The organism is Bradyrhizobium sp. SZCCT0153 (assembly GCF_018129995.1).
Classification (GTDB): domain Bacteria; phylum Pseudomonadota; class Alphaproteobacteria; order Rhizobiales; family Xanthobacteraceae; genus Bradyrhizobium; species Bradyrhizobium japonicum_G.
The window spans coordinates 281,088-511,773 of the sequence record NZ_JAFCKS010000002.1 but is presented as its reverse complement, the minus strand read 5'-3'; the positions used below and the strand labels follow the sequence as shown (position 1 = coordinate 511,773).

198 protein-coding genes and 3 pseudogenes (2 of these 201 only partly in view) are annotated in these 230,686 nt (G+C 64.5%); 79 read left to right on the top strand and 122 right to left on the bottom strand.

What is annotated here, in order from left to right; translation table 11 throughout:
• The 3 genes in view from JQ572_RS10180 to JQ572_RS10170 are tightly spaced (each overlapping or abutting the next) and all read right to left on the bottom strand, a layout consistent with a single transcriptional unit that may run on beyond the window.
• A protein-coding gene (locus tag JQ572_RS10180; RefSeq protein WP_211382870.1) for an error-prone DNA polymerase crosses the window boundary here: on the bottom strand, positions 1-921 show its 5' portion. Its footprint begins 2,523 nt before the window's first position; the window shows 921 of its 3,444 coding nt (coding positions 1-921); the start codon lies at positions 919-921; its stop codon lies off the left edge, out of view.
• On the bottom strand, positions 918-2,570 hold the full coding sequence (locus JQ572_RS10175) for a Y-family DNA polymerase (RefSeq protein ID WP_211382869.1): 1,653 nt from the start codon (positions 2,568-2,570) through the stop codon (positions 918-920). The genes JQ572_RS10180 and JQ572_RS10175 overlap by 4 nt, the downstream gene beginning before the upstream one ends.
• On the bottom strand, positions 2,467-3,255 hold the full coding sequence (locus JQ572_RS10170) for an ImuA family protein (RefSeq protein ID WP_211382868.1): 789 nt from the start codon (positions 3,253-3,255) through the stop codon (positions 2,467-2,469). Before JQ572_RS10170 ends, JQ572_RS10175 begins: the two co-directional genes overlap by 104 nt.
• A gap of 164 nt (positions 3,256-3,419) precedes the next feature.
• On the opposite strand from JQ572_RS10170, the gene JQ572_RS10165 reads away from it, so the two are divergent.
• The 3 genes from JQ572_RS10165 to JQ572_RS10155 all read left to right on the top strand — a co-directional run bounded on the left by JQ572_RS10165 (position 3,420) and on the right by JQ572_RS10155 (position 7,840).
• Positions 3,420-4,655, top strand: coding sequence for a putative DNA modification/repair radical SAM protein (locus tag JQ572_RS10165; RefSeq protein ID WP_211382867.1), 1,236 nt, complete (start codon positions 3,420-3,422; stop codon positions 4,653-4,655).
• The gene (locus JQ572_RS10160) at positions 4,655-6,097 is read left to right on the top strand and encodes a UdgX family uracil-DNA binding protein (protein ID WP_211382866.1); all 1,443 of its coding nucleotides are present in this window, start codon (positions 4,655-4,657) and stop codon (positions 6,095-6,097) included. Before JQ572_RS10165 ends, JQ572_RS10160 begins: the two co-directional genes overlap by 1 nt.
• Positions 6,098-6,217: 120 nt before the next feature.
• The gene (locus tag JQ572_RS10155) at positions 6,218-7,840 is read left to right on the top strand and encodes an inorganic phosphate transporter (protein ID WP_211382865.1); all 1,623 of its coding nucleotides are present in this window, start codon (positions 6,218-6,220) and stop codon (positions 7,838-7,840) included.
• A gap of 72 nt (positions 7,841-7,912) precedes the next feature.
• Here JQ572_RS10155 and JQ572_RS10150 read toward each other — a convergent pair whose 3' ends face one another.
• A complete protein-coding gene (locus JQ572_RS10150) occupies positions 7,913-9,085 on the bottom strand; it encodes a M20 aminoacylase family protein (protein WP_211382864.1) in 1,173 nt (390 codons plus the stop codon).
• A gap of 202 nt (positions 9,086-9,287) precedes the next feature.
• Between JQ572_RS10150 and JQ572_RS10145 the strand changes: the two genes are divergently transcribed.
• The 5 genes from JQ572_RS10145 to JQ572_RS10125 all read left to right on the top strand — a co-directional run bounded on the left by JQ572_RS10145 (position 9,288) and on the right by JQ572_RS10125 (position 13,780).
• Entirely contained in the window at positions 9,288-10,907 is a 1,620-nt protein-coding gene (locus JQ572_RS10145) for a GMC family oxidoreductase (RefSeq protein ID WP_211382863.1), read from the top strand.
• A 139-nt stretch (positions 10,908-11,046) separates the two neighbouring features.
• Positions 11,047-11,991 carry a metallophosphoesterase family protein gene (locus JQ572_RS10140; protein WP_211382862.1) on the top strand — a complete coding sequence of 315 codons (945 nt, stop codon included), beginning with the start codon at positions 11,047-11,049 and terminating at the stop codon, positions 11,989-11,991.
• A gap of 25 nt (positions 11,992-12,016) precedes the next feature.
• On the top strand, positions 12,017-12,340 hold the full coding sequence (locus JQ572_RS10135) for a cupredoxin domain-containing protein (RefSeq protein ID WP_211382861.1): 324 nt from the start codon (positions 12,017-12,019) through the stop codon (positions 12,338-12,340).
• A gap of 127 nt (positions 12,341-12,467) precedes the next feature.
• A complete protein-coding gene (locus tag JQ572_RS10130) occupies positions 12,468-13,016 on the top strand; it encodes a sigma-70 family RNA polymerase sigma factor (protein ID WP_211382860.1) in 549 nt (182 codons plus the stop codon).
• On the top strand, positions 13,013-13,780 hold the full coding sequence (locus JQ572_RS10125) for an anti-sigma factor family protein (RefSeq protein ID WP_211382859.1): 768 nt from the start codon (positions 13,013-13,015) through the stop codon (positions 13,778-13,780). Before JQ572_RS10130 ends, JQ572_RS10125 begins: the two co-directional genes overlap by 4 nt.
• A gap of 155 nt (positions 13,781-13,935) precedes the next feature.
• Here the strand turns inward: JQ572_RS10125 and hpnO are convergent, their stop codons facing one another.
• On the bottom strand, positions 13,936-15,327 hold the full coding sequence (hpnO, locus tag JQ572_RS10120) for an aminobacteriohopanetriol synthase HpnO (protein WP_211382858.1): 1,392 nt from the start codon (positions 15,325-15,327) through the stop codon (positions 13,936-13,938).
• Positions 15,328-15,468: 141 nt separating this feature from the next.
• On the opposite strand from hpnO, the gene JQ572_RS10115 reads away from it, so the two are divergent.
• Positions 15,469-16,101 (top strand): DUF2147 domain-containing protein, encoded by a 633-nt coding sequence (locus JQ572_RS10115; protein WP_211382857.1) that lies wholly within the window; start codon positions 15,469-15,471, stop codon positions 16,099-16,101.
• Here JQ572_RS10115 and hpnN read toward each other — a convergent pair.
• Positions 16,069-18,657: a hopanoid transporter HpnN gene (hpnN, locus tag JQ572_RS10110; protein ID WP_211382856.1), complete on the bottom strand. Its 2,589-nt coding sequence runs from the start codon at positions 18,655-18,657 to the stop codon at positions 16,069-16,071. The genes JQ572_RS10115 and hpnN overlap by 33 nt on opposite strands.
• A gap of 465 nt (positions 18,658-19,122) precedes the next feature.
• On the opposite strand from hpnN, the gene ispH reads away from it, so the two are divergent.
• A complete protein-coding gene (gene ispH, locus JQ572_RS10105; RefSeq protein WP_211382855.1) occupies positions 19,123-20,049 on the top strand; it encodes a 4-hydroxy-3-methylbut-2-enyl diphosphate reductase in 927 nt (308 codons plus the stop codon).
• A 35-nt stretch (positions 20,050-20,084) separates the two neighbouring features.
• Complete coding sequence (gene hpnH, locus JQ572_RS10100; protein WP_211382854.1) at positions 20,085-21,245, top strand: adenosyl-hopene transferase HpnH; 1,161 nt, start codon at positions 20,085-20,087, stop codon at positions 21,243-21,245.
• Between the two features lie 988 nt (positions 21,246-22,233).
• On the opposite strand, the gene JQ572_RS10095 is transcribed toward hpnH, so the two are convergent.
• The 7 genes from JQ572_RS10095 to JQ572_RS10065 all read right to left on the bottom strand — a co-directional run bounded on the left by JQ572_RS10095 (position 22,234) and on the right by JQ572_RS10065 (position 29,613).
• Positions 22,234-23,190 (bottom strand): hypothetical protein, encoded by a 957-nt coding sequence (locus JQ572_RS10095; RefSeq protein WP_211382853.1) that lies wholly within the window; start codon positions 23,188-23,190, stop codon positions 22,234-22,236.
• 244 nt (positions 23,191-23,434) lie between these two features.
• Entirely contained in the window at positions 23,435-24,184 is a 750-nt protein-coding gene (locus JQ572_RS10090; RefSeq protein WP_211382852.1) for a phosphorylase, read from the bottom strand.
• Positions 24,181-26,163, bottom strand: coding sequence for a squalene--hopene cyclase (gene shc / locus JQ572_RS10085; RefSeq protein WP_211382851.1), 1,983 nt, complete (start codon positions 26,161-26,163; stop codon positions 24,181-24,183). Before shc ends, JQ572_RS10090 begins: the two co-directional genes overlap by 4 nt.
• Positions 26,164-26,227: 64 nt before the next feature.
• Entirely contained in the window at positions 26,228-27,484 is a 1,257-nt protein-coding gene (hpnE, locus tag JQ572_RS10080; RefSeq protein WP_211382850.1) for a hydroxysqualene dehydroxylase HpnE, read from the bottom strand.
• Positions 27,484-28,323 carry a presqualene diphosphate synthase HpnD gene (gene hpnD, locus JQ572_RS10075; RefSeq protein WP_211382849.1) on the bottom strand — a complete coding sequence of 280 codons (840 nt, stop codon included), beginning with the start codon at positions 28,321-28,323 and terminating at the stop codon, positions 27,484-27,486. The genes hpnE and hpnD overlap by 1 nt, the downstream gene beginning before the upstream one ends.
• Positions 28,313-29,197 carry a squalene synthase HpnC gene (hpnC, locus tag JQ572_RS10070; protein WP_211382848.1) on the bottom strand — a complete coding sequence of 295 codons (885 nt, stop codon included), beginning with the start codon at positions 29,195-29,197 and terminating at the stop codon, positions 28,313-28,315. Before hpnC ends, hpnD begins: the two co-directional genes overlap by 11 nt.
• A gap of 182 nt (positions 29,198-29,379) precedes the next feature.
• Entirely contained in the window at positions 29,380-29,613 is a 234-nt protein-coding gene (locus JQ572_RS10065; protein ID WP_211382847.1) for a hypothetical protein, read from the bottom strand.
• Between the two features lie 457 nt (positions 29,614-30,070).
• On the opposite strand from JQ572_RS10065, the gene JQ572_RS10060 reads away from it, so the two are divergent.
• Positions 30,071-30,568, top strand: coding sequence for a hypothetical protein (locus tag JQ572_RS10060; protein WP_211382846.1), 498 nt, complete (start codon positions 30,071-30,073; stop codon positions 30,566-30,568).
• A gap of 123 nt (positions 30,569-30,691) precedes the next feature.
• On the opposite strand, the gene JQ572_RS10055 is transcribed toward JQ572_RS10060, so the two are convergent.
• From JQ572_RS10055 to JQ572_RS10040, 4 genes are all read right to left on the bottom strand, one after another.
• Positions 30,692-33,058: an efflux RND transporter permease subunit gene (locus JQ572_RS10055; protein ID WP_211382845.1), complete on the bottom strand. Its 2,367-nt coding sequence runs from the start codon at positions 33,056-33,058 to the stop codon at positions 30,692-30,694.
• A gap of 205 nt (positions 33,059-33,263) precedes the next feature.
• The gene (gene eutC, locus JQ572_RS10050; protein WP_211382844.1) at positions 33,264-34,049 is read right to left on the bottom strand and encodes an ethanolamine ammonia-lyase subunit EutC; all 786 of its coding nucleotides are present in this window, start codon (positions 34,047-34,049) and stop codon (positions 33,264-33,266) included.
• 6 nt (positions 34,050-34,055) lie between these two features.
• Positions 34,056-35,642, bottom strand: coding sequence for a B12-binding domain-containing radical SAM protein (locus tag JQ572_RS10045; RefSeq protein ID WP_211382843.1), 1,587 nt, complete (start codon positions 35,640-35,642; stop codon positions 34,056-34,058).
• 158 nt (positions 35,643-35,800) lie between these two features.
• Entirely contained in the window at positions 35,801-37,183 is a 1,383-nt protein-coding gene (locus JQ572_RS10040; protein ID WP_211383532.1) for an ethanolamine ammonia-lyase subunit EutB, read from the bottom strand.
• Positions 37,184-37,514: 331 nt separating this feature from the next.
• On the opposite strand from JQ572_RS10040, the gene JQ572_RS10035 reads away from it, so the two are divergent.
• The gene (locus JQ572_RS10035) at positions 37,515-39,245 is read left to right on the top strand and encodes a methyl-accepting chemotaxis protein (RefSeq protein ID WP_211382842.1); all 1,731 of its coding nucleotides are present in this window, start codon (positions 37,515-37,517) and stop codon (positions 39,243-39,245) included.
• A gap of 207 nt (positions 39,246-39,452) precedes the next feature.
• Here JQ572_RS10035 and JQ572_RS10030 read toward each other — a convergent pair whose 3' ends face one another.
• The 6 genes from JQ572_RS10030 to JQ572_RS10010 all read right to left on the bottom strand — a co-directional run bounded on the left by JQ572_RS10030 (position 39,453) and on the right by JQ572_RS10010 (position 46,852).
• Positions 39,453-40,451 carry a SphA family protein gene (locus JQ572_RS10030; protein ID WP_249128942.1) on the bottom strand — a complete coding sequence of 333 codons (999 nt, stop codon included), beginning with the start codon at positions 40,449-40,451 and terminating at the stop codon, positions 39,453-39,455.
• Between the two features lie 134 nt (positions 40,452-40,585).
• Positions 40,586-43,096: an arylsulfatase gene (locus JQ572_RS10025; protein ID WP_211382840.1), complete on the bottom strand. Its 2,511-nt coding sequence runs from the start codon at positions 43,094-43,096 to the stop codon at positions 40,586-40,588.
• A 278-nt stretch (positions 43,097-43,374) separates the two neighbouring features.
• The gene (locus JQ572_RS35045; protein ID WP_249128941.1) at positions 43,375-43,614 is read right to left on the bottom strand and encodes a hypothetical protein; all 240 of its coding nucleotides are present in this window, start codon (positions 43,612-43,614) and stop codon (positions 43,375-43,377) included.
• A gap of 112 nt (positions 43,615-43,726) precedes the next feature.
• Positions 43,727-44,086, bottom strand: a complete 360-nt coding sequence (locus JQ572_RS10020; protein WP_211382839.1) for a hypothetical protein — start codon at positions 44,084-44,086, stop codon at positions 43,727-43,729.
• Between the two features lie 35 nt (positions 44,087-44,121).
• A complete protein-coding gene (locus JQ572_RS10015) occupies positions 44,122-44,265 on the bottom strand; it encodes a hypothetical protein (RefSeq protein WP_211382838.1) in 144 nt (47 codons plus the stop codon).
• Between the two features lie 85 nt (positions 44,266-44,350).
• Positions 44,351-46,852, bottom strand: a complete 2,502-nt coding sequence (locus JQ572_RS10010; RefSeq protein WP_211382837.1) for an arylsulfatase — start codon at positions 46,850-46,852, stop codon at positions 44,351-44,353.
• 176 nt (positions 46,853-47,028) lie between these two features.
• Here JQ572_RS10010 and JQ572_RS10005 point away from each other — a divergent pair, with 176 nt between their 5' ends.
• Complete coding sequence (locus tag JQ572_RS10005; protein WP_211382836.1) at positions 47,029-47,397, top strand: hypothetical protein; 369 nt, start codon at positions 47,029-47,031, stop codon at positions 47,395-47,397.
• Positions 47,398-47,453: 56 nt separating this feature from the next.
• Positions 47,454-50,009: a tetratricopeptide repeat protein gene (locus JQ572_RS10000; protein ID WP_249128940.1), complete on the top strand. Its 2,556-nt coding sequence runs from the start codon at positions 47,454-47,456 to the stop codon at positions 50,007-50,009.
• Positions 50,010-50,053: 44 nt separating this feature from the next.
• Here JQ572_RS10000 and JQ572_RS09995 read toward each other — a convergent pair whose 3' ends face one another.
• Complete coding sequence (locus JQ572_RS09995) at positions 50,054-51,016, bottom strand: alpha/beta fold hydrolase (RefSeq protein WP_211383530.1); 963 nt, start codon at positions 51,014-51,016, stop codon at positions 50,054-50,056.
• A 359-nt stretch (positions 51,017-51,375) separates the two neighbouring features.
• Between JQ572_RS09995 and JQ572_RS09990 the strand changes: the two genes are divergently transcribed.
• The gene (locus tag JQ572_RS09990) at positions 51,376-51,555 is read left to right on the top strand and encodes a hypothetical protein (RefSeq protein ID WP_211382835.1); all 180 of its coding nucleotides are present in this window, start codon (positions 51,376-51,378) and stop codon (positions 51,553-51,555) included.
• Between the two features lie 32 nt (positions 51,556-51,587).
• On the opposite strand, the gene JQ572_RS09985 is transcribed toward JQ572_RS09990, so the two are convergent.
• The 5 genes and pseudogenes from JQ572_RS09985 to JQ572_RS09965 all read right to left on the bottom strand — a co-directional run bounded on the left by JQ572_RS09985 (position 51,588) and on the right by JQ572_RS09965 (position 56,561).
• Complete coding sequence (locus tag JQ572_RS09985) at positions 51,588-52,805, bottom strand: acyl-CoA dehydrogenase family protein (protein ID WP_211382834.1); 1,218 nt, start codon at positions 52,803-52,805, stop codon at positions 51,588-51,590.
• 228 nt (positions 52,806-53,033) lie between these two features.
• Positions 53,034-53,249: pseudogene (locus JQ572_RS09980) on the bottom strand (ABC transporter substrate-binding protein); the annotation flags it as partial.
• A 110-nt stretch (positions 53,250-53,359) separates the two neighbouring features.
• Entirely contained in the window at positions 53,360-53,935 is a 576-nt protein-coding gene (locus JQ572_RS09975; RefSeq protein WP_211382833.1) for an HdeD family acid-resistance protein, read from the bottom strand.
• Positions 53,936-54,059: 124 nt separating this feature from the next.
• Positions 54,060-55,583 carry an FAD-dependent oxidoreductase gene (locus JQ572_RS09970; RefSeq protein WP_211382832.1) on the bottom strand — a complete coding sequence of 508 codons (1,524 nt, stop codon included), beginning with the start codon at positions 55,581-55,583 and terminating at the stop codon, positions 54,060-54,062.
• Between the two features lie 79 nt (positions 55,584-55,662).
• Positions 55,663-56,561, bottom strand: a pseudogene (locus JQ572_RS09965) (alpha/beta fold hydrolase).
• Positions 56,562-56,666: 105 nt separating this feature from the next.
• On the opposite strand from JQ572_RS09965, the gene JQ572_RS09960 reads away from it, so the two are divergent.
• Positions 56,667-56,999 (top strand): hypothetical protein, encoded by a 333-nt coding sequence (locus tag JQ572_RS09960; protein WP_211382831.1) that lies wholly within the window; start codon positions 56,667-56,669, stop codon positions 56,997-56,999.
• 38 nt (positions 57,000-57,037) lie between these two features.
• Here JQ572_RS09960 and JQ572_RS09955 read toward each other — a convergent pair whose 3' ends face one another.
• The 8 genes from JQ572_RS09955 to hpaR form a co-directional block, all read right to left on the bottom strand.
• Positions 57,038-57,865 (bottom strand): HD domain-containing protein, encoded by an 828-nt coding sequence (locus JQ572_RS09955; protein WP_211382830.1) that lies wholly within the window; start codon positions 57,863-57,865, stop codon positions 57,038-57,040.
• Between the two features lie 325 nt (positions 57,866-58,190).
• A complete protein-coding gene (locus JQ572_RS09950) occupies positions 58,191-59,069 on the bottom strand; it encodes a transglutaminase family protein (RefSeq protein ID WP_211382829.1) in 879 nt (292 codons plus the stop codon).
• Positions 59,066-61,591, bottom strand: a complete 2,526-nt coding sequence (locus JQ572_RS09945; RefSeq protein WP_211382828.1) for a circularly permuted type 2 ATP-grasp protein — start codon at positions 61,589-61,591, stop codon at positions 59,066-59,068. Before JQ572_RS09945 ends, JQ572_RS09950 begins: the two co-directional genes overlap by 4 nt.
• Positions 61,592-61,618: 27 nt before the next feature.
• Complete coding sequence (locus JQ572_RS09940) at positions 61,619-64,888, bottom strand: transglutaminase family protein (RefSeq protein ID WP_211382827.1); 3,270 nt, start codon at positions 64,886-64,888, stop codon at positions 61,619-61,621.
• A 104-nt stretch (positions 64,889-64,992) separates the two neighbouring features.
• Positions 64,993-66,516: a UxaA family hydrolase gene (locus tag JQ572_RS09935; protein WP_211382826.1), complete on the bottom strand. Its 1,524-nt coding sequence runs from the start codon at positions 66,514-66,516 to the stop codon at positions 64,993-64,995.
• A 67-nt stretch (positions 66,517-66,583) separates the two neighbouring features.
• The gene (locus tag JQ572_RS09930) at positions 66,584-67,360 is read right to left on the bottom strand and encodes an HpcH/HpaI aldolase family protein (protein ID WP_211382825.1); all 777 of its coding nucleotides are present in this window, start codon (positions 67,358-67,360) and stop codon (positions 66,584-66,586) included.
• 137 nt (positions 67,361-67,497) lie between these two features.
• The gene (locus tag JQ572_RS09925; protein WP_211382824.1) at positions 67,498-68,583 is read right to left on the bottom strand and encodes a malate/lactate/ureidoglycolate dehydrogenase; all 1,086 of its coding nucleotides are present in this window, start codon (positions 68,581-68,583) and stop codon (positions 67,498-67,500) included.
• Between the two features lie 118 nt (positions 68,584-68,701).
• Positions 68,702-69,223 carry a homoprotocatechuate degradation operon regulator HpaR gene (gene hpaR, locus JQ572_RS09920; protein WP_211382823.1) on the bottom strand — a complete coding sequence of 174 codons (522 nt, stop codon included), beginning with the start codon at positions 69,221-69,223 and terminating at the stop codon, positions 68,702-68,704.
• 112 nt (positions 69,224-69,335) lie between these two features.
• On the opposite strand from hpaR, the gene hpaH reads away from it, so the two are divergent.
• From hpaH to JQ572_RS09890, 6 genes are read left to right on the top strand one after another with little or no spacing between them, the layout of a single operon-like run.
• Positions 69,336-70,142, top strand: a complete 807-nt coding sequence (hpaH, locus tag JQ572_RS09915; RefSeq protein ID WP_211382822.1) for a 2-oxo-hept-4-ene-1,7-dioate hydratase — start codon at positions 69,336-69,338, stop codon at positions 70,140-70,142.
• Positions 70,143-70,187: 45 nt separating this feature from the next.
• Entirely contained in the window at positions 70,188-70,586 is a 399-nt protein-coding gene (locus JQ572_RS09910) for a 5-carboxymethyl-2-hydroxymuconate Delta-isomerase (RefSeq protein WP_211382821.1), read from the top strand.
• A complete protein-coding gene (gene hpaE, locus JQ572_RS09905) occupies positions 70,579-72,117 on the top strand; it encodes a 5-carboxymethyl-2-hydroxymuconate semialdehyde dehydrogenase (RefSeq protein WP_211382820.1) in 1,539 nt (512 codons plus the stop codon). The genes JQ572_RS09910 and hpaE overlap by 8 nt, the downstream gene beginning before the upstream one ends.
• 45 nt (positions 72,118-72,162) lie before the next feature.
• A complete protein-coding gene (hpaD, locus tag JQ572_RS09900) occupies positions 72,163-73,146 on the top strand; it encodes a 3,4-dihydroxyphenylacetate 2,3-dioxygenase (protein ID WP_211382819.1) in 984 nt (327 codons plus the stop codon).
• Between the two features lie 3 nt (positions 73,147-73,149).
• Positions 73,150-74,019 carry a fumarylacetoacetate hydrolase family protein gene (locus JQ572_RS09895; protein ID WP_211382818.1) on the top strand — a complete coding sequence of 290 codons (870 nt, stop codon included), beginning with the start codon at positions 73,150-73,152 and terminating at the stop codon, positions 74,017-74,019.
• Positions 74,020-74,044: 25 nt separating this feature from the next.
• On the top strand, positions 74,045-75,673 hold the full coding sequence (locus tag JQ572_RS09890; RefSeq protein WP_211382817.1) for a thiamine pyrophosphate-dependent enzyme: 1,629 nt from the start codon (positions 74,045-74,047) through the stop codon (positions 75,671-75,673).
• Here the strand turns inward: JQ572_RS09890 and JQ572_RS09885 are convergent.
• The 5 genes from JQ572_RS09885 to JQ572_RS09865 form a co-directional block, all read right to left on the bottom strand.
• The gene (locus tag JQ572_RS09885) at positions 75,651-76,892 is read right to left on the bottom strand and encodes an MFS transporter (protein ID WP_211382816.1); all 1,242 of its coding nucleotides are present in this window, start codon (positions 76,890-76,892) and stop codon (positions 75,651-75,653) included. The genes JQ572_RS09890 and JQ572_RS09885 overlap by 23 nt on opposite strands.
• A 55-nt stretch (positions 76,893-76,947) precedes the next feature.
• Entirely contained in the window at positions 76,948-77,601 is a 654-nt protein-coding gene (gene alkB, locus JQ572_RS09880; RefSeq protein ID WP_211382815.1) for a DNA oxidative demethylase AlkB, read from the bottom strand.
• Positions 77,602-77,610: 9 nt separating this feature from the next.
• Positions 77,611-78,357, bottom strand: coding sequence for a 2OG-Fe(II) oxygenase (locus JQ572_RS09875; RefSeq protein ID WP_211382814.1), 747 nt, complete (start codon positions 78,355-78,357; stop codon positions 77,611-77,613).
• A gap of 158 nt (positions 78,358-78,515) precedes the next feature.
• Positions 78,516-79,202, bottom strand: a complete 687-nt coding sequence (locus JQ572_RS09870) for a DUF2848 domain-containing protein (protein WP_211382813.1) — start codon at positions 79,200-79,202, stop codon at positions 78,516-78,518.
• Positions 79,195-80,544: an amidase gene (locus JQ572_RS09865; protein WP_211382812.1), complete on the bottom strand. Its 1,350-nt coding sequence runs from the start codon at positions 80,542-80,544 to the stop codon at positions 79,195-79,197. Before JQ572_RS09865 ends, JQ572_RS09870 begins: the two co-directional genes overlap by 8 nt.
• Before the next feature lie 177 nt (positions 80,545-80,721).
• On the opposite strand from JQ572_RS09865, the gene JQ572_RS09860 reads away from it, so the two are divergent.
• From JQ572_RS09860 to JQ572_RS09850, 3 genes are all read left to right on the top strand, one after another.
• Positions 80,722-81,135, top strand: coding sequence for a Zn-ribbon domain-containing OB-fold protein (locus JQ572_RS09860; RefSeq protein ID WP_027568974.1), 414 nt, complete (start codon positions 80,722-80,724; stop codon positions 81,133-81,135).
• Positions 81,136-81,138: 3 nt separating this feature from the next.
• Positions 81,139-82,278, top strand: a complete 1,140-nt coding sequence (locus JQ572_RS09855; RefSeq protein WP_211382811.1) for a thiolase C-terminal domain-containing protein — start codon at positions 81,139-81,141, stop codon at positions 82,276-82,278.
• A gap of 137 nt (positions 82,279-82,415) precedes the next feature.
• On the top strand, positions 82,416-83,330 hold the full coding sequence (locus JQ572_RS09850; RefSeq protein WP_211382810.1) for an SDR family oxidoreductase: 915 nt from the start codon (positions 82,416-82,418) through the stop codon (positions 83,328-83,330).
• A 42-nt stretch (positions 83,331-83,372) separates the two neighbouring features.
• Here the strand turns inward: JQ572_RS09850 and ppc are convergent, their stop codons facing one another.
• On the bottom strand, positions 83,373-86,162 hold the full coding sequence (gene ppc / locus JQ572_RS09845; protein ID WP_211382809.1) for a phosphoenolpyruvate carboxylase: 2,790 nt from the start codon (positions 86,160-86,162) through the stop codon (positions 83,373-83,375).
• A gap of 842 nt (positions 86,163-87,004) precedes the next feature.
• Positions 87,005-87,283, bottom strand: a complete 279-nt coding sequence (locus JQ572_RS09840) for a hypothetical protein (RefSeq protein WP_211382808.1) — start codon at positions 87,281-87,283, stop codon at positions 87,005-87,007.
• Positions 87,284-87,949: 666 nt separating this feature from the next.
• On the opposite strand from JQ572_RS09840, the gene JQ572_RS09835 reads away from it, so the two are divergent.
• The 3 genes from JQ572_RS09835 to JQ572_RS09825 all read left to right on the top strand — a co-directional run bounded on the left by JQ572_RS09835 (position 87,950) and on the right by JQ572_RS09825 (position 90,696).
• Positions 87,950-88,336, top strand: coding sequence for a hypothetical protein (locus tag JQ572_RS09835; protein WP_249128938.1), 387 nt, complete (start codon positions 87,950-87,952; stop codon positions 88,334-88,336).
• 194 nt (positions 88,337-88,530) lie between these two features.
• Positions 88,531-88,725, top strand: coding sequence for a hypothetical protein (locus JQ572_RS09830; protein ID WP_211382807.1), 195 nt, complete (start codon positions 88,531-88,533; stop codon positions 88,723-88,725).
• Positions 88,726-89,931: 1,206 nt separating this feature from the next.
• Positions 89,932-90,696, top strand: coding sequence for an outer membrane protein (locus tag JQ572_RS09825; RefSeq protein WP_211382806.1), 765 nt, complete (start codon positions 89,932-89,934; stop codon positions 90,694-90,696).
• A gap of 279 nt (positions 90,697-90,975) precedes the next feature.
• On the opposite strand, the gene JQ572_RS09820 is transcribed toward JQ572_RS09825, so the two are convergent.
• Positions 90,976-91,497: an HdeA/HdeB family chaperone gene (locus JQ572_RS09820; RefSeq protein WP_249128937.1), complete on the bottom strand. Its 522-nt coding sequence runs from the start codon at positions 91,495-91,497 to the stop codon at positions 90,976-90,978.
• Positions 91,498-92,117: 620 nt separating this feature from the next.
• On the opposite strand from JQ572_RS09820, the gene JQ572_RS09815 reads away from it, so the two are divergent.
• On the top strand, positions 92,118-92,564 hold the full coding sequence (locus tag JQ572_RS09815; RefSeq protein WP_211382804.1) for a c-type cytochrome: 447 nt from the start codon (positions 92,118-92,120) through the stop codon (positions 92,562-92,564).
• Positions 92,565-92,733: 169 nt separating this feature from the next.
• Here the strand turns inward: JQ572_RS09815 and JQ572_RS09810 are convergent, their stop codons facing one another.
• From JQ572_RS09810 to JQ572_RS09795, 4 genes are all read right to left on the bottom strand, one after another.
• Positions 92,734-93,138, bottom strand: a complete 405-nt coding sequence (locus JQ572_RS09810) for a YccF domain-containing protein (RefSeq protein WP_211382803.1) — start codon at positions 93,136-93,138, stop codon at positions 92,734-92,736.
• 121 nt (positions 93,139-93,259) lie between these two features.
• Positions 93,260-94,054, bottom strand: coding sequence for an enoyl-CoA hydratase/isomerase family protein (locus JQ572_RS09805; RefSeq protein ID WP_211382802.1), 795 nt, complete (start codon positions 94,052-94,054; stop codon positions 93,260-93,262).
• Positions 94,055-94,178: 124 nt separating this feature from the next.
• Positions 94,179-95,723 (bottom strand): acyl-CoA synthetase, encoded by a 1,545-nt coding sequence (locus tag JQ572_RS09800; protein ID WP_211382801.1) that lies wholly within the window; start codon positions 95,721-95,723, stop codon positions 94,179-94,181.
• Positions 95,724-95,882: 159 nt separating this feature from the next.
• Positions 95,883-96,692, bottom strand: a complete 810-nt coding sequence (locus JQ572_RS09795) for a crotonase/enoyl-CoA hydratase family protein (protein WP_211382800.1) — start codon at positions 96,690-96,692, stop codon at positions 95,883-95,885.
• Positions 96,693-96,808: 116 nt separating this feature from the next.
• Between JQ572_RS09795 and JQ572_RS09790 the strand changes: the two genes are divergently transcribed.
• Both JQ572_RS09790 and JQ572_RS09785 read left to right on the top strand, forming a co-directional pair.
• Positions 96,809-97,681: an SDR family oxidoreductase gene (locus JQ572_RS09790; RefSeq protein ID WP_211382799.1), complete on the top strand. Its 873-nt coding sequence runs from the start codon at positions 96,809-96,811 to the stop codon at positions 97,679-97,681.
• Positions 97,682-97,761: 80 nt separating this feature from the next.
• A complete protein-coding gene (locus JQ572_RS09785; protein ID WP_211382798.1) occupies positions 97,762-99,342 on the top strand; it encodes a fatty acid--CoA ligase in 1,581 nt (526 codons plus the stop codon).
• A 176-nt stretch (positions 99,343-99,518) separates the two neighbouring features.
• On the opposite strand, the gene JQ572_RS09780 is transcribed toward JQ572_RS09785, so the two are convergent.
• Positions 99,519-100,793: an acyl-CoA dehydrogenase family protein gene (locus JQ572_RS09780; protein WP_211382797.1), complete on the bottom strand. Its 1,275-nt coding sequence runs from the start codon at positions 100,791-100,793 to the stop codon at positions 99,519-99,521.
• 210 nt (positions 100,794-101,003) lie between these two features.
• On the opposite strand from JQ572_RS09780, the gene JQ572_RS09775 reads away from it, so the two are divergent.
• The gene (locus JQ572_RS09775) at positions 101,004-101,783 is read left to right on the top strand and encodes an enoyl-CoA hydratase-related protein (protein WP_211382796.1); all 780 of its coding nucleotides are present in this window, start codon (positions 101,004-101,006) and stop codon (positions 101,781-101,783) included.
• Positions 101,784-101,893: 110 nt separating this feature from the next.
• On the opposite strand, the gene JQ572_RS09770 is transcribed toward JQ572_RS09775, so the two are convergent.
• Genes JQ572_RS09770 through JQ572_RS09760 form a run of 3 tightly spaced genes read right to left on the bottom strand, consistent with a single transcriptional unit; the run spans position 101,894 to position 104,045 of the window.
• Positions 101,894-102,271 carry a DUF6285 domain-containing protein gene (locus JQ572_RS09770; protein WP_211382795.1) on the bottom strand — a complete coding sequence of 126 codons (378 nt, stop codon included), beginning with the start codon at positions 102,269-102,271 and terminating at the stop codon, positions 101,894-101,896.
• 2 nt (positions 102,272-102,273) lie between these two features.
• On the bottom strand, positions 102,274-103,260 hold the full coding sequence (locus JQ572_RS09765; protein ID WP_211382794.1) for a phosphotransferase family protein: 987 nt from the start codon (positions 103,258-103,260) through the stop codon (positions 102,274-102,276).
• Positions 103,257-104,045 (bottom strand): enoyl-CoA hydratase/isomerase, encoded by a 789-nt coding sequence (locus JQ572_RS09760; protein WP_211382793.1) that lies wholly within the window; start codon positions 104,043-104,045, stop codon positions 103,257-103,259. Before JQ572_RS09760 ends, JQ572_RS09765 begins: the two co-directional genes overlap by 4 nt.
• Positions 104,046-104,210: 165 nt before the next feature.
• Here JQ572_RS09760 and JQ572_RS09755 point away from each other — a divergent pair, with 165 nt between their 5' ends.
• The 4 genes from JQ572_RS09755 to JQ572_RS09740 all read left to right on the top strand — a co-directional run bounded on the left by JQ572_RS09755 (position 104,211) and on the right by JQ572_RS09740 (position 107,688).
• On the top strand, positions 104,211-104,990 hold the full coding sequence (locus JQ572_RS09755; RefSeq protein ID WP_211382792.1) for an SDR family NAD(P)-dependent oxidoreductase: 780 nt from the start codon (positions 104,211-104,213) through the stop codon (positions 104,988-104,990).
• 123 nt (positions 104,991-105,113) lie between these two features.
• Complete coding sequence (locus JQ572_RS09750) at positions 105,114-105,494, top strand: VOC family protein (RefSeq protein WP_211382791.1); 381 nt, start codon at positions 105,114-105,116, stop codon at positions 105,492-105,494.
• Between the two features lie 152 nt (positions 105,495-105,646).
• Positions 105,647-106,924, top strand: coding sequence for an acyl-CoA dehydrogenase family protein (locus tag JQ572_RS09745; RefSeq protein ID WP_211382790.1), 1,278 nt, complete (start codon positions 105,647-105,649; stop codon positions 106,922-106,924).
• A 146-nt stretch (positions 106,925-107,070) separates the two neighbouring features.
• The gene (locus tag JQ572_RS09740; protein ID WP_211382789.1) at positions 107,071-107,688 is read left to right on the top strand and encodes a flavin reductase family protein; all 618 of its coding nucleotides are present in this window, start codon (positions 107,071-107,073) and stop codon (positions 107,686-107,688) included.
• 63 nt (positions 107,689-107,751) lie between these two features.
• On the opposite strand, the gene yghU is transcribed toward JQ572_RS09740, so the two are convergent.
• A complete protein-coding gene (gene yghU / locus JQ572_RS09735) occupies positions 107,752-108,624 on the bottom strand; it encodes a glutathione-dependent disulfide-bond oxidoreductase (protein ID WP_211382788.1) in 873 nt (290 codons plus the stop codon).
• A 115-nt stretch (positions 108,625-108,739) separates the two neighbouring features.
• Complete coding sequence (locus JQ572_RS09730; protein WP_211382787.1) at positions 108,740-110,398, bottom strand: flavin-containing monooxygenase; 1,659 nt, start codon at positions 110,396-110,398, stop codon at positions 108,740-108,742.
• A gap of 249 nt (positions 110,399-110,647) precedes the next feature.
• Here JQ572_RS09730 and JQ572_RS09725 point away from each other — a divergent pair, with 249 nt between their 5' ends.
• A complete protein-coding gene (locus JQ572_RS09725; protein ID WP_211382786.1) occupies positions 110,648-111,781 on the top strand; it encodes a nitronate monooxygenase in 1,134 nt (377 codons plus the stop codon).
• 114 nt (positions 111,782-111,895) lie between these two features.
• Entirely contained in the window at positions 111,896-113,413 is a 1,518-nt protein-coding gene (locus JQ572_RS09720; protein ID WP_211382785.1) for an acetyl-CoA acetyltransferase, read from the top strand.
• Between the two features lie 106 nt (positions 113,414-113,519).
• Here JQ572_RS09720 and JQ572_RS09715 read toward each other — a convergent pair whose 3' ends face one another.
• The 7 genes from JQ572_RS09715 to ltnD all read right to left on the bottom strand — a co-directional run bounded on the left by JQ572_RS09715 (position 113,520) and on the right by ltnD (position 124,824).
• Complete coding sequence (locus tag JQ572_RS09715) at positions 113,520-114,716, bottom strand: efflux RND transporter periplasmic adaptor subunit (protein WP_211382784.1); 1,197 nt, start codon at positions 114,714-114,716, stop codon at positions 113,520-113,522.
• Complete coding sequence (locus JQ572_RS09710; protein ID WP_211382783.1) at positions 114,703-117,882, bottom strand: efflux RND transporter permease subunit; 3,180 nt, start codon at positions 117,880-117,882, stop codon at positions 114,703-114,705. The genes JQ572_RS09715 and JQ572_RS09710 overlap by 14 nt, the downstream gene beginning before the upstream one ends.
• Positions 117,883-118,051: 169 nt before the next feature.
• Positions 118,052-119,746, bottom strand: a complete 1,695-nt coding sequence (locus JQ572_RS09705; RefSeq protein ID WP_211382782.1) for a methyl-accepting chemotaxis protein — start codon at positions 119,744-119,746, stop codon at positions 118,052-118,054.
• A 230-nt stretch (positions 119,747-119,976) separates the two neighbouring features.
• Positions 119,977-121,668 carry a methyl-accepting chemotaxis protein gene (locus JQ572_RS09700; RefSeq protein WP_211382781.1) on the bottom strand — a complete coding sequence of 564 codons (1,692 nt, stop codon included), beginning with the start codon at positions 121,666-121,668 and terminating at the stop codon, positions 119,977-119,979.
• 169 nt (positions 121,669-121,837) lie between these two features.
• The gene (gene otnK / locus JQ572_RS09695; RefSeq protein WP_211382780.1) at positions 121,838-123,115 is read right to left on the bottom strand and encodes a 3-oxo-tetronate kinase; all 1,278 of its coding nucleotides are present in this window, start codon (positions 123,113-123,115) and stop codon (positions 121,838-121,840) included.
• Positions 123,112-123,894, bottom strand: coding sequence for a 2-oxo-tetronate isomerase (gene otnI, locus JQ572_RS09690; protein ID WP_211382779.1), 783 nt, complete (start codon positions 123,892-123,894; stop codon positions 123,112-123,114). Before otnI ends, otnK begins: the two co-directional genes overlap by 4 nt.
• A gap of 12 nt (positions 123,895-123,906) precedes the next feature.
• Positions 123,907-124,824, bottom strand: a complete 918-nt coding sequence (gene ltnD, locus JQ572_RS09685; protein ID WP_211382778.1) for an L-threonate dehydrogenase — start codon at positions 124,822-124,824, stop codon at positions 123,907-123,909.
• A gap of 105 nt (positions 124,825-124,929) precedes the next feature.
• On the opposite strand from ltnD, the gene otnC reads away from it, so the two are divergent.
• Positions 124,930-125,604, top strand: coding sequence for a 3-oxo-tetronate 4-phosphate decarboxylase (otnC, locus tag JQ572_RS09680; protein WP_211382777.1), 675 nt, complete (start codon positions 124,930-124,932; stop codon positions 125,602-125,604).
• Between the two features lie 110 nt (positions 125,605-125,714).
• Here otnC and JQ572_RS09675 read toward each other — a convergent pair whose 3' ends face one another.
• The 6 genes from JQ572_RS09675 to JQ572_RS09650 all read right to left on the bottom strand — a co-directional run bounded on the left by JQ572_RS09675 (position 125,715) and on the right by JQ572_RS09650 (position 131,298).
• Positions 125,715-126,419: an ABC transporter ATP-binding protein gene (locus JQ572_RS09675; protein ID WP_211382776.1), complete on the bottom strand. Its 705-nt coding sequence runs from the start codon at positions 126,417-126,419 to the stop codon at positions 125,715-125,717.
• Complete coding sequence (locus tag JQ572_RS09670) at positions 126,403-127,134, bottom strand: ABC transporter ATP-binding protein (RefSeq protein ID WP_211382775.1); 732 nt, start codon at positions 127,132-127,134, stop codon at positions 126,403-126,405. Before JQ572_RS09670 ends, JQ572_RS09675 begins: the two co-directional genes overlap by 17 nt.
• Positions 127,131-128,114, bottom strand: coding sequence for a branched-chain amino acid ABC transporter permease (locus tag JQ572_RS09665; protein WP_211382774.1), 984 nt, complete (start codon positions 128,112-128,114; stop codon positions 127,131-127,133). The genes JQ572_RS09670 and JQ572_RS09665 overlap by 4 nt, the downstream gene beginning before the upstream one ends.
• A complete protein-coding gene (locus tag JQ572_RS09660; protein ID WP_211382773.1) occupies positions 128,114-128,992 on the bottom strand; it encodes a branched-chain amino acid ABC transporter permease in 879 nt (292 codons plus the stop codon). The genes JQ572_RS09665 and JQ572_RS09660 overlap by 1 nt, the downstream gene beginning before the upstream one ends.
• A 156-nt stretch (positions 128,993-129,148) precedes the next feature.
• A complete protein-coding gene (locus JQ572_RS09655; RefSeq protein ID WP_211382772.1) occupies positions 129,149-130,393 on the bottom strand; it encodes an ABC transporter substrate-binding protein in 1,245 nt (414 codons plus the stop codon).
• Positions 130,394-130,482: 89 nt separating this feature from the next.
• A complete protein-coding gene (locus JQ572_RS09650; protein WP_211382771.1) occupies positions 130,483-131,298 on the bottom strand; it encodes a putative hydro-lyase in 816 nt (271 codons plus the stop codon).
• A 120-nt stretch (positions 131,299-131,418) separates the two neighbouring features.
• On the opposite strand from JQ572_RS09650, the gene JQ572_RS09645 reads away from it, so the two are divergent.
• The 4 genes from JQ572_RS09645 to JQ572_RS09630 are packed head-to-tail and all read left to right on the top strand — an operon-like array spanning position 131,419 to position 135,629.
• Entirely contained in the window at positions 131,419-132,336 is a 918-nt protein-coding gene (locus tag JQ572_RS09645) for a LysR family transcriptional regulator (protein ID WP_211382770.1), read from the top strand.
• A 32-nt stretch (positions 132,337-132,368) separates the two neighbouring features.
• A complete protein-coding gene (locus JQ572_RS09640) occupies positions 132,369-133,619 on the top strand; it encodes a Zn-dependent hydrolase (RefSeq protein WP_211382769.1) in 1,251 nt (416 codons plus the stop codon).
• A 13-nt stretch (positions 133,620-133,632) separates the two neighbouring features.
• Positions 133,633-134,544, top strand: a complete 912-nt coding sequence (locus JQ572_RS09635) for an NAD(P)-dependent oxidoreductase (protein ID WP_211382768.1) — start codon at positions 133,633-133,635, stop codon at positions 134,542-134,544.
• An 11-nt stretch (positions 134,545-134,555) separates the two neighbouring features.
• Positions 134,556-135,629 (top strand): malate/lactate/ureidoglycolate dehydrogenase, encoded by a 1,074-nt coding sequence (locus JQ572_RS09630; protein WP_211382767.1) that lies wholly within the window; start codon positions 134,556-134,558, stop codon positions 135,627-135,629.
• Between the two features lie 199 nt (positions 135,630-135,828).
• Here JQ572_RS09630 and JQ572_RS09625 read toward each other — a convergent pair whose 3' ends face one another.
• Positions 135,829-136,902, bottom strand: coding sequence for a tartrate dehydrogenase (locus JQ572_RS09625; protein WP_211382766.1), 1,074 nt, complete (start codon positions 136,900-136,902; stop codon positions 135,829-135,831).
• A gap of 156 nt (positions 136,903-137,058) precedes the next feature.
• Here JQ572_RS09625 and JQ572_RS09620 point away from each other — a divergent pair, with 156 nt between their 5' ends.
• Positions 137,059-137,835 carry an SDR family oxidoreductase gene (locus tag JQ572_RS09620; protein WP_211382765.1) on the top strand — a complete coding sequence of 259 codons (777 nt, stop codon included), beginning with the start codon at positions 137,059-137,061 and terminating at the stop codon, positions 137,833-137,835.
• 36 nt (positions 137,836-137,871) lie between these two features.
• Positions 137,872-139,290 (top strand): amidase, encoded by a 1,419-nt coding sequence (locus JQ572_RS09615; RefSeq protein ID WP_211382764.1) that lies wholly within the window; start codon positions 137,872-137,874, stop codon positions 139,288-139,290.
• A gap of 65 nt (positions 139,291-139,355) precedes the next feature.
• Here JQ572_RS09615 and JQ572_RS09610 read toward each other — a convergent pair.
• Together JQ572_RS09610 and JQ572_RS09605 are read right to left on the bottom strand one after the other, a co-directional pair.
• Positions 139,356-140,460: pseudogene (locus JQ572_RS09610) on the bottom strand (amino acid ABC transporter permease).
• Between the two features lie 2 nt (positions 140,461-140,462).
• Positions 140,463-141,650, bottom strand: a complete 1,188-nt coding sequence (locus JQ572_RS09605) for an amino acid ABC transporter permease (protein WP_211382763.1) — start codon at positions 141,648-141,650, stop codon at positions 140,463-140,465.
• 86 nt (positions 141,651-141,736) lie between these two features.
• On the opposite strand from JQ572_RS09605, the gene JQ572_RS09600 reads away from it, so the two are divergent.
• The 4 genes from JQ572_RS09600 to JQ572_RS09585 are packed head-to-tail and all read left to right on the top strand — an operon-like array spanning position 141,737 to position 145,684.
• A complete protein-coding gene (locus tag JQ572_RS09600; RefSeq protein WP_211382762.1) occupies positions 141,737-142,609 on the top strand; it encodes a MurR/RpiR family transcriptional regulator in 873 nt (290 codons plus the stop codon).
• A gap of 3 nt (positions 142,610-142,612) precedes the next feature.
• Positions 142,613-143,962, top strand: a complete 1,350-nt coding sequence (locus tag JQ572_RS09595) for an aspartate aminotransferase family protein (protein ID WP_211382761.1) — start codon at positions 142,613-142,615, stop codon at positions 143,960-143,962.
• Positions 143,963-143,974: 12 nt separating this feature from the next.
• Entirely contained in the window at positions 143,975-144,988 is a 1,014-nt protein-coding gene (locus tag JQ572_RS09590) for an amino acid ABC transporter substrate-binding protein (protein ID WP_211382760.1), read from the top strand.
• Positions 144,989-145,045: 57 nt separating this feature from the next.
• Positions 145,046-145,684: an aspartate/glutamate racemase family protein gene (locus tag JQ572_RS09585; RefSeq protein WP_211382759.1), complete on the top strand. Its 639-nt coding sequence runs from the start codon at positions 145,046-145,048 to the stop codon at positions 145,682-145,684.
• Here the strand turns inward: JQ572_RS09585 and JQ572_RS09580 are convergent.
• Positions 145,681-146,328: a TetR/AcrR family transcriptional regulator gene (locus tag JQ572_RS09580; RefSeq protein WP_211382758.1), complete on the bottom strand. Its 648-nt coding sequence runs from the start codon at positions 146,326-146,328 to the stop codon at positions 145,681-145,683. The two genes, JQ572_RS09585 and JQ572_RS09580, sit on opposite strands and share 4 nt — an antisense overlap.
• 157 nt (positions 146,329-146,485) lie before the next feature.
• On the opposite strand from JQ572_RS09580, the gene JQ572_RS09575 reads away from it, so the two are divergent.
• From JQ572_RS09575 to JQ572_RS09555, 5 genes are read left to right on the top strand one after another with little or no spacing between them, the layout of a single operon-like run.
• Positions 146,486-146,695 carry a ferredoxin gene (locus tag JQ572_RS09575; RefSeq protein WP_045008980.1) on the top strand — a complete coding sequence of 70 codons (210 nt, stop codon included), beginning with the start codon at positions 146,486-146,488 and terminating at the stop codon, positions 146,693-146,695.
• Positions 146,696-146,755: 60 nt separating this feature from the next.
• Positions 146,756-147,976, top strand: coding sequence for a cytochrome P450 (locus JQ572_RS09570; protein WP_211382757.1), 1,221 nt, complete (start codon positions 146,756-146,758; stop codon positions 147,974-147,976).
• A gap of 33 nt (positions 147,977-148,009) precedes the next feature.
• Complete coding sequence (locus JQ572_RS09565; protein ID WP_211382756.1) at positions 148,010-149,332, top strand: MFS transporter; 1,323 nt, start codon at positions 148,010-148,012, stop codon at positions 149,330-149,332.
• Between the two features lie 3 nt (positions 149,333-149,335).
• Positions 149,336-149,998: a sulfite oxidase-like oxidoreductase gene (locus JQ572_RS09560; protein ID WP_211382755.1), complete on the top strand. Its 663-nt coding sequence runs from the start codon at positions 149,336-149,338 to the stop codon at positions 149,996-149,998.
• A gap of 24 nt (positions 149,999-150,022) precedes the next feature.
• Positions 150,023-151,246 (top strand): bifunctional alpha/beta hydrolase/OsmC family protein, encoded by a 1,224-nt coding sequence (locus JQ572_RS09555; RefSeq protein ID WP_211382754.1) that lies wholly within the window; start codon positions 150,023-150,025, stop codon positions 151,244-151,246.
• A 61-nt stretch (positions 151,247-151,307) separates the two neighbouring features.
• Here the strand turns inward: JQ572_RS09555 and pdxR are convergent, their stop codons facing one another.
• Positions 151,308-152,738, bottom strand: a complete 1,431-nt coding sequence (pdxR, locus tag JQ572_RS09550; RefSeq protein ID WP_211382753.1) for a MocR-like pyridoxine biosynthesis transcription factor PdxR — start codon at positions 152,736-152,738, stop codon at positions 151,308-151,310.
• A 100-nt stretch (positions 152,739-152,838) separates the two neighbouring features.
• Here pdxR and JQ572_RS09545 point away from each other — a divergent pair, with 100 nt between their 5' ends.
• A complete protein-coding gene (locus JQ572_RS09545; RefSeq protein WP_211382752.1) occupies positions 152,839-153,753 on the top strand; it encodes a DMT family transporter in 915 nt (304 codons plus the stop codon).
• Here JQ572_RS09545 and JQ572_RS09540 read toward each other — a convergent pair.
• The 16 genes from JQ572_RS09540 to JQ572_RS09465 all read right to left on the bottom strand — a co-directional run bounded on the left by JQ572_RS09540 (position 153,732) and on the right by JQ572_RS09465 (position 167,770).
• On the bottom strand, positions 153,732-154,787 hold the full coding sequence (locus JQ572_RS09540; RefSeq protein ID WP_211382751.1) for a YeeE/YedE family protein: 1,056 nt from the start codon (positions 154,785-154,787) through the stop codon (positions 153,732-153,734). The two genes, JQ572_RS09545 and JQ572_RS09540, sit on opposite strands and share 22 nt — an antisense overlap.
• Positions 154,788-154,902: 115 nt before the next feature.
• A complete protein-coding gene (locus JQ572_RS09535; protein WP_211382750.1) occupies positions 154,903-155,907 on the bottom strand; it encodes a quinone oxidoreductase family protein in 1,005 nt (334 codons plus the stop codon).
• A gap of 52 nt (positions 155,908-155,959) precedes the next feature.
• Positions 155,960-157,291: a phenylacetate--CoA ligase PaaK gene (paaK, locus tag JQ572_RS09530; RefSeq protein ID WP_211382749.1), complete on the bottom strand. Its 1,332-nt coding sequence runs from the start codon at positions 157,289-157,291 to the stop codon at positions 155,960-155,962.
• Positions 157,292-157,323: 32 nt separating this feature from the next.
• Positions 157,324-157,773, bottom strand: a complete 450-nt coding sequence (gene paaI, locus JQ572_RS09525) for a hydroxyphenylacetyl-CoA thioesterase PaaI (RefSeq protein ID WP_211382748.1) — start codon at positions 157,771-157,773, stop codon at positions 157,324-157,326.
• A gap of 55 nt (positions 157,774-157,828) precedes the next feature.
• Positions 157,829-158,911, bottom strand: coding sequence for a 1,2-phenylacetyl-CoA epoxidase subunit PaaE (gene paaE / locus JQ572_RS09520; RefSeq protein WP_211382747.1), 1,083 nt, complete (start codon positions 158,909-158,911; stop codon positions 157,829-157,831).
• A 138-nt stretch (positions 158,912-159,049) separates the two neighbouring features.
• Positions 159,050-159,553 carry a 1,2-phenylacetyl-CoA epoxidase subunit PaaD gene (gene paaD / locus JQ572_RS09515; protein WP_211382746.1) on the bottom strand — a complete coding sequence of 168 codons (504 nt, stop codon included), beginning with the start codon at positions 159,551-159,553 and terminating at the stop codon, positions 159,050-159,052.
• Entirely contained in the window at positions 159,547-160,323 is a 777-nt protein-coding gene (gene paaC, locus JQ572_RS09510; protein WP_211382745.1) for a 1,2-phenylacetyl-CoA epoxidase subunit PaaC, read from the bottom strand. Before paaC ends, paaD begins: the two co-directional genes overlap by 7 nt.
• Positions 160,323-160,610: a 1,2-phenylacetyl-CoA epoxidase subunit PaaB gene (paaB, locus tag JQ572_RS09505; protein ID WP_092186062.1), complete on the bottom strand. Its 288-nt coding sequence runs from the start codon at positions 160,608-160,610 to the stop codon at positions 160,323-160,325. The genes paaC and paaB overlap by 1 nt, the downstream gene beginning before the upstream one ends.
• A 10-nt stretch (positions 160,611-160,620) precedes the next feature.
• Positions 160,621-161,613: a 1,2-phenylacetyl-CoA epoxidase subunit PaaA gene (gene paaA, locus JQ572_RS09500; RefSeq protein WP_211382744.1), complete on the bottom strand. Its 993-nt coding sequence runs from the start codon at positions 161,611-161,613 to the stop codon at positions 160,621-160,623.
• A gap of 76 nt (positions 161,614-161,689) precedes the next feature.
• A complete protein-coding gene (paaX, locus tag JQ572_RS09495) occupies positions 161,690-162,556 on the bottom strand; it encodes a phenylacetic acid degradation operon negative regulatory protein PaaX (RefSeq protein ID WP_211382743.1) in 867 nt (288 codons plus the stop codon).
• A gap of 100 nt (positions 162,557-162,656) precedes the next feature.
• Positions 162,657-163,427, bottom strand: a complete 771-nt coding sequence (locus tag JQ572_RS09490) for a lipase family alpha/beta hydrolase (RefSeq protein ID WP_211382742.1) — start codon at positions 163,425-163,427, stop codon at positions 162,657-162,659.
• Positions 163,428-163,626: 199 nt separating this feature from the next.
• On the bottom strand, positions 163,627-164,913 hold the full coding sequence (locus JQ572_RS09485; RefSeq protein ID WP_211382741.1) for a DUF445 domain-containing protein: 1,287 nt from the start codon (positions 164,911-164,913) through the stop codon (positions 163,627-163,629).
• 158 nt (positions 164,914-165,071) lie between these two features.
• Positions 165,072-165,527 (bottom strand): phasin, encoded by a 456-nt coding sequence (locus JQ572_RS09480; protein ID WP_211382740.1) that lies wholly within the window; start codon positions 165,525-165,527, stop codon positions 165,072-165,074.
• Positions 165,528-165,717: 190 nt separating this feature from the next.
• Positions 165,718-166,311, bottom strand: a complete 594-nt coding sequence (locus tag JQ572_RS09475; protein ID WP_211382739.1) for a GNAT family N-acetyltransferase — start codon at positions 166,309-166,311, stop codon at positions 165,718-165,720.
• Positions 166,308-167,390 carry a PHA/PHB synthase family protein gene (locus JQ572_RS09470; protein ID WP_211382738.1) on the bottom strand — a complete coding sequence of 361 codons (1,083 nt, stop codon included), beginning with the start codon at positions 167,388-167,390 and terminating at the stop codon, positions 166,308-166,310. The genes JQ572_RS09475 and JQ572_RS09470 overlap by 4 nt, the downstream gene beginning before the upstream one ends.
• The gene (locus tag JQ572_RS09465; protein WP_211382737.1) at positions 167,387-167,770 is read right to left on the bottom strand and encodes a hypothetical protein; all 384 of its coding nucleotides are present in this window, start codon (positions 167,768-167,770) and stop codon (positions 167,387-167,389) included. Before JQ572_RS09465 ends, JQ572_RS09470 begins: the two co-directional genes overlap by 4 nt.
• 166 nt (positions 167,771-167,936) lie before the next feature.
• Here JQ572_RS09465 and JQ572_RS09460 point away from each other — a divergent pair, with 166 nt between their 5' ends.
• Positions 167,937-168,851: an alpha/beta fold hydrolase gene (locus JQ572_RS09460; protein WP_211382736.1), complete on the top strand. Its 915-nt coding sequence runs from the start codon at positions 167,937-167,939 to the stop codon at positions 168,849-168,851.
• Between the two features lie 125 nt (positions 168,852-168,976).
• Entirely contained in the window at positions 168,977-169,441 is a 465-nt protein-coding gene (locus JQ572_RS09455; protein WP_211382735.1) for a nuclear transport factor 2 family protein, read from the top strand.
• A 29-nt stretch (positions 169,442-169,470) separates the two neighbouring features.
• On the opposite strand, the gene JQ572_RS09450 is transcribed toward JQ572_RS09455, so the two are convergent.
• From JQ572_RS09450 to JQ572_RS09425, 6 genes are all read right to left on the bottom strand, one after another.
• The gene (locus JQ572_RS09450) at positions 169,471-170,145 is read right to left on the bottom strand and encodes a spermidine synthase (protein WP_211382734.1); all 675 of its coding nucleotides are present in this window, start codon (positions 170,143-170,145) and stop codon (positions 169,471-169,473) included.
• 30 nt (positions 170,146-170,175) lie between these two features.
• On the bottom strand, positions 170,176-173,409 hold the full coding sequence (locus tag JQ572_RS09445) for a bifunctional cytochrome P450/NADPH--P450 reductase (protein ID WP_211382733.1): 3,234 nt from the start codon (positions 173,407-173,409) through the stop codon (positions 170,176-170,178).
• A 129-nt stretch (positions 173,410-173,538) separates the two neighbouring features.
• Positions 173,539-174,534 (bottom strand): alpha/beta fold hydrolase, encoded by a 996-nt coding sequence (locus JQ572_RS09440; RefSeq protein ID WP_211383528.1) that lies wholly within the window; start codon positions 174,532-174,534, stop codon positions 173,539-173,541.
• A gap of 10 nt (positions 174,535-174,544) precedes the next feature.
• Positions 174,545-176,095, bottom strand: coding sequence for a WS/DGAT/MGAT family O-acyltransferase (locus tag JQ572_RS09435; protein ID WP_211382732.1), 1,551 nt, complete (start codon positions 176,093-176,095; stop codon positions 174,545-174,547).
• A 46-nt stretch (positions 176,096-176,141) separates the two neighbouring features.
• On the bottom strand, positions 176,142-176,942 hold the full coding sequence (locus JQ572_RS09430; protein WP_211382731.1) for an esterase/lipase family protein: 801 nt from the start codon (positions 176,940-176,942) through the stop codon (positions 176,142-176,144).
• Positions 176,942-177,199, bottom strand: a complete 258-nt coding sequence (locus tag JQ572_RS09425; RefSeq protein ID WP_211382730.1) for a DUF6489 family protein — start codon at positions 177,197-177,199, stop codon at positions 176,942-176,944. Before JQ572_RS09425 ends, JQ572_RS09430 begins: the two co-directional genes overlap by 1 nt.
• Positions 177,200-177,584: 385 nt before the next feature.
• Between JQ572_RS09425 and JQ572_RS09420 the strand changes: the two genes are divergently transcribed.
• The 12 genes from JQ572_RS09420 to JQ572_RS09365 all read left to right on the top strand — a co-directional run bounded on the left by JQ572_RS09420 (position 177,585) and on the right by JQ572_RS09365 (position 191,307).
• On the top strand, positions 177,585-179,180 hold the full coding sequence (locus JQ572_RS09420) for an ABC transporter substrate-binding protein (protein ID WP_211382729.1): 1,596 nt from the start codon (positions 177,585-177,587) through the stop codon (positions 179,178-179,180).
• Positions 179,181-179,285: 105 nt separating this feature from the next.
• Complete coding sequence (locus JQ572_RS09415; RefSeq protein ID WP_211382728.1) at positions 179,286-180,266, top strand: ABC transporter permease; 981 nt, start codon at positions 179,286-179,288, stop codon at positions 180,264-180,266.
• A 10-nt stretch (positions 180,267-180,276) separates the two neighbouring features.
• A complete protein-coding gene (locus JQ572_RS09410) occupies positions 180,277-181,248 on the top strand; it encodes an ABC transporter permease (protein WP_211382727.1) in 972 nt (323 codons plus the stop codon).
• 13 nt (positions 181,249-181,261) lie between these two features.
• Positions 181,262-182,248, top strand: a complete 987-nt coding sequence (locus JQ572_RS09405; protein WP_211382726.1) for an ABC transporter ATP-binding protein — start codon at positions 181,262-181,264, stop codon at positions 182,246-182,248.
• The gene (locus JQ572_RS09400; protein ID WP_211382725.1) at positions 182,245-183,234 is read left to right on the top strand and encodes an ABC transporter ATP-binding protein; all 990 of its coding nucleotides are present in this window, start codon (positions 182,245-182,247) and stop codon (positions 183,232-183,234) included. Before JQ572_RS09405 ends, JQ572_RS09400 begins: the two co-directional genes overlap by 4 nt.
• A gap of 81 nt (positions 183,235-183,315) precedes the next feature.
• Positions 183,316-185,121, top strand: coding sequence for a gamma-glutamyltransferase family protein (locus JQ572_RS09395; protein WP_211382724.1), 1,806 nt, complete (start codon positions 183,316-183,318; stop codon positions 185,119-185,121).
• 9 nt (positions 185,122-185,130) lie between these two features.
• Complete coding sequence (locus tag JQ572_RS09390; protein WP_211382723.1) at positions 185,131-185,841, top strand: DUF1028 domain-containing protein; 711 nt, start codon at positions 185,131-185,133, stop codon at positions 185,839-185,841.
• Entirely contained in the window at positions 185,838-186,827 is a 990-nt protein-coding gene (locus JQ572_RS09385; protein WP_211382722.1) for an ABC transporter ATP-binding protein, read from the top strand. Before JQ572_RS09390 ends, JQ572_RS09385 begins: the two co-directional genes overlap by 4 nt.
• Complete coding sequence (locus tag JQ572_RS09380) at positions 186,827-187,933, top strand: ABC transporter ATP-binding protein (protein ID WP_211382721.1); 1,107 nt, start codon at positions 186,827-186,829, stop codon at positions 187,931-187,933. The genes JQ572_RS09385 and JQ572_RS09380 overlap by 1 nt, the downstream gene beginning before the upstream one ends.
• A 22-nt stretch (positions 187,934-187,955) precedes the next feature.
• A complete protein-coding gene (locus JQ572_RS09375) occupies positions 187,956-189,464 on the top strand; it encodes an ABC transporter substrate-binding protein (RefSeq protein ID WP_211382720.1) in 1,509 nt (502 codons plus the stop codon).
• A 10-nt stretch (positions 189,465-189,474) separates the two neighbouring features.
• Entirely contained in the window at positions 189,475-190,416 is a 942-nt protein-coding gene (locus JQ572_RS09370; RefSeq protein ID WP_211382719.1) for an ABC transporter permease, read from the top strand.
• Positions 190,417-190,419: 3 nt separating this feature from the next.
• A complete protein-coding gene (locus tag JQ572_RS09365; protein WP_211382718.1) occupies positions 190,420-191,307 on the top strand; it encodes an ABC transporter permease in 888 nt (295 codons plus the stop codon).
• Positions 191,308-191,525: 218 nt separating this feature from the next.
• Here JQ572_RS09365 and cnbZ read toward each other — a convergent pair whose 3' ends face one another.
• The 9 genes from cnbZ to JQ572_RS09320 all read right to left on the bottom strand — a co-directional run bounded on the left by cnbZ (position 191,526) and on the right by JQ572_RS09320 (position 202,411).
• On the bottom strand, positions 191,526-192,272 hold the full coding sequence (cnbZ, locus tag JQ572_RS09360; protein WP_211382717.1) for a 2-amino-5-chloromuconate deaminase CnbZ: 747 nt from the start codon (positions 192,270-192,272) through the stop codon (positions 191,526-191,528).
• 9 nt (positions 192,273-192,281) lie between these two features.
• Positions 192,282-193,532: an adenylate/guanylate cyclase domain-containing protein gene (locus tag JQ572_RS09355; protein ID WP_211382716.1), complete on the bottom strand. Its 1,251-nt coding sequence runs from the start codon at positions 193,530-193,532 to the stop codon at positions 192,282-192,284.
• On the bottom strand, positions 193,529-193,918 hold the full coding sequence (locus tag JQ572_RS09350; protein WP_211382715.1) for a response regulator: 390 nt from the start codon (positions 193,916-193,918) through the stop codon (positions 193,529-193,531). The genes JQ572_RS09355 and JQ572_RS09350 overlap by 4 nt, the downstream gene beginning before the upstream one ends.
• Entirely contained in the window at positions 193,915-195,957 is a 2,043-nt protein-coding gene (locus JQ572_RS09345) for a sensor histidine kinase (RefSeq protein WP_211382714.1), read from the bottom strand. The genes JQ572_RS09350 and JQ572_RS09345 overlap by 4 nt, the downstream gene beginning before the upstream one ends.
• Before the next feature lie 127 nt (positions 195,958-196,084).
• The gene (locus JQ572_RS09340; RefSeq protein ID WP_211382713.1) at positions 196,085-199,180 is read right to left on the bottom strand and encodes a MexW/MexI family multidrug efflux RND transporter permease subunit; all 3,096 of its coding nucleotides are present in this window, start codon (positions 199,178-199,180) and stop codon (positions 196,085-196,087) included.
• Between the two features lie 67 nt (positions 199,181-199,247).
• Positions 199,248-200,441, bottom strand: coding sequence for an efflux RND transporter periplasmic adaptor subunit (locus tag JQ572_RS09335; protein WP_211382712.1), 1,194 nt, complete (start codon positions 200,439-200,441; stop codon positions 199,248-199,250).
• A gap of 1 nt (position 200,442) precedes the next feature.
• Positions 200,443-201,144, bottom strand: coding sequence for a TetR/AcrR family transcriptional regulator (locus tag JQ572_RS09330; RefSeq protein ID WP_211383527.1), 702 nt, complete (start codon positions 201,142-201,144; stop codon positions 200,443-200,445).
• A 134-nt stretch (positions 201,145-201,278) separates the two neighbouring features.
• Positions 201,279-201,869 (bottom strand): thiamine pyrophosphate-dependent enzyme, encoded by a 591-nt coding sequence (locus JQ572_RS09325; protein WP_211382711.1) that lies wholly within the window; start codon positions 201,867-201,869, stop codon positions 201,279-201,281.
• Positions 201,866-202,411 (bottom strand): phosphonopyruvate decarboxylase, encoded by a 546-nt coding sequence (locus JQ572_RS09320; RefSeq protein ID WP_211382710.1) that lies wholly within the window; start codon positions 202,409-202,411, stop codon positions 201,866-201,868. The genes JQ572_RS09325 and JQ572_RS09320 overlap by 4 nt, the downstream gene beginning before the upstream one ends.
• 107 nt (positions 202,412-202,518) lie before the next feature.
• Here JQ572_RS09320 and JQ572_RS09315 point away from each other — a divergent pair, with 107 nt between their 5' ends.
• Positions 202,519-203,739: a cytochrome P450 gene (locus JQ572_RS09315; protein ID WP_211382709.1), complete on the top strand. Its 1,221-nt coding sequence runs from the start codon at positions 202,519-202,521 to the stop codon at positions 203,737-203,739.
• A 137-nt stretch (positions 203,740-203,876) separates the two neighbouring features.
• Here the strand turns inward: JQ572_RS09315 and JQ572_RS09310 are convergent, their stop codons facing one another.
• The 9 genes from JQ572_RS09310 to JQ572_RS09270 form a co-directional block, all read right to left on the bottom strand.
• Positions 203,877-204,740 (bottom strand): sugar phosphate isomerase/epimerase family protein, encoded by an 864-nt coding sequence (locus JQ572_RS09310; protein WP_211382708.1) that lies wholly within the window; start codon positions 204,738-204,740, stop codon positions 203,877-203,879.
• Positions 204,740-205,930 carry a dihydrodipicolinate synthase family protein gene (locus JQ572_RS09305; RefSeq protein WP_211382707.1) on the bottom strand — a complete coding sequence of 397 codons (1,191 nt, stop codon included), beginning with the start codon at positions 205,928-205,930 and terminating at the stop codon, positions 204,740-204,742. The genes JQ572_RS09310 and JQ572_RS09305 overlap by 1 nt, the downstream gene beginning before the upstream one ends.
• A 10-nt stretch (positions 205,931-205,940) precedes the next feature.
• Entirely contained in the window at positions 205,941-207,092 is a 1,152-nt protein-coding gene (locus tag JQ572_RS09300) for a Gfo/Idh/MocA family protein (protein WP_211382706.1), read from the bottom strand.
• Complete coding sequence (locus JQ572_RS09295) at positions 207,089-208,486, bottom strand: hypothetical protein (protein ID WP_211382705.1); 1,398 nt, start codon at positions 208,484-208,486, stop codon at positions 207,089-207,091. The genes JQ572_RS09300 and JQ572_RS09295 overlap by 4 nt, the downstream gene beginning before the upstream one ends.
• Before the next feature lie 202 nt (positions 208,487-208,688).
• Positions 208,689-209,537, bottom strand: a complete 849-nt coding sequence (locus JQ572_RS09290) for an ABC transporter ATP-binding protein (protein WP_211382704.1) — start codon at positions 209,535-209,537, stop codon at positions 208,689-208,691.
• Positions 209,534-210,526, bottom strand: coding sequence for an ABC transporter substrate-binding protein (locus JQ572_RS09285; protein ID WP_211382703.1), 993 nt, complete (start codon positions 210,524-210,526; stop codon positions 209,534-209,536). Before JQ572_RS09285 ends, JQ572_RS09290 begins: the two co-directional genes overlap by 4 nt.
• 84 nt (positions 210,527-210,610) lie before the next feature.
• Positions 210,611-211,420, bottom strand: coding sequence for an ABC transporter permease (locus tag JQ572_RS09280; protein WP_211382702.1), 810 nt, complete (start codon positions 211,418-211,420; stop codon positions 210,611-210,613).
• A gap of 286 nt (positions 211,421-211,706) precedes the next feature.
• Entirely contained in the window at positions 211,707-212,414 is a 708-nt protein-coding gene (locus JQ572_RS09275; protein WP_211383526.1) for a TetR/AcrR family transcriptional regulator, read from the bottom strand.
• A gap of 158 nt (positions 212,415-212,572) precedes the next feature.
• Positions 212,573-213,421, bottom strand: coding sequence for a VOC family protein (locus tag JQ572_RS09270; protein ID WP_211382701.1), 849 nt, complete (start codon positions 213,419-213,421; stop codon positions 212,573-212,575).
• A gap of 209 nt (positions 213,422-213,630) precedes the next feature.
• Here JQ572_RS09270 and JQ572_RS09265 point away from each other — a divergent pair, with 209 nt between their 5' ends.
• Together JQ572_RS09265 and JQ572_RS09260 are read left to right on the top strand one after the other, a co-directional pair.
• On the top strand, positions 213,631-214,524 hold the full coding sequence (locus JQ572_RS09265; RefSeq protein ID WP_211382700.1) for a sugar kinase: 894 nt from the start codon (positions 213,631-213,633) through the stop codon (positions 214,522-214,524).
• Between the two features lie 18 nt (positions 214,525-214,542).
• Positions 214,543-215,460, top strand: a complete 918-nt coding sequence (locus JQ572_RS09260) for a ribokinase (RefSeq protein WP_211382699.1) — start codon at positions 214,543-214,545, stop codon at positions 215,458-215,460.
• On the opposite strand, the gene JQ572_RS09255 is transcribed toward JQ572_RS09260, so the two are convergent.
• A complete protein-coding gene (locus JQ572_RS09255; protein WP_211382698.1) occupies positions 215,461-216,681 on the bottom strand; it encodes an NAD(P)/FAD-dependent oxidoreductase in 1,221 nt (406 codons plus the stop codon). It lies immediately after the preceding gene.
• A gap of 239 nt (positions 216,682-216,920) precedes the next feature.
• Between JQ572_RS09255 and JQ572_RS09250 the strand changes: the two genes are divergently transcribed.
• A complete protein-coding gene (locus tag JQ572_RS09250) occupies positions 216,921-217,715 on the top strand; it encodes an enoyl-CoA hydratase/isomerase family protein (protein WP_211382697.1) in 795 nt (264 codons plus the stop codon).
• Positions 217,716-217,719: 4 nt separating this feature from the next.
• Here JQ572_RS09250 and JQ572_RS09245 read toward each other — a convergent pair whose 3' ends face one another.
• From JQ572_RS09245 to JQ572_RS09230, 4 genes are all read right to left on the bottom strand, one after another.
• Positions 217,720-219,060: a TRAP transporter large permease gene (locus JQ572_RS09245; RefSeq protein ID WP_211382696.1), complete on the bottom strand. Its 1,341-nt coding sequence runs from the start codon at positions 219,058-219,060 to the stop codon at positions 217,720-217,722.
• Complete coding sequence (locus tag JQ572_RS09240; RefSeq protein WP_211382695.1) at positions 219,057-219,635, bottom strand: TRAP transporter small permease; 579 nt, start codon at positions 219,633-219,635, stop codon at positions 219,057-219,059. Before JQ572_RS09240 ends, JQ572_RS09245 begins: the two co-directional genes overlap by 4 nt.
• A 188-nt stretch (positions 219,636-219,823) precedes the next feature.
• The gene (locus tag JQ572_RS09235; protein ID WP_211382694.1) at positions 219,824-220,819 is read right to left on the bottom strand and encodes a TRAP transporter substrate-binding protein; all 996 of its coding nucleotides are present in this window, start codon (positions 220,817-220,819) and stop codon (positions 219,824-219,826) included.
• A gap of 56 nt (positions 220,820-220,875) precedes the next feature.
• Positions 220,876-222,594, bottom strand: a complete 1,719-nt coding sequence (locus JQ572_RS09230) for an IlvD/Edd family dehydratase (protein WP_211382693.1) — start codon at positions 222,592-222,594, stop codon at positions 220,876-220,878.
• A gap of 173 nt (positions 222,595-222,767) precedes the next feature.
• Here JQ572_RS09230 and JQ572_RS09225 point away from each other — a divergent pair, with 173 nt between their 5' ends.
• From JQ572_RS09225 to JQ572_RS09215, 3 genes are all read left to right on the top strand, one after another.
• On the top strand, positions 222,768-223,448 hold the full coding sequence (locus JQ572_RS09225; RefSeq protein WP_211382692.1) for a GntR family transcriptional regulator: 681 nt from the start codon (positions 222,768-222,770) through the stop codon (positions 223,446-223,448).
• A 44-nt stretch (positions 223,449-223,492) separates the two neighbouring features.
• Complete coding sequence (locus JQ572_RS09220; RefSeq protein WP_211382691.1) at positions 223,493-223,807, top strand: hypothetical protein; 315 nt, start codon at positions 223,493-223,495, stop codon at positions 223,805-223,807.
• A 306-nt stretch (positions 223,808-224,113) separates the two neighbouring features.
• The gene (locus JQ572_RS09215; RefSeq protein WP_211382690.1) at positions 224,114-224,530 is read left to right on the top strand and encodes a DUF1236 domain-containing protein; all 417 of its coding nucleotides are present in this window, start codon (positions 224,114-224,116) and stop codon (positions 224,528-224,530) included.
• A gap of 66 nt (positions 224,531-224,596) precedes the next feature.
• On the opposite strand, the gene JQ572_RS09210 is transcribed toward JQ572_RS09215, so the two are convergent.
• Positions 224,597-225,010, bottom strand: coding sequence for a hypothetical protein (locus tag JQ572_RS09210; RefSeq protein ID WP_211382689.1), 414 nt, complete (start codon positions 225,008-225,010; stop codon positions 224,597-224,599).
• Between the two features lie 300 nt (positions 225,011-225,310).
• Here JQ572_RS09210 and JQ572_RS09205 point away from each other — a divergent pair, with 300 nt between their 5' ends.
• Positions 225,311-226,582: an MFS transporter gene (locus JQ572_RS09205; RefSeq protein WP_211382688.1), complete on the top strand. Its 1,272-nt coding sequence runs from the start codon at positions 225,311-225,313 to the stop codon at positions 226,580-226,582.
• A gap of 117 nt (positions 226,583-226,699) precedes the next feature.
• Here the strand turns inward: JQ572_RS09205 and JQ572_RS09200 are convergent, their stop codons facing one another.
• Complete coding sequence (locus tag JQ572_RS09200; RefSeq protein ID WP_249128935.1) at positions 226,700-227,521, bottom strand: NAD-dependent epimerase/dehydratase family protein; 822 nt, start codon at positions 227,519-227,521, stop codon at positions 226,700-226,702.
• Positions 227,522-227,609: 88 nt separating this feature from the next.
• Between JQ572_RS09200 and JQ572_RS09195 the strand changes: the two genes are divergently transcribed.
• Positions 227,610-228,587, top strand: a complete 978-nt coding sequence (locus JQ572_RS09195) for an SMP-30/gluconolactonase/LRE family protein (RefSeq protein ID WP_211382687.1) — start codon at positions 227,610-227,612, stop codon at positions 228,585-228,587.
• A gap of 183 nt (positions 228,588-228,770) precedes the next feature.
• Here JQ572_RS09195 and JQ572_RS09190 read toward each other — a convergent pair whose 3' ends face one another.
• Together JQ572_RS09190 and JQ572_RS09185 are read right to left on the bottom strand one after the other, a co-directional pair.
• Positions 228,771-230,201, bottom strand: coding sequence for an aldehyde dehydrogenase family protein (locus tag JQ572_RS09190; RefSeq protein WP_211382686.1), 1,431 nt, complete (start codon positions 230,199-230,201; stop codon positions 228,771-228,773).
• Positions 230,202-230,466: 265 nt separating this feature from the next.
• Positions 230,467-230,686 carry the end of a transketolase gene (locus tag JQ572_RS09185; RefSeq protein WP_211382685.1) on the bottom strand. The gene runs 2,144 nt beyond the window's last position, so only the last 220 of its 2,364 coding nucleotides appear in the window; its start codon lies off the right edge, out of view; it ends in the stop codon at positions 230,467-230,469.

Genomic DNA, 230,686 nt, shown 5'->3' with positions numbered 1-230,686 from the left:
CTTCTCATCGATCTTTCCGGCGAAATATGTCTGCACGCCCGCCCAGGTCAAATCCTCCAGATGCCCTTGCGCGGTCTTGCCCGGCGGCACCGGCTCGTCCGGATACTGGTACTTGAGCTGGTCGAGTGTGAACTCGATCCTGTCCGCAAAGCGCATGGTCTCCGCGACCGCTTCGGGGAAGTCGCGGAACAGCCGGGACATCTCCCTGGGCGTCTTCAGAAAGCGCTCGGCATTGGCCTCAAGCTTGCGTCCGACCGCCCCGATCGTGGTCTTTTCCCGGATGCAGGTCAGCACGTCCTGAAGCGGACGGCGGCCGGGATCGTGATAAAGCACCTCGTTGGTCGCGAGCAGCGGCACTTTTGCTTTTGCGGCGAGATCATCGAGCCGCACCAGGCGGCGCCGGTCGTCGCCGCGGTAGATCAGGCTCACCGCCAGCCACACGCCCCCGGCGCGACTTGTCTTCAGCTTGGCGAGAATGTCCTGCGCCTGCGCCGCATCGAAACGGTGCGGCAGCGTCAGGATCAGGAGCTGGCCTTCCGAGAACTCGAGAAGGTCAGCAAACCTGAGATGGCATTCGCCCTTTTCGATCCGCGTGATGTCATCGCCGCGCTTGCCTCTGGTGAGAAGCTGGCACAGCCGGCCATAGGCGGCGCGGTCGCGCGGATAGACAAAAATGTCGGGCGTGCCGTCGATGAAGACGATGCGCGTGCCGATCAGCAGCTTGGGCTTGTGTCGCACCTTGTCATTGTCGAGCTCCTTGTAGGCCCGCACCACGCCGGCCAGCGTGTTGTGATCGGCGATGCCGATCACGGGAATGCCGAGCTTGCTTGCCTGATGCACATAGGCGCGCGGATCCGAGCCGCCGCGCAGGAAGGAGAAATTGGTGGTGATGCCGATCTCGGCATAAGCGGGCGCATTCATGCGAAGAGACCGTGCACATACCAGCCGGGAGGAACAGGCTTGCCGTCGTCGTCAAAACACTCCCCCTCGTAGAGACCATCGCGAAAGATCCAGAAGCGCAGGCCCTCGGCATCCTCGATGCGGAAATAATCCCGCGTCAGCTGCCTGCCGTCCTGCCGCCACCATTCCATCGCGATGCGCTCGGGCCCTTCCACCCGTACCACGGCATGCTGCACGCGCCGCCAGGTGAATTGATGCGGCGGCCCGTCGGGCACGGTCGCGAACGGCACCGCGACCGGTTCGGGCCTGTCGAACAACCGCAAGGGACGCAATGGCGGCTCACTCTCGGTGCGCGCGGGCCATTCGGCCTGCATGGCGGCAGCGAGATGATGCTGCGCCGGCGCGGCCAGCACCGCACATTCGGGAATATGGGTGTCCTGCGGCAGATGCACGACGACGCGCTTTCCGCCGATGCGCGCGGCAATGCGGTCGATCAATGCGGAGAGCTCGTCATTGTCGTGGACGTGGGCGTCGAGATCGCGCTGCTCCTGCACCACGATCTCGGTCCGGCTCGCCGACAGCCGCACCATGTCGAAGCCGAAGCCGGGATCCAGGGGATCGGCGAGCGCATCGAGGCGCTCGCGGAACAGACGATCGATGACTTTGCCTTGCGTCACCGGCCTCCCGGTCTCGACCATGATCGCACGCACCGCGCCGTCGGTGCGGAAGAAGGCGGCTTCCAGCCGGCGCGCGCCCTTGCCCTGCTTCTCCATCGACGCGATCAGCGTGTCGGCGAGCCGCGACAGCGTCATCGCGATCATGGTGTCGGTTGCGATCGGCTCGGCGAAGCGTTTTTCCACGATGTAGTCGGGCAGCGGTTTTCGCGGGTTGATCGGCGCATCGCCCTGCCCTAGCGCATGCGCGAGCAGCGTGGAGAACCGTGCGCCGAACCGCGCCGTGATTTCATGTGGTTCGCGGGAAGCGACATCGCCGATGGTCTTCAGGCCGGCGCGGCGCAAGCCCGTGGTGATGGCCTCGCCCGCGCCGAGCGCCGACACCGGAAACCGGCTGATCGCCGCCGCCTCCCCGCCATCGGCAACGATGGTGCCCGTGGTCTGGCGCGTCAGCGTACGCGCGCAGACCGAGGTGCCTGCAATTGCCGCACTGACGGCAAAGCCTTGTCGGCCGAGCGCGCGGACCAGCGTCTGCAGCAGTGCCGCTTCTCCGCCGAACAGATGCGCGCAGCCGGTAATGTCCAGAAACAGCCCATGCGGCGGATCGAGCGCCACCAGCGGCGTGAAGCGGTCGCACCAGTCGGCGATGTCGCTGAGCGTCTTCGCATCGGCCACGGTATCAGCGTCGAACACCCGCAGGTCCGGGCACATCGCCCGGGCATTGGCCAGGGGCTGGCCGATATGCAGGCCGAGGCGCTCGGCGGCCTCGTCCAGCGCATGGATCACCAGCGCATTGTTGTCCTTGATGACGACGATGCTGGGATCGTCTTTTTGTTTCGACGCGTTTCCTTCACGCAAACCGGTACCCACTTCGCTTGAAAACGCTTTGTCATTACCCAGTCCGACGTCGTTGAAGAACCGCTGGATCCGGTCGATGGGCAGGCGCGGCAGCCACAGGCTGAGGATACGTCGACGGTTCAGAGAACTGGCACTCATCACATTTCCATTCCATGATCCACCGGCCGCATGGGCCGTGACGATTGCGCAAGAGTTCAACATCGAAACGCGGCGCGCCCCAGGCGCTCCACGCGACCCCCGGCGGCGAATGCGCCGCCCGCAGCATCCATCGGGTCTCGGCGGTCGACGGCAGCGGTTGCGCGGCCATCCGCAGCAGCAGGCCGGTGACACCGGAGCCTTGCGCAGCCAGTGTCAGCTTGCGGCTCGCCACGAGATCGAACTGTCTCGTCTCACCCCAAAGCTCGAGCACGACGGCGCCCAGCGCATCGCAGGCGAGCGCATCGGCCGACGTGCGTAGCGCGCTCTCGACATCGGCGGCGCGCACCATCACCACGCGGCGCGGATCGAGGCCGAGCTCGGCGAGCCCGCTCATCGACAGCGCGCCGGTTTCAATTTCCGAAAAATCCTGCCGCACCCACAGCAGCGGTTTGCGCGCGGTCACGCGCCCCGCAAGCCCGCTGACAAAACCCGTCGCGGCCGTCCCCTGGCGCCCCTCGCAAAACACCTCGTGGATCACCGCGCGCGCGAGCCCGCCTTTCAGCGCGCTGTCGACCTCGCCATGGCCGAGCGCGACGCGATCGCGCTGATGGACGACCTCCGCGGTCTCGATGCGCTCGATCTGGCCGCGCAAGGTCGCAAGCGCGCTGATGCGTGCGCCGCTCATGGTCGCCGCTCCTTCAGGGGTGATTGCCGGTGGCTCTCAAAAATAAGAACCCGCGGCTGGCTCAATTGTTCATGATATGTTCTAATATAAAACTAACGGCGCCCCTGGAGTCAATCGAATTGGCGCTCTGTCGGATTCATGAGCGGAATCAAAGGGATTCAAACATGGACGTGCAACGCAAGCTGGAAATCCTGGCGGACGCTGCCAAGTACGACGCGTCCTGCGCCTCCAGCGGCACCGAGAAGCGGGACTCCAGCGACGGCAAGGGCATGGGCTCGACCGCGCCCGGCATGGGCATCTGCCATTCCTACGCGCCTGACGGACGCTGCATCTCGCTGCTGAAGGTGCTGCTGACCAACGCCTGCAATTACGATTGCCTCTATTGCGTCAACCGCGCCTCCTCCAACGTGCCGCGCGCCCGCTTCACCGTCGAGGAGGTGGTCAAGCTCACGCTCGACTTCTACCGGCGCAATTACATCGAAGGGCTGTTTCTCTCCTCCGGCATCATCCGGAGCCCCGACTACACCATGGAGCAGGTGGTGAGCGTCGCGCGCAAACTGCGCGAGGAGCATCACTTCCGCGGTTACATCCACCTGAAGACCATTCCGGAGGCCGACGACGCGCTGATCGCGGAGGCCGGCAAATATGCCGATCGTCTCTCCATCAACATCGAGATGCCCGAGGAGACGAGCCTGCAGCAATTTGCGCCGGAGAAGGACGTGCGCGCGATCCGCCGTACCATGGGCCGGCTGCGGCTGAAGCTGGACGAGGCCGAGGACAGCCGCAAAGCAAAGACGAAGGCCAGGCCGCAACGCTTCGCGCCCGCCGGCCAAAGCACGCAGATGATCGTCGGCGCCGATAGCGCCTCCGACCACACCATTCTCCACACCAGTTCCAATCTTTACGGCTCATACAAGTTAAGGCGCGTCTATTATTCCGCCTTCAGCCCGATCCCCGACGCCAGCCGCGCCTTGCCTCTGGTGCAGCCGCCGCTGCTGCGCGAGCACCGGCTCTACCAGGCCGACTGGCTGATGCGGTTCTACGGCTTCGATGTCGGCGAGATCGTCGACGACAGCGCGATGCTGCCGCTCGACATCGATCCGAAGCTCGCCTGGGCGCTGCGCCATCGCGACCGCTTTCCGCTCGACATCAACCGCGCCAGCCGCGAGGAGCTGCTGCGCGTGCCGGGCTTCGGCACCAGGGCGGTCGAACGCATCATCGCGACGCGGCGCACCACCACAATCCGCCTCGCCGATCTCGCCCGGCTGCACGTGCCTCGCAACAAGGTCCTGCCGTTCATCGTCCTCAGCGATCACAGGCCCGCCCCGCATCGTCTCGATGCTGCCGGGTTGATCGAACGGTTCAGGCCGAAGGCAACACAACTGGGGTTTGGCTTCTGATGCACTACATCATCCTCGATCACGAAACCGATTTCGACGGCTGGCGCAAAGCTGCGCGCAGCCTCGTGCTTCATCATGTGCAGCCCACCGATGTCGCCTGGACCGTGCAAGGCCGCGAAGCAGAATTATTCGCGCCGCAAGCGCCGTCTCCGATCCTCGCGGTGAACGACGGCACCTTCAACGTATCAGGCAAATTCGTCGAGCTCGCCAAGGCCGCGATCCTGCATCGCGATCCCGAACGCTTTGCGATCCTCTATCGCCTGCTCTGGCGCCTGAAAGACCATCACGATCTGATCGAGGTCGCGATCGATCCTGACGTCGTGCTGGTCACTGCGATGGCCCGAGCCGTCCATCGCGACGAGCACAAGATGCATGCCTTCGTGCGCTTCCGCGAGATCGGCCGCGAACGCGAGGCGCATTATGTCGCCTGGTTCGAGCCGGAGCATCACATCGTCGAACTCGCCGCGCCATTCTTCGCCAAGCGCTTTGCCGACATGCCCTGGTCGATCCTGACGCCGGACCTCTGTGCGCATTGGGACGGCCATGCGCTCTCGTTCACGCCGGGAGTCAGCAAGAGCGAGGCACCGGGCGAAGACCGGCTCGAGGAAACCTGGCGGCGCTACTACGCCAGCATCTTCAATCCCGCCCGGCTCAAGGTGAAGGCGATGCAGGCCGAGATGCCGAAGAAATACTGGAGGAACCTGCCCGAGGCTTCGATCATTAAGCCTCTGATCGAGGACGCCGAGCGCATGACCGGCGCCATGATCGCCAATGCCGCAACCGATCCGCACAAGCCCCAAAAGCGGCCGGAGGCTCCGATGACTCGCAAGACTTCCGCAAACGATCTCGAAGCTCTCCGTGAGGAAGCCGCGCATTGCCGCGCCTGCCATCTCTACAAGGACGCGACCCAGACCGTGTTCGGCGAGGGCCCGAAGCACGCCAACATCATGCTGGTCGGCGAACAGCCCGGCGACAAGGAAGACCTCGCCGGTCATCCCTTCGTCGGCCCGGCCGGCCAGATGCTCGACCGTGCGCTGGAGGAGGCCGGTGTCGATCGCAAGAAGGTCTATGTCACCAACGCGGTGAAGCACTTCAAATTCGTGCCGCGCGGAAAGATCCGCCTGCACCAGAAGCCGAATACGCCTGAAATCAAAGCGTGCCGGCAATGGTTCGAACGGGAAGTCTCGGCAATCCAGCCCGATCTGATCGTGGCGATGGGCGCTACCGCCGCGCAAAGCGTGTTCGGCAGGATCACCCCCATCGGCAAGACCCGCGGCCGGCTCATCGACCTTCCCGACGGACGCAAAGCGCTGGTGACGGTGCACCCATCTTACTTGCTGCGGCTGCCCGATCCGGAAGACAAAGCGCTGGAATATCAGCTCTTTGTCGAAGATCTGAAGATCGCCGGGTCGTTGCAGAAGAAAGCCGTACGCGCGGCCTGACCTGCGCCCTGCTGCAGGGCGCCATGCGACCGAGAAGTCCCCTCATTTCAAGTCGCCCATTTCAACCGCCTGTCACATGCCTCGCGCAAAATCGAAGCACAGGGACAGGAGAAATTTTCAATGAGTGACGTTGCTTTGCCCGGCTCCATCGAACCGGCCTTGGGCAGGGGCCCGGACCTCGATCGCGGCTTTCATCCGCTCACCGGTATCGTGTACCTGGGCGTCATCGCTGCGGCGCTGCTGTTCGTTGCTTACAGCATCTGGGTCGACGTCGATGCCACCGGTACACAGGTTAAGACCTACGCGCCCTTCATCCTTCTGTTCGTCGCGCTGTTGATCGCGCTCGGCTTCGAGTTCGTCAACGGCTTCCATGACACGGCCAATGCGGTCGCGACCGTGATTTACACGCGCTCGCTGCCCGCCCATGTCGCCGTGGTGTGGTCCGGCATGTTCAACCTGTTCGGCGTGCTGCTCTCGAGCGGTGCGGTCGCGTTCGGCATCGTCTCGCTGCTGCCGGTCGAGTTGATCCTCCAGGTCGGCTCCAGCGCCGGTTTCGCCATGGTGTTCGCGCTGTTGATCGCGGCCATCATCTGGAACGTCGGTACCTGGTACTTTGGACTGCCGGCCTCAAGCTCGCACACGCTGATCGGCTCGATCATGGGCGTGGGCATCATGAACGCGCTGCTGCACGGCCGTAGCGGCACATCGGGTGTCGACTGGTCGCAGGCAACCAATATCGGCAAGGCACTCCTGCTTTCGCCGCTATTCGGCTTCGCGCTTGCTGCCGTCCTGCTGTTGATCCTGCGCAGCGTGCTCCTGCGCGCCACGCCTGCCCTGTTCGGTGAACCCAAAGGTGACCAGCCGCAGCCGTTGTGGATCCGCGGCATCCTGATACTCACCTGCACGCTGGTCAGCTTCTTCCACGGCTCCAATGACGGCCAGAAGGGCATGGGCCTGATCATGCTGATCCTGATCGGTACCGTGCCGACGGCTTATGCGCTCAACCGCGCGCTGCCGGAAACACAGATCGAGGCGTTCGTCAATAACTCGGCCGCTGCCAGCAAGGTGATCGAAGCCAAAGCCGCCGGCTACAACGTGATCGGCAACCCGCGGCCGGCCGTCACCAATTATGTGGCTCAGCACGAGGTCAACGGTGGAACCTTCCCGTCACTTGCCGTTCTCGTGCGTGATATCGCCAAGCAGGTCACCACCTATGGCTCGCTCGCGAAGGTACCGGCAGAAGCAGTCGGCAACACCCGCAACGACATGTACCTCGCCTCGGAAGCGCTCCGCTTTCTGATGAAGGACAAGGAAGCCGAACTCAGCGCCGACGAAGTAAGCGTGCTCAACGCCTACAAGGGTTCGCTCGATAGCGCCACGAAATTCATCCCGGGCTGGGTGAAGATCGCGGTCGCCATTGCGCTCGGCCTCGGCACCATGGTCGGCTGGAAGCGCATCGTCGTCACGGTCGGCGAGAAGATCGGCAAGACGCACCTGACTTACGCGCAAGGGGCCTGCGCCGAGATCACCGCGGCCGCCACCATCGCCGCGGCCGACGGCTACGGTCTGCCGGTCTCGACAACGCACGTGCTGTCGTCAGGCATCGCCGGCACCATGGCCGCCAACGGCTCGGGGCTGCAATGGGCGACGATCCGCAACATTGCGATGGCCTGGGTGCTCACCCTGCCGGCAGCGATGATCATCTCGGGAGCGTTGTACTACATGTTCTCGCGGGTGTTCTGAACAATCGTATCACTCGAGGACAAAGGGCCCGTGCGATGCACGGGCCCTTATCATTTGTGCTCGGATTCAGCCCTACGACGCCGCCAGCGATTCCTCGACCAGCTTGACCCAGTAGGACGTGCCGAACACGATCGCCTCGTCGTTGAAATTGTAGGCGGGGTGATGCAGGCCGGCGCTGTCGCCATTGCCGCAGAAGATGAAGGCACCGGGGCGCGCTTCCAGCATGTAGGCGAAATCCTCGCCGCCCATCAGCGGCGGCATCTCGTGCACATTGGCATCTCCCGCAACTTGCCTTGCGATACGCCGCGCCACCTCGGTCTCCGCGGCGTGGTTGTTCACGACCGGATAGTTGCGCTTGTAGTGCAGGTCGATCTTGGCACCGGTGATCTGCGCCACGCCAGCGACAACCTCGTGCACGCGCTTCTCGACGAGCTTGCGCACCTCCGGCGACAATGTGCGGATGGTGCCCCTCAGCGTCGCAGTTTGCGGAATGACGTTGCGGGCATTTCCCGCGTGGAACTCGCAGATCGAGATCACGGCCGATTCCAGCGGATCGACGCTACGCGCCACGATCGACTGCAATGCAGTGATCACCTGTGCGCCGACCAGCACGGAATCGATGCATTTGTGCGGACGCGCGGCATGACCGCCGAGGCCCTCGATCATGATGTCGACCTCGTCGGTCGCTGCCATGATCGGACCCGGGCGGATCGCGAACGAGCCGATCGGGATGCCCGGGCCGTTGTGCATGCCGTAGACCTGCTCGATGCCGAAGCGTTCCATCAGCCCGTCCTTGACCATGGCCGCGCCGCCGGCGCCGCCCTCCTCGGCCGGCTGGAAGATCACGACAGCATCGCCGGCAAAATTGCGGGTCTCGGCGAGGTAGCGGGCCGCCCCAAGCAGCATCGCGGTGTGGCCGTCATGGCCGCAGGCGTGCATCTTGCCCGGAATCTTCGAGGCGTAAGGCAGGTTGGTCTGTTCCTCGACCGGCAGCGCATCCATGTCGGCGCGCAGGCCGATGGTCTTGAGCCCTTCGCCGGCCGGCTTGTTGCCCTTGATCACGCCGACCACGCCGGTCTGGCCAAGGCCGGTCACGACCTCGTCGCAGCCGAATTCGCGCAGCCGGTCCGCGACGAATGCTGCGGTGCGGTGGACGTCATACAGCAGCTCAGGATGCTCATGGATGTCCCGGCGCCAGGCCTGAATATCGGGTTGAAGGTCGGCGACGCGGTTCACGATGGGCATGGAGGGTCTCAAGCTTTGTTGAAAATGCAGGACTGTCTACCATGCAAGCGCCAGTCCACCCAACTGCCGCGGGCCGAGGGTAACCCTGTCCTCTCGTCATGGCCGGGCTTGTCCCGGCCGTCCGCGTCTGACTATTAGGACGGAAAGTGCGTGGATGCCCGGGACAAGCCCGGACATGATGCGCTTATTGGGTGGAAACAGAATGCCAAGCCGGCTCGAAGGTGAGTTTGACTACATTGTCGTCGGGGCAGGCACGGCGGGATGCATCCTCGCCAACCGGCTCTCGGCCGATCCGAAAAACCGCGTCCTCATTCTCGAAGCCGGCGGCGACGACAACTGGATCTGGTTCCACATTCCGGTCGGCTATCTCTTCGCCATCGGCAATCCGCGCTCTGACTGGATGTTCAAGACCGAGGCCGAGCCGGGCCTGAACGGCCGCTCGCTTGCCTATCCCCGCGGCAAGGTGATCGGCGGCTGCTCCGCGATCAACGCCATGATCTCGATGCGCGGCCAGGCCGCCGACTACGATCACTGGCGCCAGCTCGGCATGACCGGTTGGGGCTATGACGACGTGCTGCCGCTGTTCAGGCGGCTAGAGGATCACTTCCTCGGCGCCAGCGAACATCACGGCACGGGCGGCGGCTGGCGCATCGAGGCGCCGCGGCTGTCGTGGGACGTTCTCGATGCCGTCGGCGACGCCGCCGAGGAGATGGGCATCAAGCGCATCCCGGATTTCAACACGGGCGACAACGAAGGCACCAGCTATTTCCACGTCAACCAGAAGCGCGGCCGGCGCTGGTCGTCGGCCCGCGGCTTCCTCAAGCCCGCGCTGAACCGCCCCAACCTGCGGCTCGAGAAGCACGTGCTGGTCGAGCGCCTCATCATCGAGCAGGGTCGCGCCGTCGGCGTACGCTTCATCCAGAATGGCGAGGTCATGGAAGCGCGTGCAAAACGTGAGGTAATCCTCTCCGCGGGTGCGATCGGCTCGGTGCAGGTGCTGCATCGCTCCGGCATCGGGCCCGCCGACTGGCTGTCGCCGCTCGGGATCGACATCGTCATGGACAAGCCCGGTGTCGGTCGCAATCTTCAGGATCACCTCCAGCAGCGCGCGATCTACAAGGTCGACGGCGTGCGCACGTTGAACGAAACCTATTACAATCTGTTCCGCCGCGGCCTGATGGGGCTCGACTACGCCTTCCGCCGCCGCGGCCCGCTGACCATGGCGCCGTCGCAGCTCGGCATCTTCACACGCTCCGATGCGACTCGCGCGCGCGCCAATATCCAGTTCCACGTGCAGCCGCTGTCGCTCGACAAGTTCGGCGATCCCCTGCACCGCTTCCCGGCGATCACGGTCAGCGCCTGCAATCTCCAGCCGACCTCGCGCGGCACCGTGCGCCTGCGCGCAGCTAGCCCAGACGAAAAGCCGATCATCGCGCCGAACTATCTGTCGACCGACGACGACCGCCAGGTCGGCGCCGATGCCATCCGTACCACCCGCCGCCTGATGCAGCAGAAGGCGCTCGCAAAGTACCACCCGAGCGAGTATCTGCCCGGCCCCTCCGTCGGCGATGACGACGCCTCGCTTGCCAAAGCCGCCGGCGATATCGGCACCACCATCTTCCATCCCGTCGGCACCGCGAAGATGGGCGCGGCAAACGATCCAATGGCGGTGGTCGACGAGCGCCTGCGCTTCTACGGGCTCGACGGCCTGCGTATCGTCGATGCCTCGATTATGCCAACCATCACCTCGGGCAACACCAACACGCCGACGGCGATGATTGCGGAGAAAGGCGCCGCGATGATTTTGGAGGATGCGCGTTGAACGCGTAGCCCAGTCTCGCAGCGAAATCCGGGCCCCGCTCCCACCACTTCACGAAAACGTCATCGCCTCCCGCGAATAAACCCACCCCTCCCTCAATCACCTCTCCGAAGCCCAATTCCGGGCGAAGTGGAGATACGCGATGAGCGGACACGATCACGGCGACGACGGCTTGAGTCGCCGCAAGGTGCTGGAATGCATGACCTGGGCCGGCACTGGCGTGCTCTGGACCATCACCGGCGGGGTGCCGCGCTCGCTCGGCATCATCGATTCCGCGCAAGCCGCGACCGCGGCCGCGCCCGGCATGACCTTCCTCCAGATCAGCGACAGCCATGTCGGCTTCGACAAGCCAGCCAATCCCAATGCGCTCGGCACGCTGGAGGAAGCCGTGGGCAAGATCAACGCGATGCCGGTCAAGCCGTCATTCATGATCCACACCGGTGACATCACGCACCTGTCGAAGGCCGCCGAGTTCGACAATGCCGAACGCATCATCTCGCAGAGCAAGCTCGACGTGCATTACGTGCCCGGCGAGCATGACTTCCTCGACGAGGAGGTGAAGTTCTATCGCGAGCGCTACGGCCGCGGCACCAAGGGTGCGGGCTGGTACTCCTTCGACGCCGGCGGCGTGCACTTCATCGGCCTCGTCAACGTCGTCGATCTCAAGGCCGGCGGCCTCGGCAATCTCGGCGCCGAGCAGCTCGCCTGGCTCGAAGACGATCTGCGGGGCAAGTCGAAATCCACCCCGATCGTGCTGTTCGCCCACATCCCGCTCTGGACGGTCTATCCCGAATGGGGCTGGGGCACCGAGGACGGCGGCCGCGCATTGGAACAGGTGAAAGGCTTCGGTTCGGTCACCGTGCTGAACGGCCACATCCATCAAGTGATGCAGAAGGTCGAGGGCAACGTGACCTTCCACACCGCGCGCTCAACGGCCTTCCCGCAGCCGGCGCCCGGGGCGGCTCCCTCGCCCGGGCCGATGAAGGTCGAGGACGCCAGGCTCCGCTCGATGCTCGGCGTTGCCAGCGTCAACTTCAAGCAGAACGAGCAGCGGCTCGCGATCATCGACACGCCGCTGCAGGGCTGAGTCCAGGGCTGAACGGAAGCTGACAATGAAGACACTCAATCGCCGCGACTTCGGTGTCGCTGTGGCCGCGGCCATCCTGTTGCCCGCAACAGCTGCCCGTGCCGACGACATGGACGTGCATATCGACAATTTCGTTTTCCAGCCGGCCGAACTCAAGATCAAGGTCGGCACCACCGTGACCTGGACCAACCGGGACGACATTCCCCACACCGTGGTGTCGGCCGGCAAGTTCAGGTCCAAGACCCTGGACACCGACGACAAGTTCTCGTTCACCTTCACCAATGCGGGCGACTACAAGTATTTTTGTTCGCTGCACCCGCACATGACGGGGATGATCAAGGTTGAGTAACATCTCAAACCAAGGCATCAACGTCCTGCCCGGCCGGTGGTCCCACGCCGGCCGGGCGCGTGTGCCTTCGGTCACGCTCAGGGACGAAACAACGCGACGAGCAGAACAAGAGGCAAAGCGAGGAGCGATGCCCGCCAACGAAGATTTGCAGAAGGCGCAGCGCTTCCGCGAGGCGGCGCTGCCCTATCTCGACGACGTCTACACGCTCGCGCGCTATCTGCTGCGCGATGCCTCCGACGCCGAAGATGCGGTGCAGGAGTGCTATCTGCGCGCGCTGAAGCACTTTGACAGCTATCGTGGGCCGGCGATGAAGCCCTGGCTGTTCGCGATCCTGCGCAACGTCTGCAACGCGGAATATGCGCGGCGCGCGCACAGGCCCAGCGCGATCGAGGATATGCCCGGTGCCGCCGAGCAGACGCCGATATGGCAGGAGACCGAGGCAAGCCCGGAAACCGAAGTGCTGCGCAGCCGCGATGCCGGCACGATCCGCAAATTGATCGACGCGCTGGCCGAGCCGTTCAAGGAGACATTCGTGCTGCGCGAGATCAACAACCTGTCCTATCGTGAAATCGCCGAGGCAGTCGGCGCGCCCGTCGGCACCGTGATGTCCCGCCTCGCCCGCGCCCGCGCCATGCTGCGCGCGGCCTGGACGGCGGAAGAGGAGCAAGCAAGATGAATTGCGACGAAGCAAGGATCCTGCTTCACGCGCTGCTCGACAACGAGCTCGATGCCGGCCACGCGCGCGAGGTCGAAGCACATGTCGCCAGCTGCCCGGCCTGCGCCGCCGAGCTCGCAGCACAGCGCGACATGCAGCGCGTGCTCGCCGATACGAATTTACGCTACGCCGCACCCGCGAGCCTGCGCGCCCGCATCGAGGCCTCGATGCCGCAGCCTGAGCGCCGTCAGCCGACCCGCCGCTCCGTGCTGCGCGGTTTCGCGATGGGCTCGGCCGTCTCCGCGCTCGCCGCCTCCGGCGTCGTCGCCGTGGTGCTGCGCCAGGACGACCAGCAGCGCATCCTGTCGGAGGTTGTCTCCGCCCATCTGCGCTCGCTCCAGGCCGGTCATCTCATCGACGTGGTTTCCACGGACCAGCACACCGTCAAGCCGTGGTTCAACGGCAAGCTCGACGTCGCCCCGCCCGTGATCGATCTCACCGCGCAGGGCTTTACGCTGGTCGGCGGCCGGCTCGACTATATCGACGCCCGCGCCATCGGCGCCGTGGTCTACAAGCGCCGGCAGCACGTGATCAACCTGTTCGTATCGCAGACCTCGAGCACCGAACACCGGCCGCCGAAGACCCAGACCATGCAGGGCTTCAACTGCCGCCGCTGGGGCGAGCGCGGCCTGAACTTCTGGGCCGTCAGCGACATCGGCAACGACGAACTCGCCGAGTTCGTCGACAAGTTCGACGCGGCGATGAAGGCGAATGTGGAGGAATAGCTCTACCCCACAACATCATTGCGAGGAGCGAAGCGACGAAGCAATCCAGGCTGCCTCCGCGAACAGAGTCTGGATTGCTTCCGCCTTCGCCAAAGGCTTCGGCGGACAAGTCGCTTCGCTCGCAATGACGATTGCGGAAACGTCTCGGCAAAAAATCAGGCCGAACGTCTCACCGCGTTGTCCACCAGCGTCTTGCCGAGCGACCAGATCGCGCCGGGGACCTTGTGGCTGCCGGCGATGACGTCGTCGAAGGCGCGCTCGATCCAGCCGCAATCTTCCTCGGTGATGGTCAGCGGCGGCAACAGCTTGATGGTATGGCTGCCGTGACCGGCCACCTGGGTCAGGATCTTGTGATCCTTGAACAGCGGCACGGTGATGAGCTGGCAGAACAGGCCCTTGTTGGCGGCCTCCAGCACGTTCCAGGAAGCCCGCAGCCTCAGCGATTTCGGCGGGCCGAACTCGACGCCGATCATCAGGCCCTTGCCGCGCACTTCCTTCATCAGCTCGTAGCCGGGCACCATGCGCGTCAGCGCCAAGCGCAGCTCGGCGCCGCGCTTGGCGGCGGACTCGATCAGCTTCTCGGATTCCATGACGTCGAGCGTGGCGATGCCGGCGGCCATCGCGAGGTCGTTCTTGGAGAAGGTGGAGCCGTGCACAACCGCGCGGTCCATCTGATTAAAAATCTTGTCGAAGATGCTCTTGCGCGTCAGTACCGCGCCGACCGGCACGTGGCCGCCGGACAGCGACTTCGACAGCAGCACCATGTCGGGCTCGACGTTCCAGTGCTCGACCGCGAGGAAGCGGCCGGTACGGCCCATGCCGGTCTGGATCTCGTCGGCGACGAACAGCGTGCCGTATTTCTTGCAGAGCGCCGCCGCCCCCGGCAGGAACTCGTCCGTGGGCATGTTGACGCCCTTGCCCTGGATCGGCTCGACGACGAAGGCTGCGACTTCGCGCGAGGCCAGCGCCTTTTCGAGCGCGGCCAGATCGTTGAACGGGATCGAGGTGCAGCCCGGCAGCAGCGGCTCGAAGCCGGTGCGGAAGTTCGAATCCCCAGTCAGCGACAGCGCGCCATAGGTCAGGCCATGATAGCCGTGGGCGCAATAGACGATGCCGGGCCGGCCGGTGGCGCCGCGGGCGAACTTGATCGCGGCTTCGACGCATTCGGCGCCGGAATTGGCGAAGAACGCCTTGTCGAGATAGGGGACGTACTTCAGAAGCCGCTCGGCGAGCACGCCGGCGAGCACCGAGACGTCGAACTGGACGAGGTTGGGCAGGTCGGCATCGAGCACGCTCTTGAGCGCCTCGCGCATGACGGGATGATTACGCCCGATCGCAAACACGCCAAAGCCGGACAACAGGTCGAGATAGCGTGCCCCGTCGCGGTCGTAGAGGTACTGCCCCTGCCCCTTCTGGAAGCCGACGTCGTAACCGATGGTCTTGAGGACCCGAACGAACTGCTCGTTCAGATGCCGATTATGCAGGGCGCTGCGCTGGGCCTGACGGTCCGCGAATAGCTGAGACATGTCTGGATTTGGGCTGGGCATCCGCTACATACTTCGGTTGAGGGCAGTCTCGTCAACTGAAAAGGGACCGTTGCTGAAAACGGTCTGTGCGGCCTTTTGCCCTTTTTCGGACCATCTTCGCAAGCACAGCTTTAGGACATGTTGCACTGCCAAGGAACTATCATGCGTTTAGCCCTTTACACCGGACTAATACTGGCTGGCGGTTTCACCGGCCTGACCCCGGCGCTCGCCGCCGATCCTACCGGCGACTGGCGGGTCGCCGACGGCGTCGCCAATATTCGTGTCGCCCAATGCAATGGCAGCATGTGGGGCGCGGTTTCCTGGGAGAAACAGCCCGGCGGCCGCGACGAGAACAATCCCGATGCCTCGAAAAAGAACAGGCCGACGCTTGGCATGCCGACCTTGATCGACATGAAGAAGAAGGCCGGCGTCGATCAGTGGGAAGGACAGGTCTACAACGCCAAGGACGGCCAGCTCTACAGCGCAACCATCACGCCGGCCGGGACCGATCAGCTCGAGATCAAGGGCTGCGTGATGGGCTTCCTCTGCGGCGGCGAGACCTGGACCCGGGTCGGGCCGCCGATTCCCCTGAGTCCCGCCAACGCCATGGCCAAGGGTATGCCGAAGTCCACCGGCGCGGCGCCGAAAGCCCAGGCAACGACGGGTGCCATGGCCGCGGCGCCTGCGTCAGCAGCCCCGAAGGCCGCCGGCGCAGCCAAGCCCGGTCAGAAGAGTGCCTCCGACCCGGTCGGCGACATCTGCCTACTCCCTGAGATTGCGGGGTTTGCCCATTAGGGCCGGCTGGAACAGCAGCACTGCGGCAAGCGTCGTCACCAGCGAGAGAGCGAGCAGCTTGCCCATGCTGGACGTTCCAGGATGGCTCGACAGCCACAGACTGCCGAACGCGGTCGCCGTCGTCAGCGCGCTGAAAAAGATCGCGCGTGTCAGGCTGGTCTGGAGCAGGTTTGTCCTGCCCGAGCGCCAGGCCACGACATAATAGATCTTGAAGGCGACGCCGACGCCGAGCAGCAGCGGAAACGCGACGATATTGGCGAAGTTGAGCGGCAGGCCGATCAGCACGCAGATCTCGAGCGTCACCGCGCCGGCGACCAGGAGCGGCACCAGCGTCATCAGCACGTCAACGAACCTGCGCAGCGTGATCCACAGCAACAGGCCGATCACCAGCAGGGCATAGATGCCGGCGTGGATGAACGCCCTCACCACGGTGTCGCCGGATTTCAGGATCGAGACCGGCCCGCCGATCGCGGTCGGCTCGGCAACGAGCACTGCCGCCGCAAATTTGCGCAGCGTGTCGTTGTCGTTGGGATCGCCTTTGGGCAGCGCCTCGACGCGGATGATGCCGTCCTTGCTCTTCCAGGCGTTGACGAGGTCGGGCGGCAATGACTTCAGGGTCACCGTGTCGGCCTGCATCGCATTCCTGAGCTGGTCGAACGCGATCTTCAGCGGCGTGATGAACACGTCCTGCGCCTTGTTGCGCGTGGCCTCGTCGCCATTGGCGAGCTTTTCGAGCGCGTCCGCCAGCCGGCGCGAGGCGACCGCACCCGCGCCCTTCGCATCACCCGCGGTGCGGCGCAGATTGTCGACCGAGGATTTCAGCGCATCGACGTTTTCCTGGTCCGAAGGCGCAGCGTCGATCTGGTCGGGATTGAGCGCGGGGTTCAGCACCTTGGCGCCCTGCGCAAGCAGCTTCAGCTTCGGCGGCTGGTCCTCCGGCACGAAGCTGTTGAGCGACATCACCCGCAGCACCTCGGGGACCTTCTCCAGCTTCGTCTCGACCTGCCTCGCCTGCTCCTCGGACGTTGTCATCACGTTGATAGCGTTGGCGCCGGTGTTGGGATCCTTGCGCAGGTCGAGGAAAGTCGCGATCGATTCGGCCTTCGGGTTGCGCAGGTTCATCGGGTTGAAGTCGAACTTCATGAAGTAGAGCAGCGGCAGGCCGGCGACCGCCAGCAGCAGCGTGCCGCCCACCACCAGCACGCGGTGCTTTTCCAGGAAATAGTCGAGCGGCGCCAGGAAGGCGTAACCGACCGGCTCCTTCTCGCCGGGCGGATTCAACAGCTTCAGCAGCGCCGGGAGGATGGTGATCGAGGAGACGAAGGCGACCAGCATGCCGACGCCCGCGATCTGGCCGAGTTCGGCAATACCCTTGTAGTCGGTCGGGATGAAGCAGAGGAAGCCGGCCGCGGTCGCCATCGCCGCCAGCGACAACGGGATCGCCGAGCGCTTGGCCGCCAGCACCAGCGCGCCCGAGAGATCGTTGTGCTTGTAGCGCTCCGAACGGTAGCGGACGCTGTACTGGATGCCGAAGTCGACGCCGAGGCCGACGAACAGCACCGCGAATGCGATCGACAAGAGATTGAGCGAGCCGACCATCATCAGGCCGGCTGCGGTCGTCAAGGCAAGGCCCACGAAGAGATTGATAAACACCGCGAAGATGATCTTCGCCGAATGCAGCGCCAGCCACAGGATCAGGAGCACGACGAGAACCGTGCCGATGCCGTTGACGACGGCGCCTTCCTGCACGGTGGCGTATTCCTCGTTGGCGATCGGGACCGGACCGGTCAGCCGCACCCGCGCCTGGTATTTGGTCGGAAAATCGAGATCGATCGCGGCCTTGCGGATCGCGTCGGTGGCGCCCTTGCCGGGCTCCAGCGCGTTGTAGTCGAGGACCGGTTTGAATTCGATGAAAGCACGCTTGTCCGAATCCGTCAGCGGCTCGTCGCTGACGAGCTCGCGCCAGGAGAAGCTCGCATTGCCCTTGTTGAGCACGGTCTCGACCGTCTGCGCGATCAGGTTGAAGGGTCGCTCGGTATTGTCGAGCTTGACCTGGCCGCGCTTGACGCCGGCGAGTCCCGTTTCAAGGGCACCGGTCAGGCCGCGGATCGAGGGATCGCCCGCCATGATCTCGATGAGGGGCGCTGCGGATTGGAACTGGCCGGTGATCTTGCTGACTTCCTCGGTCGGCAGGAACAACAGGCCGTTCTTCTCGAAAAACTCGCCGGTGCCGAGTTGCTGCATCGACTGGAAGTTGGTCTTGTCGTCCTTCAGCTTGGCAAAGAGCGCGTCCGAAGCCGCGGTCGCCATCTCCGGCGTCTTGGCCTCGACGACCGCCGTAATCGTCGCATCGCGGTCGAAGGCGCGATCGAACTGCTGGTCGCGCTGGCGCCAGTCCAGATTCTGGGCAATCAGCGAATTGATGTCGGTATTGATGGCGAAGTGCTGGGACGTGTAGTAGCCCGCCCCCACCGCCAGCAGGAGCCCGAGAATGACGACGAGGGAGGCAAACCGGGTGCAGGCCCTGACGACGGCAACGACTACGCTTTGCAGCACTTCTTTTCTTTCTGCGGTTAACGGCTTGCCGGAAACGTCCGCTGTTTATCGGAGTTCCCGGGCGAAACCTATTGCTGTTTTGAGTGGTTCTCGCCGCAAGGAGGTTCGAGGTAAACAGCGACAGACTGCGGCAAAATCATGCGGGTCGGTCGGTATAGCCGGTCAGTTGAGGCGGGAACGTGACGAAGGAGTGGGCACAAATGACGCCCATTTGCTCACGGAGATGCCCTCTACTATGATACCGATAAATTGATCCAGCAGGGAACCAAAGTTCATTCGGTCTTTCCTTGCTGCCGATTTTTTGACACAAAGTATTGCGCCTCCATGCACCGGAGCCCCGACAGGGGTGGGCAGTTACCGCGTGCGAGAAGCCGATGGTGCGGATATTGCAGCTCATTGGTCAGTATCGGGGTGCCGCCGGGGACTTGAGAAGCGGATTGGTGCAACTTGCGTGATGGGCGTCCAATGGAAGTTTATCTGGCGCAACCGCGCGGTTTCTGCGCGGGCGTGGTGCGTGCGATCGAGATCGTGGAACGGGCGCTGGAGAAGTACGGCCCGCCCGTCTACGTGCGCCATGAGATCGTGCACAACAAGTACGTCGTCGAGAGCCTGAAGAACAAGGGCGCGATCTTCGTCGAGGAGCTGTCCGAGGTTCCGCCGAAGGCGGTGACCGTGTTCAGCGCCCATGGTGTCGCCCGCAGCGTCGAGGAAGAGGCCGCCGCGCGCGACCTTCCGGTGCTCAATGCCACCTGTCCCCTGGTCACGAAAGTTCACAATCAGGGGAAGCGCTACATCACCAAGGGCCGTACCCTGATCCTGATCGGCCATGCCGGCCACCCCGAGGTCGAGGGCACGATGGGCCAGGTTCCCGCCTCCGTGCTGCTGGTCCAGAGCGTCGAAGAGGTTAACGCCTTGACGCTGCAGGCGGATACGCCAGTGGCCTACATTACCCAGACCACCCTGTCGGTCGACGACACAAGGGACATCATTGCGGCCCTCCAAGCCCGCTTTACAGATATTCAAGGCCCGGATATCCGGGATATCTGCTATGCGACACAGAACCGCCAATCTGCGGTAAGGGACTTGAGCAAGCTGGTCGACGTGATCTTGGTGGTGGGCGCTGCCAACAGCTCGAACTCGAACCGGCTCCGCGAAATCGGCACTGAAGCCGGTGTCGCGAGTTATTTGATTGCCGACGGCAGCAAGCTCAATCCGGAGTGGTTGAAAGATGCCAGGACCGTCGGCGTCACGGCCGGCGCCTCGGCGCCCGAGGTACTCGTGGATGACGTGATCGAAGCGATGCGGCGGATCGGACCGGTCAAGGTCCAGGTGCTGCCGGGCCGCGAGGAAAACATCGAATTCCGGCTTCCGGCCCAATTGGCTGCGAGCTGACCCACCCCAATTCCAAGCCCAGAAAGAAACTCGTAATGGCTATCCCCTTCTTCAAGGAAATGCGTATCGGCGGCTATTTGCTCAAGCAGAAACTGCTTGGCCGCAAACGCTATCCGCTCGTGCTGATGCTGGAGCCGCTGTTCCGCTGCAACCTCGCCTGCGTCGGCTGCGGCAAGATCGACTATCCCGATGCGATCCTGAACCGCCGCATGACGGCGCAGGAGTGCTGGGACGCCGCCGACGAATGCGGCGCGCCGATGGTGGCGATTCCCGGCGGCGAGCCACTGATCCACAAGGAGATCGGCGAGATCGTGCGCGGCCTCGTCGCGCGCAAGAAGTTCGTCTCGCTCTGCACCAACGCGCTGCTGCTCGAGAAGAAGCTCGACCTGTTCGAGCCCTCGCCCTACCTGTTCTTCTCGGTGCATCTGGACGGCCTGAAGGAGCACCACGACAAGGCGGTGTCGCAGAAGGGCGTGTTCGACCGCGCCGTCTCCGCGATCAAGGCGGCCAAGGCGCGCGGCTTCACCGTCAACGTCAACGCCACCATCTTCGACGGCCATCCGGCCGAGGAGATCGCGAAGTTCTTGGACCTCACCGTCGAGCTCGGCGTCGGCGTCTCGATGTCGCCCGGCTACGCCTATGAGCGCGCGCCGGACCAGGAGCACTTTCTCAACCGCACCAAGACCAAGAAGCTGTTCCGCGACGTCTTTGCGATGGGCAAGGGCAAGAAGTGGAACTTCATGCATTCCGGCCTGTTCCTCGACTTCCTCGCCGGCAACCAGGAATACGAGTGCACGCCGTGGGGCATGCCCGCGCGCAACATTTTTGGTTGGCAGAAGCCCTGCTACCTGCTCGGTGAAGGCTACGCAAAAACCTTCAAGGAGCTGATGGACACCACCGACTGGGAAACCTACGGCACCGGCAAGTACGAGAAGTGCGCCGACTGCATGGCCCATTGCGGCTACGAGCCGACCGCGGCGACCGCAGCCCTCAACAACCCGATCAAGGCGATGTGGGTGTCGCTGCGCGGCATCAGGACCACCGGCCCGATGGCGCCGGAGATCGACATGAGCAAGCAGCGTCCGGCGCAGTACATCTTCTCGGCGGAAGTGCAGAAGCGCCTGTCGGAGATCCGCAAGGACGAGGCCGACGCCGCGCAGGAGAAGGCCGCGCGGAAGGCTTCGACCGCCGCGTAATCGGACGCAATCAACTCTCACGACGAAGGCCCGGCCGCGATCGCGACCGGGCCTTTTCTTTGCGCCGTTGTGCCGCCAGAGGAGCGGCCCGTGTCCCGGACGCTCTGCAGCGCTCTTTGCGTTGCTGCGCAGAGCCGGGACCCAGCAGCCACGCGCCGTGTCGATAAATGGGCCCCGGCTCTGCAGCGCACCGCTGAAGAAGCGCTGCGCGGCGGCCGGGGTACGAGGCGCGAGTGTGTTGCTCGCTCTCTCCACGTCGTCATTGCGAGGAGCTCTTGCGACGAAGCAATCCAAAATCCTTCCGCGGAAAGATTCTGGATTGCTTCGCTGCGCTCGCAATTGTGCAAGTCCACTAATTCGCTGATCGACGCGCGTGCCGGTCGGCCGCCGCATCACCACGAAGTTTGACGCCAGAACCCCGGGGCGTCGGGACCACACGACTTCTCCGTCCGCGGACGGTTTGACCTGATCGCCGGGAGCTCGCGTGTGCTCACCTCCGACGACGGCCGAAACCGCTGTGACCGCGCCGTGTCGTATCGCGTCGCGCCTGACTCACGGTCGCCCGCCCTGTCATCGCCTGCCGCGCCGGCGCTACCGCGTCCACCGCACCCCGACCCGCATCTCGTGACGATCGCGAAGCGCCCCTCTGGCAGGGCCGGGATGGCGGACATATGCCGCAAATCCGAAATTCGGGAAAGTGGAATATTTTTGCGAAGAGGGGTTGACGGGGGTTGCGGTGTTTTGCCCGACGCCTCCCATGGCGCCAGCCCGCAGAGCAACTGGCCCGACGCCTCCCATGAGGATTACGGTGACAGTGCTGGACTGCAACGTAATTCCAGGAAGAAACGGGCGCGATTCGAAGCCAGCTGCCGTGCGACCAAATGGAATGCTCCAGATTGGCGGCTGACGCCGCCAAAAAAACGATCTACGCGCTGTTGACTACCTCTAGCCAGTGGGTGCCACCATAGCTCCCGCAACTAAATATCAGTTAGCGGTTCGGCAAGACCTTCTGGATACCTTCTTCAATCTTCGAGGAGATCAACCCATACAATAGCGAGTGCGCCGCGATAGCTCGCTCAAGCTGACAGAAGTTACTGAAATTCCAGTATGCAACCGACAAGCCATCGACTACGCTTGCATAGTTGATAGATAGAATTTGTCCTGGCTCAATCTTCGACTTTCTTGCCTGCGAACTCCTTAGGTATAAGCTAGGTGCGAAACGTCCTTCTTGTGGGGAAAAGTAGAAAAATCTTCGATCGTCGATAAACCAATAAAGACTCCAGTCGCCTGCGACTGCCTTCGAAAATACCGGACGATCGCTTCGCGATCTGGCCTTGTCAAAATGAAAGCCAAATGTTGCCGCATCGCGTTCCATAATGGCTTTGAAAAACGAGTAACGCTCTCCTTCGTCAAACGAGTGTCCTTTCCCTCGCACCATTTCACTTGCGTGGATATCGGCCTCGTTTTCAGCCAATTTCCTCTCGCATCTCCACATATCCTGTAGCTGTCTTTCGTGATCGGACCTCCGCATGACACTGTCTTGAACGAGTCTTCTTCGGCACGGATCCACCTCTCGCCGCCAAGCGGCTTCGCCGCCACCAAAGCGGCTGCTCAGATCTCTTTCCGGGCAACCGTTCTCAATATCGCGTTTCTGTCTTAGCTCCTGAAGGAGCGGTGAAAAATAGAGATCCTTGAAGTTCTCGTCAGGAATTGGAAAGTTGCCAGGTTGACCTAGTCGTTCCTTGATACTCTCAACGACGCATTGGCGGTGGAGTACGATGTCTTCATCCACTTGAGCAAACGACTCAACAAATTCGCTTCGAATCGAAAAGGCCGAGAAACCCTTCTTCTTCAGGTGGTCAGAGTAGTTGGGCGCATTCTCGCCTATGGAGATCCAATTGCGACAAATCGCGTTGGCCTGCTCAAAGGAAAGCTTCGAAGTCATCTTTCACCATCCATGTACGTTCGTCCTCATCCTAAGGGACAAATACCGCTGGTGAATTACGGTGACAGAATTACGGTGACAGTGCTGGACCGCCCCCTTAAGTGAGCCAACGGTAATTGCAGTGACGGTGCTGGGTGATGAACCCGGATTGCGGTCCGCTCCATCCAAGCTCTACCGGTCGAAAAGAAAAGGCCCGGTCACCATCGCGACCGGGCCTTTTCTTTTGTCAGCTCGAGGAAACCGCTCAGGCCGTCTCGGACACCAGAACCTCGCTGCCGACGAGCTCCGTCCCGATCAAATAATCGCGGCAGCCTCGCAGGCTACGCAGCGCGCGGTTGAAGTCGATGCCGGTCGAGACCAGTCCATGCAGCGCTGCCGGATTGCGCACGATGCCGCGCAGCACGGCGGCAAGGTCGATCTGGCCGTTCGGCTTGATGGCGGCGCGGGCAAGCGCGGGCAGCGCGCGGTGGGCGGGATCACTGATGACGCGGACAGCGGCAAAGGGCAGCCCGGCCTCGGCGGCGTACGCGGCCGCGATGTGGCTTTCCATGTCGACGGCGGCCGCTCCCGTCTCCGAATGCAGCGCCGCCTTGCAGGAGCGCCCGGTGACCACTTCCTCGGCGCCGGCAAGGCTGCCGCGCACCACGCGGCGACGTCCCGACGTCAGGCGGTCGATCAAATCGTCGCCGAGCGACAGGCCGGCGGCCCAGCGGGTGTCGCCTGAAAGCACCTCGGTCGCCAGCACGACGTCGCCGGAGCGCAAGGTCGGGTCGAGCCCGCCGGCCACGCCGAACGAGATCACGCCGCGAATCGTCTCGGGGTCCACCACGGTCAGCAGCGCCCGCAACTGGGTCGGGCTGCTGGACGAGCAGATGACCGCCATTCCGGGCCCGGCCGCGATGCGGGCCTCCTGAACCAGACCGGTCACAATGAGTATCGGTCGCGGATCAATAGCATTGCCCGCGGTAAGATAGTCCCCCATCCCCAAAGTCACATTCCGACCCCTACCACCCTGCTGTTGGTGTTCCGCAAGTTCCGATACCGCGCCAACGCCCACAGCGGGAAGAACTTTGGGTAACCATGATAACGTAGATAGAATACACGGGGAAAGCCCGTGGCGGTGTACCGCTGCTCGTCCCACAGTCCTTTTTCGTTCTGTGTTGCAATCAGGTACTCCACCCCGCGGGCGACGGCCGGGTGATCAACCTCGCCTGCAGCCATCAGGGCAAGCAAGGCCCATGCCGTTTGCGAGGCGGTCGAGGGGGCGGCTTCCCATCCCCGGTAGTCCAGGCGATAGCTGACGGCGTCCTCGCCCCAGCCCCCGTCCTTGTTCTGGATCGAGGCCAGCCAGGCGGCGGCCTTGCGCATCATCGGGTCGTCGTGGCTGACGCCGGCCATGTTCAGGGCGCAGAGCACCGACCAGGTTCCATAGATGAAGTTCATGCCCCAGCGGCCGTACCAGGACCCTTCCGGGTGCTGGGTCTTGCGGAGGTAGGCAACGCCCTCGGCGACGTGCTTGCTGGTCCTGGCGGTCTCGCCGAGCTGGGCCAGCATCGAGATGCAGCGGGCGGTGACGTCCTCGGTCGGGGGGTCGAGCAGCGCGCCATGGTCGGAAAACGGGATGTTGTTCAGGTAATATTCGAGGTTGTTCACGTCGAAGGCGGCCCAGCCGCCGTCGTCGCTCTGCATCCCCTCGATCCACTCCCGGCCGCGGTCGATCGCGGCGTCATAGCCGGTCACGCCGTGCTCCCGGCGCATCCGGTCCATCGACATCACCACCACGGCGGTGTCGTCGAGGTCGGGGTAATGGGCATTGTTGTACTGGAAGGCCCAGCCGCCCGGGCGCACGTCGGGCCGCTTCACCGCCCAGTCGCCCTTCACCTCGAGCTCCTGCTTCGGGATCAGCCAGTCGAGGCCCTGCCTGGCCGCCGGCACCGCCTTGTCGCCGCCGGCCTCGAGCAGCGCGTGGGCGGTCAGCGTCGTGTCCCACACCGGCGAGACGCAGGGCTGGCAATAGGCTTCGTCGTCCTTGATCACGAGCAGCTTGTCGATGCCCCGGCGCGTGACCGCGCGGGGCGGAAAATTCTCGTCCTTGCCGAGCGCGTCGTACATCATGACGATGTTGGCCATGGGCGGATAGATCGCGCCCATGCCGTCCTCGCCGTTGAGGCGCTCCTCGGTGAAGGCGAGTGCCGCGTCAATCGCGCGCTTGCGCAGGCTCTTCGGAAACATCGGCTCGACCACGCGCAGGATGCCGTCGAGCGCGCGAAACAGCACGAACCAGGCCATGCTCTGGTGCGGCGCCTTGGCGGTCATGCCGATCGAACGCGGATCCTGCAGGAACAATTCGTCGATGCCGACGCTCTTCGGATTCTTCGCGCGCGGCTTGAGCGCAGCGAGAACCATCAGCGGCACCATGGTGGTGCGCGCCCAGTAGGAGATCTTATTGAGGTGGAACGGCGACCAGAACGGCAGCAGAACGATCTCGATCGGCAGCACCGGTACCGCGCGCCAGGTCACCACGCCGAACATCGCCAGCATGAAGCGCGTGAAGACATTGCTGTTGATGGCGCCGCCGCGTGCGTGCATCGCCTCGCGCGCGCGCACCATGTGCGGCGCGTCGACGGAATCGCCGATCATCTTCAGCGCGAAATAGGCCTTCACGCTGGCGCTCATGTCGAACTCGCCGTCATGCACCAGCGGCCAGCCGCCATGGGCGCCCTGGATGCGGCGCAGATAGTTGCCGATCTTGGCTTCGAGCGCGGTATCGACGGGCTCGGCGAGGTAATGGCGCAGCAGGATGTATTCGGCCGGAATCGTGCAGTCGGCCTCGAGCTCGAACACCCAATGGCCGTCCGGTTGCTGGAAGCCGATGACGCCTTCCGTGGCCGACGCAATGCTCGATTCCAAGGTCCTTGATTCCAGGATCCCGGGTTCTTGGGCTTCGCGGCTGGTCGGGTTCACGGAATCCATCTCGCTCGATTGCTCCGATAGTCGATTGAAATTGACCGGGACATTTGCCCGTCAGGGCCGCTCTTCAGGATCCTTTGGCGGCCAGAACCAGATCGGCGGCGCGATCACCGGACCGGACCGATCCCTCGATGGTTGCCGGCAATCCCGTAGCAGTCCAGTCGCCGGCGAGAAACAGGTTTTTCAGCGCGGTGACCGGCCCCGGACGCAGCGCATTCTGCGCCGGCGTGGCGGCGAAAGTGGCCCGGCGCTCGCGCACGATCTGCCACGGTGGCAGATCGCCGGACACGCCGCCGGCCTTGCAGACGTCGTTCCAGATCGCCTGCGCGAGTTCCTCGCGCGGCATGTCGACCAGACGGTCGCCGTTGCTGATGGTGACGGAGAGCCGGTTCGGAAACGCGAACAGCCATTCCACGACGCCGCCGATCACGCCCAGGATCGGCGCCGAGCCCGGCGGCGGTTCAGTGCGGAAATGCGCATTCACGATGGCGCGGAATTCAGTCGGCGTCTTCAGACCCGGCAGCAGGCTGGAGGCGGCGCGCGGCGGCACCGCCATCACGACGACGTCGCCGTCGGCGAGCTGGATCACGTCCTCGCCGCCGAAATTCAGCGCGCCGGCCTTGCCGTCCGCGGCCGTAAACGAGCGCAGCTCATGGCCGAGCTGAACGGTGTGGCCGCGCTCGGTCAGGAATTTGACGGCCGGCTCGATCAGCACGGCGCTGAGGCCGTCGCGCGCGATCAGTGGACGGCACGCCTGTCCGCCTGCAAGCAGCGTCTCGCGCACGATCGCGCCAGCGAGCCCGGCCGAGCCCTCGGGCGGATCGACGTTGAGCGCAGCCAGCAGCAGCGGCTGCACCAGACGCTGGTAGAGGACGCCTTCGCAGGGAATGGACTTGCCAACCAGCGTCTGCTCCGAGGCCCAGATCAGCGGCGCCAGTTTGAGATAATCGGTGAGCCCGGTGTCGGGAACGCGACGGCTCTCGTCGAGCACCCAGGTCGGCAGCCGGCCATCGCCGAGATCGATCTGCCAGCGCTGCCCGGTCGTGATGTCGACGAAGGGAAACTGCGCGCGATCGGGGCCGACGAGGCCGGCCTCGGTGCCGATCGAGCGCGCATAGGCGCGCGCATGGCTGTTGCCGGACAGCAGCAGATGATTGCCGTTGTCGATGGTGAGATTGGTGGCGCCATCGAAATAGGAGCGGCAGCGGCCGCCGGCCTGGTGCGTCGCCTCGTGCACGGCGACCTTGAAGCCGGCATTGGCGAGCCGCACGGCGGCAGAGAGGCCGGAAATTCCAGCGCCGATGATGTGAGCTGTGTTTTGCATCAGATGAAAGCGTAGCGGAGCAGGATCAGGATGCGTGTGATCTTCGACACACGCACCGGCTCGCGCGGCGCGTTGAACCCGCGCGCGATCAGGAGGTCCAGAATCGAATGATAGTATTTCGACATGATCCGCGGCGCGCGCACGGCGCGGCGCCTGTTGCGGTTCATGATCTCGTCCGACGTCTCGAAATGCGCCTTCGCGCGCTGCGCCAGCGGCAGGCAGACCTTCGGCAGCGCGCGCTCGGCGATCACGCGGCTCGGATCGTCGGAGGTGATGCCGGCATGCAGCAGCGCCTCGCGCGGCAGATAGAGCCGGCCGAGGCCGGCGTCCTCGTCGATGTCGCGCAGGATGTTGGTGAGCTGAAGCGCGCGGCCGAGATGATGGGCGAGCTGGATGCCATCCTCTTCCGGCAGCCCGAACACCCGCACCGACAACCGCCCCACGGCGCTGGCGACGCGATCGCAATACAGATCCAGCGTCGCCATGTCGGGCGCGCGGATGTCCTGCGGCACGTCCATCTCCATGCCGTCGACGATGGCGAGGAAATCCTCGCGCTTCAGCCCGAAGGTCTTGACGGAGGCGACGTAGTCCTTCAGCCGCGGCGGCGGATGGCCCTGGTAGAGCGCGTCGATGTCGTTGCGCCATTGCTGAAGTGCGGCGAGCCGCTCGTCGCGCGGGCCATCGGAATCGGCGATGTCGTCGACCTGACGGCAGAAGCTGTAGATCTGGAACATCGCTTCGCGCTGGTCGCGCGGCAGGATGCGCATCGCGGCGTAGAACGAGCTGCCGGATGCGGTCGAGCCATAACTGGCGCCGGGCGCGGCCGCCTCAAGCGTCATGTGCAGTCCCCGGTCTGGAAATGGCCTTGCGTCCGATCGCGCGGCGGCCGACTTCGCCGATCATGCCGGCGACGCTGAAGGTGAGAAGCTCGAACTTGTTCAGGTGCACGCGCTCGCGCAGGGGATCGCGCACCTTCAACAGGCGCACGATACGGTCGGCGTAGGCCTGGATCACCGAGACGTCGAGGCCGAGCCGGAAATCCCTGATCTCCGCAGCCAGCGACCTGCCCTCGCCCAGCAGCGCCTCGTTGCGGATTGCGAGCCCCTGCAGGCAGGCCAGCATCGCCGGCGGCGACTGCGCGAGCCCGAGCTGCTCGACCGATGCGCCGCTCGCGGCCAGCGCGTCGCGCGGTAGGTAGACGCGATTGAGCTCGCGAAAATCCTTGCCGCAATCCTGGAGGTGATTGTTGATCTGCAGGCCCGCGCAGAGCGCGTCCGATGCGGCCCAGGTCGAGGTGCTCTCGCCATGGACGTCGAGCATGAAGCGGCCGACCGGCATCGCCGAGTAACGGCAATAGTGGATGACCTCGTCCCAATTCTCGTAGCGCAGCTTGGTCACGTCCATGCGGAAGGCGACCAGGACGTCGAGCGCGTGTCGCGGCGTCATGCCGCGCTCGGCCAGCGCGCGCCGCAAGATGACGGCTTCGGCCTGGGTGTCGCCGGTGCCGAGCAGTTCCGCCTCGAGCAGATCGAGATAAGCGAGCTTCTCGTCGCCCGGCAGCGTGGCGTGATCGGCAATGTCGTCGGCGGTGCGGACGAAATTGTAGTACGCCAGGATCAGGGCGCGATGACGCGGATGGATGATCCAGGACGCAACGGGAAAATTCTCGTCGCGGTCACCCTTGCCGGATCGCAATTCGCTCGCAGAGGTCATCGAGGGCTGGTCTACAATCGTTTGGACAGGAAGGGCTTTTCGCTCGCGCGGGCTCATGCCGCCGCGGCCCCCATATAGGGGAATACGGCCGCAAAACCAATCCTGTCTCTCGATGGCTGCCCTTCGCGGATCGGACCCGAAAAGGCGGCCCGGGGGCCGCCCTTGTGGGCCAGTGGCCCAGCTTACTGGCTGTGGTTCTTCAGGACCTGATCGCAGGCCTGGGAGATCTTGGCCCGGTTCTCCTTGAGGCAGGCCAGGATCGTGAAATCGCCCTGATCGATGACCGGACGGCAGAACTTCTGCACGTCGCGCGTGCAGGCCTTCTGCTCGGAATCCGTGCCACGGCCTTGCTGGGCGAACGCCGCCGTGGAGAGGGATGCCGACAGCAGGGTGAGAGCGACGAGAAGCTTACGCATTGTATTCCTTCATTCTGACGGCAGAATCGCACCGATCCCGGACAACACAGGGCAGACGGGAACGGATTGGTCTGATGGCAAGTCGCCGCGGAACGTGCGGCCTCGGAGAAGGCACAAGCACTGGAAAATGCGGCCAAATTGGCGCCGCACCCACCAAATCAGGTCTTCCCTGGGCCTTCATTGGCAGATGTAAGAGGTTGATACTACGCCATAATTTAGACAGGCCGCGTTTTGCTGCCCACCTGTTGCAGCGCTGCATCGCTGAAGCCCGCTTTTCCCGCCAGAAACATATCGAAACACGGCAAATCGCGAGCCCGGAACATGGCGCGAGGGGCTGTGAACCGCCATCTCTGGCGCTCACGCTTTGAACCTGACAGGGGCTCGAAGCACTAAACCTTCGATGTGGCGAGACGTTCTTGATGATCAGCGGACGTCGTTCCAAAACGGGATATTTGAGATGAAATTCTTTGGGCGATCTGAACTGGCAATCAAGGCGGCCGGCATCGGGGCTATGCTGCTGTTCTCAGTTTCGGCAAGTCAGGCTCAGTCGTCCGGACCGTTTGCAGGTTTCGACGGCGCGTGGACCGGCACCGGTACCGTGTCGCTGTCCGACGGCTCCACCGAGCGCATCCGCTGCAAGGCGGACTACAAGGTCGCCGGCAGCGGTCTCAGCCTCAAGCAGGCCCTGCACTGCGCGTCCGACAGCTACAAGTTCGACCTCACCAGCGACGTGACGAGCCAGGGCGAGCGCATTTCCGGCAACTGGAGCGAGGCCAGCCGCAACATCTTCGGCAATTTGCAAGGCACCGCCGGCGGCGGCCAGATCGAAGTGTTCGTCGAGGCCAACGGCTTTGCCGCCAATTTGTCGCTGCGCACCAATGGCACCAAGCAGACCGTGCAGATCTCCTCGAAGGGCGAGATCCGCGGCGTCAACATCACGATGACGAAGAGCTGATTCCCTGCTCGATCGAAAGCAACACAGCCCCCGGTTCTCGCGAGCCGGGGGCTTTTTGCTGATTGGATCTACCGGCAAACGCCTGCGTCGGGTCCATGCTCCACGCGGATCAAGCCGCGCTACTCAGATCGCCGGCTTGTCGGTACCCTGCAGCCTGGCGTGCAGATTGATCAGCCACATCGCCGTCGGCCGCAGGATGAAGAGGTCGGCGACGAGAGCCATCACCATCGAGAAGGCGCTGAGCCAGCCGAACAGCCGCAGTGACGGCAGGTCGGAGAACACGGTGACGACGAGGCCGCAGGCCAACACCAGCGTGGTCAGGATCAACGCCGGGCCGACCAGAACGGTCGCGCGCTCCACCGCAAGCGCCGAGCCGACGCCCGGCTTGCTCTCCAGCCTGAGGCGATTGAGGAAGTGGATGGTGGCGCTCAAGCCCAGGCCGAACGAGACGGTCAGCGCGACGACGCTGGCGAATTGCAGCCCCTCGCCCATCGCCCACAGCACCGTTCCCGACATCACCACGGGGAAAATGCCCGGCAGGATGCAGGCGAACATCACGACCCAGGAGCGGAAGGCCAGGCCGATGAAGATCGCGACCAGCGCGAACTCGACGGTGAGGCCGCGGTTGAGCTTCTCGATCATGCCGGCCGAATTGCGCGCGGCGATCGCGGCAAGGCCCGTCACGGCGATCTCGTAGCCGGGATGCTTCTTGCGGACGGCGTCAAGCTCGGAATCGAGCTTGTCGACGATCGGCAGCAGCTGACTGGAATCCTTGTCCGGCACGCGGCCGGCGACCACGACCGCATCCTGCTCGGCATCGATGAAGCGCCGCACCAGATGCTCGGGAATGACGCTGACATACTCTTTAAGCGTCGCGACGTCGGCGCCGCCGGCCTTTTCCGCGAGCCAGCGGCGCAGAGTCTCAAGCGACCAGACGTTGCCGACACCGGCCGCCTTCTCCACGGTCGCGTGCACGTCCGCAATCGTCTGCAGCGTCTCCGGCGAATAGAGCGTCTCACCCTTGGGGAACTGGACCAGCACGTTGACCGGATTGGCGCCGGTGAGCTTGGCATCGAGCCGGTCGCTGGCGGCGACCGCCTGGCGCTTGTCCGGCACCTGGTCTGCGAGCCGGTAGCGCGGCTCCAGATTGGCGTAGATGACGCCGAGGCCGGCGACGAACACCACCGCGATCAGGCTGAACAGGCCGGGACGGCCCACCATGCGCACCGCGATCCAATAGCAGAAATTGCGCAGCGCCTGGACGCCGGCATCCGCGCTCTGGAACTTGGTCGCAAAGACCTTCTCGTTGCGCACCAGCAGCACGCCGAACACCGGCACCAGCGACAGCACCGCGACCAGCGCGATGATGGTGGCGGCGAGACCAGCCTCGCCGAATTTGCGGATCAGGTCGGAGTCGGAGAACTGGAGCGCGATGAAGGAAATGCCGGCGGTGCCGTGCGTCAGCACGCAGGCCGGTCCCACCACCAGCACCGCGTTCTTGAATGCGGTGAACTTGTCCTGGCCTGCGATCAGCCGGTCACGCGCGGCGAAGGTGAGCTGCATCGAGTCCGAGAAGCTGATGACCATGATGAGCGGCGTCATCACGTTCAGGAACATGTTGAGATTGAAATTGGCCCAGCCGAGCGCGCCGAGCGCCAGCAGGATCGCGATCATCGGCGGGAACGCCGCCGCCACCATGAACGAGATCTTTCTGAAGAAGATGATGGCGATGACACAGCCGGCGAGAATGCCGAGGATGTTGTAGGTGAGCCCGTCGCGCTCCACCGCGTTGCGGATCTCGAGCTGCATCACCGGCACGCCGGAGAGCTGCACGTTGAGTCCGGTATCGCCGAGGTCTTCCTTCATCAGGGCGCGGATGTCGCCGACGGTCTTGGTCAGCTTGCTGGACGCGACGACCTCCGGATCGAGCGAGAGCACGATCAGCGCGAGCGTGCCGTCCTCCGACAGCAGCTTGCCGCGGATGATCTCGTTGTTTTTGACGGTCTCGATGAACTTGTCGTAGGCGGCGCCTTCGGGCAGATCGGGCGGGAACAGTGCCGCCGGCAGCTTGCCCGGCGCCGGCGCCTGACGCGCCGAGAACAGCGAGACCAGGCCGCGCGTGCCTTCGACGAGCTGCATGTCGGTGACGAAGTCGCGCAGCTTCTCGAGGTTGTTCCTCGCCAGCAGATTCTTGCCCTCGACCACGACGAGAACGTCGAATTCCTCGGCCGGGAACTTCTTGGTCACCGCTTCATACTGTCGAAATTCCGGCGTGTTCGAGCGGAATAGCTGCGACAGCGAATCGTCGATCTTGATCCGGTGGATGCCGAACACGGCGCCGACGATCAGCACGAGCAGGACGATGCAGGACACAATCGGCGCCCGGACGGCGATCAGCCCGATGCGCTCCAGCCCGAAGGCGATGGAAGACGCAGGTCCCTGCTCGACCTTGTCGACATGAACCTCACTCTCGCTGTGCTTTTCGAGCATGCCTTGTCCAGTTCCTAAATCGGCTCGGTCTGTGAGCTTATTGCGCCCCGCGAACGGCTTCAAAACGCCATACCAATGGGAGGCTTGTCCTTTGAAAATGTGTGGAAAATCGCCGCGAGGGGTTTAGCAGGTCAATCACCCTTTTCGCAAGCAGGCGGAAGGTGGCCAAACCGATCAAGATGCGGCGATTTTGCCGGAATGCCCGTCATTCGGGCAGAGCCGTGCCAATTCGACGCGGTGCACGGTCCGCGCTCTCGTCCTTCAGCGCCACGCCGGTTGCCTCTCGCGCCAGACCCTCGCGGACCAGCCAGGCGATCTTGAAGGCGGCCTCGTCGTGGCTCAAGCCGGCCTTGTGGATGTTCGACACGCAATTGCGCTCGGCATCGGTGCGGCCCGGCTTCGGCGCGAAGGTCAGATAGGCACCGAGACTGTCGGGTGCCGAGAGGCCCGGCCGCTCGCCGACCAGCATCACGACCATGCGCGCACCGAGAATGGCGCCGATCTCGTCGCCGAGCGCGACGCGCGCGCCTGAGGCGACGACGACGTGGCCGATCGCGACACCGTCGTCGGCTGCGAGCAACGTCAGCAGGCGCGACACCAGCGATGCCGCATGGGCGTGGACCGCGGCCGCCGATAGGCCGTCGCCGATCACGACCGCAAGCTGGCACGGCGCCGAGGCACTGCGCGCCAGCACTTCGGCCGAACCACCATCGAGCTGTCGTCCGAGATCCGGCCGGCGCAGATAGTCCCTGCGGTCGACTGCCTGGCTCCTGACCTCGGTGACGACGAGGCCAAGCTCGCGGAGATCGGCGGCCAGTCGCGGCGCGTCGAAGACGGCATGCACGGCATCGCGGGCGCGGGCATGGTCCAGTGTGAAATCGAGCAGCGCGCGCGTCGGCACGCTCGCGCCGCTACGCCCGAGCGCGACGCGCGCGGGCGTGAGCGACCGCAGATCGAGGGTCGGGCGGCGCGGGACGGCCGGATCAGACATGTCGCATCATTCGGCTGGAACGGAAGCCTCGCGCAGCCGGATCGAATAGTTCGAGGCGTTCTGCTGGCCGGTCGAAGCCGCGCGCGCAAAGGTGATGAGATGGTGCGCGATCAGGGTACAGCCGATCAGCCCTTCGAGATCGCCGCGCTTGATGCGGCCCAGCGCGAACTTCCAGAACACGCGCTTATAGTCGCCGAGCACGCCGACCTTCCAGAAGATGTTGCGCAGCATGACGAGGCCGCGCCTGATATTGGCCCAGGTCTTCATCTCGTCCGGCACCGGCATCTTGAGGCGGTGGGGATAGGTGTGGTCGCATTGGTACTGGAAGCGGGCAAATACCTTCTCGGGCTCGTAGGCGGCGCCCATGCAATGCTTCCAGGACGCAACGACATCGTCATAGGGCAACAGGAAGTCGACGTTGGAATCGCGGCCGTCGTCCTCGATCAGGCGGCCCTCGCGCTCCAGCCGGTCCCATAGCGGCGTCTTCGGCAGCGCCTGGAGCAGATTGATAGTGAGCAGCGGTATCTGGGATTCGTCGACGAAGGCGAGCAGCGCATCGGATGTCTTCGGCTTGTCGGTGTCGAGCCCCATGATGATGCCGGACACGACCTCCATGCCGTAGGAGTTGATGGTACGCACACCTTCGAGGATCGGGACCATCATGTTGTGGTCCTTGTGCATCGCCTTCAGCGCGTCGGGATCGGGCGTCTCGATGCCGCAGAAGATGGTGATGAAATAGGCCTCGCGCATCTTCTCGAGGATTTCGGGCCGCTTGGCGATGTTGAGCGTCGCCTCGCAGGCGAGCCGGACCACGTAGCCGGTCTTTTTCTGCCATTCGATCAGGTGCGGCAACAGGTCCATCGCCGCCTTGCGGTTGCCGATGAAATTGTCGTCGACGAAATAGACCGTGTCGGTCATGCCGCATTCGCGCAGGCGGTCGAGCTCGGCGATGATCTGCTCCGGCGACTTGATGCGCGGATTACGGCCGTAGAGGCCGGGGATGTCGCAGAACTCACACTGGTAAGGGCAGCCGCTGGAATACTGGATGCTGCCGAGGAAGTATTTCTTCACGTCGGCGAGTTCGTAGGCCGGGATCGGAAACTCCGTCATCGGCACGCGGTCTTTGGTCGTGAGGATGACCTGCTGTTCCGGACGCGAGGTGTCGCGCGACAGGATCTCGAACAGCTGATGGGTGGCGTCGCCGAGCTCGCCGACATGGAGATAGTCGAACGACGGATAATAGTCCGGGCAGGCGCTGACCGAGGGACCGCCGAGCGCGACCGGAAGGTCGAGTTCATGGGCACGGCGGCAGATGTCGTTCATCTGCTGGCGCTGGATATGCATGCCGCTGACGAAGACCGCCTCGGCCCATTCGAACTCCTCCCTCGTCGTGCGGCGAAGGTTCTCGTCGACGAATTTGACCTGCCATTCCCTGGGCAGATAGGCCGCGAGCAGCAAAAGCCCCTGCGGAGGCATGAAGGCCCGGACGCCGTCGGTCAGCGGATAGGAATGTTCGAATGTACCGAACGAAGACGTGTAACGCGGAAACACGCAGAGGATCCGCCGGGACGTACCGTTGCATTCAGCTCGCATCAAAGCTCCCCCAGCCACGTTCGGTATATGGTGCGGAATAGCCGGACATATAGCGTAACGCTGCCGCCGAAATTTCTCAACATTGTGGCATCATTCTAATTCACGAAGGGGGCCAATGGTTTCCTTGACTTCTACCGAGGCTGAGCGCCTGCAGCCCGTCAGGCAATCAGCCGGGAGGCAAAATCGGGCAGCAGGCCTGCATCGGCGGCAAGACGGAAGTCAGCGCCCACAATGCCCGACTGCGCCAGCCAGTCGTCGAATTCCGGCGCGCGGCGCAGACCGAAGACGTCACGGACATAGAGCGCGTCGTGAAAAGACGTCGACTGGTAGTTCAGCATGACGTCATCGGCGCCGGGGACGCCCATGATGAAGGTGACGCCGGCGGCGGCGAGCAGCGTCAGGAGGTTGTCCATGTCGTCCTGGTCCGCCTCGGCATGGTTGGTATAGCAGATGTCGATCCCGAGCGGCAGGCCGAGCAGCTTGCCGCAAAAGTGGTCCTCCAGCCCGGCACGGATGATTTCCTTGCCGTCGTAGAGATATTCCGGGCCGATGAAGCCGACCACGCTGTTGACCAGCAATGGCGCAAAGGCGCGGGCGACCGCATAGGCGCGGGCCTCGCAGGTCTGCTGGTCGACGCCGTGATGGGCGTTGGCGGACAGCGCCGAGCCCTGCCCGGTCTCGAAATACATCACGTTCTCGCCGACCGTGCCGCGCTTCTGCGACAGGCCGGCCTCCTGCGCCTCCCTCAGCAGCGCGAGGTCGATGCCGAAGCTGCGGTTGGCGGCTTCGGTGCCCGCGACCGACTGGAAGACGAGGTCGACCGGCACGCCCTGCCCGATCAGCGACAGCGTCGTGGTGACATGGGTCAGCACGCACGCCTGTGTCGGGATCTTCAGCCGCGCGATGATCTCGTCGAGCAGGCGCAGCAATTGCCCGATCACGGCCGGATCGTCGCTGGCCGGGTTGATACCGATGCAGGCATCGCCGGCGCCGAGCAGGATGCCGTCGAGGATGGAGGCGGTGATGCCCCTCGCGTCGTCGAAGGGGTGGTTGGGCTGGAGCCGCGTGCTCATCCGGCCCTTCAGGCCAATGCTGTTGCGAAAAGCGGTGGTGACCTCGCATTTTCGCGCGACCAGGATCAGGTCCTGGTTGCGCATCAGCTTCGAGACCGCGGCCGCCATCTCCGGCGTGACGCCGCCTGACAGCTTGCGCAGGACGTCGGGCGTCGCGGCATCCGACAGCAACCAGTCGCGGAAGGCGCCGACGGTCAGCGAGGCCACCGGTGCGAAGGCTCTTGTGTCGTGGCTGTCGATGACGAGACGGGTGACCTCGTCGGCCTCGTAGGGGATAACGGCCTCCTGCAAGAACTGCCCCAGCGGGACGTTGGCGAGCGCCATCCGCGCCGCGATCATCTGCTCGGCGCTGGCGGCGGCGATCCCGGCCAGCCGGTCGCCGGAGCGCGGCGGCGTCGCCTTGGCGAGCAGGTCGCGCAGATCCGGGAATGCGTAGGTCGTGGCGTCGATGGTGTGGCGGTAGAGCAAGGGTCTCTCCGGGTCTCGTCGGCCAGAGGCCGAGTCCAGGGCGATCTTGAAGGCGATCTTGAAGGCGATCCCGGCATCAGGGAATACGCGCTTGGCGGCCCCGGTGCACGCCGATGTTTGGGGCATCCCGCCCGTCCCTCGGCGGCCAATTGCTGGAAACGGACAACACTGCTCCAAATGGCTGAGATAGCACGACTTTCCTTCGGCCCGCAGCAGGCGCCGCGGACCGGCCCGTTAACGCTGTGTCCATCTTCCTTCTGCATAGTTTTGCATAGATTTTTACAAGACCGCGCTTTCCGGCCGCTCCCGGCCATTCGGACTCCTGAAAACCATGACAACCGACCAATCTGGGAATGCCGCCGGCCTGTCGGGCCGCTTCACGCTTGCGACCAAGCTCTACGCGATCTTCGCGCTGTTCGCGCTGCTGACGGCGGCGATCGCGATGCTGTCCAATTACAACAGCCGCCGCGGCGCCGAGCTGACCAGCGCGATCGAGACGGCGAACGCCGCCGCGCTGAACGTCGAGCGGGTCAACTCGCTGGTCTACGCGGTCGTGATGGAATCGCGCGGCGTCTACATGTCGACCGAGCCCGCCGTCGTGAAGAAATTCGGCGACGGCCTGCTCAAGTTCAACGCACAGATCCTCGGCGTCGTGAAGCGCTGGGAGACCATCGTCAAGGCCGACGATGCCGAGCAGTTCGCCACCTTCAAGAAGCGCATCGAGCAGTTCGTCGAGTTCCGCAAGGAGCTGGTACGCCGCGGCGTCGAGATCAACGCGGCCGCGGGCCGCGAATGGGGCGACAACGACGCCAATCGCGCCGTCCGCTCGGCACTGAACAAGGATCTCGAGGCGCTGTCCAAGGTCTATACCGAGCGCGCGAGGCAAATCGCGCATGAGACCGAGACCAATCGCATTCTGTCCTTTGTCCTGACCTGCCTCGCCGGCGTGGCGCTCGTCCTCGTCGTGATCGGCATCGTCATCATCGCCCGCTCGATCGCCCGCCCCCTCTCGGCCATCACCGCGACCATCAAGCAGGTCGCCGACGGCGCCGAGAACGTCGTGGTGCCGCACAGCCACCGCGCCGACGAGATCGGCGCGCTGGCCCGCGCCATCCAGATCTTCCAGGACGCGATGGGGCGCAACCGCAACCTCGCCTCGCAGGTCTCGCAGGACTCCGCCGCGCGCGAGGAGCGCGCCCGCCACATCGAACAATCCGTCGAGCAGTTTCGCGATGCGATCGGCGCGGTCATGCGCGGCCTCGCCGACAACGCCTCGACCATGCGCGAGACCGCGCAGACCATCACGCGCGTCACCGCGGACGCAAGCAGCCGCGCCGGCACGGCGGCGAACGCCACCGAGCAGGCCTCCCACAACGTCACGGCGGTGGCGGGCGCGGCCGAGGAGCTGTCGGCGTCGGTGGTTGAGATCGGCCGGCAGGTGCGGCAGAGCGCCAGCGCGGTCGAGCAGACCGGCCAGCGCACCGAGAAATCGATCGCCGAGATCGAGAGCCTTGCCGCGGCCACGCAGCGCATCGACGGCGTGCTCGGCCTGATCCAGGCCATCGCCGAGCAAACCAATCTGCTCGCGCTCAACGCCACGATCGAGGCTGCGCGCGCCGGCGATGCCGGCCGCGGCTTCGCCGTCGTCGCTCATGAAGTGAAGGCGCTCGCCGGCCAGACCGCCAAGGCGACGGCCGAGATCGGCGAGAACGTCGGCCAGATCCAGGCCTCCACCCGCAATGCGGTCGACGCCGTGCGCGAGATCGGCGGCGCGGTCCGCGAGATCAACGACGTCACCTCGGCGATCGCCGGCGCCGTCGGCCAGCAGGACGCCGCCACCCGCGAGATCTCCTCCAACGCGCAATCGGCCGCGCAGGGCAACGAGACGCTCGTGGCGAACATCACCTCGCTGCGCGACGCCATCGGCGAGACCGACACGGCGGCATCCTCGGTGCTGACGGCGGCAAGCAGCCTGACCGCGACGGCGGACACGCTGTCGCGCGAGGTGGAGAAGTTCTTCCAGAACCTGCGGTCGGATTCCCGCGCCGCCAAGGCGGGATAGCAGCGCGTTCACTGCTGCGAAGCCGGCGGCAGGCACGCTGCAGGCAAGAAACGCGAAAACAACCCCATGCACAGTAGCCGGGTGCAGCGATCTCAATGGCTTGGCTGCCGGCGCGGAATCTGCGGATTTTACGAATTAAATTTGACACGTCGGGCAAAACACCGGCATGATGTCATCATGGCGGAGTAGACGTCGCCGGACAGACCTCTACTTCCGCATCAGGTGCTTGGTTGGCGTCACCGTGCTGGCGGGCACCGCCTCCGAGATCGAAAACGTCAGCCAGGTATTCCAACCCGAAGGTCGGTTGGCAGCGTCGAACTCGCCGTATCCCTTCAGGCCAAGAAAGGCCTGATTGCTCCCGATCGGAAAGATATAACCGATCTGCGGACCGACACCGAGGACGCGCGAACGGAAGCCACCGAGTACAGCTGGCTGGCCGAAATCGTCGGTGACCTGCTGATAGGCGTAGCCGACGAATCCGGCAAACACCTGCTTTGACAGGAACTGCGACACGCCCCAGTCGAGATGGAAATCGACGCCGCTCTGGTACTGCGTATCGGGGTTCTTGAAATTGTAGGTGAAGCCGGCAACGCCGGAGAATTCCGTACCGGTCGCTGGGTTCAGATAAGTGTAGCCGCCGCCGAGATCGATGGCGCCATGACCGATGCCGATATTCGCGAGCCGGTTCGGGTTGTAGTCGCCCACCGGAATGTCGCCCGCGGCATAGACCATGGTGTTGTGGACGCCGTTGTTCCACTTCAGCTTCAACGTCGGGTAGAGGTCGCCATAGGAGACCAGCGCGTCTTCGAGAAACCCGTTACGCGTGGTTACGATCGGCCCCGCCGCGGCCGTCAAGGTGCCGGCAAGGCTCGCGGAATTTCTGCCGTAAACGCTGGCAAGCGTCGCCGACAACTGGCCGCCGAGGACCGGCGTCGCAAACGTGTAGGTCGGCGCGATGAACATCAGATCGGCCTGGCCGCCGAGCGCCAGGTTGAGATCGATGTTGACCGTCGGAGAGAAGCGCCCGACCTGGAATTCCCGCGACGCTGCGGCTGCGCCGGACGCGTTCACGCTCGTATGATAGTAGATCGCTGCGATCGACCAGCCTGGCGTGGCGGGCGTTGCGGCGAGGCTGCCGTATAAACCGGGCAGCCAGAACGAGATGCCGCTTTCGTCCGCGCGGGATACCTGAGGCAAGAATGCCATACCCGCGGTTGCTGCCAAAAGGCAGATCCAGTTGGACCTTTCTCGAGCCATCCGCTCCTCCCAAACATCCCGTCACGCAAGGCGTTGCACTCGGACTGTTTCTTCAGCCCTGAAGTCTTGCACCGAGGCCGCAATCAATCGGCCTTTATCTTCGCGTTCATCGCCGCCTCCAGCTTCTTGACGTCGGCGGGCGACAGTTGCGGCCGATCCACCTTGACCGTCAGCTTGTTGAGCTTGGCGGTGAGCGTAAACGGCGGCGTGTAGTCGGCGTCGTTGACGCCGGTCAGGGTGTCGGAGCCGATGTCGAAGCTTTCGTCCCATTGCAGGATCATGGGCAGCGTCTTCGGCATCCGCTTGGTCGCGACCTCCTTGCCGTCCACCTTCAAGGTACCGGTGCCGGGTTGGCCGAGGCCGCTGAAGTTGTTGTACTGAAGCGTACCAACCCCGATTCCCTCATACTTGAAGTCGAATTCGACGGTGTGCCGACCCGGCGATAGCGCGTCCGCGCCTTCCCACTTAATGCGTTCCAGATCGACCATATTCCAAAGGAATACAGGCTTGCCCTTCAGCAGGTAGAAGCCGTAGCCAGCGAACCGTCCACCTGACGTGAGGATCATGCCCTCGGCGCCGCCATCGGGCACCTCGATATCGGCAGTGATCGTGTAGGACGTGTTCAGAAGCAGCGGCGAATCGCCCTGTGGCAGACCCACCATCGGTCGCTTGTAGACGAACTCGCTGCGTCCGGCGGTGATATTGGGCCGCGGCGCAATGACTCGAGCCGCCACAGAGGCATCCATCGGGAACACCTGGTACTTCCTGGCCTCGGCGATGAACTTCTGCTTCATCTCCTTGACCTTCTCCGGGTTCTTCGCCGCAAGATCGTCGGTCTGGCTGAAATCCTGGTTCAGGTTGAAGAGTTCAAGCTTCTGATTGTTCAGGGGATCGGTGTTGGCGGGACCGAATGCTTCCCAGGGCGCGCGGTTGACCTTGGTGCTCAAGAACCAGCCGTCGTCGTACAGCGCCCACTGACCCATCATTTCGAAATACTGCGTCTTGTGCCGCGTCGGCACCTTGGCGTTCTTGGCGTCGAAAGTGTAGGCGAAGCTGATACCCTCGATCGGCTTCTGCTTGATGCCGTCGACGACGTCAGGGGCACTGATGCCCGCGGCTTCCAATATGGTGGGCACGACATCGATGACGTGAACGAACTGCTCGCGCAGGCCGCCCTTGTCCTTGATCCGCGCCGGCCACGACACCACCATGTTCTGGTTGATGCCGCCGAGCGCCGAGGCGTTCTGCTTGAACCAGCGGAACGGTGCATCGAACGCCCAGGACCAGCCGGCGGACATGTGGTTGTAGGTCAGGTCGGTGCCCCAGACATCGTAGAACTTCATCTGCACGTCGATCGGCAACTCGCTGAGACCGTTGAAGAAGGCGACCTCGTTCGGTGTGCCCATCGGGCCACCCTCGGCACTGGTGCCGTTGTCGCCGTTGATATAGATGATCAGCGTGTTATCGAGCCTGCCGAGATCGTCGAAGCCCTTGATGACGCGCCCGATCTCATGGTCGCTATAGGCAGCGTAGGCGGCGAAGATTTCAGCCTGTCGAATGAACAGCTTCTTTTCATCTGCGCTCAGCTGGTCCCATTCCTTCAGGACATCCTTCGGCCATGGCGCCAGCTTGGTGTCCATTGGAATCACGCCGAGCCGCTTCTGGTTGTCGAAGATGCGCTCGCGCACCTTGTTCCAGCCTTCGTCGAACAGCTTCAACTTGCTGATCTTGTCGACCCACTCCTTCGTCGGGTGATGCGGCGCGTGCGTGGCACCGGGCGCATACTTGATGAAGATGGGCTTGTCCGGCTGGATCTGGTGCATTCGCGTCATGTAGTCGATGGCATCGTCGGCCATCGCCGTCACCAGGTTCCAGCTTCCCGCCTCCTTGCCCTCGAACGGATAAATCTGGGTCGTGTTGCGGAACAGGTTCGGCTGCCATTGATTGGCGTCGCCACCGATGAAGCCATAGAAGTATTCGAATCCCATGCCGTTTGGCCACTTGTCGAAGGGCCCGGCCTGGCTGGCCGCGAAGGCCGGCACATTGTGGTCCTTGCCGAACCACGACGTCGCGTAGCCGTTGTCGAGCAGGATACGGCCGATCGTGGCCTTGTCCTTCTCGAGAATGCTGTTGTAGCCGGGGTAGCCTGTCGATTGCTCCGAAATGACGCCGAAGCCCGCGGAATGATGATTGCGCCCGGTGATCAAGGCTGCCCGCGTCGGCGAGCACAGCGCGGTGGAGAACGTCCGGTTATAGCGCAAGCCCTCGCTCGCAAGACGATCCATCGTCGGGGTCGGGATCACGCCGCCGAAAGTGCTGGGGACGCCGAAGCCAGCGTCATCGGTAATGATGAGCAATACGTTGGGCGCACCCTTCGGCGGCACGACCCGCGGGGCCCACCACGGCTTCGACTGCAGTGAATCATCCTTGATGACGCCGCCGAATTTCGGGTCGGGCGGCGGGAGTTGCTTTCCAATGATGGTGGAGCTGGCGCTGGGAGAACCGAGGACGCCATTGACCTGCTGAGCGGGCGCAGAAACCGAAACCAGCAACGCGGCGCCTGAGACGATCAAGGCGGACAAATGCGCTTTCATGAAGACACTCCCTGGCGTTGCTGCGATCGGCAACCTTGAGAAAACGTGCGACTCATTCCGCGCCAAAAAAAGCTGCATCCGCCGCCGTTGCGGGCGGCACGCGATTGACCAACATCACTGGTCACGTCTTCAATTTCCGACTCGAACTTCGCCATTTGGCCCCCCTTCCAAAGTTGAAAACAATGTCAGCGAAGCGACACCACGAGAACTAGAGCGCCAGGATAATCGTCATTGGCTTCTTCTGCTCTGTGTGGCGAATATCGATGAAAAGAATTCAGTTAGCGCCTGCCAACGCGATTGACCGGGCCGCCTCGATTCATCGGCGTTCCGGCGACGCCGACGCCGGGCGCTGCGACGGCGCGTGCCACTGGCCGGGGCCGCAGGACGACGCCGGCTCGGGCGACGCATCCGACGGGATATTCGACATACTGGCAGTAAACTATCGCGGCCGCTTTTTCAGTGCTCATGGCAACGAAGCCAGCGACGAGAAGCGCCGACATTGCGATCGACATTTTCATCTCATTTCCCTCCCTTGTTTGGTTCCGACGCTATGCTCAATCGCGCCCCTCACATTGATATGGATCATGCGTCGCGGTCGGAGCGTCGTGTACCGGCTCCGCTCGCCAATCGTCAGGCTCCTCCGGCCGTGATCCGCTCTGCAGCCAGCAGACCCGTGAAGAGCAAGTGCAGAGCAACAGCGGGCCAGAGCAGCGCACCGACCAACTGTCCCGCCAGGCCGATACAGCCAAGATAGACGGTCGCGAGCAGATTGTAGGTGAGCATGGCTTTCGCGACGGGTCGCGCGGAGGGGGGCGGCCAGGACGTCAACGCAAAGCCCAGCAGTGCAATGCCCGTGAGTCTGCCGAGCGCCTGGCCTGGCTCGGACAATTCGGTTCCGAAAATCAGCCGCCCGAACAGCCCCGGTCCGATCAGCAGGATCAACCCCGTAGCGGCGATTTCAACTGCGACGGCTGTGGTAACCCACTTCATCACATTTTACCTCAGGGCAACCTGCAACGCACTCGTCAGCGCACTCCCTTCCCAACGGTTACATCAATCGTGAGATTGAATTGGCCGAGCGGGCTCGGCAGAAAGGCGCTTGCGCCGAATGCGAGCGCACCAACGCAAGGCCGACACAGCAATGCGCCGGGGTCGTCCTTCGTGGTCATCGAAGTCTCCTATCGATCAAGACGGCCAATTGGTCATTCCAGGTCGTGGACGGTGCCGGCGGAGAGCCGCCGACGGCCCTCCACGTCATTTCGCCTTCCCCACCGATGGGGCGGACCCTACTGGTTGGTCGGCCGCTGCTGCCTTCGCCTCCTGCTCCGGTGTGAAGGGTTCGAGCTTGAAGGTCAGCTTGTCGATCTTTCCGGTGAACTTGAACGGAGGCTCGTAGCGATACTCGACCATTGCGACGCCGGTGCGCGTGTCCAGGCCGACGTCAAAGGTTTCGTCCTCCGGGAAGGTGACAGGGATGGTGTGCTCCATCGAATTCCTGGCCACTTCCTTTCCGTCCACAGAGAGGGCACCCGTCCCGCCTTTTCCCAAACCCGGACCGTCGGATTTGAAATCGAAGACGATGGTGTGCTTGCCGGCTGCCAGCTCCGGGCCTTCCCAGATCGTGCGCTTGAGGTCGAGCAGGTTGTAGAGGAACACCACCTTGCCGCGGTCGATACCAAAGTCGCCCTTGCTCAGAAACAGGCCGTAACCGCCAAAGCGCCCGCCTTCCGTGACGATCATGCCCTCGGCACCGCCGTCGGGAATCGTCACCTCGGCGGTGATGGTGTAGGACTTGCCCAGGATGCTCGGAGCCGCACTTGCGGGCACGCCACTCAGTTCGCCCGAATAGGTGAACAGCGTCCGTCCCGCCGTGAGGCTCGGTCGCGGCGTATTCCAACGGGCGAGCGACGAGTTGTCGAGCGGCAGCACGTTATATTTGGCGGCCTCCGAATAGAAGAGAGCCTGCATCTGCTTGAGCTTGTCCGGCATTTTGGCCGCCAGGTCGCTGGACTGGGTCGGGTCCTGGTCGACGTTGTAGAGCTCCCAGCTGTAGCCGCTGATCACATCCGGCGGCGTGGCCGAGCTGAGCTCCCAGGGGAGCGTCGCCGGCGTCGTCGCCGCCACCCACCCGTCCTGGTAGATCGCCCGATTGCCGAGCATTTCGAAATATTGCGTCGTGTGCCTGGTCGGGGCGTTGGCGTTTGCCTTGTCCCACGTGTACGTCATGCTGCCCCCCTCGATCGGGATCTGCTTGATGCCGTTGATCGTGTCGGGTTGCGGAATGCCGGTTGCATCGAGGATGGTCGGCACGATGTCAATCACGTGATGGAACTGGCGGCGGATACCGCCCAAATCGTTGATGTGGCCGGGCCAGGACATGACCATGCCCTGCGATGTGCCGCCGAAGTGCGATGGCACCTGCTTGACCCACTTGAATGGCGTGTCCAGCGCCCAGGCCCACGGTGCCGCAAAGTGCGGGAATGTCCGTTCCGATCCCCAGAACGGATACCAGAGGAACTGATCCTTGACCGGCACGGGAATGCCATTGAATGTCGTGAACTCGTTCGGTGTGCCGTTGAGCATACCTTCGGCGCTCGCGCCGTTGTCGCCGCCGATATAGATAATCAAGGTGTTGTCGAGCTCGCCGAGGTCTTCGACGGCCTGGATAACCCGTCCGATCTCATGGTCGGCGTAGGCGAGGTAAGCGCCGTAAACATCAGCTTGCTTGATGAAGAGCTTCTTCTCTTCGAGGCTGAGGGTATCCCACTGCGGCAGCTCTTTCGGCCATGGCGTCAGATCGGCGTTCTCGGGCATGATGCCCAATCGCTTCTGGTTGGCGAAGATGGTCTCACGCACTTTGTTCCATCCGTCGTCGAACAGGTGCATGTCGCTGATCTTCTTGATCCACTCGGGCGTTGGATGATGGGGCGCGTGGGTTGCCCCCGGGACGTAGTAAACGAAGAACGGCTTGTCCGGTGCGATCTCCTTGAGCTGCTTCATGTACTGGATCGCGTCGTCCGCCATCGCCGTCTCGAGATTCCACTTGGGGTTACCCTCGAACGGATAGATGGCCGTCGTGTTGCGGAACAGGTTCGGCTGCCACTGGCTGGCGTCACCGCCGACAAAGCCGTAGAAATAATCGAACCCCATGCCGTTGGGCCATTGAGTGAATGGTCCGGCCTGGCTCGACTGGTAAGAAGGTGTGTTGTGGTTCTTGCCGAACCATGAGGTCGCGTACCCGTTCGCCTTCAGGACCGTACCGACCGTGCCTTTCTCGATTGGGATGATCGAGTCGTACCCCGGGAATCCCGTCGCGATTTCGCCGACCACTCCGAAGCCTACCGAATGATGGTTGCGTCCCGTGATGAGTGCCGCCCGCGTCGGTGAGCAGAGTGCAGTCGAGTGAAAATTCGTGAAGCGCAAACCGGCTTTTGCGATGCGATCCATGGCAGGCGTCGGGATAACGCCGCCGAACGTGCCCGGCGCACCGAAACCCTGGTCGTCCGTCATGATCAACAGCACGTTCGGTGCGCCCTTCGGCGGCACCACGCGTGGGGCCCACCAGGGCTTCGACTCCGAGGCTTTCTCCTTGATCACGCCACCGAATTTCGGATCTGGCGGCGGGAGCTGCTTGCCGTCGATCGTGGTGGTGGCGCCGGCCGAACCGGGGGTGCCGGTAACCTGCTGAGCCGATGCCGTGCCAAAATTCAGGGCGATCAGACATGCACCCGCGAGTGCGCTGCAAATTGCTTTCATGGCGAACTCCCGGTGGGATGGTACGCACTGGAAACCGCCAGCCTCTCGGCATCGAGCAGGTCTCGCGTTGATCCATGTCAACGTACTCCGGCGGGAGGCCTCGATCTCCCAACGTCAGACTGCGCTGAAGATCAGCAGTTGAATTCCACGAGAAGCCGTTCACGGGGAGCTTCCCAATGAAGATCGCGCTGCCATCGATGGCAATGCTTGGAAGTCAACTGGTGATCCCCATCGGCGATCGCGTGCCCCAGCTCGATGTCGAAGCGACATGCAAGGCGACGGTGGCAACCGGCAAGGCGATGGGGCTGAAACTTTCCCAGAGCTTCGATGATTGCCTGCGCGACGAGAGCGCCGCTCAGCAGCAACTCGGCACCATCTGGTTCTCGAATTCGGCCGAACTCAAGAACAGATGCGAAGGCGAGGCGACTGCGGGTGGGAGCGACGGTTACGTCGACCTGCTCACCTGCATACAGATGGCCGATTGGGCAAAATCGTCTTCGACCGCGCCCAAGCTGAGAGGCGCGAGCAAGAACCGCAACAAATAGGTCCCCATCACCGCTCCTACTGGCCGGCTGCACTTGACTTGATGGAAGTCGAGCCGATGATGCGCAAATCGCCCGATCGAGGCTCGCTCGATTGTGGTTGGGCGATTTCAGCGCTGAGGGGCGATCCGTTGGCACGCAAGCGACGGAAATCCGGCAGCAAGGCCATGCCACGGAGGGATTCCGCGGACGGCATTCCCCAAGTTATGTCCGCACGGGAGCCCGCCAACCGCAATGTGGAAGCCGCATCGCTGTCGAAGCGTCGGCTCTGGGCGATGGCCTCGATCATGGGGATCGCCGTCTTTGCCTTTGGTCTCGCCTTTCAGCTCCTCAATCGCAGCCCGTCGGCGCCGACGGCGCGGCCCTCGTCCGCGGTAAGCTTCGTCGGCAGCGAGACTTGCGCTGGCTGCCACCAAGCCGAAGCAAAGCTGTGGAATTCCTCGCAGCACAAGGCGGCGATGCAGCACGCCACCGACAAGACCGTGCTCGGGAATTTCGACGACGCGGGCTTCGACTATTATGGCGTAAGGTCCCGCTTCTTCCGCAAGGACGGCAGGTTCTTGGTCGAGACCGATGGCGCCGACGGCAAGCTTGCCGTGTTCGAGGTGAAGTACACATTCGGCGTCGATCCGCTGCAACAATACCTTGTGGAATTTCCCGACGGCCGCGTTCAGGCGTTGTCGCTCGCGTGGGACAGCCGGCCGGCAGAGAGGGGCGGCCAGCGCTGGTTTCATCTCTCACCCAATGAAGAGATCAGGCACGACGATATCCTTCATTGGACGAAACTGAACCAGAACTGGAATTTCATGTGCGCGGAATGCCACTCGACCGGCCTGCGCAAGAACTACGATGCCGAGGCCGATCGCTTCGCGACGCGTTGGGCGGAAATCAGTGTCGGATGCGAGGGCTGTCATGGGCAAGGCTCGCGCCACACCGCCTGGGCGCGCGAGCAGCAGAGCTGGTGGCCCTTTGGCCGCCGCGAAGACGACAGCAAGGGCTTGCTGGTGCGTTTTGACGAACGCCGGGGCGTCACTTGGCCGATCGATCCAAGGAGGGGAAATGCCCAACGCTCCGCGGCACCGGCAACGTTGCGCAAGGAAGTCGAGACCTGCGGCCTCTGCCACGCGCGGCGGGAGGCATTCCATGAAGACTGGATACCCGGACAGTCGTTGTCGCAGACCCATGCGGTCGAAGCGCTGGCGCGTCACACCTATTACGCCGACGGTCAGATCCGCGATGTCGAGGAGCCATATAACTATACGCCGTTCAAGCAGGGCAAGATGTTTGCGGCCGGCGTTACCTGTAGCGACTGCCACGAGCCGCATAGCGCAAGACTGCGCAGCCCGGGCGAGGGCGTTTGCCTGCAATGCCACGCAGGGGACAAGTATGCCGATGTGCAGCATCGCCACCATGCAGGTGTCGATCCGGCGCCGACTTGCATGTCGTGCCATATGCAGCAGCGAACCTACATGGTGGTCGACACCAGGCATGACCACACCTTTCGAGTTCCGAGGCCTGACCTTTCCGCCGCACTGGCAACGCCGAACGCTTGCAACGACTGTCACCGCGACAAACCGTCCCAATGGGCGGCCAAGGCGATCGAGGAATGGTTCGGGCCTGCCCGAAAGGGTTTTCAGACCTTTGGGCCGGCGTTTGATGCCGCCCGCACCGATCGAGCCGATGCCGCCGCGCTTCTTTCCGGTCTTGCGTCGGATCGCCAAGCGCCGGCGGTGGCGCGCGCCAGCGCGCTCGGCGAACTTGCCTCGCGCGTGACTCCCGCCAATATCGCAACAGCCCGCATCGCCCTCGCCGATCCCGATCCGATGGTGCGGATCGGCGCGCTCGACATGCTGGAGAGCGTGCCCGCCGATCAGGCCTGGCCGTTCGCATCCCGGCTGTTATCCGACCCCGTCCGCGGCGTTCGCATCAGGGCTGCTTCGCTGCTGGCCGCCCTGCCAACCGCAAGCCAGCCTCCACAGGACCGCGCGTCTTTTGATCAAGCGGCGGCCGAGTTCATCGCTGCCCAGCATGCCAATGCCGAGCGGCCCGAGGCGCACATCTCGCTCGGGAATTTCCTGGCACAGCGTAGACTGATGCAGGCGGCCGAAACCGAATACCAGGCCGCCATCAGGCTCAGCCCGACAAATGCGGCGGCAGCAACAAACCTGGCCGACCTCTATCGGCAAACCAGCCGGGACGACAAAGGCGAAGCCACCCTTCGTACCGCGATTGCGGCTTCGCCACGCGATGCAGCTCTTCATCATGCACTCGGGCTGGCCCTCACGAGGTTGAGGCGTGCGCAGGACGCGCTCGTTGAATTGCGTCGAGCGACGGAACTCGAGCCGGACCTGCCGCGCTATGCCTATGTCTATGCCATCGCCCTGCATTCCGGCGGCCGGCCAGACGACGCCATGACGGTCTTGAGGGAAGCGTTGCGCGACCATCCGAACAATCGCGAGATCCTTCAAGCCCTCGTCTCATTCAGTCGGATGGCCGGAGACAGAACGGCGGCGATCGGCTACGCAGAGCGGCTTGCGATCCTCGAGCCGGAAGATCGTGACCTTGCAAAGCTGATTCTCGATCTGCGGGACGCTGCCAAGTCTCGGCAGCCTTGACCGCTTCGGATCAGCGTCACCGATGCGGATGAAGCGCTTGCCGGTCATTTCCCGTCGAGGAAAGCGCGCACCTTGCTCACGGTCTGCGCCGGCTGCTCTTCCATGATCCAATGTCCGGAGCCGGTGATGATGCCGCCGTCGACCTTGGTGCCGACCTCGCGCATGATCGCCGCTTGCTGATTGCCAAAGGACTTTTCGGCGCCAAGGGCAAGGATCGGCATGTTCAGCTTGGTACCGGCAAAAACCTTGTTGTCGGTGGCGTCCTTCCCGAATGCGGCGAACTGCTCGAAGGCGTAATGCATGTTGCCGGGCCGAGCGTAAAGTTTCGCATAATGGTTGCGAGTCGCTTCGTCGATGGCCTTGGGATCGGCCGACAGCTCGTTGTAGAACCGGTCGAGATAGATGCGCTCGCGGCCCTTGACCAGGCGATCGACGTCAGGGCCGCGGAAATTGAAATGCCATAGCATGGGGCTTTTCAGGATTTCGTCCCAGGGCCCGATGCCGGGCAGCGGTGCGTCGATGACGACCCATTTGGTGATGCGATCGGAAAACTGCGCCGCGAGCGCATAGCCCACCATGTTGCCGATGTCGTGAGTCACCAGATCGGCCTTCTGGACATTGAGCTTGTCCATGACCATGGCGATGTCGACGCCCTGGTTTTTCTTGTCGTAACCGCCTGCGGCCTGGGACGACAGCCCCATACCGCGCAGGTCTGGAACGATCACGGTGTGGTCCTTGTAAAGGGCCTTGGCAAGCGGGGCCCACATATCGCCTGTGTCTGCGAAGCCGTGCAGGAGTACGACCGCCGGTCCACGTCCGCCAACGCGGACATGCAGGGTGACGCCGTTGACAGAAATGCGCTCGATTCTGAAATCCGCGGGAAAGGGCTCGACTGCCGCGAGCGCGGATCGGCCGCTACAGATGATCAGGATCGCCAGGATGGAGGCGAAAATTGCCGCGATGGACCGCGCGCCGGAAGTCCGGCTGCTCGGGGCGAAACTGTACATTGTTGACCTGCTCGCTGATGTGCCGAGCGCAACAACGTCGGCAGAGACGCACCAAATAACCCGGTCCACCAAAGCATACCACGCTACCTTTTGACCAGATGCGAGCACCAATTTTTGCACGGCCTTGTCAATGGCCGTCCTGACCCCTCTCGAGATCGGCGGGGTGAATATTCCTGGACAGTATTTCGAAGGTAATCTTCCGCTCGTCCTTGGGAACCTCCCAGAGGCCGCGCCGCGATCGGGCTCGGTCGCGTTCTGAACATAAAGCCGGAGCACATTGACCTCATCACCGTCCGTTATTGGCTATTATCGGTGACAGAGAGTGCTGCATGCTCCCGCCTCATCAAGGAGCATTGGTTATGTCAAACTATAAAGCCTACCTTATCTCTCCGGACGGTCACCATATTAAAGCTGTCGACCTTGATTGCGTCGACGATGACGCGGCCAAGAGACGCGCTGAGCAGCTGACGGACTTCAGTCAGGTCGAGCTGTGGGAACACGCCCGCAGAGTTGCGAAGTTTGGCAGCAAATCTGACTGAAGACCCCAACCTGGCCTCTTCCCTTGGCAGCACTACCCCGCCATCACCCCGCCGCGCTTGATCAGCTCCTTGCCGACGGCGGCGAGATGCACCTGATCCGGGCCATCGCCGATGCGGATGAAGCGGGCATAGACGTAGGCGCGGGCAAGGAACGTATCCTGCGAGACGCCGGCGGCGCCGTGGATCTGGATGGCGCGGTCGATGACGCGGGCGGCCATGCCGGGTACCACGATCTTGGCGGCGGCGATCAGGTCGCGCGCGGCCTTGTTGCCTTCGCGGTCCATTCTGTCGGCGGCCTGCAGCGTCAAGAGCCGCGCCTGCGCGATCTCGCAGAAGGAGTTTGCGATGTCCTCGCGCACCGAGCCCTGCTCGGCGAGCGGCTTGCCGAAGGCGACACGGGAGACCGACCGCCGGCACATCAATTCCAGCGCGCGCTGGGCGCAGCCGATCAGCCGCATGCAATGGTGGATGCGGCCGGGGCCGAGCCGGCCTTGCGCGATCTCGAAGCCGCGGCCCTCGCCGAGCAGGATGTTCTCCGCGGGCACGCGGACGTTGTCGTAGACGATCTCGGGGTGTCCGGCCGGCGCGTCGTCATAGCCGTAGGTGAGCATGTCGCGGACGATGCGCACGCCGGGCGTCGCCTTCGGCACCAGGATCATGGATTGCTGGCGATGGCGGTCGGGATCGTCGGGCGCGGTCTTGCCCATCACGATCAGGATCTCGCAATCCTCGTTCATCGCGCCTGACGTGAACCATTTGCGCCCATTGATGACGTAGTCGGCGCCGTCGCGCCTGATCTCGCACTGGATGTTGGTGGCATCGCTGGAAGCGACCTGCGGCTCCGTCATCGAGAAGCCGGAGCGGATGCGGCCCTCCAGCAATGGCTTCAGCCAGCGATCCTGCTGCGCCTTGGTGCCGTAATTTGCGAGCACCTCCATGTTGCCGACGTCGGGCGCCGAGCAGTTGAACACCTCGGGCGCCCAGAGGATGCGGCCCATGATCTCCTTCACCGGCGCATATTCGAGGTTGGTCAGCCCGGGACCGTGTTCGCCGGAGAGAAACAGGTTCCAGAGCCCCTGCTCGCGCGCCAGGCGTTTCAGGTCCTGCAGCAATGGCGGCGTCTTGTAACGAGACGCTTCAGGCTTCACCTGCTCGTAATAGAGCTCCTCGACCGGCTCGACATGCGTGCGCATGAACTGGTGGACGCGTTCCTGCAGCTCGAGCGAACGGGCGGAGTGTTGAAAGTCCATTTTTGCTCTCCTGTGCGCCGAGGGTGATCGCGCTTTGCTTTCCGTGGTAGGTGGAGCGCACGCCTCGCCCTTCAAGACGACCGCTCCGCGGTCTCCTCAGGGTGAGGCTAAGCGGCATGCGCGCCTGTTGAGCCTGCCGCTGCGCATTCCGCCCTCATCCTGAGGAGCCCGCGAAAGCGGGCGTCTCGAAGGATGCGCCGTCATCAACCGCGACAGCCGACCGCACCATCACGTCCCGCCCAACAGCTCGCTTGCCACGATCCAGTCGTTGCCGTCGAACTGCAGCATATAGCCGTCCTTGATCGGGCGGAAATCCTGCGGGGTGGTGTTGAGCGTGATGCCGGGCATCAGCAGCGACAGCGGCACACTCTTCAGATTGGCGGCCTGCGCCATGATGTTCCCGCGCGTCAGATTGTCCTTGCACTGCTTGAGCAGGACCACCAATGGCGTCTCCCCGGTGATGATCGTCCGCGCGGCAGACACGCGGCGTGCTGCTTTTGTCAGCGCGTCAGATCAGCGGAGTTCCGCAAAATGGTCTTGCGTCGAGTTGCTGGTCAGTGGCGCCGCTTCAGGCTGAAGCCCAGGCTGACCCAGCCCGCACCCGCCATGATCAGGTCGATGCCGAGAAACAGGCCGAGAATGTAGACGCTGTTGACCGGCCAGCGCGCCATGATCAACAGGCCGAGCAGCAGGGTGATCGCACCCGACAGCGCCACCCACACCCACGGGCTTTCGCGCTTCATGCTGAAAGCGAGAAACAATCTCACGGCGCCCGAGGCGAGCAGCGAGGCACCCAGGAACAGCGTCAGCAACACTGCCGCGAACAGCGGATTCTCGAAGGTCAGGAAGCCTGCGATGACATAGAGCACGCCGAGCAACGCCCAGATCACGAATTTGCCCCAGCTCTTCATCTGGAACGCGCCGATGATCTCGGCGATGCCGGCGACGATCATCATCGCGCCGACCACGATCACACTCGCCACCGTTGCCATCACCACGCTGCCGAGCGCGACGAAACCCGCGATGAGATAGACGACGCCGAGAGCGACGATCCAGCCCCATTTGGCATGCAGCGCCGCGATGCCAGAGCCCAGGCTGGAATGATGGGACGTATCCGAAGCACTCGTCATGGCGGCCACTCCTGCATGCGAAGCCCGCCCGCCCACGATAGCACGGGCCGCGCCGGGACAACAGCCAGCAGAGCAGCCCCCGCCTGCAGCAACATTGACGCAAATCAAGGTCGAATACGGCGCCTCAGGCGCGCGACCGCTCCATGTCGAGCTCGGCCTTGAGATTGTCGAGATCGCGATAGATCGACGCGACCGCCAGCACGCGTCCACCCTTGCGGTACTTCAGCAGGCAGTCCTTGCCGGCAATGCTGCCGTCGACCGCGATGTCGTCAAAGCTCTCGGCGTGGCCGACATAGTTGATCGGCACGTCGTAATGCTGCGACCAGAAGAACGGCACGGCGTCGAAGCGCTCGCGCTTGCCGAGCATGTTGCGTGCCGCGGACTGGCCTTGCCGCTCCGCCACCACCCAGTGCTCGACACGGATGTTCTGCCCGGAATGCGGATCGGGCCAGCGCGCGATGTCGCCGGCGGCGAAGATGCCCGACACGCTGGTTTCGAGATATTCATTCACGCACACGCCGCGATCGGTCGCAATCCCGGCCTGCTCGGCCAGTGCAAGGCGCGGCTTGACGCCGATGCCGACCACGACGAGTTCGGCCTCGATCACGGCGCCGCTCTTCAGCTTCGCGCGCGTGCCGTCGAGCTTCTCCACCGTGTCCCTGAGATGGAAATTGACGCCGTTTTCCTCATGGAGGGCGCGAATGAAGTCACCCATGTCGGAGCCGAGAATGCGCTGCATAGGCCGCTCGTCGGGAGCGACCACGTGCACCTCGAGCTTGCGGGCCCGCAAGGAGGCCGCGACTTCGAGGCCGATGAAGCTGGCGCCGATCACCAGCGCGCGCTTCGCGCTGCCCGCCGCGCTGATGATGGCACGGCTGTCGGCGACGGACCGCAAGGTGTGGATGTGCGGCTGGTCGGCACCCGGAATTTGCAATTTGACCGGCTCGGCGCCGGTCGCCAGCAACAGCCGGTCGAACGGCAATCCGTCGCCGTTGCCCACCGTCACGCTGCGTGCGTTCGGATCGACGGCTGAAACGTTGGTGTTGAGCACGAGGTCGATGCCGGCATCCCGATAGTCATCCTCGCTTCGCAACGGCAGCCAGTCTTCCGGCGCGTTGCCGGCGAGATAGTCCTTGGAGAGGTTCGGCCGGTCGACCGGCATCGCACCGTCATTGCTCAGCATGGTGATGGCGCCGGCAAAGCCCTCGCGCCGGAGCGTCTCGGCCGCCGCAAAGCCCGCCGCGCCGCCGCCGACGATGACGAATCTTTCCGGCGTCGGCGCCGTGCGGTGAGGCGCCGAGGGTTTCGGCATCTCGCGCTTGCGCTGGACCAAAATCCTGTCCCGATCCCGCGTCACCTCCCAGACCGCCAGCGCGCTCAGCGCCGGCGGGCGGGTGGCCTCGCCGGTGCGCAGGGAGAAGCAGGCGTGATGCCAGGGGCAGCGGATGGTTTCGCCCACCACCAGGCCTTCGGCGAGCGGGCCGTGGTAATGGCTGCAGGCGGGCTCGATCGCAAAGATCTCGCTGCCCGCCTGCACCAGCAGCACATCCTCGTCGCCGACATGGCCAAGCAGCTTGCCGTCCTTGAATCCGGTCAGCGGCACACCTTTGGTCAGGTCGGGCCCGCTCGGCTTGCTGTCCTGGCTCATGGTCATCTCCCTCGCAGCTCACGCTCAGCTCAGGATTCGGACGGCGTTGTCAGCGAAAAGTTCCCACGATCGGCGAAAATCAGGATGGTTCGGCCGCAGCCTTCCGTCCATCAAGCACGGCCTGCGCCCATTCGGCCGGCCGCTCCTGCGGCAGATTGTGGCCCGCGCCCGTGAACACGCGCCGCTCGAAAAAGCCTTCGAACTTGCGCGCATGGTGGGCGGTGCCGGGATTGACGCCGTCGCTGTCGCCGTCGATCGCGATGGTCGGAACGCGGATCGGCGGCTGCGCGGCGAGCTTCGCCTCGATCGCCGCATAGGCCGGATCGCCCGCGACCAGCGCGTAGCGGTGGCGGTAGGAGTGGATCACGACATCGACGAAATCAGGATTGTCGAACGACATTGCACTTGTCTCGAACGTCGCGTCGTCGAATGCCCATGTCGGCGACCACATCGCCCAGAGCTGGCGCGCGAAGCCGCCCCGGTTGCGCTCCAGCGCGCGGCGGCCGCGCTCATTGTGGAAGAGATATTGATACCAGAGCGCCGCCTCTTCCGGCGGCGAGGCCGGCTCCATCGATCGGGCGATGTTCTGGATGTTGTAGGAATTGCCGGAGACGAGGGCGATCACCCGCTCCGGATACAGCGCCGAGACCACGCAGGCCGCGCGCCCGCCCCAGTCATAACCGCCGACGACCGCGCGCGCGATGTGAAGCGCATCCATGAAAGCGAGGAGATCGGCACCGAGCGCCGCCTGCTCGCCGGAGCGCAACGTCTGCGCGGAACGAAACCGTGTCGGCCCGTAGCCGCGCAGCCAGGGCACCAGCACCCGCGCGCCGGCTTGCCCAATCATCGGCGCGGTCTCGGCAAAGGCGTTCGCATCGTAGGGAAAGCCGTGACCCATGATGCAGGCCAGCCCTCCGGTGCGCCGTATTCGCGATAGGCGATGTCGAGGACGTCGGTGCTAACTGATTTTTCTCGCATGCCGCGCACCTGGTTGACCGCGCCAGCATAAAGGCAACGATGGCGGTGATCCATCCCCTCGCGATTTTCGTTTTGCCTGCAATCGAATGAATCGCGGGGATCGATATGGTCTACGTCTCCATGACCGGCTTTCGCCCGAAAGGCGTCGTGCAGCTGCCGATGTTCTGGTGGAGAACGACGTGGTCCTTCATGCAGGCCCGGCGCGCGCCCGGCAATCTGCTCACCGCAGGCAGAGTGTCAGGGGGTATCTATCTCACCCTGACGGCATGGGCGGATCCGGCCAGCATGCGCCGCTTCGTTTCGAACGGCGCGCATCTCCAGGCCGTGAAGAACTCCCGGAAACTCGGAACCGGGCGGGTTTTCGGCTATGCCTGCGACGAGATTCCCGACTGGGAAAGTGTTTACGAACTCTGGAAACTGCACGGCCGGGAGGTATGACAGACCGTTCGTTCGATTGCGAAGCCCGCGGCGCTGACTTATTTCTGCGGCCCGGACAGCGTGATGTCGCGCTCGGCACGGAAAACGTTGCTGTAGAGATTGGCGATCCACTGCCGGCCGATCTCGGTCTTGTTGAGATAGCCGATCTCGGTCTGGATGTGCGGTGCGACGCTATTCCAGTAGAATTGGGGATAGCGGTTCACGATGTCGGCGGGCGAGTCGTAGCCGAGCTGCCGGTTGATGCCGACCTCCTCGAACTCGTAGTAGAGCGCATTGGCCTTGCGCAGATAGTTGGGATCGCCGAGCTGGCCGATGAAATCGGCGGCGCGCAGGATCGAGGCTTCGTCGTCGTAGTCCTGCCCCTCGCGCGCAGGGAAGCGCGTGCCCTCGATGGCGCGGGCGACGCGCTCGCTGTCGATACCACGGATCGGCGGCAGCCGCCGCCGCACAAAAAGTTTCGAGCGATCAACGTGATACATCATCAGGCTGGCATCCGACGCGCCCCGCGGCAGCGACACCTTGGTCCCCGCCTCGTCGATGATGAAACCGTCTTCGTCATCCTCCGGAAACAGGCCGCGGACATAGCCGATGTCGTGCGCAAGGCAGGCGATCAGGATATGGAGGTAGTCCTCCGCCGCAAGATGGGCATGGAGATTACGTCCCGTGAGGATGGCCTGAGCGGCCAGAGTCACCAACATCGTATGCTCGATGTTGTGGTACAACGCGTCGCTGTTGCCGATGCATTCCATCGCGGTGCGCGTCGACCCCTCCAGCACCCTGGCAGAGGACTCGTCGTACCGGCGACGCATGAACGAGCCCAGCATCTTCTCCAGGGTTTCCGCCGCCAGTCTCGGTAACGTCATCATGGATGCAGCCCCGTCTGTCGGTGGTGTCCCATGCCAACTCCCGACGTCTCATTGTTGTCCTCGACGCAGGCATCAGCATAGCCCATCTTGGGCCGGGTGACCAAACCCCGGAACAAAAATACGGAATTATGTTGCAGTTGCGTGCTGCGGCATCGCGGTTGAGGTGACCGCGCGATACACCGCCCGGGCGGACCGGGCAGGGTTGCGGCCGCCGGACACAAATCAAATCCGCTTCGTCGGACTTCGATGAGAGATCACCGGAACGGACCGCAGCCGGACGCATGCGCCTGCATCGTCTCGTGCGCCCTGGACCGTGAAACTACGGTCACTCCACCAGCAGCACGTCCACGGCGACGTCGAGCTTCTGCTTCGGCGAGCCGACGATGATGCCGTCGACCGGCGAGACGTCGGAAAAGTCGCGGCCGACCGCCAGCACGATATGGTCGCCAGCGACCATAAGGTCGTTGGTCGGATCGAAATCGACCCAGCCAAGCTCCGCTCCGCACCACAGCGACACCCAGGCATGGGTGGCGTCGGCGCCCTGCAGGCGCGGCTGGCCCGCCGGCGGAATGGTGCGCAAATATCCGCTGACATAGGCCGCAGGCAGGCCGAGGCCGCGAAGCCCTGCGATCATCACATGGGCAAAATCCTGACAGACGCCGTGGCGCTTGGCGAAGACCTCGTCGAGCGGCGTCGAGATCACGGTGGCCTTGGGGTCGTAGCGAAACTGGTCGCGGATGCGATGCATGAGATCGACCGCACCGGCGAGGATGCCGGTGTCAGGCGCAAAGCTCGCCGCCGCATAGGCGCTGACCGGACCCAGCACGGGCACCAGCGGACTCGCGAAGACATAGCCGACCGGCGAGGACGGCCCCAGGCTGGTTGCTTCAAACGCGATGTCGCGAATGCTTTCCCAGGGCGGGCTGACGGCATCACGCGCCGGCGGCCGGCGCGAGACCGAGACGCGCGAGCGCGAGTCGATCCGCAAATTGCGATGCGCGGCCTCGATCACGATGCTCTCGGTCAGCGTGCCGAAGAAATCGCGGCGAACATGGCGCTCGGCGGGCCGCGGACGGATCTCGACGCTGTGCGAGATCAGCTCCTGGCCGCCTCCGCTCCGCGGCTCCAGCCGCAGCGTGCAGCGTGCGAAGCTGACCGCGCTCTCGTATTCGTAGGTGGTGACGTGCCGGATGTCGTAGATCACGCCAGCCCCGTCAGCTTTTCCGGCCGGCTGGCATTGGGGCCGTGCGGGAAGTAGTGCTGCCCGACCGCCTCGGCGAGGCTGAGCAGATCCTGCTCCAGCGAAAACAGCGTCTTGACCTCGAGCTTCTCGGCTTCCGCGGTGGCGAGCATCGCCTGCATCGCGACCGCGACCCGTTGCGGCTTCTCGATCAGACCGTGCTCCTTCAGGCTCGGCAGCGCCGCGATGTGCTCGTTCAGCGTCGCCACCTGGAACGCCACCGAACGCGGATTGTAGGGGTCGAGCACGGCGAGGTCGCGCACCGGCGCCAGGATCGGCGCCAGCAGATAGCGCGAGCGATAGGTGATCTGGCAATCCACCAGCGTGAGCAGGATGTCGAGATCCTCGTCGCCGGCCTCGTCATAGGCAAACTGGCGGGCAAAGCGCGTGGTGTTGATGGCGCGCTCGGTGCGGCGGCCGATGTCGAGGAAGCGCCAGCCGGCTGCGCGGTTCATGTTCTCGTGCGCCAGGCCTGCAAAGCTCGCCAGCTCCTGCAAGGTCAGCTCGGCCGCGCTCAGCACGCTGTCGTCGTCCTCGACCTCCCAGGCCAGCCGCTCGGCCATCTCGGTGATGACCTGCCAGGCATCGGGCGACAGCCGCTCGCGCAAGGAGGTCGCCGTGCGCTGCGCCGCGCGGACCAGCGACAGCGCCGAGCCGAAACGCTCCGGACTCTGCAGCGCTTCCGCGACGATGCGGCCGGGCGCCGCGCGCGAGGTTTGCGAGATCGCGCCCCAGGCCACCAGCAGGCGCTGGATGCGTTCGGCCGATTGCAGCGAGGCCGCGGTGCCCTTGTTGGGCCCGCTCGGCGAGCCGAGCGCCCGCACCAGCCGCAGCGTCGCCTCGGCGCGTTCGAGATAGCGGCCGAGCCAGAACAGATTGTCGGCGGCACGGCTCGGCAGCACCCCTGCGATGCGGCGGATGCGCACCTTGTCGGTCGCAGGCAGCAGCGTCGCGGTCGGCACCTGTTTGCCCGAGACCACCCAGACGTCTGCGGAGCGCGCGCCGTCGCCCATCGACACCGCGCGCGCATCCGGCTGCTCGGCGATCCGGCAGAAGCCGCCGGGCATGATGGCCCAGCCGTCGGGCGTCGCAGCCGCGAACACCCGCAGCACGAAGGGACGCGGCGTGATCTGGCCCTGCTCCCACACCGGCATCGTCGAGAGCCGCACCACCTCCTGGCCGACATAGTCCATGCCGCGCGCGGCGATGGCGTCGACCAGGCGCTTGCGTCCGCCGGCGTCGAGCTCGCTCGCGAGCACCGGACCGTTGCTGTCGAAGCCGGGCACGCCACGCCGATAGGCACCCTCGATCGCGACCTCGTCGAGCCGCGACAGCACCTCGTCGCGCGCCGAGCGCTGGCCGCACCACCAGGTCGCGATGTGCGGCATCTTCAGCTCTTCGCCGAGCAGGCGGCGGCTGAGCGCCGGCAGGAAGCCGAGCAGCGCGCGCGCTTCGAGGACGCCGGAGCCCGGCATGTTGGCGACGACGACGCCGTCCTTGCGCAGCACGTCGATCAGGCCGGGCACCCCCAACCGCGACGAGGCTTCGAGCTCGAGCGGATCGAGCGAATTGGAATCGACCCGGCGCAAGAGCACGTCGAGGCGCTTGAGGCCCGCGACGGTGCGGATGTGGATATGGTTGTCGCTGACGGCGAGATCGTCGCCCTCGACCAGCAGGAAGCCGAGATAGCGCGCGAGCGTCGCGTGCTCGAAAAAAGTCTCGCTGAAGGCGCCCGGCGTCAGCACGCCGATGCGCGGCTCGTCGCGGTCGGCGCGCGCACGCAGGCTGTCGCGAAACGCCTCGAAGAACGGCGCGACGCGCGGCACGTTCATCGACTTGTAGAGATCGGAGAAGGCGCGCGACAGCACCAGGCGGTTCTCCAGCGCATAGCCCGCGCCCGAGGGAGCCTGCGTGCGGTCGCCGAGCACCCACCAGCGGCCGTCGGGCCCGCGGCCGACATCGGCGGCATAGAGCGAGAGATAGCGCCCGCCCGGCGGCGGCACGCCGCAGACGGGCCGGAGATATTCGGGACTGCCGGCGATCGCGGCCGCCGGCAGCGCGCCTTCCGCAACCAGCCGGCCCTCGCCATAGATGTCGGCCAGCACGCGCTCGAGCAGCTCGGCGCGCTGGGTGATGCCGGCGGACAGCTGCTTCCAGTCGGCCTCGTCGATCAGCAGCGGCAGATGGCTGATCGACCAGGGACGGTCGGCGCTGTCGCCGGGCGCGCGATAGGTGACGCCGGCCTCGCGCAAATGACGGTCGGCCATGCCGAACCGGCGCTCGACCTCGTCGGGCGCGAGCGCGCCGAAGGCGTCGAAAAAGCGGCTCCAGACCGCGCGGGGGGCGCCGTCCGGCCCCAGGAACTCGTCGGGGATGCCCGGCAGGCGGCGATAGTCGCGGACCCATTGCGCGAGGCGGCGCTGGCCTTCGCGCTGACTTTGCGCCTTACCCGCCTTGTCGTCCTCTTCGGCTGCGCCCTCGCCCATGCGCCTCTCCCTGCCCCGGCATCATACTCATTGCAGGAGCGGGGTCCGCAAGTCGAGGGTCAGCGGAAACTCATTTGTGCGTTCCTCGGGCGGCGGCTGCATCGGCCCCGGCGTATGGCCGTGGTCTTGGAAGCGCGCCAGCCGCCGCGCCTCGGCCTCATAGGTGTTGACGGGCTTGGTGTCGTAGCTGCGTCCGCCCGGATGGGCAACGTGGTAGACGAAGCCCCCGAGCGAGCGACCGTTCCAGGTGTCGATCAGGTCGAACGTCAAGGGCGCGTGGACCGGAATGGTCGGGTGCAGACCCGAGGCTGGCTGCCAGGCCTTGAAGCGGACGCCGGCCACGGCCTCGCCCGAGCGTCCGGTCGAGGTCATCGGCAGGCGGCGGCCGTTGCAGGTCACGATGTGGCGACCTTCGACGAACCCCTCCGCCTTGACCTGGAGCCGCTCGACCGAGCTGTCGACATAGCGCACGGTGCCGCCCGCCGAGCCCTCCTCCCCCAGCACGTGCCAGGGCTCCAGCGCCTGGCGCAACTCCAGCGTCACACCGCCATGATGGACGCGGCCGAAGGCGGGGAAGCGGAATTCGAGCTGGGCCAGATACCATTCCGCTTCGAACGGATAGCCGGACTGCTTGAGCTCGGAGAGCACGTCCAGGAAATCTTCCCAGATGAAATGCGGCAGCATGTAGCGGTCATGCAGCGCCGTGCCCCAGCGCACGAATTTTCCGGCTTGCGGCTCGCGCCAGAATTTTGCGATCAGCGCGCGGATCAGGAGCTGCTGCGCCAGCGACATGCGCGGATCGGGCGGCATTTCGAGCGCGCGGAATTCGACGAGGCCGAGCCGGCCGGTGGTCCCGTCGGGCGAATAGAGCTTGTCGATGCAGATCTCGGCACGGTGGGTGTTGCCGGTGATGTCGACGAGCAGATGCCGGAACAGCCGGTCCACCAGCCATAGCGGCGCCTGGTAACCCGGCGGCGGCACGTGCGTGAGCGCGACCTCGAGCTCGTAGATGCTGTCGTGACGGGCCTCGTCGATGCGCGGCGCCTGGCTGGTCGGCCCGATGAACAGGCCGGAGAAGAAATAGGACAGCGACGGATGCCGCTGCCAGTACAGCACAAGGCTTTTGAGCAGATCAGGCCGCCGCAGAAACGGCGAGTCCTGCGGGCTGGAGCCACCGACCACGACGTGATTGCCGCCGCCGGTGCCGGTGTGGCGGCCGTCGACCAGGAAGCGGTTGGCGCCGAGGCGTGTCTTGGCGGCATCCTCATAGAGGCCGGCGGTGATGTCGACCGCCTCGCGCCAGTTCTTTGCCGGCTGGACGTTGACCTCGATCACGCCGGGATCAGGCGTCACCTTGATGACGTCGACGCGCGGATCGAACGGCGGCGGATAACCTTCGACATGGACCTGGAGCTGCATCTCCTCGGCCGTCGCTTCGAGCGCCGCGATCATCTCGAGATAATCCTCGATCTGCTCGACCGGCGGCATGAAGGCGCAGAGCACGCCGTCGCGGACCTCGATCGACATCGCGGTGCGAACCGGGACGGAGGTGTTGAGCTGCTCGGGCTCGACTCGCTCCGGCGCGTCCGGACGCGCCGGGAGGCTGAACACCGGCAGTTTGCCGCGGGCCTCCATCGGATCCCGCTCGACGATGTAGGGATATTGATCGGGCGGGACGTAGCCGAGCGAGTCGAGCGGCAAGCGCAGGCCGAGCGGCGAATCGCCCGGCATCAGGAAAAGATGATTGCGCCTGAGTTTCCAGCGCTCGCTGCGCCAGCGTGGCGGCGCATTCCAGCGCTGCACCGGCAGCACGAAGCCGCGAGGATTGTTGAGCCCGTGCTCGAACACCCGTGCCATGCGCGCGCGGGCCTCCGGATCGGACAATTTGGAGTCGGACGGATCGACGTTGACGGGAAGCTCGGCTTCCTTCTGAAGCCAGTACGCGGTGTCCTCATAGGCCGGCATGATGTAGCCGGGATCGAGCCCGAGCCGCAACGCCGCGCCTTCCACGAACGCCTTGGCGTCCTTGGCCTGCGCCGGCCGCGGATTTTCGATGCTGGCGATGAGGTCGGCATTCTTCCAGATCGGCACGCCGTCCTTGCGCCAGTACAGGCCGAACGCCCAGCGCGGCAGGCTCTCGCCGGGATACCATTTGCCCTGACCGAAGTGCAGCAGGCCACCCGGCCCGAAACGCGAGCGCAGGCGGCGGATCAGATCATCGGCGAGCCCGCGCTTGGTCGGACCGACGGCGTCCGTATTCCACTCGGCCCCTTCGAGATCATCGACGGAGACGAAGGTCGGCTCGCCGCCCATGGTCAGACGCACGTCCTGCGCCGCAAGATCGCCGTCAACCTGCTCGCCGAGGTCGTTGAGCCGTGTCCAGGATTCGTCCGAGAACGGTTTTGTGATGCGCGGCGCCTCGCGGATGCGCTTGACGCTCATGTCGAAGTCGAATTCGACTTCCGCAAAACCGGCGCCGCCCGAGATCGGCGCCGCCGAGCGGTAGTGTGGCGTGGCGGCAACCGGGATGTGCCCCTCGCCCGCGAGCATGCCCGAGGTCGCGTCGAAACCGATCCAGCCTGCGCCCGGCAGATAGACCTCGGCCCAGGCGTGCAGATCGGTGAAGTCGTTCTCGACCTCAGGCGGTCCCTCGATCGGATCGATGTCGGGACGGATCTGGATCAGATAGCCGGAGACGAAACGGGCGGCGAGCCCGAGATGACGGAAGGTCTGGATCAGGAGCCATGCGGAATCGCGGCACGAGCCGGCCGCGGAGGTGAGCGTCTCCTCCGGCGTCTGTACGCCCGGCTCCATGCGGATGACGTAGCCGATCCTTTGTTGCAGCTCCCGGTTGAGATCGACCAGGAAGTTGACGGTGTTCGGGGCTTCGTGCGGGATCGTGTCGAGATATTTCGCGAACAGGCGATCCGGCTTGACGGTCTCGAGATAAGGCGCGAGCTCCGTCTTGAGGTCCTGCGGATAGTCGAACGGAAAGCTGTCGGCATAGGGCTCGACGAAGAAGTCGAACGGATTGACCGTGGTCATCTGCGCCGTGAAATCGACCTCGATCTTCAGCTCGGTGGTCTTCTCGGGAAAGACGTAGCGCGCGAGCCAGTTTCCCTGCGGATCCTGCTGCCAGTTCACGAAATGATTGGATGGCGTGACCTTGAGCGAATAGCTCAGGACCGGCGTGCGCGTGTGCGGCGCCGGCCGCAGACGAATGGTCTGCGGGCCGAGATCGATCGGGCGGTCGTATTTGTAGTGCGTAACGTGGTGTAATGCGACGTAGATCGACACGGGGTACGGTGCTCCAGCAGCTTTTTTGAGCAGAACACCTGATGTCAGCGCGATCAAGCACTAACAACGGGCAGACCGTGCCTACGGCACGGGCTGCACGCGCATTACATCGTCGCGCCCAGCACCCAGGGCGCGAACTCGGCGCCGCCGAAATCGAAGCTTTCGCTCTTGGTCGGCCGGCCGGACGCGGTCTTCAGGATGAGATCGAAGATGCGCTGGCCGCATTGCTCGACGCTCTCCTCGCCTTCGAGGATGGTGCCGCAATTGACGTCCATGTCCTCTTCCATGCGCTTGTACATGGGCGTGTTGGTGGCGAGCTTGATCGAGGGCGCGGGCTTGCAGCCGAACACGCTGCCGCGGCCCGTGGTGAAGCAGACGAGGTTGGCGCCGCCGGCGACCTGGCCGGTTGCGGCGACGGGGTCGTAGCCGGGGGTGTCCATGAACACGAAGCCACGCTTCGTTACCGGTTCGGCGTAGCGCAGCACATCGACGAGGTTGGTGGTGCCGGCCTTCGCCATCGCGCCGAGCGACTTCTCGAGAATTGTGGTGAGGCCGCCGGCCTTGTTGCCGGGGCTCGGATTGGCGTTCATCTCGGCGCCTTCGCGCTCGGTGTATTCGTCCCACCAGCGCATGAGATCGACCAGCTTCTCGCCGACCTCGCGGCTGACCGCGCGGCGCGTCAGCAGATGCTCGGCGCCATAGGTCTCCGGCGTCTCCGACAGGATCACGGTGCCGCCGTGACGCACGATGAGATCGCTCGCCGCACCCAGCGCCGGATTGGCGGACACGCCGGAATAGCCGTCGGAGCCGCCGCATTGCAGCGCCACGGTCAGTTCGCTCACCGGGACGGACTCGCGCTTGACCTTGTTGGAATCGGCGAGTGCCTCGCGCACGAAGGCGATGCCCGCCTCCACCGTCTTGCGGGTGCCGCCGACCTCCTGGATGTCCATCGCGCGCAGGCGGCCGGCGAGCTTCTGCTCCTCCATCAGGCCGCCGATCTGGTTCACCTCGCAGCCGAGGCCGAGCACGATGACGTGCGAGAAATTGACGTGCCGCGCATAGCCGCCGAGCGTGCGGCGGAGCAGCGCCAGCGGCTCGTTCTGCGTCATGCCGCAGCCGGTCTTGTGGGTCAGCGCGACCACACCGTCGACATTGGGGAAATCGGCCAGCGGATTGTCGCCGGTGAAGGGATTCTTCTTGAAGACGTCGGCGACGAGACCTGCGACATGCGCGCTGCAATTCACCGAGGTGAGGATGCCGATATAGTTGCGCGTGGCAACACGGCCGTCCGGACGGCGGATGCCTTCGAAGGTCGCCGGCAGGTCGAAATTCGGCGTCGGCTTGACGTCGGCGCAATAGGCGTAGTCCTTGGCGAAATCGCCCATGCCGCAGTTCTGAACGTGCACGTGCTGGCCGGGCGCGATCGGCACCGTTGCAAAGCCGATGATCTGGCCGTAGCGCTTGACCGGCTCGCCGACCGCGATCGGCTTGATCGCGACCTTGTGGCCGGAGGGAATGCGCTCGACCGTCGTCACGCCGTCAGCCACCAGTGTGCCCGGCGGCAGGCTGGCGCGCGCAATCAGCACGCCATCATCGGGATGCAGGCGGATGACGGGGCTGATGGTCATGCGAGGTCTCCTTGGGTCTTGCTTCACCTCTCCCCGTAAGAACGGGGAGAGGGAAAGAGGGGCGAGTTCAGGCCTTGCCGCCTGCGTCCTTGCGGGTCGCGTTGACCTGCATCTTGGCGTAGGTCGTCATCAGGCCGACCTCGTTCGAGAGCGTAACCAGCTTGAAGCCCATGTTGATGGCACGCGCGGCGCCTTCGGCGCCGCTGCAATGGATGCCCGGGTTCAGCCCGCGCTTGCCGCACTCCTTGATGATCTTGTCGTAGATCGCGAGGATCTCGGGCTCGCTGCGATCGAGCTTGGGCTCGAGGCCGTAGGAGAAGCCGAGATCGGACGGGCCGATATAGACGCCGTCGATGCCCTCGACGTCGAGGATGGCTTCCATGTTCTCGACCGCGGTCTTGGTCTCCATCATCGGCAGCAGGATGGTGTCGGCATTCGCGGTCTTCTGATAGGAGCCCGCGGTGCCGTACATGCCGGCGCGGATCGGACCGTTGGAACGGACGCCCTGCGGCGGATATTTCGAATAGGAAACGAGATTTTTGGCTTCCTGCGCCGTGTTGACCATCGGGCAGATCACGCCATAGGCGCCGCCGTCGAGCACCTTGCCGATGATGCCGGGCTCGTTCCAGGGCACGCGGACCATCGGGGTCACCGGATGCTTGTCCATGGCCTGGAAGCACTGCACCATCGACAGATAGTCCTGCACGCCATGCTGCATGTCGACGGTGACGCTGTCGAAGCCGCATTGCGCGATCATCTCGGCCGAGAAGCCGGAGGGAATCGCGAGCCACGCGTTGACCACGGCCTTGCCCGACTTCCAGATTTCCTTGACCTTGTTCGCCACGTTGCCTTCCTTCTTTGTTGTTTGGACCGTGCTGTTTGGACCGCGTTATCCATCGTCACCATGACGAGCGCCGCGACAGCACGCCCCGCTGTTACCGCGAACCGGAGCGCCGCGCTACGCTTGCAATGACGCAGCGCCTATGCGGTCGCGCGCTGGATGCTGACCTCGCTGACGCCAACCTCGCGTGCGGTATTCACTATTGCCGCCCAGGTGTCATCCGGCAAGGGGATGCCGTTTCGGGTCCGCTCAATGCGGGTTTTCCGCTCGGCATCGCCGGGAATCAGCACCTGGTCGACCCCGGCCATCGGCTTGGTGGCGCGGATGAAATCGACATAGCGCGATACCTCCTCATCGAAAAGGCTGGAGGTGTCGACCACCTTCGGATCGACATAGAACGCCAGCATCCCGTTGGCAAAGCGCCGCCCGCCCGAGGTGGCCCCGGTTCCGGTCAGCGCGCCGCCGAGCAGCTCGCAGATGAAGGCAAGGCCCGATCCCTTGTGCTCGCCGAAGGCGCGAATCGCGCCCGTTCCCCGGGTGTGATCGCGCGGCCCGTCGGGCGTGAAGGGGCCGTAGAGCACGACCGGGTCCTCGCTCAGGCTGCCGTCGGAATCGACCAGCGCGCCCTTCGGCAGCTTCTTGCCGCCGCGGCTGGCGACCAGCACCTTGCCCTCGGCCACGACCGAGGTCGCAAAGTCCAGCACGATCGGGTCCTGGCCCTCGCGGGGAATGCCGACACAATATGGCGCAGTGGAGAGCCGCTTCTCGACGCCGCCGAACGGCGCCACCAGCAGCGAGCCTGCGGCATTGACGAAGTGGATCGAAATGAGACCTTCGGCCGCGGCCATCTCGGCCCAGTCCCCGACGCGGCCGATATGGCCGGCGTTGCGCAGCGCCACCGCGGCAAGCCCGGCCTTCCTGCACTTGTCGATGCCGATCTGGACTGCTTGCGGCGTCACGGTCTGGCCGTAGCCGAACTTGCCGTCGACCACCGCGAGCGAGGGCGTGTCGAGCACCAATTCGGCGTTCTGGTTGGGCACGACCGCGCCGGTCTTCTGCCAGCGAATATAGACGGGGACGCGGATCACGCCGTGGCTGTCGTGACCGGTCAGATTGGCCGTCGTGAGATAGGTCGCGATCCGCTTCGCCTCTTCCGGCGAGGACTGCGCATGGGCGAAGACTTCGGCGACGAAGTCGATCAGCCTCTGAACCTGAACGGTGACCATGAGGGTCTGTTTGCCTCTACCCGGCGCCGATTTTGCAGCGATCGGCTTGGGAGGCAGTTTGAGCCAAAAAACGCGGCCATGTCCATGATTGTCGCCGCGCGCTCGCGCATATCTGCTTTCACTCCTCGGCACTTGCCTCCTCGCCCGCGCCCAGCTCCGCCAGACTCTGTTCGAGCTCGCCGAGCATCTCCTGCAGTTCTGCGAGCTTGCGTGCGCCAAAGCGTTGCGTGATCTCCGCATAGATCGCTTCGGAGGACGGCGCCACGGAAGCCATCAGCTTCACGCCCTCTTTCGAGATCGAGACCATGCTGCGGCGCAGATCGGCCTTGGCGGTCTTGCGCTCGATCAGATTGCGCGCCTCGAGATCACGCAGGATGCGCGACAGGCTCGGTCCGAGCAGGAACGCCGTGCGCGCGAGTTCCGTGACCTCGGCAGCCTCGATCGCCGCGAGCGCGCGCAGGATGCGCCATTGCTGCTCGGTCAATCCGTGCTCGCGCAGCGAGGGACGGAACTGCCGCATCACCGCTTCGCGCGCCCGCAGCAGCGACATCGGCAACGAACGCGAGAAGTCGCGCATCGGCACCACCTGCCGTGCGGCGGGCTCGTTTCCGTTCGCGGGATCGGCCGGTCTCTTCGCCATGACGCCCTTTCAAGCCGCAAAACGTTTGCAGTGCAGCAAGCCCAAATTCTGTTTGACGCATTCACTTAACATGTTAAGTATCTCCCGGGCACCACGATTTGCAAGATCACACATGGCGCTTTCCGACGACGATATCCGAGCTTGCGCGAGGCGTCTGCACCAGGCGGAGAAGACCCGCACGCAGATCCGGCAGCTCTCGCAGGATTTTCCCGACATCACCATTGCCGATGCCTACGCGATTCAAAAGGCCTGGGTCGACGTCAAGATCGCCGAGGGGCGTATCGTCAAAGGCCACAAGATCGGCCTGACCTCGAAGGCGATGCAGAGCGCGCTCAACATCAACGAGCCGGATTCCGGCGTGCTGCTCGACGACATGTTCTTTGCCGATGGCGGCCTCGTCCTGACCGAGCGCTTCATCGCCACACGCGTCGAGGCCGAGCTCGCCTTCGTCATGAGCAAGCGTCTCGCTGGCCCCGACTGCACCATGTTCGACGTGCTCAACGCCACCGACTTCGTGGTGCCGGCGCTGGAGATCCTGGACACCCGGATCGAGCGCGTCGATCCCCAGACCAAGGCGACGCGAAAGATCTTCGACACCATCGCCGACAATGCGGCGAATGCCGGCATCGTGCTCGGCGGCCGGCCGATCCGCCCGCTCGACGCCGACTTACGCTGGATCGGTGCGTTGTGTTTCAAGAACGGCCAATTGGAGGAGACCGGCCTTGCCGCAGGCGTGCTCAACCATCCCGCAACCGCCGTTGCCTGGCTCGCCAACAAGATCGCGCCGCTCGGCCTTGCGCTGGAGCCCGGCCAGGTCGTGCTCGCGGGCTCCTTCATCCGTCCGATCGAGACCCGCAAGGGCGACACAATCCAGGCCGATTATGGCGCCTACGGCTCGGTAAGCTGCTACTTCGCTTAGGCGAACAAGAACACGCTGCAAGACGACACAGGGAGTGAAACCGCGATGCCGCATTTCACGATTGAATATTCGGCCAATCTCGATGGCCGCCTCGACATGGCTCTGGTATGCGAGGTCGTGCGCAAGGCGGCGGTCGAGACCGGCATCTTCCCGCTCGGCGGCATCCGGGTCCGCGCGATCAAGTGCGAGCACTATGCCATCGCCGATGCGCGGCAGGACTACGGCTTTCTCGACATGGTGCTGCGCATCGGCGAGGGCCGCGACCTGCCGACCCGCAAGAAGGCCGGCGAGCAAATCTTCCAGGCGTTGTCCAAACACCTCGATCCCGTCTTCGCCGCCAGCAAATTCGCTTTGTCGTTCGACATGCAGATCAACGACAAGGACACCAGCTGGAAGCGCAATAACATCCACGACGCCTTGAAAGTGGAGGCCGCAAATGGATAAGCCCACGCCGAAAGCCGATGTGTTCCAGGCCAACCACGATCGCGTCACGCCGCTGCTGAAGACGCTGCGGGCCGACGGCATCGGCCACATGATCGACGGCAAGATCGTCCCGTCGATCTCGGGCGACACCTTCGAGACCAAATCGCCGGTCGACGGCGCGACGCTTGCGAGCGTCGCCCGCGGCAATGCCGAGGACATCGATCGCGCGGCAACGGCCGCTGCGCTTGCCTTCAAGTCCTGGCGCGAGATGGGGCCGGCGATGCGCAAGAAGCTGCTGCATCGGGTCGCCGACGCCATCGAGGACAATGCCGAAGACATCGCGGTGCTGGAATGCATCGACACTGGACAGGCCTATCGCTTCATGGCCAAGGCCGCGATCCGCGCCGCCGAAAATTTTCGCTTCTTCGCCGACAAATGCGCGGAAGCCCGCGACGGCCAGAACACGCCGAGCGACGAGCATTGGAACGTCTCGACGCGCGTGCCGATCGGTCCCGTCGGCGTGATCACGCCGTGGAATACGCCGTTCATGCTCTCGACCTGGAAGATCGCGCCTGCGCTGGCCGCCGGCTGCACCGTCGTGCACAAGCCGGCCGAATGGTCGCCGGTCACGGCCGCCGTTCTGGCAAGGCTCGTCAAGGAAGCCGGCGTGCCGGACGGCGTGCTCAACACGGTGCACGGCTTCGGCGAAGAGGCCGGCAAGGCGCTGACCGAGCATCCCGCGATCAAGGCGATCGGTTTCGTCGGCGAGAGCGCGACCGGATCGGCGATCATGGTCCAGGGCGCGCCCACGCTGAAGCGCGTGCATTTCGAGCTCGGCGGCAAGAACCCGGTGATCGTGTTCGACGATGCCGATCTCGACCGCGCGCTCGATGCCGTCGTGTTCATGATCTACTCGCTCAACGGCGAGCGCTGCACGTCGTCCAGCCGCCTGCTGATCCAGGCCAGCATCGCGGAAAAATTCGTGGAGAAGCTGACCGCGCGCGTGAAGGCGCTGAAGGTCGGCCATCCCCTCGATCCCGCAACCGAGATCGGGCCGCTGATCCATGAGCGGCACCTGGCAAAGGTCTGCTCCTATTTCGACGTCGCGCGCCAGGACGGCGCGACGATCGCGGTCGGTGGCAAGGCCCATGACGGCCCCGGCGGCGGCCACTATGTCGAGCCGACGCTGGTCACCGGTGCGCACGGCAAGATGCGCGTGGCGCAGGAGGAGGTGTTCGGCCCGTTCCTCACCGTGCTGCCCTTCCGCGACGAGGCCGACGCCATCGAGATCGCCAACGACATCCGCTATGGCCTGACCGGCTATGTCTGGACCAACGACGTCGGCCGCGCACTGCGCGTTGCCGACGCGCTGGAGGCCGGCATGATCTGGCTGAACTCCGAAAACGTCCGCCATCTGCCGACGCCGTTCGGCGGCATGAAGGCCTCGGGCATCGGCCGCGACGGCGGCGATTATTCGTTCGACTTCTACATGGAAACCAAGCACGTCTCGCTGGCGCGGGGCACGCACAAGATCCAGAAACTGGGAATCTAGCACAACGTCACTCCAGAGTGGCAGGGTCTAGAGAGGGGAAACGCAATGCCCGTACCGCAACACATCTTCGAACCGCCGTTCAACATCATCCGCTCCAGTCACGTCGTGCTCGACGTGACCGATCTGAAGCTGAGCCGCGAGTTCTACGAGACCACCGTCGGCCTGCATGTCGAGGACGCCGACGACAATGTCGTGTACTTGCGCGCCGCGGAGGAGCACCAGCATCACTCGCTGGTGCTGCGGAAAGCCGCCGCGCCCGCCTGCAACCGGCTCGGCTTCAAGGTCGGCAACGACGGAGATCTCGACAAGGCGGCCCGCTTCCTGTCCGAGAACGGCCTTGGCTACGCCTTCGTCGACCAGCCGTTCCAGGGCCGCACCCTTCAATTTACCGATCCCTTCGGCTTCCAGATCGAGCTGTATGCCGCGATGGAGCGGCGCCCGCATCTGCTTCGTCGCTACGACCTCTACAGGGGATGTCATCCGCAGCGGCTCGACCATTTCAACGTGTTCGCCGCCGAGGTGCAGGACACCGTCGAATTCTATGCGCGGCTCGGCTTCCGTCTCACCGAATATGCCGAGGAGGACGGACCGAACGGGCGCATCGCCGCGGCCTGGATGCATCGCAAGGGCAATGTCCACGATTTCGCGATCACCAACGGCAAGGGCCCGCGGCTGCACCACTTCGCCTATTGGACGCCGACGGCGATGAACATCATCCATCTCTGCGACGTGATGGCCTCGCAAGGCTTCGTCAAGAACATCGAGCGCGGCCCGGGGCGCCACGGCATCTCGAACGCGTTCTTCCTTTATGTGCGCGATCCCGACGGCCACCGCCTCGAGCTCTACACCAGCGACTACTTCACGGGCGACCACGACCACGAGCCGCTGCGCTGGTCGCTGCGCGATCCGCGCCGTCAGACGCTGTGGGGCGCGCCTGCCCCGCGTTCCTGGTTCGAGCAGGGCTCGCCGTTCGCAGGCCAGGCCGTGCGCGAGCCGAAATTCGTGGCCGACGTGCTGGTGGCGGATTAGGCGATGAAGCTACCTCGCCTCGCCACCTACTCCGTCAAGGGTGAAACCCGCTACGGCGCCGTCCTGGAGAACGGCATCGTCGATCTCTCCCCGCACCACGCCATACACTATCCGACGCTGCGCGAGGTGATCGCGGCTGGAAAGCTCGCAAGCCTTGCCGAAGAAGCCGCCGGCCGCGCGCCGGACCATGCGCCTGGCGATATCATTTGGCTGCCGCCGATACCCGCGCCAGAAAAAATCATCTGCATCGGCGTCAACTATCCCGACCGTAATGCCGAGTACAAGGACGGCCAGGACGCGCCGAAATATCCGAGCATGTTCATGCGCTCGCCCCGCTCCTTCGTCGGCCACGACACGCCGCTGGTGCGCCCGCGCGCCTCGGCGCAGCTCGACTACGAGGGCGAGATCGTGCTGGTGATCGGCAAAGCCGGCCGGCACATCCCGGAAAGTGCTGCGCTCGATCACATCGCCGCGCTGACGCTGTGCAACGAGGGCTCGGTACGCGACTGGCTGCGCCACGCCAAGTTCAACGTGACGCAGGGCAAGAACTTCGATTCCAGCGGCAGCCTCGGCCCGTGGCTGGTGCCGTACACGAGGGAATCTCAACTTGCCGACATCCGCCTCACCACCCACGTCAATGGCGAGCTGCGGCAGGATGACCGTACCAGCCGGCTGATGTTTCCGTTCCGCTATCTCATCAGCTATATCTCGACCTTCGCAACGCTCGTTCCCGGTGACGTCATCGTGACGGGCACGCCGACCGGCGCAGGTGCGCGGTTCGATCCGCCGCGCTATCTGAAGCCCGGCGACGTCGTCGAGGTCGCGGCCGAGGGCATCGGAAAATTGCGCAACGGTGTCGCCGACGAAGCCTGAAGAACCATCGAAGTGGAATAGTGCAATGACTACCCTCACCGGCGGCGAAGCGATCGTAAGCGGCCTTGTCGCCCATGGCATCGACACCGTGTTCGGCCTGCCCGGCGCGCAGGTCTACGGCCTGTTCGACGCCTTCCACCAGGCCCAGCTCAAGGTGATCGGCGCGCGGCACGAGCAGGCCTGCGGCTACATGGCGTTCGGCTATGCGCGCTCGAGCGGCCGGCCCGGCGTGTTCAGCGTGGTGCCCGGCCCCGGCGTGCTCAATGCCAGCGCCGCGCTGCTGACCGCCTTCGGCTGCAACGAGCCGGTGCTGTGCGTCACCGGCCAGGTGCCGACGCAGTTCCTGGGCAAGGGCCGCGGCCATCTGCACGAGATGCCGGATCAGCTTGCGACCTTGCGCACCTATGTGAAATGGGCCGACCGGATCGAATATCCCGGCAACGCGCCGACGGTGGTGGCGCGCGCGTTCCAGGAGATGACATCCGGACGGCGTGGCCCCGCCTCGGTCGAGATGCCGTGGGATATCTTTACCCAGCGAGCCGATACGGCGGCGGCACAAGTGCTGGAGCCCCTGCCCGCGCCGCGGCCCGATCCTGATTTGGTCAAGCAGGCAGCTACGCTGATCAGGAACAGCAAGGCGCCGATGATCTTCGTCGGCAGCGGCGCGATCGAGGCGCGCGAGGAGATCCTCGAGCTCGCCGAGATGATCGATGCGCCAGTCGTCGCCTTCCGCAGCGGCCGCGGCATCGTCTCCAATGCGCATGAGCTCGGCCTGACCATGGCGGCGGCCTACCGACTGTGGCCGAAGACCGATCTGATGATCGCAATCGGCACCCGCGCGGAGCTGCCGGCATCGGGCTTCCGCTGGCCGTATCAGCCGCAGGGGCTGAAATCCATTCGCGTCGATATCGACCCGGCCGAGATGCGCCGCCTCGCCTCCGATGCCGCCATCGTCGCCGACGCCAAGGCCGGCACGGCCGATCTCGTCACAGCCGTGACGAAGGCCGGCTATGCCAGGACCAGTGGCCGGCGGGGAGAAATCCGCGAGGCGACCGCGACGGCGCAAGCCGAGATCCAGCGCGTCCAGCCGCAGATGGCGTATCTCAACATCCTGCGCGAGGTGCTGCCGGCGAACGCGATCGTCACCGATGAATTGTCGCAGTTCGGCTTCGCCTCCTGGTACGGCTTTCCAATCTACGAGCCACGCACCTTCATCACCTCGGGCTATCAGGGCACGCTCGGCTCGGGCTTCCCGACCGCGCTCGGGGCCAAGGTCGCCAATCCCGACAGGCCGGTGGTGGCGATCACCGGCGACGGCGGCTTCATGTTCGGCGTGCAGGAGCTTGCCACGGCCGTGCAGTTCAACATCGGCGTGGTGACGCTGGTGTTCAACAACAACGCCTATGGCAACGTTCGCCGCGACCAGCGCGAACGCTTTGACGGCCGCGTGGTGGCGTCCGATCTGGTCAACCCGGATTTCGTCAAGCTCGCGGAGTCATTTGGCGTGGCAGCAGCGCGCGTGACGGCGCCGGACCAGTTCAAGGCGGCGATGGAGAAGGCACTCGCGCATGGCGGGCCGTATCTGATCTCGGTCGAGGTGCCGCGGGACTCCGAGGTCAGCCCGTGGACGTTCATCCACCCGCCGAAGCCTTGAGGCCGGGCGTTCCCTGAAGTCGCGCGGCCGCAATCACCAGCAAGCCGGCGCCTGCGACCGACCAGCAGGCGACCGGGGCCCAGTGCAGCAGCGGTGCGTAGTCCGGCATCTTCTGCAAGCCGCCGGCGACCGCGGCCATCCGTGCGAAGGTGCCGAGGGCCAGCGCCGAGAACACGAGGCCCGTCACCTTGCCTTCCGCGCCGGTCGAGCCGATCGCAAGCGCGGCCGAGATCGCGCTCATCAGCATGCAGCCCCACGCGGCTCCGGCGAGAAACTGAGCGACGACCAGCGTGTCGAGGCTGCCGGCAAGCTCCGCCGCCACGATCGCAACCGCGCCGCACAGGCCGGCGGCGCCCATCACGATCAGGCCGCCACGGTGCTTGACGACGAGGCTCGCCGGAAACATCGCGATGTTGAAGCCGATCCAGAACACCGGCATCAGCCATTGCAGCTCGTCAGGCCTTACAAAGCGCAGATAAAACGGCGCGCTGTTCATGGCAAAGTGCAGCTGATAACCGAGCGCCAGCGCGACCGTCGCAACGATGAAGATGATGGACGTGATGCCGAGCGGCTTTGCCGCCTCGGCCGGTGTCGGCGGCGGCGTGTCGCGCGCGACATCGTATTCGATCCGCGACATCGCGAGCGCCGTGAGCAGCAGCGCGACGCTGGAGATCACGAACGGCAGCCGCGCATCGTGCTCGCGCAGCACCACCCCCAGATAGGGCGAGACGGCGCCGGCGACGCCATAGCCCAGCAGGGCCAGCGCCGCAAGGAACGGCACCTGAGGCCTGGCGCGGTATTTGCCGAGCAAGGTCAGCGGCGGCGCGCGTAGCGCGGAGGACGCGATCGACCACACCACGATCAGCGCAATGAACCAACCCTGCGCGGCCACGCCTGCTCCGGCGACGAAGGGCAGCGCCACGAACGCGCCGCACGAGATCGCGGCCACGAGCGCGACGAACAGGCCAAGCCTGCCGACATAGGGCGCGATCTTGTCGGCCGCGACCCCCATCGCGGTGTCGGCAATTGTGAAGATCGCCTGGTCCAGCATCAGGATGAGGATGACAGCGGAGGGTGCAATGCCGACCTCAGCCGCGAGTTTTGGCAGATAGATGACGTAAGTGGTCCACCCCAGCGTGAACACCAGCTGCAGCACAGCCAGATACAGGCCCGTGCGGTTGGCCGTCCCGGTGTCGGCCGATATCTGTCTAGTCGCCATGTCGCGGCCTCCCCCGCCCCCAAGCTTAGACGAGTGAGGGCTGTGAGAAAACGCGTCAACGGACCTTTCGGAAGGTCAAATTGATCCGTTTCCGCCCGAGCAGCACATGCTCGCCGTCGGCAAGCGGCGCCACACCGTGATAGGCGAGCCGGCTAGCCCCGCCCCAGACCACGACGTCGCCATGCACGAGCCGGAAGCGGCGCGGCTTGTCGCTGCGCGCCAGGCCACCGAACAGGAAGGTCGCGGGCAGCCCGAGCGAGACCGAGACGATCGGCGCCGAATAGTCCAGCTCGTCCTTGTCCTGATGCAACGACAGCCGCGTGCCGGGCTCGTAGCGATTGACGAGGCAGGCATCGGGCGCAAAGCCTTCGAAGCCGCCCTGCTCCGCCGCGCGGCGCGCGAGATCGCGGAACACGGGCGGCATCGCCGGCCAGGGCGCGGCGGTCTTCGGGTCGATGGGATCGTAGCGATAGCCGGTGTGATCGGTGATCCAGCCGCGCTCGCCGCAATTGGTCATGGCCACCGACATCTGGTAGCCGCCCGGCGTCGTCATCCGGCGGAACGGCGACAGTGCCACGATCGCACGCACCGCGGCGATCAATTCGTCCTCAATCGGCTTGACGAACCCGCGCAACAACACGGCACCGTCGGCGATCTCCTCACGCGACGGCTGCGCCTCGGCAACGCTGTCGAACAGATCAGCCGTCAACGCCTGCGCTCATTTGGCATCATGAAAAATCACACCCAATGTGTGGCGCTGGCCGGACCTGATACGGCTGACGCCATGGCGCAGATTAACCCGGTAGGTGCCGCGCGTCCCCTGCACCGGGCGATGATGCACAGCGAAGGCGACGGCGTCGCCCTGCGCCAGCGGCACCACCTCGGCGCGGGACTGCATGCGCGGGCGCTGCTCGGTCAGCACGAACTCGCCGCCGGTGAAATCGCGCCCCGGCTCGGACAAGAGGATCGCGACCTGGAGCGGGAACACGTGCTCGCCATAGAGGTCCTGGTGCAGGCAGTTGAAGTCGCCGGCCTCATATTGCAGCAGCAGCGGCGTCGGCCGCGCCTGCCCCGCCTCGTGGCAGCGCTTCAGGAACGCCGCATGCCCGGCGGGGTAGCGGATGTCGATCCCCATCGCCTCGTTCCACCGATTGGCGACGCCTCGCAGGTGCGCGTAGAGCGCCGGGCGCAACTGCGCGATCAGATCGGGAAGCGGATAGGTGAAATATTTGTATTCGCCGCGGCCAAAGCCGTGGCGGCCCATGACGATGCGGCTGCGGAAGTTGGCATCGTCGGGATAGAGCTCGGCGACGGCGCGGCATTCGCCCGGTGTGAGCAGGCCTTTCAGGGCGGCGCAGCCCTGGGAGTCGAGCTCGGTGGTGATCTCGGCCCAGTCGAGGGCATCGACATGGGCGGTGAGGTCGGCGGACGGGTTGTGAGGCGATTTGCGTGCTGTTGCTGTCATGGCCACGACCTTCGCAGGATCGATCGACCTTGCGCCACCCGATTTCCGACTGCCTCCCCGTGATTGCGAGGAGCCGTTGCGACGAAGCAATCCAGAATCCCTCCGCGGAATCAGCCTGGATTGCTACGCTTCGCTCGTAATGACGGTGCGGAGGCAGATCAGCCCCTCACCGGCAGCGTCGTCACGTCGTAGCCGTGCTTGATCGTCCGCTTCAGCACGGGGTCCTCAAGCTCGAAGTCGAACCGGTCAGCCGGACGGATTCCGCCCTTGGCCGCAAAGGTGCCGCCGAACATGGCGCAGCCGTCTGGCAGCCTCCCACCTTCGAAGCCGCGCGCGACGAGGTCCGCGATCGGCAGCATCGCGTCCAGCGTGCCCTCCTGATACAGCACGCGCTCGCCATTGATCGTGGCCCAGGAGCGCAGGATCATCCTGTCCCAATGGCCGATGACGTCCTCGAGCTCCCACAGCGTCGAGGCGATCGGCTTGTCGCACATCTGTTTTGAGACAGTGACGTTGTAAGCCTCGACCTTGCGGTCGGTGTGGTCGGAGCCGCAGCCGACGAAGGTGCGGCCCTGCCAGCCGATCAGCACGAACTCGACCTCGCCGGAGGAGTCGCCGCCGCAGCATTCGATGCGGTCTTGCATGGTCAGCCGCCGCGCCGAGGCGCGATAATAGATCGGCGTCGTGGCCGGCCGGGCGATGCCCATGGCCTCCAGCTCGGCGATGTGCTTGTCGCGCGCGATCGTGTCGCGGCCGGTCCAGCCGGCGATGACCATCTGGTCGATCGCCAGCGTCAGCGGCGTGGTGGTGTCCTGGGCGTCGACGATGAAAGTCAGGTCAAACACGAATTACGGCCTCCATGCCGGCAGCTAGTTCAAAAATACGACGATCCGCCCCGCCCGCACCCGCCAGCATCAGGCCGACCGGAACGTCGCCTTCGCGATGTGCAGGCAGCGAGATGGCGCAGCCGTCGATCATGTTGATCAGGGTGCAATTGCGGAGCGCCCGCAGGTTTTCCCTGGTGAATGCCTTGTCGTCGGCAAGATCCGCGATCTTCGGCGGCGTATTGGCGGCGGTCGGCAGCACCAGCGCGTCATAGGGCGCGATGCGCGCGTTGACGCGCGCGATCAGCGAGCGGCGCTCGTTGAGGAGATCGATATAGTCGGCCGCGCTCTGCGCCTCGCCGCGCATGATGCGCACGGACACGCGGGGGTCGTAGACGTCGCCCTTGGCCGTGATCAGATAGCGATGCCAGGCGTAGCTCTCGGAGGCCGCGAAGCCGCCCTTGGCATTCATCGGGCCGATGTCGTGGAACTCGGCCATCTCGATGCGCTCGACGATCGCACCATGATCGGAAAGCGTCTTGAGCGCGCGCTCGAAGGTTTCGGCAACCGCTGCATCGAGGTCATCGAGCGCGATCGCGGTCGGCACGGCCAACCGCATACCCCGGACCGGCCGCGGCTTCAGCGGCGCGATCGGCTCGTTCGCGAGCACGGCATCGAGAATGGCACAGCAACTGACCGATCGCGCCAGCGGCCCGATGCTGTCGAGTGAGAACGACAGCGGCACGGAGCCGTCGAGCGGCACGCGGCGCTGCGTCGGCTTGTAGCCGACGATGCCGTTATAGGCGGCCGGAATCCGGCAGGAGCCGCCGGTGTCGGTGCCGAGCGCGCCATGCGCCATGCCGTCGAGCACGGACACTGCGGCGCCCGACGACGAGCCGCCGGGGACGTGGCCCGCAGCCCGGTTCCAGCCGCCCTTCGGTGTGCCATAGTGCGGATTGATGCCGATGCCGGAATAGGCGAACTCGGTCATGTTGGTCCGGCCGATCACCACGAAGCCGGCCTTGCGCAGCCGCGCCACCGTGGCGGCATCCTGCTCGGCCGGCGCAGAATCGTCGAGCGCGCGGGAGCCGGCGCGCGTCACCTGGCCCCTGATGTCGAACAGATCCTTGATCGAGACCGGGATACCGGCATAGCGCGACGGCGTGGCCTTCGCCTTGCGCAAGCCGTCCATGGCATCCGCCGCCGCGAGCGCGGCCTCCTTGTCGACATGAACGAAGGTGCGCCGGCCCTCGCCGGCGGGATCGGCGATTTTGGCGAGGCACGCCTCGACCAGCTTGCGGGAGGTCGTGTGGCCGCTTTCGAGGTCTTCGGCGAGCTTCGCCAGTGTCGGAAAATCGGGCATGTCTGTCTCACGGAATATTTGCGCGCAATCTATAGCGCGGCCTCAGTTCGACACAAGCATTGTGCGCATGATGGCATGCATGCGCATTGCTGGACCGTTGACGCGCCATGGTCGATTGTCGCATCAAGATTGAAACAGGCAGGTCTGAAACCTGAGCCTTTGGGAGGATCTGCCGACATGGCCGAACCGCAACGCGCACGACCGAAACCGACGCCGGAGACCCAGCATTTCTGGGACGGCACCAAGGCGGGCGAATTGCGCCTGCAGCGCTGCGACGCCTGCGCGCATGTCTACTTCCCGCCGCGGCCGTTCTGCCCGTCCTGCGCCTCGCGCAAGGTCAGCATCTTCAAGGCGAGCGGCAAGGGCTTTCTCTACAGCTACGTGATCAACCACCGCCCCGCCGCGCCCGGTTTCACGCCGCCTTACGCCATCGCGGTGGTCGAGCTCGCCGAGGGGCCGCGGATGATGAGCAACATCATCGACTGCCCGCAGACCCCGGAGGCACTCGAACTCGACATGAAGCTCGAAGTCGCCTTCGAGGCACTTGACGACAAGATCACCCTCCCCGTTTTCCGTCCGGCGAAGGGATAGGCCATGCGCAGCAACCAGGTTGCCGTCGTCGGCGCGGCCGAGACCACCGAACTCGGCGTCATCCCCAATGTGTCGCAGCTCCAGCTTCACGCGGATGCGGCGCTCAATGCCATTGCGGACGCCGGGCTGAAGCTGTCCGACATCGACGGTTTCGCCACCGCGGTCGAGACGCCGCAGCAGGTCTGCCACTATCTCGGCATCAAGCCGACCTGGGTGGACGGCACCTCGGTCGGCGGCTGCTCCTTCATGCTGCACGTCCGCCATGCCGCCGCGGCGATCGAGGCCGGCCTCTGCAAGACCGTGCTGATCACCCATGCCGAGAGCGGCAAGTCGATGATCGGCAAGGCGCCGCGCTCGATCCCCGCCGACAGCCTGCAAGGCCAGTTCGAGGCGCCGTTCGGCGTCTACGGCCCGCCCAGCATGTTCCCGATCCCCGTGCTGCGCTTCATGAAGACCTACGGCATCACCCACGAACAACTTGCCTCGGTGGCCGTAGTGCAGCGCGAATGGGCCGCGAAGAATCCGCGCGCGATGATGAAGGACCCGATCACGGTCGCCGACGTGCTCAACTCGCGCATGATCGCCTATCCGTTCCGACTGCTGCAGTGCTGCCTCGTCACCGACGGCGGCGGCGCGCTGATCCTGACCTCGGCCGACCGCGCCAGGGACTTTCCGCGCAAGCCCGTCTACATCATGGGCACCGGCGAGAGCGTGGAGACGCCGATGGTCAGCCAGATGGAGACCTTCAATTCCTCGCGCGCGTTCAAGACCGCGGGCCCCCTCGCCTTCAAGGAGGCCGGCATCGCGCACAAGGACGTCGACCATCTCATGATCTACGATGCGTTCGCGCATCTGCCGCTGTTCGGTCTCGGCGACCTCGGCTTCATGCCGCATGAGGAGACCGGCAAGTTCATCGCCGACGGCAACACGCGCCCCGGCGGCAAGCTGCCGCTCAACACCAATGGCGGCGGGCTCTCTTACATGCATTCGGGCATGTACGGCATGTACGCGCTTCAGGAGAGCGTGCGCCAGATGCGCGGCATCGCGCCGGCGCAAATCGCCAACGCGAAGATTTCGGTGTGCCACGGCGTCGGCGGCATGTTCGCCGCAAGCGGCACGATCGTGTTTACGAACGAGAGGTAATGCCTGTCATTCCGGGGCGACGCGAAGCTACGAGCCCGGAATCCATACTCCCGATCGTGGTTATGGATTCCGGGCCTGCGCCTTTCGGCGCATCCCGGAATGACGGCGGAATTTGGAACGCATAGCGGAGAATCCACATGACGAAATCACTGCAAGACAAGGTCATCATCGTCACCGGCGCAGGCCGCGGCATCGGGCGCGAGATCGCGCTGCTCTGCGCGGGCGAGGGCGCCAAGGTCGTCGTCAACGATCCCGGCGTCGCCGCCGACGGCGCCGGCACCAGCGCCACGCCCGCCGAGGAGGTGGTCGAGGAGATCAAGAAGCGCGGCGGCACCGCGGTTGCCAATTTCGAGTCGGTGGCGGAAGCGATCCCCGCGAGCAAGATCGTGAAGACCGCGACCGATCATTTCGGCCGGCTCGACGGCGTCGTCAACAATGCCGGCATCCTGCGCGACATGATCTTCCACAAGATGAGCGTGGAAGCCTTCGAGGCCGTCATCAAGGTCCATTTGATGGGCTCGTTCTATGTCAGCCACGCCGCGGCGCGCATTTTCCGCGAGCAGGAGAGCGGCTCCTTCGTGCACTTCACCTCGACTTCGGGCCTGATCGGCAATTTCGGCCAGGCCAACTACGCCGCCGCCAAGCTCGGCATCGTCGGACTCTCCAAATCCATTGCGCTCGACATGGGCCGCTTCAACGTCCGCTCCAACTGCGTATCGCCGTTCGCCTGGACGCGCATGATCGGCACCATCCCGACCGAGACCGAAGCCGAGAAGGCGCGCGTCGAGAAGATCAAGCAGATGGGACCGGAGAAGATCGCGCCGATCTGCGCCTATCTGCTCTCCGATGCCGCCAAGGACGTCAGCGGGCAGATTTTTGGCGCACGCATGAACGAGCTGTTCCTGTTCAGCCAGAACAGGCCGCTGCGCTCGGTGCATCGGAGCGAAGGCTGGACGCCGCAATCGATCGCGGAACACGGCATGCCGGCGCTGAAGGGCTCGTTCTACAAGCTCGACCGCTCCGCCGACATCTTCCCCTGGGATCCGGTCTGACCTGGCTTCACCTCTCTCCAGCTTGCGGGGAGAGGTGAACACTTACCCCGTATTCCTCAAGCCCGCCGAGATGCCGTTGATGGTGAGCTGGATCCCGCGCAGCACCTGCTCATCCGGGTTCTGCGCGCGATGCTCTTTCAGCAGCTCGACCTGCACGTGGTTGAGCGGATCGAGATAGGGGAAACGGTGGCGCACCGAGCGCTCCAGCAGCGGGTTGCCCTGCAGCAGGCGATCCTGGCCCATGATGTCCAGCAGCGTCTCGATGCAGGAATGCCATTCGCGGCGGATGCGGCCGAAAATCTTTTCGCGCAGGGCTTCGTCCGGCACCAGCTCGGCATAGCGCGAGGCGATCGCGATCGAGCTCTTGGCGAGCACCATGTCCATGTTCGACAGCAGCATGCGGAAGAACGGCCATTCCCTGTAGAGCTCTTTCAGGAACGGCATGCCCTTGTCGGGATGCTCGGCGATCCACTGCTCGACCGCGCTGCCGAAGCCGTACCAGCCCGGCAGCATCAGGCGGCATTGCGCCCAGGAAAACACCCAGGGGATGGCGCGCAGATCCTCGATTGCGCGGGTCTTCTTGCGCGAGGCCGGACGGCTGCCGATGTTCAGCGTCGCGATCTCGTTGATCACGGTGGACGCCCAGAAGTAATCGACGAAACCATCGGTCTCGTAGACGAGGCCGCGATAGGCCTTGAAGGCGAGATTCGAAAGCTCGTCCATCGCGGTCAGGTATTCGCGTCGCGGCGCGCTCTGGCGCGGATGCAAGAGGCTCGCCTCCAGCGTCGCGGCGGCCAAGATCTCCAGGTTGTTGCGGCCGACCTCGGCATTGGAATATTTCGACGAGATGATCTCGCCCTGCTCGGTGATGCGGATCTGCCCGTTCACCGCGCCGCCGGGCTGCGCGATGATGGCATCATAGCTCGGGCCGCCGCCGCGACCGACCGAGCCGCCGCGGCCGTGGAACAGGCGCAGGCGTACGTGATGCCGCTCGAACACGTCGACGAGATTGATCTCCGCCTTGTAGAGCTCCCAGCCCGAGGTGACGAAGCCGCCGTCCTTGTTCGAGTCCGAATAGCCGAGCATGACCTCCTGCACGCTGCCGCGGCTGTCGACCAGGCGCCGGTAATCGTGCAGCGACAGCATCCGGTCCATGATGCCGGAGGAGGCCTGCAAATCCTCGATGGTCTCGAACAGCGGCACGATGTTGATGGCGCTGCGCCCGGAGGGATGGACGAGGCCGACCTCCTTCAGGAGCACCGCGACCTCGAGCATGTCGGACATGCTCTTGCACATCGAGATGATGCATTGGGGAATGGCGTCGGAGCCGAACTTCGCATGCGCCTCCGCGGCGGCATGGAACACGTTGAGCTCGCCCATGGTCTCGTCGCTGTACTTGACGAACGGCGACACCAGCGAGCGCGTTGAGCGCAACTCGTTGGTGAGCAGCGAGATGCGCGCCTCCTCGCCCAGTGCGAGATAGGACATGCCGGGATTGGCGGCGTCCATCAGCTCGGCGATGGTGCGCTCGTGCACCGCCGAGTTCTGGCGGATGTCGAGCCGCGCCAGATGGAAGCCGAAGCAGTCCACCGCGCGCCGCAGCAGCCGCAGTCGGCCGCGGGCGATGACGCGGGCGTTGTTGGAGATCAGCGAGCGGTGCAGCACGTCGAGATCGGCCTGCAGCTCCTTCACGCTCTCGTAAGGCTTGCCCTTGCCGACAGGCCGGCGCGTGATCTCGACCTGAAGCATTTCGGCCGTCGCAGTCAGGCGCGCATAGATGCCGGAGACCGCGAGCCGATAGGGCTCGCCGCTCCGGTGCGGCGAGGTATCGGGCGAGCGCTCCGCCAGCGTGCGCAGCTCCTCGGAGATATCGGCAAGATGCGCCGCGATCGACAGCTCCGAGCCGAGCACGTGCAACTCGTTCAGATAGAACTGCATCACCCGGCTCGACTGCAGCCGCAGGGTGCCGCGCATCACGTCGGCGGTGACGAAGGGATTGCCGTCGCGGTCGCCGCCGATCCAGCTGCCCATGCGCAGGAACGAGGCGAGCTCGCCGGCGGCCTGCTCGCCGCCCTCCTCCAGCCGGTCCTCCAGCGTGTTGACCAGCCGCGGCACCTCGCGCAGGAACGTGTAATCGTAGAACGACAGGCCGTTGGCGACCTCGTCGAGCACGGTGAGCTTGGTCCGGCGGAGCAGATTGGTCTGCCACAGCGTCAGCACCTCGCGGCGAAGCTGCTCGTCGCTGGCGGCGGTCTCGTCCGCCGTCAGCGCGACGCGCTCGCGGCGGTCGAGCAGGCTGGCGACCTCCATCTCGCGGTCCATCGTGCTCTTGCGGCGAACCTCGGTCGGGTGCGCGGTCAGGACCGGGCTGACGAGCGCGCTCTTGAAGAAGTTGCGCAAGGCGTCCGGGTCGATGCCCGCGGCCCTGGCATGGGCGAGCGTCTCGGCCAGCACGCCGGAGCCGCCCCCCTTGTTGGCGCGCATCTGGCGAATGTTGTTCTGGTCCTCGGCGATGTTGGCGAGGTGGGAGAAATAGCTGAAGGCGCGGACGATCCGCACCGTCTCCGAGGTCGACATGCTGTCGAGGATCTGCTCGAGCTCGCGGCGGGCGGTCCGGTCCTCATCGCGGTGGAACCGGATCGAGGTCTGCCGGATGCGCTCGACCAGGTCGAACACATCGGCACCCTCCTGGTCGCGCACGGTATCGCCGAGGATGCGCCCGAGCAGGCGGATGTCGTCCCGCAGCCGCACATCCGCTTCCAGCGCCTGGGCGTCCTCGGGGCGGTTGGGACGTTGATCTGCGGTGTCGGATGGTAATGTCTGGAGGGACATGGCTCGCTCCCCTGGTTCGAGCTCGCTTGGCTGCCCGGCTCAACCGAGTGTGCAAGTTTTTTGCCGCAGCGCAAGATGAAGTTGGGGGCGGCGCGGCAACGCCACCGGTCGTGGGCTGGAATGCACCTTGCTGACGGGCGCACGCCCCTCCGCGGTCTCGCGGCGCAGGCGCCCGAGCTTTGCGATCCGTTTCGCCCTCATCGAGAAAAAAGGGCGCAGGGAAGGCCGGGCGCCGGCTGGCACCCAGGGTCCGCACGCGGGAAACGCACGCGGGGTGACCACAGGTGATGCCGGGACATCCCAGCCTTCCCTGCGCAATGGTTTTACGGCTTATGGCGCGCTCTCCCCGGGGAGCGATGCACTATTGCTCACACCACCGCAAGCCTTGACGCACAGACCCCGGGCGTCAGGACCACACGCTTTTGCCGTCCGCGGACGTCCCTCCCCGGACATCCGGAAGCTTGCGCGTGCTCGCTCCCGAAGCCGAAAAACAAACGCTGTGACCGCGCCGGGTCGTTCACGCGGATCGCGATGGCTCACAGGCGTAGCCCGCCCTGCCACCTCGTCACGCGCCGGCGCTGCCGCGTCCATCGCATTCCGGCTCACGTATCGTGACGATCGCGAAACGCCCCTTTGGCGGGCCGGGATGTTTTACGGTTTACCCGAAGCTAAGAATTCGATCAATCAGAATATTTGCGGGCCTGTCCCTTGACCTGCATGTGGCGTGTTTTGCCCGTCGGGCAGTGCGAGGAATTGTGTGCGATGCCTTACTCAATCACTTCATCTGCGATGCCCAGCGTGGGCGGTATCGTCACCCCAGCGCCCTCGCGGTCTTGTGGAAATTAGCGCGCGAATTTGTAGTAAGCGACCGCCGCCGAAGTGACTGTAAGCAATGCCGATGCAATCCAGATCGGCCCCAGCACAAAAATGGCTATCGCACCCTGCCCACAGGCACCGCATGCAACCCAAAACAATATTGGAAAAAAACACAGCAGGATGACTACGGCCAATCCTGTACTGAGCCAAACTCCTCTCGCCCCCCATCGCGCACCAAACAACCATGGCATGGCGGGAAAGCCAAAAGACACAATAATCAAGAGATTCATCAGATCGTCGAACATGATTGGCTCTTGGTCGCCAACACGAAGCAGATGGTTCAAGCTCCTGCGAAAACCGCGCGAGCCTTGGTCGTCGCTACCAATTCATCGCGGACGGGACGGCGATGCGCAAAGCACTCAAGAACCCGCTCACGAAGAGACAACCGCCAAGTGCGGATGGAGACTCGCCGACCAGCCCCCTTTGACGCAAGGCGATCTCACATGCCTTCCGACCTCGCGATCTCTGCAAGGTTCTCAAGCTGACTCGCAAGCCCTGCCCAGCTCCGTGAGATGTTCGTCAGCACGGTCGCTCGACGGGCGGAATTCCTCGGATCAGCGGCAAGTAGTTTGTAATCGACGGCATAAGCGCGGCATTGTTCAGCTGTAGGCACGTTGTCCCCATGCGCTCATCAGTGTCCCGGTCGTGACCGATGGCGATGAGACGATCATCACACTTGTTTGGAAGTCGACACAATCAGGGGAAGCCGCGATGCAGCTATGTGACTTTGCGCTATGCAGTTTGTGCCAATTTAGCGCGGCGGGCCGTCACCAAACCCAATACAGGACGCCTACGTGCACAGCCGCGCTGACAGTAAGCTTTCACGGGTATTTGGCATGACGAACTTGAAATCGAGAGCCCTCTATTTGCTTCTTCTCCTGGGTCAACTGACAGGAGCGCTCTTTATAATCTTGGACGGGCTGCCCGAATTCAGGCACCTGATGACCTATCCCGGTGAGCAGCTGCCTTACGAACGGTCTGACAATCTTGCAGCGCCAATCATGATCGTTGCGATGCAAGTCGCCTATTGGTATCGCCTTCGATGCGTTCCGCTTCCCCCTCAGCGCTCGAATCCGATCCTGAGCCACCTGTTTCTCTTTCTGGGGCGCCTTGCTTTCATTTTCGGTGGCTCACTGTTCGGCGTCGTGTTCTTCAGACATTTGCCCGAGATCAATCAAGGCGCCGATCTCTGGCTCATGTTCCGTCGCGGGCTGCAACTGGTGGCGTCGCTATTCGCGCTATTCTGCGTCACGCTGGAACTGGAACGACTGGGGCGTACCCTTGGAGGCAGCCAATAGAAACGACGGATGCCGGTCACCCGCTTCGCATTGGCACAAAGTGCACTAGCCACGCACCGGGATTGTGCTTCTCTGCGATACGCCTCGCCGATCTTTCCAGCCCCCAAGCTTCCTAAGTTTGGCGAGAACGTAGAAGGCCCCGGCGCGGTCAGCAACTTCGTCGGGGCCGGCTAACGCGCAAGATAGCCGAGACGATGGACGCAGAGGAAGATCGCAAACGGGGTTTAGAGCTGGGGCGCCGATGGGCGGAGCATGCTTCAGCACATGAGCTTGCGACCATGGTGAGCGGCTCGTTCGACGATCTCAGCCAAATTCTGCCATCGGATACGTCCGACCATTTCGTCGGCGGCTTTCGCGAGGGCGTGTTGCGCGTCTGGCGCGGAGCCTAGGCGTGCCTCAGCACAAGGGCGCCCGGATGGGGACCAAGCGCCCTTGCACCCCCATCGTTGGCCGATCCAGGTGTGAGTTCTAAGGGATCGTGGACCAGGCCGACGAACGCTGGATTACCGAGCGAATCAATAGCTGAGTCCCTTGCCGCAATTGAGGCGGCTGCATCTTTCAAAAATGCGAAACGGACTTCGCTCGATCATGCCGATGCAGGCGCGCAACACGCCTACCGATGGTGCGCGGCAATGCATCGGCTATGAGGCCAATTGCATCGGCGACGTCCAACGCGCGTCAAGCTTCTCGGCAGTGCTGATGCCAACGGTCGAGCCCCGCAAACGACGCCGCGCTCAATAGCACGGCGGATACGGATAATAACCGCAGCGTCGGCCGTAATAGTACGCTCCCGTGGCCGCTGCTCCGACGGCAGCTGCGCCTACAGCAGCTCCATAGTACCCGCGCCGATACGCGCGCCGATGCACTCGCCTATTAACCCCCGCAATGCTGCCAGGTGTGAGCGGGCGACCGACACGAGCGTCGGCTTTGTCGACGGAGATGGAGACAGTCCCGGCTGGTGACCAGTGAAGCGACACCGGAGCCAAACACAATATTGCTGCACCGAGGGCCGCTCCGAGCATCGTTGATCTTTTCATGCTCTTGCTCCTAATTGGTTTCTTGCGACGTGCTGGGGCGCGCGGCTACTTTTTCTCTTCGGCAGCACCCTCATTCCGCTGTTCGCGCCGCTCCGTGCGCCCTGTCCGTCGCTCCTGACGCCGTTCAAACTCCGGTCTTCCCGCCCTCTCGCAGGTCGCCCAAGTTCCGGAGAGTGCGTGTTGATCCAGATCAACCTGGAGGCATGCGCCCGCCAACGATGGACTCAGGCAAGCCGCTATCATCGTTTCCTCACGCCCAGCGCTTGGAATCGCAAGGTCTGCTGTTGTCCTGTCAACGGACATCGTCAGCGCGACGAGGCATGTCCGAAACGGGGGCCAACAACAGACATCGCTGGCGCAAAATTCCAAGATGCAACTTCCTTAGTTGATTGGTCAATGGCACTTACGCAACTCGAGCGCGCATATTACCTAATTTTCCCGACTGTTGCGGCGTAGGCACACCTCATGCTGGTCGGATCAGCTAGGTTCGAGTTGGAATGCCGGACATCCAGAAAAGAACCGGCATCGTTCGGGTGAAACGTGGATGGAGCGAAAATAATGAAGAAGATTTTGTTAAGTGGCATGGCCTTGCTGGCAGTGAGCATGGCGGCACCCGCGTCAGCGGCTGATCTGGCTGCTAGACCTTACGTCAAGGCCCCGCCCCCGGTGGTCGCGCCAATCTATGATTGGACCGGTTTCTACATCGGCGCCAACGGAGGTTGGGGGCAAAGCCACGGTTGTGTGGATTTCGTGACGCCGGCAGGGATAGTCGCAGGTGGTTGCGCCGATCGCTCCGGGGGCCTCGCGGGCGGACAGATCGGGTACCGCTGGCAAACCAATCAGTTTGTGCTCGGCCTGGAAGCGCAGGGAGATTGGGCCGAAATCAAGAACACGCGCGTCAGTCTGATCGATCCGTTGATTTCGACCACCGGCAAGATTGACGCCATCGGACTCTTCACGGCGCAACTCGGTTGGGCGTGGAACGCCTCGCTGTTCTACGTGAAGGGCGGCGCCGCCGTGACACGCAATCGCTTCGATATATTCAACAACGTAACCGGGGTCGGCCTGGCGTCGGCAGGCCACACGCGCTGGGGCGGCGCTCTGGGTGTTGGCTGGGAATACGGCTTCACGCCGAACTGGTCGTTCGGTATCGAATACGACCATCTCTGGATGGGGCGTGACAATGCCGGCTTCGCAGGCGTGGTTACTCCCGGAGGGTTCACCCTCACCGGCAGCGGGGTCAGCCAAGACGTGGACATGGTCACGCTTCGGTTGAACTACCGCTTCGGTGGATACGGCGCACCGGTCGCAGCCAGATACTGATCGCACACATCTCCGCAAACCAAAGCCCCGGCTCGCCGGGGCTTTTTTGTGGATATGAATTTTCTGGCCTTTGCTACTTTTCGGTGTCCGAGTGGGGTCGAAATGCGAAGAACTCAACCTTAGCAAACCTAATCCGACATGCTTCACTGAGCGAACCTCAATGAAACTGCGCCGCTACTTCTCTGACGGGCCATTCGCAGAAGCCATGCTAATGGCCGAGTTCGTATGCATTCGGAAGGCGCTCTCCGTCGCTCGTAAGCGGCGGGAAACTGGTCCAGCCTAGCTAGCTCTGTTCTGAATGGCCGTTGGTAGAGTGCGGGATTTGTTCTTCTTGCAATACGCGACGACCGCTCTGGAATTCCTCTGCAGGCGATCGTAATCCAATACGCTGTTGCTTGCCGCCGCGTTGTAGTAGCCGCTCATGAAATATCTTACAAAGTCTTGATCCTCTGGACCGTACGCCAACCAAGTTCCGCAAGTGATCTTGTTAAAATCCAGCGTAGCGTTAGGCACCGCAGTTACGCCGATCGACTTTTCCAGCCCCACCATCACACTCGCACTCGGGTTGGATTGGCACCACCCTCTTACGCTTGCGACATTTGTCCGATGCAGGTCAAAATCTACAAACGTCCTCCGACTTTCATAACTAAACCAGCCGGTCATCCAAGCCGAAAACTTGCTCGACGGTGCAGCCGGCATGGCGAGATATTCGCTACAGGTGATGCTGCGAATATCGGCCGTCGTGGCAAGCGCCTCACTGGCGAACCCCGGGACAATTGAGACGAACGTGAGGATAATCAACCTGCATCTCATTGTGATGACCTCCCCAGTAACGGGTGACCGACAGGTCACTCGTGATTTAATATGATCACAAGATCTGCATCTCGTGACCCCAATAACTAATCGCCCTTATTGGCGAGTGCCCTAGTTGATCTAGATCAACGGCGGCGGACCCAACTTTCTGTCGGCTTCGGGTCCAGAAGCTGCCGACACGCATTCCGCCGCGTCAGGTCGGCAACGGCCAAAAAGCTGACATGCAACGGGCGCAGCACGCGTAGAATGGTTGAGCGCTTGCGAAACCCATGATGCCTCGTCTCCGGCGGATGGATTGATGGGTTTCGCTTTCGCTCTACCCATCCTGCGAGCTTGGGCCACAACCGGATTCATGCACCGCAGCAAAAATGACCGTTATGCGATCATCTCGTCGGGACGGGCAAGATCGCCAGCAAGTGCACACTCCCGGGCGCGAACATTCGGATGATTTTCGGCATGGGCGGCTGAAACAATCGGGTGTCGATACGTTCGTCGCAATTTTCTTGAAGCCTCGTCCCTGAGCCGAAAGCCCGTCTTGATGTGAGTCAATCGTTCGGAGGGCAAACCGGCTAGTGGTAAAGGTCTTCTAGCCGGCGTCGGAGCGCGACATGATAAAATTCGGTGTATGGTTGACGATCACCGGTCTAACCGCTGGCTTCGCTGCTTCGGCCCGAGCTGAAGACCTCGACATCGGCAAGTCAGAATTTCAGTCTTCCTGCGCGAGTTGTCATGGCGCGGATGCAAAGGGCAAAGGACCGGTCAGCGACCAGCTCAAGACACCGCCTCCCGATTTGACGATGTTGGCCAGGAACAACCACGGGGACTTTCCCGCGAACACAGTTTATGAAGCCATAGAGGGATTGAAAACAATTCCCGCTCACGGCACTCGTGAAATGCCAATTTGGGGGGAACGATTCAACCCTATTGTCAAATTGCCTCACTATGTTGATCCGTCTTATTGGAAGATGGCCGGGCCGGAGCAAAGCCCGGAAGTCGTCGTGCGAAAACGCATCCTCGCTGTTGTCGATTACCTGAGTCGTGTTCAGCAGAAGTAGCAACCGACGAGCTACGATTGCTTGCTCATCCCGCCTAGCGCCTTCCAAAGGGGAGGGCAAGAAATGCGCGTAGGATGGGTTGAACCCTTGTGAAACCCATCATGCTTCGTCTCGCGCGGACCGATTGAATGGTTTCGCTGCCGCTTTACGCTTCCTACGTGTTCGCGCCTTAAGCCGGCACGATCACCTTGCCGATCGGCCAGAGCGCGATGCCTGCGAGCTTCAGATGCGCCCATGCGAAGGGGATGCCGATGATGGTGATCGCGAGGACCAGCGCCGTCAGGAGATGGCCGAGCGCCAGCCACCAGCCGGCGAGCACGAACCAGATGATGTTGCCGATCACCCCGAGCGGGCCGGTGCCGATATCCTCGACGCCGGTGACCTCGTAGCGATTGACTGCCCGCGAGCCGAACGGCATCAGCGTGTAGACCGCGATGTTGAACGCCGCCCGCGCCCAGGGCAGGCCGATGATGGTCACGGCCATGATGACCGCGGCGACCAGCCAGCCGAACGCCATCCAGGCGCCGCCGATGAGGATCCAGAGGATGTTGAGCAGGATGGAAACGGGGGTCATGGCATAATCCGCGGTTAGTGACCCCGTTCCTATAGCACGAGCTGCGACGTCATGGTCGATCACGTCCGCGCTCGTCGGCGTGTGACCCCCGGCATGACGCCGCAGTTCCGCTCGGCCGCGCTCAGCGGCCCTCGAATTTCGGCTCGCGCTTCTCCATGAAGGCTTTCATGCCCTCGGCCATGTCCTGCGTCTTGAACAGCGGCAGGAGCTGGAGATAGACGTGGTGGACATGGTCCGAGAAGTTTTGGTTCAGGCCCATCCGCATCATGCGCTTGGAGGCCTGCACCGCGAGCGGCGCATTGGCGGCGATTTCGCGGGCGATGGCAGTGGCGCGGGTCATCAGCTCGGCGTCCGGCACGACCTCGTTGGCGAGCCCCCATTCCAGGCACTCGCGTGCGCTCAGCGTGCGGCCGGTGAAAATCAGCTCGGAGGCCTTGGCCCAGCCGAGCATGCGCGGCAACAGCCAGGTACCGCCGGATTCCGGCACCACGCCGCGCTTGACGAAGGCGGCGGCGAGCTTCGAGGACTCCGCCATGATGCGGATGTCGCAGCCGAGCGCGGTGTCCATGCCGTAACCGGCGGCGCCGCCATTGACGGCGCAGATGGTCGGCTTGTCCATCGCCTGCAACACCGTCGGCGGCGTGTCGCGCAAATTGATCGTGGTCGGCGAGGATGCCGCGCTGAGACCGTTGCCGTCGCGCTCCTTGCGCAGGTCGAGGCCGGCGCAGAACGCCCTGCCCTTCCCGGTGAGGATGACGACACGAACGTTCTTGTCCTCATTGGCCTCGGTGAGCAGCCGCGCGAGATCGTTCAGCATTGGGCCGGAGATCGTGTTCATGCGCTCCGGCGCATTCAGCGTGATGGTCGCGATGTGGTCGGCGACCTCGTAGAGGACTTCGCTGGTAGCATCGCTCATGACGAATGTTTCCCTGTCGGTTCCCTTGCAGGGTGGGCAAGGCGCGTTTGCGCCGTGCCCACCATCGGCACAATCGGTCGTCATGGTGGGCACGCTTCGCTTCGCCCACCCTAGGGATTCCTTCTCAAATCTTCCGTCCCGCCTGCTCCCAATAGGGATCGCGCAGGAGGCGCTTGAAGATCTTGCCGGAATCTTCGCGCGGCAGCCCGGCGCGGATTTCGATGTGTTTTGGCACCTTGTAGTCGGCGAGCGAAGCCTTTAGCCGGGCCCGGATGCCGGCGGCATCGAGCGTGATGCCGGCTTGCGGCTCGACCACCGCCATCAGCGCTTCGCCGAACTCGGCATCGGGGATGCCGAACACCGCGCAATCATGCACGCCGGGGACGGCATGCAGCACCGACTCGATCTCGGCCGGATAGATGTTGACGCCGCCCGAGATCACCATGTCGCGCTTGCGGTCGCAGATGAAGACGTAACCGTCCGCGTCGATATAGCCGACATCGCCTGATGTGATGAAGCCGTCACGGTCGATCTCGGCGCGCTTCTCCGGCTTGTTGTGATAGGTGAAATCGGCCATCCCGGCCATGCGGGAATAGATCTCGCCGATCTCGCCGACGCCCAGCACGCGGCCGTCCTCACCGAGGAAGCGCAGTTCGGCGCCGGGCGAAATCCTGCCGACCGTGCCGGGCTTGCTCAGCGCGTCCTGCGAAGTTGCGAAGGTGACGGCGCTGGATTCGGTCGAGCCGTAGAATTCGTAGATCACCGGCCCCCACCACTCGATCATGGCGCGCTTGACGTCGGCCGGACACGGCGCCGCGGCGTGGATGATGTGGCGCAGCGAAGAGACGTCGTATTTCCGACGCACCGCCTCCGGCAGTTTCATCAGGCGAATGAACATGGTCGGCACCATGAAGATGGTGTCGATTTTGAAGCGCTCGATCAGCTCCAGGAACTCCTCGGCCTCGAAGCGCGGCATCAGCACCAGCGCGCCGCCGAGCTTGCCGGCGCGGATGCCGAACGAGTTCGGCGCGGAGTGATAAAGCGGGCCCGGCAGGATCGCGCGCGCCCCGGGCTTCAGCCCGTAGATCATCGCGCGCATGCGCTCGCCGGCCGCCGCCTGCTCCGGCGTCGGCGCATGGCGCCGCACGCCCTTGGGGTGCCCCGTCGTGCCAGAGGTGTAGATCATGTTCATGGGCTGCGGCACGACCGGGCCGTCATAGGGCTGCAATGCCGCGAGCCAGGATTCGAAATCGATCGCGAAGTCCGGCGTCTTCAGATGATCCGGATCGATCTTGTAGTTGGAGAGAATCTCCGGCGGCGTCGGCACGCTGAGCACGGTCACGCCTTTCGGAATCGCATCGCGCAAGGCATGCAGCATGTCGGCATGGCCGATCAGCACGGACGTTCCAGTATCGGCGAGGATGTAGTTGATCTCCTCCGGCTTGAAGTGCCAGTTGATCGGCACGCCATAGGCCCCGAGCCGCATCGCGGCATAGGCTGCCTCCAGGAAGGCGATGTCGTTCCGCATCAGCATGCAGACGCAATCGCCCTGCTTGACGCCGATCTTGCTGAGACCGGAAGCGATGCGATCGGCGCGGCTCGCGACCTCGGCGTGGGTGCGACGGCGATCGCCCGAGACGATGCCGAGGAATTCTGACATTTCACTCATTCTTGCTGTCCGATCTTTCGTCGGGTTTGAGATCTCAGTCATAACCGTGGTCGTCATTCCGGGATGCGCCGAAGGCGCAGGCCCGGAATCCATACTCACGATCGTGGTTATGGATTCCGGGCTCGATGCTACGCATCGCCCCGGAATGACGGAAGATTGCTAATCCGCGAACTTCGGGGCGCGCTTTTCGAGATTCGCCCGCACCGCTTCGGTCTGGTTTGCGCTGCCGATCAGCTTCTGCTGCTCGACGGATTCGGCGAGCAGTGCGGGCCCTGGATCGACCGAAAGGTTGTTGAGCAGGCGCTTGGCGGCGCGGATCGCATCGGGGCTCTTGCCGGCGATCTCGCGTGCGACGTCGAGGGCAGTTGCGCGCGGGTCGTCGCAGATGCGCGTGGCGAGGCCATAAGTCATCGCCTCCTGCGCGGAGAAGACGCGCCCCGTATAGGTGAGATCGCGCAAGATGTCGTCGCGCACGAGCGAGGCCAGGATCGGCGTGCCAGCCATATCGGGCACCAGGCCCCATTTGATCTCCATCACCGACATCCGCGCATCGGGGGAGAGGAAGCGCATGTCGGCCCCGAGCGAGAGCTGGAAGCCACCGCCGAAGGCAACGCCGTGGACGGCTGCGATCACCGGCACCGGAAGCTGGCGCCAGCCCCACACCGCCTGCTGCGCAAAATTCGCCTGGCCGTGGGTGCGCGCGGTGAGGTCACGATTTTCGCCACCCGGAATTCCGTTGCCGCCCTTCTCCTTCATGGCGGCAAAACGCCCCATGTCGAGACCGGCGCAGAAGGCGCGGCCTTCGCCCGACAGCACGACGACGCGCACGCTTTTGTCCTTCGAAAGCCGATCCGTTGCGGCAACAAGGGCCTCGAACATCGCCTGATCCAGCGCATTCATCTTGTCCGCGCGCACCAGGCGCACGTCGGCGACGCCTTCCGAGATCGAGATCGAGACGCGCTCTTCCATGGATGAATTCTCCCCTCGTTCCTGCCTGTTCTTGTTCGGTGCCGCTTTACAGGAGTACGGCGGCCGGATTTAGTCAATCGATCAATTAACCGACAATCGCTACGGGGGAAACACCCATGTTCAAGGAAAATCTTCTGGCCGGCCGGCGCATCCTTGTGACCGGCGGCGGCACCGGGCTCGGCAAGTCGATGGCAGCGCGGTTTCTCCAGCTCGGCGCCGAGGTGCATATCTGCGGCCGGCGCAAGATCGTCTGCGACGAGACCGCGACCGAGCTGATGGACCAGTATGGCGGCCGCGTCAGCAGCCACGGGGTCGACATCCGCAATGCGCTCGCGGTCGAGGAGATGATCGAGACCATCTTCCGCGACGGTCCCCTCACCGACCTCATCAACAACGCCGCCGGCAATTTCATCTCGCGCACCGAAGAGCTGTCGCCGCGCGGCTTCGATGCGGTCGCCAATATCGTGATGCACGGCACGTTCTACGTGACGCACGCGGTCGGCAAGCGCTGGATCGCCTTGAAGCAGCCGGGCAACGTCGTCTCGATCACCACGACCTGGGTGCGCAACGGCTCGCCCTATGTGGTGCCGTCGGCGATGAGCAAGTCGGCGATCCACGCCATGACGATGTCGCTGGCGACCGAATGGGGCCGATACGGCATCCGCCTCAATACCATCGCGCCGGGCGAGATCCCGACCGAGGGCATGAGCAAGCGCATCAAGCCCGGCGATGAAGCCGGCGCGCGCACCAAGGCGATGAACCCGATGGGCCGGGTCGGCACCATGGAGGAGTTGCAGAACGTCGCCGTGTTCCTGATCTCCGGCGGCTGCGACTGGATCTCAGGCGAGACCATCGCCATGGACGGCGCCCAGGCGCTCGCGATGGGCGGCAATTTCTACCAGCTCCGCGACTGGAGCGACGACGACTGGAAAACCGCGCGTGAAAGCATCATGGCGCAGAACGAAAAGGACCGGGCGAAGCGGGGCTAGCTCGCTCTCTCCCGTATTGTCTTTGCCCGCGGATGACGCCACACTCCGCGGCATAAAAACAAAACGCCTACGGGAGAAACATGTCCACCACACAGCCATTGGCGAACCTCGCCGACATGGTGCGCGAGCGCGGCAAGAGCCGCGGCGACGCCATCGCCTACGAGTTCGAAGGGCGCATCACCAGCTTTGCCGAGTTCGACATCAAGACCAACAAGGTCGCGAACGCGCTTCTGGCGGCGGGCGTGAAGAAGGGCGAGCGCATCGCCTATCTCGGCAAGAACAGCGACCTCTATTTCGAGCTGCTGATGGGTGCGATGAAGGCCGGCGTGGTGATGGCGCCGGTGAACTGGCGGCTCGCCGGGCCCGAGGTCGCCTTCATCGTCGCGGATTGCAAGGCACCGGTTCTGTTCGTGGGGCCGGAGTTCATTGCGCAAGTTCGCCAGATCAAGGACCAGTTGCCGGGCGTGCGCACTGTCATCACGACCGAGGGCGGCGCGCCGGAATGGCAGGATTTCACGGCCTGGCGCGAGGCGCAGAGCGGCGATGATCCGAAAGTGCCGATCGACACGAAAGACATCGCGATCCAGCTCTATACATCGGGCACCACCGGCAAGCCGAAGGGCGCGATGCTGTCGCATGCGAACTTCCTCAATCTCGTGCAGACCGGAAACGCCGCGGACAAGCCGGAGTGGAACCGGTGGTCAACCAACGACGTATCGCTGGTGGCGATGCCGATCTTCCATATCGGAGGCTCCGGCTGGGGCGTGATGGGGCTCTATCACGGCGCCCGCGGCGTGATCGCACGCGAGTTCGATCCGACCAAGGTGCTGGATTTCTTCGAGCAGTCGGGCATCACAAAGCTCTTCATGGTGCCGGCGGCGATGCAGTTCGTGGTGCGGCAGCCGCGTGCGAAAACCGTCGACTTCTCGCGGCTGAAATACATGCTCTATGGCGCATCTCCCATTCCGGCCGCGCTGCTGAAGGAGTGCATCGAGATCTTCAAATGCGGTTTTGTGCAGATGTACGGCATGACGGAGACGACCGGGACCATCGTCGCGCTGCCGCCGGAGGATCACGTCGAGGGGCTGGAACGGATGCGTTCGGCCGGCAAGGCGCTGCCGGGCGTCGAGATCGCGATATTGGACGCGGACGGCAAGCCGCTGCCGCCGCGCCAGGTCGGCGAGATCGCGACGCGCTCGGGCTCGAACATGGCAGGCTACTGGAATTTGCCGGAGGCGACCGCATCGACACTGCGCGCCGACGGCTGGCTGCGCACCGGTGACGCCGGCTACATGGACGAGGACGGCTATCTCTACATCCACGATCGCATCAAGGACATGATCATCTCCGGCGGCGAGAACATCTACCCCGCCGAGGTCGAGAGCGCGCTGTGCGATCACCCTGACGTCGCCGAAGCCGCCGTGATCGGCGTGCCCGATGACAAATGGGGCGAGGCGGTGAAGGCGGTCGTGGTGATGAAGCCGGGCAAGGAGGCGACCGCCACCGACATCATCAACTTCACCCGCGAGCGCATCGCCGGGTTCAAGACGCCGAAGAGCGTGGAGTTCCTGCCGGCGCTGCCGCGCAATCCCTCAGGCAAGATCCTGCGGCGGCAGTTGAGGGAGCCGTATTGGGCGGGGAAGGACCGACGGGTGAATTAGCCGCGACTGCCTCCACATCGTCGTCCCGGGCGCGCGTAGCGCGAGCCCGGGACCCATACCACTAGATCAAGTTTGGCGACGACTCAGAATTGCCAGCTCATACAAAACTTCTCCCTTGGGTTATGGGTCCCCGCCCTTCGCGGGGACGACTCGGAGAGAGATAGCGCGCAATGCCCCTAATGCTTCCCCGGCCCCATATAGCCGAACAGGAACCCCGCCACCTTGCGCATCTGGATCTCCTCGCTGCCTTCGGTGATCCGGTAGCGGCGGTGGTGGCGGTAGATATGCTCGAACGGCTTGTGGCGTGAGTAGCCCATGCCGCCATGGACCTGCATGGCGCGGTCGGCGGATTCGCAGCAGAGGCGGTTTGCCCAGTAGTTGCACATCGAGACGCGGTCGGAGAGCGTGCGCTCGATCTGCTCTTCGTTGAGCTTGTCCATCTCCCAGGCGGTCTTGCGGATCAACAGGCGCAGCATCTCGGCTTGCGTGGCCAGCTCCACCAGCGGGAACTGGATCGCCTGGTTCTCGGCGAGCGCCTTGCCGAACGGCTTTCGTTCGCGCGCGTACTTCACACTCTCGTTGATGCAGTAGACGGCGGCGCCGAGCGAGCTCGCGGCCTGCCGGATGCGGTTCTGATGGACAAAACATTGCGCCAGCGCCAGGCCGCGGCCAACCTCGCCGAACAGCGCATCCTCCGGGACGAACACATCCGTAAAACTGACGCGCGGATGGTCGGTCGGCATGTTGAAGGTCCACATGTACTCTTCAATCTTGACGCCATGGCTCTTGGCCGGCACCAGGAAGCAGGTGATGCCGCGCGCATCGCCGTCATTACCGCTGGTGCGCGCGAACAGCGCGCAGTGCGTGGCGACGTGCATGCCGGTCGTCCACATCTTCTCGCCGTTGATGATCCAGCCCTTGACGTTGTCGCGGGTCGCCGGCACCGCCCGCGCTTCCATGTGGGTCGCATCCGAGCCGTGATTGGGCTCGGTCAATCCAAACGTGATGCGATACTTGCCCTTGATCGATCCGTCGATCATCGCCTTCTGGTCGTCGCGGCCGTAGCGGTCGAGCATCGTCGCGACGGGGAAATTGCCGACGATGGAATGCTCGTTCTGGAGGTCGTTGTGCAGGCCGAGGCCCTTGGCGGCGAAGTGCTCGCGGATCACGGCCATCCAGAGGTTGGAGCCGTCCTTGCCGCCATACTGTCTCGAGACCGCAAAGCGCAGATGGCCGGCGGCGTCGGCAAGGTCCTTCGCCTTGCGCAGCAGCGCTTCCCATTCATGGCGCGGCAGGCCGCCGTTCTCGAAATCGGTGCGCGCCCATTCGCGGCGATGATCGAAGAAGCGGATGTTGTCGTCGGCCTGCTCCAGCGGCTTGATCTCGCGTTCGATGAAGCCGTCGAGCTCTCGGAGATAGGCGATGAGATCGGCAGGCAGTGAAAAATCCACAGGTTCTCTCCCGGATGATTTTATCGTTTTGCGTTAAGGCGCTAGGCGCGTTTTGCTTCGCACGATTAAGGTGAGAAGAGCGCCTTCAAGTCAAGCAATGCGAGGCGTGCCGGCCGCGCAAGGCGCGTTGCGCAATTCGATGGTGCCCAAGCACTGAGGCGCGGTAGTATGCCGCCAATATTCCTTCACGAGAAAATGCGGGAGCGAGCGATGGAGCTGAAATTTTCCAAAGTGGAACGCAAGGGGCCAATCACGATCGTCACGCTGTCGCGGCCCGAGGTCTACAACGCGCTGCACACCGACGCGCATTTCGAGCTCCAAAGGGTCTTCGACGACTTCTCGGCCGATCCCGAGCAGTGGGTCGCGATCGTCACCGGCGCCGGCGACAAGGCATTCTGCGCCGGCAACGATCTGAAATGGCAGGCGGCGGGCGGAAAGCGCGGCTGGGACAAGGGCGGCTTCGCCGGCCTCACAGCGCGCTTCGACTGCGACAAGCCGATCATCGCCGCGGTCAACGGTGTGGCGATGGGCGGCGGCTTCGAGATCGCGCTGGCCTGCGACCTGATCATTGCCTCGGAGAATGCGACCTTCGCGCTGCCGGAGCCGCGCGTCGGGCTGGCCGCGCTCGCCGGCGGCCTGCACCGGCTGCCGCGCCAGATCGGGCTCAAGCGCGCCATGGGCATGATCCTCACCGCGCGCCATGTCAGCGCCAAAGAGGGCCACGAGCTCGGCTTTGTCAACGAGGTGGTGCCGCAGGGCGAGGCGCTGGCGGGCGCACTGCGCTGGGCGGAGATGATCACCAAGAACTCGCCGATGTCGATCCGGGCTTCGAAGCAGACCATTCAGAAGGGGCTCGGTGTGTCGCTCGAGCAGGCAATTGAAGAGCAGCGGGACTATCCGGCCGTGAAGGCGATGGTGGCGTCGCAGGACTACATCGAGGGCCCGAAGGCATTTTCCGAGAAGCGGCCGCCGAAATGGGTGGGGAAGTAGGAGGTCCCTCCCCTCGTCATTGCGAGCGCAGCGAAACAATCCAGACTGTCTCCGCGGAGCGACTCTGGATTGCTTCGCTGCGCTCGCAATGACGGAGACAGTGGGAACGCTTAGCCGTCTCGCGACAGTTCGCGCTTGTACGATGCGTAGTTCGGCTGATCCACGGCAAGCTTGTCCATCGTGGTCTGCCAGAGATGCTCGGCGAGACCGGTCGTTGCGAGATCTACCTCGCCCTTGGCGATGCGTTCGGCCAGCGCGCGGTTGAGATCGGTGACCGAACCATCACCACCCAGCAGAGCACGCAGTCGCTCCAGCTCTTTCGCATCGCTCCCCTGCTCCAGCGTCAGGTGCCGTGTCACGAGATCAAGGATGTTGATGGCCACGCGCAGCTTGAAGGCCTGGTGGCCAGAGACCAGCGGCGCGATGTCATTGCGCAAGAAATCAGCGACCGTCCTGGTCAGCTCGATCGGGGTCGGTTCGTCCTGCATGGTCAACTCCCTCGCGGCGCGAGCAGCCGCAACAGATCGATCTCGGTCTCGCTGGCGCGGCGGCCGATCATGGCGCGCTCCATGGAATGGTCCGGGCCCTCGCGAAACCGCTGCATCATGCCGCCGCACATGATGCCCCAGCGCAGCGTGCCCATCACTTCCCAGAACTTTACACGCGCAGGGTCGCATTTGCGGCCCGCGGCTTCATAGCCCGTGAACAATTCCTCGCGCGAACCAAAGCCGCCGACGGGCTTGTCGATCTCACCAAAACGCCAGGAGTTGACGCAGACCCAGCCGAGATCCTCCATGGGGTCGCCGAGATGGGCGAGCTCCCAATCGAGCACCGCGCGGACGCCGTCGGCGCCGATGATGAGATTGCCGTTGCGGAAATCGCCGTGCACCAGCGTCGTCTCGGCGGCGGGACCCGGATCGTGGCCGCGCAGCCAGCGCAGCGCCAGCTCGAACACCGGCTTTGGCCAGTTCAGGCTGCGGTAGTCGCGTTCGAACTCGTCGATCTCCTTCGCCGCCGACATGTGCCGCAGCTCGGGCAGCTTGTCCTGCGGCAGCCCGTGCAGCCCCGCTAGCACGCCGCCGATCTGCCGCGCGAGAAGCGGCCGCGCCGCAGCGAACTCGTCGTCGCGCAGGATCTTGCGCGCGATGGTCTCGCCCTCGACCCGCTGCATGATAAAGCCGGTGCCGAGATCGTCCTCGGGCACCAGAACATGCATCACCCGCGGTGACGGCAGGCCCGCTTCATAAGCGAGCTGCATCAGCCGCGCTTCGGCCCGAAGCCCTGCCGCGCGCGTCGGCGCCGCGCCATAGCCTTTCGGCGAGCGGCGCAGGATCGCGCCGATCGGCCCATCGGGGTGCACGATATCGAAGCGCCAGGTTTCCTGGCTCGCGCCACCGGACAGTCTTGCAGCTCCGGTAACGCCCGTCGCGCCCGGGCACCAGCGCGCGACGCTGCGGGAGAGTTGCGTCTCGATCATTTGCCCTTGAACTGCGCCGGGCGCTTCTCCAGGAACGCGCCGACGCCTTCGCGAAAGTCCTGCGTGTCGCCGGCACGAAGCTGGCACTGGAATTCGAGATTGAGCTGGTCCTCGAAGGAATTTTCCGGGCTGTCCCAGTAGAGCTTGCGGATCAGCGACAGCGCGACCGTCGGCCCGCTGGCGAGCTCGCGTGCAAGCTTCATCGCCTCCTCCATCAGCACGCCGTCGTCATAGACGCGGTTGACGAGACCCCATTCCAGCGCCTTCTCGGCCGGCAGCCTTTCGCCCATCAGCGACAATTCGATCGAGCGCGCCCGGCCGACGAGCCGCGGCAGCAGCCAGGTCGAGCCGCAATCCGGCACAAGGCCGATGCGGCGGAACGCCTGCAGAAAGTAGGAGGATCGCGCGCACAGGATCATGTCGCCGAGCAGCGCGAAGCTCATGCCAGCGCCCGCGGCCGGCCCGTTGACGGCGGTCACGATCGGGCAGTGCAGATTGCGGATGCGGCGCAGGAAGGGGTGGAAACCGGTCTCGAGCGTCAAGCCGGCCTTGGTCTTCTTCGACTGGTCGTTGCGGCCCTGGAGGTTCGCGCCGGTACAGAACGCACGCCCCGCGCCGGTCAGCACGACGCAGCGCACCTCGTCCTTCCTCTCCTCGATCGCGTCGAGCGCTTGCGCGAGACCGCCGAGCATGTCCACGGAGACCGCGTTCATCACCTCCTGATGGTCGAGCTTGAGGATCGCGACCGAGCCATCGAGATCGAGCGTGACGTGTTTGAACTGCATGGTTTCCTCGTCAGTTGCGGCCAGCGACGTTTCGCAGACCGGAATTGCTTTTGCCAGGGCGCATATTTGATTTTTGGCGCGGTCTTGTCCATGGTGATCGGAGCATAGCAAGCAATCTTGCGCGCAGCGGCTGATGCGACGCATACCAAAAGCAGGACACGCGCCATGGACCTTTTCGACCTCACTGGCCGTGTCGCCGTGATCACCGGTGGCAATGGCGGCATCGGGCTCGGCATCGCGCAGGCGCTAGCCGGCCAGGGTTGCAACGTCTCGATCTGGGGCCGCAATGCTGACAAGAACAAGGCTGCTGCCGCGAGCATGGCAGGCCTCTCCGGCAAGGTCGATACCCGCGTCTGCGACGTCACCGATCCGGCCTCGGTCAATGCCGCAATGAAGGCCACGCTCGACACTTTCGGCCGGGTCGACGGCTGCTTTGCCAATGCCGGCATCGGCGGCGGCGGCCGGCGTTCCTTCATCGAGCGCACCGAGGAAGAATGGCGCACCATGTTCGCGACCAATCTCGACGGCGTGTTCCACGCCTTCCAGGCGGCCGCGAGGCACATGACCGAGCGCGCCAATGCGGGCGATCCCTTCGGCCGGCTGGTTGCGACATCGAGCCTGGCCTCGATCTTCGGCACCGCGCGCAACGAGCACTATGCGGCGACCAAGGCCGCGATCAACGCGCTGGTGCGCGCGCTCGGCGTCGAACTGGCACGCCACGGCGTCACCGCGAATGCGATCCTGCCCGGCTGGATCAAGAGCGACATGACATCAGGCATCATGGCCAACGAAAAGTTTGTCGCCAACGTGATGCCGCGCATTCCGGTGCGGCGCTTCGGCGAGCCCAGCGATTTCGGCGGCATTGCCGTATATCTGATGAGCAAGGCGTCATCGTATCACACCGCGGATACGTTCGTTATCGACGGTGGCTATACGGCGTTTTGAATTCGTAGGGTGGGCAAAGCCGCGCTTGCGGCGTGCCCACCATAAGCAATTGTGGTGGTGGGCACGCTGCGCTTTGCCCACCCTACGATGTCTGATTTCGTAAGCGCAAAAGGGGACGGGCAAATGTTTTCCCATATCATGATCGGCACCAACGACCTCGACAAGGCCAAGACGTTCTATGACACGCTGCTCGGCACGCTCGAGGTGCGGCCGGCCAGGGTCGACGGCCATCGCATCTTCTACATCACCAAGACCGGCGTGTTCTCGGTGACGAAGCCGATCAACGGCGAAGCGGCGACATGCGCGAATGGCGGCACCATCGGCTTTGCCTGCAACTCGCCGGAGCAGGTCGACAAGTGGCACGCCGCCGGCGTCGCTGCTGGCGGAACGCCGATTGAGAATCCGCCCGGCATCCGCGAGGGCGCGGGGAACAAGCTCTATATCGCCTACTTGCGCGACCTTGACGGCAACAAGATCTGCGCGATGCACCGGATGGCGAGCTGACGCACGACGCGACGGCGTTCAAACAACATTTCAAACGCTCTCGCGAAATTCCATCGCGTGGCATGGCCCGCGCGGGGAAATGCACGCTCGCACTTTTGCCGCGCTGCGACTATTCTGTCGTCCAGCACGATCTCAGCGACCCGGGAGGAACAATGACAAAACACACCTATATTCCCCGCACTACCAATTACACCCTCAACCCCGGCGACGAGCTCAACGACCTCCGCATGTCGGACCAGGTCCGGCCGCTCTACGATCACGTCAGGAAGTTCATCCGCGAAACCGTCGAGCCGATGTCGATCGAGTTCGCCAAGGCCGGCGAGGCCAAGGAAGACCGCTGGAGCTTCACGCCCAAGCAGCTCGAGGTGCTGGAAAAGGCCAAGAACAAAGCCAAGCAGGAAGGCCTCTGGAACTTCTTCCTGCCCGATGACGAGACCGGCCAGGGCCTGAAGAACCTCGACTACGCCTATATCGCCTCCGAGCTCGGCAAGAGCCCGCTGGCCTCCGAGACCATGAACTGCTCGGCGCCGGACACCGGCAACATGGAGGTGCTGGAGCGCGTCGGCACCAAGGAGCAGAAGGAGAAGTGGCTGAAGCCGTTGATGAACGGCGAGATCCGCTCGGCCTATGTCATGACCGAGCCGAACGTCGCCTCTTCCGACGCCAAGAACATCTCGACCACGGCAAAGCTCGTCGGCGACGAATGGGTCATCAACGGCGAGAAGTATTACATCTCCGGCGTCGGCGATCCCCGTTGCAAGATCCTCATCGTGATGGTGAAGACCAATCCGGACGCGGCGCCGAGCAAGCAGCAGTCACAGATCCTGGTGCCGCGCGACACGCCCGGCGTCGAGGTGCTCGGGCCCATGTACGTGTTCGGCCAGGACCACGCCCCGCGCGGCCACATGCACATGCGTTTCAACAATGTGCGCGTGCCCAAGGAGAACATTCTGCTGGGCGAAGGCCGCGGTTTCGAGATCTCGCAGCTCCGCCTCGGCCCGGGCCGCATCCATCACTGCATGCGCACCATCGGCAAAGCGGAGAAAGCGCTCGATCTGATGGTGCAGCGTGGCCTGACCCGCGAAGCTTTCGGCAAGAAGATCGCCCATCTCGGCGGCAACATGCAGATCATCGCGCAAGCGCGCTGCGAGATCGAGGCGATGCGGCTGATGGTGCTGAAGGCCGCCAAGGCGATGGACGTGCTCGGCAACAAGGAGGCCCGCGTCTGGGTGTCCATGGTCAAGGCCATGGTGCCGGAGCGCGCCTGCAAGATCATCGACCAGTCGATCCAGATGCACGGCGCCACCGGCATCTCGCACTGGACCCCGCTCGCGGAGATGTACCAGGACGTACGCCATCTGCGCTTCGCGGATGGTCCGGACGAGGTGCACTGGATGGTGGTGGGACGCCACGAGCTCAGCATGGCGTGAGGTCTCGCCTCTTCCCGCTCGGGAAGAGGCGTAGGGTGGGCAAGGCGCGCTCTTCGCGCGCCGTGCCCACCATCGCGAGATCGCAAGAAGTGGTGGGCACGCTTCGCTTTGCCCACCCTACGAAGTTTCACCTCCACGGAGCCACCATGGATTACGCCGCCAGCGATCTGACGCCACGCGAGCGCTACAAGGTGCTGACGTCCTTCATCCTGCCGCGGCCGATCGCGTGGGTAACCACGGTCGGGCCGACCGGCGTGGTCAACGCCGCCCCCTTCAGCTTCTTCAACGCGTTTTGCGAGGATCCGCCGCTGTGCATGTTCGCGGCGAACCGTAAGCCGAACGGACAGGACAAGGACACCTTCCTCAACATCCAGCGCACCGGTGAGTTCGTGGTCAATATCGCCGACGAACCGCTGGCGAAGGCCATGCACGAGAGCAGCGGCGATTTTCCGCCCGACATCGGCGAGCCCGACTATCTCGGGCTCAAGCTCGCGCCCTCGAGCAAGATCGCGGTGCCGCGGCTCGCCGACACGCCCTGGGCGATGGAGTGCAAGCTCTGGAAGATGATCGACGTCAACGACGATCGCCGCCTGATCATGGGCGAAGGCATCCACTTCCACATCCGCGACGAGCTGTGGGACGACAAGGCGATGCGGGTGCACATGGACCGCTATCACCCGATCGGCCGCATGTTCGCCGACCGCTACTGCCGCACGGATGATCGCGTGGTGTTTCCGGCGGCCGAAGGCGCGAAGGGGAAGTAGGCGCGTCGCGGCGAAGGCGCGCTCCCTCGCCCCGCAAGCGGGGCGAGATGAAGCGGCACCGCCCTACATCGCGGGCGCGATCTTGTCCTGCGTCTTGGTCTCGAAATCGGACGCATCGTGCCGCTCGTGGAGCTGGCTGGCGGGATCGCCGGAGACGCGGTTGACCATGCGGCCGCGCTTGACGGCCGGGCGCTTGGCGATCTGGTCGGTCCAGCGCTGCACGTGCTTGTAGTTCTGCACGGACAGGAATTCGCCGGCGCCATAGACCAGCCCCTTGGCGAGCGCGCCGTACCAGGGCCACACTGCGATGTCGGCGATGCTATACTCGCTGCCGGCGAGATATTCGTTGTCGGCGAGGCGCCGGTCGAGCACGTCGAGCTGGCGTTTGGTCTCCATCGCGAAACGGTCGATGGCGTATTCGATCTTGGTCGGCGCATAGGCGTAGAAATGGCCGAAGCCGCCGCCGAGATAGGGCGCGCTGCCCATCTGCCAGAACAGCCAGGACATCGCCTCGGTGCGGGTCTTGATGTCCTTGGGCAGGAAGGCGCCGAACTTCTCGGCGAGGTAGAGCAGGATCGAGCCGGACTCGAATATCCTGATCGGCTCAGGGCCGGAGCGGTCCATCAGCGCCGGAATCTTGGAGTTGGGATTGATGTCGACGAAGCCGCTGCCGAACTGGTCGCCATTGCCTATCCTGATCAGCCAAGCGTCGTATTCGGCGCCCTTGTGCCCGAGCGCCAGCAGCTCCTCCAGCATCACGGTGACCTTGACCCCGTTCGGCGTCGCCAGCGAATAGAGCTGGAAGGGGTGCTTGCCGACCGGCAGCTCCTTGTCATGGGTGGGGCCGGCGATCGGGCGGTTGATGCTGGCGAACTGCCCGCCGTTCTCCTTGTTCCAGGTCCAGACCTTGGGCGGCACGTAAGGGGTGTCGGTCATGCGATGGGCTCCGGCGGAAAGATGCGCCTGCATTAATTAGCCCGCGATTGGCCGATGACAAGTCCTGCCGGCTCTGCGTCCGGCGCGGGCCTCAGGCCGGCGTCATGCATCTGGCCTAACCCGTCACCACCCTGCGCGGCTGCTCCGCCCGCTCCATCACGAATCCCTCATAGCCCTTCGCCGCGACCTCGTCGCAGATCCGCCGGTAGACCCCGACTCCGCCGATATAGGGCATGAAGATGCGCGGCTTGCCCGGGATGTTGGCGCCCATGTACCAGGAATTGGCCTGCGGATAGAGCGTGCCATGGGCGACCTCGTTGACATGGGTCACCCATTTCTCCTCGGCATCCCTGCCCGCCTCCATCGTGGCAAGGCCCTGCTTGCGCATGTGGACGAGGCCATCGGCGATCCAGTCGACATGCTGCTCGATCGACACGATCATGTTGGAGAGCACCGAGGGGCTGCCGGGCCCGGTGATGATAAAGAGATTTGGAAAGCCGGCGCTCATCAGCCCAAGATAGGTCTTCGGGCCTTCCGCCCATTTCTGGTTCAGCGCCTGCCCGCCACGGCCGCGAATGTCGATCTTCGCGACGGATCCGGTCATGGCGTCGAAGCCGGTCGCGAGCACGAGTGCGTCGACCTCGTGGTCCTCCTCCGCGACACGGACCGCGTTCGCCGTGATCTCCTGGATCGGATTGGCCTTGATGTCGACCAGCGAGACATTCGGCCGGTTGAAGGTCGCGAAATAGCCGGTATCGATGCAGATGCGCTTGGTGCCGATCGGATGGCTATCCGGCTGCAGCAGCTTTGCCGTTTCGGGGGCCTTCACGATCTCGGCGATCTTGCCGCGGACGAAATTCGCCGCGGTGTCGTTCGCTGCGCGGTCGAGGCCGAGATTGTTGTAGACATACATGAAGGTGAGTCCGCCGCGCTCCCAGCGGGCCTCGTACTTCCGGAGCCTGGCATCGTCGCTGTCGTCGAGCGCCCCGCAGTCCGGCTGCTCGGCGAAAATGCCGTTGCGCGCGACTTCACGGGCGAAGCGGCGGATCTGCGGATAGTTGTCGCGGAACGTGGTGCGCTCCTCGTCGGTCAGCGCGGCATTGCGGGCAGGAATCGAGAAATTGGCCGTGCGCTGAAACACCGTGAGGTGCCTGGCCTGCTCGGCGATGATTGGTGCGGACTGAATCCCCGATGATCCCGTGCCGATCAGGCCGACGCGCAAGCCGGTGAAGTCAACGCCTCCGTGCGGCCAGCTGCCGGTGTGATAGACAGCGCCCTTGAAGGTCTCGAGACCCTCGATGTCCGGCTTGCGCGCATTCGAGAGGCACCCGGTCGCGAGCACGACGAATTGCGCCTGAACCGTTTTGCCGTCGGCTGTCGTCACCGCCCATCGCCTCGCATGCTCGTCGAACACCGCGCGTTCGACGCCGGTGTCGAACTGGATGTCGCGGCGCAGATCAAAACGGTCGGCGACGTGATTGGCGTATTTCAGGATCTCGGGCTGCGGCGCGTAGCGTTCGCTCCAGTCCCATTCCTGCTGCAGCTCGTCCGAGAACGAGTAGGAATATTGCATGCTCTCGACATCGCAGCGCGCGCCGGGATAGCGGTTCCAGTACCAGGTGCCGCCGACGCCGCCGCCCCGCTCGTAGACACGCACCGAGAAGCCAAGACCGCGCAAGCGGTGCAACATGTACATGCCGGCGAAACCCGCGCCGACGACGACCACGTCATAGGCTTCCGTGGCCTGGACCGGACTCGCTTGCGCTGACGACATCGGCTGGCGCTCCCTTGTTGTTTTCTGTTGTTGGCACCAGCATTCTCTCAGGTCGGCGAAAGCGCAAGAGGCTTATCGGCGCCTGCTGCCCTGCTTATTTTGCGCGGCGGAACGGCCAGCGTACCGCGCGGCGTCTACACGCAAGATGCTCGGCCGAATCCGGAATGGCATCGCGAGCGGCGATAGGCTAGCGTCGCCTTTGCTTCGCCAGCGCAAGCAACAAGAACGCGAGGCCGCCGGGAGAGAACGATGAAATCGCCAATCTGCGACATGCTGGGCATCGAGTTCCCGCTGCTCGCCTTCAGCCATTGCCGCGATGTCGTCGCCGCCGTCAGCCGCGCCGGCGGCTTTGGTGTGCTCGGCGCGACCGTGCACACGCCCGATACGCTTGAGCGCGAGTTGAAATGGATCGACGAGCACGTCGACGGAAAGCCCTACGGCGTCGACGTGCTGATCCCCGAAAACATCTCGACCGCAGGCGAGAAGGACGTCACGTGGAAGAGCCTGGAGGCGCGCGTGCCGCAGGAGCACCGCGACTACACGCGAGGCCTCCTTAAGAAGTACGACATCGAGCTGACCGCAACCAACGTGGCCGACAACCAGCCGCAGCCATTCGATGCGAAGACGGCGCTGCAACTCCTGGAGGTCTCTTTCAACCATCCGATCCGTTTGATCGCCACTGCGCTGGGCGTACCGCCGAAGGCGATGATCGAGATGGGCAAGACGCATGGCGTGCCGGTTGCCGCGCTCGTCGGCGCCAAGGAGCACGCGCTGCGCCAGGTTGCAGCCGGTGTCGATATCCTCGTCGTGCAGGGCACCGAGGCCGGCGGCCATTGCGGCGAGGTCTCGACCTTGGTGCTGGTGCCGGAGGTGATCAAGGCGATCAAGCCGATCCGCGACGTGCCGGTGCTGGCCGCCGGCGGCATCATGACGGGTCGGCAGATGGCGGCCTGCATGGCCATGGGCGCCGCCGGTGCATGGACCGGCTCGGTGTGGCTCGCGACCGTCGAAGCCGAGACCACGGAGATCTTTCGCGAGAAGATGATTGCGGCGTCCTCGCGCGATGCGGTGCGCTCGAAGGGCCGCACCGGGAAGCCGGCGCGGCAGCTTCGCTCGGTTTGGACCGATGCCTGGGACCGCGCGCCGGAAAGTCCCGGCGCGCTGCCGATGCCGCTGCAGAGCATCATCAGCCGCGACGCCTTCAACTCGATCGACCGCGCGGCGGCGAGCGGCAATGCAAGGGCGCGCGATCTCGTGAGTTACTTCGTCGGCCAGGGCGTCGGGTTGATCGACAGCGTGAGGTCGGCCGGTGCCGTGGTGCAGGAGTTCAAGGAAGATTTTGCCGAGGCCGTCGAGCACATGAATGCCCTGGTGGCGGAGTGATCCCTTCTGTCATTGCGAGCGCATCGAAGCAATCCAGAGTCCTTCCGCAGAGGCAGTCTGGATTGCTTCGCTTCGCTCGCAATGACGAAACAACCGATATCGTGAATTGAGGCCATGACCGACAAGACCAATATCCCCGAAGACCGCATCCCCGTCATCGTCGGCATCGGCGAGATCGTCGACCGCCCGAAGGAGATCACCGCGGGCCTCGAGCCGCTCGACCTGCTTGAACAGGCGCTGCGGCGCGCCGAGCAGGATGCCGGCGCAAAGCTGCTCGGCGAGGTGCAGTCGCTCGACGTCGTCAACTTCCTGAGCTGGCGCTATCGCGATCCGGAGAAGCTTTTGGCGCAGCGGCTCGGCATTGCGCCTGCGCATTGCTATTACGGCCCGGTCGGCGGCGAGAGCCCGATCCGCTACATCCACGAGGCGGCAAAGCGCGTCGCGCGCGGCGAATGCACGGTGGCCGCGATCTGCGGCGCGGAAGCGCAGTCGACCGCGACCAAGGCGGAGCGCGCAGGCGCGAAGCTGCCATGGACACCGTTTGCCCATGACGTCGAGGAGCCCAAGCGCGGCGCGGCGTTCCAGAAACCGCTGGCCGTGACGCTCGGCGTGTTCCGCCCCGTCACCGTCTATCCCTTCTATGAGGCGGCCTCCTCCGCGCACTGGGGCCAGACGCCGCGCGAAGCGATGGCGGAATCGGGAACGCTGTGGTCGCGCTATTCGGAAGCCGCCGCGCAAAATCCCAATGCCTGGCTGAAGCGGCGCTATGCGCCTGACGAGATCACGACGCCGACCGCGGACAACCGCCTGATCGCGTGGCCCTACAACAAGCTGATGGTGGCCAACCCAAGCGTCAACATGGGCGGTGCGCTGCTGCTGACCAGCCTCGCCAAGGCCCGCGCGGCCGGCATTGCCGAGGACAAGCTCGTCTACCCGCTCGGCGGCGCCTCGGCGGAAGAGCCGCGCGACTATCTGCTGCGCGACCAGTTTTTCGAGAGCCATCCGCAGAACGCCGTCTTGAAGGCTGCGATGGACCTTGCCGGCGGCGACGGCAAGGCGTTCGACGCGATCGAGTTGTACAGCTGCTTCCCGTGCGTGCCCAAGATGGCGCGTCGGACACTGGGCCTATCCGCCGACGTGCAGCCGACCGTGACCGGCGGCCTCACCTTCTTCGGTGCGCCGCTCAACACCTACATGACGCATGCGGCCTGCGCGATGGTGCGGCGCCTGCGCGACGGCGCAAGGCTTGGCCTGCTCTACGGCCAGGGCGGCTTCGTTACCAAGCATCACGCGCTGGTGGTTTCAAAGATGCCGCCGCGTCAGGCGCTGGCGCAGGAGACGAGCGTGCAGGCGGACGCCGACCGCAACAAGCGCGCGGTGCCGGAGTTCGTCACGGACGCCGGCGGCAAGGGTAAGGTCGAGAGCTTTACGGTGCTCTACGGCCGTGGTGGCGATGTCGAGCACGGCGTGGTGATGCTGCGCACCGAAGACGACCGGCGCACGCTGGCGCGGATTCCGGCGAGCGACACGGCGACGCTGGCGCATCTGCTCAATATGGACCGCACGCCGGTCGGCTCGCTCGGAGAGATCGCGATGGCCGCCGATGGCGTTCCGGAGTGGCGGGTGGCGTAGCGCTCGTAGGTGGGCAAAAGGCGCACTTGCGCCGTGCCCACCATGATTTTCGGGATCGCATAGAGTGATGGGCACGCTTCGCTTTGCCCAACCCTACAAGACAGCCCTACCCCTTCGGCGCCTGCTTCTCCGACGCCGTGGCCGGCTTGCCCTTGGCGCCGGTCACGCGGACCGGGTCGCCGTCGGACAGGCCGTCCGGCGGGGCGGTGATGATGCGGTCGTCGGGAGCAATGCCCGAGGCGAGCTCGATCTCGCGGCCAAGGTCGCGCGCGATCGTCACCGGCTTGAACAAGACCTTGTCGTCTGCGCCGACGGTCGCGACGCGCAAGCCGTTGCCGTTGAAGATCAGGGCGCTTGCCGGGATACTGAGCGGGGTGGAATCGCGCTGGAGGCTCAGCTTCACGCTGGCATAGCCGCCGGGCATCAGCTCGCCGCTGGAATTGTCGAGCCCAAGCTGCATGCGCGTGGTGCCGGAGGCAACGTCGACGGCCTGCGAGGAGGCCTCCACCGTCGCCTGGAAGGTCCGGTTCGGATATTCCGGCATCACGAGGGTGGCCTTGGCGCCGATCTTGATCGCCGGCACGTAGTTCTGGGGCACGTTGACGTAGACGCGCAGCTTGGTGATATCGGAGACCACGAACATCGCCGGGCCCGAGCCGCCGCCGGCATTGATCAGCGCGCCGACATCAGTGTCGCGCGCGGTGACCACGCCGTCGAACGGCACCGTGATCTTCTTGTAGCCGGCCAGCGCTTCCAGCCGCTCGACATTGGCCTGCCCCGAATGCACGGCGGCGTTCTTGTTGGAGAGATCGGCGGTACGCTCGTCGATCTCCTGCGCGGAGACGAAATTGGAGGCGACCAGCGTCTTGCGGCGGTTGAGCGTTGCCTCCGACAGCCGGGCGCTGGCCTGCTGGCTGGCGAGATCGGCGCGGGCCTGCAAGAGCTGCTGATCGAGGTCGGGCGCCTCGATCTCGGCGATCACCTGACCCGCCTTGACGCGGGCGCCGATATCGGCGCTCCAGCTCTTCAAATAACCGGATACGCGGGCGAAGATCGGGGCACGGTAATAGGCCTCCAACCGGCCCGGCAGGTCGAGGTTGGCGTTAAGAGCCCTGGCGTTGGGCAGCGTGACCGCGACGCTGGGAACCGCCTGATCGTCGGTCCATTCCTTCAGCTTGGAGCCCTGCTCCTCGCGGGCCCGGATGCCGGTGCCCACGACGAAGCCAGCCGCAATCAGCACCACCACGCCGAAAATGCCCAGTTTCCGGCGCGACACCGGGGAGCGGGATTCAGTGGGTGACATGCGGGGTCTCCGAGGGGGCGGCGGCCTTGGCGCCTTGCTTCTTGTGTACCATACTGAACACCACGGGAACAAACATCAGCGTGGCGAAGGTTGCAAAGATCAGGCCGCCGATCACGGCCCGGCCGAGCGGTGCATTCTGCTCGCCGCCCTCGCCGAGCCCCAGCGCCATCGGCGCCATGCCGATGATCATGGCGAGCGCGGTCATCAGCACCGGGCGGAACCGGACGAATCCCGCTTCGAGGGCAGCGGCGACGGGGTCACCGAGTTCCTCGTAGCGCTCGCGAGCAAACGAGATCACGAGCACGCTGTTGGCGGTGGCGACGCCCATGCACATGATGGCGCCGGTCAGCGCCGGTACCGACAGCGTCGTCTCGGTCGCGAACAGCATCCAGACGATGCCGGCGAGCGCGGCCGGCAGCGCCGTGATGATCACGAAGGGATCGGACCAGGACTGGAAGTTCACGACGATCAGGAAATAGATCAGCACGACCGCCCCGAGCAGGCCGAACAGCAGGCCGGTGAAGGCGCTGTTCATGGTCTGCACCTGGCCGAGCAGCACGACGGAGGAGCCCTTCGGCACCTCCTTGGCGGTATCGGCGATCAGCTTGCGGATGTCGGTCGCGACCGCGCCGAGATCGCGCCCCGAGGTCGTGGCGAAGATCTGCACCATCGACTGGATGTCGTATTGCGAGACCACCGCGCTCGACGTCGAGCGCTTGATGTCGGCGATGCCGCCGAGGATCGGCGACTGCGCATTGCCGGCCGCGGTGATCGGCAGCGTCTGGAGCGCGCTGAGCGAGTCGATCTGGTATTGCGGCGTCTGCATCACGATCGAGTAGGACACGCCGTTGTCCGGATTGAGGAAGTAGGTCGGCGCGACCTGCGAGGAGCCGGCGAGATTGACCACGAGGCTGTTGGTGACGTCGCGCTCGGTCAGACCGACAAATTGCGCGCGAGTGCGGTCGACATCGATGTTGAAGGTCGGATTGTTCGGCGATTGCTGGATGCGCGCATCGGCAACGCCGGGAATCCTGCGGACCTTGGCCAGCAGATTGTTGGCATAAGCGAAATTGGCACTGATATTGGCGCCGCGAACCTGCAGGTCGATCGGCGCCGGCGCGCCGAAGTTCAGGATCTGGCTGACGATGTCGGCCGGCAGGAAGGCGAAGCTGACGCCCGGGAACAGCCGCGGCAGCTGCTCGCGCAGCACGCGCACATGCTCTTCGGTCGGCTTGTGGCCTTCCTTCAGCTTGATCTGGATGTCGCCGTCCTGCGGGCCGATTACACCCGTGTTGTTGTAGGTCATGTTGATGCCGGAGATCGGCATGCCGATGTTGTCGGTCAGCGTCTCGATCTCGCCCGGGATCAGCTTGCGGATCGCCTTCTGCACGTCGGCGAGCTGGTTGGCAGTCTCCTCGACGCGGGTGCCGACCTGGGTGCGGACATGCATCAGGATGTTGCCGGCATCGACCGCGGGGAAGAAGTTGCGCCCGAGGAACGGCACCAGCGCGAAGGACGCGCCGACCACGCAGAGGAAGCCGATCACGAACACCGCGCGATGGGCCAGTGCGAGGCCGAGAAAGTCATGATAGCCGCCGCGGATGCGCTCGAACCGCGCCTCGAAGCCGCGCTGGAACCAGACGAAAGGATTGCGTGACTTCGGCGGTCCGCCCTCGTGATGGACATGCGCCTGCAACAGGTAGTTCGCCATGGTCGGCACCAGGGTGCGCGACAGGATGAACGACCAGATCATCGCGAACATCACCGCTTCGGCCATCGGCACGAACAGGAAGCGGGCGACGCCGGAGAGGAAGAACATCGGCACGAACACGATGCAGATGCAGAGCAGCGAGACGAAGGCCGGCGTCACGATCTGGTTGGCGCCGTCGAGGATCGACTGCTCGACCGGCTTGCCCTGCTCCAGATGGTAGTTGATGTTCTCGATGGTGACGGTGGCGTCGTCGACGAGGATGCCGACCGCGAGCGCCAGGCCGCCGAGCGTCATGATGTTGAGCGTCTCTCCGATCGCCGACAGCATGATGATGGCGCCGAGCACGGACAGCGGAATCGAGACCGCGATGATGACGGTCGAGCGCCAGCTGCCGAGGAACAGCAGGATCATGACGCTGGTGAGCAGCGCCGCGATCACGCCTTCGAGCGCGACGCCTTCGATCGCACCGCGGACGAACACCGACTGGTCGCCGATGAAGCCGATCTTCAGCGCGTCGGGCAGCTGGTCCTTGACGTCGATCACCTTCTGCTTGATGCCGGCGATGATGTCGAGCGTCGAGGTCGCGCCCGCCTTCAAGACCATCATCAGCACCGAGCGGTTGCCGTCGACGTGGACGATGTTGGTCTGCGGCGGATTGCCGTCGCGCACGGTCGCGACATCGCGCACATATACCATCGCGCCGTTGACGGTCCTGATCGGCAGATTGCCGAGCTCTTCGATCTTGAGCGGCGAGTTGTTGAGCTGGATGTTGTATTCGAACTGGCCGATCTTCTGGGTGCCGACCGGCGTGATCAGGTTTTGCGCGGCGAGCGCGTTGGCGACGTCCTGTCCGGACAGGCCGCGAGACTGGAGCGCGGTCGGGTCGAGGTCGATCTGGACCTGACGCAGCTTGCCACCGAAGGGGTATGGGATCGCCGCGCCGGGCACGGTGACCAGCGGCGTGCGGAGCTGGTTGATGCCGATGTCGGCGAGGTTCTGCTCGGTGAGGCCATCGCCCGACAGAGCCACCTGGATGATCGGCACGGTCGAGGCGGAGTAGTTCAGAATCAATGGCGGCGTCGCGCCCGGCGGCATCTGCTTGATCAGCGTCTGCGAGATCGCGGTGACCTGGGCGTTGGCGGTGCGGATGTCGACATTGGGCTGGAAGAAGATCTTGATGATGCCAAAGCCGTTATAGGAGTTGGCGGTGATGTGCTCGATGTCGTTGACTGTCGTCGTCAGCGCGCGCTGAAATGGCGTGGTGATGCGGCCCGACATCTGGTCGGGCGGCAGGCCGGTGTACTGCCAGACCACGCCGATCACGGGGATGCGGATGTCCGGAAAGATGTCGGTCGGCGTCCGCAGCGCCGCCAGCGGTCCGATGATCAGGAGCAGGAGCGCGAGCACGACAAACGTGTAGGGCCGGCTCAGGGCAATACGGACCAGAGCAATCATTCGCCAGGCAATTCCAGGTCAGGCAGGGATACGGAATCCGCCCCCGCGGGGATCCTCTTTTCCCTTTACCCGAGCACCGCCGGAAACGCTAATGACCGGCGGCTTTCCTGCTTTCACTTCCCTGCTACCGCACTGCGAAATCGGCATCGCAGCTATGCGGCCGAGCGCCTCACGCCGCGCGGACGGAATTCAGGAACTTGCCGACCTCGAGCTTGAGGCGGTTGGAATCGCGGGACAGCATCTGCGCCGCCGACAGCACCTGCGAGGACGCCGATCCGGTTTCGGATGCGCCGCGCTGGACGTCGCCGACATTGGAAGAGACCTGCTGGGTGCCGTTGGCCGCCTGCTGCACGTTGCGGGCGATCTCCTGGGTCGCGGCACCCTGCTCTTCCACGGCAGCCGCAATCGCCGAGGAGATTTCCGACAGGCGCGCGATGGTGTCGCTGATCTGACTGATTGCGGTGACCGAATCCTGCGTCGCCGCCTGGATGCCGCCAATCTGCTGGCCGATCTCGCCGGTCGCCTTCGCGGTCTGCTCGGCCAGCGCCTTTACCTCGGATGCCACCACGGCGAAGCCGCGGCCGGCCTCGCCGGCGCGCGCCGCTTCGATCGTGGCATTCAGTGCCAGCAGGTTGGTCTGACCTGCGATGGCATTGATGAGCTCGACGACGTCGCCGATCCGGGATGCGGCCCGCGACAGCTCGCTGACTCGGTCGGTGGTGGCGTGTGCCTGGCTGACGGCCTCGCCGGCGATCCGCGCGGAGTCCTGGACTTGACGGCTGATTTCGTGGACCGAGGAAGACATCTCTTCGGCAGCCGTTGCCACCGAATGAACGTTGGTCGAGGCTTCCTCGGAGCCGGCGGCAACAACGGTCGCCAGTTCCTGCGCACGGCCGGCGGTCGACGACAGCGTCGAGGCCGATGCTTCGAGCTCGGTCGCGGCCGACGATACGGTTTCCACGATCTCCCCGATCGCGGCCTCGAAGCCATCGGCAAGCTTGGTCATGTCGGCCTTGCGCTGTCCCTCGGCGCGGCGCTGCACCGCCTGCACCTCGTCGCGGCTGAAGCGGATGATGGTCTGCACCGTCTGGAGGTTGCGCAGCGCCTCGCCGATCTCGTCGTCCCGCTCGACGACGATGCGGTTGTCCAGCTTGTCCTGGACGAGATTGACCAGGGTGTCGTTGAGCTGCTGCATCGGCCCTTGAATGGCGCGCATGGTCGCAAATCCGGCGAAGCCGAGGACGGCAGCTCCGGCGACGGCGAGCAGCGCCAGGCTCAGGCTGGTCGAACCGCTGGTCGAGAGCCCCCCGCCGATGCCGAGCGCGAGCACGAAGAGCAGCTGGAGGACCATCGTGGTCACGAGGCGCGCCTTCACCGTCCTGGTGAAGACGCTGAAGCGGTCGAGCAGCGAGCGCCGGCGAATGATGCCGCCGTCGATGCGATAGCCATGGGGCTTCTTGTCGCGAATCGCGGCGTAGACTTCCTCGGCAAGCTTGCGCTGGTCGGCCGGCAGTCTGGTGCGGATCGATGTATAGCCGGTGACCTGGCCGTTCTCGCGGATCGGCGATGCAGTTGCCAGCACCCAGTAGAAATCGCCGTTCTTGCGGCGGTTCTTGACCGCGCCGAGCCACGGCTTGCCGGCTTTCAGCGTGTCCCAGAGGTTGTCGAACGCCTCCGGCGGCATGTCGGGGTGACGGACGATATTGTGCGGCTGCCCCATAAGCTCCGAAGACGTGAAGCCAGCAGCAGCAAGGAAGTCGTCGTTGAAGTAGGCGAGCTTGCCCTTGAGGTCGGTCCTGGAGACGATCAGCGTCTCGTCACTGACGGGATATTCGACCGTGGTGACAGGAAAATTCTTGCGCATCGAGGCCCCCAAAGACGGATGAGTGTGAGATGATTCCAATCAGGGCTGCTACCGGCGGTCCTTGGCCTATTCTTGTAAGCCGAATTTAACTATCGATGAAACGGCCTTCCCGTAAGAATACGGCAAGACCTCACGATGCTACCTGCAGGCGACATCATGCTACCGCCGCAACAAAAAAGAGCGGCGCTTGCGGCGCCGCTCTTTCGTCGATGGGTGATTGGCGCGGAAGCTTACGCCGCGCGGACGTTGGTTAGGAACTTGCCGACTTCGCTCTTCAGCCGTCCCGAGTCGTTCGACAGCATCTGCGCCGCCGACAGCACCTGAGACGAGGCTGTGCCGGTCTCGGTTGCGCCGCGCTGCACGTCGGTGATGTTGGAGGAGACCTGCTGGGTGCCCTGCGCCGCCTGCTGCACGTTGCGGGCGATCTCCTGGGTCGCCGCGCCCTGCTCTTCCACCGCGGCCGCAATGGCCGAGGAGATTTCCGACAGGCGCTCGATGGTCGAGGAGATTTCCTTGATGGCGCCGACCGAATCGTTGGTCGCCGCCTGGATGCCGGATATCTGCTGGCCGATCTCGCCGGTCGCCTTCGCGGTCTGCTCGGCGAGCGCCTTCACTTCGGAGGCCACCACCGCAAAGCCGCGGCCGGCTTCGCCGGCACGGGCGGCTTCGATGGTCGCGTTCAGCGCCAAGAGGTTGGTCTGGCCGGCGATGGTATTGATGAGCTCGACGACGTCGCCGATGCGCGAGGCGGCCTTGGACAGCTCGCTGACGCGCTCGGTCGTGGCGCGGGCCTGGCCGACGGCGTCGCCCGCCATGCGGGCCGATTCCTGGACCTGGCGGCTGATCTCGCCGACCGACGAGGCCATCTCCTCGGTCGCCGAGGCTACCGACTGCACGTTGGTCGAGGCTTCCTCCGACGCACCGGCAACCGTGGTCGCCAGCCGCTGGGAACGGTCGGCGGTCGAGGTCAGCGTCGAGGCGGAGGCCTCCAACTGGGTCGAAGCCGACGACACGGTCTGGACGATCTCGCCGATCATCGTTTCGAATTCGCGGGTGATGTTGTCGACGCGGCGGCCGCGCTCGATCTTGGCTTCGGCATCGGCGGCGGCGGCCTCGTCGGCGGCCTTCTTGGCGATGAGCGCTTCCTTGAAGATCTGGAGCACGTCGGCCATGGCGCCGATCTCCGTCTTCTCGCCGCGGTGCGGGACTTCGGCGGAAAGGTCGCCCTTGCCCAGCGCCTGCATCGGCTCGACGATCGAGTTGATGCCGCTGGAGACGTCCTGGACGAGATAGAAGCCGACCCCGATCCCGATGACAACGGCCGCACCGAGAATGATCGCGACCAGCATGAAGGCGTAATAATAGGTATCGGAGGCGTCGGCGGAGGCCTGATCGCCGCCCTTGGTGTTGAGTTCGATGTCCTTGGCCAGGATGGTGTCAGCCTCGAGCCCGATCTTGTTGACCGTCTTGGAGTTCAGCTCATGCGCGTCATGCGGGACCTTGCCTGCATCCCGACGCGACAGCGCCATGACTTCCTCGGTGCCCTTTTTGTAGTCTTCCCAGCTCTTGGACCACTGACTGTAAAGAGCCTTCTCGTCGGGCGAGGTGATCATCGCCTCATAAGCTTTGCGAAACCTGGTGTTCGCCTCGACCACCGTCGCCAGCGTCTTCTCGGCCGCCAGCTTCTCCTCCAGCGTCTCCGCCAGCATGTGCTCCCGGATGACGTTGCGGTAGGTGATGACGCCGGCGCGCAGGTCGCCGATCACACGCACGCTGGGCATCCAGTTCGTGGTGATGTCGACGGTGTTGGCATTGATGGCCCGCATCTTCATGACGGCGAGCAGGCCCATGCCGGCCATCGCGACCAGCAGGAACGCCACGACACTGATGATCTTGGCGCGGATGGAAATGGTGGTGAGCATAATCGGGTCTCTTTGTGCTGGCGCGCCGGCGCGGCCGAGGTTTTACGAATCAACCAAAGGGAGCAGCACCGACATCCAACACCAGGGCACCTGAGCAGATGTTAACTACGACTCCGTACGAGTACGGAAGCCCGAAACAAATGAACGTGGCGCTAAGAATGCCCTGCGCTCAGCGCATGAGTCCAAGCGCATCCGTGAAAAACGCCGCGCCACCGAAGTTGCCTGACTTCAAGGCGAGCAACATCTCGCCTGCCTCTGCGCCGACCGCGCGCAACACCGGCACGCCCGCCGCGATTTCGACCCCCACGAGAAATCCGGGAATTCTCAACCGATCGACCACGGCGCCGGATGTCTCGCCGCCGGCCACGATCAGGCGCTTGACGCCGGCCCGCACCAGACCCTCGGCGATATCCGCCATCGCCTGCTCGATGGCATGACCGGCCGCGTCGCGGCCGTGGCGCGCCTGGAGCGCTGCGACCTGATCCGGCGTCGAACTCGATGCGATCAGGACCGGACCGTCGGCGAGTCGCGGCTTCGCCCAGGCCAGCGCGCGCTGCACCTCGTCCTTGCCCGCAATAATACGGTCCGGATCGAGATGCAGCACCGGCATGACGCCTTCGGCATTGGCGATCTGCTGGAGCGTCGCCTGCGAACAGCTCCCTGCAAGACAGGCCGCAGGTCCGCCGACCGCTGCCCCCGCCTCGCTGCTCGCCGCCGTCGATTTGACCTTGCCTGTCGACACCAGCGCCCGCGCCAGCCCAAGACCCATGCCGGAGGCGCCGACAGACAGCCGGTGCCCGGCGGCGACGAGGCCGATGGTTTCGAGGTCGCGGTCGAACACGGCGTCGATGATGGCGGCGCCGATGCCCTTGCCCGACAATTCCGCAAGGCGTGCCCGTACCGCCTCCGCACCGCGCGTGACGGTCGCGAGGTCGACGAGGCCGATTTGCGTCTTGCTCTGGCGCGCCAGCACACGGACCAGGTTGGAATCGTGCATCGGGTTGAGCGGATGGTCCTTCAGCGGGCTCTCGTTCAGCGGCACGGCGCCGACGAACAGATTGCCCTGGTAGACGGTGCGGCCGGTCTCCGGGAAGGCCGGCGTCACCAGAACGACACCCTCGCCGCCATAGGTGCGCAACGCATCCATCACCGGGCCGATGTTGCCGGCATCGGTGGAATCGAAGGTCGAGCAGATCTTGAACAGCACGTGGCTCGCGCCGCGGCCGCGCAGCCATGTCTCCGCCGCGCGCGAGCGCGACACGGCAAGACCGGCCTCGATTGAACGGCTCTTCAAGGACACCACGACGGCGTCGACCTCGGGCAGTGCGAGGTCGTCGGCGGGCACGCCGATGGTCTGCACCGTGCGCAGGCCGGCGCGCGTCAGCGTGTTGGCGAGATCGGAGGCGCCGGTGTAGTCGTCGGCGATGCAGCCCAACGCAAGTGTCACGGCTTTACTCCCGCATAAGGCTTGAACCAGGCGAGGCCGTCGGTGGTCTTGCCGCGCGGATTATATTCGCAGCCGACGAAGCCGGCATAGCCGAGCCGGTCGAGTTCGTCGAACAGGAACGGATAGTTCAGCTCCTCGCCATCGGGCTCGTTGCGCGAGGGGATGCTGGCGACCTGGATGTGGCCGACGATCGGCATCATCTCGCGCAGCCGCATCGTGACGTCGCCATGGATGATCTGGCAGTGATAGATATCGAACTGGAGCTTGAGGTTCGGAAGCCGCAACTCCTGGATCAGGTCGCGCGCGAAGCCGAAATCGTTGAGGAAATAGCCGGGCACGTTGCGGGCATTGATCGGCTCGATCACGATGTCGATGCCGTGCGGCCCGAAGAACTCAGCCGCCCACGCCACCGATTTGTAGAACGCCTCGATCGCGACGCGCTCGCCGCGATTGGCGAGGCCCGCCATCAGGTGCAGCCGCTTGACGCCGGTGGCCTTGGCGTAAGGCAGCGCAGTCTCGAGACTGGCCTTGAGATCGGCGAAGCGCGCCGGGAGCGCAGCAAAACCCTTCTCGCCCGCATTCCAATCGCCGGGCGGCAGGTTGAACAGCGCCTGGGTCAGGCCGTTGCGCTTGAGCCGCTCGCCGACCGCCTCGGCCGGATGCTCATAGGGAAAGAGGAATTCGACCGCGGTGAAGCCGGCTGCCGCGGCGGCATCGAACCGATCGAGGAACGGCACCTCGGTGAACATCATCGAGAGATTGGCGGCGAAACGGGGCATTGGAATCCTCTTCTACTTGTCGCCGGGAAGCTTGACGCCGGTGACCTGCGCATACATCCGCGCCACCGACGCATCATCGTCGCGGCCCATGCCGGCGGCCGATGTCATCAGGAACATCTGGAGCGCGGCGGCCGAGACCGGCACCGGGAATCTGGCGCTGCGCGCCATGTCCTGGATGATGCCGAGGTCCTTGACGAAGATCTCGACCGCGCTGCGCGGCGAATAGTCGCCGTCCAGCACGTGCGGCATGCGGTTCTCGAACATCCAGGAATTGCCGGCCGATGCCGTGATCACCTCGTAGACCTTGCGGATGTCGAGGCCCTGTTTTGCGGCGAACGCGATCGCCTCGGAGGCGGCGGCGATGTGCACACCGGCGAGCAGCTGGTTGATCATCTTGAACGCAGCGCCCTGGCCTGCGGCATCGCCAAGCTCGTAGAGCTTTGCGGCCATGGCATCGAGCGCGGGCCGCGCTTTCGCGAACGCGGCCGCACTGCCTGAGGCGAGGATCGTCAGCTCGCCTTGCGCAGCGCGTTGCGCCCCGCCGGAGATCGGCGCATCCAGATAGAGCCTGCCGCTCGCCTCCAGCTGTTTTGCAAGGCGACGCGCCACATCCGGGTCCATCGTGGCGGAAGATACAAAGACGCTGTCCTTCGGCATGGTCTCGGCGACGCCGTCCTTGCCGGACAGGATCGTTTCGGTCTGCGCGGCGTTGACGACGACACTGACGACGATATCGGCGCCCTTGGCCGCTTCGGCCGGCGTGTTGGCGCCGGCGCCGCCATCCGTCACGAACCGTGCCACCGCATCAGCCGAAACGTCGCAGCCAGTGACAGCATGGCCGGCGCGCTTCAACGAGGTCGCCATGCCATAGCCCATCGAGCCGAGCCCGATGACGGCGATACGCTGATTTTGTGACGTGGAGGCGGACATGCAACTGATCCTTGCGAACGTTTCCCGGGCGGCCGCCCTTTGCGGCAGCTCGTCATCTCGAATAACACGGCTTGGCCGCGCTGCCAAAGCGTGAGACAAGCGGGCATGACGGCCATGAGCAACGAGACAAGGCTGCGCGAGGAGATCTGCCGCTTCGGACGGTCCCTGTTCGAGCGCGGGCTGACGCCGGGCTCCTCCGGCAATATCAGCGTCAAGATGCACGATGGCGGATGGCTGGTGACGCCCACCAACGCCTCGCTCGGCTTCCTCGATCCGGCGCGGCTGTCGCGGCTGGACGATCAAGGCCGGCTGGTTTCGGGCGACGCGCCGACCAAGGAAGTTCCGCTGCACACCGCACTCTACGACACGCGCGAGAGCGCACGGGCGATCGTGCACCTGCACTCCACCCATTCGGTCGCGCTCTCGATGCTGCCCGAGATCGACCCGCGGGCCGCGCTGCCGCCGATGACGGCCTATTATTTGATGAAATGCGGCGCCACTGCGCTCGTGCCCTATTACCGCCCCGGCGATGCGGCGGTTGCGGATGCGATCAAGGGGCTGGCGGGGAAATATTCATCCGTGCTGCTCGCCAATCACGGGCCGGTCGTTGCGGGCGACACGCTGGAAGCGGCGGTGTTCGCGACCGAGGAGCTGGAGGAGACGGCGAAGCTGTATCTGCTGCTACGCGGGATGAACCCGCGCTATCTGTCGCCGGAACAGGTGACGGATTTGATGAAGGTGTTCGGGGTGGCGTTGCCGGAGCATGGGCACGAGCATTGATCCTGGCTCCAACCTCGTCATTGCGAGCGCAGCAAAGCAATCCAGAATCCCTCCGCGGAAAGACTCTGGATTGCTTCGCTCGCTCGCAATGACGGAGCGGCCAATGTGCCTTACAGCCCCAGATACGCCTTGCGCACGTCCGGATTACCCCTGATCTCAGCCGCCGGCCCCTGCATCAGCACGCGGCCGGTTTGCAGGATGTAGGCGCGGTCGGCAATCTCGAGGCACTCCGCCATGCGCTGCTCGACGATCAGCACGGTCATGCCGGCATCGCGGATGCGCAGCACCGCCTGGAATATCTCGTCGACCAGCTTCGGCATGATGCCCTGCGAGGGTTCGTCCAGCATCAGAAGCCGCGGGCGCGTCATCAACGCGCGGCCGATCGCGAGCATCTGCTGCTCGCCGCCGGAGAGAGTCTCGGCGCGCTGCTCGAGGCGCTCGGACAGACGCGGGAACAGCGTGAAGACGAGATCGAGCGGCGCTTCGCGGTCGGCCTCGCCGCGATAGAGATAGCTGCCGAGGCGAAGATTGTCGCGCACAGACAGGCGCGGAAACAGGCGGCGGTTCTCCGGCACATAGGCGATGCCGGTGGCCGTGATGTGATGCTGCGCCATGCCGTCGAGGCGCTTGCCGTCGAACGTCACCGTACCCGAACGCGGGCGCTCGGCGCCGGCGATGGATTTCAGCAGGGTCGACTTGCCCGCGCCGTTGGCGCCCGCGACGCAGACGATCTCGCCCTTCTGGACCTCGATCGAGACCGCGGAGATCGCGACCAGGCCCTGATAGGCGGTCGTGACTTCATGCACTGACAGCATGACGATCTCCCAGATATGCGCTGATCACCTTGGGATCGCGAACGACGTCGGCGGGTTTGCCCTCGACCAGCACCTTGCCGAGGTCGAGCACGATGGCGCGGTCGACCAGCGGCATCACGATCTCCATGACATGCTCGACCATCAGCACGGTGATGCCGGCATCCCGCACCTTGCGCACCAGAGCGACACCGGTCTGCGCCTCGGTCGGCGTGAGGCCGGTGAGGACCTCGTCGAGCAGCAGCAGCTTCGGTTCGGTCGCCAGCGCGCGGGCGACTTCGAGGCGGCGCTTCTCGGCCGGCACGAGATCGCTCGCGAGCACGTCGGCGCGCGCGGCAAGGCCGGTGAACTCCAGCACCTCATGCGCCTTGCGGCGGGCCTCGCGCATCACCGTGTTGCGCACCAGCGCGCCGACGATGACGTTGTCGATGACCGTCATGGTCTCAAAGCTCTTGACGACCTGGAAGGTGCGCCCGACGCCGCGCTGACAGCGCTCGGCCGCCGGCAGGCTGGTGACATCCTTGCCGTCGAACCAGATCGAGCCTTGCGTCGGCGGCAGCACGCCGGCGATGAGATTGAACAGCGTCGACTTGCCGGCGCCGTTGGGGCCGATCAGGCCGACGATCTCGCCGCGGCCGACCGAGATAGAGACGTCGCTGTTGGCGACGAGGCCGCCAAAGCGCTGCCAGACGCCGCGGGTCTCGAGCAGCGCGGTCATCGCGTGGCTCCCTTCGCCTTTGAACGGGAAAACAGGCTCACCAGTCCCTGCGGCAGGGCCAGCGAGATCGCCACGATCAGTGCGCCATAGACGATGAGGTCGACGCCGCGACCGGAGCCGCCGATGTAAGAGCGCGTCAGCTCCGTCATCGGGATCAGGATGGCAGCGCCGAGCACCGGCCCCCACAAGGTGCCGATGCCGCCGAGCACGGCCGGCAGCGCCATCAGCAGCGAGAACTGGAAGCCCATGACGCTCTCAGGATCGATATAAGCGAGAAACTGCGCATAGAAGGCGCCGCCGATGGCGACCAGGAAAGCGGAGACGGCAGCCGCGCCCATTTTGGAGTTGAACACGACGACGCCGAGGCTCTCGGCGGCATCCGGATTGTCCTTCACCGCGCGCCACCAAAAGCCCCATTTGGAGTCTTCGAGCCACCAGGTGACGAACCAGGCGAGGCTGCACAGCGCCAGCGCAAAATAGAAGTATGGCAGCTTGCTGCGCATGAACTGGAATTTCAGCCAGCTGTCGCCACGCACCGGAACGGTGATTCCCATCGCGGCTCCCGCCCATTCCCAGTTCTGGAACAGGAGCAGCCCGATCTCCGCGATCACGATGGTGGCGATCACGAAGTAGTGGCCGCGCAGGCGGAAGAACGGATAGCCGAGCCCCATCGCGATCACGGCCGCGATCACGCCGCCGGCGAGCATGCCGAACCAGGGCAGCACGCCGAACTTGGTGAACAGAAGCTCGGTGGTGTAGGCGCCGATGCCGAAATAGAGCGCGTGTCCCAGCGATATCTGCCCGCAATAGCCGGAGAGGATGTTCCAGCTCTGCGACAGCGCCGCGTACATCAGGGTCAGGATCAGGATGTTCTGGACGTAGACATCCTTGATGAACAGCGGCGCGAGCGCTGCGAGCCCGGCCAGAGCCGCGGCGATGATGAGGTCGCGGCGGCGCCGCGCGGCAAAAGTCTTGTCCATCACATTGACCCGAACAGGCCGCGCGGCCGGATGAAGACGACCAGCAGATAAACCGCGTAGATGCCGACCGATTTCAGGGAGGGAGGCAGCACCAAAGCGGTGGTCGCTTCGACGAGGCCGACGATGATGCCGCCGGCAAACGCGCCGAACACGCTGCCGAAACCGCCGAGCGCCACCGTGACATAGGCGATCAGCGCAAAGGACGCGCCGACGTCGGGATAGATGTAGAAGAACACCGCCATGATCGCGCCGGCGAGGCCGACCAGCGCGGCGCCGAGGCCCCAACCGAACGCGAACACGCGGTTCTTGTCGATGCCGACCAGTGCGACCGCGCCAGGATCCTCGCGGGTGGCTTCCAGCGCGCGGCCGAAATCGGTGCGGTGGATGAAGAAATAGAGGGCGGCAAAGGCGGCGATCGAGACCGCCGCGCCGATCAGCTGCGGCTCCGGCAGGAAGATGCCGGCGACCGAGACGGTTTTGCCGCCGGCCCAGGACTGCGGAATGCTGCGATAGTCCGGCGTGAAGAAGAACTGCGCGAGGCCGCGCATGAGAATGGCAAGGCCGAACGTGGTGAAGATCTGCACCATGCCGGCATTGGCCTTGGCCCGCATGGCAAACCGTACAACGAGCAGATAGACCACCGCTCCGAACACGAACATGGCCGCGGCGACCAATGGCGCCGACAGCAGGGGGTCGATCGCGAAGAATGCGAACAGGAAGAAGGACAGGTACATCGCGATCATCAGGAACTCGCCATGAGCGAAGTTCGTGACGTCCATCAGGCCGAAGATCAGCGCGAGGCCGACGGCAATCAGTCCGTAGAGCAGGCCCATGAGCAGGCCGCTCGCGAGACTCTGGATAATGGCTTGGGCTGTCAAAAGTCTGTCCCCCGAAATTCATCCTCATCCTGAGGAGCGCGCACAAGCGCGCGTCTCGAAGGATGGCCCAGCCCTCGTCCTTCGAGACGCGGGCTGCGCCCGCTCCTCAGGATGAGGGCGGGAGCTGCCGTCTGTGCTCCCGCTCTCCGAAAACGCTTACTTCATCGGCCAGATCGCCTCGGCAATCGCTGCCTGCGGCGGGAAGATGGTGACGAACTTGCCGCCGACATATTGCAGCAGCACCGGGTCAGCATCGTTGTTCTGCCCGGTCTCGTCGAACTTGATGCGCTTCCAGGGCATGATGGTCTGCTCGCCCGGGATGTCGGTCGCGGCCAGCGCGTCGCGGATCTTCTCGCCGTCGGCCGACTTGGCGCGGTTGATGGCGTCGGCCAGCACGATCAGGCCCATGAACTGGCGCGAGGTGAGGTCGTTGAGATCCTTGCCCGACTTCGCCTTGAACATGTCGTTGACCTTGCCGACCATGGGGCGCTTCTGCGCGAGGTCGAGCGAGAAGGTGCCGCGCGAGATCACGCCTTCGAGCTTGTCGCCGACGGCGTCGTAGAGCGCCTTCTCGGAAAAGCCGGCGTCCTGTGCCACGATCGCATTCGGCTTGTAGCCGAGCTCGGCCATGGTCTTGACCAGCAGGATGCCGTCGGTGGTGTAGCTCGAGGGCATCAGAACGTCGGCATTGGCGGTCTTGAGCTGCTGCACCTCGGCCGAGAGCGACGGCGAGTTGGCGCGGTACTTGATGTCGGTGACGATCTTGTAGGCGCGCTCACCGGCGATCTTGGCCTGGGCGTTGCCCGAATCGGTGCCGAAGATGGTGTCCTCGTGGAACAGCGACAGCGTCTCGATCTTGGCGCCCTTCTTCTTCATGGCATCGAAGAAGTCGAACATCGCGGCCGAGTACATCTCGTCGTGCGGGGACGCGCGGAAGTAATATTTGAGGCCGCGGCGATGCAGGCTCGGCGACGAGTTGTCGGCGGAGACGAACGGGATCTGGTAGCGCTCGCAGATCTGGCTGACGGTGACGGCCACCGCGCTCTGATAGGTACCGATGATGGCGGAGACCTTCTCTTGGGTGATCAGGCGCTCGGCCTCGGCGCGGCCCTTCTGCGGGTCGGCCTGGTGATCGGCGAACACGAGGCGGATCTTGGCGCCGCCGAGACCCGGCAAGCCCTCGCCCTTCGCCAGCGGCAGGTCGAAATCGGTGTCCTTGTTGATGACCTCGAGCGCGGTCTCATAGGCCTTCTGTGCGTCGACGCCCTGCTGCGCGCTGCCGCCGGAGAACGGGTAGATCACGCCGATAACGACTTCCGAAGTCTGTGCCCGCGCTGCCAGCGGCACCAGCGCGGCAGTGGCGGTGGCTCCCAACAACACGTCGCGGCGAGTAATCGTCATGGCATAGTCCCCTGTTTCTGAATTTCGGCTGATCGAATGAAGCGATTGATGGATGCGGTAAAGCCCGAACAAGCAGCAAACGCTGCCTACTAAATCACGGCCATGGTCCTGTTCTTGAGATCCGTCACCAGCATCAGACCGGGCGAATGCGTAATCGCGAACGGCAGCTTGGCGGCATTGATGACCGATTGCGGCGTCACGCCGCAGGCCCAGAACACCGGGATCTCGTCCTCGGCAACCGGCACCGGGTCGCCGTAGTCCGGCCTGGCGATGTCCTTGATGCCGATCAGATGCGGATGACCGAGGTGCACGGGCGCGCCGTGCACGGCGGGATAGCGCGAGGTGATCTGCACCGCACGGATCGCATCCGCCGGCTTGAACGGACGCATCGACACCACCATGGGACCCGCGAACGGACCAGACTCGCCGCAAGCGATGTTGGTGCGGTACATCGGCACGCGCACGTTCTGCTCGATGTGACGAATCGGCATGCCCTCGTCGAGCAGCGCCTCCTCGAACGAGAACGAGCAGCCGAGCACGAAGGTCACGAGATCGTCGCGCCAATGCTTGGTCACATCGGTCGGCTCGTCGACCACCTCGCCGTCGCGCCAGACGCGATAGCGCGGCACGTCGGTGCGGATGTCGAGATCGGCGCCCAGCGCCGGAATGTGCGGACTGCCGATATCGGACATGCCGATGATCGGGCACGGCTTGGGATTGAGCTGGCAGAAGCGGTGAAAGGCGCTGGCATATTCCGCCGGAAGGATCGCCAGATTGCCCTGGACGAAGCCGGGGGCAACGCCGGCGGTGGAGGCGACCAGCCCCTCGCGGTAGGCGAGCCGCGCCGTACGGCTCGGGAGCGTGTCGGGCGTTTCAGTTTGCTGCGCTGCCACCAAAACAGTCATGAGATCGACCTGCCTATAAACTCGACAAAGACAAGCCAACACCAAGCGTGTTATAAAGTCTAATCGTCGTTTCTAATCAAGGTCGATAAATTTTGTTTATCGAACAGGAAAATCCTTCCAATGCTGGACTTCCGGTCAATCGAGACGTTCCTCTGGGTTGTGAAGCTCGGCAGCTTTCGCGGCGCCGCACAAAGGCTCAATACCACCCAGCCCGCGATCTCCCAGCGCATCGCCCAGCTCGAACGCGAGATGGGGGTGAAACTCCTCAACCGCGATCATCGCGTGGCGTCGCCGACGCCGAGCGGCCGGCAGATGATGGTCTATGCGGAGAAGCTGATCGGCCTGCGCGCCGCGATGATAGCCGAGATCGGCGACCGCTCGGCGATGCGCGGCGTGATGCGGCTCGGTGTCGCCGAGACCATCGTGCACACCTGGCTGCCGCGGCTCGTCAAGAGCATGAACGAGGTCTACCCGAACCTGTCGCTGGAGATCGAGGTCGACATCACGCCGAACCTCACCGCACGCCTGCTCGCGCAGGAGATCGAGCTGGCCTTCGTGGTGGGACCGCTGTCGACTTCCGGCGTGCACAATCGCGTGCTCGCCGACTATCCGATCGGCTTTCTCGCAAGCCCCTCGCTCGGGTTCGGCAGCGGCCCGGTGACCAGGGCCGAGCTGGCGCGGTTTCCGATCATCACCTTCCCGCGCAAGACCCGGCCCTACGAAGTCGTGCGCGAAGTGTTCGACCGGCCGGAGCTGCCGCCGATCCGTCTGCACGCCTCTGCTTCGCTGGCAACGGTCATCCACATGGCGGTCGAAGGGCTCGGCATCGCCGTGATCCCCGACGCCATCGTCGAGGACGAGCTCGCCGACGGGCGGTTGCAGCTGCTCGACACCGATCTCACCATCGCGCCGCTGACCTTCACGGCAAGCTGGCTCGCCTCACCCGACGTCGTGGCAATCGAGCGCGTCGCCGAGCTTGCACGGCAGATTGCGCAGAGCAGCCTCGCGGTTGACGAGGCCGCGCCGGCGCGTCATTGAAACAGGCGCCGGACAATCGAGAGACCGACCGCATGAGCCGAGCCGCCACCAATCTGCAAATCGATTCCGCCCGCCTCTGGGGCTCCATCCACGAGACCGCACAATTCGGCGCAACGGCCAAGGGCGGCGTGCGGCGGCTGACCCTGAGCGCGGAAGACAAGCAGGTGCGCGACTGGTTCCGCAAGGCCTGCGAGGAGGCCGGCCTCGAGGTGCACACCGATGCGCTCGGCTCACAGTTCGGCCTGCGCAAGGGACGCGACATGTCGAAGCTGCCCGTCGGCATCGGCTCGCATCTCGATACCCAGCCCACCGGCGGCAAGTATGACGGCATTCTGGGTACGCTCGGCGCGCTGGAAGTGATCCGCACGCTGAACGACGCCGGCATCGAGACCGAGGCGCCGATCTGCGTCGTCAACTGGACCAATGAGGAAGGCTCGCGCTTCGCACCGGCGATGATGGCCTCCGCGGCTTATGTCGGCGATTTCACCACCGACGACATCCTCTCGCGCAAGGACGCCGAAGGCACGACCGTCGGTCAGGCGCTCGACGGCATCGGCTATCGCGGCGACAAGCCGGTCGGCTTCCAGAAGCTCGGCTGCTTCGTCGAGCTGCACATCGAGCAGGGCCCGATTTTGGAAGCCGAGGGCAAGACCATCGGCGTGGTCGATTCCGGCCAGGGCGTGCTCTGGTACGACGGCAAGATCTCCGGCTTCGAAAGCCATGCGGGTTCGACACCGATGCCGCTGCGGCGCGATGCGCTGGCGACACTGTCCGAGATCGTGCTGGCAATGGAAGCTATTGCGAAGAAGCACGGGCCGAAAGCGGTCGGCACCATCGGCGAGGCCGTGATCGCCAATCCCTCCCGCAACGTCATTCCAGGCGAGATCGCCTTCACCATGGATTGCCGCAGTGCGGATGGCGCGATCATGGATGCGCTCGACCGCGACCTCCGTGCCGCCATTGCCGAGATCGCCGCGCGCCGCAAGGTCGAGGTCAAGATCGACCTCGTCTGGCGCAAGCCGCCGACGCATTTCGACCCCAAGCTGATTGCGGCAGTCGAGAATGCCGCAAAGACGCTCGGCTATTCCTCTCGCCGCATCACCTCCGGCGCGGGCCACGATGCCTGCAATCTCAACACTATCATCCCCGCTGCGATGGTGTTCGTGCCCTGTAAGGACGGCATCAGCCACAACGAGCTGGAAGACGCCACGCAGCCCGACTGCGCCGCAGGCACCAACGTTCTCATGCACACGGTGCTGGCGATCGCCGGCGTCGCATCCTGACCGGAGAAAGACCATGCGCGGAGTTTTCGTCGATGCCAACGAAGCCCTCGCCGTGATCATGGAGCGGCTGGAGCGGCCCGGGGACCCCAAAGTGCGGATCCACAGGGACCCCGACATCAAGCCCGAGCAATATCCTGACATCCTCGATGGCGCCGAGATCGCGATCGTCGATCACACGGCGCTTCCCACCGAGGTCGCGAAGAAGTGCACTGGGCTCAAGCACGTCGTGTTTCTCGGCACCGGCGCGCGCAGCTACATGAACCCGGAAGAGTTGGCAGAGCTTGGCATCTCCGTGCATCTGATCAAGGGCTATGGCGACACCGCGGTGGCGGAGTCCGCGATCGCACTGATGTGGGCCTCGGCCCGCGTCATCGCGATGATGGATCGCGAGATGCGCGGCGGCAACTGGCTGCGCGAGGACGGCATGCAGCTCACCGGCAAGACGCTCGGCCTGATCGGCTTCGGCGGCATCGCCGCCGAGGTCGCGCGCATCGCATCGGGCAGCGGCATGAAGGTGATCGCCTGGAACCGCTCGCCCAAGAGCTTTCCGGGCGTCGAGTTCACCGATCTCGACGCGGTGCTGGCAAGTAGCGACGTGGTGTCGCTGCATCTGCTGCTCAACGACGAGACCCGCGGCATGATCACCCGCGAGAAGATTTTTGCGATGAAGCCCGGCGTCATCCTCGTCAATACCGCCCGCGCCGCAGTCGTGGACGAGGCCGCGATGATCGACGCGCTGAAGTCCGGCCACATCCGCCATGCCGGCCTCGACGTCTTCAACATCGAGCCCCTGCCTGCGGACCACCCGCTGACGAAGATTCCAAACGTGACGCTGTCCGCGCATTCGGCCTTCCGCACACCGGAGGCGAGCGAAAACCTGATTGAAGCGGCGTTGGTCCACTGCCGCCGGATCGTGAAGGGATAAGAGCAACAACAATGGCCGATTACCGCACCATCAGGGCTGAGCCCCTCACTAACGCCATCCGCGCAATCGTCAAGGCGGGCGGATCTTCGGACCGCGAGGCCGAGCTCGTATCGACGAACCTCGTCGAGGCCAATCTCAAGGGGCACGACTCGCACGGCGTCGGCATGATCCCGCGCTATGTCCAGAGCGTCACCACGGGCGGCCTCGCCGTGAACCAGCACGTCAAGATCGTGCTCGACACCGGTCCGCTTCTCACCCTCGACGGCCTCACCGGCTACGGCCAGGTGATCGGTCATGAAGCGATGGAGCTGGCGGCCGAGCGCGCCAAGCGCAACGGCGTGTGTCTCGTCGGCCTCTCGAACTCGCACCATATCGGCCGCATCGGCCACTGGGCCGAGCAGTGCATCGACCACGGGCTGGTCTCGATCCACTTCGTCAACGTGATCTCGCGCCCGATCGTGGCGCCCTGGGGCGGCAGCGATGCGCGCCACGGCACCAACCCGTTCTGCGTCGGCATCCCGCGCAGGGGCAAGGACCCCATCGTGCTCGACTTTGCCACCAGCAGGATCGCGCAGGGCAAGACCCGCGTCGCCCATAACAAGGGCGTCGAACTCGAGCCCGGCACCATCATCGACAACGAAGGCAAGCCCACCGTCAATCCGCGCTACACCGTGATCTCGCCGCACGGCGCCATCCTGCCGTTCGGCGAGCACAAGGGTTCGGGGCTCGCACTGGTATGCGAAATCCTCGGCGGCGCGCTCTCCGGCGGGCAGGCGGTCAAGGGCCCGTCCGACGGCAAGCACAACGTCCTCAACGGCATGCTCTCGATCATCATCGATCCGGGCAAGCTCGGCACCGGCGAGAACCTGGCGCGCGAAGTCGAGAGCTTCGTCGCCTGGCACACCGGCTCGCCGCCCGCCCCCGGCGTCGACAAGGTGAGGATCGCCGGCGAGCCCGAGCGCGAGACCAAGAAGAAGCGGCTGGCTGAAGGCATCCCGGTCGACCCGACCACGTGGCAGGAGATTCTTGAAGCCGGGAAGAAGTTCGGGCTCGATCAGGCTGCGATCGAGAAGATCGCAGGTTGATTGGCCTGATGCGACGTGCTGCTTCCCCTTCTCTCCTTGTGGGAGAAGGTGGCCCGAAGCGACGCATGAGGGGTTCGCTCCGCGACGAATAATTTCCCAAATGAGAGCGCTGTCTCCACGGAGAGACCCCCCTCACCCGTCTTCGATGCTTCGCATCGAAGCCACCCTCTCCCACAAGGGGAGAGGGTAAAACAGCGAACTAATCCACCATGTCCGCGACCGCCTTGCCGCAGGCGGTGGTGTCGGCGTTGCCGCCGAGATCCTTGGTACGCAGCGTGCGTTCGGCCAGCGTGCGCTCGATCGCATCGACGATCGACCGGCCGGCTTCCTTCTCACCGAGATGCTCGAGCATCATCGCGCCCGACCAGATCGCGCCGATCGGGTTGGCGATGCCCTGCCCCGCGATATCGGGCGCCGAGCCGTGCACCGGCTCGAACACCGAGGGGAAATCGCCTTCGGGATTGATGTTGCCCGAAGGCGCGATGCCGATCGTGCCGGTGCAGGCGGGGCCGAGGTCGGAGAGGATGTCGCCGAACAGGTTCGAGCCGACCACGACGTCGAACCAGTCTGGATGCAGCACGAAGTTCGCGGTGAGGATATCGATGTGGTACTTGTCCCACTTCACGCCCGGAAACTTCTTCGCCATCGCCTCCACGCGTTCGTCCCAATAGGGCATTGTGATGGAGATGCCATTCGACTTGGTCGCCGAGGTCAGGTGCTTCTTCGGCCGCGACTGGGCGAGCTCGAACGCGAACTTGAGGATGCGATCGACGCCGACGCGGGTCATCACCGTCTGCTGCGTCACGAACTCGCGGTCGGTGTCCGGGAACATGCGGCCGCCGACCGAGGAATACTCGCCTTCGGTGTTCTCGCGCACGACCCAGAAATCGATGTCGCCGGGTTTGCGGCCCGCCAGCGGCGACGGCACGCCGGGCATCAGACGCACCGGGCGCAAATTCACATACTGATCGAACTCGCGGCGGAACTTGATCAGCGACCCCCACAGCGAGACGTGATCCGGAATCTTGGCCGGCCAGCCGACCGCACCGAAGTAGATCGCATCATGCTTGCCGATCTTCTCCTTCCAGTCATCCGGCATCATCTGCCCGTGCTTCTCGTAATAGTCCCAGGACGAGAAGTCGAAATGGTCGAAATGCAGGGATACGCCATGTTTCTTGGCGGCAGCCTCCAAAACACGCAGTCCCTCGGGCATCACTTCCTTGCCGATGCCGTCGCCGGGTATGACCGCGATCCGGTATTGTTTCTTGCTCATCGAGAACGTCCCTTTTTGGTCCGGCAACCGCCGTCCTTTTGACCGCACTGCAATGGACCAAACGCGGCGACAGTGCAACGCTGCACTGCAATGTTGACCGTGGCGCGGCCGACCGCCTACTGATTTCATTCCGTTCCCACCGAGTGAGTACATCCCATGGATCTGCATCTGCGTGGCAAGCGCGTCCTGATCACGGGCGCGTCCAAGGGCATCGGCGCAGCCGCCGCCGAGGCATTTGCCGAGGAAGGCGCGCATCTGCTGCTCGCCGCCCGCAACGGCGAGCAGCTCAAGGCGCTGGCGGACCGCTTGCGCTCCGCGCAGAAGATCGATGCCGCGACCAGCATCGTGGACCTGCGCAAGGCCGAGGATTTGGCGCGGCTCGCCAGGGAAGCCGCCGACATCGACGTTCTCGTCAACAACGCCGGCGACATCCCGGGCGGCTCGATCGACAAGATCGACGAGGCGACATGGCGGCACGCCTGGGAATTGAAAGTGTTCGGCTACATCAACCTGACGCGGCAGATCTACGCGCAGATGAAGGCGAAGGGGGGCGGCGTGATCGTCAACGACATCGGCGCGGCCGGCGAGAAATTCGACGCGAACTACATTTGCGGCAGCGCCGGCAATGCCGCACTGATGGCCTTCACCCGCGCGCTCGGCGGCAAGAGCCTCGCCGACAACATCCGCGTGGTCGGCATCAACCCCGGCCCGGTCGGGACCGACCGTCACGTCACGCTGCTCAAGACGCGTGCGAAGCACCAGTTCGGCGACGAGAGCCGCTACAAGGAATTCCAGAAGAGCCTGCCGCTCGGCAGGCCTGCGCATGCGCGCGAGATCGGCGATCTCATGGCGTTCCTGGCGTCGGACCGCGCGGGCTACACGTCGGGCGTGATCTACACGGTGGACGGCGGGATCAGCGCGGGATGGGGTTAGTATTTCCGACCTTTTGCAAGAGTAGGAGTAGAATAATTGTCTCAAGAGTTGATCCGTGAAACCGCATGCGCCGTCGTCGACAAGCTGCGGTCCGGCGACGTCTCGCCGCTCGAGCTGCTGGATGTGCTGGAGAAACGCATCAGCGACGTCGACGGCAAGGTCAATGCGCTGCCGACGCTGTGCTTCGATCGCGCGCGGAACAGCGCCAAGGCGCTGATGCAGAAGCCGGCCGGCGCACGCGGGCTGCTCGCAGGCCTGCCGGTGCCCATCAAGGACCTGACCGACGTTGCGGGCGTTCTGACCACGCAGGGCTCGCCGATCTTCAAGGACAATGTGCCCAAACAGTCCGACCTCATGGTGGAGAACCTCGAAGGTAACGGCGCGGTGGTCTACGCCAAGTCCAACACGCCGGAGTTCGGAGCCGGCGCCAACACCTTCAACGAGGTGTTCGGCGCGACCCTCAATCCCTGGGATACATCCAAGTCCGCCGCGGGCTCCTCGGGCGGCGCCGCCGTGGCGCTCGCAACCGGCATGGCCTGGCTCGCGCAGGGCTCGGACATGGGCGGCAGCCTGCGCAGCCCGGCAGCTTTCTGCGGCATCGCCGGCATGCGGCCAAGCATCGGCCGGGTTGCACATACGCCGAAAGCGGCGATCGACCGCAATCTCGGCGTCCTCGGCCCGATGGCGCGCAACGTCGAGGATCTCGCGCTGCTGCTGGATGCCATGAGCGGCGACTACGCGGCCGATCCGCTGTCGCTGCCGGCGCCGGCGACCTCGTTCCTGTCGGCGGCGCGCTCGGGCAACAAGCCGAAGCGCATCGCCTATTCGCCCGATCTCGGCATCACGCCGGTCGATCCCGAGGTCAAGGCGATCACGCGCAAGGCGGCTGAACGCTTCGCGGAAGCCGGCGCGATCGTCGAGGAGGCGCATCCGGACTGGCGCGAGGCGCATGAGTGCTTCCACGTGCTGCGCGCCTTCGACTTCGCCATCAGCAAGGCGCAGTTGCTGCGCACCAAGCGCGACCTGCTCAAGCCCGAAGTGATCTGGAACATCGAGGAGGGTCTCAAGCTCACCGTCGAGCAACTCGAGCGCGCCGAGGCGCAGCGCGTCGGCATGACCGCACGCGCGATCGAGTTCTTCAAGACCTACGATCTGTTGCTGGTGCCGACCACGATCGTGCCGCCCTTCCCGATCGAGCACCGCTATGTCGCCGAATGCGCCGGCAAGAAGTTCGACAATTACGTCGAATGGCTCGGCATCGTCTATGCGATCACGCTGGCCTGCTGCCCATCGCTGTCGCTGCCCTGCGGCTTCACGGCTTCGGGCCTGCCCGTCGGCGTGCAGGTGGTCGGGGCGCCCCGCGCGGATGCGCAGGTGATCGCGGGCGCGAAGGTGCTGGAGGATATTCTGGGCCTGCGCGAAACGACGCCGATCGACCCGAAGGTGAAGAAGTAAGACAATCGGCACGCCACGCACTCGGTGCGCTCCCTCGCCCCGCTCTTGCGGGGAGAGGCGGAGGATCACCTCCCGCTGGTCGCCTCCAGGCTGCGGCTGTACCGCGACATCGCAAAGCAAAAGACAAAATAGATCGCGGCGACGAAGATGTAGACCTCGACCGAGAACTGCTGCCACGCCGGATCGATGATCGCCGTCTTCGCCGTCGTCAGCAGATCGAAGATGCCGATGATCAGCACGAGGCTGGTGTCCTTGAAGAAGGCGATGAAGGTGTTGACCAGCGGCGGAATGACGTGGCGGATCGCCTGCGGCAGCACGATCAGGCGATGCTTGCGCCAGTAGGATAGCCCGAGCGCATCGCCCGCCTCATACTGCCCGCGCGGCACCGCCTGGAGGCCGCCGCGAATGACCTCGGCCAGATAGGCGCCTGCGAACAGGATGATCGCGATCTGCGCGCGCAAGAGCTTGTCGATGTTGAATCCGTTCGGCATGAACAGCGGAAACATCACGCTCGCCATGAAGAGCAGGCTCACCAGCGGTACGCCGCGGATCAATTCGACATAGAGCGCTGAGCGAGCGGATCGCAGGCAGCCTTGAGCGCCGGCCGAGCGCGACGAGAATCCCGAGCGGGAAGCCGAAGGCCAGTCCAAAGGTCGCCAGGATCAGCGTCACCGGCAAGCCGCCCCAGCGGTCCTGAGAAACGAAGGACAGACCGAACACACCGCCCCACATGAGCATGCTGATCAGCGCCAGCGCCCCGATCCAGAGATAGGCCAGCTCGCGCCGCCACAGGGCGCGGCGCGTGGAGAGATAGAACAGCGCGATGAAAACCAGCACCGACAGCGCCGGCCGCCACTGCTCGTCGAACGGATAGGTGCCGAACAGGATGAAGCGATATTTTTCGGGGATGATCGCCCAGCAGGCGCCGACGCCGCGCACCGCCCGGCAAGCGCTGGAATCGTTTGCCGGCGTCAACCAGACCGCATTGGCGATGCCCCATTGCACGAAGCTGAAGATACCCTTGGCAAGCACCGCCAGCAGCACGACCGAGAGGATGCCGTTCGGGATCGACGAGAACAGATTGGCGCGCAGCCAGCGCAGCACCGGGTTTCCGATTTGCGGGCGGCGGGCCGCGCGCGGCACCTCCGGCATGTCGGTGATCGCCGTCATGGTCAGCGCTCCACCAGCGCGATGCGCGAATTGTACCAGTTCATGAAGAAGCTGATGCCGAGGCTGATGGTCAAGAACACCGCCATGATCAGGGCGATCGCCTCGATCGCCTGCCCGGTCTGGTTCAGCGTGGTGTTGGCGATCGAGACCACGTCCTGGTAGCCGATCGCCACTGCCAGCGAAGAGTTCTTGGTCAGGTTGAGATACTGGCTCGTCATCGGCGGCACGATGACGCGCAACGCCTGCGGCAGGATGATCTGCCGCAGCATGAAGCTGCGACGCAGTCCGAGCGCATTGGCGGCATCCCACTGGCCGCGCGGCACCGACTGGATGCCGCTGCGCACGATCTCGGCGATGAAGGCCGAGGTGTAGGTGACGAGCGCGATCAGCAGCGCGAAATATTCCGGCGCGAGCGTCAACCCGCCGACGAAGTTGAAGCCGCGCAACTCCGGCCATTCGATCGCCCAGGGCACGCCGAGCGCCACGGATACTGCCGTCGGCAGCGCGAGGACGAGGCCGACCGCAAAGGGCCAGGCTGGCCGCGGCTTGCCATCGCGCAGCTGCTGAGCGACCAGCCATCGCTGGATCAGAAAGTACGCCACAAGCCCGAGCACTGCCGTGCCGAGCACCCAGAGCTGCGGCGCCCCGATCGGGATCGCCGGCAGGATCAGGCCGCGATTGGACAGGAACACGCCCTCAACGGGCCGGAACGCCGCGCGCGCGGCGGGCAGCGTCTGCATCAGCACGTACCAGAACAGCAGCTGGAGCAGCAGCGGGATGTCGCGGAGCGTCTCGACATAGACGGCTGCCAGCCGCGACAACAGCCAGTTGGCCGACAGCCGCGAAATGCCGATCAGCGTCCCCAGAATGGTTGCAAGCACGATGCCGATCACCGCGACGCGCAGCGTGTTGGCGATGCCGACGACGAAGGCCCACAGATACGTGTTTCTCGGATTGTAGGTGAGCAGGCTGTCCGCGATCGGCATGCCGGCCTCGCGGCCCAGAAAGGCAAAACCGGTGGTGATGCGGCGGGCCGACAGGTTGGTGACGGTGTTGGACCAGAGGAAGACGATGACCCCGACTACGATCCCGACCACCAGGACCTGCCAGAACAGGCCTTGCAGCTCGCGGCGCCCGAAGGCGCCTAAGAAGCGGCGGCGCGGCGGCGGTCTTGGAGCGTCCGAAGTCACAGCACAAAAATCCTTCTCAAGACAACGATTTCCGGCGGCGCACGTCAACTGTTGCACCATTCTTCAAATCGTGCAACAAATGTTTCATGGCCGAGCCCGCTAAATCCTCGCCGCTGAGCGAACTGCGCATTGCATTGCCATCGCTCCCGATGCGGCTGCAGGAGGTCGGACGCTTCGTCGCCGCCAATGATTACGACGCCACCACCCGTTCGATGCGCGATCTCGCAGCGGTTGCTGGCGCCGACCCTGCGGCCTTCACGCGGCTTGCGAAGGCGATCGGCTATTCCGGCTGGGACGAATTGCGCGCGGCGCTGACGGAGGCGCGGCGGCCGGCACAGATAGCGCCCTTCTCCATCCGCGCCAAGGGTCGCCGCCACGGCCCCAATGCCGACGTCACGCTCGTCACCGACAAGCTCGAGGCCGAGGCCGCGGGCCTTCCGCGCATCCCGGTGCCTCCGATCGCGGAAGCGGCCCGCACGCTGCACGACGCAAAGCGGATCTGGATTGCGGGCTACCGAAGTTGCCGTAGCGTCGCGGAATTGCTGAACTACGAGCTGCGGCTGTTCCGTCCCGAACAGGTGCAGATCGTCGGTGCATCGGGCCCCGACGATCTCGATCTCGGCGCGATCCGTCCCGGCGAGATCGTCATCGTCATCGGCTTCATGCCCTATACGCATGCGAGCGTTCGCGTCGCACAGGCCGCCTATCGCGCCGGCGCGAAGCTGATCGCGATCGCCGACAGCGTGACAGCACCGATGGCAGAGGGTGCCGACCACGTGCTGCTGTTCGAGGCCGCCGCCTCGCCCGGCTTCTTCCCGAGTCTGACCGGCGCCATCGCGATCGCGCAGTCGCTCGCCGCGGTGACGTTCTCGCTCGGCGGCACGGCCGCGAAGAAGCGCCTGGAAAATACCGAGGCGCGGCTCGCCGCGGCCTCCACCTACGTCTCGGAGAAGGATTAATCCATGGCCTCTCGCACCAGCCGCGTGCTGCACCGCTCGTTGCGTGAGACGCCGCCCAAGGCGATCGGCGGCGAAGGCGTCTATCTTTTTGCCGAGGACGGACGGCGCGTGATCGACGCCTCCGGCGGGGCTGCGGTCTCCTGCCTCGGCCACCAGCATTCGCGCGTGATCGCGGCGATGGCGAAGCAGGCCTCGACCTTGGCCTATGCGCACACCGCCTTCTTTTCCTCCGAGCCGGCCGAAGCCCTGGCCGAGACGCTTGTCGGCCATGAGCCCGGCGGTCTCGCCTACGCTTATTTCGTCAGCGGCGGCTCCGAGGCGATCGAAGCCAGCATCAAGCTCGCTCGGCAATTTTTCATCGAGCGCGGCGAGCCGCAGCGGCAGCATTTCATCGCGCGGCGCCAGAGCTATCACGGCAACACGCTCGGCGCGCTCGCGGCAGGCGGCAACGCCTGGCGTCGCGCGCCCTATGCGCCGCTGCTCTCCGGCGCTTTCAGCCATGTGACGCCGGCCTTTGCCTATCACGAGAAGCACGATGGCGAGTCCGATGCGCAATTCGTGGCGCGGCTCGCCGCCGAGCTCGAGGCCGAATTCCAGCGGCTCGGCCCTGACACCGTTGCAGCGTTTCTCGCCGAGCCCGTCGTCGGCGCCACCGCCGGTGCGGTAACCGCGCCGGACGGCTACTTCAAGGCGGTACGAGAGATCTGCGACCGGCACGGTGCGCTGCTCATCCTCGACGAGGTCATGTGCGGCATGGGCCGCACCTGCACCACGCACGCATGGGAGCAGGAAGGCATCGCGCCCGACATCCAGGCGATCGCCAAGGGTCTCGGCGGAGGCTACCAGCCGATCGGTGCGATGCTCGCAAGCGGAAGGATCATCGACACCATCCGCGCCGGCTCCGGCGCGTTCCAGCATGGCCACACTTACCTGGCGCATCCCCTCGCCTGCGCAGCCGCGCTCGCGGTGCAGGATGTCATCCGCGAGGACGGTCTTCTCGAGCGCGTCAAGGAGCGCGGCAAGCAGCTCGAACAGCGCCTGATCGACCGCTTCGGCAATCACCGCCATGTCGGCGATATCAGGGGACGCGGGCTGTTCTGGGCGATCGAGCTCGTCGCCGATCGCGCCAGCCGCACCTCATTCGATCCGGCGCTCAAGCTGAACCAGAAGATCAAGGCAGAGGCCTTCGCCAACGGGCTCGGCTGCTATCCCGGCGGCGGCACGGTGGATGGCGTCCGCGGCGACCACGTGCTGCTGGCGCCGCCCTATATCGTTTCGACTGATGAGATCGACCAGATCGTCGACAAGCTCGGCACGGCCGTCGACAACGTGTTGCGTAGTGTCAATCACTGAGGGGAGAGTATCATGATGAGGAAAGTGGTTCTTGCGGCGGGCCTGCTCGCGGCATCTGCGGTGGTCTCGGAGGCAGCGACGCTCGACACGGTGAAGAGCCGCGGCACGCTGATATGCGGCGTCAGCGCCGGCTTTGCCGGGTTCTCCGCGCCGGATTCGCAGGGCAACTACAAGGGACTCGACGTCGACTATTGCCGCGCGCTCGCGGCCGGCGTGCTGGGCGATGCCAGCAAGGTGCGCTACGTCTCGCTGACCGCGCAGAACCGCTTCACCGCGCTGCAATCGGGCGAGATCGACGTGCTCTACCGCAACTCGACGCAGACCTATCTGCGCGGCGTGACATTGGGCCTGCAGCAGGGGCCGATCAATTTCTACGACGGCCAGGGTTTTGTCGTGAAGAAGGACCTCGGCGTAAAGGAGATCAAGGACCTCAAGGGCGCCACCGTCTGCGTCGCGCAGGGCACCACGCACGAGGTTACGCTCGGCGATTACGGCCGCGCCAACGGCATCGACTGGAAGCCGCTGGTGTTCGACCGCGTCGACACCATGTACCAGACCTTCTTCGGCGGCCGCTGCGATGCCATGACCCAGGACGCCTCCGCCCTCGCGGGCGCGGTGACGACCGCAGCGCCAAATCCGGCCGACTACGTCGTGCTGCCTCAGACCATCAGCAAGGAGCCGCTCGGCCCCTTCACCCGCAACGGCGACGAGGTCTGGAGCAACATCATCACCTGGCTGCATTACGGCCTGATCGAGGCCGAAGAGCTCGGCGTGACGCAGGCCAATGTCGACGAGATGGCGAAGTCGCAGACACCCGCGATCCAGCGGCTGCTCGGTGCCTCCGGCGATCTCGGCTCGCGGCTCGGGCTCGACAACAAATGGCTGGTCACGGCGATCAAGGCTACCGGCAATTATGGCGAGATCTATGAGCGCAATGTCGGCAAGGCCAGCCCGCTCAAGCTCGACCGCGGCCTCAACGGCCTCTGGACCAAGGGCGGCTTGATGTACGCGGTGCCGTTCAAGTAGGAAGTTCACCTCTCCCCGCTTGCGGCCGCTTGCGGGGAGAGGACAAAGAGAAACCCCATGCGCATCGCCCTGATCCACGCCCTCAAGCATTCCATCGCGCCGATCGAGGCGGCATTCGCGCAGGCGTGGCCAGAGGCGCGGCTGATGAACCTGCTCGACGACAGCCTGTCGGCGGATCTGGCGCGTGACGGCGCGCTCAGCGATGCCATGACCGATCGCTTCCTCGCGCTCGGCGATTATGCGGCAGCAACGGGCGCGGACGGAATCCTGTTCACCTGCTCGGCCTTCGGCCCCTGCATCGAGGCGGTCGCGCAGGCGCATGCGCCGATGCCGGTGCTCAAGCCGAACGAAGCCATGATCGAGCAGGCGGTGACGATGGGCAAAAGGATCGGCCTGCTCTCCACCTTCCCACCGACCCTGGCCTCGATGCCGCCCGAGTTTCCCGCCTCCGTCGAGGTCGTGCCGAAACTTGCCGAAGGCGCACTGGCCGCCCTCGACCGCGGCGACCGCGCCACGCACGACCGGCTGATTGCAGAAGCGTCAAAGGACTTGCGCGGTTGCGACGTCGTCGCGCTGGCGCAGTTCAGCGTCGCGGCAACGGCTCCGCTGGTTGCTGAGACCACCGGCCGCCCCGTCGTGACCACGCCGGACAGCGCAGTGCAGAAGCTAATGAAGCTGCTTGCGGCGAAGGCCTAGGCGCGGACCTTTGGCTTCTGACGCGCGCCCCGGATCGCGACCGCGAGCGCTGCCTTCGTTTCGCTGACGAAATCCTCGACCAGTTCCTCGCGCGTGGCATGCGCGGCCTCGCCGGTGAACAGGCCCTGCTCGGCCAGCATCACCACACCGTGCAGTGCCGCCCAGATCTTCAGCGCCTGCCGTTCGCGCAAGAAACCGACGGCCGGCGCTTCCAAAGCTTCGATCACCAGCGCAAAGGTCTCGCGCGTCGCCTCGTGCAGCTCGCTGCCCTTGGCGGCGCATGACACGGTGCGGGACGCGAACATCAAGCGGTAGATACCGTTGCGACGCAGCCCGAAATCGAGCGTCGCCTGCGCCAATCGCGACAGTTTCGATTGCCTGGACGGCTTCGCCATCGCCTCGCGCAGGATCGCGCTGAACTGCCGGAACGCCTCTGCCGTTATCGCCGTGAGGAGCGCCTCGCGATCGGCAAAATGCCGGTATGGCGCCGGCTGCGAGACGCCGAGCTGCTTTGCCAGCGCCTTGATGCTGATCGCCTCGGCCCCACCCTGTTCCGCTTCGCGCAGCGCGGCCTTGATCAGGGCGTCGCGCAGATCGCCATGGTGGTAGGGATTCCCTGGCTTGCGGGCAAGTTGTGAACGCATGTTGCGCCGAGCCTATAAGTTTGCACTTGACAGGGGAAGCCTGCGACGAATGTAATAGCATATAACTTAAGACAAGCGGCAAATGCCGTGGACAAAAGATTGACAAGAGGAACGCGCCGCCTTCCGGGCCAGCGTGCATACGACCGAGGAAGCCGCCATGACAGAGCGACTGAGGGTTCGCGTCGATCCCGACAAATGCCAGGGCCACGCACGCTGCAAGGCGCTCGCGCCGGAGCTGTTCGAGCTCGACGAATACGGCAACGCCCATGAAGCCGGCGACGGCACGGTCCCGCCCGGCCTCGAAGACAAGGCCTGGCTTGCCAAATCAAACTGTCCGGAAATCGCAATCGACGTGATCGAAGAGTAGCGCAGCCCCTGCCCGCGCCCCACGTGCCTTTCCCGAACGAGCCCCAAGGGATTTCCTGCCATGTCCGACGTCAGCCAGCCCGCCGCCCATCCGCCCGTGACCGACTGGATCCATGATTTCGACCACACCGATCCGCAATGGACGGAGGATCCCTTCCCGATCTGGGACGATTTGCGCGCCGCGAGCCCGATCGTGCACACCGAGCGTTTTCTCGGATGCTACATGCCGACGACCTACGAGGCGGTGCGCGAGATCGCCAACGACACCGAGCATTTCTCCTCACGCCGCATCATCGTCCGCGACGTCCGGCCCGAGGTCGCCAGGAACGCCGCACCGCCGATCACCTCCGATCCGCCCGTGCACAAGCCGGCCAAGCAATTGCTGCTGCCGCCGTTCACGCCGGACGCAATGAAGAGGCTCGAGCCGCGCGTACGCGCCATCTGCAACGAGCTGATCGACGATTTCATCGCCGAAGGCCGGGTAGACGCGGCAGCGCGCTACACCAAGCACATTCCGGTGCGCGCGATCGCCCACATGCTCGGCATTCCCGAGAGCGACAGCGACCTTTTCGTCAACTGGATTCACATGATCCTCGAGCTCGGCATCAAGGACGAGACCAAGCTGCTCCAGGCCGTGCAGGAGATGAGCGCCTATTTCAGGACACACATCGAGGAACGCAGATCGAGGCCGACCAACGACCTCATCTCATATCTGATGAATGCCAGGGACAAGGAAGGCCAGCCGCTGGAAGAGTCCCACGTGCTGGGCTCGCTGCGCCTGCTCCTGATCGCCGGCATCGATACCACCTGGAGCGCGATCGGCTCGTCGCTCTGGCATCTCGCCAAGACGCCGGCCGACCGCGAGCGCCTCATCGCCGAGCCGGGCCTGATCCCGACCGCCGTGGAGGAGCTGCTGCGGGCCTACTCGCCGGTGACGATGGCGCGTGAGGTGGTCAAGGAGACCACGATCTCCGGCTGCCCGGTCAAGGCGGGCAACATGGTGCTGCTGTCCTTCCCGGCTGCCAACCGCGATCCCAGCGTGTTTCCGGACGCTGACAAAGTCGTGATCGACCGCCGCGAGAACCGACACGCCGCCTTCGGCCTCGGCATCCATCGCTGCGTCGGTTCCAACCTGGCGCGGATGGAAATGCAGGTTGCGCTGGAGGAATGGCTGAAGCGGATTCCGGACTTCGCCCTCGATCCGGCAGGCACCGTGACCTGGTCGCAGGGCACGGTGAGAGGCCCCCGCCAGTTGCCATTTCTGCTCGGAAAGGCGATGTAGGCCTCTCCAAACAGCGATGCGGAGAGGCCGGACGTGACTGAGCAAGCTACCCAACTGGCCTCCGACCACATTGACATCGCCGACGCCAAGCGCCGTATCAAGGCGATCTTCATCGGATCGATCGGCAATCTCGTCGAATGGTACGATTTCTACGCCTACACGGCGTTTGCACTCTATTTCGCCCCGGCCTTCTTCCCGGGCAACGACCCCGTCGTGCAACAATTGAACGTCGCCGTGGTGTTCGCGGCGACCTTCCTGATGCGCCCGTTGGGCGGCTGGCTGTTCGGCTATATCGCCGACCATTTCGGCCGGCGCATCTCGCTGACGCTGTCGGTCGTCTTCATGTGCTTCGGCTCGCTGATCATTGCGCTGACGCCGACCTATGCGTCGATCGGCTTTGCCGCGCCGGTGATCCTGGCGCTTGCCCGCGTGATCGAAGGCCTGAGCCTCGGCGGCGAATATGGCGCCAGCGCGACCTATCTCAGCGAGGTCGCCGATCCCAAGCACCGCGGCTTCTATTCGAGCTTCCAATACGTCACCCTGATCGGCGGCCAGCTCACCGCGATCATCGTGCTGCTGCTCCTGCAAAAGGTCTTCCTCACGCCCGAAGAACTGAAGGCCTGGGGCTGGCGCATCCCGTTCGCGATCGGCGCGGCGCTCGCGATCTTCGCGGCGGTGATGCGGCGCGGCCTGCACGAGACCGAGGCGTTCGAGGAAGCCAGGAAGGTCGTGAAGCCGACCGGCTCGCTCGCCAATTTGCTGAAATATCCGCGGGAGCTTTTGCTCGTGGTCGGCCTCACCGCCGGCGGCACCGCGGCGTTCTACACCTTCACCACCTACATGCAGACCTTCGTGAAGCTCTCGGTCGGGCTCACCGAGGACCAGACCACTTTCGTGATCTTCGGCACGCTGATCTTCGCGACCATCCTCCAGCCGATCTATGGCGCGATCTCCGACAAGATCGGGCGCAAGCCGCTCTTGATCTTCTTCGGTGTCGCCGGCACGCTCGCGACCGTGCCGCTGCTGATGACGCTGAAGGAGTCGAAGTCGCCCTTCATGGCCTTCATCCTGATCTGCGCCGCATGGCTGTTCGTCGCCGGCTACACCTCGATCAACGCCGTCGTGAAGGCCGAGCTGTTTCCGACCAACGTCCGCGCTCTCGGCGTCGGCCTGCCTTATGCGATCACGGTTTCGATCTTTGGCGGCACCGCTCCCGCGATCGCGCTGTATTTCAAGAGCATCGGGCATGAGGCGTGGTTCTACTACTATCTTGCCGGCATCATCTGCCTGTCGCTGATCATCTATTCCACCATGCGCGACACCAAGCACGCCTCCGCGATGCACCGCCACGAGTAGGTCATGGCCGACGACAACGAGCCGCCCGACAGCAAGCTGACGCGCACCAAGGAGAAATGGGCGCGCGAAGGCCGCTTCCTCACCGGTAGGACCACGCGTCCCGAGGACCAGCGGCTGCCGCCCGGCCAGCATCTCACCAAGGACTGGCCGGTCCTCGATTTGGGGGTCATGCCACCGATTTCGCGCGAGCGCTGGCGGCTCGACGTCTACGGTGCGATCGAGAACCCGGTGTTCTGGACCTTTGCCGAGTTTGCCGCCCAGAAGCAGGTGCAGTTCACCTCCGACATCCACTGCGTCACCACCTGGTCGCGCTACGACAACCAATGGGAAGGGCTTGCGACGCGCGAACTGCTGGCGGCCTGCCAGCCGCGCGACGATGCACGCTTCGTCGTGCTGCATTCCCATGACGGCTACACCACCAACCTCGCGCTGGAAGACTTTGCCGCCGAGGACGCGCTGCTCGCCCATAGCTGGTCCGGCAAGCCGCTGACCGAAGAGCATGGCGGCCCGGTGCGGCTGGTCGTGCCGCATCTGTATTTCTGGAAGAGCGCCAAATGGCTCCAGGCCATCGAGTTCCTGACCGAGGATGCGCCTGGCTTCTGGGAAGTCCGCGGCTATCATAACCGCGGCGATCCCTGGGCCGAACAGCGCTACTCCGACGATTAGAGTTTGGAAACGGGGGGAAAGCCCATGTCGACGGAACGCTTTCAGTTCACGGGTGAAGGCGGCCATCAGCTTTCGGCCGCACTCGAACTGCCGGACGGTGAGCCAGCGGCCTTTGCGCTGTTCGCGCACTGCTTCACCTGCGGCAAGGACACGCTGGCGGCCAAGCGCATCTCGGTCGCGCTCGCAGCCCGAGGCATCGCGGTGCTGCGCTTCGACTTCACGGGGCTCGGCTCCAGCGAGGGGGATTTCGCCAATTCGACGTTCTCCTCCAACGTCGCCGATCTCGTGCGCGCCGCCGATCATCTGCGTAGCGTCCGCAAGGCGCCGTCGATCCTGATCGGTCACAGCCTCGGCGGCGCCGCGGTCCTGGCGGTAGCCGGACAAATCCCCGAAGCCAAGGCAGTTGCGACCATCGCAGCGCCCTCCGATCCCGCGCACGTCACCGGCCTGTTTAAGGAGCATCTCGACAGCATCCGCGCCCAAGGCGAAGTCGGGGTTTCGCTCGCGGGCCGCCCGTTCCGGATCAGGCGTGAGTTTCTCGACGACGTCGCCGAGCATGAGCTGATGAAGGACGTCACCGGCCTGCACAAGGCGCTGTTGGTGATGCATTCACCGGTCGACGATACCGTCGGCATCGACAATGCGACCAAGATCTTCGTTACGGCCAAGCACCCCAAGAGCTTCGTCTCGCTCGACCACGCCGATCATCTCCTGACCAAGCCCGCCGACGCGCTCTATGCGGCCGACGTGATCGCGGCCTGGGCGAGCCGGTACATCGAGATGGCCAAACCCGCGAAGGCGATGGATCTCCCTGAGGCGCCGCGCCAGGTCGTGGTGCAGGAGACGCGCAAGAGCAAATTCAACCAGATCATCACGGTCGGGCCGCATCATCTGGTGGCGGACGAGCCCGTCGCCGCCGGCGGCGAGGATGCCGGCCCCGGCCCCTATGACTTCCTGCTCGCCGGTCTCGGTGCCTGCACCTCCATGACCATGCGCCTCTATGCCGACCGCAAGTCGCTGCCGCTCGACCGCGTCACGGTCACGCTGAAGCACTCCAAGATCTACGCCAAGGACTGCGAGGAGTGCGAAACACGCGACGGCATGCTCGACCAGATCGAACGCGACATCACCATGGACGGCGCGCTCGATGCCGAACAGCGAAAGAAGTTGATGGAGATCGCCGACAAGTGCCCGGTGCACCGGACGCTGACCTCGGAGATCCGCATCGTGACCAAGGCCGTGGACTAGCGCCCTATTGTTTGAGCATGATCTTTTCGGAAAACCGCTTCACACTTTTCCGGATCATGCTCTAGAAGCACGCCGCCATCGTCCGCAGTGCCGCGCTGATCTCGTTCTCGCGCCAGGCCGCAAAGCCGAGCAGCAGGCCGTGATCGCGCGGCCGACCCAACGACAGGCTGGACAAGGCACGCGTTTCGACGCCCGCTTCGACCAGCAGCTTGACCGCCGCCTGATCAGCGCGGCCTCGCTTGAGGCGCGCGACGAGCTGGATGCCGCCCGAGGGGACCTCGACCGAAAGCGCCCCACCAAGATGGCGCTCCAGGCCCTCGACGAGATGATCGCGGCGTGCGTGATAGAGCCGGCGCACGCGGCGCAGATGTGCGAGGAAATGCCCGTCGGCGATGAACTCGGCGAGCGCTTCCTGGATATGGCTGGAAGCAATCAGCCCGATGTGCCGTTGCGCGATTTCCAGGGTCCCGACCAGCGCCGGCGGCACGACGAGATAGCCAAGCCGGATGTCCGATGTCATCGCCTTCGAGAACGTGCCGACATAGAACACGCGGCCATGGGCATCGAGGCCCTGCAAGGCCGGCACTGGCCGGCTGTCATAGTGGAATTCGCCGTCGTAATCGTCCTCCACAATCCAGGTCTTGCCGGGCCGGCTCAACCTGAGAAACTCGGTGCGGCGGGCCAGCGACATCAGCCGCCCGGTCGGGTGCTGGTGAGATGGTGTCATGAAGATGAGCTTTGGCGTGGCTATTCCGGGCATTCGCTGCATACCCTGCTCGTCCAGCCTCATGCCGGTGACGCGTGCGCCGGACGCAAGGAAGGCAGCCGTGGCGCCGGGATAACCGGGATTCTCGACCCAGACGTCATCGCCGGGCGCGATGAGCGACGCCGCAATCAACGTCAGCGCAGCCTGCGCGCTCGGCAGGATCATGATCTGGTCCGCAGTGGCGTGAACGCCCCTGCTGGTCGCCAGATAATGCGCCAGCGCCTCGCGCAGGCGGGTCCGGTTGACCGGCCCGAGTTCACGCTTGGCCGCGCGCACAGCGCTGCGGCGCAGGCAGCGGGCCCAGACTTCGCTCGGAAACTCCCTGAAATCGCCATGCCCCGGACGCAACGGCTTGAGCGGTGCCTGATAGGACATCGGCCAGTCCGTCTGCTTGAGCTTCGAAGCCCACGGGGAGAGCCGCGGCTTTGCGGAGCGCACGCCGGATACGAACGCCCCCACCCCTTCACCGTGCGCGCCGCCGTCGACCGTCACCACCGGGCGACGGCCATGCGATGCCTCGAGATATCCCTCGGCGGCGAGCTGTTCGAACGCGTAGGTGACCGTGTTGCGGGAAACGCCGAGATCGCTCGCCAGCCGGCGGCTCGACGGCAGCGCACGACCCTTGTGGAGACGGCCGGTCGCGATCAGGCCTCGGAGCTGGCTGGTCAACTGAGCCACCAGCCCGTCATCATCGGCCCGCCTCAGGTCGATCAGGGCAGAAATCATGCTTTCCGAAACTGGCACCTTATTCCTTTCCGATCTGGCACTTTTTCTGGTGCCAATCGAGATGCTATCCGCCGGGCTGGACTGCTTCAAGGATTTTGCGATGAACTTCCTCTCACCCCGCACGGCCGTCGGCCTGTTCCTCATCGTCGTGCTGGCCTGGGGCGTGAACTGGTCGGTGACGAAGCAGCTCGTCCAGTTCCTTCCGCCGCTGTGGACGTCGGCGATCCGAAGCTGGATCGCGCTGGCCGGATTGTTCGTGATCCTGGGACTGAGCAACAATCTGGTGATCCCGGAGCGTCGCGACATTCCTGTGGTTCTGAGCGTCGCGCTGCTGCACATGACGGTGTTCTCGGTCCTGGTTGCGGCCGGCGTGCGCTTCTTGCCCGCGAGCAAGGCCATCGTGCTCGGCTACACCACGCCGCTCTGGGTCGCGATCGCTGCGCCCCTGCTCGGGAAGGATACGCTGACCGCGCCAAAACTTGCCGGCGCCCTGCTCGGACTGATCGGCCTTGCCGTGATCCTGAACCCGGCATCGATCGACTGGACCAATAGCAACGTCGTGCTCGGCGCCGGCATGGTCATCCTGGCCGCGATGTCCTGGGCCGCGAACATTATCTATATCCGCGCGCATCGCTGGATCGCATCCCCGCTCCAGTTGCTGATTTGGCAGGTACTCGTCGCAACGATCGTGCTGACCGTCAGCGCGACCGTCACGGACGGCCTGCCGCATGCGGAATGGTCGTGGCGGCTCGTCCTGCTGTTCCTGTACTCCGGACTGATCGGGACGGCGCTGGCCTATTGGGCGATGTCGATGGTCAACAAGAGCATCTCGGCGCTGACGACGTCGCTCGGCACCACCGGGACACCGCTCGTCGGCATCGCCAGTGCCGCGATCCTGCTGGGCGAGCCGATCGACATCAGTCTTGCTGTCGCAGCCGGGCTGATCGTCGCCGGTATCGGCCTTGCGACGCTGGGCGACCGGCTGCTGCGCGGTCAGGCGACCGCGAGGGGCTGAACGCGCAAGCTTCCGCGCAGGCCAGCCGTCGTGCCGAGCAGGATGCCGGCAACCGCGACGAACGAGCCCAGCGCCAACGTCGATACGCCTGTGAGCCCCTGCCCGATCGAGCAGCCGAACGCCATCACCCCGCCGATGCCCATCAGCGCGGCCCCACCGGCCGAGCGCAGCATGTGGCGCGGCGAAGAATAGCCTTCGAGATGAAAGCTGCCCGTCGCGAGCGCAGTCACGAGACTGCCGGCGAAGACGCCGCCGACCGTCGCGATACCGAAATTGAGCGTCAGGCCGGTCGAGAGCATGGCGTATTGCAGCGCATCCGCGATCGGCGCGATAAAGGTGAGCGAGGTCACCGGCACGGGATTGAAGTCGTCGGCGCCGAGAAAGCCGGTGACGAACCAGCCGGCGGCGACGAGGACACCGACGATAGCGCCGGCCGCGATCTGGCCCGGCGAACGCCGGAACTTTGGATGCGCGAAAGCAAACAGGATCAGCCCAACGACGATCACGGTCGCGGCCAGCACGCGCGAGACCGCGTCGCCCGGACCGAACGTCACCAGCAACGACGGCAGCGAATTGGCGGCGACAGTGGTTTGCGTAGCCTGAACCAGCGCAATGCGCGCTGGCGCGATCAGCCCCTTGAGGCTCATCTGAGCGGCAATACCAAGCACGATCACCACCACGAAGGAGCGGAGATTGCCGCGGCCGAGCAGCACCAGCGCACGCGAACCGCAGCCGTTCGACAGCACCATGCCATAACCGAACAGCAGGCCGCCGAGGAACAGCACCGGAGCGGAAAAGGATTGTTGCAGGTAGATCGACTTGCCGAGATCGACCATACCGCTGCCGGCGAGGAATTGGCTCGCGCCGATCGCAACCGCGATCGCCAGCGCATAAGTGCGCACCAGCCGCCCGTCTCCCCCGGCCAGCCAGCCACGCATGCTGCTCATCAGGCAGAAGCCGCTGAGCAGGCCGACGGCGCCATAGATCAGGCCGATGACGAGGCCGGCGAGGATGACGAGTTGGGTGGATTCCATCGGCTGTTCTCAGATCTCTCGTCATTCTCCGTCATTGCGAGCGCAGCGAAGCAATCCAGTCTGTCTCCGCGGATACATTTCTGGATTGCTTCGCTGCGCTCGCAATGACGACGTGTTACGGCTTCAGGATCACGCGATCCCGCGACGAGCCGGCAACCGCGACATACGCCTCCTTGGCGCGCTCCAGCGGATAGACGGCATTCGCCCTGATCGGAAACGGCTTCAGATGGCCGCTCGCAAAGCCGGGGCCGAGATCGCGCAGCACGGAGCCCGTTGCCACCGAGGACAGGCCGAGTGTGTCGATGCCGACATAGGTGTGCTGGCCCCGGTAGAATTCGAGGATGTTGAATTGCACGATGCGGTCAATCGCGGCGATCAGGATCTGGCGGCCGCGAAGTGCGAGCGATTTGTGCGCCGCCTGGAAATAGGGATCGCCGACCGTGTTGAAGACGATGTCGGCGCCCTTGCCGCCGGTCACTTCGCGCACGCGCGTCGCGACATCGGTGACGGAAGCGTCGATCACTTCGATGGGCCCATTGGCATGGCCTTCATAGGCTTCCGCCTTGCGCACCACGCCGATGACGCGCGCGCCCTGCCAGGTCGCGATCTGTACCGCAGCCTGACCGACCTTGCCGTTGACGCCGAACACCAGAACGGTCTCGCCATTCTTCGGCACGCCGGCGCGGCGAAAGCCCTCCATGGCGGTGACGAAAGGCACGCCGATGCCGGCCGCCTCCTCCCAGGACAGCGCCTTCGGCTTCTCCACCACCGCGTCGGCTTCCACAACGAGATGGCTTGCGTGCGTGCCGTCGCGGCGGATGCCGAGATCGCCGGATGAGCCGAACACCTCGCGGCCGATCGTATCGGCCGGCCCATCGATCACCACGCCCGCGTAGTCGCGGCCGGGCGTGCGCGGGAATACGGCATAGGGCATCAGCCCGGTCGCGGCCTTGATGTCGGACGGATTGACGGCGGCTGCCTTCACCTCGATCAGGAAGTCGCCTGGACCGCGTGTTAAATTCTGACGCTCGACCGCGGGCGCAAGCGCCGCGGCGCTCTCGGCCTTGGCATTGAGGCGCACGCAGCGCGCCTCGACGGCTTTGCTATCGGCTGGTGACATGGAAAAGACCCGCGATTTCTCGCGGGCCTTGTCGCCCTTACGGATGGTCAAGTCAATCCTTCGGCCGCTTGTCGTAGAGGCGCTTGGCCTTGCCGAGCGAACGCTCCAGCGTGGCCGGCGCGACCACCTGCACCCGGGAGCTGATGCCGATGGTGTTCTTGATGTGGGTCGAGATCCGGTCCGCGTGGTCGACCAGACCCCGGCCGTCCCAGCTCTCCGGCCGCGCTTCGGCAATGATGGTCAGCTCGTCCATGCGGCCTTCGCGGGTCAGCTCCATGATGAAATGCCCGCCGCACCAGTCGGTCGCGAGCAACACCTCCTCGATCTGGGTCGGGAACAGATTGACGCCACGCAGGATGATCATGTCGTCCGAGCGCCCGGTCACCTTCTCCATGCGCCGCATGCCCGGCCGCGCCGTGCCCGGCAGCAGCCGCGTCAGGTCGCGGGTGCGATAGCGGATCACCGGAAAGGCTTCCTTGGTGAGCGAGGTGAAAACCAACTCGCCTTTCTCGCCGTCGGGAAGCACCGCGCCGGTCTCGGGGTCGATCACCTCGGGATAGAAATGATCCTCCCAGATGTGCAGGCCGTCCTTGGTCTCGATGCATTCCTGCGCGACGCCGGGGCCGATCACCTCGGACAGGCCGTAGATGTCGGTCGCGTCCATGTCGAATGCGTCCTCGATCTCGCCGCGCATCGCATTGGTCCAGGGCTCGGCGCCGAAGATGCCGACCTTGAGCGAGCACTGGCGCGGATCGAGCTTCTGGCGCTTGAACTCGTCGAGGATCGCCAGCATGTAGCTCGGGGTCACCGTGATGATGTCGGGCCGGAAATCGTTGATGAGCTGTACCTGCCGCTCGGTCATGCCGCCGGAGATCGGCACCACGGTGCAGCCGAGTTTCTCCGCGCCATAGTGGACGCCGAGCCCCCCGGTGAAGAGCCCATAGCCATAGGCGTTGTGGATGATCATGCCGGTGCGGCCGCCAGCGGCGCGGATCGAGCGCGCCATCACCGCGGACCAGGTATCGATGTCGGCCTGCGTATAGCCGACCACGATCGGCTTGCCTGTGGTGCCGGAGGAGGCATGTACGCGTACCAGCTTCTCGCGCGGCACTGCGAACATGTTGAAGGGATAGTTGTCGCGGAGATCCGTCTTCACCGTGAACGGGAATTTCGCGAGGTCGGACAGTTCGCGAAAGTCGGACGGGTGCACGCCGGCCTTGTCGAAAGCCTTGCGATAATGCGCGACGTTGTCATAGGCGTGCTTCAGCGACCAGGCCAGCCGCTCCTTCTGGAGCGCCATGATCTCGTCGCGCGAGGCGCGCTCGTGCGCGTCCGTCTCGGCGCTATAGGCGTCGCCACCTGCCTTGAGCCTCGTCAGAGCCATCCTGGTTTCCCCGCATTGATCTGTTCTTTTCTTTATTCGTCGTGTGCCGGCAGCCAATTGCCGGGAATGACGCGCGAATGTCCGCGGAATTCCGCGATGACGGTATCGCCGGCGGTGACGCGCACGTCGTAGATGCCGGAGCGGCCGCTCCGAGTAATCTCTCTTGCTCTCGCAACGAGGCGGTCGCCGAGCAAGCCCGGCTTGATGAAGGTGATCTGGCCCTGGGCCGCGACGACGCGGTCGTTGTGCGAGTTGCAGGCAAAGGCGAAAGCGGAATCGGCCAGCGTGAAGATGAAGCCGCCATGAGCGATGCGCTGGCCATTGACCATGTCCGGCCGGACCGTCATTGCGAGCGTTGCAAGGCCTGGGCCGATCTCGACGATCTCCATCCCGAGGCCCTTGGAAGCATCGTCCTCCGCCCACATCGCGTCGGCGCAGGCACGGGCAACATCCTCAGGCGACAGGGCGGCTTTGACGTTCACGCGCTTCTCCCGGCCAATGGCTTGCTCATGATGTTGTTCTGGTTGGCTCGCACTGTCAAACGTGGTCGTAATCGACGACGACCCGCGCCGACGAAGGCTTTGCCTGGCAGGTCAGGACGAAACCGGCCTTCAGCTCCCAGGGTTCCAGCGAATAGTTGATGTCCATCGGTGCCTCGCCCTCGACCAGTTTTGCCCGGCAGGTCGAGCACATGCCGCCCTTGCAGGCGAAGGGCAGATCGACGCCGGCGCGAAGCGCGGCATCGAGGATGGCCTCGTCCTCGGCGACCGGCACGTCGCGGCGCTTGCCGTCGATGATCAGCGATGCGATCGCCTTCGGCGGCGCATCCGGGGCGACGGCCTTCTTCGGCCGCGGCTTGCCGCCGAACTCGGAGACGAAGCGCTCGACGTGGATGCGCTCGTCCGCGATGCCGAGATCACGGCAGGTCGCCTCGATGTCCTCGCTCATGCCGGACGGACCACAGATGAAGACGTGATCGACGCTTGCCGCCGGCACCAGCGAGCGCAGCAGCACCCTCACCTTGTCGCCGTCGAGCCGGCCATGCAGGATCGGGATGTCCTGCTCTTCACCGGAGATGACGTGAAAGATCGAGAGGCGGTCGATGAAGCGATCCTTGAGCTCCTCGAGTGCTTCGAGGAACATGATGTTGTCGGTCGCGCGGTTGCCGTAGAACAGGAAGAAGCGGCTGTCCGGCTCGCGTGCGAGGATGCCCTTGACGATCGACAGGATCGGCGTGATGCCGGAACCTGCGGCAAAGCCGACATGGATCCGCCCCGTATCGGCCGGCGCGACCACGCCGAAGCGGCCGGTCGGCGTCATCACGTCGAGTTCGTCGCCGCATTTGAGTTCATCGGCGGCCCAGCTCGAAAACGCGCCGCCGTCGATCTTCTTCACAGCGATGCGGATTTCACCGTCATCGGGACCGGAGCAGATCGAATAGGAGCGGCGCACTTCCTCGCCATCGAGCATGGTCCGGAGCGTGAGATACTGGCCGGGGTTGAAAGCATAGTCATCGGAGAGTTCGCGCGGGATCGCGAAGGTCATCGAGACGGCGTCGGACGCCTCGCGGCGGAGATCGCTGACGGCCAGACGATGGAAGCGGGGGGCGGCTGCGGACATCATGGACACCCTACATCGGCCTCACCGCCGTCATTGCGAGGAGCTCTTGCGACGAAGCAATCCAGACTGCTTCCGCGGAGACAGTCTGGATTGCTTCGCTGCGTTCGCAATGACAATGTGGCTGGCATCTCGTTCAACTCAATGACACTTGAAGTAATCGAAGGGCTCGCGACAGGCCTTGCAGCGCCACAGCGCCTTGCAGGAAGTCGAGCCGAATTCGGACAACAGTTCGGTATTGTCCGAGCCGCATTGCGGGCAAGCGACGGCCTGTTCGCCGAACAGCGCGCGGCGCGAGTTGGAGGCCTGCGGCGGGGCGATGCCGTAGGCACGCAGCTTCTGCCGACCCTCATCGCTCATCCAGTCGGTGGTCCAGGCAGGCGACAGCACCGTGCGCACCTTTGAGCCACGGAATCCGGCGCGCTCCAACGCGACCTCGATCTCCAGCGCGATCATGTTCATGGCCGGACATCCCGAATAGGTCGGCGTGATCGCGACCTCGACATGATCGCCGTCGAGAACGACGTCTCTGAGCACGCCGAGATCGGCGATGCTCAGCACCGGAATTTCGGGATCGACAACGCTGGCCGCGGCGTCCCAGGCACGCTGGCGCAGCTCGCTATCGCGTTCCAGCACCGTCACCATGCCAGCCCCGGGAAAGTGCGCTGCATCGACTGCAGCTCGGACAGGAGATGGCCGAGATGTTCGCTGTGCCGGCCCACGCGGCCGCCCTGCTGCATCCAGTCGTTCTGCGGCAGCTCAAGCGTGGCCTCGCTGACGACATCGGAGAGCATCTTCAGCCAGCGGCCGCGCAGAACACCCGGATCGACGGCGATACCCGCATGGATCAAGGCGCGTTCGCCATCGTCGACGGCAAACATCTCGCCGGTGAACGCCCAGAGATGATCGATCGCGGCCTGCGCACGGGCATGGCTCTCCTCGGTGCCGTCGCCGAGACGGATGATCCACTCCGAGGCGTGCCGCAGGTGATAGGCACTCTCCTTCTCCGACTTCGCGGCAATCGCCGCGAGCGTCGTGTCGCGCGATGTCATCATCGCGCGCCAATAGAGGTCGGCGAAAGCGGAATAGAAGAACTGCCGCACCAGCGTCTGGGCGAAGTCGCCGTTCGGCTGCTCGACCAGCAGCAGATTGCGGTACTGCCTGACATCGCGCAGGTAGGCGAGCTTGTCCTCGTCGTTGTCGTTGCCTTCAGCCTTGGCGGCGTAGGTGTAGAGCTCGCGCGCCTGGCCGATGAGATCGAGCGCGATGTTGGAGAGCGCCATGTCCTCTTCCATCATCGGCGCATGCCCGCACCATTCGGACAGCCGATGACCGAGGATCAACGCATCGTCGGCGCGGCGCAGCGCATAGAGCACCAGCGGTGTTTCGGAGACCTGGATGTTGGCGACAGGCATCACATGTGCCCCACTTCTTCCGGCACCTCATAGAACGTCGGATGCCGGTAGATCTTCGATTCCGCGGGCTCGAACATCATCCCCTTCTCGGCGGGATCGCTGGCGGTGATCGCGGTCGACGGCACGACCCAGATCGACAGGCCCTCGCCGCGGCGGGTGTAGATGTCGCGGGCGGCCTGGAGCGCCATGGTGGCGTCGCTGGCATGCAGGGAGCCAACATGCTTGTGCGCAAGCCCGTTGCGGCTGCGAATGAAGACTTCCCACAGCGGCGTGTTCGGCGTGGTCATCGTGATCTCCCTATTCCGCAGCTTGTGCGGTCTGACGCTGCGCGCGCTTTGCGGCATAGGCAGCGGCAGCCTCGCGCACCCAGGCGCCCTCGTCGTGCGACTTGCGGCGCGCGGCCATGCGGTCGCGGTTGCAAGGTCCGTTGCCGGCAAGCACCTGCTTGAATTCGGTCCAGTCGATCGCGCTGTAGCGCCAGTGCCCGTCTGCGTCCTGCGTCATGCCGGGATCGGGAATGGTGAGGCCGAGATATTGCGCCTGCGGCACGGTGGCATCGACGAATTTCTGACGCAGCTCGTCATTGGAGAAGCGCTTGATCTTCCACTTCGTCGAGGTGTCGCTATGCTGGCTGGTGGCATCGGGCGGGCCGAACATCATCAGCACCGGCCACCACCACCGATCCAGCGCATCCTGCGCCATCGCCTTCTGCTCGTCCGACCCGCGGCACAGCGTCAGCATGATCTCGTAGCCCTGGCGCTGGTGGAACGATTCCTCCTTGCAGACGCGGATCATCGCGCGCGCATAGGGACCGTAGGAGCAGCGGCACAGCGGGATCTGGTTCATGATCGCGGCGCCGTCCACCAGCCAGCCGATGGTGCCGATGTCGGCCCAGGTCAGCGTCGGATAGTTGAAGATGGACGAGTACTTGGCCTTTCCGGCAAGCATCGTATCGACCAGTTCCTCGCGCGAGGCGCCAAGCGTCTCCGCGGCGGCATAAAGATAAAGCCCGTGGCCGCACTCGTCCTGCACCTTGGCGAGCAGCGCCGCCTTGCGGCGCAGCGTCGGCGCGCGCGTGATCCAGTTGCCTTCGGGCAGCATGCCGACGATTTCGGAATGGGCGTGCTGGGAGATCTGACGGGTGAGCGTCTTGCGATAGGCCGCCGGCATCCAGTCGTTCGGCTCGATGCGCTCCTCGGCGTCGATGCGGGCCTGGAACTGGGCCGCCTTGGCTACGTCCTCGAGGCTGCGGTCATCCGCCTCGGCCGTGTTCAGCGCCTGGGTATACATGCGCATCCTCCCGTTTTATTGGGAGGCAATATATAACAAGAATTATCTCATGCAAGATATTTCTGTAACATGTCGATCAGGCCTCGAATCTGCGTTCCAGAAGCTTCCGGGCCGGCGGCAATGGCCCTCTTTCGTTGGTTCCATGGCCATCAAGCCATTGTTCGGACGGGGCAAGCAGCGCGCGATACATCTCGCCGCAGAGTTCGCGTGCAGCCCGCCCCGGCCAGTCCGGCGGCAGCAGGCTCTGGGGCAGCAGGGGATCGCGCAGCACGACACGGCGATAATAGTGGATCAGGAGAATGCGCGCGGTGAACGCGTCGGCCCCGGACAGATTCGTGCCGCGCGCGAGCGCGCCGCGCAGCGGCTCGAACGTCTTCATGAATTTCAGATAGGCGTCCGCGGTACGGTCGAGCGGCCAGCTTTGGCTGAGCAGACGGCGGCCGCTGTCATCCTCGGCCGAGACTTCCAGCCGGATCGCGCCCGCGGCCTCGTCCGGCACCGGCACGCCCGACGGCGCAACCCACACACCAGGCAGCGGGCTGCCGAAGCCGGCGTTGCGCAGCGCCTCGCGCGAGGCGTCGCGATCCTCGCCGTTGCCGATCAAGAGCAGTTCGAAGCGTCCGGTCCAGTCAGATGGCGGCGGATCGTAGATGTGGCGCGTGGCGGCCGCGAAGGTCTGCTGCCCCTTGTCGGCCAGGCGATAGAAGCTGTTGCGGCCGACCTTTTCGCGCGTCAGCCAGCCATCGGCTGCGAGCCGGGACATCGCCGTGCGCACCACACCGCTGTCGATGGCCAGACTCTCGAAGAATTCCAGCAGCGTGCCGAGCCACACCGAGCCGCCGCGCGGCACGATGGCGTCGCCGAACACGGTGATGACGATGGAGCCGGTGCGCGACGGCTCGCGCTTGAGCTGGTCGATAATGCGGGACAACGGATGCGCCATGCGCGAGGCATAGCGCGTTTGGTGCTGGCGCGACAATGGACGGAAGCGACGCTGTTGCTCTCCCTCTCCCCGTTGTCACGGGGCGAGGTGAGGACGTGCACTACCGATGCGGGTCGGGATAGGCCAGGCTGCGCCAGCCGCTGCGGTCGAAGGGCCGCCACTGGCCTTCCTTCTGCGCGAGGCGATCGGCGACCGCATAGACCGCGGCCGGATGATGACCCATGCCGCAATGGCTGCTCTCGATCTCGATGCTCTCGGTCTGCGCGCCCGCCTTCTCCATGCAGCCCTGCCAGGCGCAGACGCCATCGGTGCGGCTGAAGATCGCGGTGGTCGGCACCGGCGGCGGCACGGCGAGTTCGCCGCCGAACTGCGGATCGACCTCGTCGGACTTCCGTCCGCTCGCCCATTCATAGACGCGCCAGGCATTGGTGGAATGGGGATTGCCCGCAAACGGGCTGCCGAGCGTGATCACCTGGCGCACGCGCTCCGGCATCATCTTGGCGAGCTGGCGCGCGTAGAGGCCGCCGAGGCTCCAGCCGACCAGACTGATCTTGCGGCCATGGGTATCGCTGAGCTCCTGGACCAGATCGACCATCGCGTGCTGCACGCCCTCGCGCAGGCCATAGTTGCGGCCCTGGCGCCAGCCGCTCACCGCATAGCCCTTGCCCGCCAGAAACGTGCGCAGTGCGCGCGTGGACGTGTCGGAGGCCACAAGGCCCGGCAGCACCAGCACCGGATGCCCATCGCCGCGCGACGCAAGGCTCAGCAACGGCAGTGCGCCGAGGAATGCACCGAACTCGTGGATCGCGCGCCCTTCCAGGAACATCAGAGTACGGGACGGCGGACGCAGCGTCTGGGCAGTAGCGGTCATCAATGGTCCCTCGGAAGAATTGCTGAAAAGGTCACCGGCTGCGATGCCGGCAAATGGGTTGAATTCCAACACGCCCGCTTCTCGAACGTTCCGCAGCGCAACATGAATCAGCTAGGCCGCCGGTTCCCGACATTCAAGCGGGTGAAGCCAAAGGCCACAATAGGCCGGCGCGTGAATGCCAACGTGCGTGACGCAAAAGTCACAACAATCGAAGCAGGAATTCTACGGAGTAAAGCGCAAGTCCCGCGAGCCCGCCGATCAGCGAACCGTTGAAGCGGATGTATTGCAGGTCGCGGCCGATGTTGATCTCGATCAGCGAAATCAGCTGCGCCATGTCCCACGCCTTGACCTGGTCGGAGATGAAGGTCGAGACGCCACTCTTCTGGTCCGCGACGAAACTGCGCAGCACCGCCACCAGGCCCTTGTTGATCTCGCCGCGCAGTTCGGCATCGCCGGCGAGCGCTTCGCCGGCGGCGACGAACATGCCGGCGAGATGATGCTGCAATACCTGCGTCTCGCCGCTCGCGCTTCGCTCGATGAAGGACCGCGTGTTGGCCCAGACCGTGCGGGCGAGATCGGCAAGCTCGGGCCGTGCGAGCAGGTCGCGCTTCAAGCCGTCGATGCGTTCGACATAGGCCTGGTCGGTGCCGAGCCGGTCGACGAAACTCAGCACCATGCGGTCGAACTCACTCCGGAACGGATGTTTGGGATCGCTGCGCACCTCATTGAAGAAGGCGGTCGCCGACGCAACGATCTTGTTCACCAGAAACTTGTCGGCACGATAGAGCCTGAGCAGGGTCGGCAACTCCGCGCGCACCTTGTCGCGGATTATCGCCATCGTCTCCTTCTGGTTCAGCGTCTCGTGCATCACGCGCAGGAGATCGTCGAACAGGATCTGGTGCCGCCCCTCCGCAACAAAGCCGCGCAACGTGCCGGCCGCGAGCGGCGCCAGGTCGATCGCCTGGAGCTGCGAGGACATGCGGCGGATGATGAAGGTCATCAGGCCGGAGGTCTCGGTCGCGGAGAAGGCTTCGGGCAGCAGGCGCAACGCAAAGCGCGCCAGGTCGTCACTGCGCTTGCGATCGCGCAGCCAGTCCGCAACGAACGAGCCGAAGTCGATCTCCTGCAGCTTGGCCTCGACGGGACCGGCCTCGAGGAAATGCACCTGGATGAATTCGCCGAGCTTGTCGGCGATGCGGGCCTGGTTGCTCTGGATGATCGCGGTGTGCGGGATCGGCAGGCCAAGCGGACGCTTGAACAGCGCGACCACGGCATACCAGTCGGCGAGCCCGCCAATGGTCGCAGCTTCCGCGAAGGCGGCGATGAAGCCGAATACGGGATGCACGGGGAGAAGCCATTTCGCGACGACGAACAGCAGAAGCGTCGAGGCCAGCACCAGCGTCGCCAGCGCCTTCACTCGGCGCAGTTCGGCCGCGCGTTCGGCATCGCCGGGGGAGTCGAAGGAGAAGCTGCCCGATGGAGTCATGACTGCATCACAGTACCCGTCATTGCAGGCGAAGCGAAGCAATCCAGAATCGTTCCGCAGAAAGAGTCCGGATGGCTTCGCTTCGTTTGCAATGACGGCAAGGCAAAAAACAAGGCCCGCCGAAGCGGGCCTCAAATTCAGTTTCTCGTCCAGACAGATCAGGCGGTCTTGTTGTAGACCTTGGCAAAATTGTCCTGAGCGGACTTCGCACCGTTGGTGGCGAGCTTGCCGAGATAGTCGGTGGTCGCCTTGGCGCGCGAGACGAAGGCTTCGCCGCGTGCACGGAGCAGGCTGGACTGGATCTCGACGGCTTCGCTGAACGACTTGGCGGACGCCAGCTTGTCGATGCCCGAGAAGAACGCCTCGGCGTCCTCAAAGATCGCCTGCTGGATGTTGCGGCTGATCTTGCCGGCTTCAGTGACGGACTCGGTCACCGCGTTCTCGACGGCGGCGGTCACGCGCTCGGAGCCAGCGAACACTTCGGCAGCACGATCCTTGGCGGTACTGGCGGACTTCTTGACGAATTCGCGGGCAGCCTCGGGAACTTCCAGGTTCTGGATGTTCTTGAAAGCGTCTTTGAAGCCCTCGAAAGCGGTGTTGGTTTCGGTGGTCATGGGGTTTTCTCCATCCTCATTGGTTGAGCTATGGGCTCACCCCGTCCTCATTGGCCCGGGGCACTGCTTATATGGCATAGCTAATTGTGCGATGCAATATTCATATTGCGCTGCGATATCACGAAATCGTGAACAGCCTTCAGGGTAGGCAATATGGTGCCTTCGTAGCCAGTCGGGCCCCGCTGGGAACCTAGTGCTGGACGGCGCCCGGAAGCCCATAGGCTTCCATCTGTGCCTGGACCTGCGCAATGTTGTGGCCGAGCACGACGATGTCGTGCGTCTTGCCGTCGACGTCCCGGACGTGGTCGCGCAGCAGCGCCTCGGCCTTGAAGCCGAGGCTTTCGAACACGGCAATCGCCGCCTGCTGGTCGACCGTCATCTGGACCGAGAGCTTTTCGAGGCCGGCGCCGAGCGCGAGCGCAAAGGTCTCCTGCGACAACGCCCGCCCCACCCCCTTCCCGCGCACGTCGAGCGAGACGACCATCCGGATCTCGCCGACATGGGGCGACCAGGAGTGAGGATCGCGCACCAGCGTGCCGCAGCCGACGACCTTGCCGTCCTTCACCGCGAGCAGGCTCGTGATCGCGCCGCGCTCGATCTCCTTGACCCAGGCCGAGAGCACTTTTGGCTCGCTGATGTTGCGAGGCAGGAAAAGGAGATCGTGGGTCGGCAGGCCCTTGCCGAAGGCGAGCACGGCGGCCTCGTCCGCGGGCGACATCAGGCGGATCTCGATATCTCCGGCATCGGTCTTGACGTGACGCGGATAGGAACGCTGCTCGCTCATGTCGATCTCTTCCCAAGCCAGGAATCCAGTTTCGGCCACAGCCGCTTCACCGCATTGGCGCCGGCGACGAGCGAGACGTGACCGCCCTTCAGCATCACCTCTTCCTTGTCCCCGGATCCGATCTTGGCGATCAGGTGCTTTGCGGCGTCATAGGGCACGATGTGGTCGTGCTCGGCGACCGCATGCAGGAACGGCACCTTGATGTTCGCGAGCTTCGCCGCGCGGCCGCCAACCGACATGGTGTCGTTGAACAGCTTGTTGTCCCACATCAGGTCCTTGGTGATCGTACGAAAATATTCGCCAGCCAGCGGCAGCGTGTCGGTCGCCCAGCGGTCGAACATCCGGTAGGATTTGACGAACTCGTCGTTCCAGATGTTTTCCCAGAGCTGGATCTGGCTCACCGCGCGCGAGGCCGGGCGCAGCATCTCGAACGACGACAGGATCATCTCCGGCGGCACGTTGCCGACGCTGTCGACGAGGCGGTCGACGTCGAAATAACGGCGGTCGGAGAAATTCGAGAACAGCTTCATCTCGCGGAAGTCGATCGGCGTGGTGAAGCAGATCAAATTCTTCATCGGCCCGTCCATGAAGATCGAGCCGTAGAGCAACGACAGCACGCCACCGAAGCAGTAACCGATCACCGAGACGTCCTGCTCGCCGGAATCCTGCTGCACGCGGCGGACGCAGTCCGGGATGAAGTCGAGGACATAGTCTTCCATCCGCAGGCTCTTTTCCTCCGGCCGCGGCGCGCTCCAGTCCAGCATGTAGACGTCGTAGCCGCGCTTCAAGAGGAACTCGATGAAGCTCTGGCCCGGCACGAGGTCGAGAATGTAGCCGCGGTTGGTGGTCGCCATCACGATCAGCACCGGCACGCGGTAGATCTCGTCCGACATCGGCCGGTAGTGATAGAGGCTCATCGTGCCGCGCGAATGCAGCACGTCCTTCGGCGTCGAGCCGAGGGTGGGCCCGGAGGTCGAAAAATATTCGACGCCCTTGATGCTGCGCTGGATCGCGCGCTGCACCTCGGACTGGATGCGCTCCGGGATCGACGCCAAATCAAGTCCCGCCGGCGCGTTCATGTCTGCCCTCCGTTTTCCGAGGGCGGACGCTTCGTCCGCGGCGGCTTCGGCGCCCCGTCGAGGCCTTGCGAGATGCCGGAACTCGCCGCCATCTGGCTCAGCATCGACTTCATCTCGCCGACCTGGGCTTCGATGGATTGCAGCCGTTCCGCAAGGGCCGTGACCTGCTCCCGGCTCGGCAGGTTCATCGAGACCAGATACTTCTCCATGAGCTCGCCAAGCTGCTTCTGAGCACCTGCAGCAACGCCGCCGGCCCGGTTCATGGCTTGTGAAAACTCGGGCGACGACATGGCCTGGTTGGCGAAGGAGTTGAAGCCCTTCTCCATCTCGCCCATCATCTTCTGCCACATGGCGACCGGGTCGTTGGTCTTGTCGGTCATCGGCGTCCTCCTGAAATCGAGAGCTTCGACGCCCTTCTTTTTCCGTCATACCACACCGTTGCGAGGTGCCGGTCAACCGGCAAGCGGCGGCGCGGTGTCGCGCATGCTTCATTGCGGCGGGAAACCGTGCGATACACAATCGATCAAAAGCCGAGGGAACGCATCCGTGACCGCCCATCAGCCGCCCCAGACCGTCCGCGCCAATGGCATCGATATCTGCTACGAGATTTTCGGCAACGACAATGCCGAGCCGCTGCTGCTGATCATGGGGCTGGGCGCCCAGATGATCCACTGGGACGATGCGTTCTGCGAGCAGCTCGCCGCGCATGGCTTTCGCGTGATCCGCTTCGACAACCGCGACATCGGCAAGTCGAGCCACCTCACCGGCGGCAAGCGCCTGACGCCGCTCGAGCTATTGAAGCTGCGCTTCCTCAAGATTCCCGTCGCGGCAACCTACAAGCTGATCGACATGGCGAAAGACACGGTCGGGCTGATGGATGCACTTGGCATCAAGTCGGCGCATCTGGTCGGCGCCTCGATGGGCGGCATGATCGCGCAGGAGGTGACACTGTCGTTTCCCGAGCGCGTGCGCTCGCTGACCTCGATCATGTCGACGACGGGCAATCCGCGCGTGCCGCCGCCGACACGCGAGGCCGCCGCGATGCTGATGGCGCCGCCGCCGCGCAGCAAGGAGGAGTTCATCGTCCGCTACGGCCAGACCTGGAACATCTTGCGCGCCGGGTCCTTCCCGGAAGAGGAGGCGCTCGACCCCGGCCGTGCCGAACGCGTGTTCGCGCGCGGGCTCAATCCCGCCGGCGTCGGCCGGCAGCTCCGCGCGGTGCTCGCCTCCGGCAGCCGCAAGGAGCGGCTGCATGGCGTGAAGACGCCGACGCTGGTGATCCACGGCACGGTCGATCCCCTGGTCCATCCCGAAGGCGGCAAGGACACGGCAGCATCAATTCCCGGCGCAAAGCTGTTGATGATCGAAGGCATGGGCCACGCGCTGCCGATGCGCTTCTGGCCCGAGATCATCGGTGCCATCGACAAGCACGCGCATGGTGCGGCAGCGCAGGCGGCGTAGACCGGCGGAGGTCTCCTCGCGGTGACCATGTGAGCTTCCGGTTACTCTCTTAACGCAGGCCGGCACGAAAGCTATACAGGCCTCCCTCAATCGCAAGACAGAGGCCGCGGCCTCTCGGAGCTCACATGCGTCTCATCGTCCGGTCCGTCGCAATGATTGCGGCTTCCATTCTCATGCTGTCCCTCGGCAACGGCGCCGCGATCGCCGCCAGCGCGCAGGAAGAAGCCAACCGCGCCGCCGTGCTTGCCTTCTACGAGAAGGGCCTCAACCAGAAGGACGCCGATGCTGCCCTCGCCTATGTCGGCGACCGCTACGTCCAGCACAATCCGAACGCGGCCGACGGTCCGGACGGCTTCCGAAAGTTCATCGGCTTCCTGCGCGAGAAATTCCCGAACTCGCACAGCGAGATCAAGCGCAGCTTCGTGGATGGCGACTACGTCATCCTGCACGTTCACGCGGTTCGCGAACCCGGCACCAGGGGCAATGCGATTGTCGACATCTTCAAGCTGGAGAACGGCAAGATCGTGGAACACTGGGACGTCGTCCAGGCCGTCCCCGAAATTCCCGCCAACAGCAACACGATGTTCTGACGGATCGAACTGGGGACTGCGCAGGCGGCCTAGCTCTTTTTCGCCATCCAGATCACATGACGCGCGCCGCCACCCCTGCCGGTGGCGCGGATATTGACCTCGTTGACGTCGAAGCCGGCGCTTCCAAGCCGCTTGGTGAATGCAGGGTTGGGCCCAGAGGACCAGACAGCCAGCACCCCGCCCGGCCGCAGCGCGGTCTTCGCCGCCTTCAATCCGCTCGCATTATAGAGCGCGTCATTGCCCTTGCGGGTCAGTCCCTCCGGCCCATTGTCGACGTCGAGGAGAATCGCGTCGAAGGTCGAGCGTTGCGCCCGGATGATTTCACCGACGTCGGTCTCCCGGATGCTCACCCGGGGATCATCGAGGCTATCGCCAAAAACCTGCGCCATCGGGCCTCGCGCCCAGGCGACCACCGCCGGCACGAGCTCGGACACCACGATCTTCGCCTTGCCTCCCAGCACGGCGAGCGCCGCGCGCAGCGTAAAACCCATGCCGAGGCCGCCGATGAGAACGACAGGTTTTGCGACCGTCTCGATCTGCTTCGCCGCAAGCGTCGCGAGTGCGGCTTCCGAGCCCGACAGTCGGTTGTTCATCAACTCGTTGGTGCCGAGCTTGATGGAAAACTCCTTGCCGCGCCGCATCAGGCGGAGCTCCTCGTCGGAGCCGGGGATTTTCGCGGTATCGATCTTTTCCCAGGGAATCATGCGAGAGCTTTAGCACGGTCGGACCAACAATCACCCTCCCGCCCAGACGTCCAGCACATACCGGTTCGTCGCGCCCATCTCCTCGATCCAGCGCGCAGCCGCCACGGCGTCGCTGCCGCTCTTCTCGCGGTGGATCGCGACGAGGGCCGCCTTCACGTCGGGCTCCATCCTGCTGCCGTCGCCGCAGACATAGACGATGGCGCCCTGCTCGATCAGCGGCCAGACCTTGTCCTTCTGCGCGGCGAGCACGTGCTGCACGTAGGTCTTTGGTCCATCTGCGCGCGAGAAGGCCGTGAACAGCTCGGTGACGCCATCGGCCGCGAACGCCTTCAGCTCGTCCGCGTAGAGAAAATCCCGATCAGGATGGCGGCAGCCGAAGAACAGCATGGCCGGGCCGAGCGTGGCGCCCTTCGCCTTGCGCGCGGCGCGCTCCTGGAGGAAGCCGCGGAACGGCGCCAGTCCCGTGCCCGGGCCGATCATGACGATCGGCACGGACGAATCATCCGGGAGTCGGAAGCCGGCCTTGGTCTCGCGCACGGTGGCGTAGATCGCATCGCCCGTGCGCCGGTTGGCGAGATAGTTCGAGCAGATGCCCTTGTAAGTGCCGCGCCCGGAGGCGGCCGGCCCCTCGACCACGCCGACGGTGACGCTGCAACGTAACGCGTCGACCGACGGAGAGGACGAGATCGAGTAGTAGCGCGGCGCCAGCAGCGAGAGCATCTCCAGATAGACGTGGAACGGCAATTCGCAGGCCGGGTATTCGAGCAGCAGGTCGACCACCGATTTGCGTCTCGCCAGAATCTCGGTTCGGTAGCGCTCGGCCGCCTCTGCTTCCTCACCGACGAAGGCCAGCAGCTTCGGCTTGGTGACCGGACAGCGGGTGTGCTCGGCCATGATCTGGATCTGCTTTCGTGTCGCCACCTGCTGCAGCTCGACGAACTCGCTGAGCAGGCGGCCGACCGACACGGCATCGCCGACCGGCAATTGCGCACGGCGGCCCTCAGTGACGCGAAGCCTGATCTGGTCTGCCGGCAGGAAGCCGAAGCGGCGGGCGACCGAATCCACCAGTGTCGGGTCATTGCGCGGAACGACACTCAAATGATCACCGACGCGGTAGGTGATGTTGGACGGCAGCTGCACCTCGATGTGACGCGTCGAACGCTCGGACGGATTGGACCCACCTCTGTTCTGCAGCTCGTCATTGACCAGCACCTTCATCGCCACCGCGCCGCCCTGGGCTACGATGGTGTTGACCGCGGTCACCGCCACCGGCTCGATCGCGTAGAGCGGATCGTCCTCGGCGGTGCGGGTGAAATTCCAGTCGATGCCGAATTCCCTGGTCGCGACCTGCGCGGCCGCCGGGAACCATTTCTGGAACTGGCCATCGAGATCGCTGCGCGCATCGCCTTCGCCGCGCGGATAGACTGCGCGCGCGCCATGCGCCGACAATTGCTCGTCGATGAAACGCGGCACCGATTGATAGGTCGCCGCCCAGTCGCTGTTGCCGCAGCCGAACACGGCATAGCGCACATTGGCGAAGGCATCCTTTGGCAGATCGTCGCCGAGCCATTTGACGAACTGCGTCGCATTGTCCGGCGGCGCGCCGTTATAGGAGGCGCAGATGATCAGCACGCCGCCCTCCTGCGGCAGCTTGCCGACGTAATCGTCGAGCGGGCCGAGTTGCACGGCAAAGCCGTTGATCTCGGCAAGGTCGGCCATCCGCGTCGCGAGTTCCTCGGCGGTGCCGAGGTTGGAGCCGTAAAGCACCAGCATCGGCGTGTTGTGGCCGGGACGCGCGGTCGGCTGACGCGGCGCCTTCGGCGCCGAAGCCGCCGCTACGGGCCCGCCATAGGCGCCGCGCTCGCGATCGGCGCGCGGACGCACCTTGATCTTGAAGCCCTCCGGCTTCATCGTCAGCGTTTCCTTCAGGTGCATCTGGTAGCGCTGGTGATCGATCAGCTTGAAGCGCTGGAGGATCATGCCGAGTGCGAGCGCGGCCTCGTGCATGGCGAAGCCACGGCCGATGCAGGCGCGCTGGCCGTTGCCGAACGGCTTCCAGGCATTGATCGGCCGCTTGGCTTCCGCCTCGCGGCTGAAATTCTCGGGGTCGAAGGCGTCGGGGTTCGGTCCCCAGACAGAGGGATCGCGATGCAACGCCGTCACCAGTATGGTGGTGAACGTGGCCTTCCGGAGCTTGTACTTGCCGCCGCCAATGGTCTCGTCGTTGAGCGGCGAGATACCGTAAGCGGGCGCCGGCGGCCACAGCCGCAGTGCCTCCTTGAGGATCTGCGTGATGTAGGTGAGCTGCGTCACCTGCTGGTAGGTCGGCTTCGCATTGACATCAGGGCCGAAGACGCGGTCGACCTCGTCATAGGCCTTCTTCAGGATGTCCGGGTGCTTGAGCAGCGCATAGAGGGTGCAGGACAGCAGGCCGCTGGTGGTCTCGTGGCCCGCGATCAGGAACGTGTTGATCTGGTAGCGGATGTTGACGTCGTCGAGCTGCTCGCCGCTCGAGCGGTCGACGCCGGTCATCATCGCGGCCAGCATGTCCTTCTTGTCGTCAATCGCTTCCGCGCTCTTGCGCCGCTCGGCGATGATCTCGTCGACCATCTTGTTCATGAAAGCGACGTCTTCGCCCAGCGTCTTGCGCCGCTTCTGCATCCAGATCTGCTCGAACGGCAGGCCGCGGGTCATCATGATGGTTTCGAGCGAGCGCACCAGCGACTCGACGAAGGGATGGTAGTCGCGCCGGTAGAACGAATTGAAGCGGTAGTCGAAGCCGCACAGGCCGATCGTGTCCAGCGTCAGCGCCGTCATGTCGTGGACCACGTCGATCTCGTCGTCGGCGTTGAGCCGTTTCCATTTGTTGACGAGCTGCTCGGCGATGTCGACCATGCTCGGATGATAGGACTGCATGGCGCGGTTGCCGAAGGGCTGGAGCAGGATATTGTGCGCCTTGCTCCAGTTCGGCTCCCGGGTGTCGGCCGTGAACAGTCCGTCGCCGCCCACCGCGCGCACGCGCCGCAGCGCGCCACGCACCGTCTTGTCGAACCGCTTCTCGTCGGAGAGCTCGTCGACGAGATCATGGCCGGAGACGACGACGATCGGCGAGCCCATCATGTCGAGCCAGAAGATCGGGCCCAGCTCCTTCGCAAGCCGCGTCAGGTGCTGCACGGGGGCGGCCGAGTCCAGCGACAGCATGTTGCCGACCACCGGCTTGGTCGGCGGCTGCGGGATCGGATCCAGACGGTTCTTGGATGACATCGAAATGTAGTCCCCCTGCCTCAATGTCGTCATCGCGAGCGAAGCGAAGCAATCCAGAAATATATCCGCGGAGCAGTCTGGATTGCTTCGGCGCTTCGCTCCTCGCAATGACGAGTTCGCAATGACGAATTAGCCGAACCGCCTTCTACGCCATTCGATCAGCCTGGCGCTGACCTCCTCAGGCTTCTCCTGCTGCGTCCAATGGCCGCTGTCGCGGACCAGGTACTTTTCCAGATCGGGAATGAATTTCTCCATGCCATCGGCGGACGACGGCGGCAGCACCGCATCATTCTCGGCCATGATCATCAACGACGGCACGCGCACCGTATGATCGAGCCCCTCGGAGCGCACCCAGTTGCGCGACATGTTGCGATACCAGTTGATGCCGCCGGTGAATCCGGTCCTGGTAAAGGCATCGACGAACACTTTCTTCTCCTCCGCCGACAGGATCGGCGTCCGGGGATCGTGCTTGGCATCATAGCCCGCGATCATTTGCGGGAATGCCAGGTTCAGCCGCGGCGAGGCACCGACACCAGCGACGACTTCCTCCGCCGGAGCATCTGCCGGGCGCGGCGCCGGCTTGCGCATGAAGGCGTCAAAGGTCTGCTCGACGCGGCTGCCAAAGATCCTGTCAGGCTCACGCGCCGGGTCCTGGAACTGCACGATGTACATCTTGTCGCCGAAGCGCGCGCGCAGGAGCTCGATCGGATCGGCCCAGGCGCGGTTGGTATGGGGCGTATTGATGCCGACCACGCCGGCGACCCGGTCGATGTGCCGCAGCGGCATCTGCCAGACGATGAAGCCGCCCCAGTCGTGACCGACAAAGATCGCCTTATCGATGTTGAGATGATCGAGCAGTCCGACGAGATCGCCTGTCAGATGTTCTATGTCATACGCTTCGACCGGCTCCGGCCGGTCGGTCGCGCCATAGCCGCGCTGGTCCGGCGCGATCACCCGGATGCCGGCCTCGCTCAGCGCCTTGATCTGGTGACGCCAGGAAAAGGCGAGCTCGGGCCAGCCATGGCACAGCACGATCGGCGGCTTGTCATCGGCCGGGCCCGCCTCGTAGTAGCCCATGCGGATTCCGTTCGTCTGCGCGAACTGGAGCGGCGGCATTTCGATCATCGACACATTCCTACTCCGCGGCGCCCTTGATGTCCGCCGCCGGCGGCGCATAGGCCGCCTCCAGCGCGGCGAATTCTTCCGGCAGCATATCGCACATCACCTGCACATGCGGAATGACGTTGGCGCCGACGATGAAGCCGAAATCGAGCTGATCGCGATAGCTCTGCACGGTGATGTTGAGCGCCTGCCCGTGCGTCGAGATCGACACCGGGAAGATGTGCAAGAGCTCGGCGCCGGCGGCATAGAGCGTCTGCCGCGGTCCCGGCACGTTGGACACCGTGATATTCGCCGCCGGCGGCAGCACGTCCGACAGGTCGGAGCGGCTGTAGAGAAGCGCCATGATCTGGACGATGATCGGCGCACCCAGCATCGAGATGTTGGAGACCTGCGGCATCAATGCACGCAATGGATGCGACATTTCCTTGGACTTGGTCGATTGCGCGATGATGGCTTCCAGCCGCGCCTTGGGATCGTCGATGTTGGTCGCGATCGAGCAGATCATGCCGAACACCTGGTTGTTGGCTTCGGTGTTGCCCTCTTCGCGCAACGAAATCGGAACCGCTGCGGTCAGCGACTTCGCCGGCAGCGTGCCGTATTGCTGAAGGTAGCGCCGGACCACGCCGGAAGCGAGCGCCAGCACCACGTCGTTGAGCTTGCCGCCGGCCTGCTTGGCCAGCGCCTTGGATCGCGACAGCGAGATCGACACGCCGGCAAAACTGCGTTCGGACGAGATCGACTTGTTGAGCATGGTCGGCGGCGACACCATGCTGGCCAGGCTCTCTCGCGACTTCGGATCGGAAATCTTGCCGAGCACGTCGGAGACGCTCTTGACCATGGTCGGGATGTTGCCGGCAAAACGTACCGCGCTCTCGATCTGGTACATCGCGTTGTCGAACAGGATCGAGCCGATGTCGCTCTTGCCGGTGCGCGGCAGCTGGAGATTCTTGGCGGCCGCCGAGGCATCGAGCGGCTGGGTGAAGAGCTGCTGATAGGAATCGAGCAGGTTCGCGGCGATATCGCGCGGCTCCTGCCCGGGCTTGGCTCCTGCCGTCGGCGGATCGACCTTCCGGGGGATCGGCGAGATGTCGTAGATCATGTTGGTCAGCGCCGCGCCGGCGCCGCCGTCGATGGCGGCATGATGCATCTTGGAATAGAGGCCGACCTCGTTGTCCTTCATGCCCTCGAACACGTAGAACTCCCAGAGCGGGCGGGCGCGGTTCAGGAGCTTGGCGTGCATCCAGCCGACGATGCGCTCGAGCGTGGCGCGATCGCGCGGCGCCGGCAGGCTGGCGCGGAAGATGTGGCGGTCGATGTCGAACTGGTCGTCCTCGACCCAGGACGGATGATCGATGTCGAGCGGCGCCTTCTCCAGCCGCGCCTTCAGGATCGGCGCGATGTGCAGGCGCGAGACGATCATCGCCTTGAAGTCTTCGAAGAAGTCGCCCTTGTAGTCGTCGGGCAACCGAAAGATCGCCATGCTGCCGACATGCATCGGCATTTCCGGCGTTTCCAGATAAAGAAATGATGCGTCCAGCGACGACAGCTTCTTACCGTCGGCCATGGTTCCCTCCGCGAGTTTTGACGGGCGCCTTTCCCGGCGCTTCTCGTCAGGCCGATATTGCCTGTTCCGGCGGGGCATATGCAATGGCAAACGGCCCTGCCCGGTCAAATGGCCAGAACTCCCCCTCCGGTTGCGCCAGGCGGTCCGCCACCGCCCACAGCGCCGCAGGGTTCACCCCGAGCCCGATATGGCTCGCCAGGTGCACCTCGATGTTCTCGGCACGGTCGGAAGGACGCAGCAGGCAGGTCCGCCAGTTCACGACACCGTCGGCGCGCGAATAGATCGACGTCGCCGGCACCGGCAGATCGCCCGCGATCGCCGCGCGCAGTTCGGCAAAATCCTCCACCTGCTCGCCGGACAGCGCCTCGTAGAGCCGCGTCGCATTGGTCGCCCGAACATCGTTGGCAAAAGGGCTACCGAGCGTGATGACGTAACGGACCATCTCCGGCGCCTGGAGCGCGAGATCGCGCGCATAGACGCCGCCAAGGCTCCAACCGACCAGGCTGACCTTGCGTCCGCTCGCAGCGTGGATTTCGGCGAGACGGGCGCGGAGCGAATCCCGTATCCGTCCAAGCCCGCCGAAATTGCGGCCCATCCGCCAGGCATGTGCCTCATAACCGAGTTCGCTGAGATAACGCCGCATCGGCGCCATCGAGAGGTCGCTGGCGAGAAAGCCCGGCAGCGCCAGCACCGGATGGCCATCGCCTTTGGGCGCGCGCATCAGGACCGGCGACAGCAGCAGGCTGGCATTGAATTCGAAGAGCCCACGGGCCTCCGCGAGCAGCAAGCCAAGGCCCGGCGGCCGCAGCCGGTCTGAGGTCTGCGGCCCGTCCGGCCCGGACGGCATTACTTCTTCTTGTCGCCGCTGCGCGTGCCGCCGAGGCCGGCCATGGTGACGAACATGTCCTGAAACCGCTCGGCGATCTTGGGATCGAAGGTGAACCAGCTCTGGATCAGCGATTCCGGCGAGACCTTGTCGATATTGCTCAAGACCTGCTGCTGCAGTTTTTCCATGACGGCAACCTGCATCGGCGAGACATCCGGCAATCCGAAGAATTGGCGGGCCTCGAGGGGGGTGCAGTCGATTTCGATGTTAACTTTCATGTCCCCTCCGGTTGAGATTCGAACTGCCTGGCACAGTATCGCCGCGACATGGCATGCGACGCAAGCGACCTGAGGCAGGTGGCCGGGCGCCGGACTCGGCTATCGGCGGATATGGTCAATCAAAACGCTTCGCCATGTACATGCCCGCCGGGCGCCTGCGGGGCGATTTCCCTCGCTACGCCGGGACCTCGCAGGTCGAAAGTCGAATGTCGCCCGTGCGCCTCTCGCCGCTAAATTGTCGGTCAGCATTGCTGCAAAGCGGTGCAACTTGGCGCGTTCCTTGCTGGAATGGCGCTTGCACGGGTCGAGAACTCTGGGCAACATGGATTGGGACGCCCGCCGAACAATCAAAAATCACGGCGCGGCAGAGTGGAGAGGGTCAAGAATGTCAGTCGGTCGAAGTCTGTTTGCGGCGACGCTCGCCGGTATGCTTGCGTTGGCGGTCTCGCCGGCGTCGAGCCAGACGCTACGTTATGCCAACCAGGGCGACCTGAAGTCGCTCGATCCCTATACGCTCAACGAGAGCACCACCCACGCCCATCTCGGTCACGCCTATGAAGGCCTCACCGCCCGCGACAAGGATCTAAAGATCATTCCGGCGCTGGCGGAGAGCTGGGAGACCCTGGAGCCGACCCGCTGGCGCTTCCATTTGCGGAAGGGCGTGAAGTTCCACAACGGCGACCCCTTCACGGCCGACGACGTGCTGTTCTCCGCCGATCGCGTCCGCAAGAAGGGGTCCAATATGCAGACCCGCCTTGCGCCCGACGTCAAGGTCGTCAAGGTCGACGACTACACCGTCGATTTCATCCTGCCCTCGCCCAATCCCATCCTGCATTCGGCATGGGACGTCTGGTACATCATGGACAAGAAATGGGCCGAGGAGAACAACGTCGTCGATCCGACGCCGGTGGCGGCGACCACGCCGAGCTACGCCTCGCTCCACGAGAACGGCACCGGTCCCTTCATCATCGAAAGCCATCAGCCCGGCGTGAAGACGGTGTTCAAGGCCAATCCCAACTACTGGGGCAAGGTCGAAGGCAACCTGAAAGAGATCATCTTCACTCCGATCGCCTCCGACGCCACCCGCGTCGCCGCGCTGCTCTCGGGCGAGGTCGACGTCATCGAGCCGGTGCCGGTCCAGGACATTTCCCGCGTCGATTCCAGCCCGAATGCCCATGTGCTGAAGGGGCCGGAGCTGCGCACCATCTTCATCGGCTTCGATCAGACTCGCGACGAGCTGCTCTACTCCAACATCAAGGGCAAGAACCCGTTCAAGGACGTCCGCGTCCGCGAGGCGTTCTACAAGGCGATCGACATCGAGCTGATCAAGACGCGCGTGATGCGCGGGCTGTCGACGCCGTCGGCACTGATGATCGCGCCGGAGCTGTACGCGCTGTCCAAGGAGTTCACGCGGCCGAAATTCGACCCCGATGGCGCCAAGAAGCTCCTGACCGAGGCCGGGTACCCGGATGGCTTCGAGGTCACGATGGATTGCCCGAACGATCGTTACGTCAACGACGCCGCGATCTGCCAGGCCGTCGTCGGCATGCTCGCCCGCATCGGCGTCAAGATCAACCTGCTGGCGCAGCCGAAGGCGCAGTACTTCGCCAAGGTGCTGAAGCAGGGCGGCTACCAGACCTCGTTCTACCTGCTGGGCTGGACTCCGAGCACGATGGACTCCCACAACGTGCTCTATGACATCATGGGCTGCCGCGACGATGCGAAATCCTCGCGGGGCGAGGCCAATCTCGGCGGCTATTGCAACAAGGAGTTCGACGCCATCACCGACAAGGTGCTGGTCGAGACCGACGCCGCCAAGCGCAACCAGCTGATCAAGCAAGCCTATGAGATCAGCATCAAGGACTGGGCCTACATCCCGCTACACCAGCAGGCGCTCGCCTGGGGCGTATCGAAGAAGGTGGACCTGCCGCAGCGCGCCGACAATCTGGTCATGTTCCGCGGGGCGACCAAGAAGGAATAGCGTCCGTTGATCACGAGGTCCCGGCGGCGTCAGGCTTCCGGGACCTTTCCTTTTTTCGGCTGACAGGCACGTTGGCCGTACGCACACCCAAGGATAGTGGAAGGCATGCTCGCTTTCACTCTTCGCCGCGCCCTTCAGGCCATCGGCGTCATGTTCGCCGTCGGCATCATCGCGTTCTCGATGTTCCGCTTCGCCGGCGACCCCGTGAACCAGATCGTCTCGATCGACACGTCGGCGGCCGAACGCGAAGCCGTGCGCAAGTCGCTCGGCCTTGACGATCCCGTGCCGGTGCAGTTCGTGCGCTATTTCGGCGACGCCGCGCAGTTCAAGTTCGGCGTCTCCTACCAATTCCGCCAGCCGGTCTCGACGCTGTTGATGGAGCGCATGCCCGCGACGCTCGAACTCGCGATCTGCGCGACCATATTCGCAATGGTGTTCGGCATCCTGATGGGCGTCTATTCGGCGCTCAAGCGCGACACCGCGCTCGCCAAATTATTCCAGGCGGTCTCGTTGATCGGCATCTCGCTGCCGACGTTCCTGATCGGCATCCTCCTGATCTATCTGTTCGCGGTGACATTGGGCTGGCTGCCCTCGTTCGGCCGAGGCGAGGTGGTCAAGCTCGGCTGGTGGACCACGGGCCTGCTCACGCTGTCGGGCCTGAAGGCGCTGATCATGCCCTCGATCACGCTTGGCCTGTTCCAGATGACCCTGATCATGCGACTGGTGCGCGCGGAGATGCTGGAAGTGCTGCGAACCGACTATATCCGCTTCGCGCGCGCCCGGGGGTTGACCACACGCGCCATCCATTTCGGCCACGCACTGAAGAACACGCTCATTCCCGTGATCACGGTAGCAGGCCTCCAGTTTGGCTCGGTTATTGCATTTTCGATCATCACCGAAACCGTGTTCCAGTGGCCGGGCATGGGACTTCTGTTCGTTCAGGCCGTGCAAAACGTCGATATCCCGATCATGGCCGCCTACCTGTTGATGGTCTCGCTGATTTTCGTCACCATCAATCTGGTGGTCGACATCCTGTACACCGTGGTCGATCCGCGCTTGCGCTCGACCGTCGGCCGCGCCACGTAAGGCAGCCTGCATGTCCGACGCAGTCGTCTCCAATTCCGACAAGCAGGGCGCGCCGCCGGCGCATGCCGCCCGCGGCTGGCTCAGCCGCGCGCTCGACAGCGACGTCTTCTATTCTTTCCGCCGCTCCAAGCTCACCATGGTTGCGGCCGCCATCACGGTCTTGTTCTTCCTGCTTGCGATCTTTGCCTCATGGCTTGCGGTACAGAACCCGTTCGATCCGGCGCAACTTCAGCTGATGAACTCGCGGATTTCACCACTATGGACAGCCGACGGCCAGAGCCCGTTCCTGCTCGGCACCGATGAGCAGGGCCGCGACGTATTCTCCGCCATCCTTTATGGCATGCGTATCTCGCTCGCCGTCGGCATGGCCGGCGTGATCTTCGCCGGTGCGCTCGGCATCGCGCTCGGCCTGATGGCCGGCTATTTCGGCGGCGCGGTCGACAGCGTGATCATGCGGATCGCCGACGTCCAACTCACCTTCCCCGCCATCCTGATCGCGCTGCTGGTCAATGGCATCGCGAAATCGATCCTCGGCAACCGGCTGGATGCCACCAGCATGCTGGTGGTGCTGGTGATCTCGATCGGCCTGAGTTTCTGGGTCGGGTACGCCCGGACCGTGCGCGGTTCCGTGATGGTCGAGAAGAACAAGGACTACGTGGCCGCTGCGCAGCTGATCGGCCTGCCTGCCCCCGTGATCATGCTGCGGCATGTGCTGCCGAACACAATGGGCCCGATCCTCGTCATCGCCACCATCAATCTCGCGCTCGCCATCATCACCGAGGCGACGCTGTCTTTCCTTGGCGTCGGCTTGCCCGACACCATGCCCTCGCTCGGCACGCTGATCCGCATCGGCAACAATTATCTGTTCGCTGGTGAATGGTGGATCGTCGCCTTCCCGGGGTTCGCGCTCGCCGCGCTGATCCTCTCCATCAACCTGCTCGGCGACTGGCTGCGCGACGCGCTCAACCCAAAACTTCGATGAGTGTGCGTCGCCCATGACCGAACCTGTTCTCTCCGTACGCAATCTCAAGGTGGAGTTCGCCTCCCGCCGCGGCACGCTGCGCGCCATCGACGACGTCTCCTTCGACATTGCCAAGGGCGAGGTGCTCGGCGTAGTCGGCGAATCCGGCGCCGGCAAATCCGTCACCGGCCTTTCGGTGATCGGCCTGATCGATCCGCCCGGCCGCATCGCCGGCGGCGAGATTCGTCTCGCAGGCCTGCGCATCGACAATCTGCCGCCGGAGGAGATCCGCCGTATTCGCGGCAAACGCATCGGCATGATCTTTCAGGATCCCCTCACCTCGCTCAATCCACTGTACCGGGTCGGCGACCAGATCGTGGAGACGATCAGAACGCATCTGAATCTCTCCGAGACAGCTGCACGCCGTCGTGCCATCGACCTGCTTGCCGAGGTCGGCATCCCAGCGCCGGAGAAACGCATCGACGGCTATCCCCACGAATTCTCCGGCGGCATGCGGCAGCGCGTGGTGATTGCGCTCGCGATCTGCGCCGAGCCGGAGTTGATCATCGCGGACGAGCCCACCACCGCGCTCGACGTCTCCGTGCAGGCGCAGATCATCTCGCTGATCAAGCGGCTCGGGCGCGACCACGGCACCGCGGTGATGCTGGTGACCCACGACATGGGCGTGATCGCCGAGACCTCCGACCGCGTGGCGGTGATGTATGCCGGCCGCGTCGCCGAGATCGGCCCCGTACAGGACGTCGTCAGGAATCCGCTGCACCCTTACGCCAAGGGCTTGATGGGCGCGATCCCGACGCTTGCCGGCGACGACAAGCGTCTCGTGCAAATTCCCGGCTCCATGCCGCGGCTGTCGGCGATCCCGCGGGGCTGCTCGTTCAATCCGCGCTGCGCATTCGTTTTCGATCGCTGCCGCGTGGAGAGGCCGGAGCCGCTGCCGCGCGGCACGCAATCCGTCGCCTGCCATCTCTATGACAGCGTGCCGGCGGAGAGCGCGGCATGAGCACTCCCTTCGTCCAGGCCACAAATCTGCGCCGCGTCTTCGACGTCTCAAAGCCCTGGCTCAACCGCGTGCTCGAGGGCGGCCATCTCGAATATCTCAAGGCCGTCGACGGCGTCACTTTCGACATCAGGAAGGGCGAGACTTTTGCGCTGGTCGGAGAATCCGGTTCGGGCAAGACCACGGTGGCGCGGATGGTCGTCGGCCTGCTGCCGCCGAGTTCCGGCAACGTCCTGATCGACGGCATCTCGATGACCGATCCGCGGCAGGCCCAAGCGCGGCGAAAGCTGCGCCGCCGCATCCAGATGATCTTCCAGGATCCCTATGCGAGCCTGAACCCGCGCTTCCGGGTCGATGCCATCATCTCCGAGCCGATCCGTGCCTTCGACCTGATCCAGGGCGAGCGCGACATCCAGGCCCGGGTCGGCGAGCTGCTCAGCCTCGTCGGTCTGCATCCCGACGACCGCTTGAAGTTCCCGCACGAATTCTCCGGCGGCCAGCGCCAGCGCATCGCGATTGCGCGGGCACTCGCCTCCGACGCCGAGTTCATCGTCTGCGACGAGCCGACCTCCGCGCTCGACGTCTCCGTGCAGGCGCAGATCCTGAACCTGATGCGCGACCTCCAGGACAAGCTCGGCCTGACCTACATGTTCATCAGCCATAACCTCGCCGTGGTCCGCCACATGGCGAGCCGGGTCGGCGTGATGTATCTCGGCCGCATTGTCGAGATCGCCGAGGGGCGTGAACTGTTCGCCCGTCCTCGCATGCCCTACACCAAGATGCTGCTGGGCGCCGTGCCCGATCTTGCGATGAGCGGTCGCCAGCGCATCCCGGTCAAGGGCGAGATCCCGAACCCGATCAATCCGCCGTCCGGCTGCGCCTTCAACCCGCGCTGTCCGCTGGCGTTCGATCTCTGCCGCAAGGAAGTCCCGGCACTGATCGACGGCATCGCCTGCCACGCCGTCAACACCGCGCCGGTGCCTGCGTGACGCGCGCGTGCCATGCTAGCAGCGCATTGGCGACCCGGCATTCCCTGTGATCAATTGCGCGCGCCGCAACTGAGGTAACCCATGGCCAGCAACGTCAATCCCGATCCGTTCACGACGAGGCCCGAGATCGAAGGCACTTTCGGGGTCGTCGCCACCACCCACTGGATCGCGACGGCCGTCGGCATGGCCATTCTGGAAAAGGGCGGCAATGCCTTCGACGCCGGCGTCGCCACCGCTTTTACGCTGCAGGTGGTCGAACCGCATCTGAACGGCCCCGGCGGCGACGTCCCGATCATCGTGCACGACGTGAAACGCGGCCGCACCGAGGTGATCTGCGGCCAGGGTCCGGCGCCGGCGCGCGCCACCATCGCGCATTACAAGAACGAGGGTCTCGACATGGTGCCCGGCACCGGCCTGCTCGCCGCCTGCGTGCCCGGCACCTTCGAATCCTGGATGATGCTGCTCCGCGACTACGGAACGATGCGCGTGCGCGACGTGCTGGAGCCCGCGATCTCCTATGCCCGCGACGGTTATCCGCTGGTCGAGCGCGCCTGCGCCACGATCCAGACCGTCGAACAATTGTTCCGCAAGCACTGGCCGACCTCTGCCGCGGTCTATCTTCCGAACGGCGAAGTGCCGAAGCCCGGTACGCTGTTCACCAACAAGACGCTGGCGGCAACCTACGCCCGCATCCTGAGCGAAGCCGAGAGCGGCGGCGGAGGCCGCGACGCCGAGATCGAGCGTGCACGAAAATCCTGGTCGCAGGGTTTTGTTGCGGAAGCCATCGACAAGTTCTGCCGCACCCAGGACGTGATGGACGTCAGCGGCTCGCCACATCGCGGCGTGCTCTCGGCCGACGACATGGCGCGGTGGCAACCGACCGTCGAGGCGCCGCTGACCTACGATTATGGCCGCTACACCGTCTGCAAGGCCGGCGTCTGGAGCCAGGGTCCCGTGACGCTGCAACAGCTCGCGCTGTTGAAGGGCTTTGCGCTCGACGGACTCGATCCGACCGGACCGGAGTTCATCCATCTCCAGATCGAATGCGCAAAACTCGCCTTTGCGGACCGCGAAAAATTCTACGGCGATCCCAAGTTCACCGAGATCCCGATCGCGACGCTATTGTCGGACACCTACAACGACGAGCGCCGCAAGCTCGTCACGGACAAGGCCTCGCTCGACTTCCTTCCCGGTTCGGTCGAAGGTTTTGGCGGTGTGGTGAAGTTGCGCCGCGCCGAGGGGCAACGCGAGGCGGTCGGCGCGCTTGGCGCCGGCGAGCCGACGGTCGGGCGATTCGGCGAGGTACGCGGCGACACCGTGCATTTCGACATCATCGACAAGGCCGGCAACATGGTGTCCTCGACGCCGTCGGGCGGCTGGTTGCAATCGTCGCCGATCATACCCGAGCTCGGCTTCTGCCTCGGCAGCCGCGCTCAGATGTTCTGGCTGGAGGAAGACCATCCCGCCGCGCTCGCGCCGGGCAAGCGGCCGCGCACCACGCTGTCGCCGACCATGGCGCTGCGCGACGGCGAGCCGTATCTCGCCTGGGGTTCGCCCGGAGGCGACCAGCAGGACCAGTGGATCACGCAATTCTTCCTGCGCCACGTCCATTGCAATCTCAATCTCCAGGAATCGATCGACGCGCCGGCCTGGCATTCCGAGCATTTTCCGATCTCGTTCTGGCCGCGCACCGCACGCCCCGGCGTGCTCGTGGTCGAGAACCGCGTGCCGAAGGCGACGATCGAGAATCTTCGCGAACGCGGACATATCGTGGAAGTCGGCCCCGACTGGTCGGAAGGCCGTCTCACGGCGGCTTCGCGCGTCGGAGTGCGGCGGCGCGCCGCGGCCAACCCGCGCGGCATGCAAGGTTACGCCGCGGGGCGTTGAAGGCAACACATGACCTGGTCGATCATCGCGCGCGATCCTGCCACCGGCCAGTTCGGCATCGCCGTCGCCACGCGCTTCTTCGCCGTCGGCGCACGGGTCCCTTATATCGCGGCCGGCCTCGGTGCCATCGCGACGCAAGCTTTCGTCAATCCCTATTATGGCATCGACGGCGTCAAGCTGCTGCGCGAGGGCCTGAATGCGCATGACGTGCTTGCCGCGCTGCTCGCGACCGACGACGGCCGCGAGAGCCGCCAAATCCACCTCATGGATGCGAGCGGCGAGATCGCCGCCCATACGGGCCGCGACTGCGTCGACTGGTGCGGCCACATCGCAGGGAGCGGCTTCTCAATCGCCGGCAACATGCTGGCCGGCCCTGACGTGCTCGACGAGACCGCAAAAACCTACATTGCCAATGACAGCCTGCCCTTCCCGCGCCGCCTGCTCGCTGCCATGCGCGCGGGCGAAGCGGCCGGCGGCGACAAGCGCGGCAAGCAATCGGCGGCGCTGCTGATCCACGGCGAGGAGGAATGGGCGGCGCTGGACATTCGCTCCGACGATCATCCCGACCCGCTCGGCGAGCTCGAGCGGCTCGAAGGGGTCAGCCAGGAACTCTGGGTGCATTTTCGCGCCTCCATGCCGACGCGGCAGAACCCGGCCGGCAACACCGATCGCAGCGTCATCGACGCCAGCATCGCCGCAGCGCGTGCAAGACGATCATGAGCACGAGCCCACTGATCGAGATCGAGGATCTGCGCATCCGCTTCCACGGCGACGACGGCCGCGTCACCCATGCGGTCGACAGTGTCGATCTCAGCGTCGCCAATGGCGCCACGCTCGGCCTCGTCGGCGAATCCGGCTGCGGCAAGAGCGTGACGTCACTCGCAATCATGGGCCTGCTGCCGAAACAGAACGCGGAGATCTCAGGCGCGATCCGCTTCGACGGTTTTGACCTGCTGAAAACCTCGGACCAGACGCTGCGCGACCTCCGCGGCAACCGGCTGGCGATGATCTTCCAGGAGCCGATGACCTCGCTCAATCCGAGCTTCACGATCGGCGACCAGATCATCGAGACGATCCTGCGTCATCGCGGCGGCTCGCGAAAGAGCGCCCGCGAGCGTGCGATCGAGCTCTTGCGCCGCGTCCACATTCCCTCGGCCGAGCGGCGGATCGACGACTACCCGCACAAGCTTTCCGGCGGCATGCGCCAGCGCGTGATGATCGCGATGGCGCTGGCCTGCGACCCGCAGCTGCTGATCGCGGACGAGCCGACCACTGCGCTCGACGTCACCCTGCAGGCGCAGATTCTCGAACTGATGCGGGAATTGAAGGCGGCGAGCGGCGCCGCGATCATCCTCATCACCCACGATCTCGGCGTGGTCGCCGAGGTCTGCGACGAGGTCGCGGTGATGTATGCGGGCGAGATCGTCGAGCGCGCGACGGTGGACGAATTGTTCTCCGCGCCGCAGCATCCCTACACCGTCGGCTTGCTCGGCTCGATCCCGCGGCTCGACCATCGCGCCGAGCAGCTCGCGACGATCGAGGGCATGGTGCCGAACATGGCGCAGCCGCCGGCGGGCTGCCGGTTCAGTGCACGCTGCCCTTTCGTGCTGGACGCCTGCACCAGGACGCCGCCGCCGCTCGTCGAAATCAGCGCCGGCCACCTCTCGCGCTGCATCCGCGCGCCGCTCGAACTTCTGGTGTCGTGATGGCGCTGCTCGAGGTCCAAGGCCTGGTCAAGCATTTCGTTGCCGAGCGCTCGTTGTTCGGCAGGGCGCTGGCGCATGTCAAAGCCGTCGATGGCGTCAGCTTCTCACTCGAAGCCGGCAAGACGCTGGCACTGGTCGGCGAATCCGGCTGCGGCAAATCCACCGTCAGCCGCCTGGTGCTGCGGCTGATCGAACCGGATGCAGGTGCAATCCGTTTCGAAGGCCGCGATCTGCTTGCTCTCGACGCCGGAGCGCTGCGCGCCTTCCGCCGCGAGGCGCAGATCATCTTCCAGGATCCCTACGCCTCGCTCAATCCGCGCATGACGGTCGGCCAGATCCTGGCCGAGCCGTTGGCGCTGCACGATCTGGTGCCGGCTGCGCGGCGGCGCGAACGCGTCGAGGAAATCTTGCGGCTGGTCGGGCTGGAGCCTCGGCTGGCCCGGCGCTACCCGCACGAATTCTCCGGCGGCCAGCGCCAGCGCATCGCCATCGCCCGGGCACTCGCGGTCGAACCAAAACTGATCATCTGCGACGAGCCGGTCTCGGCGCTCGACGTCTCGATCCGCTCGCAGATCCTCAACCTTTTGCGCGAGCTGCAGGACCGGCTCGGCCTCGCCTACATTTTCGTCTCGCATGATCTCGCCGTGGTCAAGCACATCGCCGACCACGTGGCGGTGATGAATCTCGGCCAGATCGTCGAGACGGCGGAGGCCGATGCGCTGTTCGCATCACCGCGCCATCCCTATAGCCGGGCGCTGCTGTCAGCGATCCCGCTGCCGCAGCCGAAGGCGAAGCGCGCGACCGTGCTGCTGGAGGGCGAGATCCCGAGCGCGCTCAATCCGCCCGCCGGCTGCCGCTTCCATACCCGCTGCCCCTTCGTTGTCGAGCGCTGCCGCAGCGAAGCGCCTGCGCTCCTGGCTGACGGCGCGGGCCACGCCACCGCCTGCCACCGCACGGCGGAGCTGCCGTCTGCCGACGCCATTCTGCCGACCGACGGCGGATTTTCGCCGACGCTGTCGAAATTGGTCGCCGCCTTCAGCCGAAAGACGGAAGGCGGGCGCCCGGCCGGGGTTAATATACAATGCGCCGCGTCCACAACGAAATAGCCGAAGCAATGGGGATTGTCCGATGAAGATGTTTCGCCTGGCCGTAACGGCCGCCGCCGTCCTGCTGTCGATCGGAGCCGTACAGGCCCAGACCACGCTGCGCATCGGCCTCGCCGAGGACCCCGACATCCTCGATCCCACGATGGCGCGCACCTATGTCGGCCGCATCGTGTTCTCCGCGTTCTGCGACAAGCTGTTCGACATCGACGAGAAGCTCAACATCGTGCCGCAGCTCGCGCTGTCGAGCGAAACCGTCGACGACGGCAAGGGCCTCGTCATCAAGCTGCGGCCCGGCGTTAAATTCCACGACGGCGAACCCTTCGACGCTGAAGCCGCCAAATTCTCGCTGGAGCGGCATCTGACGTTGCCCGGTTCGTTCCGCAAGCCGGAGCTGGCCTCGGTCGATCATATCGAGGTCGTCGATCCGCTCACGATCAAGCTGGTCCTGAAGTCGCCGTTCTCGCCGCTGCTCGCCCAGCTCACCGACCGCGCCGGCATGATGATGTCGCCGAAAGCGGCGAAAGAGGCCGGCGACAAGTTCGGCCTGCGCCCGGTCTGCGCCGGCCCCTACAAATTCGTCGAACGGGTGCAGCAGGATCGCATCGTGTTCGAGAAATTCGCCGACTACTGGAACAAGGACAACGTCTTCATCGACAAGATCGTATTCCAGCCGATCGTCGACGCCACCGTGCGGCTCGCGAACCTGAAGTCCGGCGGCCTCGATTTGATCGAGCGCGTGCTCGCCACCGATCTGAAGGAGGTGCGAGCCGACTCGCGGCTGAAGGTCGCGACCGCCATCGAGCTCGGCTATCAGGGCATCACCCTAAACATCGGCAAGGACAAGGCCAAGGGGCCGCTCAGCCAGTCCGCCAAGGTGCGGCAGGCTCTCGACCTCGCCATCGACCGCGACGCGATCAACCAGGTTGTGTTCAACGGCGAGTTTCAAGTCGGCAATCAATGGGTCAACCCTGATCATCCCTACTACCAAAAATCGCTTCCAGTCCGTCCCCGCAACGTCGAGAAGGCCAAGGCGCTGCTAAAGGAAGCCGGCGTGACACCGCCCGTCAGCGTCGACTTTCTGGTGCCCAAGGGCGCGGAGACCGAGACGCCGGCGCAGGTGATCCAGTCGATGGCGGCGGAAGCCGGGTTCGACATGAAGCTCCGCGTCACCGAATTCGCAACCGGGCTCAAGCAGGCCGAGGCCGGCGATTACCAGGCCTACATGCTCGCCTGGAGCGGGCGCGTCGATCCGGACGGCAACACCTACGTCTTCCTGCACAGCGGCGCGCCGCAGAATTACGGCGCGTGGAACAATCCGCAGGCCGACAAGGCGCTGGAGGACGCGCGATCGATCACCGACCCCGCCAAGCGCAAGGCCAGCTATGAGACCCTGGCCAAGCTGGTCCAGGAGGAAGAGCCGCTACTGTACCTCTACCACCGCCGCATCATCATCGCGCATACGACGAGGCTCGAAGGCTACAAGCAGATGCCCGACGGCCTCGTCCGCGTCATCGGGCTCAAGCTGAAGTGACGCCGCGAGAATGCTGAACTTCATCGCCCGCCGCCTTGCGCAGATCGTACCGACGCTGTTCTTCGTCTCGGTGCTGATCTTCTCGCTTCAGCAATTGCTGCCGGGCGATCCCGCGCTGGTGATGGCGGGCGAAGAGCGCGATCCGGCGGTAATCGAGCAGATCCGTCACCAGTACCGGCTCGATCAACCCGTCCCCGTGCAATACGCCTACTGGATCAAGGGCGTACTGTCGGGCGATTTCGGCGAGTCGCTGCGCAACAAGATGCCGGTGCGCGAGCTGATCGCACAGAAGCTGCCGGTGACGCTGCAGCTCGGCTCGATGGCGATCGTGATCGCGTTCCTGATCGGCATTCCCGCCGGCATCGTCGCCGCCGTGAAGAAGGGTTCGGCCTGGGACTACGGCGCGAACCTGTTTGCGCTGTGGGGCATCTCGATGCCCAACTTCTGGCTCGGGATCATGCTGATCTTCCTGTTCTCGATCGAGCTCGGCTGGCTGCCGGCTTCCGGCTACGTGCCGCTCACCGAGAACTGGCGCGCGAGCCTGGCGGCCACCATCATGCCCGCCTTCGTGCTCGGCAACGCGATCGCCGCGGTCCTGATGCGGCATACCCGCAGCGCCATGCTCCAGGTGCTGGAGAGCGATTATGTCCGCACCGCGCGCGCCAAGGGCCTGTCCGAGCGCTCGGTGATCCTCAAGCATGCCATGCGCAACGCGCTGACGCCCATCATCACGCTCGGCGCGCTCGAGCTCGGCACGCTGTTGTCGGGCGCGGTGCTGACCGAGCAGATCTTCTCCATTCCCGGCTTCGGCAAGCTGATCGTGGACGCCGTGTTTAACCGCGACTATGCGGTGGTGCAGGGCGTGGTGCTGGTGACGGCCACGATCTATATCACTCTGAACCTCGTTGCCGACGTCGCCTATGTCCTCGTCAATCCGCGGCTGAGGGGTTAGGCGATGACAGACGCTGCGCTGCCAGCCAGCCCCGCCACGCAAGCCTACGAGCTCGACAGCCCGGCACGCCGCGCCCGGCGGCGGCTGTTCAAGCGCAAGGCCGCCGTGTTTGGACTCGTCGTGATCACGATGTTCATTGCCCTCGCGCTGCTCGCGCCGCTTGTCGTGCCCTATGATCCCATTGCAACGAGCTGGAGCCTGGTGCGCAAGCCGCCGACCGCGGCACACTGGTTCGGCACCGACGAGCTCGGCCGCGACATCCTGAGCCGCGTCGTCCATGGTGCGCGGGCATCGCTGCTCGCAGGCCTGATCTCGGTTGCGATCGCGCTCGGCATCGGCGTGCCGCTCGGCCTCGTCGCCGGCTATCGCGGCGGCTTCACCGACGCGCTGATCAGCCGGATCACGGACGCGATGCTGGCCTGCCCGTTCCTGATCCTGGCGATCGCGCTCGCCGCATTCCTCGGGCCGAGCCTCGGCAATGCCATGATCGCGATCGGCATCTCGGCAACGCCGATCTTCATCCGCCTGACCCGCGGCCAGGTACTGGTCGTCAAGGCCGAGGACTACGTCGAGGCGGCGCGCGCGCTCGGCAATCCACCGTGGCGGATCGCATTCTCGCATATCCTGCCGAACATCCTGCCTGCGCTGCTGGTGCAGGCGACGCTGTCGATTGCGGCCGCCATCATCGCCGAAGCCGCGCTGTCGTTCCTCGGCCTCGGCCAGCAGCCGCCGGCGCCGTCCTGGGGCAGCATGCTCAATGCGGCGCAACGCTTCCTGACCCAGGCGCCGTGGATAGCGATCTGGCCGGGGCTTGCGATCTTCCTCGTGGTGCTGTCGCTGAACCTGCTCGGCGACGGGCTGCGCGACGCCCTCGACCCGCGCCAGCGCTAGAGCATGATCCGGAAAAGTGCGAAGCGGTTTTCCGAAAAGATCATGCTCAAACAAGAACCTAAAGCGCGATGACGATTCATCCCAATCTCATCGCACTTTAGATCTCCCTCATGGTGAGGAGCGCGTTCTTGCGCGCGTCTCGAACCATGAAGGCCCGACTGTCACCTGGAGCCATCCTTCGAGACGCGGCCTGACGGCCGCTCCTCAGGATGAGGACCTCAAATCACGGTCTCCCGCAGCACGCGGCGGCAATCCATCTCGTATTCGAGATCGACCACCGGCGGGCGGGCAAAGTGCCAGGTCAGGCCGGACCGCAGCGCGCCGCGGCGGACCAGTTCGTCGACCAGCGCGTGGTGGAAGTCGTGCACCGAATAGGCCTGTACGCCGGTGGTGTCCTTCCAGCCGAAGCCGAACGCCGTCATCCGGTTTTCCATCTGCGACGTCGTGGTGAAGCGCACCTTCTCGCGAAGGCCCTCCGGGCTGAGGTCGCGGTAGCGCACCGTGCGCTCGACATAGGTCCCGCCGCCCTCGCGCGCCTCGGCACCGCCGGCGATGACGAAGCTCGGTGCCTTCGAGCTTGTCGGCCGCGTGAAGGAGAAGGCATAGAACGACGGCTCGGACGGCGGATCGATCTCGGGGCAGACATTGCTGCGTGCCACCGGATTGGTGCTGCCGTCGAAGATACCCCATTCGGACAGTGTCTTCACATAGTGCAGGTTGAACGCGCGAAAGCCCTCTTCGCTGAAGGCCGCCGGTGAGCGCAGTTCGCAGGCGCAGAAGGCCGTCAGCGGCCGTCCCGCTTCCTGGATGTACTTTGCCGCGAGCGCAAATCCCTCGGCGAGCGGCACCAGGCGGTCGAACCGGACGCGCTCGATCTCATAGCCGTCGTCCGCGGCCGCACCGGCCGAATACTGGAACACGGACGGAATGAAACGATAATTACCGGCGGCGAAGTCACGATTCATCTTGAACTCCTAGTCCAGTTGGATGCGAATGCCCTTGGCGCCATTGAGCAGGCGCTTCAGGTGAAAGCCGGCCAGGGAATCGTCGGCGTGCATGCCGACCAGCGCGGCAAAGGCCGGCATGGCCGCGACGTCGCCCGCCTCCATCTTGCCAAAAGCCTCGGAATAGAGCGCCGCTTCCGGCGCCTCGAATTTTTTCTGCGGCAACGGCTCGAATGCACGCAACGGCTCGCTGCGTCCGCGCAGCATCAGCTCACCGACGGGACGGCCTTGAAAGTTCTCGGCCGCCTTGGCGACGCTTGCGCTGACGCAAATGCGCGTCCCCAGATGCTTGTTGGCACCTTCCAGCCGCGCCGCGATGTTGATGGAATCCCCATACGCGGTGTAGTCGAAGAACCGGTTGCCGCCGAAATTGCCGACCAGCGCCGGCCCGGCGTGAATGCCGATACGGGTGGTGCCGAAATTCAAACCCTTGGCCTTCTGGCGCGCGCAAAAGCCCTGCGCCCAGGCATCGAGATCATGGGCGCAGGCGACCGCGCGTGTCGCATAGTCGGGCTGGTCGCCGGGCGCGTTGAACAGCACCTGGATCGCATCGCCGATGATCTTTGCGACCGTCCCCTCATGCGCGAAGACGACTTCGGTCATCCCGCCGACATATTCGTTGAGGAGCTCGCCCAGCATCTCGGGCGGCGCGCTCTCGACCAGTGAAGTGAAGCCGGCGATGTCGGTGAAGATGGTCGCGACGTCGCGCCACTGCACCTCGATGCCCTCACCTTCGCCCCCCGCCGCCAGACGCTTGGCGAGCTCGGGTGAGAAATGGCGCGACAGCGCAGCATGAGCGCGCTCCGCCTCCATCTGTCGGCGCCGAACCTCCCGCAGCATCTCGATATGGCGAACAGTCTTCTGGATCGTCATCTCCAGGTCGACGAAGTCGATCGGCTTGGTCAGGAAGTCGAACGCACCGCGATTCATGGCCGTGCGGATGTTGCTCATGTCGCCATAGGCCGAGACGATGATGGTGGACTTCTTGTCCTCGGCTTCCTGGAGCTTCGCCAGCAGCGACAGCCCGTCCATCCGCGGCATGTTGATATCGGAGACCACCATGTCGACATGCGGATTCCGCTCGAGCGATTGCAGCGCGTCGAGACCGTCGCGAGCAAACATGATGTCGATGAGCCCATCACGGATCTGTCTGCGGAATTTTTGCAGGACCAGCGCCTCGAGATCCGGCTCGTCGTCGACGAAGAGGATGGTGGCGGTCATGCGGCCTGCTCGAGCCGCGTGTCGATTTCCTGCCGCAGCAGCGCAAAATCGATCGGCTTGGTGAGAAGTCCGACCGCGCCGCGCTCGATCGCCTTCCTGCGCGTCTCCGCGTCGCCATAGGCCGTAATCATGATGACGGGAACGTTTGGGTGCGCGTCACGCACCTTTGGCAGCATGTCGAGCCCGCTCATGCCGGGCATGTTGATGTCGGATAGAATCAGGATCAGCGAAGGATCGCGCACCTCGGCGGCGAGCTTCAGCGCATCCGGCGCGGACGGCGCGAATTCCATCTGGAAACGGCCGGCGCGCAGATCGCGCCGGAACTGCTGCCGGAACAGCGCCTCGACGTCAGGCTCGTCATCGACGACCAGGATGTAAACGTTCAAGCCTTGTCTCCAGTAGTTCCGCCTGCCGCCATCATGCGCGGCAGGGTGATGATGAATTCGGTGAATACACCGGGCTCGGTGTTCACGTCGATCGTGCCGCCGTGCTGCTTCACGACGATGTCATGGCTCATGGAAAGGCCGAGACCGGTGCCCTCGCCGGCCGGCTTGGTCGTGAAGAAGGGATTGAACATCTTCTCCTTCACCTCTTGTGAAATGCCGGTGCCATTGTCGCGAATGCGGACCTCGACCTTGTCGCCAAGATTCTTCGTCGTCGCGCGCAGGGTGGGTTCGAAACCGTCCGTGGCCCTCTCCTTGCGCCTGGCGGTGGCATAGAAGCCGTTCGAGACGAGATTGAGAAAGACGCGCGAGATCTCCTGCGGGTAGATATCGACCATACCGGCAGCGGGATCGAAGTCGCGGTCGAGCGTGACGTTGAAGCCGGGCTTCTCGGCGCGCGCGCCGTGATAGGCCAGATTGAGGCTCTCCTCCACGACCGCATTGATATCGACGGAGCGATGTTCGCCGGAACCCTGGCGCGAGTGCACCAGCATGTTCCTGACGATGGAATCGGCGCGCTTGCCGTGCTGCACCACCTTCTCGAGATTGCCCCTGAGCATGCCGGTCAGCTCATCGGCCTCCTGCTTCGTCTTGCCGTCGAGCTTTGCCGCTTCGAGCACCTCGTTGAGTTCGTCGATCAGCTCGGTCGAGACCGCGGAGAAATTGTTGACGAAATTGAGCGGGTTCTTGATCTCGTGCGCGATGCCCGCCGTGAGCTGGCCGAGCGAAGCGAGCTTCTCGGTCTGGACCAGACGATCCTGCGCCGCGCGCAGATCGTTCAGAGATTGCCGGAGTTCTGCGGTCCGCTGCTCGACCTTGTTCTCGAGGTCTGCATAGGATTCCTGCAGACGCGCGCCCATGTCGTTGAACTGGTCGGCGAGCCCTTCGAGCTCGTCACCCGTCTTGATCGAGATACGCTGGGCGAAATCGCCGCCCCCGATCCGCTCGGCGCCGCGACGCAGCGCCTGGATCGGCCCGACCATGCGGCGCGCCAGAAATATCCCGGCGAGCACCGCGAAGATCGAGGCTGCGAGCAGCACGATCGCGAGCCGCTGCAACGCGGCATAGAGCGCGGCATAGGCCTCTTCGACCGGCAGCTCAACGAACATGGTCCAGTGCAGCGGCGCGATCGGCGCCGACGCGGTCAGCACCTTCTGTCCCTGGATGTTGCGCGCCTCGGAAAGCGCGTCCACGGTAGCTCCGGCCAGCGCAGCGCGCACCTGCGCGAGGCCGGACATGTCGGTGTTGCGCAGGACCAGGCTGATATCGGGATGTGCGATCAGGCGTCCCTCCGGGCCGACCACATAGGCATGTCCGTGCTCGCCGACCTTGATCTGGGACACGACGTCCCAGATCAGCTTCAGGTTCACCTCCGCGATGCTCACACCCGCATCCTTGCGCGGGCCGGCGAGCGCCAGCGTCATGTAAGGCTCCGACTCCCTGCGGAAATAGACCGGCCCGTAATATACTTTGTGCGCAACCGCCTCGGTGAACTTCGGATCGCCCGACAGGTCGATCCCGCTGTCGATCGCATCCATCGCCAGCCGCGAGACCCGCAATCGCTCCTTGCCGGTCGAATCCACCTGAGCGAGCTCGGTGATGGCAGGCACCTGGCGCAAGAGCCGCAGCGCGTCGAACCGGCGCTGCTCGATCGAGCCCCCCGACCAGGGCAGTTGCGTGGTCCAGCCGAGCTGGCTCTCGATCTCCTTGACGAACTGGCCGATCTTGGCCGCTGCCGCCTCGGCCTGCTCATGCTGGACCCGGATCAAAGCGGCCTTGTGCTCGCGATAGTAGAAGAAGACCTCGAACAGGCCGTTGGCCAGCAGCGCGATGGCGACAACGGCCACGAACAGCGCGACATATTTGGTGAAAAGTCGCGTCCTGATCCCCTGCCCCGCCGCCGCTCCGGAGGCGGCGCCATCCGGTGCCGCGCTTGGCAGCGTCCTCGCTTGCGAGGTATCGGGATGGAGGGAAAGGCTCATCCTGCCAAACCTAGCAAGAAGGCCGCTCCTTGTCTCGCCGGCGGAACCGCGGATGACCCCGGGCGATAACGAAAAAGGGCGGCAACGGGTTGGCCGCCGCCGCCCTCCGGTTCGCTGATCTGTGACCTCAGGTCGGCCGCAGCGCCTTGTTGCCGAGATCGAGATCGTTGACCTGCTTATTCCGCTCGGAATCGGCCGCCGCGCGATGGTCGGTCGCCAGCACCACGTACACCGCAGGCAGCACGAACAGCGTGAACAGCGTGCCGATCGACATGCCGGCGACGACCACCAGACCGATCGAGAAACGGCTGGCCGCACCCGCGCCGGTCGCGGTCAGCAGCGGGATCAGGCCCGTCACCATCGCGGCCGTCGTCATCAGGATCGGCCGCAGCCGGATGCGAGCCGACATCTCGATGGCCGAGCGGCGGTCGAGCCGCTCGTTGACCTGGAGCTCGTTGGCGAACTCCACCATCAGGATGCCGTGCTTGGTGATCAGACCAACCAGCGTCAGCAGACCGACCTGGGTGTAGATGTTCATGGTCGCTGCGCCGAAGAACAGCGGGATCAGCGCGCCCACGATCGCCATCGGCACCGAGATCATGATGACGAGCGGGTCGCGCAGGCTTTCGAACTGCGCCGCCAGCACCAGGAAAATGATGACGAGTGCGAAGCCGAACGTGATCGCGAGCTGGTTGCCCTCCTGCACATACTGCCGGCTGTCTGCGAGATAGTCGTGGCTGAATCCCTGTGGCAGCTTCTTGGCCTCGCTTTCGAGGAAGTCGACCGCCGCGCCGACAGTCACGCCCGGCATCGGCACCGCCGAGAAGGTCGCCGAGTTGAGCTGATTGTAGTGGGTCAGCGAATTGGGGGCGGTCTTCGTCTCGATCGATACCAGGGTCGACAGCGGAAGCTGTTGACCGGTATTGGTCGTCACGTAGAAGCCGCCGAGCGCTTCCGGCGAGAGCCGTTGGCCGCGCGGCACCTGCGGGATCACCTGGTAGGAACGACCCTCGAGATTGAAGCGGTTGACATAGTTGCCGCCAAGCAGCACGGCGAGCGCACTGCCGACGTTCTGCATGTTGACGCCGAGATCCTGAGCCTTGGTGCGGTCGATCTTCACCGTTACAGTCGGCTGATTATAGGCGAGATCGCTGTCGGAGACGATGAACATGCCGCTCTTGCGGGCGGCGTCCTTCAGCTTCTCCATCTGCTCAAAGACGGCCTGGAAGCCCGCGGTCGAGTTAATCACCATCTGCACGGGAAGGCCGCCCGGCCCGCCCGGTAGCGGCGGCAGGTTGAACGCGAAGGCCTGAACGCCTTCGATCTTGGAGAGCTCGGCCTGCACCAGTGACTTCAGCTGAATCGAGGAACGCTTCCTTTCGTCCCACGGCTTCAGCAGCATGCCGGCGATGCCGCCTTGCGGGCCGTTGATGCCATTCAGCACGAAGCGCAGATCGGTCTCGGGGAATTTCTGGAACTCCTTGTCGAGCTTTTCGCCATAGAAATCGACATAGTCGATGTTGGCGTATTTCGGCGCCTTCGTCACCGCGAACACGATGCCCTGGTCTTCCTCCGGCGCCAGCTCCTTCGAGGTGTGCATGTAGAGAAAGCCGACGAGCCCGAGGATGGTCACCGCGAACAGGCCGGTAATGGCCTTGTAGTCGAGCGAGCGGTCGAGCCTGCGGCCGTACCACCGCGTGACCGCGCCAAAGACCCTGTTGACGAGCTTGGCGAAACGACCTTCTTCGGCATTCTTGAGGAGCACCGAGCACATCATCGGCGACAGCGTCAGCGCGATCACGCCGGACACGATCACCGAGCCGGCAAGCGTGAAGGCGAATTCGCGGAATAGCGAACCGGTCAGGCCGCCCAGGAAGCCGATCGGCGCGTACACGGCCGCGAGCGTGATCGTCATCGAGACGACCGGACCGACGATTTCGCGCGCGCCCTCCAAGGCCGACTGCACGGGCGTCTTGCCCTCTTCCAGATGCCGATGGATGTTCTCCACCACGACGATGGCGTCGTCGACCACCAGGCCGATCGCGAGCACCATGGCAAGCAGCGTCAGCAGGTTGAAGCTGAAGCCGAGCGCCAGCATCAGCGTGCAGACACCGATCATCGACAGCGGAATGGTGACGACGGGAATGATGACCGAACGGAACGACGCCAGGAACAGGAAGATCACCACGATCACGATGATCACGGCTTCGCCCAACGTCTTTTCGACCTCGTCGATCGAGGATTGGATGAACTTGGTCGAATCGTAGGCCACCTTCATCTTCATCGACGGCGGCAAATTGCGCTCGAGTTCGGGGAACAGCGCGCGCACACCCTTGACCAGCGTCAGCGGGTTGCCCTGCGGGGTTGCCTGGACACCGATGAAGATCGCGTGCTCGCCGTTGAAGGCGACGCTCGCGTCCGTGCTTTGAGCTGCAAGCTCGACGGTCGCGATGTCCTCCATCCGTACGAAGCCGCCGTCCTTGGCCTTGACGATCATCTTCTTGAACTGGTTGACGTCGGTGAGGCCGGTATTCGTCGAGATGTTCGAGACGATCAGGTAGCCCTTGGTCTGGCCCGCCGCGGACTGGAAGTTGTTGGCGGCGATCGCCGCCGCCACATCGGCCGGCGAGACGTTGCGGCCGGCCATCTTTACCGGGTCAAGCCACAGCCGCATCGCGAAAGTCTGGCCGCCGAGGATGTCGGCCGAGGCGACGCCGTCGACGGTCGACAGCACCGGCTGCACCACGCGCGTCAGATAGTCGGAGATTGCCGATCCCGACAGTTCCTCGGACGAGAAGCCGAGATACATCACGGCCGTAGTCTGGCCCGTCGTCTTGGTGACGATCGGATCGTTGGATTCCTTCGGGATCAGGTATTTGACCGAGTTCGTCTTGGCCAGCACCTCGGTGAGTGCCTGGTTCGGATCGAAGTTCAGCTTGATGTAGACCTGGATCGTCGAGGTGCCGAGCACCGAGGACGAGGTGATGTAATCGACGCCCTCGGCGGAGGCGACCGCCTGCTCGATCGGCGTGGTGATGAAGCCTTGGATCAGGTCGGCGGACGCGCCGGGATAGACGGTCGTGATGTTGATGACCGTGTTCGAAAGCTTCGGATATTGCCGGATCGGCAGCACCATCGCCGCGCGCAGGCCGATCAGCAGGATCAGCAGGCTGACGACGACCGACAGCACCGGTCGTTTGATGAAAATGTCGGTAAAGCGCATCGCGTCGATCTCGATCTCTTTGTCTCAAGAAACGTGATCCGGCCAGGCCGGATCACGCGAGCACATGTCAGTAACGCGGCGGTTGCGCCGGGATTGCCGGAGCCGGGTCGGTCGAAATCGACACCGCTGCGCCCGATTGCAGCTTGAGCTGGCCGACGGCGACGACCTTGTCGCCCGGCTTCAGGCCTTTGAGGATTTCAGCACGACCCTCGACCCGGTTGCCGGTCTGCACGAAGGTGCGCACCGCGGAAAGGCTGGTCTTGCCGTCCGCATCCTTCTTCTCGGTGATCACGAACACGGAGTCGCCGTACAGCGTGTAGTCGACCGCCGTTTCCGGCACGGTGATCACCGCCGGCTTGTCCGGCAGCACCACGGTGGTGGTCACGAACATGCCGGGCTTGAGGATCTTCTCCGGATTGGCAATGGTCGCCTGCACGCGGATGTTGCGGGTATCGGTCGCGATCTGCGGCTCGATCGTGGTGATCTTGCCCTCGAAGGTGCGGCCCGGATAGGCGTCGACCCTCAGCCTGACGACCTGACCAACCTTGAGGTTGCCGGAATCCTTTTCCGTCACCGTGAAGTTGGCCCACAGCTCCGACAGATCGGTCAGCGACACGATGGCCGTGCCGGCCGTCAGATACTGGCCGACCTCGACCTTGCGGACGCCGAGATCGCCGGAGAACGGCGCGCGGACCAGCTTCTGCGAGATCAAGGCCTCGGTCTTGGCGATGCCGGCCAGCGCCTGGTCGTAGGCGGCCTGCGCGGTGTCGACGGTCGCCTGCGGACCGAACTGGCGCGAGGCCAATTGCTTGGCGCGGTCGAGCGACAGCTGCGCGACGGTCGCCTGCGCCTTGTAATTGGCGAGGTCGCCCTGCTCCGGCATGTCGAACAGCTGCACCAGCGGCGTACCGGCTTCGATATGGGTACCCGGTTCGAACTTGATTTCGGTGACGCGGCCGTTGACGTCGGCGCTGACATCGACCTGGTGGACGGCGACAAGGGAGCCGACCGCGGTGAGCAGGTTCGGCACCACCTCGGACTTCGCTTCGGCCGCGCTGACTGCCGTCGGCGGCGGCTTGTTGTTGGCGAAGAACTGCTTGATCATCTGGCCGCGGAAATAATTGAACCAGACGAGGCCGCCCACGAGCACGCCCAGGAGCGTGCCGACGATGATGAACCAGAGCACCGGCCGGACCGGACGCTTGGGAGCCTTGTTGTCGATCGGTTCGCCCGAAATCTTGTGTTCGGTTACGATGTTCATGTCATGCACTTTCTGCAATCGCCGTCTTGCCCGCACAACCGGCCTGATTGCGGCCCAAATGCGAAACAATTGCGGCGTCGTTAAGTCCGATACCCCTCAGGAGAAACTCACACAGCTGCCGCTCGAGATCGTTCGCCCTGCCGTAGGCGAGGCAGGGCGTGGCCGGCAGCCTGGTCAGCGCAGCCGTCATCACTGAATGATGCGCGAACCAGAACAGGTTGAGCGGATCGCCAGCGCACGGCCGCGCGTCCCCGGCGGCAACGGCGCGCTCGAGCGAAGCGACGAAAACAGCCCCGATCAGCGTCTCGATCTTGGCGTATAGCAAACGGGCGAATTCGCCGTCATCCAAATGGCTCGTGGCCATCAGTCGCAGGCGCTGGGCCTCTTCCTGGTCGGGCCCGTCGGCGATGTGGAGGAAATGTTGGACCATGCCGCGGATCAGTTCGACCAGGGTGGCCGTCGAGGGCTCCCGCTCGAGCAGCTCCATCAATGCCGGGTCCGCCTCGCATTCGTCGCTGAGGATCTCGGCGTAGAGCGCCGCCTTGGACGGGAAATGCTTGAATAGCAGCGCCTCGGAAATGGCAGCCGCAGCCGCCACGCTCTTCGTCGTGGTGCCGGTATAGCCGTGTCGGGCAAAGCAGCGCTTTGCGGCGCCGAGGATCAATTGACGCCTCAGGTCGCTCGTCATTCGCAGTGAGCTCATGCGCGGTGAGTAAGCACTCACCCACGCAAAAGTCAAGCACTATGCTGCATCGCAACCTGAGTGCGTTGTAGTTTCAGTGGAAATCGGCCTCGCCTGCACGGCCACCGTGCAGACCAGTGCGCCGGAACGCGCACCTAGATCGGTTGGAAGCCGAGGTCACCGCGGATCCGGTTGACGACGTAGGTCCCGTCCCGGCTGGGCAAGATCCGCTCCAGATTGGCGCTGTCGATCTTCACATTGGCAAAGCGCGGACCCGCCGCGACGTCGTGGACGGCTTTGGCGAAGGCTTCGACCTCGGCCATGGTCGTGACGGATCGGCTGTCCTCGATGCCGCAGGCCCTGGCGACGCCAACGAGATCGGCGGCCGCCGAGGTGTGGCTAGTCTGGCCGCCGGTCTCGCCATAGGCCTCGTTGTCGAGCACGACGATCGAGAGGTTGGGCGGCTTCTGCAGGCCGATGGTGGCAAGGCTCCCCATGCCCATCAGCATCTCGCCGTCGCCGGTGATGACCAGCACCGGCAGCTTCGGCTGCGCCAGCGCGAGCCCCAGCCCGATCATCGCAGCGCCGCCCATGCCGCCCCAGAGATAGAAGTTGCGGGCGTGATCGCCGGCCGCGCACATGTCGTTGGTGGAGGCCCCGAGGCCGCCGATCGCAACCACGTCCTTGCGGTCCGCGAGCAACGAGGACACCACCTGGCGGCGGTCGAGGAGATTGGCTTTGCTCATTTGGCGAAGACCTTGGCGCCGATCAGGCGCTGCGACAGCAGGACCGCGGTGGGCGTGAGCGCGTTGTAGGCCTGCGCCGCCGCCGCCTCGAGCACGGCCGGCACCTCGGCCGCATCGGAGGCGCGCAGCACCTTGACCCCGGAGAGTTCGAACACGCCCTGCGTGGTCGATCCCATCGGCACCTGCCACGGATTGAACTCGCCCCACTCGCCGCGCATCGTCACGAGCGTGAGGAACGGAAAACGCAGGATCGGGATCAGCGACAGCATGTTGATGCAATTGCCGACCCCGCTCGATTGCATCAACAGGACGCCGCGCTGTCCGCCGGTCCAGGCACCGGCGAGAAGTGCCACGCCCTCCTCCTCCGTCGTGAGCGGAATGCCGCGCATCGAGGATGAAGCCAGCACGCGGCTGATCAGCCTGGAATGGCCGGCGTCGGGCACGTAAGGCACCTGCCGGACATCGAAGCGTTGCAAGGTCGCGAAGATATCGTCGGGCCATGTCGGCGCCGTCGTCTCGGCAGCGTCAGCGCGGGCGTGCATTTTCCTGTCCGGTCGGCTTGCAAATCAGGACCCGACTGTAGACGGTGATCCCAACCGCTCGAAAGAGCGAAAACAGCATATCGGTCTCAACCGGCGAGTATGGCGGCATGAACGCAGATGCGAAAGAACTGGCGGCTCATTTTGATCTGGAGAAGCTGACGGCGGAATTCTACGACGATCCCTACCCGACCTATCGTGCACTGCGGGAGAACGAGCCGGTCAAGCGCCTCCCCAACGGCACCGTGTTCCTGACCCGCTACGACGACCTCGTCACCACCTACAAGAACACCAAATCTTTCAGCTCGGACAAGAAGCGCGAGTTCGCGCCGAAATACGGCGACACCCCGCTCTACGAGCACCACACCACCAGCCTCGTCTTCAACGATCCGCCGGCGCATACGCGCGTGCGCCGCCTGATCATGGGCGCGCTGTCACCGCGCGCGATCGCGGGGATGGAGCCTGATATCGTCAGGCTGGTCGACGGCCTGCTCGACGCCATTGCCGCCAAGGGTGCCTGCGAGCTGATCGAGGATTTCGCCGCCTCGATCCCGATCGAAGTGATCGGCAATCTGCTCGACGTGCCCCATGACGAGCGCACGCCACTGCGCGACTGGTCGCTGGCGATCCTCGGTGCGCTCGAACCCGTGGTGTCGAGCGAAGTGGCGGCGCGCGGCAACACCGCGGTGAAGGACTTCCTGGCCTATCTCGAAACGCTGGTTGCGCGCCGGCGCGAGAAGCCCGGCAATCCCGAGCGCGACGTGCTGACACGCCTGATCCAGGGGGAGGAGAACGGCGAGCGGCTGACCGAGAAGGAGCTACTGCACAATTGCATCTTCCTGCTCAATGCCGGTCACGAGACCACCACCAATCTGATCGGCAACGGCCTCGTGGCGCTGCACTGCAATCCGGACCAGAAGCAGCGGCTGATCGACAACCCGGATCTGATCAAGACCGCGGTCGAGGAGATGCTGCGCTACGAAAGCTCGAACCAGCTCGGTAACCGCATGACCACCGAACGGGTCGAGCTCGGCGGCGTCGTGCTCGATGCCGGCACGTCGGTGACGCTGTGCATTGGAGCTGCCAACCGCGACCCCGTGCAGTTTCCGAATCCCGAACGCTTCGATGTCGCGCGGTCGCCGAACCGGCATCTCGCCTTCGCCACCGGCGCGCATCAATGCGCCGGCATGGCGCTGGCGCGGCTGGAAGGCGCCATCGCGATCTCGCGCTTCCTGGCGCGCTTCCCGGACTATGCCGTCAGCGGGCGGCCGGTGCGGGGCGGACGGGTGCGGTTCCGCGGGTTTTTGAGCGTGCCCTGCGCGATCGGCTGAGGCCCCACAACAGAATTGTCGAAAACAACCCCATGCACAGTAGGCGGTGGTCGCCGCGAGATGCCCCGGCGACTCCGTGCAACCGTTTGATAGTTCAGGCGATCAGCGGCGCTGCGCGCGATGGATACCGGGGAAGGCTAAACGACCGTTTTGTGCCGTTCGATGCAGGTGCGCAGCACTTCATCCATCGGCTTGCCCCACCAGTCGTTGGAGAAAATCTCGATCTCCGAAAAGCCGGCAAAACCCTGGGCCTCGACCGCGGCGCGCGCCGATTTGATGTCGATGACGCCGTCGCCCATCATGCCGCGGTCGTTGAGGATGTCCCTGGTCGGCACCAGCCAGTCGCAGACATGGAACGCGAGCAGGCGGTCCTTGCCGGCGCGCGCGATCTGACCCATCAGCTCCGGATCCCACCAGATGTGATAGACGTCGAGCGCGACGCCGAGCATGCCACTACGGCCAGGGTCGAGCCGGTCGCAGATGTCGAGCGCCTGCTTTGTCGTGTTCACGCAGGCGCGGTCGGCCGCATAGGCGGGATGCAGCGGCTCGATCGCCAGCGGCAGTTTTGCTTGCCTCGCGTAGTCTAGCATCTCGGCCAAGGCATCCTCGACCTGCCCGCGCGCCGCCACGATATCTTTCGAAACCTCGCTGCCCGGCCGCGAATATTGCGGCAGGCCGCCGACGACGAGCACGATGCAGGGTGCACCCATGGCCTTGGCTTCATCGACACAGCGCCGGTTGTCGTCGCGCACCTCGCCCCGGCGCGACGCGTCGGAGGTGAACATGCCGCCGCGGCAATAGCCCGACAGTTCGAGGCCGGCCTCGCGCACCGCGCGCGCGGCGCGATCGAGACCGACGGCTGCGACCTGGTCGCGCCAGGGATCGATGGCGCGGATGCCGTGCTTTGCACAGGCATCGATGATCTGAACGAGGTCACCCTGCTTGCGGACCGTCGCCGTGTTCAGCGACAGCCAGCGATGGTCGGACGAGAAATCACGCATCAGGATTCGATTCCGTGCGTTGAGAGCACCGCCTTCATCCGCCGCGTCGCCAGCTCCGGATTGGCAAGCAGCCCGGCCTTGTCGGCCAGCCGGAACAGCTCGGCCAGATGCAGCGTCGAGCGCGTGCTCTCCTGCCCGCCGACCATGGTGAAGTGGTCCTGATGGCCGTTGAGATAGGCCATGAACACCACGCCTGTCTTGTAGAAGCGTGTCGGCGCCCTGAAGATGTGGCGCGACAACGGCACCGTCGGCCCCAGCACGTCGTGGAAGCCGGCTTCGTCACCCGCCGCAAGCCGCGACAGGGCGTAGGAGGCCGCCGGTGCGATCGCATCGAAAATGCCGAGCAGCGCATGGGAAAAGCCCTGCTCGTCGCCGGCGATCAGCTCCGCATAGTTGAAGTCGTCGCCGGTATACATCTTGATGCGCTTGTCGAGGCGACGGCGCATGTCGATCTCGCGCTGCTTGTCGAGCAGCGAGACCTTGACGCCATCGACCTTGGCGGCGTTGTTGTTGATGATGGCCACGGCGGTGTCCATCGCCCCGTCGAGATCCTTGGTGCCCCAATATCCCGTCAGCGCCGGATCGAACATGTCGCCGAGCCAGTGGATGATCACGGGCTCGCGAACCTGCGACAGCACCCGGTCATAGACTCTTGCATAATCGTCGGCGTTGCGGCCGAGCTTGGCCAGCGCGCGCGACGCCATCAGGATGATGCGGCCGCCGACCTTCTCGACCGCCGAAATCTGCTCCTCATAGGCGCGGATCACGTCGTCGAGACTCTTGGCATCCTCGACCGCGAGATGATCGGTGCCGGCGCCGGAGAACACCATCGCGTTGCGCCGCTTCGCGGCGGACACCGAGCGCGTGATCAGCTCCAGCGAGGTCGGCCAGTCCAGCCCCATGCCCCGCTGCGCGGTGTCCATGGCTTCGGCGACGCCAAGCCCGAGGTCCCAGACGTGCTCGCGGAAGGCGATGGTCTTGTCCCAGTCGACCGCGGCGGAGAGCCAGGGATCGTTGTCGGCGAAGGGATCGGTCACGGTATGGACGGCCGAGAACGCGATGCGGTTCAGCGGGCCCTCGAGCTTGGCCGGAAACGTTCGCGACGCCGCGAGCCGGTAGGTCTCGATCGAGCGATCGGCCTTCGGCAGCTTCAGCGATAGGGACGACATTGGCAGGACGGGCTTGTTCATGTCTGCCTCCTCAGACCTTGATCGGGGCGACGTCGATCCAGCGCCGCTCCTTCCAGCTCTTCAGCGCGCATTCGGCGAGCTGTACGCCCTTGACGCCTTCGAGCAGCGTGAACTTGTAGGGCGCATCCTCGTAGACGTGGCGGATGAACATCTCCCACTGCTCCTTGAAGCCGTTGTCGTAGGTGACGTTGTCGGGCAGCTTCTGCCAGTCGCCGTAGAAATCGTGCAACCGTTTCTCGTCGGGATTCCACACCGGCCTCGGGGTCGCCTGCCGCGCCTGAATCATGCAATCGGAGAGACCCGCGACCGCGGAGCCGAGCGTGCCGTCGACCTGGAAGGTGACGAGGTCGTCACGATAGACGCGCGTCACCCAGGACATGTTGATATGGGCGATGACGCCGCCCTCGAGCTGGAAGGTTGCATAGGCGGAATCGTCTGCCGTCGCCTTGTACTTCTTGCCCTGCTCGTCGTAGCGCTCGGGAATGTCGGTATTGCCGATGCAGACCACGCTCTGGACATTGCCGAAGAGGTTGTCGAGCACGTAGCGCCAGTGACAGACCATATCCAGAATGATGCCGCCACCGTCCTCGTCGCGATAATTCCAGGACGGCCGCTGCGCCTCCTGCCAGCCGCCTTCGAACACCCAATAGCCGAACTCGCCGCGCACCGAGAGGATGCGGCCGAAGAAGCCGGAATCGCGCAGGAAGGCGATCTTCTTCAGGCCGGGCAGGAACAGCTTGTCCTGAACCGTGCCGTGCTTGACGCCCTTGGCGTTGGCAAGCTTGACGACCTCGAGCGCCTCCTCGAAGTTCGTCGCAATCGGCTTCTCGCAATAGACGTGCTTGCCGGCATTGATGGCCTGGGTCAACAGGCCGGGCCGGGCCTGCGTGGTCGCGGCGTCGAAGAACATGGTGTCGTTCTTGTCGGCGAGCGCGGCGTCGAGGTCGGTGGTCCAGCGCGTGATGTTGTAGCGCTTGGCAAGCGCCTCGACCTTCTCGGCGCTGCGGCCGACCAGGATCGGATCGGGCATGATGCGGTCGCCGTTCTTCAAGCGGACGCCGCCCTGCTCACGGATCGCGACGATCGAGCGGATCAGATGCTGGTTGAGCCCCATGCGGCCGGTGACGCCGTTCATGATGAGGCCGAGGCGTTGGGTGGTCATGCCAATTGCTCCTGAAGTGATGTTGGCTGTTCGAGCGGGCGGAGCGCCGGCCAGTCCGGATGGACCGACGTCGCAAACCCCGCAGCGTGAAGCGATCCCGTCAGGAGATCGCCGTCGTGGATGGAGAGCCGGATGCCCTGCCCGGCATCGGCGTAGAGATCGGGATGTGCGGCCGCGAAGGCCTGCGCTTCGGCGGCGGGCGCCTCGCCAAAGCCATCGACATAGTGATGGCCGTTGCGTTCGGCATGGGTGACGCCGATCAGAGCGCCAAGCGCGAGATCCTGCTGGACGGCAAGGCCGGGCTGACAGGTCAGGTCCTCGCCGGTTACGAAGAACCTCTCTCCGCCCTCGCTCCATTTCGCCGCGCGCGTTGCGTTGACGATGGACTTGTAAAGGCCCTTGCAGGATTTCGAGGAGATGCCGTGATAGCCGAGGGCCCGCGCCGCCGGGAAGGCGTCATAGGAATCATCCGCCTCGTCGATGATGAAGCCGCGTGCAGCCAGCGAGCCGAGCGGCGACTGCCGGGTGATGTCGCGCGGCATCGGCTGTTCGACATAGAGCAGGCGCGAGGCGATCGGCCGCAATGCGGCGTCATGATCGAGGCGATTGACCAGGGCATGCAGTGCGTCGAGATCGGCGTACTGCTCGTTCGCGTCGAGCGTCACCTTATAGTCATGACCAAGCGCCTCGAGCTCCGTGCCGATGCGTGCCAGCCGCGTCGCATCGGCCGATGGGTCACCCGACAGCTTCAGCTTGAAGTACCTCGCGCCGGCGTTCTCATGGACATCGGCAACGCCGCCCTTGCCTTCGACGATGTCGTCGAGGCCGACGGTATGCCTGATAGCAACGCGCGGCAGCGGCTTCCGGGCGGAGAGAAACGTCGTGACATCCGTTTCCTTCAGGTCTGGCGAAAGCCGCGCATCGATGCCGGCAATGTTGCCGGCCATGCCGTCGAAAAAGCTGGTCTCGGCGGCCCGGAGCAGCGCATCGAGGATCGCCTTGTCAATTTCCGCGGGGCCATAAGCCGCCGCGAGCGCCGGAATGTTCTTCTTCGCACAAGTCGCGACCTGGGCGCCGAGGCACGCGGCATGCAGATCGAACGCGGTCTGAAATCCAGTGCGCGCCAGATAAAGACCGCGTGCGATCTGAAGCGAGCGCCGCAGGCCGTCGACCGTCTGCGCCGGCGACAGCTCCGGCCGCTTGTCGAACCATTTTGGCACCAGCAGTTCGGCGCTGGCGCCGACCGCACTGCCCCTGCCCTCCACCTCGATCTCGACCCGCACGAACAGCTGCGGCGTCGCGTTGATGGTGATGGCGCCAAAGCGGAACGGCCGCGCGAAATGCACGGGTCGTTCGAAGAAGGCGATGTCTCGCAGCTTCAGGCGGGGGGCCATGGTGTCACCTGGCTCCCGAGATGTGACTCAGGTGGCAGTGCACCTCTCCCGCTTGCGGGAGAGGTCGGCGCGCAGCGCCGGGTGAGGGCTTTCTTCCCTTGGGGGTTCTCGCGAGTGGAGACACCCTCTCCCCAGCCCTCCCCCGCAGGCGGGGGAGGGAGCGCACCGCGCATATGGCCCGTTCAGAGAACACCATAACCACCTAGTCCAATGCACCCTGTGAAAAGAAGTGCTTGCGGATGCGTTGCACGAGCTCGGTAAACACCGGATCGGCCATCACGTCGAGCGAGCGCGGGCGCGGCAGCGGCACGTCGTAGATCGCGGCGACCGCGCCGGGCCGTTCGGTCATGACCAGCACGCGGTCGGCGAGGAACACGGCCTCGGGAATCGAATGCGTAATCAGCAGCACGGTCTTCTTCGTCTCGCGCTGGATCCGCATCAGCTCGACATTCATGCGCTCGCGCGTCAACGCATCGAGCGCGCCGAACGGCTCGTCCATCAGCATGATCCTGGGATCATGCACCAGGGCGCGGCAGATCGAGGCGCGCTGCTGCATGCCGCCGGAGAGCTGCCAGGGCAGCTTCTTCTCGAAGCCTTCCAGCCCGACCAGCTTCAACAGCGCCTTGGCGCGGTCGAGATATGTCTGCCGCGGCAGCCGCTTCATGTCGATCGGCAGCATCACGTTGGACAGGATGTTGCGCCATGGCAGCAACAGCGCGTTCTGGAAGACGATGCCGACATTGCCGTGCGGCGCCGTCACCTTCTCGCCCTCGACCAGGATCTCGCCCGCCGTCGGCGGCAGCAATCCCGAGATCAGCTTGAGCAGCGTGGACTTGCCGCAGCCGGACGGGCCGACCACGACGAAGAACTCGCCGTCGTTGATGTGGAAGTCGAGCGGCCGCAGCGACGGCACATCGCCGTCGCGCGTCCGGTAGGTCTTCGACACGCCTGATAGCCTGATGCCCGACGCATCGCCGACAGCCCGGTCGCTCACCAGTCTCAGATGCGCGGCCGGCTGCACGGTGTCACTCGATATAGTCGCTGGTTTCACGAGCCGCTCTTCGGCAGATAGTCGTTGGTGTAGAAGGCTTTCGGGTTCTCCTTGGCCTTGGCATCGAGCCCGCCATATTCGACCATGAGGTTGACCGTATCAGTCATGTTCTGGTCGGTGACCTGGAATGGCCGCTTGCTCTTGGTCTCGGGGGTCCGGTAGAGCGGAACGGTCAGCTCAAAGCCCTGCGTCAGGGTATCGATCTTGCCGCCCTTGGGGTTGGCATCGAGGATCGACTGCGCCGCCGCCTTCGGCTCCTTCTCGGCGGCCTCGACCGCCTTGGTCGTCGCCGACATGAAGCGGCGGACGAGGTCGGCATTGGCCTTCACGTAGTCGGAGTTGGCGATGATGCCCGAGGAGACCATGTTGATGCCGTAGTCGGCGAACTTGATCGGATAGACATCCTTGCCGGTGGCGTCCTTGATCTTCATCGACTGGTCCATGACGTAGCCGAGCAGAAGATCGGCCTGGCCGTTGATGACCGCGTTGAGCTTGGTCTGGCCGTCGCCGGCGACCGTCTGGAAGTCGCTTTCCTTGAGGCCGGTCTTCTTCAGGAACAGCGGCCAGATCTGGGTCATGGAGTCGGCCGGCGTGATCGCCACCGTCTTGCCCTTGATGTCTTCGGGCTTCCTGATGTTCTTGTCGACGAAGCCCATCGCGGACATCGGGCTGGTCTGGAGCAGCACACCGGTCGAGACCACAGGTGCGCCCTTGATCGCGGCGCGCATCATGGTGGGCACGTCGACATAGCCGAAGTCGGCGGTCTTGGCGGCGACCGCCTGCGTGGTCGCAGCGGAGCCGCGGCCTTCCTGTATCTCGAGATCGATGCCTTCGGCTGCGTAAATGCCCTTGGCCTTGCCGTAATAGAACGGCGCGTGCTCGCCATAGACGTACCAGTTCAGCATCAGCACGACCTTGTCGGCCGCTTGCGCCGGCATGGCCGCGAACACCATCAGCGCCGCAGAGACAGCTCCTATCCACCGCTTCATCGTCACTCTCCCTTGTCGTTGTTGCTTATGTGCTGTTACTTATGTTCTGTTGCTTGGGCCGTTGCTGGCCGCTCGTTGCTTTAATTATGCTGCGAAAATCACGTCCTCGCGCTGGCTGACATGCCAGGGAATGACCAGCTTCTCGATCCGGTCCACGATCCAGAACAGCATCACGCCGAGCAGCGCCAGGATCACGAGCGCTGCAAACATGGTCGGAAGGTCGAAGGTTCCGATCGAGCGTTGCATCACATAACCGATGCCGGAATTGGAGCCGACGAACTCGCCGACGACGGCGCCGACCACGGCCAGCGTCACCGATACTTTGAGGCCGGAGAAGATCGCCGGCAGCGCATGCGGCAGGTTCACGGCACAAAACACCTGGAAACGGCTGCCCTGCATGGCGCGGGCGAGATCGACCATATCGGGATCGACAGATTTGAAGCCCTGGACGGCGGAAACCACCACCGGGAAGAAGCCGAGCAGGAACGCCGAGATCACTTTCGGAATGATGCCGAAGCCGAACCACACCACAAACAGCGGCGCGATCGCGATCTTCGGCACGGACTGCGAGAACACCAGCAGCGGATAGACGTAGCTCTCCACCGTCTTCGACCCCGCGATCAGCATCGCGACCGGAATGCCGAACAGCGCCGACAGCAGGAAGCCGCAGACGGTCGCATAGGTCGTCGGCCAGGATTGCCGCAGCAGTTCCGGCCAGTCGGTGCGCAGCACCGCAAGGACATCGCCCGGCGACGGGATCTGGTAGGCGGGGATCCTGAACAGCCGGATCGCCAGGTCCCAGGCGACGACGATGAAGACGAGGAACAAGAACGGCCGAACCCAGGCCGCATTCAGCATCTTGGACACCGCACTTTGCGGCTTCAACTCAGCCACGTCTCACTCCCGGCATTCTTGTTCGTTCTGGGGAGAAATTAACCCGTTGGATAAATACTGTCCAGCCCTTTCCCTGTGACGTTTGCGCCGGGGTTCCGGGATTCGGAGGATGCGTTGGTGGCGCCGCATCCTCGGTGTCATTCCCCGCGAAGGCGCAATCCAGGACGCCGCGGCCTATCCGTATTCCTTCACCGTGTCTGGAATACTGGATCGCCCGCTTTCGCGGGCGCGGTGAGAGATTGGTGAGGCGGGAGAGTACCCGTTGGGCGGCGCGCGAATTGCGCCGCTAAACCGTCTGCGCCACCGTCGCGCGCTTTTTCGGCGCTTTCACCACGTCGAACAGCGCGGTCGACTGCCCCGTCAGCGCCGCCAGCACGAGGCCGACCATGTGGGCGAGCCGCTCGTCCTTGGCTTTCTTGTCCAGCAGATCGCGGCCGAAGATCACGCTCAGCGTCGCCGAGTTCGACAGATAGAAGAAGCAAAGTCCCGCGATCGAGATGTAGAGCTGTACCGGATCGACCGCGACCTGGAAGTCGCCGCTGTCGACGCCGCGCCGCACCACGGTGCGGATCATCTCGACGAAGGGCGAGTGCATCGACTTGACCTTGGTCGAGCGCTTCAGGTGCTTTGCGCGCGCGAGGTTCTCGGTCTGCAGCAGCGACAGGAACTCGGGATTGCGCAGGAAGTAATTCCAGGTGAACTCGATCAGGCGCCGGATCGCCTCGGGCGGATCGAGATGCTCGAGATCGAGCCCCCTTTCCTCGCTGCGGATCTTGTCATAGGCGCCTTCGAGCACCGTGAGATAGAGCTCGTCCTTGTTGCCGACGTGATAGTAGAGCATGCGCTTGTTGGCGCCGGCCTTGGCCGCGATCCGGTCGACGCGGGCGCCGGCGAGCCCGTGAGCCGAGAATTCCTGCTTGGCGGCTTCGAGAATGCGCAGCCGCATCCCCTCGGGATCGCGCTGCCATTTCAGAGTTCGCTTTGCCTTCGCTATCGCCAAACCGGTCGCTCGCTGGGTGCTGTCAGGATGCCGTGTAACACGCGCGCGCCGTCATTGCGAGGTGCCCTTGCGACGAAGCAATTCAGACTGTCTCCGGTGAGGGATGCTGGATTGCTTCGCTACGCTCGCAATGACGAGCGGAGAGACCGGCCTCAATCCACCGGCTTCGGCGAGCGCTCCAGCAGCACGGTCTGGATGCCGCAGGTGCCGCTCCGCACCGTCATCACCCGCGTGCCCGGCTTGCGGCCGTTGCGGACCTCGGTGACGTCGAGGCCGCCGGCGATCAGTCGGGCGCGCGTGGCGTCGATGTCGGCCACCCGCCAGCTCAGGCCCCAGAGACGGTCGCGCGTGAGGTCGCCGCCCGCGACGGGGCGGCGCACCACCTCGACGACGAGATCGCCGCAGCGGAAGAACATCAGCTGGCCCCAGTCCTGATGCGAGCGGTCGAGCGCCAGATCAAGCCCGAGCCGCGCGCCGTAGAGCGCGGCGGCACGCTCGGAATCCTCGGTGGTGATCACGACGTGGTCGAGCGCGTCGATCGGCGCGATGTCGGTCGCGGGCGAGAGTGGGCGCTCGTCGGCAAGTTCGAGGAAGAACATGCGCAACCCGCGCGTCAACTCGGTGGCCGCGCGCGTCCGTTTCCAGTGCAGGACCGCGCCGCTCTCCGCGTCGCCGCTTTCGACCTCAGCCACCGGATCCGGTTTGAGCGCCACCCGCTCCAGCCGCCGGTGCATCCTGCTCATGTCCGCGACACGAAAGCACAGGCTCGCGAGCATGCCTTCCTGGTCGTCCAGCAGCGCGCGCATGCGGTCGGCGATGACGCTGGAGCCGCTCGGCGCCATCAATTCGATCGTCATGTTGGCAAGGGTGAACAGCACCCGGTCGGCGCCCTCGCCCGAATTCTGCCAGGCCGGCGCCCGTCCGAGCAGCGTCTGATAGGCCGCCCTGGCCGCACCGATGTCCCTGACCAGAGCGACGACGTGATCGAGACCGGTGATCATCTTTCCCCCGTTGATCGACCCGGAACCATGGACCGAAAGACGGCGTTTGCCCGGGCTTGGCATTGCCCTGTCATGGTCGTATTCCGGCCCCATGCCGACCTCAAGCGCTTCGGGCGGCGGTTTTGCGAATAATTTCAGCGGCCCCTCGGCGGAACCGGTGTTACAGTAAGCGCGCCGGCCGGGACCACAAAGCGCATCACGGACAAGCAATGCAGGCTCTCTTCATCGGACAGACCTATATCGACGTCGTCTTCATTACCGACCACATGCCGACCGGCGACGAGAAGCACGTGGCGACCGACTACGCGGTCTCTTTCGGCGGCAATGCGGTCACGGCGGCGTTCTGCTGCGCCAAGCTCGGCATCGTGCCCGATCTCATCGCCACCGCGGCCAACGACTGGCTCGGCCGCATGTTCATGGACATGTGCGCAAAGTACGGAATCTCGCTGCATGGGCGGAAGGTCAACCAGTCCTCGCTCTCCTTCATCATGCCCAAGGACGGCAAGCGGGCCATCGTCCGCTGCCGCGACGACGATCACATCCACCCATTCCCGATGCTCAATCTCGGCGGCTGCCGCGTGCTGCATGTCGACGGCCATCAGCCGGATGCCGCGCTCCACTACGCAAAAGTCTGCCGCGAGGCCGGCATCCTGACCTCGCTCGACGGCGGCGGCCTGCGCACCAACACGCACGAGCTGCTCGAATTCATCGACGTCGCCATCGTCGCCGAGCGCCTGTGCGAGCAGATGGACCTGACGCCGGAGAAGATGCTCGACTACCTCAAGAGCCGCGGCTGCAAGATCGGCGGCATCACCATGGGCGAGAAGGGCCTGCTCTGGTACAACGAGACAGGCGCGGTCGAGGTCATGCCGGCGATGCCGATCCCGCGCGAGCGCGTGATCGACACCAACGGCGCCGGCGACGTCTTCCACGGCGCCTATGTCTATTCCTACCTTGCCCATCCCGGCAAAAGCTGGCGCGAACATTTCGATTTTGCCCGCGCCGCCTCCACCTTCAAGATCCAGCGCCTCGGCAACGAGGCCGGCCTGCCGACGCTTGTCGACATCGCCAAGGTCCGGCACGAGTTCGAAATCAGGGTTTAGGGTTCGCTGAGGTCTCGCATGGGGCGCGTCTTCGTCGCCGGCAGCATCAACATGGATGTGGTGGCGACGGCCGATCGCCACCCCAGGGTGGGCGAGACCGTCGCCGGCAAGCAGGTGTTGTATTTCCCGGGCGGCAAGGGCGCGAACCAGGTCGTGGCGGCGGCGCGGCTCGGTGCCGGCACCACGCTGATCGGACGGCTGGGCCAGGATTCGTTCGGCGCCGAGCTGAGGACATTTCTCGGCGACCAGGGCATCGACCTCGGCTATCTCCAGCAGACCCCCCAGGCCCACACCGGCACTGCGATCATCACGGTGGCGGAGGCGGACAACACCATCGTCGTCATCCCCGGCGCCAATTCGCTGCTCAGCGCCGAGGATGTCCGTGTCGTGCCGCTCGTGCAGGGCGACGTCGCCGTCAGCCAGTTCGAGATTCCCCTGCCCACGATCGCCGCGTTCTTCCATCGGGCGCGCGAGGCCGGTGCGATCACGCTGCTCAACCCGGCCCCGGCGCAGAAAATGTCGAGCGAATTGCTCGCGCTCGTCGACATCCTCGTGCTGAACGAGACCGAGCTCGGCTTCTTCGCCGGCGCCGAGCTCTCCGAGAGCGACGAGGCCGCGCGGATCATCGCCGTGGCGCGGCAGCTTCAGGCACGAGATGACCAGACCATCTGCGTCACCCTCGGCAAGCGCGGCCTGCTCGCGCTCGCTGGACGCGATGAGCTTGCGGTGCCCGGCCGCGTGGTGAAGGCGGTCGACACGACGGGCGCCGGCGATTGCTTCGTGGGCGCGCTTGCCGCACAACTGGCCGATGGCGCGCCGCTGCGCGCGGCACTCGCCTATGCCAACATCGCTGCCTCGATCAGTGTGCAGCGCATGGGCGCCGGGCCGTCGATGCCGACGGCTGCGGAAGTGGCGGCGGTGCTCAGCGCCGGCTGATCACGCCAGCGCGCTCTTCAGATCGAAACTTTCGTCGGCGGCCTGCGCCGGCGTGATCGAGCGGTCCATGCCGAGCAACCTGCGGCCGAACATGTGATCGCCGGCGCGGTTGATCGATTCGATGCCGAGCAGATTGTCGCCCTTGTAGCAGAACGCGGAGAACGCCTTGTTCGCAGGGCTGCCGCGCAGCACGACGCGGTCGTAGCCGGTGGTGAGGCCGGCGATCTGGAGCTTGTCCTCGCCCTGGTCGCTCCAGAACCAGGGATGGCTGTCATAGGCCTTGCGGTCGCCGGTCAGCCGCGCCGCGAGGCAGCGGGCGTGGTCGGTGGCGTTCTGCACCGATTCCAGCCGAAGCGATCCGCCGAAGCGCGGGCTGGCGAACAACGCGCAATCGCCGATCGCCGAGATGTCGGGGTCGGCCGTCGCAAGAAATTCGTCGACGATGATGCCGGCGGCAACGGGAAGCCCCGCCTCCGCCGCGAGCTCGATATTGGGCAGCACGCCGACGCCGACCACGACGAGATCGGCGGGCAGATGCCTTCCGTCGCTCAAGGAAACACCGGTGACCTTGCCACCGTCGGCCTCGATGGAAGTTGCCTGCACGCCAAGATGAATGCGGATGCCGGCGTCGCGATGCCGTTGCTGGAAGTATTCCGAGACCTCGGCCGTCACCGCGCGCGCCATCACGCGCGGGGCGAGCTCGAGCACGTCGACCTCGAGGCCCTTGATGCGGGCGGTGGCCGCGAATTCCAGCCCGATGAAGCCGGCACCGATGACCACGACGCGGGTCTTCGACGGAATGATGCTTCGCAGCGCCTCGCTCTCGTCGAGGATGCGCAGGTACATCACGTCGGGAAGGTTCGCGTTGGGCAGATCGAGCAGCCGGTTGCGCGCGCCCGTCGCCAGCACGAGGTGGCCGTAGGGCAGCGCCTTGCCCGAAGCGAGCAGGACCTTGCGTCCGGCGCGGTCGATCGACACCGCGCGGTCCGCGATCAGCTCGATGGTCTGGTCATGGTAGAATTTCTCCGGCCGGAACATCAGGCTCTCCGGCCCGGCCGAGCCCTTGATATAGGCCTTGGACAGCGGCGGCCGCTGATAGGGCAGATGCGCCTCGTCATTGATCAGGCAGATGGGAGCGGAAAATCCCGCCTGGCGCAGGGATGCCGCGACCTGATAGCCGCCATGGCCAGCCCCGACGATGATCACCGGACCATCAGTCATTGGAACAGCCCATTTCCGGAGACACGAGCGTCACCCATGTCGTCTCCTCTCTCGCTGATTTTGGCTTTGCTTGCCCAGGAGAAGCCGGCGCTCGTGTCCGTCCCTCAACGAAGGCAGTGCATTTGACCCTATCGTTCCGGCCGACGCAAGAGCCTCCGCCGGCCGCTCGCGCCGGGGATTGTCACCCCTCGCCTTCTGCGATTTAGTTGCAGAAATGACCTCCTGCCGGGGATTTTCCAATGACCGCTCCCGTCTCCCGACCCGATGATCCCGCCCTGCTGCGGATCGACGGCCCGATCGCGACCATCACGCTGAACCGGCCCGCCGCGTTCAATTCGATCAACCTTGCAATCGCGCAAAAGCTCGAGCAGCTTGCGGCCTATCTCGAGGGCGCCGACGACATCAAGGTGGTGGTGATCGAGGGCGAAGGCCGCGCCTTCTCGGCCGGCGGCGATCTGCAGACCATCGGGGCCGCCGCCGAGGCGGGCACGGTGACGCCTGTCGTCGGCGAGCTCCTGAAGCACTACCACGCCTTCATCGAGATGATCCGGCGCATGCCGAAGATTTCGCTGTCGAGCGTGCACGGCTCGGCCGCCGGCGCCGGCATGGGCCTCGCCTTCGTCACCGATCTCTGCATCGCCGCCGACGACGCCAAGTTCACGCCGGCCTATGCCAAGATCGGGGTGTCGCCGGACGGCGGCTCGACGGTCGGCATGGTCGGCACGGTCGGCTCCCGCCGCGCGCTGCAGATCTTCCTGTCCGAGGACAATTTCACCGCGCAGCAGGCCCTCGAATGGGGCCTCGTCGCCAAGACCGTTCCGGCGACCGAGCTGAAGGCGGCGACGCGGCAGCTCGCCGAGCGGCTGGCACAGAATCCGCTCGCCGCGATCGCCGGGACCAAATCGCTGGTCTATCAGGCCGCCACCACGCCGGTGAAGCAGCAGCTCGACGCCGAGGAGCACAGGATCATCATGGCGATGAACACGGACGAGTTTCGCGTCGCCGTGAAGAAGTTCACGAGCAAGGGCAAGTAGCCCTTCACCGCGGACAGATGTACCCCGTGCCCGCCGGCGACTTGAAGCAGCCGACCGATTCGGGGAGCACCTGCCGCGGCAGCCACAGCACCACGCTCGGGAAGTAGATCGCGAACGCGATGGTCGCGAAGAACACGAGGTAGATCGGCAGTGCCGCGCGGAGCGCTTTTGCGAAACTGACGCCGACGAATTTCGACGCCATCAGCAGCACCAGGCCATAAGGCGGCGTGATCAGGCCGAAGGCGAGCGTGGCGATCAGCACCACGCCCATATGCACGCCGTTGATGTCGCCGGCTTCCGTCAGCGTGTTGACCAGCGGCATGAAGATGATGATGGTCGGGACCGGTTCGATGAAATCGCCGACCACCGTGAACAGCAGCACCATCAGCAGCATGATCAGATGCGGATCGTTGCCGGCGATAGAGGTGATGACGTCGGCGATGTAGCTCGCACCGCGTAAGTAAGCGAGCATCCAGCCGAACGCATTGGCAGCGCCGATCGTGATCAGCGGCAGCGAGAAGATCAGCCCGGCAAGGCAGAAATCATACGGGATCTTGCTGATGTGCCCGCGGTTGAGCGCGGGGATCACGACCAAGACGATCCAGGCAACGGCGACGACACCGGCTTCCGTCGGCGTGAACCAGCCGGTCAGGATGCCGCCCAGCAGGATCACCGGGATCATCAGCGGCAACGCCGCATCGCCGGCCGCGAACACCACCTGCCGCAGCGGCGCGCGCGGCTTGCGCAGGCCGGAGGGGCCGAAGAAATAGCAGTAGATCATCAGGCCGAAGCCGATCATCAGGCCCGGCACGACGCCTGCCATGAACAGGCCGGCGATCGAGACGTTGCCCACCGCGCCATAGACCACGGCGGTGATGCTCGGCGGCACCAGCGCCGCGATGGTCGAGGCCGAGGCGATGATGGCGGCGATAAAGGCGGGCTCGTAGCCTTCGCGCTTCATCGGGCCGCCCAGCGCACGGCTCATCACCGCGACGTCGGCGGTGGTCGAGCCCGACATCTCCGAGAAGAACATGCTGAAGACGACCACGACCTGGGACAGCCCGCCCCTGATGTGCCCGACCAGCGACACCGACAGGTTGGCTATTCGCACCACCACGTTGGCCGAGCTCATGAGCTCGCCGACCAGCAGGAAGAACGGGATCGCGAGCAGCGCCTCGGAATCGACGCCGTCGAATATCTTCTGGATGATCGCGGCGAGCGAAACGTCCGACAGGATCGCGCCGATGAAGACGCCGGCCATCAGCGAGAACGGCACCGGCACGCCGAGATAGCCGAACGACAGGAAGCAGATCGTCATCAAGGCCAGGACGATGGGTGCACTCACGGCTGTGCCCTCATCTGCGCGTCGGTGATGACGGGTGCGCCGTCCTCCTCCGGCGGCTCGGAATGGTCAAAGCCGTTGCGCAGGCCGTTGACGAGCTGCTCGATGGTGAACAGGCCGATCAAGACGCCCGATAGCGGGATGATCGCATAGAGCGAGGCAATCGGCGTGCCCGACGGCAGGCGAAAGCTGCCGAAACCGCGGAGATAGTTCTGATAGCCGTACCAGATCAGGCAGAAGGCGACGCCGAGCACGACGAGGCGGATGATCACTTCGACGATCAGCCGCGGCGTGCCGTGCATCGCCTCGGAGATCGCGGTGAGATAGAGATGGTCGTTACGCCGCGTCGCTGCCGCCGTGCCGACGAAGATCGCGTAGATGAACAGGGTCGACGTCACCTCCTGAAGCCACAGCCAGGGATGACCAATCGTGCGGGTGACGATGTCGGCGGTCACCGACAGCGAGAAGCCGAAGCAGAGCACGCCGCAGAGGATCATCAGCACGAGCTCGAGCCAGTCAAGCCAGCGCCATTTGAGGTGGCGCTGGCGCTGAACGAGCAGCTTGTCGGCGATGGCCATCTACTTCCTCGTCGTCCCGGAGCTATCGCCTGCGACAGCTGGGAAGCTGCCGATCGTGCTCGGCCTCGATGGTTCGAGACGCCGGCTTCAGCCGGCTCCTCACCATGAGGGTCTGATATCTCGCCGCGAAACGCGACCTCACCCTGAGGGCCCGCCGCAGGCGGGCGTCTCGAAGGATGGCCGCCGACCTAATTGATCGACCGGATCAGATCCTTGATCTTCTCGGCGTGCGGGCCGAGTTCCTTGGCGAGCTTGTCGAGATAGGGATCGGCGATCGCCGCGAAGCTCTTCTTGTCGACGTTGTCGACGATCTTGACGCCCATCTTCTTCAGCTTGTCGGCCGCGGTGCGTTCGAGGTCGAATGCCTTCTGCGGCTCCTTGGTGCTGATCTCGTTGGCCGCGGTCTGCACCCACCCCTTCTGCTCGGCCGACAGGCTCTGCCAGAGCTTGTCGGAGATGAACACCAGCGCGTTGTTGGCCTCATGCTCGGTGATGTTCAGGACCGGGGCGACCTCGTAGTGCTTGTTGACGAGGTACACGTTGATGCTGTTCTCGGCGACGTCGACCACGCCGGTCTGCAAGCTCGTGTAGACGCTGCCGAACGGCATGTGCACGGTCTGGGCGCCGTAGGCCGGGAACATGGTGTCCTCGGTCGCGGTCGCCTGCACGCGAATCTTCAGGCCCTTGATGTCGCCGACATTGTGGATCTCCTTCTTGGAGTACATGTGGCGCACGCCCTGCGAGCCGGTCGCGATCACATGCAGGCCCTGCGTGGTCTCGTCGATCATGGTCTTGAGCGCCTCGAACACGCGGGGATCCGCCAGCCCCTTGACCACGTGGTTCTCGTCCCGGAATAGATAGTGCAGCGACATCACGCCGGCTTGCGGCGAGATCGTCGCGGTGTTGGCCGATGAGATGATCGAGAACTCGACATCTCCGGCTTTCACGAGCTGGAGCACCTGCGGCTCCTGCCCGAGCTGCGCGCCCGGATACTGGTCGATGATCATGGTGCCCTTGCTCAATTCCTTGAGCTTGTCGGCAAAGAGGTCGCCCGCGATGGAATAGCCGGTGTTGCGCGGCTGGTCGTAGGCGAAGCGATAATGCTTCACCTCCTGTGCCCCGGCCCCGGTGACGAACAGCATGGCGGCCATGGCCACCAACCCACGCATGGATCGTGCAATCATCGTTTCCCCCTGTGTTATCGCCCGCCGCTTGTGCGGTCTGGGCGTTCGTTGCTCGGTCAGCCTGTCTCGGTCTTCTTCCCAGTCCTCTGCATGAAATCGAAGTCGCAGCCCTCGTCGGCCTGCATGATGGTCTCGTTGAACAGCCAGGCGTAGCCGCGCCGCGCTTCGTCCGGCGCAGCCGCGGGCTTCAATGCGCCGCGACGCCGTTCCAGCTCCGCGGTGTCGACCAGCAGCTCGATGCTTCGCTTGGCAACGTCGAGGCGGATCATGTCGCCGTTCTTCACCAGGGCCAGCGGTCCGCCGACGGCGGATTCCGGCGTGATGTGAAGCACGATGGTCCCGAACGCGGTGCCGCTCATGCGCGCATCCGAAATGCGCACCATGTCCTTGGTGCCGCCGCGCGCGAGCTTCTTCGGAATCGGCAGATAGCCCGCCTCCGGCATGCCGGGCGCGCCCTTCGGGCCGGCATTGCGCAGCACCAGCACGTCGTCGGCGGTGACGTCGAGATCGGGATCATCCACGCGAAGCGTCATGTCCTCGACGGACTCGAACACCACCGCGCGCCCGGTGTGCTGCAACAGTTTAGCGCTCGCGGCCGATTGCTTGATCACCGCGCCGCGCGGCGCGAGATTGCCGTGCAGGACGGCGAGCCCGCCCTCCTTCTTGATCGGATTGTCGCGCGGGCGGATCGCGTCCTGGCCGGGCACGTCTTCCGCATTCGCAACGATGTCGCGCAGCGTCTGGCCGCTGATGGTCCCGGCATCGAGATCGACGAGGTCGCCGAGCTGCGCCAGTAACTTCGGCACGCCGCCGGCGTGATGGAAATGCTCCATGTAATGCTCGCCGGACGGCTTGAGATCGACCAGCACCGGCACTTCGCGGCCGATCTGGTCGAACACCGCGAGATCGAGCCGGTGCGGCGAGCGATGCGCCATCGCGGTCAGATGAATCAGGCCGTTGGTCGAGCCGCCGATCGCCTGGAGCACCACTTGCGCATTTTTAAAAGACGCCGGCGTGAGCACCTCGCTCGGCTTCGGGCCCTTGGTCTTGGCCATCTCCGCGGCCACCCTGCCGCTGGCCTCCGCAAGACGGAAGCGCTCGGCATGCGGCGCCGGAATCGTCGCGCTCATCGGCAGCGACAGGCCCATGGCTTCGATCATGCAGGCCATAGTGGAGGCCGTGCCCATCACCATGCAGGTGCCGACCGATGGCGCGAGACGGCCGTTGACCGCCTCGATCTCCGCATCGTCCATCTCGCCGGCGCGATATTTTCCCCAGAGCCGGCGGCAATCTGTGCAGGCCCCCAACACCTCGCCCTTGTGATGGCCGACCACCATGGGGCCTACGGGAATGACCACGGTCGGCAAATCGGCACTGATCGCGGCCATCACCTGCGCGGGAAGAGTCTTGTCGCAGCCGCCGATCACGATCACCGAATCCATCGGCTGGGCCCGGATCATCTCCTCGGTGTCCATCGCCATCAGATTGCGCAAATACATCGAGGTCGGATGCGCAAAGCTCTCGGCGATCGAGATGGTCGGAAACACGAACGGCATCGCGCCGGACAGCATCACACCGCGCTTGGCGGCCTCGATGATCTGCGGGACGTTGCCGTGGCAGGGATTGTAGTCGCTGTAGGTGTTGGTGATGCCGACGATCGGGCGCTCAAGCGCGTCGTCGGAATAGCCCATGGCCTTGATGAACGCCTTGCGCAGGAACAGCGAGAAGCCGGCATCGCCGTAGCTCGTCAGACCCTTGCGCAAGCCACTCGTCATCATGCCACTCCAATCACCATGCCATTGTCGTACAGTCTGCTCCCCGATTGTCAATAAGATAGGCGTCCAACCGGCAATTTCTGCATTGCCGCACCGCCAAAGGAACAGATTATTGACAATCCTGGCCTTCCCTGCTCCACAGGAGGCACCGGCGCGGAGCCGGAGGCTGAGGGATGCCCGACATTCACACCGCAGACGCCATGACGGTCCGGCGCGACGATCCGGACGACGTGGTCGCGCGGCTCGAGGAGGACATCATCTTCGGCCGCCTCGCGCCCGGCGCGCGCCTGACCGAGGACGCGCTGATGTCGGCTTACGGCACTTCGCGCCACTTCGTGCGCCAGGCGCTGGTGGATGCCGAGCGGCGCGGCATCGTCCGCCGCGAGAAGAATGTCGGAGCCACCGTGCGGTTCTACTCGGCCGAGGAGGTCGGGCAGATCTACGAGGTCCGGGAGATGCTGACCCGGCAGGCCGCGCTGATGATCCCCCTGCCCGCACAGCAAGGCCTGATCGACGAGCTCTCTGCCTTGCAGCGGCAATATTGCGCGAGAGCCGACGTGCAGGACCTGCGCGGCATCCACGAGGCCAACGACGCTTTCCACCTCGCCCTCTTTTCAGCCTGCGGCAATCCCTATCTGGTGCGCTCGCTGCAGGACTACATGAACCTGACGCTGCCGATGCGCGCGAAAAATCTCGCCGACCGCGACGGCCTCGCGCAGTCACGGCGCCAGCACGAGCTGATGATCGAGCTGTTGAAAGGCCGTGACAGCTGGGCGCTGGCCCAGCTCTGCGTCGATCACATGCAGTTCAGCAAGAAGGATTATCTGGCAAGGATTGCGGGGGAGGAGAGCTGACACCAGAGCAAGGTGACACTACGGCCGCACACTGGAATAATTCGATGCCAGACCCAGAACTTATCAAACGCTGGAAGACTACCGAGACGCTGCTTGAGCGCGCGCGGCGCGCCCTGCCTGAGACCATCCCGCAGCACGAGCAAGAGCGCGTAGCACTCATGGCTCAATACCAAGCATTCCTCGATCACAACGAACTGGAGCTGGCGCTCGACATTTTGGAACAACTTGGCCACCTCACCTCAGCCAAAGGCGGATTTTGGCGTGATCTGGAGCGAGCCGCTGAAAACATGGCGCTAGCAGAACGATTGCATGCTCTTCGAAAGGCGTTTGCCGACACGCCAGTCAAGCCGCAGGGATAATCAACAAAAACTCCCGGATGACCGGCTCGCCACGCAAACAATGCGCTTTGACCACTATGCCGCAATATCGCGGTCCGATGACGATCCGCCATTTCGGCCGGCGATCGGGCTGCGTGCTTGACATCCCTCGCGGCAGGCGAGCCCGTAGCAAGGTTGGTGCAGCGTACGCGGTAAAGCGCGCTGGATTGCTTGCAATTGCAGGCCGTACGAGCCCATTCCGGCGATAACGCCCGCAGTCCACATTGCTGGGGAACCTATGGTCGGCTTGGTGCTTGTCTTGCACAATCCCCCACCATAGGAGCTGCCATGATTTGCCGTTTTGTCGGAGCCGCCGCTGTTGCCGTCGCCGTCCTGCTTCCCGTAACGACCCAGGCCCAGGGCGTACCCGGAGGTGTCGAACGCGGTGCGCGGGATGGCGAGCGAGCGGCAGGCCCGGTTGGGGCGGTTGTGGGTGGCGTGGTCGGCGGCGTCGTTGGCGGCGTGGCGGGAGTCCTTGGTGTCGATCAGCGTCCTCGCTTTCACTCCTACGTCGTCGAACAGCGACGCCCTTCCTATCAGTATCGCGAGGACGTGAGAGTCGGGGCGGTTCTTCCTGAAGAGGGCGTGACCTATTACGAGGTGCCGGCCGAGTACGGCGCCCGCGAGTATCGTTATACGGTGGTCAACGGTCGCACCGTGCTGGTCGAACCGCGAACACACCGGATCGTCGAGATCGTCGAATAACAACCAAGGGCCGTCTTTCGAGACGGCCCTTTCGTTTGCGGATATCTAAATCCCTCAAGTCCCGGTTCAGTACCGCCTCAGCAGACCGCGATCCACGCTGGCATCGCCGTAAGCGGGGCAAGCCCTTGTCGGGGTCTTGATCAAATCCGCCCGCACGCGCTTGAACGCCTTGCCGGCCGCCTCGGACACCTCGGGGCGGAATTTGCCCGGATCATAGGTCTCGCCATCGCGGGCCTTGATGGCCGCAGCATAGGCGTCGATCATGGCCATCGCGGCCTCGGGGCCGCCGAGAAGCCGGGCGCCGAGTTGAACGCTGCCCGCGCCATTGACCTCGTAGCCGACGCATCGTTGTTCGAGCACCGCGGACGCGGTGACGAGCTGGTCGAGAAACGTCGCCTCGGCGTCGCTGAGCGTTGCGGCTCGCGACGATCCTGACACGATCATCGCGAGCAGTACGACGGCTGAAAATTTGATTTTCATTGTCGTGACCCTCGCTGCCGCCGTTGAACCGCGATCGAGGCACCGGTTGCCGAATCGCGATCGCACAGATCGAGACCCAGATGCCGAGAGCAAGGTTGACCTGGATCAATGGGCGGGACGGCCAAAACCGGAGCTCGGCCCTTGCACGCGCTCGTTCTCTATGAGCTGAGGCAGCGCGTCGAGATCGGTATCAAAATTGGTTGTCAAGCCATCGAAATCGCGCGCGGCCGGAAATAGATAGGGACCGGCGCCCGACCCCGAATCGCAAATCCTCCCCTCCTTCCTCCCGAATGAATTGGCATGACCGAACAAACCCTGACCGAGCCGATCGACCAGCGGCAAGAGCTGTCCCGCGGCTTTACGCGCTACCAGTCGATCCTCGTCGCGCTGCTGGCGCTGGTCCAGTTCACGATCATCATCGATTTCATGATCATGTCGCCGCTCGGCGCCATCATGATGCCGGCGCTCGCTATTTCGGCCGCACAGTTCGGAGTGGCCGTCTCGGCCTACGCATTCAGCGCGGGAGTTTCCGGCATCCTGGCGGCCGGCTTTGCCGACCGGTTCGACCGCAAATGGCTGCTGTTGTTTTTCTACGCCGGCTTCACCCTTGGAACGGCGCTGTGCGCGATGGCGCCCAATTATCACGTGCTGCTGTTCGGGCGAATCGTCACCGGCCTGTTCGGCGGCGTGATCGGCTCGGTCGTGCTCGCCATCGTGACCGATCTGTTTGCGCTGCAATTGCGCGGCCGCGTCATGGGTTTCGTGCAAACCGCCTTCGCCGCAAGCCAGGTGCTGGGCATCCCGGCCGGTCTTTTCCTCGCCAACCAGTGGAACTGGCAAGTCGCGTTCGGCGCACTGGTCGGCCTGTCGGTGATCGGGATGGCCGCCGTGATGTTCCTGATGAAGCCGGTGAACGGCCATCTCGCGCTGAAGCAGGACAGAAATCCGTTCCGGCATCTGATCGCAACACTCGCGCAGCCACGCTATTGGATGGCGTTTTCGGTGACGACGCTGCTGGCGACCGGCGGCTACATGCTGATGCCATTCGGCAGCGCCTACACCGTGCACAACCTCGGCATCGATATCGTGCATCTGCCGACGATCTATCTCGTCTCCGGACTGTTCAGCATTTTCATCGGCCCGCTGGTGGGACGCGCGAGCGATGCCTTCGGCAAATACCCCACCTTCGTCTTCGGCAGCGCGATGTCCATCGTCATGGTGCTGATCTACACCCATCTCGGCGAGGTGAGCCTGACGGTCGCGATCCTGGTCAACGTCCTGATGTTCGTCGGCATCTTTTCCCGCATGATCCCGTCGCAGGCGTTGATTTCCGCAATCCCCGAGCCGGCGCAACGCGGCTCCTTCAGCGCGGTCGGCGCCTCGCTGCAACAGCTCTCCGGCGGGCTCGGCTCCGTGCTCGCCGCCGCGCTCATTGCGCAGGAGGCCGACGGTACGCTGCGGCACTTCGACCGGCTGGGATACGTCGTCGTGACGACGGCGGTGATTTCCCTGATCCTGATGTATTTCGTGCAGCGGCCGATTGCGGCCCAGGCCGGCAAACGCGTGGTTTAGGGCGCCGGGCTTCTTTCGCCTCTCACCGTCCCCGCGGAGACAGCCCCTCACCCCACTCTCTCCCCGTAAGAACGGGGGGAGGGAGCGCGGCGGCAGCTCAGCTATCCGGTCAAGCGCCTACCGCTTGTTCCAGTCGATGATGCGGCTCGCATCGCCGTCGAACTCGTTGCTGCAGAATGCGCCGCCCTGGAAGTGGTCGCCGACCGGGTCGGGCTTCAGCTTGGCCTGCTCGGCCAGCGCGTGGTCGCGGAAATCCTCGGCGCGGCCGGTGGGGCGGTAGCCGAATTCGTAGGCGCGGTGGTTGTCCCACCAGGCGCGTTCGTTGAGCGAGGCGCCGTAGAACACCTCGAAATGGATGTCGGGATGCTCCAGCCCAATCTGGCAGAGCTGCACCAGATCCTCCGGCTTCAGCCAGATTGCGAGCCGGCGCTGGTCGAGCGGCATGTCGCCGAAATTGCCGATGCGCAGACAGGTGACCTTGAGGCCGTGCTTGTCGGCATAGAGCGCGCCGAGCGCTTCGCCGAACACCTTGCTGACGCCGTAGCGGCCGTCGGGGCGCGGCGTGACGTCGGTGCCGATCTTGTGGTGACGCGGATAGAAGCCGACGGCATGGTTCGAGGACGCGAACACCACGCGCTTGACGCCCTTGCGGTAGGCGGCCTCGAACAGATTGTAGCCGCCGATGATGTTGGCCTGGAGGATGTCGTCCCAGGGGCCTTCGACCGAATAGCCGCCGAAATGGATGATGCCGTCGACGCCCTCGCAGAGCGCCTCCACCTGCGCCATGTCGGACAGGTCCGCCGCCTTGAACTGCTCGTTCGGGCCGAGATCAGCAGGCTTGCGGATATCGGAGAGCAGCAGATCCGGATAGATCGGCGGCAGCAATTTGCGCAGGCGCGTTCCGATTCCGCCCGAAGCTCCCGTCATCAAGATGCGCATGTCAGTCCTCGCTGCTTCAACGGATTTGCCGTCACGTGTCTCTAATGATAGCAGCATTGTCCAGAGGGAACGAAACGAGAGAACCGACATGAATGAGGCATCGTCCCACACCCAGGAGCGGTCAGGCTGGCGGCCGGCGAGCTACTATCCAGATCCGGCCATTCACGCACTCGATCCCCGCTTCGAAAAATACTGGCTGAAGCTTTCGGCGGTGGAACGGCTGACGACCGGCCTGCGCTGGGCCGAAGGACCGGTCTGGTTCGGCGACGGGCGCTACCTCCTGTGCAGCGACATCCCGAACCAGCGCATCCTCAAATGGGAGGAGGAGACGGGCGCGGTCTCGGTGTTTCGCAAGCCTTCCAATTTCGCCAACGGCAACACAAGGGATCGCCAGGGCCGGCTCGTCACCTGCGAGCATGGCGGACGGCGCGTGACCCGCACCGAGTACGACGGCAGCATCACCGTGCTGATGGATCAATTCAACGGCAAGCGGCTGAACTCGCCGAACGATGTCGTTGTCAAATCGGACGGCTCGATCTGGTTCACCGATCCGACCTTCGGCCTGCTCGGCAATTACGAGGGCTACAAGGCCGAGCCCGAGATCGATCCGAACGTCTACCGGCTCGATCCCGCGACCGGCAAGGCGACCATCGTCGCCGAGGGCGTGCTCGGGCCGAACGGGCTGTGCTTCTCGCCGGACGAGAAAATCCTCTACGTCGTGGAATCGCGGGGCGTGCCGAACCGCAAAATCCTCGCCTATGACGTCTCGGCGGATGGCACCACGATCTCCAACAAGCGCGTGCACATCGATGCGGGCCCCGGCACGCCTGACGGCATGCGCTGCGACATCGACGGCAATCTCTGGTGCGGCTGGGGCATGGGCGATCCCGAGCTCGACGGCGTCGTGGTGTTCGCACCTGATGGCGTCATGATCGGCCGCATCGCGCTGCCCGAGCGCTGCGCCAATCTCTGCTTCGGCGGCGTCAAGCGTAACCGCCTGTTCATGGCCGCGAGCCAGTCGATCTACGCGCTGTATGTGAACACGCAGGGCGCGGTGGGGGGATAGTTTCTCGGTCGTCACGCCTCTCGTCATTGCGAGGAGCGCTTGCGACGAAGCAATCCAGACTGTCTCCGCGGACCAATTCTGGATTGCTTCGCTTCGCTCGCAGTGACGGCGGTTAGAGATGCCGGAACGAAAAACGCCGGAGCGGTTTCCCGCTCCGGCGTCTGTCTGTTCAGGAGCTAACGCTTACGCCGCGTTGAAACCGGCGACGGCCTTCACTTCGAGGAAGTCCTCGAGGCCGTACTTGCCCCACTCGCGACCGTTGCCCGACTGCTTGTAGCCGCCGAACGGCGCGGTGCGGTCGTTGGGCACGCCCTGCAGGTTGACGTTGCCGGCGCGGATCTGCCGGCCGACGCGCTTGGCGTCCTCGACCGAAGCGCCCGTGACGTAGCCCGCGAGCCCATAGGGCGTGTCGTTGGCGATTTGCACGGCCTCGGCTTCGTCCTTGGCGCCGATGATGGTCAGCACCGGTCCGAATATCTCTTCGCGGGCGATCGTCATGTCGGGGGTGACGTCGGCGAAGATGGTCGGACGGACGTAGAAGCCCTTGTTGACGCCCTCGGGCAGGCCCGGGCCGCCGGCGACGAGCGTTGCGCCCTCGTCGATACCCTTCTTGATCAGGCCCTGGATCTTGTCCCACTGGCCGCGATTGACCACGGGGCCGATGGTGGTGCCTTCGGCGCGGGGATCGCCGGCCTTGGTCTTGTCGGCGACGGCCTTCGCGATCGCGGCGACTTCCTTCATCTTCGAGGCCGGCACGATCATGCGCGAGGGCGCGTTGCAGGACTGGCCGGAGTTGTTGAACATGTGCATCACGCCGCCGGTCACCGCCTTCGTGAGGTCGGCACCTTCGAGGATGACGTTCGGCGACTTGCCGCCGAGTTCCTGGCTGACGCGCTTCACGGTCGGCGCCGCGCGCTTGGCAACGTCGATGCCGGCGCGGGTCGAGCCCGTGAACGAGATCATGTCGATGTCGGGATGCTCGCTCATGGCGGCGCCGACCTCGGGACCGAGGCCGTTTACGAGGTTGAACACGCCCTTCGGCACGCCGGCTTCATGGAGGATCTCCGCGAAGATCAGCGCCGAGGTGGGCGTGAACTCCGACGGCTTCAGGATCATGGTGCAGCCGGCGGCAAGCGCGGGCGCGACCTTGCAGGCGATCTGGTTGAGCGGCCAGTTCCAGGGCGTGATCATGCCGACCACACCAACCGGCTCGCGCAGCACCATGGCGGTGCCGACCGGCTCCTCGAAATGATAGTTCTTGAGCACGTCGAGCGTGGTCATGAGATGGCCGAGGCCAGCACCGGCCTGAAGCTTCTCCGCCATCGGCAGCGGGGCGCCCATCTCGTCGGACACCGCGGCGCCGATCTCCTTGAGACGGCCCTTGTAGATCTCGATGACTTTCGTGAGCAGCGCGACACGCTCCTCGCGGCTGGTCTGGGAGAAGGTTGCAAAGGCGCGCTTGGCGGCGGCAACCGCCTTGTCCACGTCGGCCTTGGAGCCCAGCGCAACCTCGTACATCGCCTCTTCCGTCGCCGGATTGACCACGGCGGTGGACTTCTTGACGGCGGGATCGACCCAGGCGCCGTCGATGTAGAATTGCATGCGATTGACCATCGTTAACCTCTTCTTGGGGGCTTGGGGGGCGTTTCGGCAGGCATCCTTGCACGAAAGCGCCGGCAATTGAACCCGCCATATGCGGGGCCAGCGTTGCGGCGGACGGAGGTTATATGAGCCGATGGCGGGAACGAGGCAAGGCTCCCTCGGTCGTCATTCCGGGACGCGCCCTCTTGGCTCGGGCCCGGACTCCATACTTCCGATGGTGGCTATGGATTCCGGGCTCGCGCTTCGCGCGCCCCGGAATGACGACCCGCTATTTCCATTACACTGCCATCTTCCGATGCAGCACCGGCGCGCCGGTGGTGAGACTTTCGGCCGCATCGATGATGGCGTTGGCGTCGATGCCGTAGTGGCGATAGAGGTCGGCGATGGTGCCGGTCTGGCCGAACTGCTCGACGCCGAGCGCCTCGACGCGGTGGCCGCGAACGCTGCCGAGCCAGCCGAGGGTTGCCGGATGGCCGTCGATCACGGTCACGATGCCG

Coding starts and splice junctions, on each gene's coding strand:
- JQ572_RS09365 (WP_211382718.1), top strand. CDS start 190,420: ATGACAGACGCTGCGCTGCCAGCCAGCCCCGCCACGCAAGCCTACGAG.
- JQ572_RS10005 (WP_211382836.1), top strand. CDS start 47,029: ATGAAGATCGCGCTGCCATCGATGGCAATGCTTGGAAGTCAACTGGTG.
- JQ572_RS09445 (WP_211382733.1), bottom strand. CDS start 173,409: ATGTCATCCAAGAACCGTCTGGATCCGATCCCGCAGCCGCCGACCAAG.
- JQ572_RS09435 (WP_211382732.1), bottom strand. CDS start 176,095: ATGGCCGACGGTAAGAAGCTGTCGTCGCTGGACGCATCATTTCTTTAT.
- JQ572_RS09405 (WP_211382726.1), top strand. CDS start 181,262: ATGACCGAACCTGTTCTCTCCGTACGCAATCTCAAGGTGGAGTTCGCC.
- JQ572_RS09705 (WP_211382782.1), bottom strand. CDS start 119,746: ATGCGCAAGAATTTTCCTGTCACCACGGTCGAATATCCCGTCAGTGAC.
- JQ572_RS09560 (WP_211382755.1), top strand. CDS start 149,336: ATGGCCGACGACAACGAGCCGCCCGACAGCAAGCTGACGCGCACCAAG.
- JQ572_RS09890 (WP_211382817.1), top strand. CDS start 74,045: ATGACTACCCTCACCGGCGGCGAAGCGATCGTAAGCGGCCTTGTCGCC.
- JQ572_RS09985 (WP_211382834.1), bottom strand. CDS start 52,805: ATGGACTTTCAACACTCCGCCCGTTCGCTCGAGCTGCAGGAACGCGTC.
- JQ572_RS10140 (WP_211382862.1), top strand. CDS start 11,047: ATGAGCGGACACGATCACGGCGACGACGGCTTGAGTCGCCGCAAGGTG.
- JQ572_RS09720 (WP_211382785.1), top strand. CDS start 111,896: ATGACCGACAAGACCAATATCCCCGAAGACCGCATCCCCGTCATCGTC.
- JQ572_RS09755 (WP_211382792.1), top strand. CDS start 104,211: ATGGACCTTTTCGACCTCACTGGCCGTGTCGCCGTGATCACCGGTGGC.
- JQ572_RS09285 (WP_211382703.1), bottom strand. CDS start 210,526: ATGAAGCGGTGGATAGGAGCTGTCTCTGCGGCGCTGATGGTGTTCGCG.
- JQ572_RS09235 (WP_211382694.1), bottom strand. CDS start 220,819: ATGATTGCACGATCCATGCGTGGGTTGGTGGCCATGGCCGCCATGCTG.
- JQ572_RS09420 (WP_211382729.1), top strand. CDS start 177,585: ATGTCAGTCGGTCGAAGTCTGTTTGCGGCGACGCTCGCCGGTATGCTT.
- JQ572_RS09700 (WP_211382781.1), bottom strand. CDS start 121,668: ATGCTCACCACCATTTCCATCCGCGCCAAGATCATCAGTGTCGTGGCG.
- JQ572_RS09540 (WP_211382751.1), bottom strand. CDS start 154,787: ATGGAATCCACCCAACTCGTCATCCTCGCCGGCCTCGTCATCGGCCTG.
- JQ572_RS09625 (WP_211382766.1), bottom strand. CDS start 136,902: ATGAGCAAGAAACAATACCGGATCGCGGTCATACCCGGCGACGGCATC.
- JQ572_RS09815 (WP_211382804.1), top strand. CDS start 92,118: ATGATAAAATTCGGTGTATGGTTGACGATCACCGGTCTAACCGCTGGC.
- JQ572_RS10115 (WP_211382857.1), top strand. CDS start 15,469: ATGCGTTTAGCCCTTTACACCGGACTAATACTGGCTGGCGGTTTCACC.
- ispH (WP_211382855.1), top strand. CDS start 19,123: ATGGAAGTTTATCTGGCGCAACCGCGCGGTTTCTGCGCGGGCGTGGTG.
- JQ572_RS10060 (WP_211382846.1), top strand. CDS start 30,071: ATGAAATTCTTTGGGCGATCTGAACTGGCAATCAAGGCGGCCGGCATC.
- JQ572_RS09240 (WP_211382695.1), bottom strand. CDS start 219,635: ATGGCCATCGCCGACAAGCTGCTCGTTCAGCGCCAGCGCCACCTCAAA.
- JQ572_RS09810 (WP_211382803.1), bottom strand. CDS start 93,138: ATGACCCCCGTTTCCATCCTGCTCAACATCCTCTGGATCCTCATCGGC.
- JQ572_RS09485 (WP_211382741.1), bottom strand. CDS start 164,913: ATGACTCCATCGGGCAGCTTCTCCTTCGACTCCCCCGGCGATGCCGAA.
- JQ572_RS09225 (WP_211382692.1), top strand. CDS start 222,768: ATGCCCGACATTCACACCGCAGACGCCATGACGGTCCGGCGCGACGAT.
- pdxR (WP_211382753.1), bottom strand. CDS start 152,738: ATGATTTCTGCCCTGATCGACCTGAGGCGGGCCGATGATGACGGGCTG.
- hpaR (WP_211382823.1), bottom strand. CDS start 69,223: ATGGCGAAGAGACCGGCCGATCCCGCGAACGGAAACGAGCCCGCCGCA.
- hpnC (WP_211382848.1), bottom strand. CDS start 29,197: ATGACCTCTGCGAGCGAATTGCGATCCGGCAAGGGTGACCGCGACGAG.
- JQ572_RS09480 (WP_211382740.1), bottom strand. CDS start 165,527: ATGACCACCGAAACCAACACCGCTTTCGAGGGCTTCAAAGACGCTTTC.
- JQ572_RS09400 (WP_211382725.1), top strand. CDS start 182,245: ATGAGCACTCCCTTCGTCCAGGCCACAAATCTGCGCCGCGTCTTCGAC.
- JQ572_RS09475 (WP_211382739.1), bottom strand. CDS start 166,311: ATGAGCGAGCAGCGTTCCTATCCGCGTCACGTCAAGACCGATGCCGGA.
- JQ572_RS09305 (WP_211382707.1), bottom strand. CDS start 205,930: ATGAACAAGCCCGTCCTGCCAATGTCGTCCCTATCGCTGAAGCTGCCG.
- JQ572_RS10135 (WP_211382861.1), top strand. CDS start 12,017: ATGAAGACACTCAATCGCCGCGACTTCGGTGTCGCTGTGGCCGCGGCC.
- JQ572_RS09895 (WP_211382818.1), top strand. CDS start 73,150: ATGAAGCTACCTCGCCTCGCCACCTACTCCGTCAAGGGTGAAACCCGC.
- JQ572_RS09545 (WP_211382752.1), top strand. CDS start 152,839: ATGAACTTCCTCTCACCCCGCACGGCCGTCGGCCTGTTCCTCATCGTC.
- hpaH (WP_211382822.1), top strand. CDS start 69,336: ATGGCGCTTTCCGACGACGATATCCGAGCTTGCGCGAGGCGTCTGCAC.
- hpnH (WP_211382854.1), top strand. CDS start 20,085: ATGGCTATCCCCTTCTTCAAGGAAATGCGTATCGGCGGCTATTTGCTC.
- JQ572_RS09270 (WP_211382701.1), bottom strand. CDS start 213,421: ATGATCACCGGTCTCGATCACGTCGTCGCTCTGGTCAGGGACATCGGT.
- JQ572_RS09650 (WP_211382771.1), bottom strand. CDS start 131,298: ATGACTGTTTTGGTGGCAGCGCAGCAAACTGAAACGCCCGACACGCTC.
- JQ572_RS09190 (WP_211382686.1), bottom strand. CDS start 230,201: ATGGTCAATCGCATGCAATTCTACATCGACGGCGCCTGGGTCGATCCC.
- JQ572_RS09850 (WP_211382810.1), top strand. CDS start 82,416: ATGACGAAATCACTGCAAGACAAGGTCATCATCGTCACCGGCGCAGGC.
- JQ572_RS10055 (WP_211382845.1), bottom strand. CDS start 33,058: ATGCTCGAAAAGCACAGCGAGAGTGAGGTTCATGTCGACAAGGTCGAG.
- JQ572_RS09465 (WP_211382737.1), bottom strand. CDS start 167,770: ATGACCGACAAGACCAACGACCCGGTCGCCATGTGGCAGAAGATGATG.
- JQ572_RS09415 (WP_211382728.1), top strand. CDS start 179,286: ATGCTCGCTTTCACTCTTCGCCGCGCCCTTCAGGCCATCGGCGTCATG.
- JQ572_RS09775 (WP_211382796.1), top strand. CDS start 101,004: ATGGAGCTGAAATTTTCCAAAGTGGAACGCAAGGGGCCAATCACGATC.
- JQ572_RS10045 (WP_211382843.1), bottom strand. CDS start 35,642: ATGCGAGCTGAATGCAACGGTACGTCCCGGCGGATCCTCTGCGTGTTT.
- JQ572_RS09975 (WP_211382833.1), bottom strand. CDS start 53,935: ATGACGAGTGCTTCGGATACGTCCCATCATTCCAGCCTGGGCTCTGGC.
- JQ572_RS09925 (WP_211382824.1), bottom strand. CDS start 68,583: ATGGTCACCGTTCAGGTTCAGAGGCTGATCGACTTCGTCGCCGAAGTC.
- JQ572_RS09255 (WP_211382698.1), bottom strand. CDS start 216,681: ATGACTGATGGTCCGGTGATCATCGTCGGGGCTGGCCATGGCGGCTAT.
- JQ572_RS10010 (WP_211382837.1), bottom strand. CDS start 46,852: ATGAAAGCAATTTGCAGCGCACTCGCGGGTGCATGTCTGATCGCCCTG.
- JQ572_RS10170 (WP_211382868.1), bottom strand. CDS start 3,255: ATGAGCGGCGCACGCATCAGCGCGCTTGCGACCTTGCGCGGCCAGATC.
- JQ572_RS09955 (WP_211382830.1), bottom strand. CDS start 57,865: ATGATGACGTTACCGAGACTGGCGGCGGAAACCCTGGAGAAGATGCTG.
- JQ572_RS09535 (WP_211382750.1), bottom strand. CDS start 155,907: ATGTCACCAGCCGATAGCAAAGCCGTCGAGGCGCGCTGCGTGCGCCTC.
- paaD (WP_211382746.1), bottom strand. CDS start 159,553: ATGGTGACGGTGCTGGAACGCGATAGCGAGCTGCGCCAGCGTGCCTGG.
- JQ572_RS09470 (WP_211382738.1), bottom strand. CDS start 167,390: ATGAACGCGCCGGCGGGACTTGATTTGGCGTCGATCCCGGAGCGCATC.
- JQ572_RS09370 (WP_211382719.1), top strand. CDS start 189,475: ATGCTGAACTTCATCGCCCGCCGCCTTGCGCAGATCGTACCGACGCTG.
- ltnD (WP_211382778.1), bottom strand. CDS start 124,824: ATGTCCGCCTCCACGTCACAAAATCAGCGTATCGCCGTCATCGGGCTC.
- JQ572_RS10065 (WP_211382847.1), bottom strand. CDS start 29,613: ATGCGTAAGCTTCTCGTCGCTCTCACCCTGCTGTCGGCATCCCTCTCC.
- hpnE (WP_211382850.1), bottom strand. CDS start 27,484: ATGCAAAACACAGCTCACATCATCGGCGCTGGAATTTCCGGCCTCTCT.
- JQ572_RS10155 (WP_211382865.1), top strand. CDS start 6,218: ATGAGTGACGTTGCTTTGCCCGGCTCCATCGAACCGGCCTTGGGCAGG.
- yghU (WP_211382788.1), bottom strand. CDS start 108,624: ATGACCGACACCCCTTACGTGCCGCCCAAGGTCTGGACCTGGAACAAG.
- paaB (WP_092186062.1), bottom strand. CDS start 160,610: ATGACCACGCCGAACACGCCGCTGTGGGAAGTCTTCATTCGCAGCCGC.
- JQ572_RS09265 (WP_211382700.1), top strand. CDS start 213,631: ATGCAGGCTCTCTTCATCGGACAGACCTATATCGACGTCGTCTTCATT.
- shc (WP_211382851.1), bottom strand. CDS start 26,163: ATGGATTCCGTGAACCCGACCAGCCGCGAAGCCCAAGAACCCGGGATC.
- JQ572_RS09455 (WP_211382735.1), top strand. CDS start 168,977: ATGCGTCTCATCGTCCGGTCCGTCGCAATGATTGCGGCTTCCATTCTC.
- JQ572_RS09795 (WP_211382800.1), bottom strand. CDS start 96,692: ATGGAAGAGCGCGTCTCGATCTCGATCTCGGAAGGCGTCGCCGACGTG.
- JQ572_RS09250 (WP_211382697.1), top strand. CDS start 216,921: ATGACCGCTCCCGTCTCCCGACCCGATGATCCCGCCCTGCTGCGGATC.
- JQ572_RS09805 (WP_211382802.1), bottom strand. CDS start 94,054: ATGAGCGATGCTACCAGCGAAGTCCTCTACGAGGTCGCCGACCACATC.
- JQ572_RS09825 (WP_211382806.1), top strand. CDS start 89,932: ATGAAGAAGATTTTGTTAAGTGGCATGGCCTTGCTGGCAGTGAGCATG.
- JQ572_RS09620 (WP_211382765.1), top strand. CDS start 137,059: ATGGATCTGCATCTGCGTGGCAAGCGCGTCCTGATCACGGGCGCGTCC.
- JQ572_RS09710 (WP_211382783.1), bottom strand. CDS start 117,882: ATGATTGCTCTGGTCCGTATTGCCCTGAGCCGGCCCTACACGTTTGTC.
- JQ572_RS09335 (WP_211382712.1), bottom strand. CDS start 200,441: ATGAACATCGTAACCGAACACAAGATTTCGGGCGAACCGATCGACAAC.
- JQ572_RS10125 (WP_211382859.1), top strand. CDS start 13,013: ATGAATTGCGACGAAGCAAGGATCCTGCTTCACGCGCTGCTCGACAAC.
- JQ572_RS09490 (WP_211382742.1), bottom strand. CDS start 163,427: ATGACCGCTACTGCCCAGACGCTGCGTCCGCCGTCCCGTACTCTGATG.
- JQ572_RS09570 (WP_211382757.1), top strand. CDS start 146,756: ATGTCCGACGTCAGCCAGCCCGCCGCCCATCCGCCCGTGACCGACTGG.
- JQ572_RS35045 (WP_249128941.1), bottom strand. CDS start 43,614: ATGAAAATGTCGATCGCAATGTCGGCGCTTCTCGTCGCTGGCTTCGTT.
- paaE (WP_211382747.1), bottom strand. CDS start 158,911: ATGTCCGCAGCCGCCCCCCGCTTCCATCGTCTGGCCGTCAGCGATCTC.
- JQ572_RS10000 (WP_249128940.1), top strand. CDS start 47,454: ATGATGCGCAAATCGCCCGATCGAGGCTCGCTCGATTGTGGTTGGGCG.
- JQ572_RS09205 (WP_211382688.1), top strand. CDS start 225,311: ATGACCGAACAAACCCTGACCGAGCCGATCGACCAGCGGCAAGAGCTG.
- JQ572_RS09210 (WP_211382689.1), bottom strand. CDS start 225,010: ATGAAAATCAAATTTTCAGCCGTCGTACTGCTCGCGATGATCGTGTCA.
- JQ572_RS09935 (WP_211382826.1), bottom strand. CDS start 66,516: ATGACCATCAGCCCCGTCATCCGCCTGCATCCCGATGATGGCGTGCTG.
- JQ572_RS09450 (WP_211382734.1), bottom strand. CDS start 170,145: ATGATTCCCTGGGAAAAGATCGATACCGCGAAAATCCCCGGCTCCGAC.
- paaC (WP_211382745.1), bottom strand. CDS start 160,323: ATGCCTGTCGCCAACATCCAGGTCTCCGAAACACCGCTGGTGCTCTAT.
- JQ572_RS09715 (WP_211382784.1), bottom strand. CDS start 114,716: ATGTCACCCACTGAATCCCGCTCCCCGGTGTCGCGCCGGAAACTGGGC.
- JQ572_RS09590 (WP_211382760.1), top strand. CDS start 143,975: ATGATGAGGAAAGTGGTTCTTGCGGCGGGCCTGCTCGCGGCATCTGCG.
- JQ572_RS09750 (WP_211382791.1), top strand. CDS start 105,114: ATGTTTTCCCATATCATGATCGGCACCAACGACCTCGACAAGGCCAAG.
- JQ572_RS09600 (WP_211382762.1), top strand. CDS start 141,737: ATGGCCGAGCCCGCTAAATCCTCGCCGCTGAGCGAACTGCGCATTGCA.
- JQ572_RS10025 (WP_211382840.1), bottom strand. CDS start 43,096: ATGAAAGCGCATTTGTCCGCCTTGATCGTCTCAGGCGCCGCGTTGCTG.
- JQ572_RS09385 (WP_211382722.1), top strand. CDS start 185,838: ATGAGCACGAGCCCACTGATCGAGATCGAGGATCTGCGCATCCGCTTC.
- JQ572_RS10130 (WP_211382860.1), top strand. CDS start 12,468: ATGCCCGCCAACGAAGATTTGCAGAAGGCGCAGCGCTTCCGCGAGGCG.
- JQ572_RS09645 (WP_211382770.1), top strand. CDS start 131,419: ATGCTGGACTTCCGGTCAATCGAGACGTTCCTCTGGGTTGTGAAGCTC.
- JQ572_RS09595 (WP_211382761.1), top strand. CDS start 142,613: ATGGCCTCTCGCACCAGCCGCGTGCTGCACCGCTCGTTGCGTGAGACG.
- JQ572_RS09865 (WP_211382812.1), bottom strand. CDS start 80,544: ATGCCCGATTTTCCGACACTGGCGAAGCTCGCCGAAGACCTCGAAAGC.
- JQ572_RS09395 (WP_211382724.1), top strand. CDS start 183,316: ATGGCCAGCAACGTCAATCCCGATCCGTTCACGACGAGGCCCGAGATC.
- JQ572_RS09960 (WP_211382831.1), top strand. CDS start 56,667: ATGGTCTACGTCTCCATGACCGGCTTTCGCCCGAAAGGCGTCGTGCAG.
- paaX (WP_211382743.1), bottom strand. CDS start 162,556: ATGGCGCATCCGTTGTCCCGCATTATCGACCAGCTCAAGCGCGAGCCG.
- JQ572_RS09380 (WP_211382721.1), top strand. CDS start 186,827: ATGGCGCTGCTCGAGGTCCAAGGCCTGGTCAAGCATTTCGTTGCCGAG.
- JQ572_RS10015 (WP_211382838.1), bottom strand. CDS start 44,265: ATGACCACGAAGGACGACCCCGGCGCATTGCTGTGTCGGCCTTGCGTT.
- JQ572_RS09785 (WP_211382798.1), top strand. CDS start 97,762: ATGTCCACCACACAGCCATTGGCGAACCTCGCCGACATGGTGCGCGAG.
- JQ572_RS09355 (WP_211382716.1), bottom strand. CDS start 193,532: ATGACCGCCACCATCCTCTTCGTCGACGACGAGCCGGATCTCGAGGCG.
- JQ572_RS09310 (WP_211382708.1), bottom strand. CDS start 204,740: ATGCGTGATTTCTCGTCCGACCATCGCTGGCTGTCGCTGAACACGGCG.
- hpaD (WP_211382819.1), top strand. CDS start 72,163: ATGCCCGTACCGCAACACATCTTCGAACCGCCGTTCAACATCATCCGC.
- JQ572_RS09770 (WP_211382795.1), bottom strand. CDS start 102,271: ATGCAGGACGAACCGACCCCGATCGAGCTGACCAGGACGGTCGCTGAT.
- JQ572_RS09410 (WP_211382727.1), top strand. CDS start 180,277: ATGTCCGACGCAGTCGTCTCCAATTCCGACAAGCAGGGCGCGCCGCCG.
- JQ572_RS09945 (WP_211382828.1), bottom strand. CDS start 61,591: ATGGGCGAGGGCGCAGCCGAAGAGGACGACAAGGCGGGTAAGGCGCAA.
- JQ572_RS09325 (WP_211382711.1), bottom strand. CDS start 201,869: ATGAGCAAAGCCAATCTCCTCGACCGCCGCCAGGTGGTGTCCTCGTTG.
- JQ572_RS09640 (WP_211382769.1), top strand. CDS start 132,369: ATGAGCCGAGCCGCCACCAATCTGCAAATCGATTCCGCCCGCCTCTGG.
- JQ572_RS09655 (WP_211382772.1), bottom strand. CDS start 130,393: ATGACGATTACTCGCCGCGACGTGTTGTTGGGAGCCACCGCCACTGCC.
- JQ572_RS09740 (WP_211382789.1), top strand. CDS start 107,071: ATGGATTACGCCGCCAGCGATCTGACGCCACGCGAGCGCTACAAGGTG.
- JQ572_RS09215 (WP_211382690.1), top strand. CDS start 224,114: ATGATTTGCCGTTTTGTCGGAGCCGCCGCTGTTGCCGTCGCCGTCCTG.
- JQ572_RS09760 (WP_211382793.1), bottom strand. CDS start 104,045: ATGCAGTTCAAACACGTCACGCTCGATCTCGATGGCTCGGTCGCGATC.
- JQ572_RS09390 (WP_211382723.1), top strand. CDS start 185,131: ATGACCTGGTCGATCATCGCGCGCGATCCTGCCACCGGCCAGTTCGGC.
- JQ572_RS09970 (WP_211382832.1), bottom strand. CDS start 55,583: ATGAGCCAGGACAGCAAGCCGAGCGGGCCCGACCTGACCAAAGGTGTG.
- JQ572_RS09295 (WP_211382705.1), bottom strand. CDS start 208,486: ATGGCCCCCCGCCTGAAGCTGCGAGACATCGCCTTCTTCGAACGACCC.
- JQ572_RS09995 (WP_211383530.1), bottom strand. CDS start 51,016: ATGTACAGTTTCGCCCCGAGCAGCCGGACTTCCGGCGCGCGGTCCATC.
- JQ572_RS09630 (WP_211382767.1), top strand. CDS start 134,556: ATGGCCGATTACCGCACCATCAGGGCTGAGCCCCTCACTAACGCCATC.
- JQ572_RS09340 (WP_211382713.1), bottom strand. CDS start 199,180: ATGCGCTTTACCGACATTTTCATCAAACGACCGGTGCTGTCGGTCGTC.
- otnC (WP_211382777.1), top strand. CDS start 124,930: ATGACGGCCATGAGCAACGAGACAAGGCTGCGCGAGGAGATCTGCCGC.
- JQ572_RS10030 (WP_249128942.1), bottom strand. CDS start 40,451: ATGGCATTCTTGCCTCAGGTATCCCGCGCGGACGAAAGCGGCATCTCG.
- JQ572_RS09860 (WP_027568974.1), top strand. CDS start 80,722: ATGGCCGAACCGCAACGCGCACGACCGAAACCGACGCCGGAGACCCAG.
- JQ572_RS09665 (WP_211382774.1), bottom strand. CDS start 128,114: ATGGACAAGACTTTTGCCGCGCGGCGCCGCCGCGACCTCATCATCGCC.
- JQ572_RS09575 (WP_045008980.1), top strand. CDS start 146,486: ATGACAGAGCGACTGAGGGTTCGCGTCGATCCCGACAAATGCCAGGGC.
- JQ572_RS09430 (WP_211382731.1), bottom strand. CDS start 176,942: ATGCCGTCCGGGCCGGACGGGCCGCAGACCTCAGACCGGCTGCGGCCG.
- JQ572_RS09670 (WP_211382775.1), bottom strand. CDS start 127,134: ATGACCGCGCTGCTCGAGACCCGCGGCGTCTGGCAGCGCTTTGGCGGC.
- JQ572_RS09320 (WP_211382710.1), bottom strand. CDS start 202,411: ATGCACGCCCGCGCTGACGCTGCCGAGACGACGGCGCCGACATGGCCC.
- JQ572_RS10160 (WP_211382866.1), top strand. CDS start 4,655: ATGCACTACATCATCCTCGATCACGAAACCGATTTCGACGGCTGGCGC.
- JQ572_RS09580 (WP_211382758.1), bottom strand. CDS start 146,328: ATGCGTTCACAACTTGCCCGCAAGCCAGGGAATCCCTACCACCATGGC.
- JQ572_RS09910 (WP_211382821.1), top strand. CDS start 70,188: ATGCCGCATTTCACGATTGAATATTCGGCCAATCTCGATGGCCGCCTC.
- JQ572_RS09425 (WP_211382730.1), bottom strand. CDS start 177,199: ATGAAAGTTAACATCGAAATCGACTGCACCCCCCTCGAGGCCCGCCAA.
- JQ572_RS09635 (WP_211382768.1), top strand. CDS start 133,633: ATGCGCGGAGTTTTCGTCGATGCCAACGAAGCCCTCGCCGTGATCATG.
- JQ572_RS10095 (WP_211382853.1), bottom strand. CDS start 23,190: ATGACTTCGAAGCTTTCCTTTGAGCAGGCCAACGCGATTTGTCGCAAT.
- JQ572_RS09840 (WP_211382808.1), bottom strand. CDS start 87,283: ATGTTCGACGATCTGATGAATCTCTTGATTATTGTGTCTTTTGGCTTT.
- eutC (WP_211382844.1), bottom strand. CDS start 34,049: ATGTCTGATCCGGCCGTCCCGCGCCGCCCGACCCTCGATCTGCGGTCG.
- ppc (WP_211382809.1), bottom strand. CDS start 86,162: ATGTCCCTCCAGACATTACCATCCGACACCGCAGATCAACGTCCCAAC.
- JQ572_RS09730 (WP_211382787.1), bottom strand. CDS start 110,398: ATGTCGTCAGCGCAAGCGAGTCCGGTCCAGGCCACGGAAGCCTATGAC.
- JQ572_RS09675 (WP_211382776.1), bottom strand. CDS start 126,419: ATGCTGTCAGTGCATGAAGTCACGACCGCCTATCAGGGCCTGGTCGCG.
- JQ572_RS09330 (WP_211383527.1), bottom strand. CDS start 201,144: ATGAGCTCACTGCGAATGACGAGCGACCTGAGGCGTCAATTGATCCTC.
- JQ572_RS09200 (WP_249128935.1), bottom strand. CDS start 227,521: ATGCGCATCTTGATGACGGGAGCTTCGGGCGGAATCGGAACGCGCCTG.
- JQ572_RS09195 (WP_211382687.1), top strand. CDS start 227,610: ATGAATGAGGCATCGTCCCACACCCAGGAGCGGTCAGGCTGGCGGCCG.
- JQ572_RS09855 (WP_211382811.1), top strand. CDS start 81,139: ATGCGCAGCAACCAGGTTGCCGTCGTCGGCGCGGCCGAGACCACCGAA.
- JQ572_RS10145 (WP_211382863.1), top strand. CDS start 9,288: ATGCCAAGCCGGCTCGAAGGTGAGTTTGACTACATTGTCGTCGGGGCA.
- JQ572_RS09885 (WP_211382816.1), bottom strand. CDS start 76,892: ATGGCGACTAGACAGATATCGGCCGACACCGGGACGGCCAACCGCACG.
- JQ572_RS09990 (WP_211382835.1), top strand. CDS start 51,376: ATGTCAAACTATAAAGCCTACCTTATCTCTCCGGACGGTCACCATATT.
- JQ572_RS09725 (WP_211382786.1), top strand. CDS start 110,648: ATGAAATCGCCAATCTGCGACATGCTGGGCATCGAGTTCCCGCTGCTC.
- paaK (WP_211382749.1), bottom strand. CDS start 157,291: ATGGCTCTGACGAGGCTCAAGGCAGGTGGCGACGCCTATAGCGCCGAG.
- JQ572_RS10175 (WP_211382869.1), bottom strand. CDS start 2,570: ATGAGTGCCAGTTCTCTGAACCGTCGACGTATCCTCAGCCTGTGGCTG.
- JQ572_RS09220 (WP_211382691.1), top strand. CDS start 223,493: ATGCCAGACCCAGAACTTATCAAACGCTGGAAGACTACCGAGACGCTG.
- hpnD (WP_211382849.1), bottom strand. CDS start 28,323: ATGACGCTTGAGGCGGCCGCGCCCGGCGCCAGTTATGGCTCGACCGCA.
- JQ572_RS09375 (WP_211382720.1), top strand. CDS start 187,956: ATGAAGATGTTTCGCCTGGCCGTAACGGCCGCCGCCGTCCTGCTGTCG.
- JQ572_RS09315 (WP_211382709.1), top strand. CDS start 202,519: ATGAACGCAGATGCGAAAGAACTGGCGGCTCATTTTGATCTGGAGAAG.
- JQ572_RS10165 (WP_211382867.1), top strand. CDS start 3,420: ATGGACGTGCAACGCAAGCTGGAAATCCTGGCGGACGCTGCCAAGTAC.
- JQ572_RS09555 (WP_211382754.1), top strand. CDS start 150,023: ATGTCGACGGAACGCTTTCAGTTCACGGGTGAAGGCGGCCATCAGCTT.
- JQ572_RS09260 (WP_211382699.1), top strand. CDS start 214,543: ATGGGGCGCGTCTTCGTCGCCGGCAGCATCAACATGGATGTGGTGGCG.
- JQ572_RS09745 (WP_211382790.1), top strand. CDS start 105,647: ATGACAAAACACACCTATATTCCCCGCACTACCAATTACACCCTCAAC.
- otnI (WP_211382779.1), bottom strand. CDS start 123,894: ATGCCCCGTTTCGCCGCCAATCTCTCGATGATGTTCACCGAGGTGCCG.
- JQ572_RS09300 (WP_211382706.1), bottom strand. CDS start 207,092: ATGACCACCCAACGCCTCGGCCTCATCATGAACGGCGTCACCGGCCGC.
- JQ572_RS09765 (WP_211382794.1), bottom strand. CDS start 103,260: ATGATCGAGACGCAACTCTCCCGCAGCGTCGCGCGCTGGTGCCCGGGC.
- JQ572_RS09875 (WP_211382814.1), bottom strand. CDS start 78,357: ATGACAGCAACAGCACGCAAATCGCCTCACAACCCGTCCGCCGACCTC.
- hpnO (WP_211382858.1), bottom strand. CDS start 15,327: ATGCCCAGCCCAAATCCAGACATGTCTCAGCTATTCGCGGACCGTCAG.
- JQ572_RS09830 (WP_211382807.1), top strand. CDS start 88,531: ATGGACGCAGAGGAAGATCGCAAACGGGGTTTAGAGCTGGGGCGCCGA.
- JQ572_RS09345 (WP_211382714.1), bottom strand. CDS start 195,957: ATGAGCCTTTCCCTCCATCCCGATACCTCGCAAGCGAGGACGCTGCCA.
- JQ572_RS09440 (WP_211383528.1), bottom strand. CDS start 174,534: ATGATCGAAATGCCGCCGCTCCAGTTCGCGCAGACGAACGGAATCCGC.
- JQ572_RS09800 (WP_211382801.1), bottom strand. CDS start 95,723: ATGAGTGAAATGTCAGAATTCCTCGGCATCGTCTCGGGCGATCGCCGT.
- JQ572_RS10150 (WP_211382864.1), bottom strand. CDS start 9,085: ATGCCCATCGTGAACCGCGTCGCCGACCTTCAACCCGATATTCAGGCC.
- cnbZ (WP_211382717.1), bottom strand. CDS start 192,272: ATGAATCGTGACTTCGCCGCCGGTAATTATCGTTTCATTCCGTCCGTG.
- JQ572_RS10035 (WP_211382842.1), top strand. CDS start 37,515: ATGACAACCGACCAATCTGGGAATGCCGCCGGCCTGTCGGGCCGCTTC.
- JQ572_RS09585 (WP_211382759.1), top strand. CDS start 145,046: ATGCGCATCGCCCTGATCCACGCCCTCAAGCATTCCATCGCGCCGATC.
- hpaE (WP_211382820.1), top strand. CDS start 70,579: ATGGATAAGCCCACGCCGAAAGCCGATGTGTTCCAGGCCAACCACGAT.
- JQ572_RS09230 (WP_211382693.1), bottom strand. CDS start 222,594: ATGACGAGTGGCTTGCGCAAGGGTCTGACGAGCTACGGCGATGCCGGC.
- JQ572_RS10020 (WP_211382839.1), bottom strand. CDS start 44,086: ATGAAGTGGGTTACCACAGCCGTCGCAGTTGAAATCGCCGCTACGGGG.
- paaA (WP_211382744.1), bottom strand. CDS start 161,613: ATGTATACCCAGGCGCTGAACACGGCCGAGGCGGATGACCGCAGCCTC.
- JQ572_RS09790 (WP_211382799.1), top strand. CDS start 96,809: ATGTTCAAGGAAAATCTTCTGGCCGGCCGGCGCATCCTTGTGACCGGC.